Origin of the sequence: Nonomuraea fuscirosea, from assembly GCF_003001935.1 — a bacterium.
GTDB lineage: Bacteria > Actinomycetota > Actinomycetes > Streptosporangiales > Streptosporangiaceae > Nonomuraea > Nonomuraea fuscirosea.
Genome location: NZ_PVNG01000019.1, coordinates 57,672 through 266,767 on the forward strand (window position 1 = coordinate 57,672; position 209,096 = coordinate 266,767).

A 209,096-nucleotide genomic window follows, 5' to 3' on the forward strand; every position below is an offset into this window, starting at 1 on the left:
ACGGGCGCGGTCCCAGGACGTCGAGGAGGCGCTCGAAGCTCTCCTGATCGTGCTCGAGCCACCACCAGCGGGAGTGGATGTCGGTGCCGAAGTTGCCGCAGCCCGTGACGAGCACGGTTCTCATGGGGCCTCCCGGGAAACTCGGTAAACTGCTCGTGTTTCTCTGCCGAGCCCAGAAATACAAGTAAATGCTCGCATTTGTCAACGAGGAGGTCGCCCATGCCTGAACGCTCAATCCGTCGGCAGGCGCGCGGCCTGAAGCGCATGGCCGAGATCCTCGACGCCGCCGAACTGGTGGTCGCCGAAGTGGGTTACATGGAGCTGACGACGAACCAGGTGGCCGCGCGGGCCGGGATCTCGCCCGGGTCGCTGTATCAGTTCTTCCGCAACAAGGAGGAGATCCTCGACGGGCTGGTGAAGCGCTACACCGATGACCGGCAGGAGTTCTGGGCCGCCCGGCTCGCCGCCGTCAGCCCGGATGTGCCGCTGGAGACGCTGGTGGAGCGGCTGGTGGATGAGAGTGTGGCGTTCAAGACGGCCTCGCCCGCGTACTGGTCGCTGCTGTACGGCACGGCCACCGGCGATCGGCTGGCGGCGGCCTCGCAGCAGTTGCACGAGGCCATCGCGGGGCACATCGCGGCCCTGTTGCGCCGTCGCACTCCCGGGCTGCCGGAGGAGCGGGCGCTGCTCACCGGGACGATGGCGCTGGCCATGGTGAAGGCGGTGATGCCGATGATCACCACGGCCACGCAGGAACGGGCGGCGGAACTGGTGGCCGAACTGCGACTGATGCTGGTGCGGTACCTGAGCTGAGCGCGCCGCCAGGTGCCAGGGGACAATCGGGCAAGCCCTTCCGGCGGCGTCCGTGCGCCCGCTCGACCGGTGATCGCCATGAGCGCGCCACGCGCTCGGGTTCCGGCTGGGGATCGGGCGTCGGCGGGGCCGGGCGCGGGGGAGGGGCCAGCAGGCGGGGCTGCCACCAGTTGCGGTGCCCGAGCAGCCTCATCAGGCCGGGAGGAGCAACATGCGAATCACGGTGGCGTCGATGAGAATGGCCACCGCCACGGCGAATCCGGCCTGCTGGAAGTCCAGGCGTCGGGTGAACGTCAGCCCGGCGAACGAGACGGCCATGACGGTGGCGGCCAGCGTGAACAGTGAATCGGGGCAGGGTGAAGCTTTCACCGAGCACCGTGATGGTGGCTCCAAGGTCAGCCGCCTCCAATGTTTCCAGTCGCTCCCGGGCTCTTTTAAGCCGGCGGGCAGCTGCCTGGACCAGCGCGGGCAGCACGGGCAACCTCTCCCGGGTGCGGGCGTCGGATCTGGCGCGGACCTCCTGCTCGGCCTTCTTGGCGGAGCAATCAGCTTCGGTCACTGGGCTCGGGACGGCCCACGGCCCCCAACGCTCGGGCTCGTCCAAAGCCCATTGGGTGATGTCCAGGTAGAACCCCCGCACGCCAGTCTGATCATCAAGGCTGCTATGCGGGGCTCCGTTGTCGTGGCGACCGTGCCATTTGGCATGCGGTGCTTGACGGTCTTGACGGCGATTCTGGCCTTCCAGGAGTCTGGCACCTCCGGGGCCAGGTGAAGGCTGTCGATCCCTGGGTGGTGCTGCTCCAGGTCGGCCCAGAAGTAGCCGACGAGGTTCCTGGACAGCTGCATCAACGTGACGTAGTCGATTGAGGGCTGGCGTTCGGTCAGGTAGCTGACAAGCAGGTCGCGAATTGGCTTGCACTTCAGGTCGAATCTGTCGACGAGTTGGGCGGGGCTCGTGAAAGTTGGCGTGGCCGCCAACAGCAGCTCGAGGACATCGCCGACGACAATGTCGTCAATGCCGCCGCCTTTCGCCGCGAGGATCCGGGCAAGGGCGTTGAGTGCCTTCGAGGTGCGCCGTTGGTCCGGTTGCCCGGGCATACGGGCGTTACGCAGGTCAGTGAATCCCTTAGGATCGCGGGCGGTTTCGATGGCCCCACGTAGGTGGGGCGACATACTGCTGGACAGCCAGGCCATGCTGGGGCGGATGACATCGGCGCAGACCAGTGCCAGCAGTCCGGACTCGAGACCTGCTCTCTGCGGCTTCCTGCCGTGGGCGGTTCCCCAGGCAAGGGGAGCCGCAGTCCAGCCGATCGAGGTGGTGGCACCTGGGCTGGCGTTCCAGCGTTGCTGCCAGGTCTCGCCCTCGAAGGTCTCCAGCCAGCGCAGCAGCAGACGCGCACCGACCATCCGCATCAAGTGGGTGGAGTCCTTGCCGTTCTCGAACGGCGGCTGATCCAGTCTGTGGAGAACCTCCTCATGGGAGGATCTGGTGGTGACCCAGTCGGTTCCCGGGCTCCGTGGCGGAAACATCTGCAGGTAGGTCTCGATCTCTCCGCCAGCCAGACTCTTGACGGCCCGGACCGACGGGGCGAGGAGAGGACCAGTGGTGATCGTCACCCAAGCCTCCGCCCGAACAGGACGTCCAGGGCCTCCTGGTTGTAGGCCGGTGCCGGCGGGCTGACCGACGGGGTGTTGCGCCGCTGCTCTTGGCGGGCGTGGTGGGCGATCCCGGCCGCGATGACCTCGTCCCGGGAGGGGTCAAGTACTTCTGGGTCGTGGTCAACTGCCTGTGCGCAAGCATGTGTTGGACGTAGACCAGCGACATGTCCGGATCGTTGGCCATGCGGAAGGACGCCGTATGCCGGAGATCATGCAGGCTCCAGTTGGACCCCAGGATCTCGTTGGCGCGGTTGAACATGGACGCGGTGCACCGCCGGTTCCTTGCGGCGCTGGTAGCGCATACTCCTGTCCTGCCGGAGGCCGCTAGGTTCGCCTATCTGGATGTGGACGACACGATCCGCGCGACGCACGGGTATGCCAAGCAGGGCGCCGGCTACGGCTAGTCCAAGGTGAAGGGACTGAACGCGCTGGGCGCCATCGTGTCGACACCGACATGCGCGCCGCTGGTCGCCCCACCGGCGTTCTTCGCTACAGAGCTTCTACGCCTGCTTCGGCGGTGGACGCTGGCGCACTTCGACGGAAGGCCGTCCGACACCCGGTAGTGCTCAGGCCCAGAGTGTCGCCGCGCAGGCGGAGAAGGCGGCGACCGAGCGTGCGAGGGGAGGAGCCAGGGAGCCAATTTCGAGAGCCACCGCCTTGCGGCTACCTCAGACTGCCCGGGCCATCCTCGGAGTGTTCTGCCAGGTGAGAGGCACCCCAATCGACTCGAATCGACATCCCCGGACTCCCCGGTCTTCCTTCACACCGAAGAGGTCACTGGTTCGATCCCAGTATCGCCCACCACGAAGATGCAGGTGAGAAGGGGTTTCGGAGTCACTCCGAGACCCCTCTTCTGTGCCTGGGGAGTCGATGGGATGTCGATCCCCTGCGAACGTGGAGACGGTCCTATGCCACCGCGGTCCTCAGCAGGGCCGATGAGGCGTGTCTCTTCTCGATCATGTGACGTCCGGATGCGGTGGGCGCGACAACAGCCGACCCATCACCCGATCACTGATCGCCTGCGACCACTAACCAGACTGAGGACTCATTCATCCAGGCCCCCTGCTCGCGCGGTCGGTTGCCGATCAGCGACAGAAGCGGATCTCTTGCCTTACACCCGCCTCTGGGGCGCGCGGCGATAGATCATGTGAGTCACACCGATTCCCTCGATAACCTCCGCCTGCTCGAAGCCGATCGGTGCTGTGGCGGTGAGCCCGGCCAGCACAGGTGTGCCGCCGCCGAGTACCACTGGCACGACGTCCATCCGCAACTCGTCGAGCAGGCCGGCCCTCAACGCGTCGGCCACGGTGCCGCCGGGACCGACGCCGACATCGCGATGCCCGGCCACCTCGCGGGCCCGCGCGATCGCGTTCTCCACGCCGTCACTGACGAACGTGAACGGCGTCGTCGCCGCCCAGCCGGATGGTGGTGGGCGGTGGCTGACAACGAACACTGGCACGCCGCTCGGGTGTCGCCCGTCCCAGCCTGCGGTGAGGTCGAACAGGTTCCGGCCGACGACACAGGCTCCAAGCATCTCCTGGAGTCCGCGCAGGTAGCGGGCCGTTGCCTCGGAGGTGCGGTAGGTCAACCGGTCCGGATCGGCGGTTGGCGTGGCCACGGTGCCCGCCGTGCACCAGGCGAACAGCTTGTCGAAGCCTGACTGGCCAGGACCGGAGATGTACCCGTCCAGCGAGACCGACGCCTGTGTGAAGACCTTTCCCATGGTTACCCCCAGAGCGTCCACGATCTTGACAAGGCCAGACACTAGCACATATAAAACCATAAGGTTATGGAACCGGAGGGTTATGGAAATGGTTGCAAGCGACAGGCTGGACGCGACGTTCGCGGCGCTCGCCGACCCCACCCGGCGGGCCATCCTGGCCCGGCTCGCGGCCGGTGACGCCACGGTCACCGAGCTGGCCGCGCCGTTCGCGATGAGCCAGCCCGCCGTCTCCAAACACCTGCGCGTGCTCGAACGGGCAGGCCTGATCAGCCGCGGCCGCGACGCACAACGCCGGCCATGCCGGCTGGTGGCCGAGCCGCTCAAGACGGCCACGGACTGGCTGGCCGACTACCGCGACTATTGGGAAGCGAGCTATCAGCGACTGGATGCCCTGCTGGACGACATGCAGGACGGCAAAACGTGACTTCCCCGCACCCTGGCCTCGGGCTGCGCGTCGTCGCGTCCGGGGCCACCGACCTCGTCCTCACCCGGACCTTCGCCGCTCCCGCGCCGCTGGTCTTCGCCGCCCTCACCGAGCCGGAACTGCTCCGCCGCTGGTACGGCGCCCGCGGCTGGCAGCTCACCGTTTGCGAGGTCGACCTACGCCCAGGCGGTGTGTGGCGGTTCGTCGCAACAGGGCCGGGTGGCTCCGAGATGGAACTACACGGGCTGTTCCGTGAGGTCGTGCCGCCTGTACGCCTCACACAGACCGAGATCCACCGTGACTGGGCCGACGGCGCGGCACTGGTCACTACCGTTCTGGACGAGACAGACGGGTACACCACCATGACCGTCACCGCGCAGTACTCCTCGCCCGAGATTCGCGACATGGTCGTGCGCAGCCCCATGCAACTCGGCGCCGGCGAAGGATACGACCGCCTCGCCGCTGTACTCGCCACACTGCCACCACAGCTCCCCGACGAAAGGCACGATCCATGACCGACGCACCCGCCCCAGTCACCGAGATCCCGACCGACCTCGGGGAAGTTCCCGAGGTCTCCGGCAACCCGCCTGTACCACCTGGCACGCTGCTGCTGGAACTCGTGCCGGTGCCGGCCGCCGACATCGAACGGGCCAAAGCCTTCTACCAAGACCAACTCGGGTTCCGCCTCGACGTCGACGTCAACCCGAAGCCCGGTATCCGCATCGTCCAACTCACTCCGCCCGGTTCGGCGTGCTCGATCACCCTCGCCGAAGGCCTACCCACACTCGACATGCCCCCAGGAACCCTTCGCGGTCTGCACCTCGTGGTAGCCGACATCGAGGCATCCCGCGCTCAACTCGTCGAGCGTGGCGTCGAGATCAGCGAGATCGAGGACTCCGGCGGCGTGCTCTACGCGTACTTCGCCGACCCGGACGGCAATACCTGGTGCCTCCAGCACATGCCCTGGCGCTAGTGCGGGTGGGTTAATAAGGCTGGTTTGTCGGAGTCTCTACTTGATCGTGTTCGTGTCGGAGACGGTCAGAGGGTTGGGCGGGCACCGGCCTGGATGTCCTGGCCTGTCCGTCCTGCCGGCGAGGACCAGCGGTCGCGGTTGTTACTCCATGCGCATCCTGCACCAGCGCATGGGCCCGATGCGGCACTTCCGAGACCGCTCGACCTGCACGGCCGGACATTCAGCCGGCATCGTCCGGTGCCGCTCCCATCTCGACCGCCCGGCTGTGCGGCTTCGCTCCGTCGGGGTTGAACATGCACAGCACTTCGAGGACCTCGGGCCCGGGGTTGCCGAAGCCGTGAGGCCGACGGCGATGACGCAGATCACCGTGGACGGTGTGATGCAGGGCAACGGTCACGCGACTCCCGAGGAGCCGGCGAGCGGGTTCACGCGGGACGGCTGGGCGCTCGGGGCATTCGCCGATGACACTGGCGAGATGATCACCAGGACCTATCAGCGGGCGGATGCGTTCCTGTTCGGGCGGGGCACGTACGAGATGTTCGCCGAGACCTGGGGCGCTAGACCGGAGATGCAGGCGCACCCATCGGGGTCGCGCTCAACGGGGCGCAGAAGTACGTCGCATCGAACTGTCTCGAGAAGCCGTCGTGGGGACCCGTCACGCTGCTGTCCGGGGATGCGACCGCGGCGATCAGGGAATCGAAGGAATCGTCTTCGGGCGAGATCCAGGTACACGGGAGCGCAATCCTGCTCCGCTCGCTGCTCGCCGCCGGCCTCGTCGATGAAAGTTCCACCCGGCGCGGCCGACGTAGACGGCCCTCCGCTCCCGAACGTGTCCCCAGTCCCAGGTAGCGAGGTGCGGTTCAGTTGGTCCAGCGGGCCGGAGGAACCCGTACGTACGAAAAATCGATTGCCGGTGGTGCTCGTACGGATGATCCTGGGTGGATGGATCTTGAGAGTGCTGCGCTGGACTGGCGGGCCGATGGCTTCGTGATCCTGCCGGGGTTCATCCCTGCCGAGGAGCTGACAGCGGCGGTGAGCGAACTGGATCTGCTGTTCCCCTCCGCCGACGGCTTTCATGATGGCACCGACCCGCGCCGCGCCCGCTTCATCGGCGACGAGTTCGCCGGGATCGACACATTCCCCTTCGCCAGTACCGAGATCAGCCTGCTGGCGGTGAACCATCGCATCCTGGCGCTCGCCCAGGCCCTGCTTGACGACAGCGACGTCCACATCTACACGGCTGAGGCCTGGGCGAAATACACCGGTGCTTGCGACTATGACCAGGACCTGCACCGCGACTACCTCAACCACACCCTGCTGGTCCCCAGCACGGCACCAGGCTGCCAGCAACTGGAGATGTTCGTCTTCCTCTCCGACGTCCCCGAAGAGCTCGGACCGCCACATCTCCTCTCACGTGCGCACACGGCGGACATCCCCGCCGTCCCGAACTGGTTCCTGCGGCCGGGACAGCACAGCGCATGGCGATTCAACGACGACAGCGGCAGCCCACAGATGTACGGGGCCGAGGTCTCTGGTGCAGGGCCCGCCGGAACGGTCATCGCCTTCGAGTCCGGTACCTTCCACCGAGGCACTCAACTGACAGCTTCTCGCGGCGCCCGCTACAGCATGCACCTGGGCTTCCGGCCGTCCGGCCTCTCGTGGGGGCAACGTGTGGGATGGGCAGCGCGCAGCTTCGAACGAGAATGGGGCGAGTTCGTCCACCGCGCGTCACCTCGCCAACTCCAGGCCTTCGGGTTTCCCCCGCCAGGACATTCTTACTGGACTGCGCAGACGCTGGCCGGCATGGCACTGCGATATCCGGAACTTGACCTCACGCCCTGGTCGGCCTCCGCTTCCGCACCACGCGGGTCTTGATTCCCTCCGGTGCCTTCGCGGCGTTCAACAGCACCCTCAAGGTCGAGTACGTGCGCGCGTATCCGCACGATCGAATGATCGGCCTGCTGCGCATCACTCAGCGCCAGGGGTCGAGGGCGTGCTTGCCGTGGGTCTGGCCTGCTTCGAGTTGCTGCAGGACGGCCGGCCCGTCCGCCAAGGGGTGAAGCTGTGGGGTGCCGGGCGGGTACACGCCTTGGGCGATGAGTGCCTCGATCTCGATCAGCAACGACTGGTAGAGGGAGGGCTGATGCAGCGCCAGGGCACCGATGTGCAGGCCCTTGATCTGGACGTGGTGGGTGAAGACCAGGTCGTGCGTGGTCAGGACGGCATCGCCGGAAGCGGCGCCGAAGACGACGACGCGTCCGGCGAAGGGTTTGGTGACCGACAGGCTGGTCTTGAACGTGGCCTGTCCCACTGATTCCAAGGTCAGGTCGACTCCGCCGGTCAAGCGGGTGATCTCCGTGGCCAGATCGGGACGAGTGCGGTCCAGGACTTCCTCGGCGCCCAGCGCCTTGACGGTGCTGTGCTTCGCCGGTGACGCCGTGGCGATCACTCGCGCACCGTAGTGTCGGGCGAGGCGAACGGCGGCCTGCCCCACGCCGCCGGCGGCGGCATGGACGAGCACCACCTCACCGGTCTTGATCTCGCCCAGCGGCTTCAGTGCCGCCAGGGCGGTGGCCCAGTTCAGCACCAGGCCGAGGGCTTGCGCATCGCTCCAACCAGCAGGGACGGGAAGTACGCCCGCGGCCGGCATCGTCATGTACTGCGCGAAAGCGCCCGAGCCGACTCCGACGACATGGGTGCCGAGCCGCAGCGGGGTCTCGATGTCCGGGCCGGCGCCGACGATTTCGCCGGCGGCTTCGAAGCCCGCCACATAGGGTGCCTGCGGGCCTCCTGCGTACGTTCCGTAGGTCTGCATGACGTCGGCGAAGTTGATCCCGGCGGCGCCCACGCGGATCAGGTATTCGCCGGCCCCCGGGGCGGGGCGGCGCCGATCGGTCGTGAGGGTCAGGTCCTTCGGTCCGCGGTGCGATCGCTGGACCAGTGCTCGTACCGTCTGCTTCGTCATCTGCTGCTGCTGGTCGATCTCCATGCGTGGAAGGTAGGAGTCTGACACTTGTGTCAAGGTCAAGCGGCGGTCAGGGAGCAGGGCGGCGGGCCTGTCGAAGGTAGGCGTCGAGTGCCGCCTGCTGATCGGTGAGCACGGAGATACGGGCGGCGAGCCGATCGCGGTAACTCTGCACCTCGTGCAGGAACTCCGCGCGTGCCGCATCAGTGCCGACGTCAGGTTCATCGGTGAGGCGGGGCAGGAGCTTCCGGATCAGCCGTACGGACAGGCCGGACTCCAGGAGCGAGCGGATCGTGAGCACCCGGTCGATGGTGGACTGGCAGTAGTCGCGGAACCCGTTGCCGCAACGACCGGGGACGATCAGACCCTCATCCTCGTAGTGCCGCAACGATCGCGCACTCGCGCCGCTGACTCTGGATGCGTCGCCGATTCTCATGTCTGTGGGCAACATCGTGGTGCAGCGCGATCTTCCGGTACTCATCGCCACGACGAAACGTTCCCGTCCGTCGTCACGGTCTGTCGCTCATCGCCTTGGACAGCAGCGTGCGCAGGGTGCGCTGGTCGTCGGGGGAGAGGCGGGCGAGGGGGGAGCCCATGGTCATGGCCTCGACGAGGCGTCGTCTGGCCAGGTGGCCGGTGTCGGTCAGGGTGAGGATCTTGACGCGGCGGTTGGCGGGGTCGACGGTCCTGGTGACCAGGCCCCGTTGTTCCAGCCGGTCGGCCAGGAAGGTGACGGTGGAGGGGTCGCAGCGCAGATCGTGAGCCAGTTCGCGCATCGAGGGCGGGGTGCGCGCGCCGCCGAGCCGCCAGACGGCGTTGGCCAGGGCGTGGGTCAGGTCGAGCTCGGCCAGGACTTCGGCGATGAGTGCCTGCGTGCGTTCGGCCAGGCCCATGGTCAGGTCGATGAGGTCGTAGATCGGCGATTCGGCGTCCTCCACGTCCACAAAATAGTACGAGACTCCAATGGTTGACAACTCCAAGCTTTTGCTTCAACGATTGGAGTGTCCAACTATCAGCCGATGGGATGAGGAGAGTGCCATGAAGATCGCCGTGTTCGGCGCGACGGGCGCCACCGGCCGCCTGGTCGTGGTGCGGGCGCTGGAGGCGGGGCACGAGGTCCGGGCCATGGTCCGCGACCGCGCGCGCCTGCCGATCTCGCACGAACGGCTGCACGTGGTCGTCGGGGAACTGGCCGACCAGGGCGCCGTCGACGCCACCGTGGACGGCCGCGATGTGGTGATCAGCGCGCTGGCGGGCTCGGCGAGGCAGCCTGCCTGCACCGACGGAGTCCGCGCGATCCTGGCCGCCATGCGCGCCACGTCCGCCGTCCGGCTGCTGGTGGTGAGCGCTCATGGCGCGGCGGAAAGCCGCGACCGCTCGCCGTACGTGATGGCCGTGCGGACCCTGCTGAGCGCCAAGATGCGCGACAAGGACACGATGGAGACGCTGATCCGTCAGGCGGACGGCCTGCGGTGGACGATCGTGCGCCCGCCCGCGCTCACCCACAGCCCGCGCACCGGCCGCTATCGCGTCGGCACCGAGCTGAAGATCACGCTGGCCTCGCGGATCTCCCGCGCGGACCTGGCCGACTTCCTGCTGCGCGCGGCGGCCGAGGACGCCTATGTCGGCCAGGCACCCCGGATCGCGGCATGACCGGCCCGGCCGCGGGGCCCATGGCGGGCAGGGTGTGCCTGGTCACGGGTGCGGGCGGTGACATGGGACGGGTGATCGTCACCGAACTGGCCCGCCGCGGTGCCACCGTCGTGCTCGTCTGCCGCGAGATGCGGGCGGCTCGCGCGCTGCGCGATCAGGTCAGCGCGGCCACCGGCAACGCCGATGTGCACGCCCTGGCGGCCGACCTGTCCGATCAGCGGGCCATCCGCGAGCTGGCCGCGGCCTTCCGTGACCGCCACGAGCACCTGCACGTGCTCGTCAACAACGCCGGAGCGCACTTCCACGAGCGCCGGCTCAGCACGGACGGCATCGAGCTGCATCTGGCGGTCAACCACCTGTCGTGGTTCCTGCTGACGAACCTGCTCCTGGACCGGCTGATCGCCGGCGCCCCCGCGCGCGTGGTGAACGTGGCCTCCGACGCCATCACCGACACCAGGACCTACCGGATCGGCCCGCGCCGCACCGCCGTCATCGACCTGGACGATCTGCAGTCCGAACGCGGCTACCGGCCCATGCAGGCCTACGGCAACGCCAAGCTGGCCATGGTCATGTGCGGATACGCCCTGGCCAGGCGACTGAACGGCACCGGAGTCACCGTCAACGCCCTGCACCCGGGCATCGTGGCCACGGCCATCATCGCCGACAGCGTGCCGCGCGTGCTCAGACCGGTGACCGCGCTGGCCCGGCCGTTCCTGCTCACCCCCGCCCAGGGCGCGCGCACCGCCATAGACCTGGCCACCTCGCCCGGCCTCGCGCAGGTGAGCGGCGCGTTCTTCGCCGACCGGCGCCCACGCCGCACGCCGGAACCGTCCTACGACATCGCCGTGCAGGAACGGCTCTGGCAGGCCAGCGCGGTCCTGACCGGTCTCACCGGCCAAGACCAGGCCGGCCCGGCGACTTCTTCCGGACGATGACCCGCGCGCTGGCCGGGCGTTTCCGGTCGGGCGAACTCGCGCTCGACTACCGGTTCCGAGCCCACTGATCGGGGATGCCCGGTGTGCCGTGACAGAGGATTTCCGCTCCGTTCTGCCAACCTTCTCCGGCCGTCTCCGCGTTGAGGCCATGTGAGTGACACAACGGGAGACGCCGCGTACGCCGCCTTCGCCGAGGTGGCCTGGGAGCGGCACCTAGCCGTCGCCATCCTGCTCACCGGCGACCGGCACCGGGGCGAGGAGCTGCTCCAGGACTGCCTGGTCCGGCTGTACGTGCGATGGCGACGGGTCGCCGTCACCGATCCGCACGAGGAGCTGCGGCGCGCGCTGCTCCGCCTGCCGCGCAGGCAGCGGACCGTCGTCGTCCTGCGGCACTACGAGGACCTGACGGAGAAGGCGGTCGCGGCGGTGCTCGGGTGTTCGGTCGGCACGGTCAAGAGTCAGCACTTCAGAGCGATGGCACGCCTGCGCGCGGCGCTGCGGGAGAACCAGGAGGCGGCACGATGAACCACGAGCAGGAAGAACTCGCCCAGGCGCTGCGGACCCTCGCCCACCGCGAACCGGCCGGCCCGGCCCCGGTGCCGGAGCTGCTGCGCCGCGGTCGCCGGGCCAGGCGTACCCGTGCCGTGGTGAGCGCTCTGTCGGGCCTGGCTCTGGCCGCTGCGGCCGTTCTCGTGGTCGTCGGCACCGGCCCGGACGTCTCGCCGGCCGGTACGGTGCCGGTCGCGAGTACGTCTCCCACCCCGGACGGGGCGCCGCGTTCCGCGACTCTGATCCCGCTGCAGTACACGTTCCCGGCGGGGCAGTCGTACACGATCGGCCTGACCACGACCGGCGAGTTCTCCAAGGCGGACACCTTCGACACCACGCCGCACGTGGTGGTCCGCGGCACCGACGAGTATCACCAGATCCAGTTCGGCCACCGCGTCATGCTCGTCAGGAGCGAGGACGTCGTGGTGACCGAGGCCTGAGAGTGCCGGGTGGTCCGGCTACCGACCGGCTCTGGAGGACGCGCCGCTGGGCTGAGGGAGACCCGTCCCTGGACGTCACTGATCGCCCGCTGGGGCTGCTCCGCGCGAGCCGTAGGCCGGGCCGAACACGACCAGCAGCGCCAGATCCTCCGTGATGTCCGTGAAGCGGTGTTCCTCACCTGCCGGAACGAAGATCACCGCGCCGGGGCCGACCTCCTCGTCGCCGCTCGGTGTCGTGATCCTGGCCCGGCCCGCGGTCACCACGTAGATCTCGTCCTCGGTGTGCGGGCTCTGGGTGTCGACGCCGCCCGCTGGAACGCAGTACGTACCGACGGACAGGTCCGGCACCTTGAGCTGCTCGACCCAGTCGTTGGCGGCTCCGGCGGCCGGCGGCGCCCACTGTCCCGCTCCTTTGATGATCTGCATGGTGGCGACCCTACCGGCATGCTCATGACGCCGGCCGGAGCGTTACGTGGCCGCGGTTCGAGGCAGCAGCAGCATCAGTGCGGCGGCCAGCAGATAGAGCACGATCCCCACCGGCAGTACGGCCGCGAACGCGTCGCCGAACCCCTGGAGCGGGGCGGCGTGGTCGTCCAGGGCGGTGAAGAAGAGGGTGCCCAGGGCGGCCACGCCGGCGGCGCCGCCGATCTGGGTCACCGTCGAGAGCACCCCACCGGCCGCGCCCGCGTCCTGGTCTGGGATGCCGGCCAGGATGACGTTGACCAGGATCGGCGCCGCCAGGCCCAGCCCCAGACCGCCGACGAAGAGTGCCGCCGCGAGCGTCCAGTATCCGGGGCTCTGACCGTCGCGGACGGCGAACCACAACAGCGCCTGCGACGCGGCCAGGGCCAGCGAGCCGGTCACCAGCAGTGCCCGGCCCGCTCTGGCCGCCAGGGCGACGCCGAGGCCGGAGGTGAGGATGGACCCGATCGCGTAGGGCAGGATCACCAGACCGGTCTCCCAGGCGGTGCGTCCGGTGCCGGTCTGCAGGTAGATCGACAGCGTCAGGAAGAACGCGCCGATGGCGCCGAAGAAGAACAGGGAGGCCGTCAGTCCCGCGCCGAAGCTGCGCACCCGCAGCAGCGCCGGGTCGAGCACGGGCTGCCCGCCCCGCCGCGTGACTCTCCCCTCGTAGGCGAGGAACGCGCACAGCGCCGCCACTCCGGCGGCCAGCAGCGCGAAGCCCCACCACGGCCAGCCCCAGTCGTGCCCCTGGACCAGGGGCAGCAGCACCAGCACCACACTCGACGTCAGCAGCGCCGCGCCGGCGACATCAGGCGCGGCCCGGTGCCGCCTCCTGGATTCCGGCAGGACGCGGGAGCCGAGGACGAGTGCGAGGGCCGCGATCGGCACGTTCACCCAGAAGATGGTCCGCCAGCCCAGGCCGAACAGGTCCGCGTCGACCAGGAACCCGCCCATCAGCGGCCCGGCCACCGCGGCCAGCCCTTGGACGGCCCCGTACGCGCCGAACGCCTTGGCCAGTTCCGCCGGGTGGAACGAGGACCGGATGATCCCGAACACCTGCGGGACCATCAGGCCGCCGGCCAGGCCCTGCAGCACCCGCGTGCCGATCAGCATCGACGGGCCCGTCGCCAGGGCGCACGCCGCGGACGCGACGGCGAAGACCGCCAGGCTGGCCAGGAACATCCGCCGACGGCCGTGGTCGTCGCCGATCCTGCCGCCGATGATCAGACCGGAGCCCAGTGCGAGGACGTACCCGGCCAGCATCCACTGCACCTGGGCCTGGCTCGCGTGCAGTTCGGCCGCGATCGCCGGTGCGGCGACCGTGACGATCGTGGCGTCCAGCAGGTCCATGAACGAGGCGAACAGCACCACGAGCAGGGCGATCCCGGCGGCCCGGCCGGCCAGCGCATCTGCTCGGGGCTCCCCGCGGAAGACGGGGTCGGAAGTGGTGTTTGAACTCATGCGCCACACCGTGACAGCGGTCGCGGACACCGGCTGACCGCCATTCGCCCACAATGGAGCCCATGGCCACCACGTCCTCCCGCCTGCTCAGGCTGCTGTCCCTGCTCGGGGCCCGCTCGAACTGGTCCGGGCGGGACCTGGCCGGCAGGCTCGGCATCAGCACCCGCACCCTGCGCCGTGACGTGGAGAGCCTGCGCGAGCTGGGTTACCCGGTCCAGGCCCTCATGGGTCCCGACGGCGGCTACCGGCTCGGCACGGGCGGCCGGCTGCCTCCGCTGCTGCTCGACGACGAGCAGGCGGTCGCCGTCGCCGTCGCCCTCCAGACCGCGCCGGCCAGCGTGGCCGGCCTCGACGACGCCGCCGCCCGCGCCCTGACCAGCATCAGACAGGTCATGCCCGCCCACCTTCGGGCCGAGGTCGACGCGATGCACCTGACCGCCATCCGCAACTTCTGGGAGTTCCCCGCGCCACCCGTCGACCCGGGCACGCTCAAGGCCGTCGGCTCCGCCGTCCGCAACGGGCACCTGCTGCGCTTCGACTACCGCACCCCCGGCAGCCACCGCCCCGATCCGGGCGATCCCGGCTTCACCCCACCGCTACGGGTCGAACCCCACCACCTCCTCATGTGGGCCGGCCGCTGGTACCTCGTCGCCTACACCCCGGCCACCGACGCCTGGGGCGTCTACCGGGTGGACCGCATCCACGCCTACGCACCCACCGGGACCCCGTTCCGCCGCCGCGAACCTCCCGAACCCAACGTCGCCCACTACGTGATGACCAGCCACGACAGAGGCGACACCCCGGCCCCGTGGCCGTGCCTCGGCACCGTCCTGATGGAGCTGCCGGCCGACGTCGTCGCCCGATGGGCGCCCGGCGGCTCCGTCATCGAGTACGTCACTCCGACCCGGACCCGCATCACCCTCGGCGCATGGTCCTGGGCCGGGATCGCCGGCCTGCTCGCCACCTTCGACGCCGACATCACCGCCATCGAACCGGACGAACTGAAGGACGCCTGCCGCACCCTCGCCCGCCGCTACCGGCGCGCCGCCGGGTAGCCGCGAACCGGCGCCACCGTCCTGCTCGCCCGGCCGTAGCATGCAGATCTTCGCGTCATCGGAACGGGGACCTCGACAAGGGAGGAAGTGTTGCGCATGGCAGGAAAGCAGGGGAAGGCTCGTCCGTCCATCTACCAGCAGTTACGTGACGGCGCCGAGGAACTGCTCGACGAGCCCGGCAGCTCGGCGACGGTGTGGATGCCGGGGGCGCGGGACGGCGTGCTGATCTACCACTGGAACGGCCGGGCCGACGAGGAGGAGCTGCGGCGGCTGTCCACGGCGATCGGCACGCTCAAGCCCGCCGCCGTGCGCAAGGCGATCGGCGAGGCCCGGATCATCTCGCTGGTGGACGCCCTGCTGGCGGACGTCAGCTCCGCCGGCCTGGACCATGAAGGGGTCTACGACCTTGCGTACGCGCTGGCCACCGAATCGGACGAGCGCGAGGCCGTCAAGCTGGGGATCGCGCTGCTGGGGCTGTTCGACGCCGAGCACCACCGCGACGAGCTCATGACGTTCGGGCGGCACGACGAGTTCACGTTGTACGCGATGACCGCCCTGCGCAACACCGGCGGGGACGCGACCGCCGACCTGTGGGCCCTGGCCAGGCAGGTGCGCGGGTGGGGGCGGATCCACCTGGTCGAACGCCTGGCGCAGGTGTCCGATCCGGCTGTGCGCGAGTGGATCGTCCGCGAGGGCTTCCGCAACGACGTGGCGACCGCCTACCTCGCCGGGACCGCCGCCGGGTGCGGTGACCTCGCGGGCCGGCTCGCCGGTACGCCGGACGACGAGCTGCTGGACGCGGCGGGCGAGATCCTGACGGCCCTCACCGACGAGGACGGGCCGGTCGCCGGCATGTCCGGCTACCAGGAGGGGCGGCGGGCGGCCGAGCTGTACCTGGGCCACATCGAGGCCCGTACCGGTGGCACTGGTGCCGGTGGGGCCGCTGCCGGCGGGGACGGTTCTGCTGCGAGGCCGGGTGCGGGGGAACTGCGGCACCTTCTGTACGTTCATGCCTTGCGCGAGTACGCCGACGAGCACTGGCCCGAGCTGCTGCCACGCTGCACGGAGATCCTGGCCCGCCCGCTCTGGGCCGAGCTGGCCACCGCCGCCCTGGCCGGGGCGGACGACGACGCCGCGTTCGGCCGTGCCGTACGGGCGTGCGAGCTGCTGGGCATCCCGACCGCCGGCGCCCTGCGGGCCCGGCTGCGCGCCGATCCGTACGGTGCGGCGCACTGGTACGCCCTGATGCGGCAGGCGACACCACAGGACGTGGACGAGATCCTCGCCCTGGCCGCGGAGATCCTCCCGCTGGCCGAGATCGCCTCAGGACCGGGGCAGGACCTCGGGCTCGGCCCCGCCCGCCGCCCCCACCGGGCTCTCGACCTGGTCCTGCAGAGCCTGGACGCCTGGCCTGGACACGGCTGGCCGCTGATCGCGGCGGGCCTGGCCAGCCCGGTCGTCCGCAACCGCAACCTCGCCATCCGGGCCCTGGCCGCCTGGGACCACGCCACGTTGCCGCCCGAGGCGCGTACCGCCGTGGCGGCGGCCCTGCGTGCGGAACCGGACGCCGGCGTACGGGAGCGCCTGGAACGCCTGCACGAGGGAGGCGCCGAGCCCATCGCCCCACGCTGACACCGTCGGAACCGGCGGAGGCCCGGGCGGTCAGGTTTCGGCGAGGGCGGCCACCGGGGTGGCCCGGGCCGCGCGCCGGCCGGGCAGGACCGAGGCGAGGACGCCGGCGATGACGGCCACCACCGTGACCCCGAGTGTCTGCGGCACCGACATGGCGAACTGGATGTTCTCCAGGTTCAGCTCGCCGCTGACCGCGTACGCGCCGATCCAGCCGAAGAACGCCCCTGCGGCGATGCCGACGACCGCGCCGGCCAGGCTGAGCAGCATCGCCTCGATGGCGAGCATCCAGCGCAGCTGCCGGCGTTGCAGCCCGAGGGCGCGCAGCAGCGCGGACTCGCGGGTACGTTCCAGCACCGACAGGCCGAGGGTGTTGCCCACGCCGACGAGCGCGATCAGCACCGCCACCGCGAGCAGCATCGTGGACATGGCCAGCAGCCGGTCCATGGCCGTGTGGTAGATCAGCTTCGCCGTCAGCCCGCCGCCGACCTCCGCGCCGGTCAGAGGCTCGGCCACGGTACGCAGGTGCGAGCGCAGCGCGGTGATGTCGGTCCCCGGCCGCGCCTTGGCCCAGACCGCGCCGAGCGGGGCGCCGGCGTCGAGGGCCGCGAGCACACGGGGCGCGACGACCAGGCCGTCGGTGGGCGCGAGCGGGTCGCCCCGCACCGGCAGGGTGACCGATCCCGACCGGCCGGTGACGGTGAGCCGGCTGCCGTTCCTGATGCCGGCGTCTTCGAGCAGGTACGGGTCGGCGAGGACGACGTCGGCGGCGATCGGCGGGCGCGGCGCCCACAGGGTGGTCATCGCGTCGGCGCCGGGACCCTGCGCCAGGACGCGCTTCGAGCCCCCGCGGACCTTGATGGTCACCCGCGTCGTGCGCACCCCCTTGGCGTCGGTGATCCCGGCGATCGCGGCGACGTCGCCGACGGTGCCGGCCGGCAGCGGCCCGGTGAGCATCGACACGGTGACGTCAACGGGGAAGCGGGCGTCGAGATTGTGGTCGGCCGTCGCCTTCATGCTCTCCGCGCCGACCTGGAGGGCGACGACGAGCCCGACGGCGAGCATCAGCGCGGCGCCGGTCGCGGTCGCCCGGCCGGGGTTGCGCAGCGTGTCGGCGGTGGCCAGCCGCGCGGTCGGGCCGGTACGACGCAGGGGGGAGCCGAGGCCGCGCAGCAGCGGCGGCAGGTACGACCCGACGGAGGCGAGCAGCCCGACGGCGCAGACGAACGACCCGCCGATGGAGTACGCCAGCGCGAACAGCGTGTCGGTGAAGCCCAGCCCGATCCCGGCCAGCCCGAGGACGACCAGGGCCGGCGGCCCGGCCCGGCGGACGAGCGGGGCCCGGCGCCCGATCGCGTCGCCGGCGACGGTACGCAGCGCCTCCAGGGGCGCGATCATGGCCGCCCGGCGCGCCGGCACCAGGACCGACAGCACCGCGATCGCGACCCCCACGACGGCGACGGCGACCACCTGCCAGGCCGGGACGCTGAGCGCCTGGTCCAGCACGACCGCGACCACGGCCGAGAGCGCCAGGCCGAGCCCGACGCCGAGCAGCGACCCGATGACGCCGATCGCGCCCGCCTCGGCGAGCAGGCCGCGCCGGATGTGGTCGCGCCGGCCGCCGACCGCCCTGAGCAGCCCGATCTGCCGGCGCCGCTGCGCGACCAGGATCAGGAACGTGTTCACGATCATGATGCCGCCGACCAGCAGCGCGACCGCCCCGAACACCAGCAGGAGCAGCTGGAAGACGTAGATGCCCTGGGTCCGCTGGGAGATGAGGCGCTGGACCATCCCGGCGGACGTCTCCACCCGGTCGCGGCCTCCGGCCACCGCCTCGACCCGTTCGGCGAGCCGCCCCTGCGAGAGGGTGCCGTCGCCGATGACGAGGATCTCCGTCTGTTCCGACACGCGGATCGAGTCCGCGGCGGTGTAGAAGGAGGGGGCGACGAAGGAGTTCAGCGTCAGCCCCGACAGCAGCGAGTCGCCCTGATGGGTGAGCCCGGTGACGGTCAGCGTCGCGGAGGTGTTCCTGTCGGTGATCGTGATCCGGTCGCCGGTCTTCAGGTTGAGCTGCCGCGCGGTGACATCGCCGAGGACGATGTCGCCGGGCCCGCCGGGCCAGCGTCCCTCGGTCAGGTCGGTCCAGCGCAGTTTCGGGTTGTCCGGGAGCGACTGCACCTGCACCCAGTCGGAGGAGCCGCTCACCCAGCCACGGGACAGGAGGCTGAGGTCCGCCGAGGCGACTCCGGCCACCTGCTCGATCCGGGCGGCCAGGCGGGCTTGTGCGGCCCGGTCGCCGGTGCGGGCGGTGACCACGACGTCCGTCTCGGAGACCCGGGCGATGATGTTCCGCTCGAACGTCTTCGTCTCGCCGGCCAGCACGGTCACGGAGGCGGTGAGGTAACCGACGCTGATCATGATCGCGACGATGACGGCGACCACGCGGCGCGGGTTGTGCCGCAGCTCGGCGAGCGCGTTGCGGGCCATGGGGAAGCGCGTCGGACGGCCGGTGGTCATGCGGCCAGCCTCCGCATCGCGCCCAGGACGGCGTCCGCGGTGGGCTCGCGCAGCTCGTCCACGATCAGGCCGTCGCTGAGCAGCAGCGCCCGGTCGGCGTACGACGCGGCGATCGGGTCGTGGGTGACCATCACGATCGTCTGACCCAGCTCACGGCAGGAACGGCGCAGGAAGCTGAGCAGGGTCGCCGCGGTGTGGGAGTCGAGGGCGCCGGTCGGCTCGTCGGCGAAGACCACCTCCGGCTCCGTGACCAGGGCACGCGCGATCGCCACCCGCTGCTGCTGCCCGCCGGACAGCTCGGCGGGACGGTGGCCGAGCCGGTCGCCGATGGCCAGCGAGCCGACGACGGCGGCGAGCCTGGCGGGATCCGCCCGGCGGCCCGCGAGATCCAGCGGCAGCAGGATGTTCTGCTCCGCCGTCAGCGTCGGCAGCAGGTTGAACGACTGGAACACGAAGCCGACCCGGTCCCGCCTGACCCGGGTCAGCTCCCGGTCGCCGAGCACGGAGATGTCCTGGCCGCCGATGTAGGCGTGGCCGCCGGTGGGCCGGTCGAGCCCGGCCAGGCAGTGCATGAACGTGGACTTGCCGGAGCCGGACGGGCCCATGACGGCGGTGAACGTCGCCCGCCCGAAGTCGGCCGTGACCCCACGCAGCGCGGGCACGGCCGTGTCGCCGGTGCCGTACGTCTTCGTGAGGTCCCGTGCGGCGGCCGCGGAGGTCGTGTCGCGCGGCCCTGAACGGTCCACGGCGGAGCTGTGTGCGGTCATGGGTGCCCTGTCTGTCGCTGGTGATTCGGTTGCCGGGTGCCCAACGTAGGCAGCCGCGGGCGGAAGCGGATCTGTCTGCGGTCCGGACTTCTGGACGGCGTCTGCGACCGTGGTCGTAGGGCGAGAGCGTCCAGGTCGTAGGGCAAGAGCGCCCAGGTGGTAAGGCGGGCCGCGGCCGGTGGCGTCGGGGTGCGACGAGGAGTGTGGACGGACGCGGAGGGACACAGAGGGATACGGAGGGACACGGGGGACACGGAGGGACGCGCGTGAACGGGAGGACGCGGCCCGGGGTTATCGACGGTCGGGGGTGGCCAGGCCGGTCTCGAAGGCGAAGAGGACCAGCGCGACCCGGTCGCGGCAGCGCAGTTTCGCCAGCAGGTTGCCGACGTGGGTCTTCACCGTGCCCTCGGCCAGGTGCAGCCGGGCCGCGATCTCGGTGTTGGTGGCCCCGGTCGCGATGGCGTCGAGCACCTCGGCCTCCCGTGGCGTGATCAGCGCGAGGCGTTCGTCGGTGGCGGCCGGCCCGCCCGGCAGCCGGTCGGCGAAGTGGGCGATCAGCCGCCGGGTCGCGGACGGCGCGACGACCGAGCCGCCGGCGGCGACGCCGCGGACCGCCGCCAGCAGCTCCTCCTGGCGGGCGTCCTTGAGCATGAAGCCGGCCGCGCCCGCGCGCAGCGCCGCGAAGACGTACTCGTCCAGGTCGAACGTGGTCAGGATGAGCACCCGCGCCGGATGCCCGAGCCGGGTCAGCCGCCTGGTCGCCTCGACGCCGTCCATGACCGGCATCCGGACGTCCATCAGCACCACGTCGGCGGTGAGGCCGCGCAGCTTCGTGACCGCCTCCCGGCCGTCACCGGCCTCGCCCACCACGGTCAGGTCGTCCTGCGACTCGATCATCATCCGCAGCCCGGCGCGGACGAGCCGCTGGTCGTCGACGAGGAACAGGCTGAGCGTCATCCGGCCGCCGCCCCCGTCGCCCGGTGCGCCGGCAGGACCGCGTGCACCTCGAAGCCGCCGCCGGCGCACGGGCCCGCGGTCAGGGTGCCGTCGTGCAGCTGCACCCGTTCGCGCATCGCCACCAGCCCGGTGCCCCGACCGTCGGGCTCCACGGCGTCGCCGCGGCCCTCGGACTCCACGGCGGTGCCGCGGCCGTCGTCACGCACGCGGACGGTGACCTCGTGGCCGGTGACGGTGATGGCGACCTGCGCACGGGCGGCCGGGCCGGCGTGGCGGAGCACGTTCGTCAGGCTCTCCTGGACGATCCGGTACACCGTCACCCCGGCCAGCGGGCTCATGGCGCCCGGGTCGCCCTGGACGCGGAGCCGGGCCCGGCCGCCGAGGCGGGCCACCAGGTCGGCGACGTCGTCGAGCCCGACGGCCGGCCGGTAGTCGGCGGCCGGTCCAGGCTCGTGCCGGCGCAGCATCGCCACCACCTGGCGCAGCTCGTCGAGCGCCTCCCTGGAGGTGTCGGCGATCACCGTGAGGATCTCCTGGGACCGGTGCGGATGGCGCGCCACCATCGCCCGGCCGCCCTCGGCCTGCACGGCGATGACGGCCAGCGAGTGTGCCACCAGGTCGTGGATCTCGCGGGCCACCTCGTGGCGTTCGTCGTCGGCGGCCCGGCGGATCGCGCGCTCCCGCTCGGCCAGCGCGGACTGCTGCCGCTCGGCGCGTTCCCGCTCCTGCCGCACCAGCAGTTCCTCGCGCTCGCGGGCCCGGCGGCCGACGACGAACGCGGCGACGACGACGGCGCCGTGGCCGACGATCGAAGTCACCCAGCTCCCCAGGGACGGCGCCTCCAGCTGGACGCTGAGCCATCTGGCCGGCCCGATCACCGCTCCGGCGAGCCCCACCGCCAGCGCGGCCCTGGCCGCCGTGGTCGTCGACCAGCGGGCCAGGCTGTGCACGACGACCGGCACGGCCACGACCGACACCGTCGGGTCCTGCAGCACGACGACGTGCAGCGCGGCGGCGACGGTCACGGTGACCAGCGCCGCCCACGGGCAGGCCCGGCGCAGCACCAGCGGCACGCACATCGCCACGACGAGCGCCGCGTGCGGCAGGTACGGCAGGATGACGACGCCCGCCACGGCCAGCCCGACGGCGAGCCCGGCATCACGCAGCAGCCGCCCGGCGGGGTGGGTGTCACGCAGCAGCCGGGCGGCCGGGTGAGTGCGGCGCGGCAGGGGGGCGGCCACGCCGGGTTCACGCGGCGGCCGGGTGACGGTGGAGCGGTGCGGGGCAGGCATGGCGCCTACCACCGTAGACGGGACCAGCGCCGTTGCCATCCGACCACGGTCGCAGATCGCCTCAGCCTCTCGTCTGACACAAAGCAGTGCTCCGATGCCGGCGACCGCCGCGTGGGTCGCGGGACCCCGTCATGCGCTCCTGGCCAGGAACGGCAGCATCACGTCGGCCATCTCGTCGGGCACCTCTTCGGCGAGGTCATGGCCCGCGTCGAAGACATGACCGGTGACGTCGTGGGCCATGAGCCGCAGCTGGGACTCGTTGCGTGCGCCGATGAAGGCCGAGCCGCCCAGCGCCAGGACCGGGAGATCAAGCTTGCGCCGCGCCGCCTGCCGGTTCTGCTCGGCGTCCACCAGCATCGCCCGGTAGATCGACAACATCGCGCGGATGCCGCCGGGCATGGAGTAGGTGCGCACGTACTCCTCGATGGCGTCGGGGGTGGCCGAGTCGGGGTGGGTGCGCTCGTTCTTGATCATGTACGTGATCAGCTCGCGTTCGTGGCCGGAGATCAGCATCTCGGGCACGTCGGGCTGGAAGTAGAAGCCCAGATGCCACAGGTGCAGGCCGCTGGAGACGTTCTCCGGGGTGAGCGCGGTGTGCTCCTCGAAGCCGAACCCGGGGAACAGCGCCTCGGCGAAGACGAGGGCCCCGACGTGTTCCGGGTGCCGGGCGGCGAGCTGGTAGCCGATCACCGCGCCCCAGTCCTCGCCCGCCACGGCGTACCTCTCGTGCCCGAGGCGCGCCATGAGCTCGGCGACGTCCTCGCTCATCGTCACGGAGTCGTAGCCGTCGGCGGGGCGCGCCGAGTCGCCGAGGCCGCGCAGGTCCGGCACGACGACGGTGTGGTGGGGCGTGAGCCTCTTGAGCAGGTGACGCCAGTGGTAGCCGGTCTTGGGCACGCCGTGCAGCAGCACCACGGCCGGTCCTGAACCGGCCGTCCGGTAGTGCAGGCTCGTTCCGTTGACGGCGGCCCGGCCGGTGCGGAGTGGCTGGCCGTCGTGGTCGTACATCATGGGTTTACTCGTACTTTCTGGATCGGTTGATACAGTATGAGGGCAGGAGAAATCAGTCGAGGGCGGTCAGCGCGACCTCCACGAGGGGTTCGAGGGCGCGGGCGTCCGGCGTGATCTTCGACGAGACCAGCAGCCCGTTGAGGAAGGTGACGAGGAAGGCGGCCAGCGTGCCGGGGTCATGGCGGGCCGCCACCTCGCCCCGCTCCGCCGCGGCGCGCAGCACCTCGGCCAGCGCCTCCTGGCTGGCGTCCTGCATGTCCCGTACGACGCGCCGGATCGACGGGTCCTCCGGCAGGCGCTCGCACGCGGCGTTGACCGCCAGGCAGCCCTGACCGCCGTTGCCCACGGCTATCCGGATCCGCTCCACGAGCATCGCGCGGATCGCCGAACGGGCGTCCGCGCCCTCGGCCAGGTCGCGCAGCGCGGTCGCGGCCAGGGTGGTGCGGTAATGCTCCAGCGCCGCGCGATAGAGGCCGTCCTTGTCGCCGAACGCCGCGTACAGCGAGCCCTGGCCAATGCCCAGGCGCCGGGTCAGGTCGCGCAGCGAGGTCGCCTCGTAGCCGCGCGTCCAGAACAGCTCCATCGCCCGGCTCACCGCGGCCTCGGTGTCGAACTCCCGCGTCCTCGCCATGCCCCCACCGTAACACTCTTTCTGGAGCAATCGATCCACAAAGCCGGGGACCCCCGTTCGCGGGATGACGATGGGGCCGCCTTCCCGATGGCATGGGGAGAGGGCCGCACCGGCGGCTGGTGCGACCCTCTCGGTCTTCCGGTTCAGGCGGAATGTGGTGAGGCGAGACTGCCGTGACACGGCTCGCCTCGGCTCAGGTCGGTTGCTTCGGTTGCTCGGTTCGGTTGATCGGCTTGGCTCGGTCGGTACGTCGGTTCGGCTTGGAGCGGCTACTCGGCGTTGGCCGGCAGGTCAGCGGCCTCCGCCGCCGCCGCCTCCGCCACCACCGCCGCCTCCACCGCCGCCTCCGCCTCCACCGCCGCCTCCGCCGCCGCCACCTCCGCCGCCGCCTCCACCGCCGCCTCCACCGATGTTCTGGTTGTTGATGTCGATGTTGGCGCCGCCTCCGCCGCCTCCACCTCCACCTCCACCTCCACCGCCGCCGCCTCCGCCGCCACCTCCATGGCCGCGGGCCCGGCACCTGGCCGGGTTCCGGTGGAATCGGCAGGGATGCTGCGTCGTGAGGGTCTCCGTGGACGTCGTGCGCTGCGCGGTGGGCTCGGCGGCCGCGGGCGGAGCCGATGCCGCCACGGGGACGACGAGAGCCGAGGCCGCCATGGCGGCGGCCGCGAGGATGTTCTTGGCGCTGTTCATGCCAGTTCACCTCCGCTGAGGCTGGCGTTGGGGGGCCACTCGGGTCCTCGATGGGACACCGGGTTCTCGGCCCGGACTTGGTTTCCACGCTAGGACGCGGCCCGGGCCGGACCGATCTCACGGCGGCAAAGGCTCGGCCCCCCTAATTTGGGGCGGCGGGAGCGGCCGGCGCGAGGTGGTGAGGATCGTAAGACGCGGCATCTCCGGGGCCAAAGAGCAGGCCAACGACGGCCGCCGTACATCCATGAAAGCCGATGACGGGCGCGCGATGCATCGCGTCCTGAGGAGAAGTCGGTAAAGGGCCGCGGGGTTCCGGGCCCCCGCCGGCGGCGGGCGCGCGGGGGAGGCCGGTTCGCGCGGGCTTTACGACCTGAAGCGGCGGTAGAGCAGGCGGCCCGATCCGGTTGCGGTTACGTGACCGTCGCGGGCCTCCGGACAGGGGGCGCCGCTGCGCTCAGTAGCGTCCGGCGATCGATGCGTAGCCCGGCCGGGCCTGGGCGCCGAGCGGAGACCGAACCGATATGGGAACGGTCCATTCGCCCGCCAGATCATCCATAAGATCGTTTTCCGCATATCGCCCATCACAGGAGGATCTGTCGTGCGTATCCCCACGGTGCTGGCGGCCACCGCGTTGACCGTCGCCGTCGTCTCCCAGCCGGCCCACGCGGCGGCGGCGCCCGCCGTCGTGTTCACCAAGATCTACTACGACTCGCCCGGCTCGCCGGACTTCGGTAAGAACAGCAGCCTGAACGGCGAGTACGCGCAGATCAGGAACCGGACGAAGAAGGCCGTCAGTCTCAAGGGGTGGACCCTGCGGGACGCCACGAAGCGGCCCGACCACGTGTACACCTTCGGCGCGTTCACCCTCGGCGCCGGCAAGACGGTCACCGTACGGACCGGCAAGGGCAAGGACACCGGCACCACGCGCTACTGGAACAGGAGCGGGGGCACCTACGCCTACATCTGGAACCAGACCGCGGACACGGGCTACCTGCGCGACGCGTCCGGCCGGCTGATCGACTCCTGCTCGTACAACTCCTCGCGGGCCGCCTTCAGGATCTGCTGAACCTGACGCCAGGAGAGCGGCCCGCGGGTCCGGGGGTCAATGGCGCCGCGAGCGCCACCGGCTGAGGAAGCGCCGGGCCTTCTCCTGGTTGTGCGGGTCGCGGGCCATCCGCTTGACCTTCTCGACGTTCTGTCTGCCCTTGGGGCTGCGCAGGTACGCGCGCACCCGATCCATGACCGTTGCCATGGGCACCCACTACCCCGTCTGGCCCGATGGATGCCCGCCGCTTCGGGGTGATCCCTAGGCCGGGGATGTTCGCTCCGCGCCCTGGGCGGCGGGGGAGGCGGCGGGCGGTGTCTCGGCCTGCGGGGAAGGGTGCGGGGGCGCCTGGTCGACGATGGTCTGGATCGCCGCCCTCCGCCTTTCGATGCCCGCCCCGTCGATGCTGATCTGCCGCCTGCGTCGGATCCTGTCGTCAGTCACGCTGAGTAGCGTATTGAGCCGGCCCCCCAACGGTGGGTCACGAGAGGCTCATCAATGGTTGGTCCCCGTCGGCGCCGGGGCGGGCGCGTACGCGAGGACGTGGTCGTGCAGCATCGCGCCCGCCCGGGGATCGTCCCGCTCGAACGCCTCCACCAGCGGCTCGTGATCACGGGCGTTCTCGTGCGGTCGCATCCGGAACAGCCGGATCGACAGATGCGTCCACACCTCCACGCCCAGCGACTCCCACACCGACATCAGCACGGCGTTGCCCGCCGCCGCCACGATCTCCCGGTGGAAGCCGACCCCGTGCCGCACCTGCTCGGTGAGCGACCCGCCGGCGGTGGCCTCCTGCAGGCGGTGCAGATGCCGGCGCAGCGCGTGCACGTCAGGACGCCCGAGCCGGACGGCCGTCTCCTCAAGACCCGCCCGCACCTGGTAGACCTCGCGCAGGTCGGCTTCGGTGATGCCGCGCACCTGGGCGCCCCTGTTGGGCGAGGACTCGATCAGCCGCAGCGCCTCCAGCTCGCGCAGCGCCTCGCGGACGGGGGCCTGGCTGACGCCGAGTTCGGCGGCCACCCGCCGCTCGACGATGCGGTCGCCCGGCGCGTAACGGCCGCTGATCAGCCCGTCCACGACCGCCTGCCGGATCTGGTCGCGGAGTGGAGCCCGCACAACCGGTTTCACGGGTGAAATCCTACCCCGCAACACATCGGATGATCGATCATAGGGTGTAATGGTATACATGGAGACAGACCGGAACCCCCAAGAGACGGCCGAATGGCTCGAGTCGCTGGAGGCCGTACGGCGCCAGGCAGGCCCCGAGCGGGCCGAGTTCCTGTTGCGGCGGCTGGCCACGAGCGGCCGCTATCTCAACACCGTTCCCACCGAGGACGAGCCCGTCTACCCGGGCGACCTCGAGATGGAACAGCGGATCGCGGCGTACGACCGGTGGAACGCCGCCGCGATGATCACCCGAGGGAGCAAGCTCGGCCTCGGCGGCCACCTGGCCACCTACGCCTCGGCCGCGTGGCTCTACGAGGTCGGCTTCAACCACTTCTTCCACGGCGGCCACGACCAGGTCTACTTCCAGGGTCACGCCTCACCCGGCATCTACGCCCGCGCCTTCCTGGAGGGCCGGCTGAGCGAGGAACGGCTCGACCTGTTCCGGCGCGAGCCGGAGGGCGGCCTGCCGTCCTACCCGCACCCGCGGGCCCTGCCGGACTTCTGGCAGTTCCCCACCGTGTCCATGGGGATCGGGCCGCTCAACGCCATCTACCAGGCCAGGTTCAACCGCTACCTGCACAACCGCGGCATCAAGGACACCTCGGCCTCCCACGTATGGGCCTTCCTCGGCGACGGCGAGATGGACGAGCCCGAGTCCACGGCCGCCCTGACGCTGGCCGCCCGCGAAGGGCTGGACAACCTCACCTTCGTGATCAACTGCAACCTGCAGCGGCTCGACGGCCCCGTACGCGGCAACACCCGCATCGTGCAGGAGCTCGAAAGCGTCTTCCGCGGTGCGGGCTGGAACGTGGTCAAGGCCCTGTGGGGGCAGGACTGGGACGACCTGCTCCGCTCCGACGAGCTGGTGGCCAGGCTGGCGGAGACGCCGGACGGGCAGTTCCAGACGCTCGCCGCCTCTCCCGGCGACTACATCAGGCGGCACCTGTTCCACGGGCTCGACGTGCCGCACTCCGACGAGGAGCTGCGCCGCATCGTGAGCGGCTCGCGGGCCGGCCACGAGCCGCGCAAGGTCTACGCCGCCTACCGCAGCGCCCTGGAGCACCGGGGCGGGCCGACGGTCATCCTCGTCCAGACGGTCAAGGGCTGGACGCTCGGCGCGGGCGTGGAGTCGCGCAACGCCAACCACCAGATGAAGAAGCTCACCCAGGACGAGTTCCGCGCCATGCGCGATCGGCTCGGCCTGCCGGTGAGCGACGCGGCGCTGGCCGGCGACGTCCCCCCGTACCTGCACCCGGGCCCGGACTCGCCGGAGGCCGAGTACGCGCTCGAACGCCGGCGCGCCCTGGGCGGGCCCGTGCCGAGCCGGACGGTCACGCACCGCCCGCTGCCCGATCCGGACGAGCGGCACTTCAGCCGGCTCGCCAAGGGCTCGGCGCAGCCGGTCGCCACCACGATGGCGTTCGTCCGGCTGGCCAAGGACCTGATGCGGGAGCCGGAGACCGGACGGCGGTGGGTGCCGATCGTGCCCGACGAGGCCAGGACGTTCGGCATGGAGTCGCTCTTCCCCACGGCCAAGATCTACTCGCCGCTCGGCCAGCGGTACGACGCCGTGGACCGGGAGCTGCTGCTGTCGTACACGGAGGCGACCGACGGGCAGATCCTGCTGGAGGGCATCACCGAGGCGGGGTCGATGGCGTCGTTCACCGCGGCGGCGTCGAGCTACGCCACCCACGGCGAGCCGATGATCCCCTTCTACATCTTCTACTCGATGTTCGGCTGGCAGCGCACGGGCGACCAGATGTGGGCGCTGGCCGACCAGCTCGGCAAGGGCTTCCTGGTCGGGGCCACGGCGGGCCGCACCACGATGACCGGCGAGGGGCTGCAGCACGCGGACGGGCACTCCCAGCTGCTCGCCTCCGTCAACCCCGCCTGCCTGGCCTACGACCCGGCGTTCGCGTACGAGGTGGGCGTGATCGTACGGGACGGGCTGCGCCGGATGTACGGCCCGGCGGCCGAGGACGTGTTCTACTACCTGACCGTCTACAACGAGCCGATGCCGCAGCCCGCGATGCCGGAAGGCGTCGAGGAGGGCATCGTCAAGGGCATCTACCGCTACCGCGAGGGCGGCGGGCAGGCCCACCTGCTGGCCAGCGGCACCGCGATCCACTGGGCGCTGGAGGCGCAGCGGCTGCTGGAGGAGGAGTACGGGCTGGGCGTGGACGTCTGGTCGGTCACCTCGTGGAGCGAGCTGCGACGCGACGCGATGACCGCGACCGGCGTGCCCTACCTGCGCCAGGCCATGGCCGGCACGCGGGGGCCCGTGATCGCGGTCAGCGACTGGATGCGGGCCGTGCCCGACCAGATCGCCCCCTTCGTCCAGCGGCCGTGGACCTCGCTCGGCACCGACGGCTTCGGGCTGTCGGGCACGCGCGAGTCCGTACGCAGGCACTTCGGCGTCGACCCGCGCTCGATCGCGGACGCCGTGCTGAAGGCGGTGGAGGAAGCGGAGGGCTGAGACGCCCCTGGGGGCCGGGGCCCTGGGTCGCGGGGTGCCCGTGACAAGGTCACTTGACCGTGTCAGAGGGAGTCGGCAATGATCATCGCCCAGCCGTACCTCCCCCAGAAAGGGCACCACGTGCGCTTGTTATCGGCAAGACGCGCGGCACTGGCCGCGACCCTGACCGCCGTCACCTTGACGGGCGGCGTCCTCGCCGCCCCGGCCCCCGCCTCGGCCGCCGCCCAGCTCATCGCGAACGGCACCTTCGCCGGCACCACCGCCCCCTGGGCCGCCCTCGGGCAGGCCACCGTCACGGCCGAGTCGGGCCTCATGCGGGTCCAGGTCAGGCAGAACGTGGCCAACCCCTGGGACGCGATGGTGGCCTCGCCCACCACCGCCGCCCTGAACCCGGGCAGCAGCTACACCCTCTCCTTCGACGCGTACGCCACCACCTCCTTCACCGCCAAGGCCACGGTCCAGTACACCGCCACCCCGAGCAGCAACCAGTCGCTGGCCACGGACGTGCCGCTGACCGCGACGAGCAGGCGCTACAGCTTCCCGTTCACGGCCGCCCAGGCCGGCGCCACCGCGGCCGAGGTGACCTTCCAGCTCGGCGGTTCCGGCGGCACGCCGGTCGTCCGCTTCGACAACGTCTCGCTGATGGAGACGCAGACGAGCCGCCCGACCGGCCTGTACGTCTCCCCGCTGTCGCACCCGGCCGACTGGGCCGCCAGGAACTCCGGCACGGCCGAGGGCCAGGCCGTCATGAACGCCATCGGCAGCAAGCCGATCTTCGAGTGGTTCGGCGGCTGGTTCCCCGACATCACCCGGGCCGTGGACACGTACGTGGGCGCCGCGCAGGCCGCGGACAAGCTGCCGATGCTGGTGGCCTACAACATCCCCAACCGCGACGCGTGCGCGCATCTCTCGGGCGGAGGCGCGGGCGACGCCCCGGGTTACCACGCCTGGATCACCGACTTCGCCAAGGCGATCGGCAACCGCCACGCCGTCGTGGTGCTGGAGCCGGACGCGATCGCCGCCGCCCCGTGCCTGCCGGAGATCGGCGAGGACCCAGAGGAGCAGTTCCGGATCCTGCTGGACGCCACCCAGGTGCTGCGCGCCCAGGCGCCGAACGCGTGGGTGTACCTCGACGCGGGCAACGCCACCTGGCGGGCGGCGGACTGGACGGCGACGGCGCTGGTCAAGTCGGGTGTCGCCAACACGCGCGGCTTTTCGGTAAACGTATCCAATTACCTCTCCACCGCCGACAGCGAGCGGTTCGCGGTCGCGGTCAACGGTCACCTGCCCGCGACGGTGGGCGCGAAGAAGTACGTGATCGACACGAGCCGGAACGGCAACGGCCCGTACACCGACGACACTCCCGATGACAACTGGTGCAACCCGCCGGGGCGCAAGCTCGGCACTCCTCCGGTGCGGCAGACGAGCGGGGCCGAGTACCTGTTCTGGGTCAAGGTGCCGGGCGACTCCGACGGCGAGTGCGGGATCGGCGGCTCCATCCCCGCCGGCCAGTTCAGCCCCGGCCTGGCCATGGCCCTGATCAACGGCGCGTCCTGACGTGGGAGGACGGATGTTCAACTGGAGGACGTGCGCGGCGGGCGTGTCCGCCGCCGCGCTGCTGGCCACGGGCGTGGTCAGCACCCCGGCGGCCGCGGCGGCCGATCCCGCCACCTACTACGTCGACAGCGTCGCCGGGCGCGACACCGCCAACGGCACCTCTGAGGCGACCGCCTGGCGCACGCTGGCCAAGGCCAACGCGGCCGACCTGACCCCCGGCTCCAAGCTGCTGCTGCGCCGGGGATCGGCGTGGTCCGAGCAACTGGTGGTCTCCAGGTCGGGCGAGGAGGACAACCCGATCACCGTGGACGCCTACGGCTCCGGCGCCAGGCCCGTGATCAAGGCGGGCCCCGCCTACTCGTGTGTCCTGCTGTCCGGCGACTACATCGAACTGCTGAACGTGCAGGTCGGCGTCAAGGGCGCGGCGCGCTGCCTGTGGTCGGGGGTGACGGTGGAGGGTGACCACAACTTCCTCAAGGGCAACTACTTCACCGGCAACTCGGCCGCCGTCTACATCGACGAGCAGGCCCGCTACACCTCGGTCAACGCCAACGACTTCGTCGACAACAACGTCATGAGCGTCAACACCGACGCCGAGGAGATGGGGGAGGAGTACGCCGACGACGACGCGGGCGCCTTCGCCATCCTGGTGCACGGCGACGACTCCGAGATCTCCTGGAACGACATCAGGGGCTCGATCGCCCAGAGCTACGACTACGTCTGGGACGGCGCGGCCGTCGAGATCTTCAAGGGCTCGCGCACCTGGGTGCACCACAACACCTCGGTGGACAACGACACCTTCACCGAACTGGGCACCGACAGGGAGCCGACGGGCGAGACCAGGGACCCGGACGGCGTCTCGGACAACGTGTTCGAGTACAACGAGATCTACGGCACGCGTACCAGAGGAGGGCTCGTCACCCGGGGGCCGTTCAAGGAGACCCCGGACCACGCGCCGGACGTGAACGGCCCCGTGCTGCGCACGATCTTCAGGAACAACTCGATCAACCTGCCGAACGAGGACGCCGAAGGCGTGGTCTGCGACTCGAACTGCACCAACGAGCACCTGACCATGACCCAGAACGCCGTCTACGCCGCCAAGAAGAGCGCCTACGGGCCCGGCATCACGGGGACCGCCAACTCCTACAACGTGCTGGAAGGCGAGCAGTACCAGCTGGGCGACGACGGCGTCGGCAACGTCTTCGAAGATCCCAAGTTCGACCCGGCCCGCCCGCTCCAGCTGCTCCCCGGCAGCAAGGCGATCGGGCTCGGCCGCCAGGCGTACGGGGAGATCGCGCTGAACGGCGTCGCGATCGGCTCCAACGGCGGCATCGAGGCCGGCGCCTACGAGTACATGCCGGCCCGATAAAGGGTCAGAAGCCGCGCGTGCGCCGCAGGGCGGGCGGGCGGCCGTCCGGATCCACCGCCAGCCGGTACAGAGGCAGCGCCATGAGCTTCTGCGCATGGGACAGGCGCGGCGCCGGATGAGGACGCAGGCGGCCGGGAGGGCGCGACCCCTCCCGGCCGTTCTCGTGCCAGGACTCCAGCTCCCGGGCCGAGCGGGCGAACGCCTCGAACGCGGCCACCGGGTCGCACAACTCGTCCAGCCGATCGGCGGGCAGGTCGAGGTGCTCGCCCATGAGCGACAGCCGCAGGTCCCTGGCGAAGCGCCGGCCACCGGCGGGCGGACGGGGGTCCTCCCGCTCGTCCAGGACGGCGCAGCTCAGCTCGGAGTCGTACGTCCACGACCGCAGGTTGACGTTGTCGGAGCCGACCGCGGCCCAGATGTCGTCCACGACGCACACCTTCGCGTGCACGTACACCGGCGTGCCCTGATGGTTCTCCAGGTCGTAGACGGCCACCCGGTCGCCGCCCGCCGTGAGCAGGCGGCGCAGCGCGTCGACGCGGCCGATGAGGCTGGCCGGACCGGCCAGCCAGCCGTCCTGGTCGGGATGGCGCGGCACCACCACGACCATGCGCAGCTCCGGCTCGCGCTCCAGCGCGCGGGCGAACGGCTCGATCACGTCGGTGGACCACAGGTACTGGTCCTCCAGATAGATCAGCTTGCCGGCGCGGGCCAGCACCTTGCGGTAGGCGTGGGCGATGCTGCGCTCGCCCTCGGGCGCGAACGGGTAGCCGCCGCGCCGGGCCGGATAGGTGCGCAGCAGCTGTACATGGTGGTGACCGGCCCGCGGCGGGGGCGGCCCAGGACGGGGCAGCGGGGGAGCGTCGTCGAGGCGGCCGAGCCGGTCGCGCAGCCGCCGCAGCGGATCGCGGGTCTCGGGGGCGGGGTCCTCCCAGCGCTCGCAGAACACCTGCTCCACCTGCGCCACGGCCGGGCCTTGGATGGAGACCTGGACGTCGTGCCAGGGCGGGCGCGGGCCGTACACGCCGGGCATCGGCGCCGGCTGCGGGTCCCCCTCGTGCGCGGCGTCGTCGCGGCGGCTGTGGCACAGGTCGATGCCGCCGACGAAGGCCACGTCCCGCTCGGGGCCTTCGTCGTGGCGCAGGATGACGAACTTCTGGTGGTGCGAGCCGCCCACGGCGGTGCGCGTGTCGAGCAGGGCCTGCCCGCCGGTGTCCTCGATCTCCTGGCCGAGGTGGCGGTTCTCGGCGGAGCTGAAGCGCAGCAGGTCCAGATGGGAGCGCCAGATGAGGCCGCGGACGAGGGCGCCGCGGCGCGCGGCCGCCGCCATCGCCTCGCCCACGCTCGGCCCGCCGGGGGTCAGCCGCTCGTCGGGGTCGCCCCGCCAGTCGGCGAACAGCAGCAGGTCGTCCGCGCCCAGCCGCTCCAGGTGCGCGCGCAGCTCGGCGAAGTAGGTGGCGCCGTGGACGAGGGGCCGCACGTCGTTGCCCTCCGTCCAGGGATCGAGCCGGGTCGCCGGGTTGCCCCGCTCGTCCCCGGTGAGGAACCAGTCCTGGATGCGCATTCGTCCATCGCTACCCGGGCAGCGGCGGGTGATACCTGTGCCAGGCCGGTTCCGGTCCCCCCGCGGCGGCGGGGCGGTGGGCGGGCAGGCGGACGGTGAACGTGGCGCCGCCGCCCGGCCGGCCGTCCGCGGTGATCGTGCCGTCGTGGCCGTCCACGACCTCCCGTACGAGCGCCAGTCCCAGCCCGAACCGGGCGCCCTCGAACCGGGTGAACAGCCGCTCGGCGTCGCGGGGATCCAGGCCCGCGCCGTCGTCCCTGACCGTGAGCAGCACCGCGTCCCGGCCGCCCGACAGGGTGATCCAGAGCCGCAGCGTGGCCCTGGCGTTCTCGGCCGCGGCCAGCTCGGCGGCCAGCACGGCCAGGTCCACCGGGCCGAACGGGCCGCGCAACTGCTTGAACCTGGCCGCCCGCAGCAGGTTCTCGACCACCTCGCCGAGCTGCCTGGTGCCGTCGACGAGCTGGTCCACCTCGTCGATGAGCAGGATGGGGTCGGTGCCGCCGCGGATGCGGCGCGACAGCAGCTGGGCGCGGGTGTGCAGGCGGGTCAGCGGGGAGCGCAGCTCGTGGCTGACGTCGGCGGCGAAGCGCCGCTGGCGGGCCAGGGCCTCGCCCGGCCGAGCGCCGTCAGCGCGGGCAGGGCCGCGGGCGCGCCGGGTGAGCTCAGGACGGTGCCGTCGGCGCGCAGTTCGTACAGCCACACGCAGGGCGGCGGGTGCGCGACGGGGGAGCCGCGGGGCGGTCCTTGACGGCGACCGCCCGGCCGGGGCCCCGTCCGGCCTCGCGCAGCGCGTCCGTCAGCCGCCGGATCAGCTCCAGCAGCTCGCCGCGCGTGACGATCCTGGCTCCGTGCTCGAACGCCGGGGTCGCGGGGGCAGCGCGCAATGCGTCGAGCAGGGGGGTGGGGAAGAGCATGCTCGGCTCCTCATTCACAGCAGTGGCCTATTGCCCTATGTCGTCATATAACGGGATTCACATCAGAGGCGGATCAGAGACGAGCCTGACGTGAAGGTCATCGGCGCGGGATTCGGCCGCACGGGCACCAGGTCCCTGCAGGCGGCGCTCGAACTACTGGGCCTCGGGCCCTGCTACCACATGTCGACCGTCGTCGCCGAGCCGTACCGGGTGCGGCAGTGGCTCGACGTCGGTGAGGGCCGCTCCCGCGACTGGGACACGCTGTTCGCCGGGTTCCGGTCCGCCGTCGACTGGCCCGCGGCCGCGTACTGGCGCGAACTGGCCGCGCACCACCCCGATGCCAAGGTCATCCTCACCGTCCGCGACCCCGGCCGCTGGTACGACAGCGTCAGCGAGACCATCTTCCGCGCCTTCCTCGAACAGCGCCGCCCGCCGCCGCACCGCCGCCTGATCCGCTGGCTGGTCCGCCGGCTGGTGGCCTGGCGGGCCCCGGACTTCGCCCTCTTCCCGCGCATGGCCAGGGCGACTTTCATCGACCCCGTCTTCGACGGCCGCCTCGACGACCGCGACCACGTCCTCGAGGTGTTCGAACGGCACATCGCCGAGGTGAAGGACGCGATCCCCGCCGAGCGACTGCTGGTGTTCGAGGCGGGGGACGGGTGGGAGCCACTGTGCGCGTTCCTCGGGGTGCCGGTGCCGGCGCAGCCGTACCCACGGGTCAACGAACGGGCGGCCTTCCGCCGCCAACGCCCCCGCCGCCTGGCCCGCCTCATCCTCCGCGGCCGCTGACAACCTCCGTTGCGGCCTCGCAGAACCTGCGCCAGCCTCGCGGGACCTGCGCCCGTTGCGGCCGAGCCTCGCGGGACCTGCGTCCGTTGCGGCCGATCACCTCCGGGCGGTGGAGCTCGTCAGGACAGTGTCCACTCGCCCTTCTGCTCGGCGTACCCGCTGTCCAGCGCGAACTGGAACTTCGCCGGCACCGCGCTCTCCGGCACCTCGAACACGATCATCCCCTTGCGCGAGTCGCCCGAGTTGATCGTCGCGCTGCCGCCGAAGCTCTGACCTTCGCGGACTCCGTAGACGGAGGAGCGGTACTGCTGGCCCTGGGTGTCGATGAGCCAGGCGCCGTTCGACGGCGCGTCGCCGTAGACGGCCTGGCTGGTGTTGACGAGCGTGACCTGGACGGCGACCAGTTTGGCGCCCGCCTTCGGCTTGAGCAGGTCGGAGGCGGGGGTGGCCGCGGCGACCAGCTGGTTCACGGTCACGCTCATCTGCAGACCGGGCGTGCGTCCCGCCAACGTCACCGCCTCACCAACCGCGACCGGCCCCCGCCCCGCCTGTCCCGTCTGCCCAGTCGAGTCCTGTACCGTCTGCCCGGCCGGATCCTGCCCTGCCGGGCCGGCCGAATCCTGCCCGGTCTGCTCTGCGGGGTCCTGCACCGTCTGCCCGGTAGAGTCTCGCGCCGCCTGCCCGGCAGGATCTTGGACCGTCTGTCCGTCCGGGTTCTGGGCGACCTGCCCGGCCGCGTCCTGTCCCGTCTGACCGGTGGCCGGATCGGTTGTGTCCTGCGCGGACGGGTCCCCGAGCGGCTCGCGGGACGGCATGACCATGATTGCCCCATCAGCCACCGGACCCCCGCCGGTGTCCGTCAGCACCATCGTCACGGCCGCACCTCCGCTGAGGAGCAGCAGCGGGACGCCCACCGCGAGCAGCACGATCAGCGCCACGTTGGACGAGAGCGGCGACGACGGCTGAACGGACGACGTCGACGGGGGAGACGACGCCGGCCAGGAAGGGGGAGGCTGGGAGGCCGGCGACGTCGGCCCGGGAGGCGGTGGCGGAGGGAACGGCCGTGGCTGGGGAAACGGCGATGCCTGGCGCCGTTGGCCGTACTGCGGTGGAGGCGCGCCACGGCCATGGGGCTGCTGCCACGGAGGACCGTACGGGCTCTGCGGCGGTCGCGCAGGACCATAGGGGCCGTGCGGCGGTTGCGCAGGGCCGTACGGGCCTTGCGGCGGCTGGGGCGGAAAGGCCATGACGGGGCTCCTGGTCGAAGACGGCAGTATTGGGACGTTCCAGGAGCGGGTCCGGTTGACTGGATCTTCGCCGGAGAACCCGACGCCGCCTCAGCCGACCCAATGGAGAGAAGCCGGTGCTGCCTCTGCCGGTGCAGGCGGGAGAAGTCGGCGCCGGCTCAGGTGGTGTCGCGGGTGGCGAGCAGGGCGTCGATGCGGGCGATGGTCAGGGGACGGGCGAGCATCGAACGGAGTCTGGACCGGGCCCTGGAACGGTTCTCCGCGGACTCCCGCGACGACATCGCCCGATTCGCGTAGATCTCCAGCAGATGACCCTGCTCCGCGATGGCCATGGAGAAGTCGGCCGGCTCGGCGAGAACACCGGGGCCGCCATCGTCCCGGTAGGCCCGCCACGCCTGTGCCGCATCGGGAAGCGGAAGGTCGGCCAGGATCTTCGCCAGCTCCCAGGCCGGCCGCGCCGACCCGCAGTTCTCCCAGTCCAGCACCACCACACCACCGTCCAGAGCCCGCCGCACGTTCTCCACGTTGACGTCGCGGTGGCACGTCTCCAGCGAGGCCGTGCCGGGCGGGACGACAAGGGCGTCCAGCGCGACCAGCTCAGGCAGCAGCCGCCCCAAAGCACCCACCCACCCCCATTCCGCCTCCCCGCCGACCTCCAGCCTCACATCGGCCCCCGACCCGGCATCTGTGCCCAGCTCCGCACGCGTGTCCAGGCCCGCATCGGCGCCCAGGCCCAGCTCCGCACGCGTGTCCAGGCCCGCGTCGGCGCCCAGGCCCGGATCCGTACCCGTGCCCAAGCCCGGATCCCTACCTGTGCCTGGGCCCGCATTCGTACCTGTGCCCAGACCCGTGTTCGTGTCCAGATCCGCGTCTACGGTCGGCAGCGCGCCCGCTTCCCGGGCCGCGTCGGTGGCGGCCTTCAGCAAGGACTCCCAGCGGGTGCGGCCGAGGGGTTCGGCGAACCAGGGGACGACGGGGCCCTCGGCGGGGTGTCCGATTCGGTGCAGGTGGGCCGTCACCGCGCCCAGCTCCCGCCCCGTGACCACGTCCCCGTCCACCAGGTCCACCCAGGCGTACACCCGGAACCCCCCCGTGCAGCACCGCGCCCCGCGTCGTCACCCGCGGCTCCGGCAGCCGGATGCCCGCCTTCGCCGCCGCCCGCTGGAAGGCGAGGTCGGCGCGTACCTCGCGTTCCTCGACGGGCACCAGCAGCTCCTTGACCGCCCACGTGCCGGCGTCGGTGTCGAGTCGCCAGATCCGGCCCAGTTCGCCGCGCGCCGCGTACACCGGGGGTCGCAGTGGCCGGCCCAGGTCGTACGCCGACGCCACCGCCGCGGACCACGTTTCGGCCGGCGCGCCAGGGGATTCGGACATGGTGACTCCTGGTTCGGGGATGGGGTCCATCGTAGGGTGGCGGCAGCTCGCGGCAGGCTCCGAGGAGGCGTCCATGAGCGAGAGCGCGTTCGAACTCGTACGCCGCCACAAGAGCCGTGAGACGACGGCGACCGAGACGGTGCGCGCCGCGCTGGACCGGCTGGAGGAGCCGTACGACCGGATCGGCGCGGTGGCCGCGATCGACCGAGAACGCAGCCTGATCGAGGCGGCGCGGGCGGACCCCCCGACGCTGCGGTCGCAATCGCCCGACTTACCGGGACTCATCGCAACCGACGGACCCTTGCACCAGCCGGACCTATCGCACCGACGGACCCGCCAGACCAGACCCGCCGGACCCGCCGGACCCGCCGGACCCGCCGGACCCGCCGCACCCCCGCCCGGCCGCGTCCCCTAGGGTGCGGGGGATGAGTGGACGTGGAGTACTTGTCACGGGAGCGTCGAGAGGCATCGGCCGGGCGGTCGCGACGGCCTTCGCCGCCGCGGGAGACCGGGTCGCGATCCATCACCGCGACTCCGCCAAGGAGGCCGAGGGCCTGCTCGCCGAGCTGCCCGGCCAGGGGCACGCGGTCGTCAGGGCCGACCTCGCCGATCCCGGAGGCGTCAGGAGCATGGCGGACGAGGCCGCGGCGGCGCTGGGCGGTGGGATCGACGTGCTGGTGAACAACGCGGGCGTCTACCTGCACCACCCCGTCACCGAGCTGTCCTACGACGAGTGGCAGGACGCCTGGCGGCGCACGCTGGACGTGAACCTCGTGGGCGCGGCCAACCTGACCTGGTGCGCGCTGCGGCACATGGGGGAGGGCGGCCGGATCGTCAACGTCTCCTCGCGCGGCGCCTTCCGCGGCGAGCCGGACAGCCCGGCGTACGGCGCGAGCAAGGCGGGCCTGAACGCGCTGGCCCAGTCGCTGGCCATCGCCCTGGCCCCGCGCGGTATCGCGGTGGCCACCGTGGCGCCAGGGTTCGTCGAGACGGACATGGTGAGCGAGCACCTCAAGGGTCCCGGCGGGGAGGCCATCAGGGCCCAGAGCCCGTTCGGCCGGGTCGCGCTGCCGGAGGAGATCGCCGCGGCGGTGCTCTATCTGGCCTCCCCGGCGGCGGAATGGGCGAGCGGGACGGTGCTCGACCTCAACGGCGCCTCGTACCTCCGCTGATCCCATCACATCTCGCTATGCCGTGATCCGCCGGAAATAGCGGGCTATTGTGACCCTCAGGGCACTTCGGAAACTCGCTCAGTGGGAGACGGTGTGGCCAAGGGTTGCGGATACGCGTTGGTGTCGGTCGTGTCCGTCATCGTGGTCCTGGCCGGCACCCTCCTCGTGTACGTGACGAGCGGCCCCGCCGTCACGGTCGCCACCGTGCTGCTCTCCGTGATCGGCCTGTGCGGATTCGTGGTCGTGCACGACCTGCGCCGCCGCAGGTCCGCGGCGGACGAGGAACGCGTCCTGCTGGCCAGGGAACGCGAGCACGTCAAGCGCACCGTCGACCTCGTCACCGATCCCGCCCTGAGCGAGCAGGAGCGCCTGGCCGTCATCGACTCCTTCATCCCCAGGCTCGGGCAGGCCGCCTCGCGCGCCCCGTACCGCGACCGGTTCGTGCTGGTGCCGGAGCTGTCGCCGCCCGCCAGGGCACTGCTGGAACGCGGCAGGAGAGCGGTCATGTCCGTCTACACCTCGCAGGTCATGTACCAGCGGCTGCTGGACGGGCTGGCCAACGAGGTGCTGCTGCCCCGGCAGATCTGGGAGATCGCCATGCTGCTGCGGGTCCAGACCCAGTTGCAGCACGAGCAGGACCGCGCCATGCGGGGCGTCGTGACGCCCGAGCTGCGGGCCGTCCTTGCGCCGCAGCAGGAGGCGCTGCGCCGCTCGGTGGCGTCCGTGACGGCCCGGGTCGAGAGTCTGGAACGGTACGCCCGCCGCGTCCAGGAAGCCGACGCGGCGCTGCGGGCGCAGGCGGCGCTGGCCGACAACGACAAGTACCGGGCGCTGCTTGCGCACACCGACGACGCCGACGGGATGCGCGACCTGGAGGCGCACGGCGACGCGCTGGAGCAGACGCTGGCCAGGAGCGTGCGCGAGGCCATCGAGGCCGGCCAGACCCTGGCCCTCCGCCCGGCTCCCTGACGCCCGGCTCCCTGACGCCCGGCTCCCTGACGCCCGTCCGCTGACGCCCGTCCGCTGGCACCCGGGTCCGCGCAGCAGCCGCGATCAGGCGGAGAGCCGGCGTTCCAGCAGCAGCGCGCCCCGCCCGGCCAGCAGCGTACGGCACCACCCGCGCAGATCCGCCGCCTTGGGCCCGGACACCTCGCCCGACTCCAGCAGCGCAGCCCAGTCGAGCAGCGACTCGGCCAGCATGAGCGGCACCCCCTGCCGCTCGTGCACCTCGGCCGCCGCCTCGAAGTGCACGGCCGCCCTGGCCGGCTCGCCCATCGCCAGGCACAGGTGCGCCAGGTAGTGGTGCCCGCAGTGATGGGCCACCGTGCCGTGCCCGAACGTCTCGCCCTCGGCCGCCAGCGCGTCGTACAGGGTCGCGGCCAGGTCGGCCCGGCCCAGCCGCGCGGCGGCCACGGCGAGGTTGTCGAGCGCGGGCCTGTGCGCAATGTTGCGCGGCGGCGTGGCGCCCCCGTAGGCCAGGATGCGGTCCAGCAGCGGACCGGCCTCCTCGTCGTCGAGCTCGCACAGGTACCGCAGCACCGCGTGCACCGGGTCGGCGCGCGGCGCCTGGCCGGCCTTGCGCAGCCGGTCGCGCAGCTCCCACAGCCGCCCCTGCAGCCGCCGGATCTCGGCGATCTGCTCGGAGTAGAAGGCCATCGCGTCCAGCCGGTAGCCGATCTGGGAGCCCAGCCGCAGCGCCGACTCGGCCTCCGACTCCGCCTGGGCCAGATCGCCCTGCATCAGGGTCAGTCCGGCCTTGGAGTAGCCGATCAGCCAGGTGAGGTGCGGCTGCCCGAGCCGGCGCGCCAGCTCTTCCGCCTGGTCGAGCAGCAGGGCCGCCTTGACCGCGTCGCCGCCGTCGAGGACCGGGGGAGTGCGCTGCATGTACGCGTGGAACAGCACCAGGTCGTCGCCCGTCCTGCGGGCCGCCTCCAGCATCTCGTCTCCGTCGCGGTGCCGCTGGTGCAGCGGGTCGGCCGGGATGATGGTCAGGCTGCGCATCCCCAGCACGCCGGCCAGCGTGCGCGGGTCGCCCGACTTGCGGGCCAGCGCCACCGCCTCGTCGCTCAGCGCGAAGCGCCGCTCCCCGTCGGGCGCCCAGATGAGCTCGGAGGCGAGCTGCGCGGCCAGCAGCGCCCTGGTGCTGACGTCGGTGGAGTCGACCACCTTGCGCGCCTCGGTCAGCAGCTCGATCCGCTGCCGGTCGGGCGCGGGCGAGATGCTGGAGCCCCGGTCGCCGCCGAGCGCCGCGGTGACGACCAGGTCGTGCCGCTCGCACTCGCGGGCCAGCGCCGCCGCGTCGAGCAGCGTCCGCCTGGCATCGGGATGCCCGGCCAGCCACATCGCCCGGCCGCAGTCGACCAGCAGCTCGGCCCGCCGCTCCACGGTGCCGCCGGGGGAGTCGTGCAGCAGGCCGAGCGCCCGCTGGTACCAGGTGACCGCCTCGCGGTGCGCCAGCCCGGCCAGCGCGTGCTGCGCCGCGTGCACGGCCGCGTCCGCCGCCGCGCTCACCCGGGCCGGGTCGCGGCCGTGCTCGGCGGCGGCCAGCAGATGCGTGGCCACCACGTACGGCCGCGACCGCATCGCCTGCGGATCCGTCAGCGAGAGCGCGTCGGCCACCCGCCCGTGCAGCAGCGCGGCGCGCGGCGCCGACAGCGTGGAGTAGAGGGCGTTCCTGGTCAGCTCGTGCGAGAAGTGGCAGGACCCGTTGTCCAGCATCGTCACCAGGCCCGCGCCCATCGCCTCCTCGACCGCGGCCACGAAGCGCGCCTCGTCGAGGCCGAGGCCCTGGCGCAGCTCGGCCGAGGACATCCGCTCGCCGACGGCCAGCAGGTTGACCAGGTCTCTGGCGTCGGGGTGCAGCTGGGACAGCCGGGCCAGGACCATCCGGGTGACCGAGTCGGGCACGGCCAGCGCGTCCAGGTCCTTGCCCGCGGTCAGCTCCCTGATCACCTCGCTGATCAGGAACGCGTTCCCGCCGGTGATCCGGTGCAGCACCGCGGCGTCACCGGCGGCGCGCGCCTCCGTCAGCGCGTGGGAGACCTCGTCCGGCCCGAACGCCGGCACCGGGACGACGCGGGCGTCGGCGGTCAGCTTGTGCAGCTCCGGCATGGCCGACTCGACCGGCACCGGCCGCGACATCGCCAGCACCAGCAGCGGCAGCGCGTCGGCGTCCCACATGAGGGCGTTCAGCATCTGCAGCGACTCCAGCGTGGCCCACTGCAGGTCGTCCACGATCAGCAGCACGGGCCGCACGGTGGCCAGCCGCTCGATCAGCGTGCGGGCCGCGGCCAGCAGGTGGTAGCGCTCGGAGACGGGCTCGGTGGCCGGCGGCACCTCCAGCGACAGCGGCGGCGCGGCCAGCGACGGCGCCAGCCGCACGAGCTGCCCGCACTGCTGGTCGATCCCGGCCCGCAGCAGCAGCGCCGGCGAGGTGCGGGCCAGCCGCTCGACGGCTCCGGCGATCGGCTCGTACGCCTTGCGCGCCGGATCGGTGCACCGCCCCGCCAGCACCGTGAACTGCCGCTTGAGCGCCCGCCTGGCCACCTCGGAGGCCAGCCGCGTCTTGCCCACCCCCGGCTCGCCCTGCAGCAGCACCAGATTGCCGCCGAACTCGGCCGCCGCCAGCTCCGCGTCCAGCGTCCGCAGCTGCTCCTCCCGGCCCACGAACGGCAGTCCCCGCTCGTCCAGCCACGGCGCCAGCCCGGCGCCGAGGTGGTGGTCGGCACTCTGCCAGTGCAGCTCGTACGTGTGCATCGGCTCGCGCAGCCCCTTGCCCGGCAGCCGCCCGAGATCCTTGAACTCGTGCCGGCTGCGCCCCTGGGCCAGCCGCCGCACCAGATCGGTGCAGAGCACCTGCCCGCCCTCGGCCACCGCGACCAGCCGGGCCGCCTCCACCGTCGGCAGCCCGCTCACGTCGTCGTGACCCCAGCACACGTCGCCGGCGGCCAGCGCCGCCCTGATCGAGATCTTCTCCTGGGCCCGCTCGTTCTCGTCGGCCACGGCCTGCTGCACCGCGATGATCGCGTCCAGCCCGGCCGTGGCCGAGTCGAACACCGCCATCAGCCCGTCGCCCAGGCTCTTGGTGAACGACGACCCGCTGGCCGTCACCACCGATCGCAGCAGCTCGTACAGGCGGCGGAAGACGACATTGGCCCGCTCTTCGCCGAGCCTGATCCGCAACGCGGTGGAACTGACCACGTCGGTGAACAGGATGGTCGCCGTGGTGAGCGTGCCCGGCTCGTGTGCGCGGTCGTGGAGGGCGGTCACTAGTGCGGCCCTTTCCGCCCCTGGGCGGGCGCTCGTAGCGTGCGGCGGACCGTGCGGCGGATCGCGCGGGTCTTCACCGCGGCGCCGGAGCGCCTGATCCGCCACGAGCGGGCCAGCTCCGGAGGGATCCTGAACGCCGCCTGCCCGCCGGAATGGCGGTCGATCAGGGCGACCACGATGTGCCGCCCGGACTTGCGTACCAGCCAGCGAACCACAGAGTCCACCGGGCGGGCCAGCAACCGGCCCCTGTTGGCTTCGCGGGTCAGCCGGAACAGCGCCGTGAACCACCACGCCGGCGGGGGCACGTCGAGCAGCTCGGGCACCCGGTCCGCGCCGTGGGCGGCGTCCTGGAAGATCCAGTGCACCAGGCTGCGCGGCATCTTGCGCCAGCCCAGCGGCATGAAGGCCTCCATCTCCTTCAGCAGCACGGCCATCAGCCTGACGCCTTCGTCGCTGGGTTCGAGCAGCCGGCCCAGGCGCGCGCTGATCGGCTCGACGTCGTCGAGCGTGAGGGGGCCGTCGCGGCACACCTCGATGCCCATCAGATGGCCGAAGACGCTCCAGGTGTAGAGGTTGGCGGCGCGCTCCTCCTCGCTCAGCGTCACCCCCATGGTCTCCATCGCCTCCCACGTCACCACGGAGAAGTCGAAGAGCGTGGCGAGCAGCAGCTCCTGGTTCACCGGCGGGCCGTGCCGCTCGGCGTCCCACCGGTCGGCGTAGCGTTCGTCGACCAGAGCCCGCACGAACGAGTGCAGGATGCGCAGCCCGATCGCCGTCGTGTGTCCCGGCCGTCCCGGCTGCAGACTGTCGGTGGACTTCAGCCCCATCACGTCCACCAGCATCTGGCCGGTCTCCGCCACCCGGCGGGTCATGTGGTGCGTGGCCAGGTTGGACACGCCCGCCAGCACCCTCGCGCTGGACGTCTCCGCGTACGCCATCGGCAGGCAGGCGAAGAACAGGGCCGCCGACTGGTACAGCCCGTAGTCGGCGAAGACCGCCTGCCCCCTGGCCAGCAGCTCCCGGTCGTCCCCCCACTCCGGCAGCTCCTTGGCGAAGTCGAGCGCGTCGAAGATCTCGTACGCGGGCGGCTCGCCGGAGGGCTCCCTGGCCTCCCGCTTGGCCTCGCCCAGCTCCGCGACCACGGCCTTCACCAGGTCGAGCGCACTCTTCCCGTCCGGCTGCGCCGCCAGGTATTCGGCCACGACCTTGTCGATGTCGGGATCGGCCTGGTGACGCAACTGCCGGAACCTCTCCTCGGGCCAGCGCTCGTCGTGATCGTTCATGTGCCCCGTACTCCAGATTCGGTCAGAGGCCGCCCCGTTTCCGCAGGGCGGCGACATTCAGCAGCGTGATCGTCCGCCCCTTGACGGCGATGAGGTCGCGCGACACGAGTGACTGCAGGGCCCGGTTGACCGCGGGCCGCGACGCGCCGATCAGGGCGGCGAGGTCGGACTGGGTCAGGCCGGGCAGGTCGACCACCCCGTCGGAGTGGCCGTGCTTGTCGGCCAGTTGCAGCAGCAGCTTGGCCAGCCGCCCGCCCAGGTCGAGGAAGGCGAGGTCGGCCGCCTGGTCGGTGAGCCGGCGGACCATGCGGCCGAGCAGCCGCAGGAACTCGTCGGCCAGCCCGGGATGCTCGCGCATCAGCTCCAGCAGCCGGGCCCGCGGCAGCGCGAACACCCAGGCGGGACGCACGGTCGTGATCGAGGCCGACCGCGGCGAGCCGTCGAGCAGCGCCATCTCGCCGAAGGTGTCGCCGCGGCTGAGCATGTTGAGCACGATCTCGTCGCCGTGCTCGGTGGTGAACACCACCTTCACCAGCCCGTCCAGCAGGACGAACAGCGACTCTCCAGGATCGCCCTGGTGGAAGATGATCTGCCCCGCCCGGTAGCGCCGCGACACCCCCGCCTGGGCCGTGCTCCGGATGCCCTTCTCCCCCAGCACGCGGAACAACGGGATCTCCGCCAGCACGGCGGCGACCGGCTCGGCGTCGTGGGGCGGCCCGCTGCGCGCGTTCATGCAAGAACTCTAGGACGCATTCCACGGGCGGACAGCCTCCGGTTGCCGATCTCCGGAATGTGACGAGGACCACACGCGCACTGTCACTTCCGAGACAGTCTTTTCGGATCATCCGGCGCACGGTGAGGTAGCCGGCCGGAATTGGCCCCCCGAGAAACCGGACCGGCGGGGAGAACGACATGCAGCTGGACACCATCGAACGTCTCGACACCGCCGCCCTCGTGTCCGCCGCCCAGGACGGCGACACCGTGGCCTGGGAACGGCTGGTCGAGGAGTTCAGCCCGATGCTGAGAGCGCGCATCCGCCGCTTCCGGCTCAGCCACGAGGACGCCCAGGACGTGCTGCAGACGACATGGCTGCTGGCCTGGCAGAACCTGCGCAGCGTCGAGGACGGCCAGCGGATGGCCGGCTGGCTGGCCACGATCGCCTTCCGCGAGTGCCTCAAGCTCACCAGGCGGACGAAGGAGATCTGCACGCCGGACCTCGACTCGCTCGGCAGCACCGACGACGTCGACAGGGAGCTGGCCAGGATCTGGCTGGCCGGGACGCTGGCGGAGCTGGTCGAGGAGCTGCCGGCGGCGCAGCGGGTGCTGTTCAGGGCGCTCACGGAAACCTCCGAGCCGCACTACGTGGACGTGGCGCGCAGGCTGGGCAGGCCGGTCGGGAGCATCGGGCCCACCCGTGCCCGCTGTTTCGCGAAGCTGCGCGGGCTGCTCCAGGCCCGCGAGATCACGCGCGACTTCCTGGACTGATCTCTTCTCGGTCGGTCGGGTTCGGTCGGATCTGGTCGGTCAGGCCGATCAGGCCTCTTCGGTGACGCTGTCGAGCGGGATCGCCTCCAGGAACGGCTCGAAGTCGAAGTGGGCCATCTCGTGCGCGTCCGGATCGGTGGTCTCCGCCGGGTAGGCGTAGAACCGGCGCCGGCGGCGCAGCCCGGGCTTGCTGTCGAACATCACGCTGACGGCCTCGGGCACGAGCCCCCGTGCCATCTCCTCGGCCAGCCCTTCGGCGACCTGCTCGGCGAACGGCACCCCGTAGAGGGCCTCCACGTTCTGGTAGACGCGGAAGTAGCTGACGATGAAGCGCATCCGGTCGGGGTAGGACACCCAGTCGCGCACCCCGGCCGTGGCGCTCTCGCGGTCCTCGGTGATGAACTCCTCGGCCAGCTTGCGCACCTTCTCGTTCTGGATCGGCGCCCACGCCCGGTCGATGTCCACGCCGGCCGGCGCCGTCAGCGGCCGGCCGACCTTGATGTCGCTGAGCGGGGTGGCGACGGCGAACAGGTGGCGGGTGTAGAGCGAGGACCACAGGTCCTCCAGCTTGCGGGTCAGCCAGGGCTGGTCGGCGTGGCTCGCCGCGTACAGCTTGAACCGGGGGAAGGGCCTGCGGGTGACCAGGGAGCGCAGCGAGCGCCACGAGACCCGGGTCATCCAGCGGACCGGCCGGTAGAGCACCAGCTCCAGCGCCGTCTGCGCGCGGGCCTGCTCGTACGCCGACAGCGCGATGTTGGCGCCGAACATCAGCTCGCCCCTGGCCACGGGATCCTCGGTCGCCGCGGCCTCGACCATGAGCTGCGCCGCGTCCTTCAGGTACCGCGGGTCGGCGGGCGACAGCAGGCCGGTCAGGAACTCGGGCGGCTCGGGCGTCAGCTCGGACTCCGGGCTGACCTTGAGGTAGCGGTCGGGGGCGTCGTTCCACAGGTTGACCGCGAGGCTGGCCGTCTCCAGGAAGATGGCCCGGTTGGCCAGCGCCAGCCCGAGCTGGTAGCTGGGCCCGAGCAGCGTGAGCAGCGTGGCCCGGAACAGGCGCTTGAACGGATGCGGCACGCGCAGGCGGCGGCCGAAGTCCGCGATGAACGGTGAGTCCGGACCCAGGTCGAGGCTCTCCCCGATGGCCTTCGAGGTCCAGGTGGCGTAGCAGTACCAGTTGTTGGCCGCGCGGCCCAGGCGTACGGCGAGGTCGGTGGCCACACGGTGGTAGCTGTAGGCGATGACCATCGCTTCGAGTGCCGCGTCGCGGTCCTTGTAGGCCGCGATACGCAGTACGTCGTCCGCGGTCACCGCGGTCGGCTCGGACATGAGGTCTCCCAATCGGCTGGTCCCGTCGCCCCCGTGGCGCGCTCATCGGGATAAGAGCGCCTCCGGGTGGCGTCAGATACAGTCCGGCGGCCTCGAAGCCCCGTGACCGCCGCGCAGGAGCGTAGGAGCGCCCGCTTGCGACAAGCTTGCAGCGCGCCGCCCCGGGCGCCCGGCCCGGAGCGGCGCCGCTCAATCCTTAACCATGATCTTGCTGATCACCACGAATCCGCCGAGCGCCCCCGCGGTGCCGGCGGCCGTCGTCGTGGTGAGGTTGACCACCAGGTCGTACGTGCCCGGGGCGAGCTGGCCGCGCATGGGGATCGAAGCGGTGTAGCGGCCCGAGCCAGGGGTGAAGGTCATCTCCACGGGAGGCGACGGATGCCTCGTCTCACCACCGCCCAGCAGATCGGCGATGATCTCCAACTGCCAGCGTCCTGTCAGCCAGTCCACCAGCTCACCGGTGACCTCCCAGCTCACGTCCACGGTCCAGCCCTCGCCCCGGTGAACGATGTTCGTGGGTTGAGCTCCGGGATCGACAACCTGGCCGTGAAGAATGCCGGCCAGTTGCTCGGCCGGCACTTTCATCACCTGGAACTCTCCGGTCGCCATTTTTTCCGATCTCCTCTCCGTGCGGGACGGGTCCCCCGCGTGAGGAGCAGAGCGACGACGGCGGTGGCGAAATACGCGTCGTTACTCCGGGGTATGACGGACTTTCGTCAGAGAGCGGAACCCCCGATCCTGACCAGATCGCCGGGGCCGCCGGCGCCGGCGCGCACGCCGTCCAGCCGCACGCTCGCCTCGACGGCGCAGTCCAGGTAGGCGTTGACGCCCCTGACCACCACGTCGCCGATCTCGCCGCCGGCCAGGCGCAGCACCGCGCCGCCGCCCTCCGCGGCGACGACCTCCACGTTCCCGTACGGGGTGCGCAGGCCGATCGGCCCCTCGTTGCCCGTCTGGACGAGCACGATGAGGTAGTGCACGTCCCGGCCGGGGTGGCTGCGCAGGAACGCGTCCGCCTCCCCGTACATGACGAGGCTCTCCTGATCCGGAGCCGAAGGGGCGGCGGGCAGGGGAGTGGCGAAGGGGGCGAGCAGCGCGCACGGCTCCAGCCGCTCGTCCAGCTCCGGCACCGGCCCGTCCACCAGCACCACGCCGCCCGCCTTCGCGTACCCGGCCAGCAGTTCCTGCACGCGCCGGTGCAGGAACGGGCCGCCGGGCACGGTGAGCGAGCGGTAGCCGGTCAGTTCCTCCGGCGTCGCGCTCTCCAGCTCGACCAGCCCGTAGTCCAGCCCGCGCGCCCGCATCCGCTCGTGGAAGGCCAGCAGCGGTCGCGCGCATCCAGGGCCCTCGGCTCCTCCCGAGAGCGCGGCGATCCCGGCATAGGGGAGGTACAGCCCGAACGCGTCGCTGCGCCGCGGGACACACTCGAGGAACTCGGTGCCGTGCGCGGCGAAGAAGTCCGCCAGCGCCCGCACCACCGGCGCCTTCCCGGTCGCCGCGCCGCCCGCGTCCACGGGCGCGCAGTCCGGGTACGGCCCCGCGTGCGCCGCGTCGAGCTCCGGCCCCCACCCCGACGTGGCCACCCCGGTGTAGACGTTGAACCCGGTCGCTCCCGCCGCCAGCGCCAGCAGCGACTGGTGGAAGCTGGTGGCGCCGTCGACGTAGGCAGGGTCGTACAGCTCGGCGAAGCCCCAGTTCTCCTCCAGGTTCGGCCCGGGGGCGCGCTTGGCGGCGATCACGTAGCGGGCCTGCGCGCCGGCGTCGGCGGACACGACGCCCATCCAGTTGGTGAACCCGTAGGAGATCCCGCCCCACAGCTCCGGCCGGACCCTGGCCAGCCAGTCGTCCAGCTCGGGCATGGTCGGCGGGTTCAGGTTCACCAGGACCGGCAGGTCGGAGCCGACCGCCCGCGCCCAGACCCGGTAGACGCGCGCCAGGTACTCGGCGTGCGCGCGCCCCCAGTCGGCCAGCGCGAGCGGGCCGCTGGACGGGCCGGGCGGCTCGATCTCCGCCCAGTCGCCGTACGCGGTGCCGTGGACCGCGTCGTACTCCTCGGGCGTGCCGTACCAGGACCGCAGCCGGTCCCGGTAGAACGCGAGCCCGGACGGGCTGTAGTCGTAGGCCGTCAGCGGCAGCGCCCCGCTGGTGTAGACGCCCTCGTTCGCGATCTGCAGCGCGGCCACCGCGCCGGCGCCGGGCAGCATCTGCTCGCCCACGGTGGCCAGCCACCGCGTCGTCATGGCCAGGAACGCCGTCCCGAACGGGGCCGGCAGCGGGCGCTTCTCCGCGCCGTCGTGCCAGCACGCGGGCGCGCCGGCGGCGTCGAGCAGCGGCTCGATCGACGGGTCGGCGTCCGGGCAGACCCAGTCGGGCAGCCCGCCGTAGCTCAGCTCGGCGTGCACGAACGGACCCGGCTTGGCGATCACCCGCAGCCCCAGCTCGTGGCAGAGCGCCAGGAAGCCGGTCACGTTCCTGGCCGGATGGGTGCGGCCGGTGAAGTCGGGAGCCGTGCCCGCCTCCGGCTGGTGGTGCCGCCAGGGCAGGTAACAGGTGATCACCTCGATCCCGAGCTCGTCCCGTACGGCACGCAGCCGATCGGCCCAGACGGCCGGATCGTCGCGATAGTACGGATAGTCGGCGGTGACGAGCACCCGCGGCACGCCGTCGACGACGGCGACCCCGTCGCGGACCTCGATGGCCACAGTGGTTTCCTCCTGAGGGTTGAGATTCAGCCTTTGAGACCGGTGAAGGCGATGCCCGCGAGGATGCGGCGCTGGAAGACCAGCAGCACGGCGATCACGGGCAGGACGGCGAGCGTGGCGCCCGCCATGATGTAGTACGCGCGCCCGCCGTCCGGGCTGGCCACGAGCTGCTGCAACGCCAGCGGCAGCGTGTACAGCTCGGGATCGTTCGTGACCAGCAGCGGCCAGACGAGGTCGTTCCAGTGGAACAGGAAGCTGGTGATCGTCACCACCGCCAGCACGGGCTTCGACAGCGGCAGCACGATCGTCCAGAAGATCCGCATCCGGCCCGCGCCGTCGATCAGCGCGGCCTCCTCCAGCTCGGCCGGCAGCGACAGGAAGAACTGCCGCATCAGGAAGATGTCGAGCACCGAGGCGATGTTCGGGACGATCAGCCCCCACCCGGTGTCGAACATGCCCAGCGACTGGGTGACGTGGATGCGCGGCACCAGCAGCGTGATCGCGGGCACCATCATGCCGCCCAGCATGATCACGAACAGCCGGTCGCGGCCGGGGAAGGGGATCCGCGCGAACGCGTACGCGGCCAGCGCGTCGATCAGCAGCTTGGCCGGCACCAGCACCGCGCACACCCAGACGCTGTTGACGAAGGCGCCACCCAGCCCGCCGACGCCGAGCACGTAGTCGTAGTTGCCCAGCGTGGCCGCCCACTCGCCGGTCTTCCTGTCCAGCGGCAGCAGGCTGGGCACCTTGCTGTAGATGTCCTGGCCGTGCTTGAACGAGGTGGCCAGCATCCACAGGAACGGCACCACCGACACGGCCGCGAGCAGCACCAGCGCCGCGTACATGGACGCCTTCCTCATGACGCCTCCTGCCTGACGAACCGGAACTGCAGCGCCGTCACGATCACGATGAAGACCAGCAGGATGAATGACATCGCGCAGGCCGCCCCCATCGCGTCGTAGCGGAAGGCGAACAGGTACAGGTGCAGCACGTAGGTCAGGCCCGACTGCTCGGGCCCGCCGGTGACGCTGCGCCCGTTGCCGGAGAAGATCACGTACACCAGCCCGAACACCTGCAGCGCCGCGATCACCCCGGTCACGAGCAGGTAGAACGTGGTCGGCCTGAGCATCGGGAAGGTCACCCGCCAGAACCGCTGCCACGGCCCGGCCCCGTCGATGACCGCCGCCTCCTGGATGGTGCCGGGGATGCCCTTGAGCCCCGCCAGGTAGATGATCATCGAGATGCCGCACTGCCAGGCCGCGATGAAGGCCAGCGCCGGGATGACCAGCTCGGGGGTGTTGAGCCAGTTCTGCCCGGGGATGCCGACCAGGCCGAGCAGGGTGTTGATCAGGCCGTACTGCGGGTCGTACAGCCAGCGCCAGATCGCGCCCACCGCCGCCTCCGCCGTGACCACCGGCAGGAACAGCAGCAGCCGGAACAGGTTGGCGCCGCGCCTGATCGCGTTCAGCAGCAGCGCCTGCGCCAGCGCGGCCACCAGCGTCAGCGGCACCGCGATGAGCGTGTACTGCAGCGTGACCCGCACCGACGTCCAGAAGTGCGGATACTTCACGTCGTCGAAGAGCAGGTCCGCGTAGTTCGCCAGGCCGACCCAGTTCGCGTCGGAGCGCAGGTTCCAGTCGGTGAAGCTGTAGTAGAGCGCCGACAGGGCCGGATACAGCAGGAAGACCAGGAAGTAGACGAGCGCGGGGGCCACCAGCAGCGCGCCCACGAGGTGGTCGCGGCGCCGGCCGGGCCCGCGGCGGGCCCGGCCGCCGGGGCCCGCCGCCACCCGCTCGTCCGCCAGGGCGGGTGCGGCCACGTCAGCCGTTCCAGCCGAGCAGGGAGCGCGTCCTGCCCGCCGCGTCGCTCAGCGCCTGCTGCGCGGTGGCCTTGCCGGTCAGCGCCGACTCGATCGCCGGGGCGATGATCTCGTCGTTGACCTGGATCCACTGCGGCACCGCCGGCCGCGCGTGCGCCACCTTGAGCTGGTCGAGGAAGGCCGCCTGCTCGGGCCCGCCCGCGACCACCCGCGCCTTGAGGTGCACGGGGAAGCCGCCGAACGCGTCGGCGACCGCGCCGTTGTGCTCCGCGCCGGCCAGGAAGGCCAGCCACTTCCAGGCCAGGTCGGCGTTGGGGCTGGCCGAGAAGACGACGGAGTCCTCGCCGCCGATGTTGCCGGCCGGCTCGCTCTTGTACGGCAGCGGCGCGACGCCGAAGTCCAGATCGGGGAACTGCTCGCGGATCGTCGGCACGTCCCACGGCCCCGAGATCGTCATGGCGGCCAGGCCGTTCTCGAACGGCTTGTCGGAGTCGGTGATCTTGCGCGGCGACGACTGCTGCAGGTCCACCCACAGCTGCAGCGCCTCCACGGCCGGCTGCTGGTCGAACAGCACCTTCTTGCCCGCGTCGTCCACCATCTCGCCGCCCGCGCCGTGCACGACGCCGGGGAACATCCAGGCGCCGTAGCCGTCGCCCTTGGGCACGTTCATGCCGGCCACGTTCGCGTCGGCGGCGTGCACCTGGGCGGAGATCCGCTTGAGGTCGTCCCACGTCTTGGGCGGCGCAGGCACGAGCTTCTTGTTGTAGAACAGCGCCACGGTCGTCTGGTCCTGCGGCAGGCCGTAGAGCTTGCCGCCCGCGCGGTTGGTGTCGAGGGCGCCCTTGTAGTAGTCGGCCTCGTCGATCAGGCCCGCCGGGACCTCCTTGATCGTGCCGTCGAGGGCGTACTTGGAGACCAGCGGCTGGTCGAGGATGCCCGCGTCGGGGGTGCTCTTGCCGGCCACGGCGCTGCCGAGCTTGGTGTTGTAGTCGTCCTTCGGGATCTTCACGATCTTGACCGTGACGCCCGGGTTGGCCTGCTCGAAGTCCTGGCGCACCTTCTCGATGACCTGTCCCGCCTGCGGGGTGCGGTCCTGGTACATCCAGAAGGTCAGCTGTTTGGCATCGCCCTGCCCACCGCCGCCACCGCCACTGCCACCGCAGGCGGCCAGCGCGGTCGCGAGCGTCGCCACGACGGCGCCACGCACAAGTCCTCGGCCCATTGTCGTACTCCTCATCGGGGGGATGGTCGGACCATAATCTAAGACTCGAAGAAAGTCAGGAAACGAATCGGTAACATCCGCCCGGCAGCGCCGTCCCCGCGTGGACGTTTGAACCGTGAACTAACATGGCGGCGGGTTTTCCGGACAGGACGGGGACGAGGATGGGCACGTCAGGGCGCAGGACCGTACGGGATCTCCGCCGGGGCAACCGGGCGATGCTGTTGCGCGCGCTCTATTTCGGCGGGCCCGCCAGCCGCAACGAGCTGTCGGCCACGACCGGCCTCAGCGCGGCGACCGTCAGCACCATGACCGCGGGGCTGCTGGAGTCCGGCGTCGTCGTCGAGGCCGGCCAGGTCGACTCCGACGGCGGCCGGCCCCGGGTGCTGCTCAAGGTCAACCCCGCCCACGGCTACGCGGTCGGCGTGGACGTGGGCGAGACCCAGGTCAAGGTGGAGCTGTTCGACCTGGCGATGAACGTGCGGGCCGGAGCCCACTACGCCGTCCGCTCGGCCAAGCACGACCCCGAACTCGTCGCCCGCCACATCCTGACCGGCGTGGACGCGGTCATCGCCGAGAGCGAGGTGCCGCCCGCCCAGGTGCTCGGGGTCGGCGTCGGCGTGCCGGGCATCGTCGAGCCGGGCCCCGGCGCGCTGGTGCGGGCCAAGACGTTCGGCTGGGAGGCGGTGCCGCTCGGCGCGCTGCTGCGGGCCGGCACCGAGCTGCCGCTGTACGTCGACAACGGCGCCAAGACGATGGGCCAGGCCGAGCTCTGGTTCGGCTCGGGCCAGGGCGCCCGCGACGCGATCATCCTCCTGGTCGGCTCGGGCGTGGGCGGCACGGTGGTCACGGACGGCCGGATCTACCGGGGCGCGGGCATGGCCGCGGGCGAGGTCGGCCATCTGAAGATCGTGGCGGGCGGGCGGGCCTGCCGGTGCGGGGCGCGCGGCTGCCTGGAGGCGTACCTGGGGGCGGAGGCGATCCTCGACCGCGCGGGCGTGGTGGCCGACTCGGCCGACGAGGAGAGCGCGCTGGCCAGGCTGCTGGAGGAGGGCTCGCCGGTGATCGGCGAGAGCGTCGAGCTGCTCGGCGTGGGCCTGTCGAGCCTGGTCCACCTGTTCAACCCCGAGCGCGTCGTGATCGGGGGCTGGGCGGGGCTGATGCTGGGCGGCCGGCTGCTGGCCGAGATCCGCGCAGCGGCGGCCGCGAACACGCAGGCGCAGCCGTTCCAGCCGGAGACGGTGGTGCTCGGGCGGCTCGGGCCAGACGCGGTGGCGCTGGGGGCGGCCACGCTGGTCGTCGAGCCGTTCCTGAGCGGGGCGGCGTACCCCGAATCCGTCCCGACTATTGCCTAAAAGTTAAATCAAGTGTTGACACAAGTGCATGCCGCAGTCACGCTCGGCACGAGAGAGCGCTCTCCCACCGCCTCCCGTTCGTTCCCGTGAGGAGTCGCCGTGCACCCCCGCCGACGTCCCGCCCTGATCGTGGCCTCATTGGCCGCCCTGCTGCTGTCCTTACTCGTCGTGGGCCCGGCCCGCGCGGCCGATCCGTTCCTGTCGGCGAGACCGGCGACCGCCTCCGCCGCCATGGGCGCGCAGGCCTGCGGCACCGCCGACGCCGCGCTCGGCCGTCCCGCCACCGCCTCCTCCGTCGAGAACACCGGCCTGCCCGCCTCCGCCGCCGTGGACGGCAACGCGGGAACCCGCTGGTCCAGCGCGTTCGGCGACCCGCAGTGGCTCCAGGTCGACCTGGGCGCCTCGCACCAGATCTGCCAGGTCGTGCTCCAGTGGGAGGCGGCGTACGCCTCCGCGTTCCGGGTCCAGGTGTCCGGCGACGGCTCCTCCTGGACCGACGTCTATGCGACCACGACCGGCACGGGTGGCACGCAGACGCTCGACGTGTCCGGAACCGGCCGTTACGTCCGCGTGCACGGCACCGCCCGCGCCACGCCGTACGGCTACTCGCTGTGGGAGCTCACCGTGCGCACCGGCACCACCGACACACCGGGCGGCGGCGGAGACCTCGGACCCAACGTGCACGTCTTCGACCCGTCCATGCCGGCGGCGAGCATCCAGTCCACCCTCGACTCGATCTTCACCCAGATGGAGTCGAACCAGTTCGGTCTCCAGCGCCACGCCCTGCTGTTCAAGCCGGGGAGCTACAACGTCAACGCCAACATCGGCTTCTACACCTCGATCATGGGCCTCGGGCGCAACCCCGACGACGTCACGATCAACGGCCAGGTACGGGTGGACGCCGGCTGGTTCGGCGGCAACGCCACCCAGAACTTCTGGCGCTCGGCCGAGAACCTGTCCATCACGCCCTCCGGCGGCACCAACCAGTGGGCGGTCTCGCAGGCGGCGCCGTTCCGGCGGATGCACGTCAGGGGCAACCTCAACCTCGCGCCCTCCGGGTACGGCTGGGCCAGCGGCGGCTACATCGCCGACAGCAGGATCGACGGGACCGTGCAGCCGTACTCGCAGCAGCAGTGGTTCACCCGTGACAGCACCATCGGCGGCTGGCTCAACGGCGTGTGGAACATGGTCTTCTCCGGCGTCGCCGGCGCGCCCGCCCAGTCGTTCCCAGAACCGCCGTACACGACGCTCGACACCAGCCCCGTGACCAGGGAGAAGCCCTTCCTGTACGTGGACGGCGCGGGCGCCTACCAGGTCTTCGTGCCGGCCCTGCGGCGTAACTCGCGCGGCGCGAACTGGCCCGGCACCGGCTCCTCGATCCCGCTCGGCCAGTTCTACGTGGCCAAGCCGGCCGACACCGCGGCCACCATCAACGCGGCCCTCGCCGCCGGCCTCAACCTGCTCTTCACGCCCGGCGTCTACCACGTGAACCAGAGCATCAACGTCACCAGGCCGGGCACCGTCGTGCTCGGGCTCGGCTACGCCACCGTCATCCCCGACAACGGCGTGGTGCCCATGCGGATCGCCGACGTGGACGGCGTCAAGGTGGCCGGCCTGCTGTTCGACGCCGGCCCGGTCAACTCGCCCATCCTGATGGAGGTCGGCCCGACCGGCTCCGCCGCCACGCACGCCGCCGACCCCATCTCGATCCAGGACGTCTTCTTCCGCGTCGGCGGCGCCCACGCGGGCAAGGCCACGACCAGCCTCGTCGTCAACAGCGACCACACGATCATCGACCACATCTGGGCCTGGCGCGGCGACCACGGCACCGGCATCGGCTGGACCGTCAACACCGCCGACACCGGGCTGATCGTCAACGGCGACGACGTCACCGCGTACGGGCTGTTCGTCGAGCACTACCAGAAGTACCAGGTCATCTGGAACGGGCAGCGCGGCAAGACGATCTTCTTCCAGAACGAGATGCCGTACGACCCGCCCAACCAGGCCGCCTGGATGAACGGCTCCACCCGCGGCTACGCCGCCTACAAGGTCGCCGCCTCCGTCACCTCGCACGAGGCGTGGGGGCTGGGCGCGTACTGCTACTTCAACGTCAACCCCAGCGTCGTGGCCGAGCGCGGCTTCGAGACCCCGGTCAACGCCGGCGTGCGCTTCCACGACCTGCTCACCGTCTCCCTGGGAGGCAACGGCACCATCGCCCACGTCGTCAACGACACGGGAGGGCCCGCACAGGGCACCGACACCATCCCGGTGAAGATCGTCACATACCCCTGAGCCGCGCGACGCCGGGGCCCAGCCCCTGGACGCCGCCCACACCCAGCAGTTGCAGCGTACGGACGAGCTCGGCGCGCAGCAGGTCAAGCACCCGCGTGACGCCGGGCTCGCCCCCCGCCATCAGGCCGTAGAGGTAGGCGCGGCCGACGAAGCAGGCCCTGGCGCCCAGCGCGACCGCGGCGGCGACGTCGGCCCCGCTGCGCACGCCGCCGTCGAGGAACACCTGCGTGCGCTCGCCCACCGCCTGCGCGACCTCGGGCAGCAGCTCCAGCGGCGTGGCGGAGCGGTCGAGCTGACGCCCGCCGTGGTTGGACACCACGATCCCGTCGACCCCCACCTCGGCCAGCTCCTTGGCGTCGTCGACCCGCTGCACCCCCTTGACCAGCAGCTTGCCCGGCCACATCGACCGGATCCACTCCAGGTCGGCGACCGTCACCGAGGGGTCGAACAGCAGGTTCGTCAGGCCCGCGAGATCGTCGGGCGCGCCCTCCGCGGTGGCGAACCGCAGCGGCTCGCTGGTCAGGAAGTCGAACCACCACGCCGGATGCCGCAGCGTCTCCAGCGCCCCGCTCCAGCGCAGCGAGGGCGGCACCGTCAGCCCGCGCCGCACGTCACGCAGCCGCGCCCCGGCCACCGGCACGTCCACGGTCACCATCAGCACGTCCATCCCGGCGTCGGCGGCCAGGGCGAGCGTCTCGGCGTTGCGGCCGCGGTCGCGGACCACGTACAGCTGGAACCAGTTCCAGCCGCCGGGCGCGGCGGCGGCCACGTCACCGGCCGTCGTGGTGCCCATCGTGGACAGCGTGTACGGGACGCCCGCGCGCTCCGCCGCCCGCGCCACGGCCCGCTCGCCGCCGCGGTGCATCATCCGGGTGAACCCGGTCGGGCCGAGCACGACCGGCATCGCGATCCGCCGGCCCAGGATCTCGACCGCGGTGGGCGCCTCGGAGACGTCACGCAGCACCCGCGGGCTGAACTCCACCCGGTCGAACGCCTCCACCGCCCTGGCCATCGACCGCTCGCCCTCGGCCGCGCCGTCGACGTAGTCGAACACCATGCGCGGCGCCCGCTTCCTGGCCAGCCGGCGCAGATCCGCCACGTCGGCCGCGGCCTGGACCCGGGCCGCCCTGGACAGGCGCGGCCGGCGGGGCATGACACCACGCAGCTCCCGCCAGCGAGGCAGGCGCCGTGGGTCGTCCGATGCGGTGCCGATGTCCAGGACGTTACCCCGCGACGGCGTACGGTGAGAAGATGATCGACGCCCGAACCTCGCCCGACGGCCTGCCCGACGATCCGACCGACGGTGAGACGGCGGTTCGAGACGCGACCGCCAGTGAGACGGCGGTCCGGGACACGGCGGCCGGTGAGACGGCGGCGGGCGGTGACGCGGCGGCGGGCGCCGACTGGACCGGGTGCGGGCGGTGGGCAGCACTCGCGGGTGAGTCGGCCGCCTCGCTCGCCGTGCGCGCCGAGCTGCTCGCCCGCTGGGCCGAGCCGCACCGCCGCTACCACACCCGCACCCACCTGGCCGCCGTCCTCGCCGCCGTCGAGCCGCTGGCCGCCGAGGCGCGGGACGTCGCGGCGGTACGGCTGGCGGCCTGGTTCCACGACGCGGTCTACGACGGCCGGCCCGGCTGGGACGAGGAACGCAGCGCCCAGCTCGCCCAGTCGCGCCTGCCGAGGTGCGGCGTGCCCGCCGGCCGCGTGGCCGAGACCGCCCGCCTGGTCCGCCTCACGGCCGCGCACGACACCACAGGGCCGGGCGACGGCAACGGGGCCGTCCTGTGCGACGCCGACCTCGCCGTGCTCGCCGGACCCGGCTACGCGGACTACGCGCGGGCCGTCCGCGAGGAGTACGCCCACGTCCCCGGCCCGCTGTTCGCCCAGGGCCGCGCCGAGGTGCTGCGCCGCCTGCTCGCCACCCCCACCCTCTACCGCACACGGAGGGCCCGCGACCTGTGGGAGGAACGCGCCCGCGCCAACATGACCGCCGAACTGACCGCCCTCTCCGGACGACAGGACGCCTGACCGGGCGGGGCGGGGGAGGGCGCGTCCGGTGCCGCCATGACCGGAAGGTGCGGGACGTGGCGGCCTGCGCTGTCCTAAGCGGGAGGAGCGGGGCGGTGCTTCTTGCGGCGGCGCAGGCCGGCCGCGATCAGCCGGCGCAGCAGCTCCCGCGAGCTGACCGCCTCGGCCCCCAGCGCGACCGCCCGCGCGTGCACGGTCTCGGGGACGTCGTAGTGGTCCCGGTCGAACGCGCGCACCGGCACCCCCAGCCGCGCCGCGAAGTCGTGCAGCTCATCCAGCGAGCGGTCGCTGACGAGGTGCGACCACATCAGGCCGCGCGGCCCCGGCCAGTCGGGCGGATCGATCAGAACAGTCACGACGTCAAGGGTAGAACCCTCCCACTGACCCCGAGCTCCCCCAGATCGGGCACCACGACATGGGCTCCGGCGCCGTCGCCGCCGGTCGTCACCGCGTTGGTCGTCACTGAGGCCACCAGCCCGAAGCCGCCCTTCCTGCCCGCCTCGATCCCCGGCAGCGCGGACACCACCACCGCCACCTTGGCCGGGGGCAGGTCGAGGCGGCGCGCGGCCTCCAGGTAGCGGGCGGGGTCGGGCGGCCCCGGCAGGTTCATCAGGGCCGCGTCGTTGCCGTCCACCATGAGGTCGAACAGGTGCGTGAGACCCGCCGAGCCGACCAGCTTGCGCGCGTGCAGGCTGGCCGAGACCGCCGCCGTACGGGCGCCGCGCCGGCGCAGCTCGTGCAGCAGCGCCACCGTGGCGGGGAACGCGGCGACCCCGTACTTGTCCACCTGCTCCATGAACAGGCGGTCCTTGGCCAGGCCGAGCCCGTGGACGGTCGGCGCGCCCGGCTCGTCGTCAGGCGCCCCCTCGGGCAGCTCGATGCCGCGCGCGGCCAGGAAGGTGCGGATGCCGTCGAGCCGCGGGCGCCCGTCCACATGGCGCAGGTAGTCGTCGCGGATGTCGAACGGCGTCGAGCGGCCGCGCAGGAAGGCGTCGAAGACGTGTTTCCAGGCGGCCGCGTGTCCCCGAGCGGTGTCGGTGACCACGCCGTCGGTGTCGAACACGACGGCGCTGATCACGGTCAGGTCGATGACGGGCTCGTTCACACAGCGAACGTAACCGCTCTACCAGGAGACGGGTAGCTCTTTGACGCCGTAGACGATGGCGAGTTCCCTGAACGGCACCTCACCGGCGACGCGCAGCCCGGGGAAGCGGCGCAGCAGCGCCGGGAAGGCGATGCGCATCTCCATCTGCGCCAGCGGCGCGCCGATGCAGCGGTGGATGCCGTGGCCGAACGCCAAATGCGAGCCGGCCGTCTCACGGCCTGGCCTGACCTCGTTCATGTCGTCGCCGAGGAAGGGGTCGCGGTTGGCGCCGGTCAGCGAGCACAGCACCATCTCGCCCTTCTTGATCGGCACCCCGTGCAGCTCCAGGTCGTCGCGGGCGAAGCGCGGGAAGGCGACCTGCACGACCGTCATGTACCGCAGCAGCTCCTCGACCACGTCCACGACGTAGCCGTCCACCTCGCGCACCTTGGCCGCCTGCTCGGGGTTGCGCAGCAGCCACAGGGTGCCGAGCGCGAGCATGCTGGTGCTGGTGTCGTGGCCGCCGGTCAGCAGCCCGTCGGCCATGCTGGCCAGCGTGCGGTCGTCGAGCTCGTCGCCGTGCTCGCGCAGCAGCTGCCCGAGCAGCCCGTCGCCCGGATCCAGCCGCTCCCTGGCCACCAGGTCCGTCAGGTACGTCATCGCGTCGTTGATCGCCTGCAGCGACGCCTCGGGCCCGGCGGTGAAGTCGAAGCGGTCCTTGCTGATCTTCACGAACCCGGCCCGCTCGTCGTACGGGACGCCGAGCAGCTCGCACACCACGAGCGAGGGGATCGGCAGCGCGAACTCCTCGACCAGGTCCACCGGCATCCCCTCGGCGGCGCCCTTGGCCTCGATGCGGTCGAGGTACTCCTCGACCATGGCCTCGATCCGCGGCTCCAGCCTGCGCAGCCGGTGCATGGTGAACTCGGGCGTCAGGTACTTGCGCAGCCGCGTGTGCTCGGGCGGGTCGCGGAAGCCGAGCCCGCCCGGGTCCTCCTGGTTCGAGCCGAGCCCGATGACGCCGGCGAAGTCGTTGCTGAAGCGCTCATGGTCGCCGAGCACCCCGCGTACGTCCTCCCAGCGGGTGACGAGGTAGACGGTCTGGCCGCCCGGGATCTCCATCGGGAAGACCGGCTGCTCCGCCCGGATACGCGCGAGCTCGCCCACGGGGTCGAACCCCTCACGCATGAACTGGACGAGCGGGAACTCTTCTGTTGCTGACATCGATATCCGTCCTGCTGGGATACATCACACCATGTTGGGATAAATCCCTGCATAGATGGTCCCATCTGGAAGGCCGTACGGTGCCCTCCGAAAGGACGATTTCCATCTCACCCAGGCCCCTTGTGCTCCCCGGCCTCGGCCGGACCCCGGGAGGAGTTCGCCGCGGTCACGGGCCCGCACGGGCGGCTCTGGCGGACGGGGCCGTTCACGACCCTCCTCCCCTTCCCATTGTGCGCCCGCCCCCCGGATCCCGGCCACCCCGGATCCCCGTGCGGGGGCGCGAGTGATGACACGCTCCGTCAAGAACCCTGAACTGCAGTGAAACCTGGGCAAAGTGGTGCAGCCGATGCCGTTTGGCGTACAAGATGGCGACATTCTGCGATGATCTCGTCGCATAGAGCCGGAGTTTGAGCCATCACGGATAGTGACTGATGCCGACATTTGAGGAAATAACAGCCTTCGTAACCGAGAAGCCGCTCGCCACCGCCGTCATCGCGCTGCTGAGCCTCGCCGGGCTGGTCCTGGCCTTCCTGGTGCTCAGGATCGCCTGGCGCGCCCTGTCCTGGTTGTTCACCAGGTACATCGCCCCCCGCCCCATCGAGGACGTGCTGACCGTCGTCGCCGCCTCCATCGCCACGGGTGTGTCCGCGCAGGGCATGTGGCGCTTCTCCGGGGACGTGCTGGGCCTCGACGGGCCGCTGCGGTTACTGCTGTTCGCGTTCATCGAGGTCGCGATCATCACCTCCGCCGTACGCGCGCGCCGCAACATGCGCGAGAACTTCTCGGCCGGCATCGACGGCATCGCCGTGTGGGCCCTGACCTGCCTGACCGCCGTGCTGTCCAGCATGGACGCGCGCAGCCTGCCCGAGGCGGTGTTCCGCCTGGCCGCCCCGCTGGTGGCCGCCTGGCTGTGGGAGCGCGGCATGGCCATCGAACGCCACCGCATCCGCGGCACCGGCCGGATCAACTGGCGGCTGACGCCCGAGCGGCTGATGGTCAGGATGGGCCTGGCCGAGGTCAGCGACCGTACCGCCAGCGAGGTCGACGCCCACCGCCGGCTGACCAGGGTCGCGCTGGCCGCCAAGAAGGCCAAGGCGCTGCGCGAGGGCGGCGCACCCGAGCGCAAGATGCGCGCCGCGCTGGCCAAGCTCGACAAGGCGATGGACCAGGCCGTCGAGCACACCGGCCTGGCCGTGGACGCCTCGCGCCAGGAGGCGCTGCTGGCCCAGATCGCCGCCCTTTACAACACCTCCGCGCTCATCGACGCCGACCCGCGCGTGCCCTGGGAGCCCACGGCCGACCACCACCCCGTCCCCGCCCGCCCGGCGCTGCCGCCCGCGCTGGCCGAGCTCGTCTCCGACGAGGACGAGGACATCGAGGTGTTCGACACCACCCCGCAGGTCCTCAGCACGGCCGAGCGGGCCGCGCGCATGCGCTCCGCCCGCGAGTACTGGGACCGGCAGATCGCCAAGGGCATCGTGCCGCGCACGGTGGACATCGCCCAGGAGATCGGCATCTCGCTGGTCACAGCACGCGAGTATCGTGCTCTGTGGAAGCTGGAGCCGCACGCCCACGCCCTCATCGAGGCGCTGTACCAGCAGCACGGCATCGTCGACACCGGCGCGTTCCCGGCCATCGACGACCAGGGGCGGGTGCTGTCCGGCAAGTCCTGAGCGAGTCGGCGGGGGGTCACGGTTGCGCGAGCGCACGCTCGAACGGGTCAGGAAACTGCTGGCCAAGGCCGAACGCACCGACAACGAGCACGAGCGGGCCACGTTCATGGCCGCGGCGTCGGCGCTCATGGCCAAGCACGGCATCGACGCGCTGCCCCCCGCGGGCACCCGCCAGACCCCCGGCGACCGCGTCGTCACCCTGCCCGCCCCCTGGGCCAGGGAGAAGGCCCGCCTCGTCAGCCTGGTCGCCCAGGCCGTGCGGTGCCGGCCGCTGCTGATCGGGCGCGGCGAGGGCGGGCAGCGGGTGCACGTGTTCGGCTTCGCGGCCGACCTGGACCGGGCCGACCTGCTGGCCACCTCCCTGCTGCTGCAGATGGCCTCGGGCCTGGCCCGGGTGGAGCCGCCGAGCGACGTCCGCGCCGTGCGGGCCTACCGCAGGTCGTGGCTGCTCGGCTTCACCGACGAGGTGTACCGGCTGCTGTGCGCGGCCGAGTCACGCGCCGAGGACGAGTCGGCGGGCACGGGGACCGCGCTCGTCCTGGCCGACCGCAGGGCCGAGGTCGAGCGGGCGGTCGCCGCGCACTATCCCGACATCCGCAGGAGCGTGCCGAGGACCAGCGGCACCGGCTACCGCGACGGGGTCGCCGCAGGCCGCAGGGCCGACCTCGGGCGTACCGGGATGAGCACCGCCACGGCCCGCGAACTCGAAGGGTAAGCCCTTTCCGGACAGCCGTTTGACGGACCGGGAAACGGGCATATCAGCGCCCACGGAACGTAGTCCTGCTCGATGCGAGACAGATGAGCGAGACAGATGACCGTGAACGCCCCCGTGAACGACTCCGTGAACGCTTCCGTGCACGTCCTCGCCGCCGGCCGCCTCCGAGACCTCGCCCACGACCTGCTGACCGCCGCCGGCGTGCCCGATGACACGGCGGTCACCGTCGCCGACTCCCTGGTGGAGGCCGACCTGGCCGGGCACGGCTCGCACGGCGTGCGGCGGATCAAGCCCTACCTCGACCGGATCGCCGAGGGCGCCATCGTGCCAGGAGCCCGGCCCGAGGTCGTCTCACGCCGCGGCGCGAGCGCCGTCGTGTCGGGGCGGCGCGGTTTCGGCCAGGCCGCCGCGCGCCTGGCCGCGGCCGAGGCGGCCGCCCTGGCCGGCGCGCACGGCGTCGGCGTCGTCGCCGTCCGCGAGTGCAACCACGTCGGCAGGCTCGGCGAGTACGCGCAGACGCTCGCGGGCCAGGGGCTGATCGCGCAGGTCGTCGGCAACGCCGACCCGACCGTGGCCCCGTACGGCGGGCGCAGCAGGATGCTCGGCACCAACCCCATGGCCTGGGCCGTGCCCAGGGCGGGCGGCGCGGCCGTGGTGATGGACTGGGCCACCGCCGCCATGGCCGAGGGCAAGCTGGGCCTGCTCCGCGCCGCCGGCTCGCCCGCTCCCGAAGGGGTGCTGGTCGATCCCGAGGGCCGCCCGTCCACCGATCCGGCCGACTTCTACCGGGGCGGCGCGCTGCTGCCGTTCGGCGGCCACAAGGGGTACGGGCTGAGCGTCCTCATCGAGCTGGTCGGCGGCCTGCTCACCGGCACGGGCACCGCCTGCTCGCCCGCGTACGACGGCACGTTCGGCACGGTGATCACCGCGGTGGACATCGCCGCGTTCGTCCCGCTCGACCACTACGTCGCCGAGGTCGAGTCCTTCTGTGAGGCCTTGCGCGCGTCCGGCCCCGGCGTGCTGGTGCCGGGTGAGCCCGAGGCCGCGGCACGCGCGGAGCGGCTGAGGGACGGGATCCCGGTGCCCTTACCGGTCTGGGAGGAGCTGTGCGGCCTCGCCGCGCGGCTCGGCGTACCCACGGAGAAGATCAGCGCGCACGACACGGAGCACAACGCACGGCCGGCGACAGGCCGCTGACGGCGGCCGGACACGCCCTCTGGAGGTCAGATGCCCGCCACCCCGCCCGCCACCCCCGAGTTACGGCGCGTCGTCCTGGGCGCCCTCGTCGGTACCGCCCTGGAGTGGTACGACTTCTTCATCTACGGCACCGCCGCCGCCCTCGTCTTCAACCGCCTGTTCTTCACTCAGGCCGACCCGGCCACCGGCACCATCGTCGCCTTCGCCACGTTCGGCGTGGGGTTCGTGGTCCGGCCGTTCGGCGGCATCCTCTTCGGTCACCTGGGCGACCGGATCGGCCGCCGCTCCACCCTGATCATCACCACCGTCATCATGGGGGTGTCGACCGGCCTGATCGGCCTGCTGCCGACCTACCCTCGATCGGCGTGTGGGCGCCGATCCTGCTCACGGTGCTGCGCGTCTGCCAGGGCCTCGGCGCGGGAGCCGAGTTCGGCGGCGCGGCCACGCTGCTGGCCGAGCACGCCCCGCCGGGCCGGCGCGGCTACTACGCCTCCTTCGCCCAGACCGGCGTGCAGATCGGGCTCGTGCTCGGCACGTCGGCGTTCCTGCTGATCCAGCTCCTGCCGGAGCAGGACGTGCTCGCCTGGGGCTGGCGGGTGCCGTTCCTGGTGAGCTTCGCGCTCATCGGGGTGGCGCTGTACGTGCGGCTGCGCGTCGCCGAGTCGCCGGTGTTCCGCGAGATGGCGCGCACGCGCGGAGTCGTCAAGCTGCCGATCAGGGACGCGCTGGCCCGCCACCCGCGCAACTTCCTCGTCGGCGTCGGCGCGCACATATGCGACACGGCCGTGGTCTACACGCTGGCCACCTTCAGCGTCGCCTACGCCACCGGGCAGCTCGGCCTGACCAGTCAGACGGCGCTGCTGGGGGTGATCCTGTTCGGGCTGACCGTCATCGCGCTCCAGCCGTTCTACGGCGAGCTGTCGGACCGGATCGGGCGGCGGCCGCTCAACCTGTTCAGCGTGGTGTTCGTGGCTCTGTACGTCTTTCCTTACTTCCTGCTGGTCGACACCGGCCTCCCGTGGGTGGTGTGGCTGGCCATGATGGTCATGGGGGCCTTCGGCTTCGCGCCGCAGGTGGCGGTGCAGCCGGTGTTCTACGCCGAGCTGTTCGGGGCCCGCGTGCGCTACACCGGGTTCGCCGCCTCACGTGAGCTCGGGGCGGCGCTGGCCGGCTTCTCCCCGCTGATCGGCGCGGCGCTGGCGGCCCGGCTGGGCGGGGCGCCGTGGCTGGTCGCGGCGTTCCTGATCGGCACGGCGGTGATCTCGTTCGTGGCCTTCTACGCCGCCCGCGAGAACAAGGACATCGACATCGCGGCCATGGACGCGCTGCGGGACCCGGCGAAGGAGTGAGCTCATGAACCTCGACGGCGCGGTGGCCGTGATCACCGGCGGCGGCACCGGCATCGGCGCCGCCGTCGCGGAGAGCCTGGCCAGGAAGGGGGCGGCGGCCGTGATCGTGAACTACTCGCGCTCGGCCGACGAGGCCAGGGCCACGGTCGCCCGGATCGAGGAGCTGGGCTGCAAGGCCGAGGCGATGGCCGCCGACGTGTCCGACGACGCCGCCGTACGCAGGATGGCCGAGCGGGTGCGGGCCGCCCACGGCCGGGTGGACGCGCTGGTGTGCAACGCGGGCACGACCAGATGGGTGCCGTTCCCCGACCTGGAGGGGCTCACCGACGAGGTGTGGCGGCAGCTCATGGGCGTCAACCTCATGGGCGCGTTCTACTGCGCCCGCGCGTTCGCGCCCGACCTGCGCGCGGCGCGCGGTGCGATCGTCAACGTGGCCTCCATCGCGGGGCTGCAGGCCACGGGCTCCTCGATCGCGTACGGGGTCAGCAAGGCCGCCCTGCTCCAGCTCACCCGCGACCTGGCGGTGGCGCTCGCGCCCGAGGTCAGGGTGAACGCGGTCGCGCCCGGAATCGTGGCCACCCGCTGGCACATCGGGCGGGTGGGGGAGCAGGTGTTCTCCGAGATGGCGGCGAAGGAGGAGCTGAAGGCGCCGCTGCGGCGCACGGCCCAGCCCGAGCACGTGGCCCAGATGGTCACCTCGCTGCTGGAGTCGGACCTGGTCACGGGCGAGACGCTGATCGGCGACGGCGGCCGCCACCTCGGCTACTGACCGGCCGGCCGCCGTCGCTCAGGCCAGGGCCGCCGACACCAGGGAGCGGGCCTCCTCCTGCACCTTGGCCAGGTGCTCGGGCCCCTTGAAGGACTCGGCGTAGATCTTGTACACGTCCTCGGTCCCCGACGGCCTGGCCGCGAACCAGGCGCTCGCGGTCGAGACCTTCACCCCGCCCAGCGCGGCCCTGTTGCCCGGCGCCGCCGTCTGGACCGCCGTGATCGGCTCGCCGGCCAGCGAGGAGGCCGTCACCTGCTCGGCCGACAGCTTGCCCAGCACGGCCTTCTCCTCGCGGGTGGCGGGCGCGTCGACCCGCGCGTAGGCGGGCTCGCCGAACCGCTCGACCAGCCCGCGGTAGCGCGCGCTCGGCGACTCGCCGGTCACGGCCAGGATCTCCGAGGCGAGCAGGGCCAGGATGAGGCCGTCCTTGTCGGTGGACCAGACCGACCCGTCACGCCGCAGGAACGACGCCCCCGCGCTCTCCTCGCCGCCGAACCCCAGCGACCCGTCCAGCAGCCCCGGCACGAACCACTTGAACCCCACGGGCACCTCGTACAGCGGCCGGCCCAAGGATTCGGCCACCTTGTCGATGATCGTGCTGCTGACCATCGTCTTGCCCACCCCGGCCCCGGCGGGCCAGCCCGCGCGGTGGCCGTAGAGGTAGTCGACGGCGACGGCGAGGTAGTGATTGGGGTTCATCAGCCCGCCGTCGGGCGTGACGATCCCGTGCCGGTCGGCGTCGGCGTCGTTGCCGGTGGCGATGTCGTACGTGTCGCGTCCGGCGATCAGCGAGGCCATCGCGTACGGCGACGAGCAGTCCATCCGGATCTTGCCGTCCCAGTCGAGCGTCATGAACCGCCACGTTGGATCGACCAGCGGATTGACCACGGTCAGCTCCAGCCGGTGCCGCTCGGCGATCTCGCCCCAGTAGGCCACGCTCGCCCCGCCCAGCGGGTCGGCCCCGATCCGCACTCCGGCGGCCCTGATCGCGTCGAGGTCGACCACCGACGGCAGGTCGTCGGCGTAGACGCCGAGGAAGTCGTAGCGCCCAGCCCGCTTCAGCGCCGCCGGGTACGGCACCCGGCGCACGCCCTTGAGCCCGTCACGCAGCAGCTGGTTGGCGCGGTCCTGGATCCACGTGGTGGCCTCGGTGCCGGCCGGGCCGCCGTGCGGCGGGTTGTACTTGAACCCGCCGTCGGCGGGCGGGTTGTGCGACGGCGTGACCACGACGCCGTCCGCGAGTCCGGTCGTGCGGCCCTGGTTGTGGCGCAGGATGGCGTGGGAGACGGCGGGCGTGGGCGTGTAGCCGTCACGGGTGTCGACGAGCACCTCGACGTCGTTGGCGGCCAGCACCTCCAGCGCCGAGACCCTGGCGGGCTCCGACAGCGCGTGCGTGTCGATGCCCAGGAACAGCGGCCCGTCGGTGCCCTGCGCACGCCGGTATTCGCAGATGGCCTGGCTGGTGGCCAGGATGTGGTCCTCGTTGAACGCCGTCTTCAGCGACGATCCGCGATGCCCCGAGGTGCCGAACGCGACCCGCTGGCCGACCTCGTCCGGGTCGGGGTGCAGGGCGTAGTAGGACGTCACCAGCCTGGCGACGTCGACCAGGTCGGAAGGCCCGGCGGGCTGTCCCGCGCGTTCGTGCGTCATGAAGGCCACTTTACAAATGAGGACCGGCCGGGCGGGTGAGCGCGGGGCGGCGCGGGGGGATACATTCGCCTCAGTCACCAGAACGGAGTTCTGTTTCATGCGTTACGGATACTTCCTGTCCGAGCCCCAGGGGGCCGACGCCATCGGCGGCCTGCGCGACCAGATCACCCAGGCGGCCGACGAGGGCTTCAGCTCGGCCTGGCTCTCCCACATCTTCGGCCTCGACGCCATCACCGCCCTGACCGCGGCCGGCGTGCAGGCGCCGCCGATCGAGCTCGGCACCGCCGTGGTGCCCACCTACCCGCGCCACCCGGCCGCGCTGGCCCAGCAGGCCATGACCGCCAACGCCGCGCTCGGCGGCCGGTTCGCGCTGGGCATCGGGCTGTCGCACAAGGTGGTCATCGAGGACATGTTCGGCTACAGCTTCGAGCGCCCCGGCCGGCACATGAAGGAGTACCTCGACATCCTCATCCCGGCCTCGCGCGGCGAGAAGGTGGCCTACGCCGGCGAGACGCTCAAGGCCGGCATCAAGCTCACCACCCCCGGCGCCGGCCTCCCCGTGCTGGTCGCCGCGCTGGGCCCGCGCATGCTCAAGCTGGCCGGCACCGTCGCCGACGGCACCGTGCTCTGGATGACCGGCCCCAAGACCATCGCCGGCCACATCGCCCCGACCATCACGGCCGCCGCCGCCGAGGCGGGCCGCCCCGCGCCCAGGATCGTCTGCGCGCTGCCCATCAGCGTCACCGACGACCCCGCCGGCACCGTCGCCCGCGCCAACGAGATCTTCTCGGTGTACGGGCGGCTGCCCTCCTACCGTGCCATGCTCGACAGGGAGGGCGCGGACGGCCCCGGCGACGTCGCCGTCGTCGGTGACGAGGACACCGTGCTGGCCAAGCTCGACGAGCTGAGGAGGGCGGGCGTGACCGACTTCGTCGGCTCGGTCTTCGCCAACCGCGACCGCACGCGCAGCCTGCTGGTCGGCGCGGCGAAGGGCTGAACCGGAGACACCGCAATAAACTCCGACAAGGTGAAACGCGTGCTACAGGGCATCGATGTGTCGAACTGGCAGGGCACCGTCGACTGGGCCGGCCACGCGGAGGCCGGCGTCGCCTTCGCCTTCGCCAAGGCCACCGAGGGGGGCGACTACACCGACAAGTGGTTCGCGCGCAACTGGAACGGCATGCGCGAGAGCTGGATCGTCTGCGGCGCGTACCACTTCGCCCGGCCGAAGGGCGATCCCATCGAGCAGGCACGCCACTTCCTGAACGTGATCAGGTCGGCGGGCGGGCTGCGCCGCGGCGACCTGATCGCGCTCGATCTGGAGGACGACGACGGCCTGCGCCCCGAGCGGGTGGCCCGGCACGCCCGCCGCTGGTGCCACCACGTCGAGCGGCACACCGGGGTGCGGCCGTTCATCTACACCTTCCAGGCGTTCGCGCACGGCGGCAACTGCGCCGGCCTGGCCGAATACCCGCTCTGGCTGGCCAGCCCGCACAGCCCGCGCGGCCGTCCGCCGGTGCCGCGGCCCTGGCGCGACTGGACCATCCACCAGTACGCCAGCAGTCCCGTCGACCGCAACGTCTTCCACGGGACGCGGCAGGAGCTGACCAGGCTGGGGTTCGACCCGCGATAGCATCGGGGTTCACCATCGAACCAGCCTCGGTGCCGGGCATCGAGCGCGATCCACGAGGAGTCACCGTGTCAGCCGAGCTACGCATCACCCTCGCCGGAGCCGAGCGTGTGGTCGCGGCCGGCACGACGGCCGGAGAGGCGCTCGAGGCGGACGGCCGCACCGTCGTCGCCGCCAGGGTCGGTGGCCAGGCGCGCGACCTGGCCCACGTGCTGGCCGACGGCGACGTGGTCGAGCCGATCGAGGTCTCCAGCGAGGAAGGGCGCGCGATCGTACGCCACTCCGCCGCCCACGTCATGGCGCAGGCGGTGCAGGAGCTGTTCCCCGAGGCCAAGCTGGGCATCGGGCCGCCGGTCGACAACGGGTTCTACTACGACTTCGACGTCGAGCAGGCGTTCAACCCCGACGACCTCAAGCGCATCGAGAAGCGCATGCGCGAGATCGTCAAGCAGGGGCAGCTGTTCTCCCGCCGGCCCGTCGGCGACGACGAGGCACGCGCGGAGCTGGCGGCGGAGCCGTACAAGCTGGAGCTGATCGGGCTCAAGGGCGGCGCGGCCGACGAGGAGTCGGTCGAGGTGGGGGCCGGCGAGCTCACCATCTACGACAACCTCGACCCCAAGAGCGGCGAGCTGCGCTGGAAGGACCTGTGCCGGGGGCCGCACGTGCCCTCCACCCGGTCCATCCCCGCGTTCAAGATCATGCGTTCCGGCGGCGCCTACTGGCGCGGCAGCGAGAAGAACCCGCAGCTCCAGCGCATCTACGGCACCGCGTGGGAGTCCCGCGACAAGCAGGACGAATACCTCAAGCTGCTGGAGGAGGCCGAGAAGCGCGACCACCGCAAGCTCGGCGCCGAGCTCGACCTGTTCAGCTTCCCGCCGGAGCTGGGCAGTGGCCTGCCGATCTTCCATCCCAAGGGCGGGATCATCCGCAAGGAGATGGAAGACTACATGCGCAGGCGGCAGGCCGAGGCGGGCTACGAGTTCGTCAACACCCCGCACATCACCAAGTCCTCGCTGTTCGAGACCTCCGGCCACCTGCCCTGGTATGCCGACGACATGTTCCCGGCCTTCGAGCTGGAGGGCATCGACTACCGCGTCAAGCCGATGAACTGCCCGATGCACAACCTGATCTACCGGGCGCGCGGGCGCTCCTACCGCGAGCTGCCGCTGCGGCTGTGCGAGTTCGGCTCGGTCTACCGCTACGAGAAGTCGGGCGTGGTCCACGGGCTGACCCGGGTGCGCGGCATGACACAGGACGACGCGCACATCTACACCACCCGCGAGCAGATGGCCGACGAGATCAAGTCGCTGCTGCGGTTCGTGCTCAGCGTGCTGCGCGACTTCGGCCTGGAGGACTTCTACCTGGAGCTGTCCACCCGCGACGACTCCGAGAAGTTCATCGGCGACCCGGCCGAGTGGGAGGAGGCCACCGAGGCGCTGCGCCAGGTGGCCACCGAGTCGGGGCTGCAGCTCGTCGACGACCCGGGCGGCGCGGCCTTCTACGGGCCGAAGATCTCGGTGCAGGCCAAGGACGCCATCGGCCGCACCTGGCAGCTGTCCACCATCCAGCTCGACCTCAACCAGCCCCGGCGCTTCGGGCTCGAATACCAGGCGGCCGACGGCTCGCGGCAGACGCCCGTGATGATCCACCGGGCGCTGTTCGGCTCCGTCGAGCGCTTCCTCGGCGTGCTCACCGAGCACTACGCGGGCGCCTTCCCGCCCTGGCTCTCCCCGGTGCAGGTGGTGGGCATCCCGATCGCCGAAGCCCATGTGCCCTACCTGCAGGACGTGGCCAAGAAGCTGCGCGCGAGCGGCGTCCGGATCGAGGTCGACGCGGCCGACGACCGCATGCAGAAGAAGATCCGCAACGCGCAGAAGGCCAAGGTGCCCTTCATGCTGCTGGCCGGCGACGACGACATCGCCAACGGCGCGGTCTCCTTCCGCTACCGCAACGGGGAGCAGAAGAACGGCGTGCCGGTCGAGGAGGCCATCGCCGAGATCGTCAACGCCGTCGAACGCCGCATCCAGGTCTGAGCAGGGAACCGGCGGAACGGCTCGCGCCGTTCCGCCGGACCCCTGCTGCCGGCGCGTCCAGAGGTGGCGCGCCCGGAGCCGGGGCGAAACCAGGCGGCACGGGCGTGCCGGCGCACAAGGCGGGCGGCCGGGTCAGCGAGGATACAGGCGGAAGGTCACCGCCGGGCGGCCGCCGAAGCGTTCCGCCTCCTGGCGGGCGAAGCCCTCGATCTGGTCGTGCGCGTACCGCTCCGGGTCCTTGTCGGTGAGGGCCTGGATGTAGGCGCGGTGCTCCATGAGGGAGCGCACGCCGCGCTCAAGGCCGTCGGTGACGTCCACCGCGTGGGTCGGGTTGTTCACGCCGGCGACGGCGACCCAGCGGACGCCGTCCCAGGGCGCGGCCACAGTGTCCGGAAATATCCATCGATTTCCGGCGTCTCCGGCGGCGTCCATCACCGCTCGCCCCACCGCGCGATGGTCGGGCGTGTTCCAGTGGGTGCCGCCCCAGGTGTCGTCGAAGTTCAGCGTGATCAGCAGCTCGGGGCGGTGCCGCCGGATCGCCGCGGCCAGGTCGCGGCGCAGCGCGGTCCCGTACTCGATCACTCCGTCGGCGTGGTCGAGGAACTCCACGCTGGTGACCCCGACCAGGGCCGCGCTGGCCAGTTCCTCACGCTCGCGCACCGGCCCCGCCGTGGCGGGATCGAGCGTGTCGATGCCCGCCTCGCCCCGGGTGGCCATCAGGTAGACGACCTCACGTCCCGCGTCCGTCCAGGTGGCGACGGCGGACGCGCACCCGTACTCCAGGTCGTCGGGATGGGCGACGATGGCCAGCGCGCGCTGCCAGTCGTCCGGCATGGGCTCAAGCTGAAGGGTCATGGCTATCATCCTGACAGGCCCCGCCGGGACGATTCGAGAGGAATGGTGCGGCTCATGCGCCCAGTCGGCGACCCCGCGGACGACACCCGCCCCAGCGGCCGGGAAAGCGGCGGGGAAAGCGGCGGGGAGGGCGGCGGTTTCGCCGGGGACGGGTTCGGCGAGGCGGTCGAGGCGTACCGGCACGAGTTGCAGGTGCACTGTTACCGGATACTGGGCTCGTTCACCGATGCCGAGGACATGGTGCAGGAGACGCTGCTGCGGGCGTGGCGGCGGCGCGAGACGTTCGAGGGACGCTCGACGCCGCGGGCCTGGCTCTACCGCATCGCCACCAACGCCTGCCTCGACCTGCTGGCCGGCCCCGCGCGCAGCCGCGAGGTGACGGCCGGCGTGGGCGGCGAGCCGCGGTCGCCGTTCACCGAGGTGCCGTGGTTGCAGCCGTACCCCGACCGGCTGCTCGACCTGGCCGGCGCCGGGCAGGGGCGGCCCGACGCGGTGGCGGTCGAGCGGGAGACGATCGAGCTGGCCTACCTGGCGGCCATCCAGCACCTCCCGCCGCGCCAGCGCGCGGTGCTGATCCTGCGCGACGTGGCCGGCTGGCCGGCCGAGGAGACCGCCGCGGCGCTGGAGCTGAGCGTCCCGGCCGTCAAGAGCGCGTTGCAGCGGGCCCGCGCCACGCTGCGCCTGCACCTGCCCGCGCGCCGCTCCCAGTGGCGTCCCGTCACGGCACCCACCGAGGAGGAGCGCGCGGTGCTGCGCCGCTACATGGACGCCTCCGTGGCGGGCGACCTGTCCGCGCTCGCCGCGCTGCTGCGGGAGGACGCGCGGCAGACGATGCCGCCGGCGTCCCTGCTGTACGCCGGGCGGACGGCCATCCTGGAGATGTGGCGGCCGGTCATGGCCGGGCCCGAGGCGTGGGGCGAGTGGAAGGCGCTGGCGACGACGGCCAACCGGCGCCCCGCCGTGGCCAACTACGTCCGCCGCCCCGGCGAGTCCGCCTACACCGCCGTCAACCTCGACGTGCTGCGCGTCGAGGACGGCCTGATCGCCGAGATCACCACGTTCGGCCCCGAGCTGAACGCCGTCTTCGGCCTGCCCGCCGAACTCTGACGCGGAAAACCCGCCCCGGACCGATTCCTTTTCCGGCGCCGCGCCGTCATACAGCCGTACATCAGCTACGACAGCGAAGGAATCGGTCATGAGCGAGCACGTGGACACCAAGTTGCAGGCCCTCGACCGGCTCGTCGGCACCTGGAAGGTCACCGGCGAGGCCGAGGGCACCGTGACCTACCGGTGGATGGAGGGCGGGTGTTTCCTCATCCAGGACGTGGACCTGGAGCAGGGCGGCATGCGGGTGCGGGGCACGGAGTTCATCGGCAGGAAGCGGCCGTTCGGGGCGGAGCGGCCGAGCGAGGACGTGCACTCCTGGTACTTCGACAGCCAGGGCGCCACCCTGGCCTACGTGTACGAGATCGAGGGCGACACCCTGACGATCTGGGGGCACGAGAAGGGCTCGGAGGCCTACTTCCGGGGCACGTTCGACGCCGACGGCACGAGCGTGGCCGGCGCGTGGGTGTACCCCGGGGGTGGCGGCTACGAGTCGACCATGACCCGGATGCCCTGACGCCCCCGGCACACCAGCGGGTCAGGACGGGACGTCGTCCTCGGCGGGGTCGCGCGGGGCGGGCCGGGCCTCGCCGGGGAGGCGGACGTCGTCGACGGTCACGTTGACCTCCATCACCCGCATCCCGAGCATGCGGCTGACGCTCTTGGCCACGTTCGTCTTGACCTCGGCGGCGACGTCCATGACGACGTGGCCGTACTCCACCACGATCGTCAGGCTCACCCCCACCTGGCGGTCCTGGATCTGCGCGCTGACGCCCTGGGTGCCGCGGCGCGAGCCGATGCCGATGCGGTCGCGTACGGACTCGAAGGCACGCGCGAGGTCGCCGCCCATGTCGGCGACGCCGGGCACTTCGAGCGCGGCCAGTGAGGCGACCTTCTCGACGACCTCGTCGGCCACCTTGATCCGGCCCTTCACGGTGGCGCCGGTCATGGACGCCTCGATGGAGGACGGGGCCGGCGGGCCGGAGGACTCGGCCGGGGACGCGTCGGAAGGCTGGGCGGGGGTGTCCGAGGACTCGGCGGGCTGAATGGACTGTTCTGCTAAGGCTTCGGTCATCGCGGCCTCCTGTTGGGGGTGCTCAGGATTGTGCCGGAAGGACCCCTCGTTTGTCCGGGGTCCTATGCTGCTAGTTATGCACGATCAGGCAGGGGCAGGGTCCCCCGACAACTTCCAGCGTCTGTGGACCCCGCATCGCATGGCCTACATCAAGGGCGAGAACAAGCCGACCGGCACCGAGCCCGGCGACGGGTGCCCGTTCGACGCGATCCCCAAGATGAGCGACGAGGACGGCCTGATCGTGAAGCGGGGCGAGTCGGTCTACGCCGTGCTCAACCTCTATCCGTACAACTCGGGCCACCTGATGGTGGTGCCCTACCGGCACGTGTCCGGCTACGACGAGCTGGACGCGGCGGAGGTGGCCGAGCTGGGCGCCTTCACCCAGGAGTCGGTGCGCGCGCTGCGCAGGGCCAGCGGCGCGCAGGGCTTCAACGTCGGCATGAACCTGGGCCACGTCGCCGGCGCGGGCATCGCCGCCCACCTGCACCAGCACGTGGTGCCCAGGTGGGGCGGCGACACCAACTTCATGCCGGTCGTCGCCCAGACCAAGGTCCTGCCGCAGCTGCTGCGCGACACCCGTCAGCTCCTCGCCGACGCCTGGGGCTGACGCCCGGAGCCGACGCCGATATGCGCGAAGGGCCGGTCCGTCACTGACCGGCCCTTTCTGGCACCTGGACGCGAACGGTCAGACCGCGTCGACCTTCACCTTGACCGCCTTGCTCTCGTGCTGCAGCCGGTCGAGCGACGTCACGAGATACGTCCCGGCCGACTTGACCGCGTACGACGGATCGCTCACCACGGCCACCAGGTTGCGCGCGTCGGTGGTGTGGCAGTCCTTGCCGGACTTGGGCACCTGGTAGACCGCGTAGGCGCGGGCCCCGGCGGACGGCGTCCAGGACAGCCGCGCGCCTGACGCCTTGGCGCCGGCGGGAGCCGGGGGAGCCTGGCCGCCGAGGCTCTTGTTCAGCGGCAGCAGCGCCGGACGGCCGTAGTGGGCCTTGGCGACCCGGTCCATCGCCTTGAGCGGGTTGGTCAGCAGCTGCTTGGCGCTGAAGTAGACGGAGCCGTCGACCTGCTTGCTGGAGCGGTTGACGCCCACCTGGCCGGACAGCTCGCCCGGCTTGGTCCACGCCTTGTCGTCCTTCGAGCCGACCCGGTAGAGGCCGTGGCCGATGTAGAGCTGCACGTCGGTGCCCTTGACCTCGCCGGACCACCAGCGCGCCAGCGTCGTGTAGTCGGCCAGCTTGTGCCCGCGCGGCCAGTAGAGCTGCGGCAGCACGTAGTCGACGGTGCCCGACTTGATCCATTCGCGGGCGTCGGCGTAGATCGAGTCGTACGCGGACATCCCGGACGTGCTGGAGCCGGTCGGGTCGTTGGACTTGTTACGCCAGATGCCGAACGGGCTGATGCCGAACTTGACGTGCCCCTTGGCCCGGTGCACCGCCTTGTCGACCTCGGCCACCAGCGTGTTGACGTTGCCGCGCCGCCATTCGGCCAGCTTGGCGCCCTTGCCGTACTTGCGGAACGCGGCCGTGTCGTCGAACTTCGCCCCCGCCACGGGGTAGGGGTAGAAGTAGTCGTCGAAGTGCACGCCGTCGACGTCGTAGCGGTCGACCACGTCGGTGATGACCTTGGTCACGTGCTCGCGCACGGCCGGCAGGCCCGGGTTGTAGTAGAGGCGGCCGCCGTACTTGACCGTCCAGTCGGGGTGCTTGCGCGCCGGATGGCCGGCGGGCAGCTCGGCGGTGCTAGCGCCGTAGGAGGCGCGGTAGGGGTTGAACCAGGCGTGGAACTCCATGCCGCGCTTGTGCGCCTCGTCGATGAGGAACGGCAGCGGATCCCAGCCCGGGTCCTTGCCCGCCGTGCCGGTCAGGTATTGCGACCAGGGCTCCAGCGAGGACTTGTAGAGCGCGTCGGAGGCCGGTCGCACCTGGACGAACACCGCGTTGAGGTTGCGTCTGGCGGCGCTGTCGAGGATCTTGACGTATTCGGCCTTCTGCCGGTCCGCGCTGAGCCCGGCCTTGGAGGGCCAGTCGATGTTCTGGGTGGTGGCGATCCACACCCCGCGCAGCTCGCGCTTGGGATGGTCGGCATCGGCCGTGCAGGCCGCGGCGGATGCGGCGGTGGCCGTCGTCTTCTCGGTCGCTGCGGGACTCGCCCCGGCACCGGGGCCGAAGTAGTAGGCGGCGGTGGTGGTCACCACCGCGAGAGCAGCAGCGGCTAGGAGTGGGCGTCCAGTTGGCATAGTGCCACCCAGTGTGACAGCTGCTCAGGCGTGCTCGGTACGGAAAACCGAAATCAACTCGTGATGCTTTTGCGACATTTGGTAATTGGTGTGCCGGGAGGGACGAAGCCCTCCCGGCTCCTCCACGGGCCTCAATCCTCGGTGGCCACCTTGCTCGCGAGGTTCGGCGGCAGCGGCTCGTACCGCAGGAACGTCCGGTGGAACGTCCCGGTGCCGTGTGACATGGATCTCAGGTCGATCGCGTACCGCGTTATCTCCAGCTCGGGCACCTCGGCCTTGACGAGGGTACGGCCGGTGCCGACCGGCTCGGTGCCGAGCACGCGCCCGCGCCGCGAGGACAGATCGGACATCACCGACCCGACGTAGTCGTCGGCCACCAGCACCGACAGCTCGTCCACGGGCTCCAGCAGCAGCGTCGAGACCTTGGACGCGGCCTCCTTCAGCGCGAGCTGGCCCGCGATCTGGAAGGCCATGTCGGAGGAGTCGACGGAGTGGGCCTTGCCGTCGTACAGGGTGACGCGCACGTCCACCATCGGATAGCCGGCGACGACGCCGCGCTCCATCTGGGCCCGCACGCCCTTCTCCACCGACGGGATGAACTGCCGCGGCACCACGCCACCGACGATCTTGTCCACGAACTCGAAGCCCCCGCCGGACGGCAGCGGCTCGACCTCGAGGTGGCAGATGGCGTACTGGCCGTGGCCGCCGGTCTGCTTGACGTTGCGGCCCATCGCCTGGCACTTGCCGCCGAACGTCTCACGCAGCGGCACCCGCAGGTCGATCCGCTCGACCTCGACGCCGTGGCGCTTGGCCAGGCGGTCGAGCAGCACGTCGGTGTGCGCCTCGCCCATGCACCACAGGACGAGCTGGCGCGTCTCGGCGTTGTTCTCCAGCCGCAGCGTCGGGTCCTCGGCCACCAGCCGCCCGAGGGCCTGCGACAGCTTGTCCTCGTCGGCCTTGGACTTGGCCCTGATCGCCACGGGCAGGAGCGGGTCGGGCATGGCCCAGGACGTCATGAGCAGCGGGCGCTCCACCTCGGAGAGCGTGTCGCCGGTCTCGGCCCGCGACAGCTTGGCCACGGCCACGATGTCGCCGGCCATGCCCTTGGCCGCGCCGCGCTGCTGCTTGCCCAGCGGGCAGGTCAGGGTGCCGATGCGCTCGTCCACGTCGTGGTCCTCGTGGCCGCGCTCGGCCAGGCCGTGGCCGGACACGTGCACGGTCATGTCGGGGCGCAGGGTGCCGGAGAAGACGCGGACGAGGCTGATGCGGCCCACGTACGGGTCGCTGGTGGTCTTGACGACCTCCGCCACGAGCGGGCCGTCGGGGTCGCACGTGATGCCCTTGACCGGTTTGCCGGACAGATCGGTGATCTCCGGCATGGGATGTTCGAGGGGGGAGGGGAAGCCCTGTGTCATGAGTTCGAGCAGTTCCTGCGCGCCCACGCCGAGGCCGCTGCAGAGCACCGGGTAGAAGCTGCCGCGCGCGACGGCCTTCTCCAGGTCCTCGATGAGGACCTTGGTGTCGATGGGCTCACCTTCGAGGTATCGCTCCATGAGCGATTCGTCCTCGCTCTCCTGGATGATGCCCTCGATCAGCGACCCGCGGTACTCCTCGATCTGGGCCTCGTACTCCGCGCCCGGGTCCTTCACCGTGCGGTCGCCGGTCGCGTAGTTGTAGAACTTCTGCGTCAGCAGCCCGATCAGCCCGTTGACGTGACCGTTGGTGATCACCGGGAGATAGAGCGGCGCGACGCCGTCGCCGAAGACGTCCTGGCAGGTGGTCAGCACCTCGTCGAAGTCGGCCCGCTGGTGGTCGATCTTGGTGATCACGACCGCGCGCGGCATGCCGACCTGGGCGCACTCGTCCCACAACATCTGGGTGAGCCCGTCGACCCCTTCGGAGGCCGAGACCACGAACAGCGCGGCGTCGGCCGCGCGCAGCCCGGCCCGCAGGTCGCCGACGAAGTCCGCGTACCCCGGCGTGTCCAGGAGGTTGATCTTGATGCCGTTGTGCACGAGCGGCGCCACGCACAGGTTGACCGAGCGCTGCTGCCGGACCTCGACCTCGTCGAAGTCGCTGACCGTGTTGCCGTCCTCCACGCGTCCCGGGCGCTGAACGGTGCCCGTCGCGGCCAGCAGCTGCTCGACGAGGGTCGTCTTGCCCGCTCCCGAGTGGCCGACCAGCACGACATTGCGTATCGCGTCCGCCCGGTCGGCCGCGGGTGCCCTGCCCGCGGCTCCCACGGCCCCGCCTGAGTGTCTTTCCGCCACCATCGCCTCCCGCGTCGTCGGACCGTTAGCCAACGCCGCGCCCGCGCGGAGGGTGAACGAAACCGCATGGACGCGGTGTGTTCACCAAATACCCGTGTGGCGGATATCACAAGGGGGGCGAGGCAAAGAAAGTCCTTCGGCGCGTCATGGCCTACGATCGGACCGCGATGCTCAAACTCCTGCGCCCGGTCATGACCCGGATACTCACCCCGCTGGGCAGGGCCCTCGTCGGCCGCGGGATCGGCCCCAACGCCGTCACGGCGGTCGGCACCCTCGGCACCGTCGTGTCGGCCCTGCTCTTCTTCCCCCTCGGACTGCTCACCGCGGGGGCACTCGTCATCACCGTCTTCGTGCTGTTCGACCTGCTCGACGGCGTGGTGGCCCGGCTCGGCGGCAAGGGGGGCAGCACGTGGGGAGCCTTCCTCGACTCCACCTTCGACCGGGTCGCCGACGCGGCCATCTTCGCCGGCCTGATCCTCTACTTCATCGCGGCCGACGACGTCCTGATGGCCGCGGTGGGGCTGCTGTGCCTGATCGCGGGGGCCATCGTCTCCTACGCCAAGGCCAGGGCCGAGGGGCTCGGGCTGACGGCCGACGTCGGGCTGGCCGAGCGGCCCGAGCGGCTGGTGGTCGTGCTGGTGGCGGCCTTCCTCGCCGGGCTCGGGGTGCCGTACGTCCTGCCCGCGGGCATGTGGCTGCTCGCGGTGGCCAGCGTGATCACCGTGGGGCAGCGCGTGATGGCGGTGCACCGGCAGACGCGCGACACGCCCGGGCGGCCCGCCGGCGAGGAGAATCAAGAGACGGCCCGGGACGAGATGGGGGAGAGATGAGCGAACGGGTGTCCTTCGGCGACCGGGTGGTGGCCGCCGGGTTCGCGGCCGGATGGAAGCTCGTGCCGCTGCTGCCCGAGCGCCCGACCGCCGCCGTCTTCCGCTTCCTGGCCGACCGCGTCTGGGCCCGGCAGGGCAAGTCCGTACGCAGGCTGGAGTCCAACCTGAGCCGGGTGACCGGCCTCGATCCCGGCAGCAGGGAGCTGCGCGAGCTGGGCCGGGCGGGCATGCGCTCCTACTTCCGCTACTTCCACGAGATCTTCCGGCTGCCGTCGATGCCGCGGGAGGAGGTCGTGCGCCGCACCCACGTCATCGGGGCCGAGCACGTCCACGACAACGTGGCGGCCGGGCGCGGCGTGGTCTTAGCGCTGCCGCACATGGGCAACTGGGACCAGGCGGGGGCGTGGCTGGTGGGCGTGGGTCATCCGTTCACCACCGTGGCCGAGCGGCTCAAGCCCGAGTCGCTGTTCAAGCGGTACGTGGCCTTCCGCGAGGGCCTGGGCATGGAGGTGCTGCCGCTCACCGGCGGCGACGGGCACAACTTCGGCACCCTGGCCACGCGGGTGCGCAAGGGCGGCGTGGTCTGCCTGCCGGCCGAGCGCGACCTGACCAAGAGCGGCGTGGAGGTGCGCTTCTTCGGCGCGGCCACCAAGGTGCCCGCGGGCCCGCCGCTGCTGGCCGTGCAGACGGGCGCGGCGCTCCTGCCCGCCAGCGTCTACTTCGTGGGCGCCGACTGGGGCATCCACATCCACGAGGAGGTGCCCGTCCCCCAGGAGGGCACCAGGCAGGAGAAGGTCGCGGCGGTGGCCCAGCACCTGGCGGACGTGTTCGAGAAGGGCATCTCCGAGCACCCCGAGGACTGGCACATGCTGCAGCGCCTCTGGCTCGACGACCTGCCTCCCGGCCGGGAGCCGCGATGAGGGTCGGCATCGTCTGCCCCTATTCGTGGGACATGCCGGGCGGGGTGAAACAGCACATCGACGACCTGGCCCAGGCGCTCATCGCGCAGGGCCACGAGGTGTCGGTGATCGCGCCGGCGGCCGACGACGACGACCTTCCCCCGTACGTGACGGGGGCGGGCCGGGCGATCCCGGTCCCGTACAACGGGTCGGTGGCCAGGATGTCGTTCGGCTTCCTGTCGGCCGCGCGGGTGCGGCGGTGGGTCCGTACGGGCGAGTTCGACGTGCTGCACATCCACGAGCCGCTGATCCCGAGCCTGGGCGTGCTGGCCTGCTGGGCGGCCAAGGGGCCGATCGTGGCCACGTTCCACGCCTCGTTCACCCGCTCGCGGGCCATCGCGGTGGCCGAGCCGCTGCTGCGCAGCGCCCTGGAGAAGCTCAGCGGGCGCATCGCGGTCTCCGACGCGGCCCGCAAGAGCCTGGTCGAGCAGTTCGGCGGCGACACGGTGCTCATCCCCAACGGCGTCACCGTCTCCCGCTACACCGAGGCCGAGCCGCTCGACGGCTGGGGCCCCGACGGGACCACGCTGGGCTTCCTCGGCCGCATGGACGAGGAGCGCAAGGGCCTGCCGATCCTGCTCGACGCGTTCAACGTGCTGGCGGCGGAGCGGCCGGAGGTGAAGCTGCTGATCGCCGGGCCCGGCGACGCCAAGGACGTCTACGACCGGGTGCGCAAGCCCTTCCACGACCGGGTGACGGTGCTGGGCATGGTGAGCGAGGCGGACAAGATCCGCGCCTACCACTCCGTGGACGTGTTCTGCGCGCCCAACACGCGCGGCGAGAGCTTCGGCATCGTGCTGGCCGAGGCCATGGCGTCGGGGGCGACGGTGCTGGCCAGCGACATCCCCGCCTTCCGCCGGGTGCTGGGGGAGGGGCAGGCGGGCGCGCTGTTCACCAACGGCGATCCCGCCTCGCTGGCCCGCGAGGCCGCCGCCCTGCTCGGCGCGCCCGAGCGCCGGGCCAAGCTGGCGGCCGAGGCGCTGGTGGCGGTCAGGAAGTACGACTGGTCCACGGTGGCGCGCGACGTCGTACGCGTCTACGAGACCGTCACCATGAGCGGCGCGGGCCGGGTGGAGGAAGACCTGTGACGTTCGCCGTGAGCGGTGCCGGGCGGGTGGAGGAAGACCTGTGACATCCACGATGATCGTGCTGATCGTGGGCATCGTCGTCGTGCTCACGGCCGTCTACATCTCCTGGCGGGCGGGCCGGCTCGACCGCCTGCACATCCGGCTGGAGCTGGCCCAGGAGTCCCTGGACGCCGCGCTGATGCGCCGTCGCGCGGTGGTGCTGGAGCTGGCCGGCTCCCGGCTGCTCGACCCGGCCACCTCCCTGGTCCTGGCCGCGGCGGCGCACGAGGCGCGGACGGCCGGTCCCGACGAGCGCGAGCACGCCGAGAGCGACCTGTCGCGGGCCCTGCGCGCCGCGGTGGACCAGGAGCGGTTCAGGGAGAAGCTCTCCGAGGCGCCCGGTGGCCCCGACCTGCTGGAAGAGCTCGACGCGGCGGTGGCCAAGGTGGTCTACTCGCGCCGCTTCTACAACAACGCCGTCGGTGTCACGCGGACGGCGCAGCGCCGCTGGCTCGCCAGGACGCTCCGCCTGGCCGGGCACACCGACTACCCGCAATTCTTCGAGATTGATGACAATCCGCCTGCGACCATGGCAACTGAATGACCTAATTTGGGGAAGCCAGTAAGCTTCATCCCGATTTCGGGCTGAAGCGAGGAGTGTTACAGGTGCGGCTACCCCGGGTGATCACGTTCTGGCTGGCCGGAGCGGCCGTGCTGCTGCCCGTCTCGGCCTGCTCCTCCGACGAGCCCGCCGCGGGTCAGGCGCCGCAGGCCTCCGCGTCGGCCGCGCCCAGCGAGGAGCCCGAGGAGGTCAACGCCCATCCGTTCACCGGCAAGGAGTACGAGAGACTCAGGCCGGTCCTCGCGGTGAAGATCGAGAACACCGCCGCGGGCAAGCCGCAGCTCGGGCTCAAGAGCGCGGACATCGTCTACATCGAGCAGGTCGAGGCGGGGCTGACCCGGCTCATGGCGATCTTCTCCTCGAAGCTGCCCGCCAAGGTGGGCCCGGTGCGCAGCGCCCGCATCTCCGACCTGCACATCGCGCCCCAGTTCGGCAAGCCGGCCTTCTCCTACTCCGGCGCGCAGACCAAGATGCTGCCGTTCATCGCCGAGGCGTCGCTGTTCGACGTGGGCGACACCCGCAACCCCGGCGCGTACTTCCGCCAGCCCGGCCGCTTCGCCCCCTACAACCTCTTCGCCAACACCAAGCAGCTGCTGGCCAAGGCGCCCAAGGCGACCAAGGCCAAGGACATCGGGTTCACCTTCGGCGACCCGCCGGCCGAGGGCGGGGTCGAGCGCAAGTCGTACAGCGTCAAGTGGCCCGCCGCGCGCTTCACCTTCGCCTGGTCGGAGGAGAAGAAGCAGTGGCTGATCTGGCAGGACGGGAAGAAGGACATGGCCGCCGAGGGCGGCCAGCTCGGCGCGCCGACGATCGTGGTGCAGTACACCAAGACCGAGCGCTCGGAGTTCCACGACAAGAACCAGAGCTACACGCCGCTCGTGCACACCACGGGCAAGGGCTCGGCGATCGTGCTGCGCGACGGTAAAGCGTACAAGGCGAAGTGGGAACGGGAATCGGAGGACGGCGGCACGACGTTCACCACACCGAGCGGCGAGCCGATGAACTTCGCCCCCGGCCAGGTCTGGGTGGCGCTCGCCAGCCGCAAGCCCGTCATCCCCTAGCGTCTACCTGTATAGGTACGGCGATAAAACCTGACATCTTGGCATGTCGGGGGAGGGGTCCTCCAGGACCTACGATGGGGTTGAGAACTTACCGAATCGCCGTGAGAGCCCGTGAGGATGACCGTGTCCAGCAGCACGCCAGAAAGCACCCCTGTCACCGGAACCGTCACCGGAACCGCGCGCGTCAAGCGCGGCATGGCCGAGATGCTCAAGGGCGGCGTCATCATGGACGTCGTCACCCCCGAGCAGGCCAAGATCGCCGAAGACGCCGGCGCGGTCGCCGTCATGGCCCTGGAGCGCGTGCCCGCCGACATCCGCGCCCAGGGCGGCGTGTCCAGGATGAGCGACCCCGACATGATCGACGGCATCATCGCCGCCGTGTCGATCCCCGTCATGGCCAAGGCCCGCATCGGCCACTTCGTCGAGGCCAGGGTGCTGCAGGCGCTCGGCGTCGACTACGTGGACGAGTCCGAGGTGCTCACCCCGGCCGACTACGCCAACCACATCGACAAGTGGCAGTTCACCGTGCCCTTCGTGTGCGGGGCCACCAACCTGGGCGAGGCGCTGCGCCGCATCACCGAGGGCGCGGCCATGATCCGCTCCAAGGGCGAGGCCGGCACCGGCGACGTCTCCAACGCCGTCACGCACATGCGCACGATCCGGGCCGAGATCAAGCGCCTGACCTCGCTGCCTGAGGACGAGCTCTACGTCGCCGCCAAGGAGCTGCAGGCCCCCTACGAGCTGGTCGCCGAGGTCGCGCGGACCGGCAAGCTGCCGGTCGTGCTGTTCACCGCCGGCGGCATCGCCACCCCGGCCGACGCGGCGATGATGATGCAGCTCGGCGCCGAGGGCGTCTTCGTGGGCTCGGGCATCTTCAAGTCGGGCGACCCGGCCAAGCGCGCCGCGGCCATCGTCAAGGCCACCACGTTCTACGACGACCCCGACGTCATCGCCAAGGTCTCCCGCGGCCTGGGCGAGGCCATGGTCGGCATCAACGTCGACGAGATCCCGCAGCCGCACCGGCTGGCCGAGCGCGGCTGGTGACATCGGGCGCGTCGGTGCAGGTCACAGGCTCGCGCGCGTGAGACGATCACCTACGGCAGGCCGGGAGCCCGATGACCCGGCCTGGCGGGGGCGCTACACCTGACGGCGATTTTCGCCGGAGAAGGCGGCATCCGCGAAGGATGTCGCCTTTTTCGTGTTGTGTGGTGTTCACCGCGTAGTCATGATCTTCGGTCAGGCTACGGGGCGTCCCCTCACCCGAGATCGTCCAGGAGCGCCGCATGTCACTCAACCGCCGGCATTTCCTCGTCACCGGTTTAGGAGCAGGCGCCGCCGCGGCCGTCCCGGCCGCCGCCGCGCACGCCGAACCGGAACCCGACCCCGCCGCCGAGACGGCCCAGAGCCTGGCCTCGCGCGGGCTGCGTACCGACCCGTTCACCCTCGGCGTCGCCTGCGGCGACCCCGACCACGAGGGCTTCGTGCTGTGGACCAGGCTCGCCCAGCAGCCGATGGCCGAGGACGGGCTCGGCGGCATGCCCGGACGACCCTTCCCCGTGCAGTGGCAGGTGTACGCCGACGAGCGCGCCCGCCGCGTCGTGCGCGCCGGGGTGAGCGTCGCCACGCCCGAATGGGGGCACAGCGTGCACGTCGAGGTCTCGGGGCTGAGGCCGGACCGCGAGTACTGGTACCGCTTCCGCGTCGGCCCCTACGTCTCGCCGCTCGGCCGCGCCCGCACCGCGCCGCACCCGCTCTCGTACGGCGGTGCCCTGAGCATGGCCTTCGTCTCGTGCGCCCAGTACGAGCACGGCTACTTCACCAGCTACCGCCACCTGGCCGCCGAGCGCCCCGATTTGATCCTGCACCTGGGCGACTACCAGTACGAGTACACCCGCGACACCTACACCATCCCCGGCGGCAACGTCCGCCACCACGAGGGCCCCGAGACCGAGACGCTGGCGAACTACCGCCAGCGCCACGCCCAGTACAAGGCCGACCCCGACCTCCAGGCCGCGCACGCCGCCGCACCGTGGTTGGTGGTCTGGGACGACCACGAGCTGGACAACAACTGGGCCGGCGAGGTGCCCGAGAAGCCGGAGGTCCCCCAGCCGGGCTTCCTGAGCAGGCGCGAGGCCGCCTTCCGCGCGTACTACGAGAACATGCCGCTGCGCCGCGCCTCGATCCCGCGCGGCATCGACATGCAGCTCTACCGGCGGGTCAGGTGGGGCAGGATGGCCACGTTCCACATGCTCGACACCCGCCAGTACCGCGACGACCAGGGCTGCGGCGACGGCTACCGCGACTGCCCCGCCGCCGCCGACCCGGCCCGCTCTATCACGGGCGCGGCGCAGGAGGAGTGGCTGCTGGACGGCTTCCGCGCCTCCCGCGCCCAGTGGGACATCCTGGGCCAGCAGGTCTTCTTCGCCCAGCGCGACAACAACGCCGGCCCCGCCAAGGTCACCTCCATGGACGCCTGGGACGGCTACGTCGCCTCACGGCGGCGCATCACGCAGGGGTGGATGGACGCTCAGGTGCGCAACCCCGTGGTGCTCACCGGCGACGTGCACGCGCACTGGGCCAGTGACCTCAAGCTCGACTACGACGACCCGACCGGGCCGTCGGTGGGCTCGGAGCTGGTGGCCAGCTCGATCTCGACGGGCGGTGACGGGGCCGACTCCGACCCGGCGCAGCACCCGTTCCTGGCCATCAACCCGCATCTGAAGTTCTACAACAACCAGCGCGGGTACGTGCTGACGACGATCGAGCGCGACCAGCTGGCGGCCGACTTCAAGGTCGTGCCGCAGGTCCGCACGCCGGGCGCCGACGTCCACACCCGGGCCACGTACGTCATCGAGGACCGCGTGCCCGGGGTGCAGCAGACGTACCTGCGCCCGCTCGACCCGGCGCTGCGGCTCGGACGGCGGATCACGGCGGAGGAGACGGTCCGGCTGGAGACCGAGCGGCCGTAGCCTTGCCGTACCCGCGTCGCGCCTTCTTCCGGCGGTCCGGCGCGGAAGGTTAGCCGGGCTAAGTTGGTGGCATGAGAGACGATCTCACCGAGCTGGCCGGCCACGTCTCCACGGTGCTGCGCCACCTGGTCCTCCTGCTGCGGCGCACCGTCGCCGGCCAGCCCGTCACCAGCCAGCAGTACGGCGTCATGGGTTCGCTCGAATCCGGCCCGCGCCGCATGACCGGGCTGGCCGAGGAGCACGGCGTCCAACTGCCCACCATGACCGTGCAGATCAACCGGCTGGAGGAGGCCGGCCTGGTCAGCCGGAGCGCCGACCCCGCCGACGCGCGCGTCAGGACGGTCGAGCTCACCGAGGAGGGCCGGGAGCGGCTGCGCGCCGTCCGCCAGGCCAGGATCGGCCGGCTCGCGCGTGAACTGGAGGCGCTCACGGAGGAGGAGCGCGCCACCCTCGCGGCCGCCCTGCCCGTCCTGGCCAAACTCGGCCGCAAGGAGTCGCCCTGCCCGTCCTGGCCAAACTCGGCCGCAAGGAGTCGCCCCGTCCGTGACCGGCCCTTGCACGGCCGCAAGGAGTCGCCCCGTCCGTGACCGGCCCTCGCGCGGCCGCAAGGAGGAGCCCCGCCCAATACGGCCCTCGCGCGGCCGCCCCCTGCCGGAAGATGTCGGGCCGTCCTGGTGTTGAATTGTCGGAACCCGTACCCGGACGGAAGGATCGACTGTGCCCACGATCGGTGTACTCGCCCTCCAGGGGGACGTGCGGGAGCATGCGCGCATGCTCCAGGAGGCCGGCGCGACGGCCGTGGCCGTGCGCCGCCCCGCCGAGCTGGACGCGGTCGACGGCCTGGTCATCCCCGGCGGCGAGTCGACCACGATGTGGAAGCTCGCCGAGACGTTCGACCTGCTCGACCCGCTGCGGATGCGCATCAAGGAGGGCCTGCCCGCCTACGGCTCCTGCGCCGGCATGATCATGCTGGCCGACAGGATCGAGGACGGCGTCGCCGGCCAGCAGACCATCGGCGGCATCGACATGGTGGTCAGGCGCAACGCGTTCGGCCGTCAGGTCGACTCCTTCGAGTCCGACCTGACCTTCGCCGGGCAGCGCGTGCACGCCGTCTTCATCCGCGCGCCCTGGGTCGAATCCGTCGGCGCGGACGTCGATGTGCTGGGCAGGGCCGAGCCTGGGGATAGGATCGTCGCGGTCCGTCAAGGGCCGTTGCTCGCGACGTCGTTCCATCCCGAGCTCACCGGGGACGTCAGCGTGCACCGTTACTTCGTAGACATGGTGAGGGAGCTCTAGGTAATGTCCGGCCACTCCAAATGGGCGACGACGAAGCACAAGAAGGCCGCGCTCGACGCCAAGCGCGGCAAGCTGTTCGCCAAGCTCATCAAGAACATCGAAGTGGCGGCCCGGACCGGTGGCCCTGACCCGGACGCCAACCCCACCCTCTTCGACGCCATCTTCAAGGCCAAGAAGAACTCCGTGCCCAACGACAACATCGAGCGGGCGCGCAAGCGCGGGGGCGGCCTGGAGGCCGGCGGCGCCGACTGGCAGACCATCATGTACGAGGGCTACGCGCCCGGCGGCGTCGCGGTGCTCATCGAGTGCCTCACCGACAACCGCAACCGCGCGGCCTCCGAGGTGCGCGTCGCGCTCACCCGCAACGGCGGCTCGCTGGCCGACCCCGGGTCCGTGTCCTACATGTTCAACCGCAAGGGCGTCGTGATCGTGCCCAAGGACGGTCTCGACGAGGACACCGTGCTGATGGCCGTGCTGGAGGCGGGCGCCGAGGAGGTCAACGACCTCGGCGACACCTTCGAGGTCGTCTCCGAGGCCGGCGACCTGGTCCCGGTCCGCAAGGCGCTCCAGGACGCCGGGATCGACTACGACTCGGCCGAGTCCAGCTTCCTGCCGACGATGAGCGTGCCGCTCGACGAGGAGGGCGCCAAGAAGGTGTTCCGCCTCATCGACGCGCTGGAGGACAGCGACGACGTGCAGAACGTCTTCGCCAACTTCGACGTCTCCGACGAGGTTCTCGCCGCGCTCGACTGACCGTTCCCCGGCGCGTGCGTGCGCCTGTGCGTTCGGGCAGGTCCGGGCCGCTTTTCGAACGCCGGTCCGACGTGCGGGGTGCGGACCGCCGCCTGAGAGCCGGTAGTCCCCGGCCGGTCTGTCGGGCGTGCGTGCCGAGCCGGGGCGAAGTAGGGTCGGGCGACGTGACTTCCCCCAACCCGCCCCGGCCGAACCTGTCGGCGCTCGGCTGGCTGCTCGCCGTGCCCGCGCTGCTCGGCGCCCTCATCACGCTGGTCCTGCCGACCGTCCAGACGCTCTGGCTCAGCTTCCAGAGCGGCGGCGTCATGCGGGAGAGCGCCTACGCGGGGACGGCCAACTACGCGGACCTGCTCGGCGACGGCGCGTTCTGGCGGGCGCTGGGCTTCACGCTCTCGCTCACCCTGCTCCCGCTGCTGGTCGCCGTGGTGGTGGCGCCGCTGCTGGCGCTGGCGCTCGACCGGGCCGGCGCCTGGCCGAGGCGGGCGGGACGGGTCGTGCTCTCGCTGGCCGTGGTCACGTTCTCGCCGGTCGCCGTCGCGGGCGCGTGGACGCGCGGGCTGAGCCCGGAGTCGTCCGGCCTGACCGCGCTGGCCCAGGGGCTGCGCGAGCCCGGCACCGCGCCGTGGACGCTGCGGCTCATCGTCGCCGCCGGCACGTTCGGCATCGTGTGCGCGCTGGCCGTGCTCGCCTACCTGCCCGCTCTGCGCGGTGGTTCCGCCGTGCCCGCGACGCTCGCCGTGGCCGCGCTCGTCCTCCTGGCCACCGTCGCCACCGGCGTCCAGACGTTCTCCATCGGCATGGTGCTCACGCGCGGAGGCCCTCAGCACGCCACAGAGACGCTGGCGGGCCTGCAGTACGACTACGCCTTCAGAATGGCCCGGTTCGGCCCTGGCGCGGCCGTGGCGGCCCTCTCAGGGGTGATCCTCGGCGTGCTGGGCGTCGTCGCCACGCTCGTCGCGGTGCTCTCCCGGCTGCGCATCACGCTGACGCCCCGCCTCAAGCCGGCTCAGGGCGCACCTGAGCTGAAGGGCGGACCCGTACCTCATGACCCGTTCGAGACTCCGGGCGGGCCCGTACCCCACGGCGAGGCCGCACCTTACGGAGGCGCGCAGGCACCGCAGGGCGTACCCGCGTTTCACGGATCGCCGGCGGCGCCGGGCGGGGCGTACGGCGCGGGCACCGGCTCACCGGCCGCTCCCGGCGGGGCGTACGGCGCGGCCGTCGGCCGGCGGACGGCCGGGACCGGATGGGTGGCGGCCGGCGTGGTCGCGCTGCTGATCTTCGCCGCGGCCTGGGTGCTGCTCTCCTGGCCCTGGATCGACGGCGTGCTCGCCACCCCGTCCGCACCCGCCTCGACCCTGCGGACCCACGTCAACACCTGGGTGCCCGCCCTGGCCGGAGCCCTGGTCTCGGTGGGGGTGGCCTACCTCGCCGCGCTCGGCATCGGCGGCCTGCGCCCGCTCGGCCGGGGCAGCGAGTGGCTGCTGCTGGCGTTCGCCCCCTGGTTGTTCGTCGGCCCGGGCCCGCTCGGCGTCGCCAACTGGCAGAACGCCCGCAACCTCGGCCTCATCGACTCCTTCCCCGCCCTCGTCCCGCCGCTGCTGGTGAGCGTGCCCGCCCTGCTCGTGCTCACCCTGCTGTGCAAGGGGCTGTCCGAGCGCTCGGGCGGCGACTTCTTCGGCGGCGTGCTGCTGCCCTCGCTCCCCATGGCGGGCATCCTGGCCGGCGCCGTCACCCTCGTGAACGCCCACGACCTCAGCTGGCCGCTCCTCGTCGCGCAGCAGGCGGACGTCCACACCACGCCGGTCAGCCAGGTGACCAGGCTCGGCTCCTTTGCCGGAGGCACGCCCGACATCGGCGCCGCCACGCCGCTGCTCGTGGTCGCCGTCGCGCTCGCCGCCCTCGTGGCCGCGCAACTCCTCTACCTCGACCGGCTCGCCGTCACGACTAATGGTTCGCCGGTACGTACGGACGCTGCGTAAGTTGGCTCATTGTGGAGATTCGCAACATTACGCCCGAAGACTTCGACGACGTCCTCGACGTCCGCAGGCGCTCGTTCGGCCCCGTGCCCGCCGCAGACAGGGAGAAGTGGCGCCAGGCCGCGCTCGTGACGGTGGCCGAGGGCCGCTACCTGGGCGCGTTCGACGGCTCGCGGCTGGCCGCCGCGGCGCGGCTGCGCCGGTTCACGCAGTGGTGGCACGGCCGGCCGCAGGCCATGGCCGGGGTCGCCGGGGTCACCGTCAACCCCGAGGACCGCGGGCGGGGCGTCGGCACGCGGATCATGCGGGCCGTCATGGACCGCGCGGTGGAGCTGGGTGACGCGGTCTCCGCGCTCTACCCGGCCACCACGCCCATCTACCGGGGCATCGGCTACGAACACGCGGGAGCCAGGCGGACCGTCAGGCTCCCCGCCGAGTCGCTGCGCAGGATCCGCCCGTCCGGCCCGGTCAAGCTGCGCAGGATGGGGCCGGGCGACGGCGGCGAGGTCGTCTCCGTACTGCACCGCGCCCACGCCGCCGCCCGCTCCAGCGGCCCGATCTCCTACGACGAGCACACGTGGAACCTGTGGCTGGCCGACGAGGACGACTTCCTCTACCTCGCCGACGACGGCTACGCGATCTACCGATGGAAGGGCGGCGACATCGAGGTCGAGAACCTCGTCGCCGCCTCGCCCGACACCCTGCGGGCCCTGTGGTCGATGGTCGGCAGCGCGTCCTCGGTCGCCCGTGACATCGTCGCGACCGTGGCGCCCGACGACCCGGTGCTGTGGCTGCTGCCCGACCGGACGAAGGAGCAGGTCACGGAGACGCGGTGGATGTTCAGGGTGCTGGACGTGGCGGCGGCGGTCGGGCGCAGGGGCTACCCGGCGCACGCGGCCTGCGACGCCGTCGTCACCGTGGACGACCCGACGCGGGGCGGGGGCACGTGGCGGCTGGACATCTCCGGCGGATCCGGCACGGCCACACCGGCCGAGGGTCCCGGCGTCACGCTTTCAGTGAACGGATTCTCCGCCCTGTACGCCGGCATCCCGCCGTACACGCTGCGCCTCAGCGGTCTCATGTCCGGAGATGACCGCCATGACCAGGCACTCGAAGCGGCCTTCGCCGCCCGGCCGTACATGCTCGACTACTTCTGACGCGCGCGTTTCCCCGCTGACCGCGTGTTTCCCGATGCGCCCGCGCGCCCGCCGGAGTAAAGTCTCCTGCCGAACAGGTGTTCTGGTCCCCGGTCTTTCTTGGAGGCATGCCGGTGCGGGTGATGGGCGTCGACCCGGGGCTGACCCGGTGCGGTCTCGGGGCCGTCGAAGGGCGCCCGGGCGCGCCCCTGGCCCTGGTGGCCGTCGGGGTGGTCCGCACCGGGGCCGACGAGGACCTCGGGTCCAGGCTCGTCGGCATCGAGGCGGGGATCGAGCGCTGGCTCGACGACGTACGCCCCGACGCGGTTGCGGTCGAGCGCGTCTTCAGCCAGCACAACGTCCGGACCGTGATGGGCACCGCCCAGGCCGCCGGCATCGCCGTCCTCTGCGCGGCCCGGCGCGGCCTGCCCGTGGCGCTGCACACGCCGTCCGAGGTCAAGGCCGCCATCACGGGCAGCGGCACGGCCGACAAGAAACAGATCGGCGCCATGGTCACCCGGCTGCTGCGGCTCACCGAGATCCCCAAGCCCGCCGACGCCGCCGACGCCCTCGCCCTCGCCATCTGCCACGTCTGGCGCGGCGGCGCCCAGCACCGCCTCGCCGAAGCCGTCGCCCGCGCCACCCGCCAATCCCCGCGCCGATGATCGGGGATCCGAAGCCGAGGGCCGCACATCCGCCTGCACTTCGGCCTTCGCCCCGAGCCGTACATTCGGCTCCACCCCGGACCTCGGACCGGACCGCGCACCGGGACTTCGGAGCGGACCGTGCACCCGGACCTCGGACCGATCCCTCGTACTGGACCTGTACCGGGGACCTCGAACCGGGACCTCGAACCGGGCCTTATACGAACTCCGTACAGGCCTTACATCCGGCTTCACCAGTCACAACGTGGCCGCCGTCGGCTCCGCTCTCAGCGATCCGCCGGGGGATGTGGCGTGCCTGGAGCGCGATCCGTGGTGAGATGTGGGAACCGGTCGTGGAGGTCCGCGGGCCGAGGTGGCGGCGTGCTGCCGCCCGAGTCCGGAGCGCGGCGCGCGCTCCGGCGCGAGCCGGTGACGGGAGTCGTTACGTGGCGACGTGGATGACGGGAGGCAGGGCGTGATCGCGTCAGTGGCGGGCAAGGTGACGGCGATAGCGCCCGACGGAGCCGTGATCGAGGTCGGAGGGGTCGGCATCCTGACCCACTGCACCCCGGGCACCCTCGCCACCCTCCGCCTGGGCGAGGGGGCGCGCCTGGCCACGTCGCTGGTGGTGCGCGAGGAGTCACTCACCCTGTACGGCTTCTCCACCGACGACGAGCGGGCCGTCTTCGAACTGCTGCAGACCGCCAGCGGCGTGGGGCCCAAGCTGGCCCTGGCCATGCTCGCCGTCCACACGCCCAACGCGCTGCGGGTCGCCGTGGCCACCGCCGATCTCAAAGCACTTACCCAGGTGCCGGGAATCGGGCAGAAGGGGGCCCAGCGGATCGTGCTGGAGCTCAAGGACCGGCTCGGCACACCCGAGGAGGCCGTCAACGCCGCCATCAACGGAGAGCGCAAGGTGGCGGTCTGGCGCGAGCAGGTCCACTCCGGCCTGGTGGGGCTGGGCTACTCCAGCAAGGACGCCGACGAGGCCATCGCAGCCGTAGAACCCGACGCCGACGCCGACCTGGCCGCCGGCCGCCAACCCCAGATAGCCGCCCTCCTGAAGTCCGCCCTACGCTCCCTGAGCATCCGATGACCCCCACCCCACCAGCCACCTTCACCGGCCAAGCCACCGTGGGTGACCAAGCCACCTCCACCGGCCAAGCCACCTTCGCTGGGCGAGCCACCTTCGCTGGGCGAGCCACCTTCGCTGGGCGAGCCACCTTCGCTGGGCGAGCCGCCTCCAGCGGACGAGCCACGCCTACTGGGCGACTCACTGCCACGCGGCGAACCACGCCCACGGGACGAGTCTCCGCCATCTTGCGATTCGCCCCCACTGGGCAAGTAGCTGACACAGGGCAAGCCGTTTCCATGGGGTGCGTCACTGCCGCTGAGCTGGCCACTTTCACCGGGCGAGTCCGTGCCAGCGGGAAAGTCCTGCTGGACGGGCAGACTACCGCCGCACGGCGAGCCACTCTCACGGGGCGCATGCACCTCACCGACCCAGCCAGCACCATCAGACGAGCCGCTTCTCCCACTGGGCGAGCCACGACTACGGGGTCCACCGCCGCCACGGAGCGAGTCACTGCCATCGGGCGTGCCGCCTCCGCCAGGCGAGTCATCGCGAGTGGACGAGCCGTCCTCGGCGGGCAGGTCGCTGCCACCGGCCAAGCCGTTTCCATCGGGGAAGTCGCCGCCGCTGACCTGGCCGCCTTCACTGGGCAATTCAGTGCCATCAGACGAGTTGCTTCTTCGAAGGGGCGAGCCACCCTCATCGGGCGAGATGCCGCCTCGGGGCGAGCCACTCCCGTTGGGCGAGCCGCGGCAAGTGGGCGAGTCACGCCTGTCGGGCGTGTTGCCGCCGCAGGGCCGGCCAGCTTCACCGGGCGAGTCGGCGCCATCCGGCGAGCCATTCCAGCCGGGCGAGTTGCCGTCGCTGGACCGGCTACCTTCGCTGGGCGAGCAAGCGCTGTCCGGCGAGCCACTTCTTCCACTGGACCAGCCCTTCTCGTCGGGCGAGCCGGCTCCGGTCGGCGTGCTGGCTCCGTGGGACGGGTCGTCTTCACCGAGCGAGTCGTCTTCGGTCGGCGCGCCGGTTCTACAGGGTGCGTCAGTCCCGTCGGGCGAGACGTGGCTCCCCGGCGGCCAGCCGCCGCTGGGAGAGGCGCACGTGCCGGGATGGCGCCCATCGTCGGGATGGCACCCGTATGCGCTGATCACCACCGCACCGCCCCCGTCAGCGGCACGCCTGCCGTCAGTCGGATCGGCTGGAGCGCCGGCGTGAGCGCCGTGTGTGCCGAGGGTGGGCTCGAGCGGGAGGGGAGGGTAGGCCGGGATGGACTTTGAGAGGGAGATCCTGTCGCCGGCGGCCGGAGGCGACGAGTTGCAGATCGAGGCCGCGCTGCGGCCCAAGCGCCTGAGTGAGTTCATCGGGCAGGGCCGGGTGCGGGAGCAGCTGTCTCTCGTGCTGGAAAGCGCCGTGCGCCGGGAGAGCCCGCCCGACCACGTGCTCATGAGCGGCGCCCCGGGCCTGGGCAAGACCACGCTGGCCATGATCATCGCGGCCGAGCTGAACGCGCCGCTGCGGATCACCTCGGGGCCCGCGCTCGAACGGGCGGGGGACCTCGCGGCGATCCTGTCCACGCTGACCGAGGGCGAGGTGCTGTTCATCGACGAGATCCACCGGATGGCCAGGCCCGCCGAGGAGATGCTCTACCTGGCCATGGAGGACTTCCGGGTGGACATCGTGGTCGGCAAGGGCCCGGGGGCGACCGCCATCCCGCTGGAGATCGCGCCCTTCACGCTGGTCGGCGCCACCACCAGAGCGGGGCTGCTGCCGGCGCCGCTGCGGGACCGGTTCGGCTTCACCGCCCACATGGACTTCTACGAGGCGTCCGAGCTGGAGCAGGTGCTGCGCCGCTCGGCCAAGCTGCTCGGCGTCGTGCTCCCCGACGAGGCCGCGCACGAGATCGCCAGGCGTTCGCGCGGCACGCCCCGCATCGCCAACCGGCTCCTGCGCCGGGTGCGTGACTTCGCGGACGTACGGGCGGACGGCGTCATCGACCGCGACGTGGCCTCGGCGGCGCTCAACCTGTACGAGGTCGACGCCGAAGGGCTCGACCGGCTCGACCGGGCGGTGCTCGGCGTGCTGCTGCGCAAGTTCGGCGGCGGGCCGGTGGGGCTGAGCACGCTGGCGGTGGCCGTGGGGGAGGAGCCGGAGACGGTCGAGGTCGTGGCCGAGCCGTTCCTCGTCCGGCAAGGTCTGCTGGCCAGGACGCCGCGCGGCCGGGTCGCCACCGCGGCGGCCTGGACTCATCTCGGGATGACACCACCACCCGACGCGTTCGGAGCTACGCTTTTCGACTGATTACAGAACGGTTGCAACCGTTTCAAATTGGGAACTTCCCCGCGCGCCGAAACGCTGCCTCGTTGCCGCGTTTCGCAACAAGCGCCTACACTCCGTGGCTTGGCTGGCTGTGTAGGCTGACGGGCTGAGCGGCGCGGCCCGAAGCAACGCACGGAATTTCCGGCGCGAGGCCGGTGTCAACTTCTTGTACGACAATGGAAGGTCGCCCCTTATGGACATGGGACAACTCGGAAGCATCCTGCCGCTGATTCTTCTGGTGGTGGTGTTCTACTTCCTGCTGATCCGCCCCCAGCGCAAGCGGCAGCAAGAGGCGGTCCAGATGCAGAACTCGCTGACTCCGGGCGCGCGGGTCATGACCACGACCGGGCTGTTCGGCACGGTCGTCACGGTGGACAATGAGGACGTCGTCCTCGAAGTCGCGCCGGGGATCGAGACCCGTTGGGTGAAGGCGGCCATCGGCCGCGTCGTCGCTCCCGGCGACGCCCCGGCCGGCGAGGACGAGCCGGTCGCGCAGGAGACCGGGCTCGACGAGGAGGGCAAGAAGGAGTCCGAGGCCACCGTGGAGCGCAACGGCGACCAGGACTCCAGTACGAAGCAGTCCTGACTAAGCTCTGCGACAAACCCCTATCTGAAAGAACTGACGACCAGTGGCCCGACCGACCAGCCGCCACAGCCGACCGGGGCGTACGCTCCTGGTGCTGCTGGCGCTCATCCTCGCCCTGGGCGGGACGATGTTCCTGCAGCAGGCGTTCACGCCCAAGCTGGGACTCGACCTCGCCGGCGGTACGACGGTGACTCTGTCGCCCGTGACCCTGAACAACGCGTCGCCGCCCGAGGAGATCCTCGATCGCGCGGTCAACATCATTCGCGATCGGGTCAACGGCACCGGAATCTCCGACGCAGAGGTCGCCAAGTCCGGCGACAACATCATCATCTCCATTCCGGGCGTGGGTCAGAACGAGGCCGTCAAACTGGTCGCGACCACCGCGGAACTGCGCTTCCGTCAGGTGCTCGCCGTTGCGGCCACGCAGCTTCCGCAGGAGCTGGCCACCAACGCGCCGACGCCGAGCGCCTCGTCCTCGGCCAGCCCGTCGGCCCAGCCCACCGGCTCCCAGCCGGCCGGGAAGCCGTCCAGCTCGCAGTCGGCATCGACACCCAGCGCCTCTCCCACAGGGAGGGCGCTGTCTTCGGCTCTGACCGCCCCTTCGCCCGCGACCTCGTCCTCGGCCCAGCCGTCCGCGCAGAGTTCCGCGCAGCCGTCGGCTGAGCCGACGGGCACGCAGAACGGGCAGAAGCAGGACAGGAAGGGCCAGGACAGCAAGCCGACGGCCAGCCCGACCGGCCAGACCGGCACGCCGCCGCCCCAAGACCCCAACGCCTCCGGCATCGACCCGTCCGGCATCGACCCGGCGGTGCTGGCGCAGTTCAACAAGCTCGACTGCGCCGACCCGAAGAACCGCGGCCAGGGCGTCCAGGACGACCCGAACAAGCAGTTCGCCGGCTGTGAGGCCGACGGCGCCTACAAGTACGTCCTCGACATCGCCAAGGTCGTCGGCACCGACATCGACACGGCCTCCGCGGGCGTCCGCCAGGGCACCACCGAGTGGGTCGTCCAGCTCGACTTCAAGAGCAAGGGCGCGGGCGAGTGGGGCAAGCTCACCACCACCGCGTTCAACTCGCCCGAGCCGCGCAACCAGGTCGCGGTCGTGCTCGACGGCGTGGTCATCACCGCGCCGGTCATCCAGGGCCCGATCCCCGGCGGCCGGGCCGAGATCACCGGCGGCTTCAACCAGGCGAGCGCCACCACCCTGGCCGACCAGCTCAAGTACGGCGCGCTGCCGCTGAAGTTCAACCGCAGCTCGATCGACACGGTCTCCTCGACCCTCGGTCAGGACCAGCTCGAGGGCGGCCTGGTCGCGGGCCTCATCGGTCTCGGGCTCGTGGTCGTCTACTGCCTGCTCTACTACCGGGGCCTGGGCATCGTGGCGGTGCTGAGTCTCGTGGTCGCCACGGTCATCACGTACACGTCGGTGGTCGTGCTCGGGCACAATGCCGGCTTCCGGCTCTCGCTGCCGCACATCATCGGCCTGGTGGTCTCGATCGGCATCACCGCCGACTCCTTCATCGTGTACTTCGAACGCATACGTGATGAGATGAAGGAGGGCAGGCGGACGCTCCGGGCGGCCGTCGAGGTGGCCTGGGTCCGTGCCCGGCGCACGATCCTGATCGCCGACGCCGTCATGTTCATCGCCGCGATCGTGCTGTACTTCCTGGCGGTGGGCGGTGTGGCCGGGTTCGCGTTCGCGATGGGCCTGACCACGCTGATCGACATCGTGGTGGTGTTCCTGTTCACCAAGCCGTTCATCGCCCTGCTGGCCAAGGTGAAGTTCTTCGCCAAGGGGCACCCGCTGTCCGGGCTCGACGCCGAGCGCATGAGCGAGGCGGGCTCGACCGGCCGCACGACCACTCCGCAGGAGGCCTGAGATGGGACTGGGGCGTCGCCTCTACCGCGGCGAGATCGATGTCGACTTCGTCGGCAAGTGGAGGCTCTGGTACAGCCTCTCCGGCCTGCTGCTGGCCGTCTCGCTGGCCGGAATCCTGATCAACGGGCTCAACCTGGGCGTGGAGTTCAGGGGCGGTTCGGTCTTCTCCTTCAAGGCGCAGACCGCCAACATCGAGCAGGTGCGCGAGACCTTCCAGGAGGAGGGCGTGCACCAGCCGATCGTGCAGACGGCCGGCGACCGGTGGCGAGTCACCACCGAGACCCTGTCGGAAAACACCATGAACCAGGTGCAGACCGCCATCGCGAAGGACTACAGCGTCCCCACCGACCAGGTCGACATCCAGTCGATCGGCGCGTCCTGGGGCGGTGAGGTCTCGCAGAAGGCCTGGATCGGCCTGGCCGTGTTCATGCTGGCGATCATCCTGTACCTGTCGATGGCGTTCGAGCCGAAGATGGCCCTGGCCGCCATCGTCGCGCTCGTCCACGACCTCGTCATCACGGCCGGCATCTACGCCTGGTCGGGCTTCGAGGTCACGCCCGCGACGCTGCTGGGCTTCCTGACCATCCTCGGTTACTCGCTCTACGACGCGGTCGTGGTGTTCGACATGATCAAGGAAGTCACGGCCAAGCTGGGCCACACGTCCAAGCAGACGTACTCGATGGCGGCCAACAACGCGCTCAACCACACGCTGATCCGGTCGCTGAACACCTCGCTGGTCGCGATCCTGCCGGTGGCGGCGATCCTGTTCATCGGCACCACGCTGCTCGGCGCGGGCACGCTGAAGGACCTGTCGCTCGCCCTGTTCGTCGGCATGATCGTCGGTACGTACTCCTCGCTGTGCGTGGCCACGCCGCTGCTGGTGACGCTCAAGGAGCGCGAGCCGAAGTACCAGGCCATCGCCAGGAGGATCGCCTCCACGAGCGGCGGTGGCAAGGGGACGAAAAGTTCCAAAAGCGCGGCCGTAGCCAAGGGATAGCCGTAGCTCCCGTACGACGCCCTCACCCCGCCAAAGGGTGAGGGCGTCGTCGTGTCCCCGGCCGGCGGGATTCACGGGCCGGACGGCCTGTGGCCCCCCGGCCGGGTGCGCTCGAAGGGCTTCGCGGGCCGCTCAGGGCGTTCTGGGAGGTGCTCGGGTTCGGGGTGGGGGCCGGAATGCACCATCATGGTGCCCGGCAGAGGGCCGGTTGAGAGAGGCGAGGGACGACGATGACCGAGCTGAGTGCGATGATCCTGGACCGCATCAGGGACGTGCCCGACTATCCCCAGCCGGGCGTGATGTTCAAGGACATCACCCCGCTGCTGGCCGACCCGGTCGCGATGGCGGCCGTCGTGGAGGAGCTGGCGGGGCTGCACCAGGTCGACAAGATCGTGGGGATCGAGGCCCGCGGGTTCATCCTCGCCGCTCCGGTGGCCTACCGGGCGGGCGCCGGGTTCGTGCCGGTGCGCAAGAAGGGGAAACTGCCCGCCGCGACCCTGGAAGAGTCCTACGATCTGGAGTACGGCTCCGCGACCATCGAGGTCCACCGTGACGCCTTCGCGCCCGGCGACCGGGTGCTCATCGTCGATGACGTGCTGGCCACGGGAGGCACCGCGAAGGCGGCCGTGGATCTCGTGGAGCGGGCCGGAGCCACCGTGGCCGGCCTCGCCGTGCTGATGGAGCTCGCCTTCCTGAAAGGACGTGACCGGCTGACGGGAGTGGACCTGCACTCCCTCGTGATCGTCTGAGCCCGGCCCGAGGCGGCCCAGGTTCGCCACCTGGATACACTGGGGGGATCTGGACTCGAACGTGAGGAGTCACTGCGTGAGGAGTCTGTGTGCCCCGTGATGTGGTCGCGCCCGACGTGACCGACTCAGGCAACGCCGAGGCGCCCGGCGTTCCGTCGGTGCGTCGCAGGCGGTTCGGGGGTGGGGCCATGAATCCGGTGCTGGAGCCGCTGTTCCGCACGGTCCGCGCCACCCACCCCAAGGCCGACCTGCGCCTGATCGAGCGCGCCTACGACGTCGCCGCCTACCACCACCGCGACCAGAAGCGGAAGTCCGGCGACCCGTACATCACCCACCCGCTCGCCGTGGCCACGATCCTGGCCGAGCTCGGCACCGACGACGAGACGCTGTGCGCGGCGCTGCTGCACGACACGGTGGAGGACACCGCCTACAGCCTCGACGAGCTGCGCGGCGACTTCGGCGACACCATCGGGTCGCTGGTCGACGGTGTCACCAAGCTCGACAAGGTGAAGTTCGGCGACGCGGCGCAGGCCGAGACCGTGCGCAAGATGGTCGTGGCGATGTCGCGCGACATCCGGGTGCTGATCATCAAGCTGGCCGACCGCCTGCACAACATGCGCACCATGCGCTACCTGCCCGAGCACAAGCGGCACCAGAAGTCGCGCGAGACGCTGGAGATCTTCGCCCCGCTGGCCCACCGCCTGGGCATGAACACGATCAAGTGGGAGCTGGAGGACCTCGCGTTCGCCATGCTCTACCCCAAGCGCTACGACGAGATCGCGCGCATGGTGTCGGAGCGCGCGCCGCGCCGTGACCTGTTCCTGCAGGAGGTCATCGAGAAGGTCTCCGGCGACCTGCGCGAGGCGAAGATCCGCGCCGTGGTCAAGGGGCGGCCGAAGCACTACTACTCGGTCTACCAGAAGATGATCGCCAGAGACGTCGCGTTCGACGACATCTACGACCTCGTGGGCATCCGCGTCCTCGTCGACAGCGTGCGCGACTGCTACGCCGCGCTCGGCACCATCCACGCCAGGTGGAACCCGGTCCCGGGCCGGTTCAAGGACTACATCGCGATGCCCAAGTTCAACATGTACCAGTCGCTGCACACCACGGTGATCGGTCCCGAGGGCAAGCCGGTGGAGCTGCAGATCCGCACCCACGCGATGCACCACAGGGCCGAGTACGGCGTGGCCGCGCACTGGAAGTACAAGGAGGAGGTCGGCGCCCCCGGCCCCACCGGCAAGGTCAAGCCGGGCAGCGACATGGCCTGGCTGCGACAGCTCCTCGACTGGCAGAAGGAGACCTCCGACCCGGGCGAGTTCCTCGAGTCGCTGCGCTTCGACCTGTCGGTCTCCGAGGTCTACGTGTTCACCCCGAAGGGCTCGGTCATCGCCCTCCCCGAGGGGGCCACGCCGGTCGACTTCGCGTACGCGGTGCACACCGAGGTGGGTCATCGCTGTATCGGCGCCCGGGTCAACGGGCGGCTGGTGCCCCTGGAGTCGCGGCTCGGCAACGGCGACACGGTCGAGATCTTCACCTCGAAGTCGCCGGACGCCGGGCCGTCGCGCGACTGGCTGAAGTTCGTCAAGTCGGGCCGGGCCCGTAACAAGATCCGGCAGTGGTTCTCCAAGGAGCGCCGCGAGACCGCGATCGAGGCGGGCAAGGAGGCCATCGGGCGGGCCATGCGCAAGCAGGGCCTGCCGCTGCAGCGGCTCATGTCCGGCGAGGCGCTGCTGGCGCTGGCCCGCGACCTGCGCTACCCCGACGTGTCCGCGCTCTACGCGGCCGTGGGCGAGGGGCACATCGCGGCGCAGACCGTCGTGCAGAAGCTCGTCTCCTCGATCGGCGGCGTCGACAGCGCCGAGGAGGACATCGCCGAGACCTCGCTGCCGACCCGGCTGCGCGGCCGCCCCCGTGGCGGCGGCGGCGCGGGCGTGGTGGTGGCGGGCGACGCCGACGTCTGGGTACGCCTGTCGAAGTGCTGCACCCCGGTGCCCGGCGACGACATCGTCGGCTTCGTCACCCGGGGGCACGGCGTGTCCGTGCACCGGTCCGACTGCACCAACATCGAGCAGCTCAAGACCCAGCCCGACCGGCTGGTGGAGGTGAGCTGGTCGCCGAGCGACGACAGCGTGTTCCTGGTGGCCATCCAGGTGGAGGCGCTCGACCGGCCGCGCCTGCTGTCCGACGTCACCCGCACACTGTCCGACCAGCACGTCAACATCCTCAGCGCCTCGGTGACGACCTCGCGCGACCGGGTGGCGGTCAGCAAGTTCACCTTCGAGATGGGCGACCCCAAGCACCTCGGCCACGTGCTCAAGGCCGTGCGCAGCATCCAGGGCGTCTTCGACGTCTACCGGGTGAGCGGCGCCGGCGGCTGACCCCGTGGCGCCGGCGGCTGACCCCGTGGCGCCGGCGGCTGACCGCCCGCGCGGCCGGCCCGCTGCCGGCGGCGGCGGTGGTCAGCGACGGCGGTGGTCAGCGTTGCCGCAGGTCCGGGAGGTTGATCACGATCGCCTCCTGGGTGCTGCGCGAGATCACCACGACCGCCTCCCGCTCGGGGTCGGGGTTCTCCTCGCGATGCGGCACGTACGGCGGCACGAAGACGTAGTCGCCGGGCCCGGCCTCGATCCGCACCTCCTCGTCGTCCTCCAGGAACACGAACGAGGGCCGCCCGCTGACCACGTAGATCGCCGTCTCGGAGGCCCCATGGTGGTGGTCGGACGAGCGGGTGGAGGGCGCGACGTGCGTCTGCCCCATCCACAGCCGCGACGACCCGGTCGTGGGGCCGCTCACGGCGGCCAGCCGGCGCATGCCGGAGCTCTGCGCCGTCTCTCCCGAGAGCTCTCCTGCGGCGACGTGACGCAGTCCCTGGTGGAAGGGGTCACCCTGGGACCGGTAACCCTCCCAGAGGCGTCCTCCGGCCCGTTCCAGCACATCCGTGGCGACGGCGGTCAGCCGTACGGGATCGTCGCAGGCGGACAGCAGGGCGTCGGCCAGGACCGGATCGTGCGCGCGCAGCTCGCGCAGCAGCCACTTGCCGCTGCCGTGCCACCGGCCGCCCACGCTCAGCGCCGCCCTGGCGGTGGCCTGCACGACCTCCCAGCCGATGAACGCCAGCTCGCCGGGATCGCTCGCCCCAGCCAGGTCGTCGAGCAGGTCGGACAGCACGTAGCGGGCACGGTCGGCCTGACCGGGCGTCTGCCCGCCGGGACCGGCCGAGACGCGCTCGCCCAGCACGCCCTGCAGGTCGCTGGCCCGGCCGCCGGTCCTGTCGGTGAGCACGGCGCCCTCGGCACAGATGCGGGCCAGGGTGGGCTGACGGGACTCGAAGCCCCGCTCGATGTAGGCGGCCAGGCTCGTCTCGCTGTGCGCGAACAGCTCGACCGGCCAGCCGTGCCAGCGCAGCGACTCGCGGTAGGGGCGGTCGAGGCCGTCGAGGACCACCACGATGTCGAGGTCGGAGGTGCTGGTGCGGCGCTCGGTGAGCACGCTGCCGCCGACGAAGGCGTACAGGGCGCCGGGGAACATCTCTTCGACGAGGGCGCGCGCGGCGGCGACGGGGTCCATGCCGCACAGCCTAGATCAGGAGCCGTCGCTCGCCGCCCGATTCGGCGACGGCCCCCGGAAGGCCGGAAAGGCCGGTGAACTGCGGGGAAGCGGGGAAAGTTCCGAGTGGTCCGGCGAGGGGCAGGGGGAGTGCGCCGCCCCGCGCCGGACTCAGCTGAACTCGGTGAGCGTGCGCTCGGCCTCCGCCAGCCAGGAACGGCGGGCGGTCAGGGCCTCCTCGGCCTCCTTGACGTCCTTGGCGCGCCCGGCCGCCTGCGCCTTGGCCAGCCGCTTCTCCAGCTGCTCGATCGAGGTGCGCAGCTGGTCGACGGTGCTCTGGGCGCGGGCCCTGGCCTCGGGGTTGGAGCGCTTCCACTCCGCGTCCTCGGCCTTGCGCACGGCCTCGTCGACCTTGCGCAGCCCGCCCTCCAGCCGGTCGCGCTGCTCGCGCGGCACCGGCCCGGCCGCCTCCCACCGCTCCAGGATGTGCCGCAGCGCGGCCCTGGCGGTGCGTACGTCGGTGACCGGCAGGATCTTCTCCGCCTCGGCCAGCAGCACCTCCTTGACCTCGGCGTTGGCCGCCAGCGAGGCGTCACGCTCGGCGAAGACCGCCGAACGGGCCTGGAAGAACTGGTCCTGGGCGCCCTTGAAGCGGGCCCACAGCTCGTCCTCGGCCTCGCGCGAGGCGCGCCCGGCGTTCTTCCACTGCTGCATCAGGTCGCGGTAGATCGCCGCGGTCTGGCCCCAGTCGGTCGAGCCGGCGATGGCCTCGGCCTCCGCGACGATGCGCTCCTTGGCCGCCCGCACGCCCTCGCGCTGCTCGTCGAGCCCCGCGAAGTACTGCTTGCGCCGCTTGGCGAACGCCGTGCGCGCGGCCGACAGCCGCTTCCACAGCGCGGCCTCGGTGACGCGGTCGATGCGGTCGGCGGCCTTCCACTCCTCGACGAGCTCACGCAGCCGCTCGCCGCCGGACTTCCAGTGGGTGGTCTCCTCCGCGATGCGCTCGGCCTCGCCGACGATGCGTTCCTTGACCGCCCTGGCCTCCACCCGCGCCTGCTCGCGAGCGGCCTTGACCTCCTCGCGGCGCTGGGCGACCAGCTCCGTCAGGCCGTCCAGCCTGGCCGTCAGCGCCGCCAGGTCGCCGATGGCGTGCGCGTCGGCGACGGCCTCGCGCAGCTTGACGATGCTGGCCTCGGCCTGGGCCGGAGCCAGGTCGGTGCCCCTGACACGCTGCTCGAGGAGCTGCACCTGGCCGGCCAGCTCGTCGTACTTGCGATGGAAGTAGGCCAGTGCCTCTTCAGGTTCACCGGCCTGCCAGGAGCCGACGGCCCGCTCTCCCTCAGCCGTACGCACGTAGACGGTGCCGTCGTCGTCTACCCGGCCCCACGGGTCGGTGCTCACCGTGTCCTCCCGCACTATCCATCAGACCCTTCGGGACTACTTCGTCCCTAGTTTGTATTACGTCAGCTCTTGCCGGCGATTGTCACGTCTTTGATTTCGACGGTTTGCTTCGGTGCTCCGGTCCCATCTCCCATGTCGGCGATGACGCCTGCTTTGTTCACCTTGTCCAGGATGTCGAGCCCCTTGGTGATCGTACCCACCGGCGTGTAATCCGGGGTGAGTCCGATGTCGCCGTAAACCAGGAAGAACTGGCTGCCCGTGCTGCCCGGTGCCGAGGTCTTGGCCATGGCCATCACCCCGCGCTTGTACTGGGCGCCGGTCAGGTTCTCCTCGGCCATCACGTAGCCGGGGCCGCCGGAGCCGTCCTGGCTCTTGCCGTCGGCCTTGGCGCTCGGGTCGCCGCACTGCAGCATGGGGAACTTCTCGCTGCCGAGCCGGTGGCACTTGCTGCCGTCGTAGTACTTCTTCTTCGCCAGGAACTCCAGCGAGTTGGTCGCGCACGGCGCCTTGGCGTTGTTCAGCTCGACCACGATGTCGCCCAGGTTCGTCTTGAACGTCATCTTCTTCGTGGCGGGCTCCGTCTTGACCTTCGTCGGCGGCATGCCGACGTCCTTGACCTGACCGCCCCCCGCGTCCTTGACGTAGTCGCACGTGCCCGTCGCCGCGTCGTACGGCTTGGGCCCCGTGGGCGCCGACGCCGCGGCGGTGTCGGCGGGCGTGGCCGAGGGCGAGGCGGCCGCCTCCGTGCCCGCGTCGCCACCGCCCAGCAGCGCGACCGCGGCCACGATGCCACCCACCACGATCACCACGCCCACGGTGGAGCCGATGATCGCCGTGCGCTTGGCCTTCTGCTCGCGCTCGATGCGGCGTTGCATCTGCCGCTCGTAGTGCTCGCGCGCCAGCTGCTTCTGCCGGTCCTTCCCCGTGGCCACCGCTTTGCCTCCCATAGTCAATCAACTGAGGTGGGCGAATCGTATCGGCCAACGGGTAATGATTCGCAGCCCGGCGACCCGCACCGGTACCCTTCGGTTACATTCCCATTGGCTTTTCGACGAGATCACCTGAGGCAGATGCTCATCGCCGGCTTCCCCGCAGGGGCCTTCCAGACCAATTGTTACGTCGTCGCGCCCGCCGCCGGCGAGGAGTGCGTGATCGTCGACCCGGGCCAGGACGCGACGGAAGGCGTCGAGGAGCTGCTGCGCGAGCACCGGCTCAAGCCCGTCGCGGTCCTGCTCACCCACGGTCACCTCGACCACGTCTGGTCCGTGGCCCCCGTGTGCGGCGCGCGTGACGTGCCCGCGTGGATCCACCCCGACGACCGCCACCTGCTGAGCGATCCCGCCGCCGGCCTGTCGGAGACCAGCGCGTCGCTGTTCGGCGGGCTGACGCTGAGCGAGCCCGACGACGTGCGCGAGCTGTCCGACGGCGCCGTGCTGCCGCTCGCGGGGCTGGAGCTCGTGGTCGATCACACCCCGGGCCATACCAGGGGGTCGGTGAGCTTCCGGCTGCCCGACGACGAGATCATGTTCTCGGGCGACCTGCTGTTCGCCGGCTCCATCGGCCGCACCGACCTTCCCGGCGGCGACTATCCGACGATCCTGCGCAGCCTGGCTGCCAAGTGTCTGCCGCTGCCTGACGATACGGTCGTCCTGCCGGGCCACGGACCACAGACCACGATCGGCCGCGAGCGCGCGACCAACGCCTACCTCAAGGAAGCAGCGCCGCACGCCGGTCCCACACGAGGGATCTAATGAGCTTCCAAGCACCGAAGGGCACCTTCGACTGGCTGCCACCCCGCTCCGAGCGGGTGCTCGCCGTACGCGAGGCGCTGGCCGCGCCGCTGCGCCGGGCGGGTTACGGCTACATCGAGACGCCCGTCTTCGAGGACACCCAGCTGTTCGCCAGGGGCGTAGGCGAGTCCACGGACATCGTCTCCAAGGAGATGTACACCTTCCCCGACAAGGCGGGCCGCTCCCTGACGCTGCGTCCCGAGGGCACCGCCTCGGTCGTGCGCGCCGTGCTCCAGCACAACCTGCACACCGGCCAGCTCCCGGTGAAACTGTGGTATTCCGGCAGCCAGTTCCGCTACGAGCGCGCCCAGCGCGGCCGCTACCGCCACTTCTGGCAGGTCGGGGCCGAGGCGCTCGGCTCCGAGGACCCGGCGCTCGACGCCGAGCTGATCGTGCTGGGGGCGCGCGGCTTCGCCTCGCTCGGGCTGAAGAACGTCAGGCTGCTGGTCAACTCGCTCGGCGACAAGAAGTGCCGGCCCGCCTACCGCGCCGCGCTGCAGGACTTCCTGCGTGAGCTCGACCTCGACGAGGAGACCCGCGCCCGGATCGAGATCAACCCGCTCCGGGTGCTCGACGACAACCGGCCCGAGGTGCGGGCCCAGCTCGAAGGCGCGCCGCTGGTCGTCGACCACCTGTGCCCTGAGTGCCGGGCCTACCACGAGGAGGTCCGCGCCCTGCTGACCGCCTCGGACGTCGCGTTCGCAGACGATCCGCGGCTGGTGCGCGGGCTCGACTACTACACGCGCACCACGTTCGAGTTCGTCCACGACGGGCTGGGCTCGCAGTCCGCGGTGGGCGGCGGCGGCCGCTACGACGGCCTCAGCGAGATGCTCGACGGGCCGGCGCTGCCCAGCGTCGGCTGGGCGCTCGGCGTCGACCGCACGTTCCTGGCCATGGAGGCCGAGGGGCTGCTCGGCGACGACACCACGCACAGGCGCGTGCAGGTGTACGGTGTCCCGCTGGGTGACGACGCCCGCCGCCGCATGTTCCTGCTCGTCGACGAGCTTCGCGAGGCGGGCCTCAGCGCCGACATGGCCTTCGGCGGCAAGGGGCTCAAGGGCGCGATGAAGGGCGCCGGCCGCTCGGGCGCCGCGTTCGCGCTGATCCTGGGCGAGCGTGACCTCGCGGCCGAGGCCGTGCAAGTGAAGGACCTGGCCACCGCCGAGCAGACCGAGGTGCCGCTGGCCAAGGTCGTCGACGTCTTGAAGGGGAAGGTGCAGTGACCGGCGAGCCAGGGACGCTGCCGCCCCTCTCCTCTCCGCATGAAGGGAAAGAGCAGTGATCCGCACGCATACCGCCGGGTCGCTCCGCGAGGAGCACGCCGGGCAGCAGGTGACGCTCGCAGGATGGGTGGCCCGCCGCCGTGACCACGGCGGCGTCGTCTTCATCGACCTGCGCGACGCCTCGGGCTCGGCGCAGGTGGTCTTCCGCGAGGAGGACCACGCCCACGACCTGCGCGCCGAATACTGCGTGCAGGTCGTCGGCCAGGTCAGGGTGCGCCCCGAGGGCAACGAGAACCCCGACCTGCCCACCGGCGCCATCGAGGTCGTGGCCGACCGGGTCGAGGTGCTGAGCGAGTCCGCGCCGTTGCCGTTCCCGATCGAGGGCAACGTCGGGGTGTCGGAGGAGGCCCGGCTCAAGTACCGCTACCTCGACATCCGCCGCCAGCAGGTGGCCAGTGCCATGCGCACCAGGTCCAAGGCCACCTACCTGGCCAACGAGGTGATGCACGAGCTCGGCTTCGTCTACGTCGAGACGCCGACGCTGACCCGCTCCACGCCCGAGGGCGCGCGTGACTTCCTGGTGCCGGTGCGCCTGCAGCCCGGCAACTGGTACGCGCTGCCGCAGTCGCCGCAGCTGTTCAAGCAGCTGCTCCAGGTGGCCGGCCTCGAGCGCTACTACCAGCTCGCCAAGTGCTACCGCGACGAGGACCTGCGGGCCGACCGTCAGCCTGAGTTCACCCAGATCGACGTCGAGATGTCGTTCGTGGACCAGGAGGACGTCATCGAGGTCGGCGAGAAGCTGATCGGCCGGCTCTGGCGGGAGATCGCCGGTTACGAGCTGCCGCTGCCGCTGCCGCGCATGACGTACGCCGACGCCATGGCCCGCTACGGCTCCGACAAGCCCGACCTGCGCTTCGGCCAGGAGCTGGTCGAGATGACCGGCTACTTCGCCGGCACCACGTTCCGCGTCTTCCAGGCCGACTACGTGGGCGCGGTGGTCATGCCGGGCGGCGCCTCCCAGACCCGCAAGGAGCTCGACGGCTGGCAGGAGTGGGCCCGCTCGCGCGGCGCCAAGGGCCTGGCCTACGTGCTCGTGCAGGAGGACGGCACGCTCGGCGGCCCGGTGGCCAAGAACCTGTCGGAGGACGAGCTGTCCGGGCTGGCCGCCAAGGTGGGCGCCAAGCCGGGCGACGCGATCTTCTTCGCCGCCGGGGCCAGGTCCGCCGCGCGCGACCTGCTCGGCGCGGCCCGCCTGGAGATCGGGCGGCGCTGCGACCTCATCGACGAGTCGCAGTGGTCGTTCCTGTGGGTCGTCGACGCGCCCATGTTCGAGGAGGACGGCGAGGGCGGCTGGACGGCCGTGCACCACCCGTTCACCGGGCCGAAGCCGGAGTGGGCCGACAACTTCCAGGACCACCCGGGCGAGGCGCTGGCCTACGCCTACGACATGGTCTGCAACGGCATGGAGATCGGTGGCGGCTCGATCCGTATCCACCGGGCCGAGATGCAGCAGCGCGTCTTCGACGTGCTCGGCATCTCCAAGGAGGAGGCGGAGAGCAAGTTCGGCTTCCTGCTGGAGGCGTTCAAGTACGGCCCGCCCCCGCACGGCGGCATCGCCTACGGCTGGGACCGGATCTGCATGCTGCTGTCCGGCGGCGACTCGATCCGCGACGTGATCGCGTTCCCGAAGACGGCCTCGGGCTTCGACCCGCTGACGTCCGCGCCCACGCCGATCACGGCCGGCCAGCGCAAGGAGGCCGGCGTGGACGCCCAGCCCAAGGCCGACGCGCCGGCCTGAGGTCCGGGTAACGCCGAAGCGGCAGGCACCCTTCCGGGGGCCTGCCGCTTTTCGCGCGTCCGCTACTTGAGGATGACGCGCTTGATGATCAGCGGGTTCTTCGGCGCGGTCGAGCCGCCGTCGCCCGTGACGTCGTCGGGGTTGACGATCACGCCTTCCTCGGCGATCTTGTCGATGAGCTCCAGGCCCGACTTCACCATGCCGAGGACCGAGTAGGCCGGCTCGATCTGGGAGTTCTCGTCCGACAGCGAGATGGCGAACTGGCTGCTGTTCTGCCCCGCGGCGTCCGCCGGCTGGGTCAGGAACACCACGCCCCTGGTGTAGGGGACGACGCCGACGGCCTCGTCACCGAAGACGTACCCGGCGTTGCCCTGGCCGTCCGTCGGGTTCTTGCCGTCGGCCTTGGCCTGCGGGTCGCCGCACTGCAGCAGGAACACGCCGGACGTCTCCGGCTTGGCCAGCCGGTGGCACTTGGTGTTCTCGTAGAAGCGCTTCTTGGCCAGGAAGGCCATCGAGTTGACCGAGCAGGGCGAGATGTTGGGGTCGACCTCGATCACGATGTCGCCGCGGTTGGTGCGGATCGTCATCGTGGACAGCTTCAGGTTCGGCCGCTTGCCCGGCATGCCCACGTACTTGTGCGGCACCGAGTTGTCCCGCTTGTACGTGCACGTGATGTCGCTCGCCTTCTTCGGCGGCGTGGTGGTCGGCAGCTCGGTCGGCCCGGCCGAGGGCGACGCCGGGGCGGAGGGCGAGGCGGAGGCGGAGGCCTGTGCCCCGGCGGCCGTCGCGCCGTCCTTGTTGACCAGGGTGGTCGCCGCGAAGATGCCGCCGGCGACCACGACAACGGCCACCGCCGCGCCGATGAAGGTGTTCCGCCTTGCCTTGGCGGTCTGCGCGGCAGCGCGCTGGGCCTGCCGTTCCTTATGCTCCCGCGCCAGCTCTTTCTGGCGGTCCTCTTCGTTCTGGCGGTCGTCGCCGCTCACCGCTATGTCCTCTCGTCTTTGCCAACGGATGACCAAACAACTCCGCGCATGCTACCGGCCTCCGATATGTGACGGATGTAAGTGACCAAAGCCGCATGTGCGACTGCTGTGGTCGCGAACCATATGGTGTCGGCATCCGTAGTTGAAATGAGAACTAAGGAGCCCCCCATGTTCGACGAGATCCTGGGCCTGCCGGCTCATCCGCTGATCGTTCACTTCGCCGTCGTCCTGACTCCGCTGCTGGTCGTCGTCGCGGCCGCGTACGCGCTCGTGCCGCGCTGGCGCGTTCCCACGGCCTGGGCGGTGGTGCTGCTCTCGCTGGCCGCGCCCGCGGCGGTCGCCGCGGCCAGGCAGAGCGGCGAGAGCCTCAAGGCGGCCAGGTTCGGCTCGGCGGAGGGCGAGATGGCCGCCCGCATCTCCGCGCACCAGAGCTTCGCCAACTCGCTGCTGCTGTCGGTGCTCGGCCTGGGCGTCGCCGCCCTGCTGCTCGTGTACGCCTCCCGCCCGGCCCGCGACTCCGTCGGCCGCGACCGCTTCGGCCGTCCCGTCACGCTGATCCTCTCGGCGGTGACCGTGCTGCTGGCCGGAGCGGCCGGCTACTTCGTCTTCCAGGCCGGCGACTCCGGCGCCAGGGCCGTCTGGTCGTAGCCGGTGCGACCCGGCGCGAGGGTCGTCAGGACACGGCCGCTCCAGAGCCTCATGGCCGGTGTGGCCTGGAGGGCCTGCGCCACCGTGTAATCTCGCGTTGTGGATAGCCTGTTCGACTCGGCGGCTGAGGAGGCCACGCCTCAGCCCCTCGCGGTGCGGATGCGCCCGCGCACGCTCGACGAGGTGATCGGCCAGCGGCACCTGCTCGGTCCCGGCACCCCGCTGCGGCGCCTGGTCGAGAGCGAGGCGCCCATGTCGCTGTTCCTGTGGGGGCCGCCCGGCACCGGCAAGACCACGCTCGCCTACGTGGTCTCCAACGTCACCGAGCGCCGCTTCGTCGAGGTCTCCGCCGTGTCGGCGGGCGTCAAGGACGTGCGCGCCGCCATCGACAACGCCCGCCGCGAGCTGGGCATGAGCGGCCGGCAGACCGTGCTGTTCGTCGACGAGGTGCACCGTTTCAACAAGGCCCAGCAGGACGCCCTGCTGCCCGCCGTGGAGAATCGCTGGGTCACCTTCATCGGCGCCACCACCGAAAACCCGTTCTTCTCGGTCATCTCCCCGCTGCTGTCCCGCTCGCTGCTGCTCACGCTGGAGTCGCTGTCGGAGGACGACGTGCGCGCCGTGCTCAGGCGGGCCGTGTCCGACCCGCGCGGCCTGGGCGGGCACTCGACGCTCGACGAGGAGGCCCTGGAGCATCTCGTACGCCTGGCGGGCGGCGACGCGCGCAGGTCGCTGACCTACCTGGAGGCGGCGGCGCTGCTGGCCGACGACATCACCGTCGAGGTGGTGGAGAAGGCCGTCGACAAGGCCGCCGTGCGCTACGACCGGCAGGGTGACCAGCACTACGACGTGATCAGCGCGTTCATCAAGTCGATGCGCGGATCCGACGCCGACGCCGCGCTCCATTACCTGGCGCGCATGATCGAGGCGGGCGAGGACCCGCGCTTCATCGCCCGCCGCATCGTCATCTTCGCCTCCGAGGACGTCGGCCTGGCCGACCCCACCTGCCTGCAGACCGCCGTCGCCGCCGCCCAGGCGGTGCAGTTGATCGGGCTGCCCGAGGGGCAGATCACCCTGGCCCACGCGGTCATCCACTGCGCCACGGCACCCAAGTCCAACGCCGTGGTCAAGGCCATCGGGGCGGCCGTCGGCGACGTGCGCAAGGGGCTGATCGGGCAGGTGCCCGGCCATCTGCGCGACGCCCACTACTCCGGCGCGGCCAAGCTCGGCCACGGCGAGGGCTACCGCTACCCGCACGACTTCGATCACGGGCTCGTCCGCCAGGAATACGCGCCTGAGCAGGTGCGGGAGCGGCGCTACTACGAGCCGACCCGGCACGGGGCCGAGGCGCCGGTGGCCGAACGCTGGGCCAAGATCCGCGACTTCCTCCGGGGCTCGTAGCGCCGTTCGCCGGTGGGGCTGAGCGGGCGGACGACGGCGGCGCTCGTGACGGCACGATGATGGAGCCGGGCGTAAGAGCGATCTCCGGCGGATCATGCGAAGCCGTACTAAGACGGCGATCATGGGGCATCACCATGAGGTGAAGGCGACCGTTACCCCCGGCGGCGGCCTGTTCGGCCCCCAGTCGATCACCTGGCGCGTCCACACCGAGACCCCGGCCTGGCCCGCCGTCCTGCGCGCCTTCCAGCTCCAGGCCCTGCACCCCCGCACGATCCGTGGCATCGCCCAGAACTGCCTCCTCGACGACCCCGAGGTGGCGCACGCGCGGCTGCGGCACCACCTCGATCTTCTCGCCGTACGGACCTTCGGCACCCGAGAGCAGGCCGAGCACGCATACGAGCGCGTACGCGGCCTGCGAGCCCGCCTCCGCGGCCTCGACCCCGGCACCGGGACCCTGTTCCGCCTGGACGAGCAGGAGAACCTGCGCTGGGCCCACTGCGCCGAGGTCTCCTCCCACCTGGAGGTGGCCCGCCGCTCCGGCGTGCGGCTCAGCGCGGCCGAGCGGGACGCCTACGTGGCCGAGCAGCGGCGTGTCGCCCTGCTCGCCGGGCTCGCCGACGCGCCCGGCGACACGGCCGAGCTGGACGCCTGCGTCGACGCCCTGCGCCCCGGCCTGGCCGCCACCGAGGAGGCCCGCCGGGCCGTGCGCCGCAGCGTCAGCCCAGTGCTGCCGCTCAGGCTCGACCTCCTCACGCAACCGCTCGCTCTCCTCACGCGGCCGCTCGGCTTCTTCACGGAGCCGCTCGCTCTCCTCACGCGGCCGCTCGGCTTCTTCACGGAGCCGCTCGCTCTGCTCGCGCGGCCGCTCGCGATCGGCTCGCTGCCCGCCGCCGGCGCGCTGGCGTTCGCCACGCTGCCCGGCTGGGCCCGGCGGATGTACGGCTGCCACGGCGGCCAGGCGGCGGATCACGCGGCCGGTTACGCCGCAGGCACAATGCTCAAAGCGCTGCGCGCGGCTTCGCTGGCACTGCCGGAACGCCTGGTGGTGCCCGAGATCAGCGCCGCTCGCGGCCTCATGCGCGCGGTCACGGAAGCGTCAGGGGCCGACGTGGCTGCCTGATCGCGGCCGGCTTCCGCACTAACGTTGTCGCTCGAACGCGATAGGGTCTTGCCGTTCCGGCCCAGCGTACGAGGGAGATGCGCGGATGCTTACCGCTGGAGAGGTCGCCGGGCTGATCGCCGCCACGGGCTGGATCGTCCTGGTCTGCGTCATGGTCATGGTGCTCGTGAAGCTCGCCAAGCTGCTCAACGAGACCACCAAGGCGGTCTCCGACCTGAACAACCGCCTCGCGCCGCTGCTCGACGACATGAGCGTCACGGTCAACGAGACCAACAGGCAGCTGATCGCGGTCGAGGCCATCACCAAGGACGTGCAACAGGTCAGCGGGCACGCCGCCAAGCTCAGCGCGGTGACCCAGACCATCTTCACCGGGCCGCTGATCAAGGTCTCCTCGATCGGCTACGGCGTGCGCCGCGCCATCGAGGCCCGCCGCCGGCCCCGGCCGCGAGCCCGTGCCGAAGGGCGTTCGCGATGATCAGACGGCTGTTCTACCTGTCGCTCGGCGCGTTCCTCGCCTTCTGGGTGATGCGCAGGTTGCAGGCGCTGCGGCCCGACCATGTCGCCCGCAGGACGGCCGACGGCGCGGCGGGCATGCTCCGGCAGGTGAGAGACTTTACTAGCGACGCACTCGGCGAGGCCGCGGAGCGCGAAACCCAGTTGCGGGCCCGCTTCGGGCTCGACAACGCTGAAGACAACAACTGACTCAAGTAAAGGATGGCCACCATGGAGTCGGCAGAGATCGCCCGCCGCTTCCTGCGCTTCTTCGAGGAGCGTGGGCACAAGGTCGTGCCCTCGGCCAGCCTGATCGCTGAGGACCCGACGCTTCTCCTGGTCAACGCGGGTATGGTGCCGTTCAAGCCGTACTTCCTGGGGCAGCGCAAGCCTCCGGCGCCACGGCTGGCCACCGCGCAGAAGTGCGTGCGCACCCCCGACATCGACGAGGTGGGCAAGACCACCCGGCACGCGACGTTCTTCCAGATGCTGGGCAACTTCTCCGTCGGCGACTACTTCAAGGCCGAAGTGATCCCGTTCGCGTGGGAGCTGCTGACGAAGTCCGAGTCCGACGGCGGCTTCGGCTTCCCCGAGGACAAGCTGTGGGCGACGGTCTACCTGGAGGACGACGAGGCCTTCGACCTCTGGCGCAACAAGGTCGGCCTGCCCGAGCACCGCATCCAGCGCCGCGGCCTGGAGGACAACTACTGGCACATGGGCGTGCCGGGCCCTGGCGGCCCCTGCTCGGAGATCTACTACGACCGCGGCCCCGAATACGGCAAGGAGGGCGGGCCCGTCGCCGACGAGGACCGCTACCTCGAAGTCTGGAACCTGGTGTTCATGCAGTACCAGCTGAGCCAGGTCCGCTCCAAGGTCGACTTCGACGTCTCCGGCGAGCTGCCGAGCAAGAACATCGACACCGGCATGGGCCTGGAGCGCATGGCGGCGATCCTGCAGGGCGTCGACAACATCTACGAGATCGACACCACGTACAAGATCCTCGATCGGGCGGCCGAGCTCACCAAGACCCGCTACGGCCGCGACGCGCGTTCCGACGTCAGCCTGCGCGTCATCGCCGACCACGTGCGCACCGGCACCATGCTGGTCGCCGACGGCGTCATGCCCGGCAACGAGGGCCGCGGCTACGTGCTGCGCCGCATCCTGCGCCGCTCGATCCGCAACCTGCGCCTGCTCGGCTCGGGCGACCAGCGCTACATGCACGAGCTGACCGACGTGGCGATCAACGTCATGGGCGAGCAGTATCCCGAGCTCAAGACCGACGCGCCGCAGATCCACGCGGTCGTCGACGCCGAGGAGGCGAGCTTCCTCGGCACGCTCCGCACCGGCACCGCGATCTTCGACGTGGCGGTCGAGGAGACCAAGCGCAAGTCCGGCACCTCGATCAGCGGCGACCAGGCGTTCCAGCTGCACGACACCTACGGCTTCCCGATCGACCTGACCCTGGAGATGGCGGCCGAGCACGGCCTCAAGGTCGACGAAGAGGGCTTCCGCCGCCTCATGAAGGAGCAGCGGCAGCGGGCCAAGGCCGACGCGGCGGCGAAGAAGACCGGCAACGCCGACATCTCCGTCTTCGGGCAGCTGCTGGAGGCGGGCGGCAAGGTCGAGTTCCTCGGCTACGACCAGACCGAGGCCGACACCAGCGTGGTCGGCATCCTCGTGGACGGCGTGTCCGTCCCGGCGGCGGGTGCGGGTGCCACGGTCGAGGTCGTGCTCCAGCGCACCCCGTTCTACGCCGAGGGTGGCGGCCAGCTCGCCGACCAGGGCGTGATCCGCACCGGCGGGGCCGAGGTCGAGATCACCGACGTGCAGTCGCCGCTGGCCGGGCTCGTCGTGCACCGCGGCAAGATCCGCGCCGGTGAGCTCAAGGTCGGCGACGAGGCGCAGGCGGAGATCGACCTGGAGCGCCGCCGCGCGATCTCGCGCAGCCACAGCGCCACCCACCTCGTCCACCGCGGCTTCAAGAACGCGCTCGGCGAGACGGCGGCGCAGGCCGGCTCGGAGAACTCGCCCGGCCGCTTCCGCTTCGACTTCACCGCGGCGGGCGCGGTTCCGCCCAGCGTGCTGCGTGATGTCGAGGACGAGGTCAACGCGGTGCTCATCAACGACCTCAAGGTCAACGCCTTCTACACCTCGCAGGCGGAGGCCAGGGCGATGGGCGCGCTGGCGATGTTCGGCGAGAAGTACGGCGACGAGGTCCGCGTGGTCGAGATCGGCGACTACTCGCGCGAGCTGTGCGGCGGCACCCACGTCCACAGCTCCGGCCAGCTCGGCCTGGTCAAGGTGCTGGGCGAGCAGTCCGTCGGCGCGGGCGTGCGCCGCGTCGAGGCGCTCGTCGGCATCGACGCCTTCCGCTTCCTGGCCCGCGAGAGCGTGCTGGTCGCGCAGCTCACCGAGCAGCTCAAGGCGCGCAGGGAAGAGCTGCCCGAGCGCATCGAGGGCATCGTCACCCGGCTGCGCACCGCGGAGAAGGAGCTGGAGAAGGTCCGCTCGGCCCAGGTGCTCCAGGTCGCGGGCGACCTGACGGCCCAGGCTCGTGACCTGCACGGAGTCTCCGTCGTGACGCACCGCGCGCCTGATGGCACCGGTGCCGATGACCTGCGTAAGCTCGCGCTTGATGTGCGTGGCAGGTTCCCGGCCGACAGGCCGGCGGTCGTCGTGATCGCCGGTGCCCCCTCCGACCGGCCGGTGGTGGTTGCCACGGTCAACGAGGCGGGGCGCGAGCTGGGGCTCAAGGCCGGACGGCTGGTCGGCGTCGCCGCCAAGGCTCTTGGGGGTGGCGGTGGCGGCAAGGACGATGTCGCGCAAGGCGGCGGCACACGACCGGAGGCGATCGGCGACGCGCTGCGCCTGGTCGAAGAGGCGATTTCTGGGCAGCTCGGCTGACATGAGGTTCGGTGCACGGATCGGCGTGGACGTCGGCTCCGTCCGTATCGGCGTGGCCCGCAGTGACCCCTCGGGGATGCTGGCCACGCCGGTGGAGACTGTCAGACGAGGCAAGGGCGACCTCGCCCGCATCGCCGCGATCGTCGCCGAGCATGAGGCGATCGAGGTCGTGGTGGGGTTGCCCACCTCGTTGTCGGGGCGCGAAGGACAGGCGGCCGGGCTCGCCCGCGAGTTCGCCGTCAAGCTCGCGGCCCGGCTGGCGCCCACGCCCGTGCGGCTGTTCGACGAGCGGCTGACCACGGTGACGGCGCAGCAGGGCCTGCGGGCCAGCGGCGTACGCGCCAAGAAGCAGCGCGGCGTCGTCGATCAGGCGGCGGCCGTGGTGCTGCTGCAGGACGCGCTCGACTCCGAGCGCGCCACGGAAAGACCACCAGGCAGGCCCGTCGAACCGCCATCCGCGGCCGACGGACCTGCCTCATGAACGGCCGCACTCCGGCCGTCCGGCCCACCACGACCTATCCACCCGCCCCGTTGCCCGCCCATGCGTGCGGGCACGCCGTGCCGGTGAGGGGAGAGCGCGGTTCCGGCGTGGCGCTTCATCCGCCAGGGGTGGCGGGCCGCCGCCGCCCGCTCACGGCTGCACCCGCGCCGGGGACGGCCTGCCGCCCGCCCAGGAGGGGCGGGCTCGCGTCCGGGGTTACGGGGTTCTTGCCGGGAGGATGTGATCCCGGTCCGGCTCCCGCGCGTACTACAGGTGTGCCCGAGGTGTCGGATGCAGGTCTGGGAACGACGGTCGCCGGTGAGGTGATCGCGTGAACAGGACGCCTGAGAACGAGGACGACGCCGACGACATGATCCCGTTCCAGCCCGCGGACAGCCCGGCCGAAGGGCCGGAAAGCCGGGCGGAGCAGAACGATCCCGAACTTCGAGATCCGCAGGACGGCCCTGAACTTCGGGGCCCACAGGACGATCCCGCGCTTTCGGGCGCGCAGGACGGTCCTGAACTTCGGGACCCGCAGGACGATCCCGAGCCTCCGGACACGCCGGACGATCCCGAGCGCCGGACCGGGCCGAGCGGCCCTGAGCCCTCCGGCGGGCAGGGCGGCCCCGGGCATCCGGCCGGGCAGAGCGGCCCCGAGCATGCAGCCGGGCTGGGCGATCCCGGGCGCCGGGGCGGACGAGGTGACTACGCGGCCTCGGCCGGGTTGGACAGTCCTGAGCCTGGCCGGGACGGCTCCTGGGCCGCCGGCGGGCGGGACGAACCCGGCCCTGAAGCCGGGGACGAGGAGCCCGCTGGGCGGCGGGGGCAGGCGATGCGGAAGGTGGGTCTGCTGTCCGCCGGGTTGCTGGCGGGCGTGCTGGCCGTCGGGCTCGGCGCGATCGTGATGCTCAAGCCGTACCTCAGCCCCGACGACTTCGAGGGGACGGGCAGTGGCGCCGTGACGGTGCGCATCCCGCCCGGCTCCAGCGCGGCCGACATCGGCTCGGCGCTGGCCGACGCCGGGGTGGTGGCCAGCGTGCAGTCGTTCGTGAACGTGACGGAGGACCGCGCGATGAGCGACCGGCTGCGGCCGGGACACTACCGCCTGCGCAAGGGCATGGCGGCGACGGCGGCGCTCGACCTGCTCCTCGCCCCCGCCTCCAGGATCGTGCGGCGGGTGACCGTGCCCGAGGGCATGCGGGTGTCGGAGGTGCTGACCCGGGTGGCCAAGCTGGCCGGGCTGCCGATCGAGGCGCTGCGCGGTGTGGACAAGGACCTCGTCGGGCTCCCCGAGTACGCTCACGGGCTCGAAGGCTTCCTCTTCCCCGCCACGTACGAGATCGAGCCGGGCGACACGGCCGTGGACGTGCTGGCCGCGATGGCCGAGCGGTTCGCCGCCGCGGCCAGGCACGTGGGCCTGGAGGAGCAGGCCGCGAAGGTGAACCTCACCCCGCTGCAGGTCGTCACGGTGGCCAGCATGATCCAGGCGGAGGGCGGGACGGACGAGGATTACCCGAAGATCTCCAGGGTGATCTACAACCGGCTGGAGAAGGGCACCCCGCTGGAGATCGACAGCACCGTGCTGTACGCCCAGAACCGGCGAACACTGAAGGTCACGGAGAGTGACACCAAGGTGAACTCTCCCTACAACACGTACCGCCACAAGGGACTGCCGCCGGGGCCTATCGCCAATCCGGGCGAGAAGGCGCTGATGGCAGCCCTGAACCCTGCCGAAGGTGATTGGCACTGGTTTGTCACCACGGATCCGGGCCATAGAATCACCAAATTCACCAACAAAGAGAGCGAGTTCGTGAGATACCGGGAAGAGTTGAACAAGAACCTCGGGACGAGCTGATGTTCGCCAGGGCCGCCGCTCTCTCCGCGCAAAAGCCCCAAAACGGGGCATGCGCCCTCTTTCCGTCCCTTAGCATGGCTACCCAGAGTGATCTCCGCCGTCCGTGGCAGCACGTACGGCGGATCCCCCAGTTTCGCTCGGTGACTCCAGCCGGTTGGGCAGTTCCGCTTGACGCCCGGCAGGCAGTACCGGGAGATTGGCCAGCGCACCTATGAACGATCTCGACCTGAACACTCTGCTCGGCCCCGAGGACGACGAAGGCTCCGGCAGGCGCGGAGGCCGCGGGGCCGGCAGACGCGGCCGCAGGCGCCGCCGTCGCCGCAACCGGGGCGGGTTCATCGCGCCGCTGCTCGCCTTCTTCGTCCTGGCGGGCATCATCGGCGGCGGAGGCTACTACGGCTACCTGTGGCTCAGCGACGCCCTCGTGCCCGACGACTACACCGGTCAGGGCAGCGGCGAGGTCATCATCGAGATCAAGAGCGGCCAGAGCGCGTCCGAGGTGGCCACGGAGCTGGAGCGGCAGGGGGTCGTCGCCAGCGCCAGGGCGTTCACCAACGCCATCGCCAACGCCGGGATGAGCGACAAGCTGCAGCCGGGCGAGTACAAGATGGCCAAGAAGATGTCGGCCGCCGCCGCGGTGCAGCGGCTCGGCTCGGACAACCGGCTGCTCGCCAAGGTGACGATCAAGGAAGGGCTGCGTCTGTCCGACACCCTCTCCACCCTCGCGAAGGAGACCGGCAAGCCGGTCAAGGAGTTCACCGCCGCGGCGAAGAGCACCAAGGACCTGGACCTGCCGTCGTACGCGAAGGGCCGGCTGGAGGGGTACGCCTTCCCGGCCACGTACGAGTTCCAGCCCAAGACCACGCCGAAGCAGATGCTGACGGCGATGGTCGACCGGTTCAACCAGACGGCCGAGCAGATGGACATCGAGGGCGGCGCCAAGGCCCTCGGCCGCACGCCGCACGAGATCGTCGTCATCGCCAGCATCGTGCAGGCCGAAGCGGGTCGGCAGGAGGACATGGCGAAGATCGCGCGCGTCATCTACAACCGGCTTGAGCTCAACCCGCCGATGAAGCTGCAGATGGACAGCACGGTGATGTACGCGCTCAAGAAGTACCGCACCACCGCCACCTTCGCCGAGACGAAGATCAAGCACCCGTACAACACGTACGCGAACCTGGGCCTGCCGCCGGGAGCCATCACCAACCCCGGCGACCACGCCATCGAGGCGGCGCTCAACCCGGCCAAGGGCACGTGGCGCTACTTCGTCGCCACCGACCCCAAGAGCAGCGTCACCAAGTTCGCCACCACGGAGGCGGAGTTCAACGAGCTGCTCGCGGAGTTCAAGCGCAACGGCGGCTGACCGAACGCGACGACGACGGGGTCAGGCGCGACGGCGGCTGACCGAACGCGACGGCGGCCGACCCGCACGCTCGCCACGGAAGCTCATCGCCCACGGCCGCCCGGACGACTCCGGGCGGCCGTGCGCGTTTCCCGGGCCGCCGTGGCGATAGGGTCGTCCTGTTCGGAAGGAGTGGGGGATGCGGGCTGCGGTGATGGGGTCGCCCATCGGCCATTCGCTCTCGCCGTACCTGCACCGGGCCGCCTACCAGGCGATGGGGCTCGGCGGGTGGAGCTACGAGGCGTTCGAGTGCGACGAGGCGCGGCTGCCTGAGCTGCTGGCGGGGCTCGGGCCCGTGCGCGGCCAGGCCGGCGCCGGCGAGGACGCCTGGGCCGGGCTGTCGCTGACGATGCCGCTCAAGCGGGCCGTGCTGCCCCTGCTCGACACCGTCTCCGAGACGGCCGTCGAGGTCGGCGGGGCCAACACCGTGATCTTCCAGAACGGGCGGCGCCACGGCGACAACACCGACGTCTACGGCATCGAGCGGGCCCTGGCCGAGGCGGGGGTGCCCGCGCCCCGGTCGGCGACCGTGCTGGGCGGCGGGGCCACGGCCGCCTCGGCGCTGGCGGCGCTGCGCAACCTCGGGCTCCACGCGGCGACCCTGCTGGTGCGCGATCCCGCGCGGGCGGGGGAGACGGCCGCGGTGGCCGAGCGGCTGGGCGTGGCGCTGGCGGTGGAGACGTTCGACAAGCTCGACGCGCGCACGGGGGTGGACCTGGTGGTCTCCACGCTGCCGGGCGGCGCGGCCGACGTCTTCGCGGGCCGGCTGGCGCGCGTACCGGCCCTGTTCGACGTGGTCTACTCGCCGTGGCCGACCGGCGCCGCGGCGGCGGTCCAGGCGGCGGGCGGCACCGTGATCGGCGGCTTCGAGATGCTGCTGCACCAGGCGGTGCGGCAAGTGCGGCTGATGACGGGCATCACGGACGTGCCGATCGAGGCTATGCGCGCCGCGGGGCAGTCCGAGATCCTCCGCCGCACGGCCGCCCAGGCACGCTGAACCGGCACCCGCACGCGCGGGATCGGATACGCCCGGCCGGGGCTCGGGCAGGCGGCGGCGGGATGAATCGAGAACGATTCGGTGTTGTGGTAATGTAGCTCTCTGATCGGTCCGGCATGCCTTGCTGGACGCGCAAGCGGAGGTCTCCCTCCCACCTGAGTCACCGCGAGGTGGCCGGGTCCAGGATCACGCCGGACTACTCCGGGGAGCTCAAGGCCACGAAGCCACAGAGCTCAGTGGCCCCGCATGCGCGACGTGCGGGGCTTTTCGCGTTCTGCGAGCGCGTTGAGCTCCCGTCACGACGAGCACGTAGGGATCGCAAACCTAGGAGGCCCCATCAGCACTGAGCCCCGCATCAACGAGCGTATCCGAGTTCCCGAGGTTCGCCTCGTGGGCCCGAACGGCGAGCAGGTCGGCATCGTCTCCATCCATGACGCGCTGAAGCTCGCCCAGGAGGCCGACCTCGACCTTGTCGAGGTCGCGGCCACGGCTCGACCGCCCGTGTGCAAGCTCATGGACTACGGCAAGTTCAAGTACGAGTCCGCGATGAAGGCGCGCGAGGCGCGCAAGAATCAGGCGCACACGATCATCAAGGAGATCAAGCTCCGGCCGAAGATCGACCCGCACGACTACGAGACCAAGAAGGGTCACGTGGTGCGGTTCCTCAAGGCGGGGGACAAGGTCAAAGTCACGATCATGTTCCGCGGACGCGAGCAGTCCCGGCCGGAGCTCGGCTTCCGGCTGCTGCAGCGGCTGGCGGACGACGTCCAGGAGCTGGGGTTCGTCGAGTCCCACGCCAAGCAGGACGGCCGTAACATGATCATGGTGATCGGTCCGCACAAGAAGAAGGCCGAGGCGAAGGCGGAGAAGGCCGCAGCCAAGGCACAGCGTGGCGGCGAGGAGCCTTCCCCACCGGAAGAGTGACCCGCAGTTGGGGTTAGCCTTACAACACCCCAGCAGCCACCGGGCAGACGAAGACGCCACGACCGGGCCGGCCAGCACCGGCCCGGCCACCGGCACGACCGAAACGAGGAGAGACGGCGACATGCCGAAGATGAAGACGCACAGCGGTGCGAAGAAGCGGTTCCGGGTCACCGGCACCGGCAAGATCAAGCGTCGCCGTGCGAACCGCGCGCACTACAACGAGTGGAAGTCGTCCACGCTGACGCGCCGTCTCAAGAACGAGGTCGTCCTTTCCGACGCCGACTCCAAGAAGATCAAGAAGCTGCTCGCCAAGTAGCGCGAACCCCCGGGGAGATACAACATGGCACGCGTGAAGCGGGCGCTCAACGCCAAGAAGAAGCGCAAGGTCGTCCTCGAGAGGGCGAGCGGTTACCGTGGCCAGCGGTCGCGGCTGTACCGCAAGGCCAAGGAGCAGATGCTCCACTCGATGACGTACGCCTACCGGGACCGCAAGGACCGCAAGGGCACCTTCCGTCGTCTGTGGATCCAGCGCATCAACGCCGCGGCTCGACAGAACGGCATGACCTACAACCGCCTGATCCAGGGTCTGCGTCTGGCGAACATCGAGGTCGACCGTAAGATCCTCGCTGACCTCGCGGTCAACGACAGCCAGACCTTCGCCACGCTCGTCGAGGCCGCCAAGAAGGCCCTTCCGGCCAACGTGAACGCTCCGGCCGCGAGCTGAGGCAATTGTTCTGAGGGGCCCACCGATGACGGTGGGCCCTTTGTTGTTCAAGGGCTGTCATCCGTACGGCCGTTGCTCGCACGACTGGGGGATGTGGATGGGCGGGTCCGAGCTGACCAACGTGAGGTCGCCGCGGGTGAAGGCCGCCAGGCGGCTCACCAAGCGGGCCTTCAGGGAGCAGGACAGGAAGTTCCTGGCCGAGGGGCCGCAGGCGGTACGCGAGGCGCTCAAGCTCGACGGTGTGACGCTGGAGCTGTTCAGCACGGCGGAGGCGGAGCTGCGCCATCCCGAGCTCATCACCCAGGCCACGCTGCAGGGCGTCCCCGTGCACCGGGCCAGCGGCGAGGTCATGTCGGAGTTGTCCCAGACCGTGACGCCGCAGGGCCTCGTGGCCGTCTGCGGGCTCGTGCACGTGCCGCTGGAGCAGGCCCTCAGCGGGCAGCCGCGGCTGGTCGCGGTGCTCGCGCACGTGCGCGACCCGGGCAACGCCGGGACCGTCATGCGGGCGGCCGACGCCGCCGGGGCCGACGCGGTGGTGCTCACGGACGCGTCCGTGGATCCGTACAACGGCAAGTGCGTCCGCGCCAGCGCCGGTAGCCTGTTCCATCTTCCCGTCACCATCGGTGCACCGGTCGGCGCCGCCGTGCGTCAACTAAGGGAGCGGGGCCTGCGCGTGCTGGCGGCCGACGGCGCGGGCAAGCACACGCTCGATGATGTCGATCTCGCGGGACCCACCGCGTGGATCTTCGGCAACGAGGCATGGGGGCTACCGGAGGAGATACTCGCCGAGGCGGACGATGTGGTCAGAGTGCCCATCTACGGACAGGCTGAAAGTCTCAACCTGGCCACTGCCGCGGCGGTATGCCTTTACTCCTCGGCCAGGGCGCAGCGAGTGCCCTAGGTGGCTGGAAACCCGCTATTGTCGGCGTTGTAGGCGGAGGAGGCGAGGTCGTGCACGGCGCAGACACCGACGGGCGAGTTGTGGCCGCCGCGTGCACGATAGCCATCGACGACCTTCCTGACGGCCTCATCATGACCGACCGATATGGGTGCGTGAGGGCCGTCAACCGGGCCGCCTCCCGGCTCACCGGCGTCGCCATGGAGCGCGCGGTCGGCAGGCACATGAACGACGTGTTCCCCTTCCGCGACCATGACGGGCGCGACTGGTGGAAGGCGCTCGACCCCGAGGGCGGCCTGCGCATCAGGACGCGGGTGCCCGAGCGTCCGCTGCACCTGCCCGGCGGGCAGGAGCTCTACGTCGCGGCCAGGCTCGTACGCGAGCCGGAGCGCGGCGGCGACGTCGACCGGGTGGCGATCACCCTGCGCGACGGCGGCGCCCGCGCGCGGCTGGAGCGCAGCAGGGCCGACCTGGTCTCCACCGTGGCCCACGAGCTGCGCTCGCCGCTGACCAGCGTCAAGGGGTTCACCGCGACGCTGCTGGCCAAGTGGACCCGCTTCACCGACGAGCAGAAGCGCGTCATGCTGGAGACCGTCAACAACGACGCCGACCGCGTCACCCGGCTCATCACCGAGCTGCTCGACGTCTCCCGCATCGAGTCGGGCCGGCTGGAGGTACGCCGCCAGGTCGTCGATCTGCCCGCCAGGGCGCGCCGGCTCATCGCGGGCCGGGTGGCGGCGGGCGACAGCGAGAACCGCTACCGGCTCGTCGTGGGCGAGCACCTGCCGGAGATGTGGCTCGACCAGGACAAGATCGACCAGATCCTGGGTAACCTGGTGGAAAACGCGGTGCGCCACGGACGCGGCATCGTCACCATGGAGATCGAGTCCGTCGAATGGGGAGTTGCCGTGTCGGTGCGCGACGAGGGCGAGGGCATCGAGCCCGAGCTGGCTCCGCGCGTCTTCAGGCAGTTCTGGCGGGGCGGCAACAGCCGCCGCCGCGGCGGCACCGGGCTCGGGCTCTTCATCGTCAAGGGCCTGGTCGAGGCACACGGCGGCACCATCATCGTGCAGCGGGCGCCCGGGGGCGGGGCGGAGTTCCGATTTACCCTGCCCACCGGCACACCCGACTTCGCCGCCGTCTGAGGCGGAATTCGGGCCCGGTGGGCGGCTCCCACTAGACTCATTTCCGCTCAAGCCCTGGATACGGAGCTCACTCTTGTCTGACTACGACCCCGTCGAGGTGACACCGTTGCATGCCGACGAGGTGTCCCGCATGGAGGCCGACGCCATCGAGGCGATCAAGGCCGCCGCCGACCTCGACGCACTCAAGCAGGCCAGGCTGGCGCACGCGGGAGACCGCTCGCCCATCGCCCTGGCCAACCGCGAGATCGGCGCCCTGCCGCCGGCCGCCCGCGCCGAGGCCGGCAAGCGCGTCGGCGGCGCCCGCAAGGCGATCAACGAGGCGCTGGCCGCCCGCCAGGCCGAGCTGGAGGCCGAGCGCGACGCGCGGGTGCTCGTCGAGGAGACCGTCGACGTCTCCCTGCCCTGGGACCGGCGGCCGCGCGGCGCCCGCCACCCGATGACCACGCTGCAGGAGCGCATCGCCGACGCCTTCGTCGCCATGGGCTACGAAGTGGCCGAAGGCCCCGAGCTCGAAGGCGAATGGTTCAACTTCGACGCGCTCAACATCGCCAAGGACCATCCGGCCAGGTCCGACCACGACACGTTCTTCGTCGGCTCCACCGACTCCGGCATGGTGCTGCGCACGCAGACCTCGCCGGTGCAGGTCCGCGCGCTGCTCCAGCGCGAGCTGCCGGTCTACGTGATCTCGCCGGGCAAGACGTTCCGCACCGACGAGCTCGACGCCACCCACACGCCGGTCTTCCACCAGACCGAGGGCCTGGCCGTCGACGAGGGCCTGACGATGGCCCACCTCAAGGGCACGCTCGACCGGTTCGCCGAGGTCATGTTCGGTGAGGGCATCACGACCAGGTTCCGGCCCAACTACTTCCCGTTCACCGAGCCGTCCGCCGAGATGGACCTCAAGTGCTTCGTCTGCCGCGGCGCCTCGGCGATCCCCGGCAACCCGCCCTGCCGCACCTGCAAGTCGGAGGGCTGGATCGAGTGGGGCGGCTGCGGCATGGTCAACCCGCGCGTGCTCATCGCGTGCGGCGTCGACCCGGCGCGCTACTCCGGGTTCGCCTTCGGCATGGGCATCGAGCGGACGCTGATGTTCCGCCACAACGCCGAGGACATGCGTGACATGGTCGAGGGCGACGTTCGCTTCACCCTTCCGTTCGGAATGGAGATCTGATGAAGGTCCCGCTTTCCTGGCTGCGGGAGTATGTCGATCTCCCGGCGGTCACCGCCCACGAGGTGGCCGACAGGCTGACCGCGGCCGGGCTCAAGCTCGAGGCGATCACCTCCCACGGCCACGACGTCAAGAACGTCGTGGTCGGCGAGGTGCTCACGATCGAGGAGCTGACCGGGTTCAAGAAGCCGATCAGGCACTGCACGGTCGAGGTCGGCGAGGCGACCCCGCGCGAGATCGTCTGCGGCGCCACCAACTTCTCCGTCGGCGACCGGGTGCCGGTCGTGCTGCCCGGCGGCGTGCTGCCCGGCGGGTTCGAGGTCGGCGCGCGCAAGACGTACGGGCGCATGTCCGAAGGCATGATCTGCTCCGAGCGTGAGCTCGGGCTGGGCGACGACCACAACGGCATCATGGTGCTGGCCGCCGGCACGCCCATCGGCACCGACGTGGTCGAGCTGCTCGGGCTGCGCGACGACGTGATCGAGCTGGAGATCACGCCCGACATCGGCTACGCCCTGTCGATCAGGGGTGTGGCGCGCGAGGCGGCGACGGCGTTCGGGGTGGCCTTCCGCGACCCCGCCGACGTCGAGCTGCCCGTCGAGAGCGGCACGTCGTGGCCGGCCTCGATCGCGGACCCGACGGCGTGCGACCGGTTCGTGCTGCGTGAGGTACACGGCTTCGACCCGGCCGCCGCCAGCCCGCTGTGGATGCGGGTGCGGCTCATGCGCGCCGGGGTGCGTCCCGTGTCGCTGGCCGTCGACGTCACCAACTACCTGATGCTGGAGCTCGGGCAGCCGCTGCACGCGTTCGACCGGGCCAAGCTCCAGGGCGAGATCGTCGTGCGCAGGGCCGCGGCAGGCGAGCGGCTGGAGACGCTCGACCACGTCGTACGCGACCTCGACCCCGACGACATCCTCATCACCGACCAGTCGGGGCCGATCTCGATGGCCGGCACGATGGGCGGCCTGGAGACCGAGATCTCCGACGACTCGACCGACATCGTCATCGAGGCCGCCCACTTCTCCGCGACCGGCATCTCCCGCGAGTCACGCCGGCACGGGCTGGTGTCGGAGGCGTCCAAGCGGTTCGAACGCGGCGTCGACCGCGAGCTGCCGCTGGTCGCCTCGTGGCGGGCGGTCCGGATGCTGGCCGAGCTGGGCGGCGCGAGCGTCCAGCCCGGCGTCACGCACGCCGAGGTCGAGGTGTCGCCCGCGCGCATCGCGATCCCGTCCGGCTACCCGGGCCGGGTCGCCGGCATGGCCTACTCCCGAGACACCGTGATCGCCCGGCTGGAGCAGGTCGGCTGCGTCGTCACCGACGGCGACGACCCGGCCGTGCGCCGCGGCGGCGTCGATCCGACCGGCGTGGTGACCGGCGGCGCGCTGGCCGCCAAGCTGGCCGTCACCGGCGACGACATGATCACGGTCACGCCGCCGTCCTGGCGGCCCGACCTCACCGACCCCAACGACCTGGCCGAGGAGGTCATCCGGCTGGAGGGCTACGAGAGCCTTCCGTCGGTGCTGCCCTCCGCCCCGGCCGGCGCCGGGCTCACCGAGGCGCAGCGGCTGCGGCGCCGGGTCGGCCGGGCTCTGGCCGAGGGCGGTCATGTCGAGGTGCTCAGCTACCCGTTCATCAGTCCCGACGACTTCGACCGGCTGCTGCTGCCCGCCGACGACGCCCGCAGGGTGGCCGCGCGGCTGGCCAACCCGCTGTCGGAAGACGAGCCGCTGATGCGTACGACGCTGCTGCCGGGCCTGCTCAAGACCCTCGTCCGCAACGTCGGCCGCGGCTTCACCGACGTGGCCCTGTTCGAGACCGGCTCGGTCTACCGCCCGCGCGCGGGAGCGCCGGGCGTGGCCCCGGTGCTCGGCGTCGAACGCCGGCCGACCGCCGAAGAGCTGGCCTCGATCGAGTCGGCGCTGCCCGACCAGCCGCTGCGGGTCGCGGTGGTGCTGGCCGGGGAGTTCGAACGATCCGGCTGGTGGGGCGCGGGCCGCGCCGCCACGTGGGCCGACGCGGTGCAGGCCGCCCGGCTGGTGGCGGCGGAGGCGCGGGTCGAGCTGTCCATCAGCGCCGACCAGCACGAGCCCTGGCACCCCGGCCGCTGCGCCGCCCTCTACGCGGGCGACACGCTGGTCGGCCACGCCGGCGAGCTGCACCCCCGGGTCATCGAGGCCTACGGGCTGCCGCCGCGTACGGTGGCGATGGAGCTGGAGCTGTCACGGCTCGAGGCGGCCATGCCCGGTCCCGTGCAGGCGCCCTCGGTGTCCGCCTACCCGGTGGCCACCCAGGACGTCGCGCTGATCGTGCCCGACTTCACGCCGGTGGCCGACGTGGAGGCGGCGCTGCGTGACGGGGCCGGGGCGCTGCTGGAGTCGATCCGGCTGTTCGACGTGTACGCCGGAGAGCAGGTGGGCGAGGGGAACAAGTCGCTCGCCTACTCGATGCGCTTCCGCGCGGCCGACCGTACGCTGACGGTCGAGGAGACCACGGCGGCGCGCGACGCGGCGGTGGCGATGGCGGCCGACCGGGTGGGCGCGCAACTGCGCGGCTGAGACCGTCGCTGTGAAGGGGCCGGTGCGCCGGCCCCTTCTAGCGGGTGCGGCTCGGGTAGAGCGTGGCGAGGTCGATGTCGAGGTCGAACGGGACCGTGAGCTTGAGCCGGTCGTGATGGACGCCGGTGGCGACGTAGGACCGCGTGGCCGGGTTGAGTTCGTGGACGAAGACGGCAGGCCGGCTGTTGACCTCTTCGATGAGCCAGAAGTGGGGGATCCCCGCCTCGGCGTAGAGGGCCGGCTTGCGCCGCCTGTCGCGCAGTTCGGACTCTTTGGAGACCACTTCGACGGTGAGCACGACGTCCGCGGCGTCGTAGCAGGTGACGTCGGGGCCGTAGGGCGCGTCGGGACCGAGCACGATGATGTCGGGCTCTGGTCGCTGGCGCGCACCCAGCTTCACGGTCATCTGCCCCAGCACTTCGTGATCTGCGGGCAAGAACTGCTTAAGTGCGTGCTCCAACTCGCGGATGACTACGTGATGGAAGTGTCTCTGCGGGCTCACGAAGACCAAGCTTCCATCAATCAACTCTGTGTGCGCAGGCAAATCCGGAAGGTGATCGAGATCTTCCGCTACGAAGCCCTCGGGAGGTGGGAAGATCCAGTCGGGGAGCGACGGAGGCGTCATCCTGGTGATCACCGCTTCGGCAGTCATGGCTCAACGCTACCAATCTATTGTGCTCACGCCTGGTGAACGTCAAGACACGGAAGCGGAAGATAAGAAGATTGGCTCATGAAGTACTTGCTGGTGTTCGCGGAGCGGGACGACGCCGAGGAGGTCGCCGAGACGCTGGGGGAGTGGTTTCCCGAGCTGGGGGTGCCGCGCGTCGTACGGGAGACCCTCGCCGGTGAGGACGACGCCGAGGACGCGCAGTGGCTGGTCGTCGTCGAGGGACTGGACGCCGGTCGCCTGGCCAAGGTCGACGAGCTGATCGAACGGTACGACGGGTGGCGCGAGGCGGAGTGAGCCGTACGGCGGGGTGGCGTGCGGCCGGCTGAGGTGGTGCGGCGGTGGTGAGGCCGGGTGAATCGGGCGGTTCGCGATCGGCTGAGTTGTTCGCCGGGTAGCGAACATCGGCTCCGGCGGTCGCCGGGCACGGCAGAGTGGCCTTATGCGAATCGCCGTCCTCTCCGACATCCATGGTGTGCTGCCCGCGCTGGAGGCCGTGCTGGCCGAGCCCGAGGTGAAGTCCGCCGACCGGATCGTGCTCACCGGTGACCTGGCCGCCGGGCCGATGCCCGTGGAGACCCTCGACCTGCTGATCTCGCTGGGGGAGCGGGCGTCGTGGGTGAGCGGCAACGCCGACCGTGAGCTCGTGGAGGTGGCGGCGGGCAAGGACTGCCCCTACCCGTCGTCGGTCTGGGCGGCCGGTCAGCTCAGCGAGGAGCAGATCGAGTTGCTGGCCGGGCTGCCCGCCCGGCAGGAGATCGAGCTGGGGCGGCTGGGGCGGACGTTGTTCCTGCACGCCACGCCGCGCAGCGACGAGGAGACGATCCTCGTGGACAGCTCGCTGGAGCGATGGGGTGAGGTGCTGGCGGGGGAGAAGGCCGACACCGTGGTGCTGGGCAACACGCACATGCCGTTCGTACGGCTGGCCGATCGGGTGCTGGTGGTCAACCCGGGGTCGGTCGGGATGCCGTACGGGCGCTACGGCGCGCAGTGGGCGCTGCTCGACGGGAAGAGCGGAGCGGTCACCTTGCGGAACACGCCGCTGGACGCGCGGACGGTGCGGGAGCGGCTGCTCGTCGAGAGCGGCTACGAAGGCATCCGGGAATGGGTGGACGAATACGTCACCAGCACCTATTCCGACGCCGAGGCCCTGACGACGTTCGCCGCGGCCGAGGGCCGGAGGTGAGGCACTGGTGGGGTCGCGGCTTGTGGGGCGGTGGCTTGTAGGGCGGTGGCTCGTGGAGCGGTGGCTTGTGGGGCGGTGGCTCGTGGAGTGGTGGCTTGTGGGGCGGCGGTCAGGCGGGGGTCTGGGCCGGGTCGGCCGCGGCCTGCCTGCGGGCCTTCTCCGCCAGGGCGTGCTCGTCGGTTCTAGCGTCGTACGCGCGGAATCTGGGCAGAGCGGCGGCCAGCGCGAGGACGGCGGCCACGCACAGCACGCCGCCCGCGCCGAGCGAGAAGCGGGTGCCGCCGAAGTTGGCCATGAGGCCGGCCCGCGCGTTGCCCAGCATCGGCCCGCTGGCGTAGGAGAGCAGCTCGATGCCGGCCAGGCGGCCGCGCAGCTCCGGCGGGATGGTCTGGTTCCACATCGTCATGCGGAAGATGCCGCTGATCATGTCGGCCGCGCCGGCGAAGGCGAGACAGACGAAGATCAGCCAGACGTTCGGGGCCAGGGCGGTCAGGGCCACGGCCACGCCCCAGGCCGCGGCGGCGACGATCACGCCCAGGCCCTGGCGCTGGACGCGGGCCGTCCAGCGGCCGGTGAGCGAGGCGATCAGAGCGCCCACCGCGGCCGCCGAGTAGAGCAGCCCGAGCGCCTCGGGCGCTCTCAGCTCTTCGGCCAGGAACGGATAGAGCGCCGTCGCCATCGCGAACACCATCGCGGCGATGTCCACCAGATAGGTGCCCATCAGGTCCTTACGGCTCACCGCGTAACGGACGCCCTCGATCAGCGACCGGATCGAGGCGGGGGCGGCGTCGTCGGCGGGCGGGATGGCCCTGACCCGCCAGAGCAGCACCAGGGAGAGCACGAAGGTCAGCGTGTCCAGGGCGAAGGCGGAGGCGGTGCCCCAGGCCGTCAGCATCAGGCCGCCCAGCGCGGGGGCGACTATGGCGCCGAAGTTCCAGCGCAGGCTCGACAGCACCGCGGCCGCGCTCTGCTGCTCGTGCTTGACCACCTGCTGGATCACCGCCTCCAGGCTGGGCCGCTGAAGCGAGCCGACGCCGGTGGCCAGGGCGCCCATCACGTACAGGACCCAGACCTGCGGGTCGGGCAGCATCGCGTTGATCATGAGTGCGGCGGACGTGACCAGCAAGCCCAGTTCACTCAGCCAGATGATCCGGCGCCGATCTAGCGCGTCGGCGATGGCGCCGCCCCAGAGGCCGCAGACCACCATCGGCACGAACTCCGCCAGACTCACGAGGCCGACCGCCAGATAGGAGTCCGTCAGCTCCTTCATCTGGTACGGCACCGCGACCATGGAGATCATCGTGCCGAACATCGTGATGACGCCGGACCCGAAGAGCAGCCGGTAGTCGCGCGAATCACGCAGCGGGCTCAGATCCAGCGAAAGGTGACGGAGAAGACGTCTGACAGCAGCAAGCACGAGTCTAGATTGTCCGGCCAAGGTGACGCCTGGGGCAAATGAATTCCGGCGCGTGCCGCTTGGTCCTGGGTGGCGGCTTGCGTGCTGGTGGGGGCATGTCCTCGCGGCAGTCCATCACGTTCCAGGTGCGGCGGAACGGGTGCTGCACGGGATGGTGGGCACTTCGGGAACTGCGGTCAGGTGGCGGGTGCTTGGCGATCTGCGGTCGGATGGTGGGCGGTTCGTGAGCTGCGGTCGGTTGTGGCGCCTGGTGAACTGCGGTCGGGTGGCGGGTACATCGCGAATCGCGGGTCGGTCGTGGGAGTCTCGGGAATTGAGGTCAGTCTGTGGGCACCTCGTGAACAGCAGTGCGGGGTGGTCGAATGGAGTGGTCGTCGGTCGTCGGTCGCCGGGATCGTCGGCGCCTTGGGAACTGCGTCAGGTGGTGGGTGCTTGGCGATCTGCGGTGGGATGGCGGGCGGTTTGTGACTTGAGGTCGGTCGTGGGTGCCTGGTGAGCTGCGGTTAGGTGGCGGATACCTCGTGAACTGCGGTCAATTTGTGGGCACGTCGGGAACCGCAGTGCGGGGTGGTCAGACGGCGGGGACCTTGGGGATTTGGGTCAGAAGGTGGCGATGGGGTTGATGGGGCTGCCGGAGGTGCCGGCGAAGCGGATCGGTACGACCGCGAGTTGGAAGTCCCACTGGCCGAGCTCGGCGGCCGTCGCCGCGCAGGCCTCCAGGTCGCAGTTGTTGAGCAGCCACAGGCCCATCGCGACGAGGCCGACGGCGTGCACCGGCATCAGCACGTCGTCGTACCCGGACGGCTGAACCTCCTGCGGGGTGTCGGCGCCGATCAGCGCTACCTCGCGCTCCTGGAGCCACGGCAGGCACGACGCGTGCCAGCCGGTCTGGGTGAAACCGGCGGGCGCGGCGGCCTCGTGCCGGGCGCGGCCGTGGCCGGTCCGCAGGAGGACCGCGTCGCCGGAGCGCACCCGTACACCCTGGCGACGTTCGGCCTCCTCGATATCGTCGGGGAAGACCCCTTCGCCCGGTTCGAGCCACGGCACGCCCCGCACGGCCGCGATGTCCAGCAGGACGCCGCGCGTGACGATCCCGTTCGCCGCCGCCGTGACGGCCGCCCACGCCGATCCCGTCGCGGTGTCGACCAGCGAGTGCGGGCGCCCGTTGTACATGGCGCCGTCCCAGAAGAGGTGGCACGGCGAGTCGATGTGGGTGATCGTGTTGCCGTGGAAGGTGAGGCCGAGCCGTTCGGACGAGAAGCCCCAGCGTCGATCCTTGTGGAACGCCGCCACCGGCATGTTCTCGGCGCCCGGCATGTCGGCGGCGCACGGGCACGACGTCGTCGACCGCTCCATCTCCTCGGGTACGGCGATCTCCCACGCGCACGACACGCTCCTGCCGTGACGCACGGCCTGTGCCGCCGCCTGTCGGACGTCGTCGGTGATGTGGTTCAGGGTGCCGCGCTCGTCGTCCTCGCCCCATCGGCCCCAGTTGGACAGCGTGTCGAAGTAGCCGAGTACGTCGGCCTGGGTAGGCATCGGTCGCTCTGCCGTCATCTCAGCGTCGACTCCTTCGGTCACGTGGTTCGAGGCACCGCAGGCAGAGTATCCCGATCTCTTCTTCGAGATCCGACTGATCTTGTATGTCGGGGCTGGAGAGATGGTGTGAGCCGGCCCTGCCATCCGGAATTCGAGCCGTGCCGGGGGAGTCTCTGCTTCGGGTCGGCCGTCCTCTTCGGGTCGACGTCCTTGTTGGGTGGTCGTCCTTTTCGTGCAGTCGTCCTTTCTGGGGATCGTCCCCTTCCAGGCGGTCGTCAGCTTTCGGGCCGTTCTTGCCGGTGACTGACTCTTGAGGCCGTCCTCTTGAGGGAGTCCTCCTCGGGTGGCCGTTCGTTTCCGGCTGGCCGTCCTATTCCGGGGGATCGTTCCGTTCTCGGGTGGTCCCTTCCCGGGCTTGGCCCAGAGCTTCAGGGAGGCCGTGCTCTTCGAGGGGCCGTTGTCTTTCGGGCGGCCGGCCCCCATTCCCGGGATTGTCCCCATTTGCTCGGGCGGGTCTGTTCCTGGGGCTTGGGCCAGAAGTCCCTCGGAAGGTCGTCTTCTTCGGGGAGCCGTCGTCTACGGGGCCGTTCCTTCCGGTGACCGTCTTCTTGCGCCCGTCCCTCTTGCGCCCGTCCCTCTTGGGTTCGTCCCTCTTGGCCTGTCCTCTTCCGGATGGCCGTCGCATTGCGGGGGAACGTCCCTTTTCCGGGCGGGCCGGTCCCGGTGGGCGGGTCTTTTGCGTGGCTTTGTCCAGAGGCTCCCCCGGGAGGTTGTCCCGGGGGAGCCTCTGTTCCTGAGGTCAGGAGGGGACCTTGTCCAGGAAGCCGAGGACCTTGCGGATGCGGCCGTCTTCGGCCAGTTCGGCCACGTCGAAGCCGACGGCGACCGGCTCCCCGCCCTCCGGGCCCAGGTGCCAGGTGAAACGGGCGATGTGGTGGTGGGCGTCGTACCCCTCGCCCGGGGAGAAGACCAGGCCGGGGAACATGCCCTGTGCGGCCTCGATCACCGCGGCGATGCCGGCGTGGCCGGTGACGTCCGCGAGGGGGTCGGTGTAGGTGGCGTCCTTGGTCCAGAGCTCGGCCACGGCCTTGGCTCGGGCCTCGGGGTCGGTCTGGTTCCAGCAGTCGATGTAGCGGTCGATGAGGGTCATGGTGTGTCTCCCGTACTAGTTGGTGCGGCTCTTGCGCAGGCCGGTGATCTGGAGCTCGGCGAACCCGGCCACCACCAGGGCCTGGGCGATGGCCCAGACGGCGCCCACCGTGGTGAAGCCGGCCGCGCCGGTGACGACGGCCGCGACGCTGCCCAGGGTCCAGATGGCGTTCGCGGCGATCACCGCCTTGGTGGCGACGGGGCTGATCGTGCGGCGGCCGGCCACGAGGGCGACGGCGGCGCCGTACGCGAGCAGGAAGCCGCCGATCGCACGCAGCAGGCCGGCGTCCGGGCCGAGCAGGGTGCTCACCGGGTCGGCGAACGCGAGGTAGATCAGCCCGTTGCCGCCGGTGACGACGGCGTCGGCGGTCAGCGCGAGGCGCAGGAACTTCATCCGGTCGGTGGTGACGGGCACGGCGGTCATCTCGGGCTCCTTCATCGGCCTCAGTGCGAACACCTGAAAGATGTCAGGGCGGGGGTAGGGGCCGCGATTACGCCTCAGGTAAGCGATGGTGTCGACGTACGGATTGACCAGGGCAAAGGCGAGAACTATGACCCCTGTCACAAGGGGGAGGGGTGGGGGCGCTGCCGGGGCTTGCCGGGGTGATGTCCGACGGCGCTTTCCGCCCGGCGGCCGGGGAGAATCGCCGCCGGTGGGGTTGAGCGGACCGGGTGCCGGGAGCGCTGGACCGAGTGCGCCGGGTGGGCCGGGTGCTGGCGTAACGCGTGCCTGTCAGGTGACGGGATGCGCTGGCTCGCCCGCCCCAGGAGTGGGTTATGGCGCGAGTGGCCGGGTGCGCTGGTCAAGCGTGCTGCCGGGCGCGGTGGGTGCCGGATGTGCTCCTGGCGGCTGTGTGCTGGTGTACTCGCGCGTGCGTGGGCCTGGTGCCGGTATGGCGGGCGTCTGGTATGGGTGCGGTGGGTACCGGCCGGGTGGCGGTGCGCGTGCTCGTGTGGCGCGTGCGTGGGTCCGGTGCGGTGCTGGTGTGGCGCGCGTCTGGCGAGGGGGACGGGTGCTCAGCGCGCTGGGTGGCGGCTGTGCCCGTGTCGCGCCTGGGTGGGGCGCTGGGAACGGATGCGCTGGTATGCAGAGTGTCGGGTGCGCGTGCAGGAGTGCGGAGCGATGGAGTGTGGCGAGGTGCTGGGCTCGGAGCAAGCGCAACAGCAGCACACTGACCGCCGGCTGATGGTGTGATCGACGCTGGGGGTGCGGGGGTGCGGGGGTGCGGAGGTGGCCTGCGTCTGGTGTTGAGGGTGGTGGTGCTTGAGCTTGCTCTGGTTTGACGGATGCCATCGTGGTGGTCAGGCCAGCGGCGGCGGCTTCGTGGGTGGCCGGGTTGCGGTGGCTCAGGCTGCTGCGTGGGCCGTGCAGGGCTCAGTTGTGTTGGCCTGGTCCCGTTGCCGTTGCCGTTGCCGTTGCCGTTGCCGTCGGTGAGGGTGCGCGATGGCGGGTGGGTGGACGACGGCCGCCACGGCGGGGGGCCGTGGCGGCCGGGCTGGCTGCGCGGGATTGTGTGAGGCGGGGTGCGGCTGGTGGGCTGGAGCTTCTGGGTGGGTCGGCTGGTGGGTCGAGGGCTTGGGTGGGTTAGGTGCCCAGGACTTCGCGGCGGAGGTGGGTTTTGAGGATTTTGCCGCCGGGGTTGCGGGGGAGTTCGGCGTCGCGGAACCAGAAATGGGCGGGGATCTTGAACTTGGCGATGCGGTCCGTGAGGAAGGTTCGGAGTTCGTCCGGGGTGACCGAGGCGCCGGGGGCTGTGCGGATGACCGCTCCTACCTCCTCGCCCAGCTCGTCGTGTGGGACGCCGATCACGGCGGCGTCGTCCACTGCCGGGTGTTCGAAGAGGGCGGCCTCGACCTCGGCGCAGTAGACGTTCTCGCCGCCCCTGATCACCATGTCCTTGGCCCGGTCCACGATGTAGACGAAGCCCTCTTCGTCCATCTTGGCCAGGTCGCCGGTGTGCAGCCAGCCGCCGACGAAGGTCTGCGCGGTCGCCTCCGGCTTGTTCCAGTAGCCGAGGATGACGTTCGGGCCGCGGACGCACAGCTCGCCGACCTCGCCGGGCGGCAGTTCGGCGCCCAGGGGGTCGACCACGCGCACGTCCACCACGGGGGAGGGGCGGCCGATGCTGTCGGGCCTGGCGTGGTAGTCGGCGCCGCCGTTGCCGATGGCCAGGGCGGTGGTCTCGGTCATGCCGTAGCCGTTGGAGGGGGCGCGGTCGGGGAGGTTCGTGGTGATGCGTTCGAGGAGCTTGGGCGGGGCGGGAGCGCCGCCGTAGCCGAGGGTGGTGAGGGACGACAGGTCGTACTTGCCGAAGTCGGGGTGGGACATGAGCTGCCAGGCGTTGGTGGGCACGCCGATCATCGCGGAGACCCGCTCGCGCTCGATGAGGCGCAGCGCCTGCTCGGGGTCCCACTTGTACATCAGGACCAGGCCGCCGCCGCTGAACATGGTGGTGGTCATGGCCGAGAAGCAGCCGGTGACGTGGAAGAGCGGGACGGTCAGCAGGGTGATCCGGCGCGTGCCGGCCGCCGCGGCGACGTCCTTGCCGGACAGGGCGACCGCGCGCATCAGCCCGTACGCGACCGTCATGGGGGACTGGCCGAGGTTGCGGTGGCTGCCCAGGGCGCCCTTGGGGTGGCCTGTCGTACCCGAGGTGTAGAAGATCGTGGCCGGGTCGTCGGGGAGGAGTTCGACGTCGGGGAGTTTCACGTCGGCGGTGACCTCGCCCAGGACGTCCTCGAACGTGCGCGCCCCCGCCGGCGCCTCGCCCCGGGTGACGATCAGCGGCACGCCCGTCGAGGCCAGCCTGAGCGCGCGCTCTCCGTCCGCGATCAGCACCTTGGCGCCGGAGTCGCTCACGCCGTAGGCCAGCTCGGCCTCCGTCCACCAGGCGTTGAGCGGTACGGCGATGGCTCCCGCGGCCAGCACGGCCGAGAACGAGATCACCCACTCCGGATAGTTGCGCATCGCCACGGCCACCCGGTCGCCCTTGCCCACGCCGTACTCCTCGACCAGGCGGCCCGCCAGGGTGGCGGCGCGGCGGAAGTGGTCCTCGAACGTGATGTGCTCGTCCTCGTACACGAGGAAGACCTTCTCGCCGTGGAACCTGCTCATCTCCAGCAGCGCCCGGAAGTGCGCCGGCGCGTGCTTCCAGGTGCGTACGCCGGTGTCGCCGATCTCCTGCATCTCGAACAGCTGGCCGGGACCGGTGAGCTGAGCCTGGACCTGGGCGTGCGAAAGAGACATACCGCAGAACTCCCGCAATGGACGATTATTCCGGATAATTCACAGTACCGACCGGTAGGTACGTGGCGCTAGATACGCGTGTCGCGCTCAACGGGGCATGAAAGTTTCATGGCAAAGCCGATAGTTTCTGTGCGCCATCTGCTGCTTTGGCGCGGTGGTCAGTGCGCTGTTGACCGCTGATAGGCAGATCAATACCGTCGGCGATGCGGTCTGACTCAGGCCGAAACTTTCGGAATCGAGTGCCTGCCTCCGGAGGTAGATGCCCGTGCATTCGTCCTCGCTCCCCAGAGTCCTCGCCTTGGTGGGGATGCTCGCCGCCTTCCTCCTGCCCGCCACCGCGGCCGAAGCGTCGGCGCCCCTGCGCACGCACGCCGCCGCGCGGGGCAAGTTCATCGGCGCGGCGCTCGCCACCAGTCCGCTGTCCGGCGAGAGCTCCTACCGCAACATCGCGGCCACCGAGTTCAACCAGGTGACCGCCGAGAACGCGATGAAGTGGGACTCCACCGAGCCCAGCCAGGGCCAGTTCAACTTCTCCGGCGCCGACGCCATCGTCAACTTCGCCACGCAGAACAGCCAGCAGGTCCACGGCCACACGCTGGTCTGGCACCAGCAGACGCCCGGCTGGGTGCAGGGCCTCGGCGCCAGTGCCATGCGCACGGCGATCCAGAACCACATCAGCGGGGTCGTCGGCCGATACGCCGACAACCCGGCCGTGGTGTCCTGGGACGTGGTGAACGAGGTCTTCGACGACAACGGCAACATGCGCACCTCGTTCTGGTACAACACCCTGGGCCAGAGCTACATCGCCGACGCCTTCCGCGCCGCCCGCGCCGCCGACTCCAACGCCCGGCTGTGCATCAACGACTACAACGTCGAGGGCATCAACGCCAAGAGCACCGCGATGTACAACCTGGTCTCGTCGCTGCGCCAGCAGGGCGTCCCGGTGGACTGCGTGGGCTTCCAGGGTCACCTCGCGATCCAGTACGGCTTCCCGAACGACCTGCAGCAGAACCTGCAGCGCTTCGCCGACCTCGGCGTGCAGGTCCGGATCACCGAGCTGGACATCCGCATGCAGATGCCCAGGAACAGCAGCAAGGACAGCACGCAGGCCACCTACTACCGCAACGTGGTCAACGCCTGCAACGCGGTCACCGCCTGCGCCGGGGTGACGATCTGGGGCTTCACCGACAAGTACTCGTGGGTGCCGGACACGTTCTCCGGTGAGGGCGCCGCGCTGATCTACGACGAGAGCTACCAGCAGAAGCCCGCCTACACCGCCGTGCACGACGCGCTGGCGGGCGGCACCTCCACCGACACCACGCCGCCGAGCGCGCCGGGCACGCCGGCGTCGAGCAACGTCACCTCCAACTCGGCCACGCTGACGTGGGCCGCCTCGACCGACAGCGGCGGCAGCGGGCTGGCCGGGTACGACGTCTACCGCGAGCAGGGGACGAACGACACGCTGCTCGGGCGGAGCACCACCGCCTCGATCAACCTGACCGGGCTGACCCCGAGCACGAAGTACCAGGTCTACGTGCGGGCGCGGGACGGGGCCGGGAACGTCTCCGGCAACTCAGCGGCGGCCACGTTCACCACCACGACGGGCCCCGTCGGCGGCGCCTGCACGGCCACGCCGACCGTGCAGACCCAGTGGAACACCGGCTACGTCGTGCAGCCCGTGACGGTGACCAACGGCGGCTCGTCCGCGATCACCGGCTGGACCGTCACCTTCACCCTGCCATCGGGCCACACCCTGACCGGATCGTGGAACGCCGCCGTGACCGTCAGCGGCCAGAACGTGACGGCCAGGAACGCGAACTACAACGGCAACCTGGGTGCCGGGGCGAGCACCAGCTTCGGCTTCCAGGTCAGCCGGCCGAGTGGCGACACGCAGACGCCCTCGAGCTACACCTGCGCATGAGCGGGGATCCCTCGGGGTGGGCCTGCCCGCCTGCCCGCCCGGCATGTGGTGACCACCCCGGGGGATCCTCTCGATCAACGAACGGCGATGAACCGCGACAAGCCGGCGAGCCGCGGCGACGAACGGCCGGGGTCACGGGTCCAGGGTGATCCCCTCGCGGCGGAGGTCCTCCACGATCCCGTCCACCAGGCGGGTGGCGACCGTGTGGCGCAGGCGTCCCTCCTCGCGCAGCTCACGCACGGCCGGCACGGGATCCGGGTCGGCGAACAGCCGCTCGTCGGCGTAGTCCACCGGCCGCCCCGTCGGGTCGACGGTCCACCAGGACGCCTCCATCGCGATGCCGTTGGGGTCGCTGAAGTAGATCGAGCGCAGGAAGCCGTGGTCGATGACGTCGGTGACCTCGCAGCCGTGCGCCTTGAGCCGGTCGCGCAGCCGGTTGAGCGCGTCCTCGTCCGGCAGGTGCAGCGCCAGGTGGTCGAACTGGGCCGCCTTCGCGTACGGGACGCCCGCCGGCTTGGCGAAACTGTCGAGGTCCTGGTCGGTGTACTCGAAGAAGGCGACGGTGTTGCCCGTGCCGACCTCGAAGAAGTAGTGCTTGAACGCGGGGACGGCGAGGGTGGTGACGAGGCGGGCATCGAGCACGCCGTGCCAGAAGCGCACGGTCGCGTCCATGTCCGCGGTCACGAGGGCGAGATGGTGCACACCACGCCAGTGCACCGTTTCCGGGGTCGCAGCCATGCCCCAAACGTACGCCTTTCAACTACTCCCGGTAAGAGCCGCGGACTGACATCTAAACCGTTTTAGCGGGCGCGGCTGTGCTGCCCCTGATGACGAGGCGGGGCGTGGCGGTCTTGACGTTCCTGCGGGTGCCGGGGTCGGCGATCACCTCCAGCAGGACCTCGGCCACCTGCCCGCCGAGCGCGAACGTGTCGCGCGACAGCGAGGTGATGGCCGGATGGGTCACCCGGGTCAGCACGGAGTCGTCGAAGGCCACGATGGACAGCTCGTCCGGCACGCGCACGCCCATCTCCATCGCCACGCCCAGCCCGGCCAGGGCCATCACGTCGCTGTCGTACACGATGGCGGTCGGCCGGGTGGCCCCGGCCGCCGCTCTCGCCCGGCCGCGTGAGAGCAGCGTCCGCGTCGCCGCCGCGCCCTCGGCGTCGCTGAAGTCGGTGGGCAGGGACACCGCGCCGGTCAGGCCGAGCCGCCCGGCCGAGTCGCGCAGCGCGCGGATGCGCCGCTGGGTGTGCCGGAACCCGGGCAGGCCCGCGACGTGCCCGATCCGCCGGTGCCCGAGCGCGGCCAGGTAGTCGACGACCGACAGCATCGCCTCCCTGTCGTCGGCCCACACGCTGGACAGCGGTCCGGGCCCGCCCGACCCGCCGAGCACCACGGCCGGCGCGCCCAGCTCCTCCAGCGCCGCCGGGCGCGGATCGCGGACCTGCGGGTCGACCAGGATGAACCCGTCCACCCGGTGCGCCGACGTCCACTCGCGGTAGACCTCGACCTCGGCCGCGGAGTCCTCGACGACGAGCAGGTGCATGGCCACCTGCTGGCGCGACAGCCGGGCCTGCAGCCCCGACAGGAGCTGGGCGAAGAACGGCTCCACGCCCAGCGTGCTGGCCGGCCGGGCGATGACCAGCCCGACGGCCTCCGCCCTGGCGCCGCCGAGCGCCCTGGCGGCGCTGTGGGGGCGCCAGTTCATCTCCCTGGCCGCCTCCAGGATGCGCGCCCTGGTCGCCTCGCTGACGCCGGGACGGCCGTTCAGCGCGAACGACACCGCGCCCTTGGACACCCCCACCCGCCGGGCGATGTCGGCGATCGTCGGTCGGGCCAACGCGCGCTCCTCGGTCTCGTGGCCGGCTATTGACAGCGGAGTCTAGCCCGGTAATAGTCCGGCAACTAGAGCGGTTTAGTGCCCGAAGGAGAGCGCGATGCGAAGGTACTGGGCAGGACTGGCCTTACTGGTCGTCACGATCGCGGGCTGCGGGCTCGGCGGAGCCGCGGAGGAGGAACCCGCCCCGAGCGCGGGCGGCGCGGTGAAGGGCAAGGTGAGCCTGCAGACGTGGGCACTGAAGCCGAAGTTCACCGACTACGTCCAGGGCGTCATCGACGGCTTCGAGAAGCGGTATCCGGGCACCGAGGTCGAATGGCTCGACCAGCCGGCCGAGGGCTACTCCGACAAGGTCCTCACCCAGGCGGCCGGCGGCACCCTGCCCGACGTGGTCAATCTGCCGCCCGACTTCGCCGTCCCGCTGATCAGGCAGGGCATCCTGCTGGACGTCGCCCAGGCCGATCAGAAGCTGGCCGCCGAGTACGTCCCCGGCGCCCTCGACGCCTACCGCTACCCGGGCGTCCAGGGCGCGTACGGCTACCCGTGGTACCTCAACACCGACGTCAACTACTGGAACACCGAGCTGCTCAAGAAGAACGGGCTCGACCCCGAGAAGTTGCCGGCGAGCCTGGACGAGCTCATCGCCCAGGCCAGGACGCTCAAGGAGAAGTCGGGCGGCAAGGTCTTCCTGATGAGCCGCCGCCCCGAGCTGGGCGACCTGACGAACGCGGGCGTGCCCATCATGTCGCCCGACGGCGCCCGCTTCACCTTCAACACCCCTGAGGCGGTGGCGCTGCTCGACAAGTACCGCGACGCGTTCAAGGAGGGCCTGCTGCCCCGCGACGTGCTCACCGACACCTACGCGGGCAACGCCAAGCTCTTCAACGAGGGCACGGTCGCCTGGACGACCGGCGGCGGCAACTACATCACGAGCCTGGCCACCGACAACCCGACCTTGGCGCCCAAGGTCGTGCCGTCGAAGGCGATGGGCACGCCGCCCCTCTATGTGCAGGGCCTGTCGATCTCCAAGGCGACGAAGAACGCGCCCGCCGCGCTCGCCCTGGCCCGCTGGGTCACCAGCGCCGAGAACCAGGCCGCGTTCGCCCGTCTGGTGAACATCTTCCCCAGCACCGTCGCCTCGGCGAACGATCCGTTCTTCAGCAAGAGCGACGGCAGCAACTCGGGCGACGCCAAGGTGATCGCGTTCGAGTCGCTGGCCGAGGCGAAGGTGCTGGAGCCCGTCCAGGTCACCGAGGCGATGAAGAAGCTGGTCAGGCAGCAGTTCTCGCTGGCCGTCAGCGGCGAGGCGACGTCGCGGGAGGCGCTGGACGCCGCCGTGGCCAAGTGCGACGAGCTGCTGAAGAGCTGATGACCCATCACCGCTGGTTCACGCCGTGGGTGCTGGTGGCGCCCGCGGCGGTCTGGTTGTTCGTGTTCTCGGTGTGGCCGGCGATCAACACGGTGGTGCTGGCGTTCACCAACGCCAAGCCGCTGGGCGGCGGCCACTTCACCGGCCTGGCCAACTTCGAGCGCGCGCTGAGCGACGCCCAGCTCGTGGACGCGCTGGTCAACAGCATCGTGTTCATGCTGGTCTGCCTGCCGCTGCTGACCATGCTGCCGCTGCTGATCGCGATCCTGGTGGAGAAGAAGCTGCCCGGCATCACGTTCTTCCGCACGGCCTTCTACACCCCCGTGGTGGCCTCGGCCGTGGTGGTGGCGCTGATCTGGGGCTGGCTGCTGGACGATCGCGGCCTGATCAACGGCCTGGCGCAGGGGCTGGGCGTGGTGACGACGCCGGTGCCGTTCCTGACCGAGCGGTGGCTGCTGCTGTTCAGCGCGATCAGCCTGACCGTCTGGAAGGGCCTCGGCTACTACATGATCATCTACCTGTCGGCGCTCGGGAACGTCCGGCGCGAGCTGCACGAGGCCGCCGCCGTGGACGGCGCGGGCCCGGTGCGCCGCTTCTGGAGCGTCACCGTGCCCGGCGTGCGCAACACGATGCTGCTGGTCTCGGTGCTGGTGTCGGTCTCGGCCCTGCGCGTGTTCTCCGAGCTGTACGTGCTCTCGAACGGCACCGGCGGCCCCGGCGGCCGGGACATGTCGCTGGTGATGCTCATCCAGCTCTACGGCCGCGGCTTCACCGGCCATCTCGGTTACGCCTCCGCGCTCAGCCTGCTGCTGCTCGTCGTCACGCTCGGGCCGATGCTGGCGCTGCTGCGGCTCAACAGGAAGGCGGCCTGACATCACCGGAGTCACCGCCCGCGAGAAGGCGCTGCGTTACGTCCTGCTCCTGCTCGTGCTGGTCATCACCGTCTCCCCGTTCCTGTGGCAGCTGTCCACCTCGCTCAAGAGCCTCCAGGAGGACATCTACACCGGCACGCCGAGCTTCTGGCCCGAACGGCCGACGCTGTCCAACTACGCCGAGGTCGCCGAGACCATCCCGGTCTGGTCCTACGCGGTCAACTCGCTGATCGTGGCCGCCATCGTGGTGGCGGGCAACGCCGCGGGGGCCACGCTCGCCGGGTTCGCCCTGGCCAAGCTCCGCTTCAGGGGCGTGAAGCTGCTGCTCGGGCTGTTCCTGGCGACGCTCGTGCTGCCCGCCGAGGTGACCATCATCTCCCAGTACGTCACCGTCCGCTCCCTCGGTCTGGCCGACACCCTCCTGGGGGTGGCGTTGCCCGGCGCGATCGGGATGCTTAACGTGCTGTTGATGCGTACCGCGTTTCAGGCGATTCCTCCCGAAATGGACGAAGCCGCGATCATCGACGGGGCGACGGCGTGGCAGCGGCTGCGTCACGTCGGCCTGCCGAACGTGCGTGGCATGCTCAGCGTGGTCACGATCTTCGCGTTCATCGGCGCATGGGACGACTTCCTGTGGCCGCTGATCGTCCTGACCGACCCCGACAACTACACACTCACCGTCGGCCTGCAGTATTTGAACGGCACGTTCAGCGCCAACCCGCGCCTGATCGCCGCGGGGACGATGATCTCGTTCCTGCCGATCGTGATCGTGTTCGCCGTGCTCCAGCGCTTCTTCTTCAAGGGCGTGGAGGAAGGCGCCATCAAAGGCTGATAAATCACCATCTGCGGAGAGGTTTTTCCTGATGCATGACGACCGTGCCCTGGTCGAAGCCCGTCTGAAGCGTGTCCTTGACGAGCGGATCCGCCCGGCGATCTATCCCGAGTCCGTACCGCTGGAGATCTCCGTGTGGCACGCGCCCGGCGAGCCCGTCCCGGTGGCGGAGGGCCTGGCCGCGACGCCCGGCCCGATCGCGGTCGGAGACCCGTGGGGCCCGCCGTGGAGCACGAGCTGGTTCACCGTGACCGGCACCGTGCCGCGGGAGTGGAGCGGGAAGATCGTGGAGGCGATCCTGGACCTGGGCTTCGACCCGGGGAAGGTCGGCTTCCAGTGTGAGGGCCTGGTCTACCGCCCCGACGGCACGCCGGTGAAGTCGCTCAACCCGCGCACGCCGTGGGTGCGGATCGGCTCTCCGGCCGGCGGTGGCGAGGAGGTGCGCCTGCACATCGAGGCCGCCTCCAACCCGGTCATCCTCGACTACCACCCCTTCCTGCCGACCCAGCTGGGCGACAAGGAGACGGCCGGCTCCGACCCGCTCTACCGGCTGGGCCGGATGGAGCTGGCCGTCTTCGACAAGACGGTATGGGAGCTGGTCATGGACCTGGAGGTGCTGGGCGAGCTCATGCTGGAGCTGCCCGCCGACAGCGGCCGGCGTCTCGAGATCCTGCGCGCGGTGAACCGGGCCCTGGACGCGGTCGACCTTCAGGACGTGGGCGGCAGCGCGGAGGCCGCCAGGGCCGAGCTGACCGGGGTGCTGTCGTCGCCCGCGGTGCCGTCCGCGCACCGGGTCACCGCCGTCGGGCACGCCCACATCGACTCGGCCTGGCTGTGGCCGCTGCGCGAGACCGTGCGCAAGGTGGCCCGCACCGCCTCCAACATGACCGCGCTGCTGGAGGACGAGCCCGACTTCGTCTTCGCCATGTCACAGGCGCAGCAGTGGGCCTGGATCAAGGAGCACCGGCCCGAGGTGTGGGCGAAGGTGACCAAGGCGGTGGCGGCCGGGCGGTTCGTCCCGACGGGCGGCATGTGGGTGGAGTCCGACACGAACATGCCCGGCTCCGAGGCCATGGCCAGGCAGTTCGTGCACGGCAAGCGGTTCTTCATCGACGAGTTCGGGGTGGACAACGAGGAGGTGTGGCTGCCGGACACGTTCGGGTTCGCCGCCGGCCTGCCGCAGATCATCAAGGCGGCGGGGGCGAAGCGGCTGCTCACGCAGAAGATCTCGTGGAGCCAGACGAACACGTTCCCGCACCACACGTTCCTGTGGGAGGGCATCGACGGCACCCGCGTCTTCACCCACTTCCCGCCGGTCGACACCTACAACTGCTCGATGACCGGCCGCGAGCTCGCCCACGCCGCGCGCAACTTCAAGGACAAGGGCGTGGCCCGCCACTCCCTGGCCCCGACCGGGTACGGCGACGGCGGCGGCGGCACGACGCGGGAGATGGTGGCCAAGGCGGCCAGGGTCCGCGACCTGGAGGGCTCGCCCCGGGTCGAGTGGAACACGCCCGACCACTTCTTCGCCGCGGCCGAGGCCGAGTACCCGAACCCGCCGGTGTGGGTCGGCGAGCTCTACCTGGAGCTGCACCGGGCCACGCTGACCAGCCAGGCCAAGACCAAGCAGGGCAACCGGCGCAGCGAGGCGCTGCTGCGCGAGGCCGAGCTGTGGGCGGCCACGGCGGCCGTGCGCGCCGGGGCCGAGTATCCCTACCAGGCGCTGGACCGGATCTGGAAGACGGTGCTGCTGCACCAGTTCCACGACATCCTGCCGGGGTCGTCGATCGCGTGGGTGCACCGGGAGGCGCGCAGGACGTACGAGCTGGTGGCGGAGGAGCTCAACGCGATCATCGACGGCGCCCAGCGGGCCCTGGCGGGCGATGCGGCGGGTGATGCGTCCCGTGGCACCCTGGTCTTCAACGGCGCCCCGCACGCCCGCGCCGGCGTCCCGGCGGGCGGCGCCGCGCCGGCGGCCACGGGAGCGGGCACCGAGGCGCGGTCCCGCGAGGGCGGCGGCTACGTCCTGGCCGACGACCGGCTCCAGGTGGAGATCGACGGCCGCGGGCTGGTCGTCTCGGCCGTCGACCGCAGCAGCGGCAGGGAGACGGTCCCCCAGGGCCGTCCGGCCAACCTGCTGCAGCTCCACCCCGACTTCCCCAACAAGTGGGACGCCTGGGACGTGGACGAGTTCTACCGCAACACCGGCACCGACCTCACCGACGCCGACGAGGTGCGCCTCGACGGGGACGCGGTCGTGGTCAGGCGCTCGTTCGGCGACTCGTCGGTGACCCAGCGGCTCACGCTCGTCCAAGGGCGGCTGGAGATCGAGACGGAGGTCGACTGGCACGAGCGGGAGAAGTTCCTCAAGCTGGCCTTCCCGCTGGACGTGCGCGCCGACCGGTACGCCTCCGAGAGCCAGTTCGGCCACGTCTACCGCGCCACCCACACCAACACGAGCTGGGAGGCGGCCAAGTTCGAGGCGTGCAACCACCGCTTCGTGCACCTGGAGGAGCCCGGTTGGGGCGTGGCCCTGGTCAACGACTCCACCTACGGCCACGACGTCACCCGCGACGTGGACGAGACGGGCACGACGACGACGCTGCGCGCCTCGCTGCTGCGCGCCCCGCGCTTCCCCGACCCGGAGACCGACCAGGGCGTGCACCGGTTCCGTCACGCGCTCGTCCCCGGCGCGACGATCGGCGACGCGGTGCGTGAGGGCTGGTTCATCAACCAGCCCGAGCGCAGGGTGCCCGGCGGCGCCGAGGTCGCGCCGCTGGTCCGGGTGGACGACGACGCCGTCGTGGTGAGCGCGGTCAAGCTGGCCGACGACGGGAGCGGCGACGTGGTCGTCCGCTTCCACGAGTCCACCGGCGGCCGCGCGGCCACCACGCTGCGGGCCGGCTTCCCCGTGGCGGAGGTCGTCACCACCGACCTGCTGGAGCGGCCGACCGGCGAGCCGCAGCGCCCCGGGGACGCCATCCCCGTGACGCTGCGGCCGTTCGAGCTGGTCACGCTGCGGATCAAGCGCGCGTAGCACCCGCTACTCGCGTACGCTGCCCTCCGTGAGTCCGGCGCGCCAGAACCGCTGCAGCGCGCCGGACAGCACGATCAGCGGGATCACCGACACCGGCGAGCCCGGTCTCCAGCGCGTCGACCAGGGTGCTCCTGCCGCTGAGCGCGTCCTCGACGCGGTCACTGAGGATCTTGACCGTGTCGTCGAACGCCGGCCACCACACCCAGCCCTTGGGCACCTGGTTGGAGGAGGCGGTGCACAGCCCGGCCGTCCGCTGCCCGCCGAGGAACGCCGACGGCTTGGTCAGCTGCGGGTCGGACATGCCGGAGACGGCCGCGGGCCGGCCGTAGCCGCTCTTGGTCAGCGTCTCGACGCTGCCCGGGTCGCGCTTGATCCACAGCGCGAAGTCCACCGCCTCGCGCGGGTGCTCGCATCTGATGTCCCACTTCTTCAGCAAGTCCTCCCGGTAGTAGAGCGCCATGGGCCCGGTCGCCTGCGGCACCGCGTAGGTGCCGCCCTCGCGGCCAGGACGAGGAGAGGGACCCTCAGCCGATGTGGCCGAGTTTTCCTAAAATATGATTTATCACCGTCGGGTTGTCGGAGGGAGCGGCGATTTCGCGGGCACGGGGCAGCTTGACCCCGTCGAGCTGGGCCGGCGCTACGACACCAGCCACACGGTGGTCAGGGATCGCCGCGGCGCTGTCGGCCCGTGACCGGCTCGTGCACTCGGCAGGGGAGCGGCGGGGCTTCGGGGCGACGCACCGCGCCGTGCTGGACGCCGTACGCGAGGGTGATCCCGACGCGGCCGAGACGGCCATGCGGGACCTGCTGGCGCAGGCCGGGCGGGACGAGGCCGCACTCTAGCCTCGGCCGCCGAAAGCCGCCGAAAGCCGCCGAAAGCCGCCGAAAGCCGCCGAAAGCCGCCGAAAGCCGCCGGAGCCGCCGGAAGCCGCCGAGCGGGCTCAGCCGCTGAGCAGGGTGCCCAGGCGGGGTGCGTACGTGGCGTGGAAGACCAGCGACGCGGCGCCGATCGCGGCGGCGTCGGCCGCGATCGGCGAGGTCTCCACCCGGACCGGATGCAGCCGCCGGGCCAGCGAGCGGCTCGACACCGCCCGCGCGATCACCTCGCGGTAGATCTCCCCGACCTCCCGCAGCGCGGGCCCGCCCAGCACGAGCAGGTCGATGTCCAGCAGGTTGACCACGCTGACGGCGGCGTCGGCCAGCCGTTCCGCCACCCGTTCGATCACCCGGAGGGCGGCCGGCTCGCCGCTCGCCGCCGCCGCGCAGATGGCGGCGTGGTCGCGCAGGCCGCCCATGGCCGCCTCGATGGCGCTCGGGCAGCACACGGCCTCCACGCACCCCCGGTTGCCGCAGTAGCACCCGGGGCCCTGCGGGTCGACCGTCATGTGCCCGAACTCGGCCGCGTTCAGCGACCTGCCCCGGTAGACCTGGTTGTCCAGGAAGAGCCCGCCGCCGATGCCGGTGCCCAGGTAGAGGTAGGCGAAGCTGGGCGTGGAGCGGGCGATGCCGGCCCACCGCTCGCCGATCGCCGCCGCCGTGGCGTCGTTGTCGACGGTCACGGGGAAGCCGGTGTACTCGCGCAGCAGCGCCCTGATCGGCACCCGGTCCCAGTGCGCCAGCCGGGGCGGCGAGACCATCACGCCGTCCTCGTCCAGCGGCCCCGGGCAGGCCAGCCCCACCCCGAGCACCTTGCCGTCCGGCACCCCCGCCTCGCGCAGGATCCGCCGGGCCGCCCTGGCCATCTGCCTGACCACGCCGTCCGGCCTGGCGCCGGGACGGACCGGCAGGTGCAACCGGGCGACCGGCCGCCCGGCCAGGTCGGCCAGCACGCACGACAGCGCCTTCGGATCGAAGTGCACGCCCACGGCGTAGCCGGCCTCGGCCGACACCCGCAGGATGGTGGGCCTCTTGCCACCCCTCGACGGCGCGGAGCCGTCCTCGACGACCAGGCCCTCCTCCAGCAGTCTGCGCACGATGACGGAGACCGTCTGGGCGGTCAGCCCGGTCATCGCGGCGATGCGGACACGACTGATCCCGTCCGAGGCCTGGATCGTCTCCAGGACCACGGAACGGTTGTAGCTCCCCACCTTCGGCAGGTTTGTCCCCTGCTGCATGTGAGACATATCACCACAGAGTGTTGACTTAGTAAATCAAATAGATTTACGTTTCTCCGCAACCCGAAGGAAACACAGGGGAGCCCTGATGAGACCCAAGCTGGCCGGATCCCTCCTGCTTTTGACAGCGCTGACAGCAGCCGGTTGCGGAGGTGGCGACGCCCCGGAGAGCTCCTCCGGCGCCAAGGAACTCGAAGTCCTCTACAAGGTCGAGCCGACGTGGCCGCATCTGGAGAAGATGCTCACCGACGCCAAGAAGCAGTACGAAGCCGCCCACCCCGGCATCACCCTCAAGCTGACCCCGGTGCAGGGCAACAACGAGGCGTACTACACCAAGCTGGCGCTGCTCAACCGCTCGCCCGACTCGGCGCCCGACGTCTACTTCCACGACACGTTCCAGGTCAACGCGGACGTCGCGGCCGGCAAGCTGGCCCCGCTCGACGACTATCTGGCCAAGTGGCCCGACTGGAGCAGCCAGTTCCCCGACTCGGTCAAGCAGGCCGCCAAGGGCGGCGACGGCAAGATCTACGGCGTGCCCATCAGCACCGACACCCGCGGCCTCTGGTACAGCAAGGACGTCCTGACCAAGGCCGGCCTGCCGGTCCCGTGGGAGCCGAAGACGTGGAACGACGTCCTCACCGCCGCCCGCACGATCAAGCAGAAGGTGCCGGACGCCATCCCGTTCAGCATGTACTCCACGAAGATCCACGGCGAGGCGTCGACCATGCAGGGCTTCGAGATGCTCCTGTACGGCACCCAGGGCGGCACCCTGTACGACGACGCCCAGAAGAAGTGGGTGGCCGGCGGCAAGAACTTCACCGACGCCCTGACCTTCATCAACACCATCTACCGCGAGAACCTCGGCCCCAAGCTGTCCGACGCGCACAACGCCAAGCTCGCCGACAAGATCAACTGGGAGTGGTTCCCCAAGGCCAAGCTCGGCATCGCCCTGGACGGCGCCTGGGCCTCGGGCGCGTGGAAGCCGACCAGCACCAAGCCGTGGCCCGAGTGGAAGGACAAGCTCGGCTGGACGCCCATGCCGACGCAGAACGGCGAGGAGCCCGGCGCGGTCAGCATGTCCGGCGGCTGGGTCATGGCGATGAGCTCCTACACCAAGCTCAAGCAGGAGGCGTTCGACTTCATCACGGTCGCCACCAACAAGGAGAACTCCATGACGTACTCGGTGAGCACGGGCGACCTGGCTCCCCGCAAGGACGTCGCGGCCGATCCGAAGTACAGCGCCGACAACCCGAGCGTGAAGTTCTGGACCGACCTGGCGTCCGTGACGCACTACCGGCCGGCGTACGAGGAGTACCCGAAGGTGTCGGCGCAGATCCAGGAGGCCATGGAGGCGGTCACCACCGGCGCCCAGACGCCTGAGGAGGCCACCGCGGCCTACGCCAAGGCGTTGCCCTCCGTCGTCGGCGGCCCGGACAAGGTCCTCGCACGATGACGGTCGCCACCGCTCCCTCCCCGTCCGTGACGGGCTCGCCGGCCGGCGGCCCGTCGCGGCGGCGGCGGGTCCTGCGCTGGCTCCTCCCGCTGGGCCCGGCGCTGGTCCTGCTGGCGATCTTCCTCGCGGGTCCCATCCTGTGGAGCGTCTACATCGCCTTCACGAACGAGACCCTGACCGGTTCGGCCTCGGTGAACTCCCAGTTCGTCGGCGTGGCCAACTTCGTCAAGCTCTTCGGCGACCCGAACTTCATCAACTCCTTCCTGCTCACGTTCATCTTCGTGATCGGCTCGGCCGTCATCGGCCAGAACACCCTGGGCCTGATCATCGCGCTCCTCATGCGCGGGCGGGGCCGGGTCACCCGCAGCGTCGTCAACGGCGTCGTCATCGCCGCCTGGGTGATGCCCGAGGTCGTGGCGGCGGCCTGCTGGTTCTCGTTCCTGGCCGAGGACGGGACGCTCAACACCGTGCTCGGCGTCTCGCAGGAGTGGCTCTACACCGCCCCCATGCTCGCGGTCATCCTGGCCAACGTCTGGCGCGGCACGGCCTTCTCCATGCTGGTCTACTCGGCGGCCCTGTCGGAGGTGCCCGCGGACCTGGTGGAGGCCGCCGCGGTGGACGGGGCGAGCCCGGCCCGCCGGCTGCTGCACATCACGCTGCCGCTCATCCGCCGCTCCATCATGGCGAACCTGATGCTGATCACCCTGCAGACCCTGGCCAGCTTCGGCCTCATCTACGCCCTGACGGGCGGCGGGCCCGGCACGGCCAGCCAGACCACCCCGCTCTACATGTACGAGCAGGCGTTCCGCTACTTCGAGATCGGCTACGGCTCGGCCATCGCCCTGGTGATGCTGGTGATCGGCGCCCTGTTCTCGCTGGTCTACCTGCGGCTGATCAAAACGGAGGACGCGTGACGAGACTAGCCGCGAGGGGCGCGGCCAACCTGTCGCTCCTCGTCATCGCCCTGGCCTTCGTCGGCCCGTTCCTCTGGGTGGTGATCGCCTCCGTGCAGCCGGAGGCGACGCTGGCCGCCACGCCGACGCTCGCGTTCTCCCTGGACAACTTCACCGCGGTGCTGACCTGGGAGACGATCATCCTGCCGATGATCAACTCGGTGGTCATCTCCGGCTCCACGGCGATCCTGACCGTGCTGGTGGCCGGGCTGGCGGCCTACCCGCTGTCGCGCTACCAGCTGCGGTACCGCCGCCACTTCATGCTGACCCTGCTGTTCACCACCGGCCTGCCGGTGACGGCGATCCTCGTGCCGGTCTACGCCATGTTCTTCCGGTTCAACCTGTACGGCTCGGTGCCGGCGATGGTGCTCTTCCTGACCGCCAGCTCGCTGCCGTTCTCGATCTGGATGATGAAGAACTTCATGGACGGCGTGCCGATCAGCCTGGAGGAGGCCGCCTGGGTGGACGGCGCCGGCTGGGTGCAGTCGCTGCGCTCGGTGGTGGGGCCGCTGATGGCTCCCGGGATCTCGGTGGTGGCCATCTTCGTGTTCGTCGGGCAGTGGGGCAACTTCTTCGCGCCGTTCGTGCTGCTCGACACGCCGGACAAGCAGCCGGCCGCGGTCACGATCTACACCTTCTTCTCGCAGTACGGGCAGGTCGCCTACGGCCAGCTGGCCGCGTTCTCCATCCTCTACACGGCCCCGGCGGTGATCCTGTACGTGGCGGTCAACAAGTATCTGGCCGGCTCGTTCAACTTCGCCGGATCGGTGAAGGGGTAGGGGCCGCGGCTCACGCCGCCAGCTGGGCGCGCAGGGCCTCGGCGAACTCCGCCGGGCTGCGCAGATAGCCGACGTAATCGCCGGGCAGCTCCACCGCCTCGCGGCCGAGCAGCCCGGCGACGGCCAGCGTGGCGCGGTGCATCAGCCTGCCCTTGGTCTCGGCCCCGTACGCCGGCACGACCGGAGCCGCGCGCAGCGCCTCCGCGTCGGGGACGTAGGCGGAGAAGGGACGCAGCTCGTAGCGGCAGCTCGTCTCCATGTTGACCGTCATCCGGCCCAGCATGTCGCGCACCCACTGCGGCAGCCCGGGGTCGGGCTCGGGCGGCGCGGTGACGCCGGTCTCCTCGCCGAGCTTGCGCATCGCCGGTCCGACGCCCTCACGCTCGCACACCTCCACCGCCTCCCGCGTCATCCGCCGCCAGTGGGCCGCGTCGGGCAGCAGGTCGAAGGCGGGCGGCTCGTGCGCCACCAGCCGCCGCACCGAGGACGGGCGGCGGGCCAGCAGGTCGAGGCCGATCAGGGCGCCCGAATGGGTGGCGAACACGTCCGCCGGGCCGGCGCCTGCCGCCTCCAGCAGGCGCAGCGCGTCGTCCGCGTGCTCCTCGATCCGCTGCTCGGTGGGCGGCCCGGCGAGCGGGCTGCGGACGGCGCCGCGCCGGTCATAGGTGATCACCGTGTGGCGCCCGGCGAGGATCTCGGCCATGGGCGCGGCCATCGCGGCGTCGGCGCCGCCGCCGAGGATCACGAGCAGCACCGGCCCTGAGCCGCGGACCTCGTAGTAGAGGCGCGCGCCCGGGACGTCGAGCATTCCGGAGTCCATGGTGCGCCAACTGTAGACGGGCGGGGACCGGCCGCCAACTTCGGCTGGCGGATATACGACAAGTCGGGTTCTAGCCATGGCGATCTCATAGACACCGCAGATCAGGATGACTAGGAATGCGGTATTCGTGCTTACCGATTCTTGGGAGGTCGTCCATGCTGCGTGGCTTAAGCCGGGTGAGGCGAGGGACGGTGATGGCCGCCTCGGCGGTGATGGCGGCCTCGGCGCTCGCGGTTCCCGGCGCGCACGCCGCCACCGCACCGGCCGCGACCGCATCCGCCGTGAACACCGCCGCCCTGAACACCACCGCCCTGAACGCCACCGCCGTGACCGCCACGGCCGCACCGCCCGGGGCGTTCACGCCCGCGCCGGCGAGTGACGAGATCACGCTGATCACCGGTGACCAGGTCCAGGTGCGCGCGCTCGACGGCGAGCACAGGACCGTCACGGTCACGCCCGCGCCCCGCGCGGACGGCTCGGTGCCGACGTTCCAGGTGCTGGAGTCGGAGCGCGGGGTGACCGTCATCCCGGACGACGTCGCCACGCTCGTCCCAGGACGGCTGGACGCCGAGCTGTTCAACGTGACCGCCCTGGCCGAGCAGGCCTACGGCGCCGACATCCCGCTGATCCTCACCTACCCGCCCAACGCGACCAAGGCCGCGATCCCGGCGGCCAAGCAGGTCCGCGCGCTGGAGAGCATCGGCGGCGCGGGCGTGTCGGTGGCCGCGGCGGACGCGGGCGCGTTCGGGGCGGAGCTGGCCAAGCTGGCCTCGCCGTCGCCGCAGGCCCGCGCGGCGGGACCGCTGGCCGGCGTGACGAAGATCTGGCTCGACCGCAAGGTGGAGCCGGTGCTGAAGGACAGCGTGCCGCAGATCGGCGCGCCCGAGGCGTGGGCCGCCGGGTACGACGGCACCGGCACCACCGTGGCCGTGCTCGACACCGGCGTGGACGCCGCCCACCCCGACCTGGCCGGCAAGGTCGCCGACCAGCGCGACTTCACCGGCGAGAACGCGGCCGGCGACCCGCACGGCCACGGCACCCACGTGGCCGCCACGATCGCGGGCACCGGCGCGAGCACCGACGCCGGGGGCGGCAAGGGCGTGGCGCCCGGCGCCAAGGTGCTCAACGGCCGCGTGCTGGCCGCCGACGGCTACGGCCAGCTCTCGTGGATCATCGACGGCATGGAGTGGGCGGCCGGCGAGAAGCGCGCCGAGGTCGTCAACATGAGCCTGGGCAGCGCCGAGGCGGGCGGCCCGCTCACCGACGCCGTCTCCGCCCTCACCCGCCAGTACGGGACGCTGTTCGTGGTCGCCGCGGGCAACGACGGCTGCGATTCGTGCGTGGGCACCCCCGGCGACGCCCCCGAGGCGCTGACCGTCGGCGCGGTGGACAAGCAGGACAAGCTCGCCGACTTCTCCAGCAAGGGCCCGATCATCGCCGACGGGGCCGTCAAGCCCGACGTCACCGCCCCCGGCGTGGACATCTCCGCCGCCAGGACGGGCGGCGGGCTCGCCACGATGTCCGGCACCTCCATGGCCACCCCGCACGTCGCGGGGGCTGCGGCGCTGCTGCGCCAGGCCCGCCCCGGGATCACCGGCGGCGAGCTGAAGTCCCTGCTCATGGCCTCCGCCCAGCCGGGCGCCGGCATCCCGGTGGACGCGCAGGGCGCGGGCCGCGTCGACGTCTCCGCCGCGCTCAAGAGCACGGTCGTGGCGTCGGCCGGGTCGCTCAACTTCGGCCGCCTCACCAAGGGCGAGGAGAAGACCCTCACCGTCGGCTACCACAACCTCGGCCAGGCGCCCGCCGCGCTGAAGCTGTCCAGCGGCGCGGCGTTCAGCGTCGAACCGGCCGAGCTCACCGTCCCCGCCGGCGGCACAGCCGAGGCCAAGGTCACCGTCAAGGCCGACACCACCGGATCGCTGCGCCAGGAGCTCACCGCGTCCGGCGTGCGCACGCTGCTGACGGCGAACGTCGAGGACAAGCGGGTCGAACTGCGCGTCCGCGGCATCGCCAGAGACGGCCGCACCGCCCGCGGCGGCTTCACCGTGCTGAACCTGGACGAGGGCACGCTGGTCGGACGGGTCCTGCCCGGCTCACCCGAGCAGCCCTGCACCGACGCCAAGTACGGCTCGGGCACCTGCCTGCTGGTCAAGCCCGGCACCTACTCCGTGCTCGGCCACGTCTTCACGATGCCCGCCACCCAGGACAGCACCGAGACCGGCAAGCCGCTCAACGAGAGCCTCCTCGGCGACCCGGAGATGAAGATCACCGAGAACACCGAGGTCGTGCTGGACGCCCGCAAGGCGGTCGAGGTGAAGATCGAGACGCCCGACCACAAGACCAAGCGGAACACCGGCGCCGCCGCGGCCCTCCAGTGGTACCGCGCCGGCGAGCAGGGCACCGCGCTGCGCGGCGGCACCACGATCACCCCCGGCGGGCAGATCGAGGAGCGCCTGTTCGTCCAGCCCACGCGGAAGGTGACCAAGGGCACGTTCGTGGTCTCCACCCGCTGGCGGCTCAAGGCCCCCGAGATCACGCTGACCACCCTCGGGCTGAAGCTGGACCCCCAGTACGTCGACCCGGTCCAGTTCAGCGACTTCTCCACCGAGTACCCGCGCCTCGACGGCACCAGGCTGCTGCTCGCCGTGGACGCCGGGCGCGGCTCGGAGAGCGAGATCAGGTCCCGTAACCTGCGCGGCAAGCTGGCCGTCATCCGCCGCACCGACGGCGTGCCCGTCTCCACCCAGTCCAACGCCGCCGCCGCGGCCGGGGCGGCGATGGTCGCGGTCTACAGCGACAGGCCGGGCGCCGACGTCACCACGGGCGGCAACAAGGTCAAGCTGAGCGTGCCGACCGTGCGGCTGACCCACGAGGAAGGACTGAAGCTGGTCGAACGGCTGCGCCGCCTGCCCGTGCCGATCGTGGCCAAGGGCATCTCGGCCAGCCCGTACGTCTACGACCTCTACCTGCGTGAGCAGGGCCGGGTCCGCGACTCGCTGAAGTACGTGGTCCGCGCGAAGTCGCTGGCCAGGATCGAGACCGGCTTCCACAGCCAGCTCGCCGACGACGTGACGGTCAACGAGGCCCGCTACGTCTTCGAGCCGTGGGACAACCTGTCGATCTCGACGAACCATCCCATGCCCAAGACGCCGCGGACTCGTACGGACTACATCACTCCCGACCCCGACCTGCGGTGGAGCACCTCGGCGGGCACGCCGGAGCGGCACTACAACACCATGTGGCCGCACCCCGACACGGCCCGGGTGTCCCTGTCGTCGCCGGAGTTCCGGCCGTACAAGGCAGGAGAGCGGGCCGAGCAGACCGTGCTCAAGCAGCCGCTGCTGCCCGGCATCAATCCGCGCAACCCGCTGCGCAGGGACGGCGACGAGCTGTTCGTCTCGATGCAGGGCTTCGTGGACGCCCAGGGCAACTACGGCGAGGCCTACACCAGCGACTTCGAGCAGGGGCTGAAGACCGACTTCCGGCTCTACCAGGGCGACGCGCTGCTGTGGCAGACGAACTACCTGCCGAAGGGGTCGGGGACGCTGCCGGCGGAGAAGGGCACGTACCGGATCGAGTACGACGTGGCCAACGAGGCCGGCTGGGCGAAGCTGTCCAAGCGGACCCGCAGCGTGTGGACGTTCGACTCCGAGCGGGCGGCTGAACCGGCCGTGATCCCGCTGCTGACGGCCACGTTCGACGCGCCGGTGGACCTGAAGAACCAGGCCAGGTCGCGCAAGCTCGGCCTGTCCCTGCGCCACCAGGAGGGCGCGGAGCAGAGCGCGATCAAGGACGTCGCGCTGGAGGTGTCGTACGACGACGGCGCCACCTGGAAGCCGGCCCGGCTGCGGGCCAAGGGCCAGCGGGCCTACGAGACCACGCTCGACCGCTCGCCGTCCGGGTTCGTCTCGCTGCGGCTGAACGCCTCCGACGTCAAGGGGCACACGCTGGCGACGGAGGTGATCCGCGCCTACGCCATGCGCTGACCTGCTCGAAACCTCCGGGGGAGTGCCGTGCGCGGCCTCCCCCGGAAGGGTTTTCAGGCCCGGCTCTTCTCGATGACCTCCTCCGTCGTCAGCGGCGATCGGGGATGCCTGGTCAGACACATGGGGATCCGCGTCTTGACCGGGGCGGCCCCCTCCGTCGCCACGTAGAACTCGCCCGAGCTCAGCCGCGAGACGTCCGGCACGTCGCCGCCCTTCGACCGGGCCATCTCCCTGGCGGCGGAGATCTGGATCGGGGCGTTCAGCAGGCCGAAGAACTGCGTGGCCGAGTTGCCGGGAATGTGGTTGTGCAGCCCCTTCGGCGCCTGGGTGGCGAAGACCAGGCCGAGGCCGTACTTGCGGGCCTGGGAGGCGAGCAGCACCGTGCTGCGGGTGGAGGCCGCGGCCCCCGTCGCCGGCGCGAACGTCTGCGCCTCGTCCATGACCAGCAGCGCGCCCAGCGGCCGGTCCTGCGCCGGATGCCGCTTGAACCAGACGAACAGCTCCATCTGCAACTGGCTCACGAAGCTCTGCCGCTGCTCCGGCGAGGGCAGCCCGACCAGGCTGATCACCGACACCCGCGTCCGCTTGCCCTCCGGCGGGGTCACCAGCAGCGCCGGATCGACCGGGGTGCCGGCGCCGCCGAACAGCGGATCGTTGTCCATCGCGGCGGTCAGCGACTGGGCCAGACCGGCCGCGATGCGCTGGGCGTCGGCCAGCTCGCTCACGCCGTCGGGCAGGTCGGCCAGCAGCGCCGCGAACCCATTGAGGCTCGTCGCGCCGCGCAGCCCGTAGTACGCCAGCGCCCTGCGCAGCACCGCCTGGCCGAGCTGCGCCTTGTTCGTGTTCGCGTCGAGCCTGATGCGCGGCGCGATGAACGCGACCGCGGCCTCCACCGCCTCGGCGAACTCGTCCGGATCGCCGGCCAGACCGGCGAAGTCCGGCAGCGGCTGGAAGCTCAGCGGGCGGCCGCCCGCCCGGCCCGGCGTCCAGACCACCACGTCCGTGCCCGCCAGGTACTCCTCCGCCCGGCGCGCGTCGCCCTCCTCCCAGGACGGCGGCGGCTCGGGCCAGCGCTCGCCCAGCCTGGCCAGGTCGTTGTTCGGATCGAGCACGATGGCGGGGACGCCCGACAGCGCGCACTCCTCGACCAGGCGGCGGATCAGCACGGTCTTGCCCGAGCCCGATCCGGCGAAGATCGTGACGTGCTTCCTGAGCGCCTCCAGCGCCACACTCACGGGCGAGCCATCCGCCATCCGCCGCCCGAGCGCCAGGTACGGCACCCGCGTCCCGGACGCTCCCGCGTCCCGGTGATGCGTGCTCGCCTGCGCCGGACGGGGTTCGCGGACGGGAACGCTCCAGGCGTCGGTCAGGGCCTCGGTGAGGAACGAGACCGAGGCCGTCGGCCGCCGCCGCGCCAGCCAGCCCGCCAGGTGCGGCGGGTTCTCGGCGAGCAGCGACCTGAGCGCGCCCAGCACCCGGAGATCGTCCTCGCCCACCCGCAGGGTCCGGCCGCCGGCTTGCTCGAACGCCGCGATGGCCGCCCGCGTCGCCGCCCCCTTGGACCACGGCGCGTTGCGCAGCAGGAACAGCCGCCGCTTCGGCACCTCCGCGTCCAGGCCGGCCGCCACGGAGGCCTTGCGGATGCGGTTCAGCGCCGCGTTGCCGTGCCCGGCGGTGACCGCGCGGAAGGCCCAGTGGACCTCGTCCTCGCTCGTCTCGTCCAGGGTCCGGCGCAGCCGCGCGTGCAGGGGCGGCTTGGGGCTCGGCGGCGGGTCCACGCTGAACGCCACCCCAGGCCCGCCCTGCTCGGCGATCCAGGCCGACAGCCCGGCCGCCAGCAGCGCGGGCATCATGGCGTCCTCGCTCACCTGGTCGATCCGCGGCGCGGGGACGCTGTCGCGCAGCTCCGCGAACCGGGCGTCCAGGGCGCGCAGGTCGTCGGGGGGAACGCCGGGCGTCGCGGACGGGGCCGGAGGGCCGTCCTGGGCCGCCGGCGTGGCGGTGAACGCGGTCAGCTCCCGTACCTCGTCGTCCGCCAGGCACGCGCGGACGTGCCGGTCGATCGCGATGAGGAGCTGGCGCGGGGTGAAACCGGGCGCCCGGGCGAACGCCTCCGGCCGCACCGGCCAGGTGGGATAGGGCGGCTTGATCCCGGCCTCGCCGTACTGCACCTCGAACCGCCGGGCGACCAGGGCCCTCGCGGTCTCGGCGTCCGGGATGGTCATGAGCTGGACCGCCTGCCTGAACCGATCCCGCACGGTGTCCACCGCCACGTCCTCGACCAGCGCCCAGGTCGCCGGGATGCAGGTCACCACGGTCAGCGTCCTGCGGGTGACCTCGCGCAGCGCCATCAGCCCGCCCGCGATGCGTTCGATCATCGCCGTCTCGCCCGGGTCGCGGGCGGCGCCCCTGGTCGGCGTGGAGGACTGGGCGACCAGGGGGTCGATCTGGTCCACCGCGATGATCGTCGGGCCGGTGAGCGCCATCAGGCGGGAGACGTCCCTGACGATCTCCTGCGGCGTCCTGCCGACCTGCCGGATGCCCCACAGGGCCCGCTCACCGGCCTCGCCCTCGGGCGCGGACGACAGGAACGCCTCACCCAGGTCCTGCAGGCCCAGGTCGTCGCCGGCCAGCAGCACCAGCGCCCGCGCCGTGTCCTGGCACTCCCGTCCGGCCCGCGGATCCAGGCGGCGCAGCGCCGTCACGAACAGGTCCAGCTCCTCCCGGGTGACGGCCCGCCTGCCGGTGATCGCGCGCCTGGACATCCGCGACAGCCCGGCCATCGAGGCCAGGCGGTCGAGCAGCACCGCGAGCTGGACCTGCCCGTCCTCCCTGCGGCGCGACAGGCTGTCCAGGATGGACACCACGGTGCTCTCCCAGAAGCCCTTGGCGTCCAGCAGGCCCACCAGGACGAAGTAGCCGCCCTGCTGTTGCGCCTGCTCGCGTACCCAGCCGAGCAGGTGCGTCTTGCCGGTGCCGCGCTGGCCCTGGACGACCACGCCGATGGGGCTGGCGTCAGGACGGCCCGCCGCCTCGGCCAGGCCGTCGAGGACGATCCGGGTGGACGCGCCGTGCAGCCCCTCCACGTGGTAGTCCGAGCGGTGCCACACGTCGTCGGCGCTCTCGGTGTAGTTGAAGCTCAGCGCGGCGAGATCCTGCACGCCGCCGGTCATGGCCTGCCGATCCAGAGCAGGTGCTTGTGCTGCTCGCCGATGAGCACGGCCGCCGCGCGGTCCTCCTCCGTGAGCGTCTTCTGGTTCGACTCGGGGACGAGGTTGACGTCGGGCAGCCGCTCCATCCGGACGAGCGTCTCGTCCACGGCGGCCCTGGGCGCGTCGGCCAGCAGCGCGCGCAGGTCGGTGAGGCTGACCCACGCGCCGGGGCGCGCGGCCAGTCCGACGTAGGCGCGGCGGATGCGGGACTCCAGGTCGCCCGGCGGCTCCGCTCCTTCTTCCTCCTCGTCGCCGGGGTAGAAGACGTCGGCCAGGCTCTGGTTGCTGCGTTCCAGGTAGCGCGGCAGCCAGTCCAGCAGGGCGCGGGCGATCGCGCCCGAGGACCCCGTCTGCGGCGGGACCGCGCCCGCCCGCAGATCCTCGGCCAGGCGCGCCCAGCCTTCGTCCGTCAGCACGTGCAGGTACGCCCCCCGGCCCGGCCGCCGGCTCTCCACCAGCTTCAGCTCGTTGAGCCGCCGCCGCCGCTCGCCGTCGATCGTCAGCCTGTGCCGCTGTTTCAGCTCGCTGTTGGAGACCTCCCCGGCCTCGACGGCCAGCACCAGCAGTGCGGCGAAGTCGGGAAGCGACAGCCCGTTGTGCGGCATGTGTCATCCTTCCGTTCCGCGGCGGCCGCGCAGGAACTGCGCGATCCGGCGGAGCACGGTCTCGATGTCGGTCAGTACCTGAACATCGAGAAAGCGCAGCACGGCGTAACCGTCGATCTGAAGCAGCACGTCCCGCTCCCGGTCGGCGGCGAACTTGGCGGCGCCCCTGTGGTCGGGGCCGTCGATCTCCACCACGCAGCGCTCCCGCTCCCACAGCAGGTCCAGCCGGATCGGGGCGGCCAGCGGATGCGGCAGGTACGTCTGGTTCCAGGCCCGCCCCGACGCCCACGCGCACCGCGCCAGCGCCGCCTCCAGCGCCAGCTCAGCGGCACTCCCGGGATGCGGCCGCCCGGCGATCGCGGGATACCCCAGCCGACCCCCATCGGCTTGCGCCCCGCTCGTCCGCGCCCCGCTCGTCCGCGCCCCGCTCGTCCGCGCCCCGCTCGTCCGCGCCCCGCTCGTCCGCGCCCCGCTCGTCCGCGCCCCGCTCGTCCGCGCCCCGCTCGTCCGCGCCCCGCTCGTCCGCGCCCCGCTCGTCCGCGCCCCGCTCGTCCGCGCCCCGCTCGTCCGCGCCTCGCCGGGCGCGCCGGGCCCGGCGGCTGGGGCGCCGGAGGGCGGTGACCGGGCCGCCGGAGCGCCGGTCCCAGCGGGCCCGGTGGTGAGGCGCGGTCGTACGGCCGGGACCCGGTCGACGGCGTCCAGGGGCGCGCCCGTCAGCCACACGCCCGCCTTCGCCCGCTGGGCCAGCCACTCGCACCCCGCCACGAACACCTCCTGCGCGCCGGCCCCGAGCCCGTCGGGGACGTGCACCAGGACGGCGGCCGCGCTCCTGCCGTAGCTGCCGGCCAGCACCCTGGCCAGCCCCGCCGCCCGCACCTCCGGTGGGAACCCGCTGGGCCCGCCCGCCAGGGCCCGCTCGGCCAGCTCGGCCAGGAACGGGCCGTAGTGCTCGCCGCTGGACGCCCTGCGCAGCGCCAGCGACCGCACGGCACGCAGCCCGGCGCCACCGGGGCCGTCGATGCCGGCCGCTCCGGGCAGCCAGGCGGGGAACAGCGCCAGCGCCGCCGCGTCCAGCTCACGCAGGACGGACGCGACCAGACCGGCCACGGTACGGGCGTCGTCCAGCAGTTCGGCGAGCCCGGGCCGGTAGGTGAGGATGGCCGGCGCCCCCGGCGGCAGCGGGTCGAGGCTCAGGGCCACGGCGTCGGCGTCCACGTCGAGCCGCACCACCCGGCCGACCGGCAGATCGGACCACACCCGCACGACACCACCGCCCCTGCTGATTCGGCTTCCGTGACGGTGTATACCGCCTGCCCGACGTTCAGCCCAGCGGGGGAGCGGGAGTCGTCCGGCGGTCACCTCAGCGAGGAAGCCGGCGCAGGCGTCATCCGGCGGTCAGGCCGGCGACGCCCGCGGGGGTGTAGGAGGCGCGGGTGAGCATGGCCTGGCCGAGGGACGCCTTGACCAGGGCCGCGGTCCGGACGACCGGCACCAGGGTGAGCGCGAACAGCACGCCGACGGCGGTGTTGACACCGATGAAGGCCAGGTCGCCGGTGCCGAGGCCGAGCAGCTCGGGCAGGGCGCGGTCGTTCCCCGGGATCCGGGCCAGGATCCAGCCGTAGACGGGGAAGGTCAGCCCGGCGATCGCCCCGGCCCACCACACCAGGGTCACGACGGCGGCGGCCAGCGAGAACGGGAAGGCGACGATGCCGTACAGCAGGTCGAGGCAGGCCTGGCCGCTGGTCAGCGGGTTCATCAGGCGGCGGAACCAGCCGGCCCCGGCGGGGACGGCGGTGTAGGAGGGCCGGGCGACGGAGCGGCCGAGCACGCCCGGCAGCGCGACCCGTTCGACGTCGCTCAGGCTCCTGGCCACGGCGGCGGCGCCGGACAGGATGGGCAGGCCGACGAACGCGACCGCCCCGCCTGCCCCGGCCGCGATCCCGGCCACGGCGACGCAGAAGTGGGCCATGGCCACGGGCAGGCCGAGCAGGGCGTAGCGGGTGTCGGTGGCCAGGCGGCGGCGGAGGGAGGTCATGGCAGGAACGCTACGGACCGGCCCCCCGCCGCCACGAGCCTGCCCACGGCACGATCGGAGGTAGGGCGGTCCCTACCGAAGCCGCGCGCGGTGCGGCGGGGGATGGGGGCGGGCCTTACCCGAAGCGGCGGGCGGGCCCTATCCGAAGCCGCGTGCCGCCCGGTCGTGGCGGAAGGCGTCCAGGCGGGCGAAGTCGAGGTCGAAGGAGGAGACGGGCGCGTCGGGCGGGCCGGTGAAGAAGCCGGTGTGCGTCTCCGGGCAGGGGTTGGCGAAGCCGGTGACGCCCGCGCACGGATGCCCCTGGTACGTGGTCTCGTGGTGCCAGTCGCTGACCGCCACGTACGTCATGAACTCGTACGCCCGCGCCACGCTCATGTGCTGCCACAGCTCCCTGGCCGGCGCGGGGCCGTCCCACCAGGTGACGGAGAAGGCGGGCACCAGGACCGCGTCGAAGGCGTCGTGACCGGCCAGGCCGGCCGAATACCACAGGTCGGCGCAGAGTAAGACGTGCAGGCGGCGGCCGGCCAGCTCGAACCCGGCGCTCGGCAGCCCGGGCCGCACGCCGTTGCGCAGCTCCAGCCCGTACGGATGCACCTTGTCGTACTCCAGCAGCAGCCGGCCCCCCGCGTCGAACACCGCGCCCCTGTTGACGGCGCCCCCGCTCGGGCCGTCGTAGTGGGAGCCACCGACGACGGCGGCCCCCGAGCCCTCGGCCAGGGCGCGCACCCTGGCCAGGTAGTCGGCGCGGGGCAGGCCGGCGCCCGCCAGCTCGGGCAGCAGCACGACGTCGCCGGCGGGGGAGGGCAGCAGCTCCTCGACGGCGTCGAAGTTGGCGTGCCCGTCGGGGGACCAGTGCGGGGGCTGGACCAGGAGGATCTTCATGAGGCCCGGCTACTGGGGCACGGCGAGGCGGAGGGGGGTCAGGTCCTGGATGCGGACCGGCTCGTGGCAGGCCGCGCACACCGTGACCGGCTCCAGCACCTCCCCGCAGCTGTGCTCCCAGACCGCGGGCGGCTCGCCTTCGGTGACGTAACGGTCGCCCCAGGACATGAGCGTCAGCAGCACCGAGTTGAGCGCCTGGCCGGACTCGGTCAGCACGTACTCGTGGCGCGGCGGGTGCGTCTCGTACAGGCGGCGCTCCAGCAGGCCGGTCTCCTCCAGCTTGCGCAGCCGGGTGGTGAGGATGTCGCGGCTGGCGCCGGTGTTGCGGGCGATCTGGTCGAAGCGCCGCACGCCCAGGAAGATCTCCCGCAGGGCCAGCAGGCTCCACCGTTCGCCGACGACCGCCAGCGCGTTGGCGATCGAGCATTGCCTGGGCATGAGGGCGCCTCCTGGCCTCCTACGACAAAGTTCGGATTTCCAACTTACCGGGTGCCGGGGATCGCGGCGAGCAGCTCGCGGGTGTAGTCGTCCGAGGGACGGTCGAAGATCTCCTCGGTGGCGCCGCTCTCCACGATCCGCCCGCCGCGCATGACGTGCACCGCGTGGGAGATCATCCGTACCACGGCCAGGTCGTGGCTGATGAACAGGTAGCTGAGCCCCAGCTCGCGCTGCAGCCCGGCGAGCAGCTCCAGGATCTGCGCCTGCACCAGCACGTCCAGCGCGGAGACGGCCTCGTCGAGCACGACGAGCTCGGGCGACAGGGCCAGCGCGCGGGCGATGGCCACCCGCTGGCGCTGCCCGCCGGACAGCTCGTGCGGCAGCCGCTCGCCCATCGACGCGGGCAGCGACACCTTCTCCAGCAGCTCGGCCGCCGTCCGCCGGCGCTCGGCCGCGGTGCCGACGCCGTGCACGCGCAGCGGCTCGGTGATCGACTTCTCGACGGTGTAGCGGGGGTCGAGGGAGGCGTACGGGTTCTGGAACACCGGCTGCACCCGCCGGCGGAAGGCGAACAGCTCCCGGCGGCCGAGCCCGGCGGTGTCCGTGCCGTCGAAGCGGATGCTGCCCGAGGTCGGCTCGTCCAGGCCGAGCAGCAGGTTCGCGGTCGTCGACTTGCCCGAGCCGGACTCGCCCACGATCGAGACGGTACGGCCCTTCGGGACGGTGAACGACACCCCGTCCACCGCCGTGAACTCCTCACCGGTGCCCCGGACGGGGAACACCTTGCGCAGGCCCTCCACCACGACCAGGTCCCCGCTCTCGGCGGGCGGCTCGGCGACGCGGACCGAGGACAGGCTGGGCACGGCCTTCAGCAGCCGCCGGGTGTAGTCGTGGCCGGGATCGGCGAGGATGCCGGCCGCGGGCCCGGTCTCCACGATCTCCCCCTGGTACATGACCGCCACCACGTCGGCCCGCTCCGCCGCCAGCGCCAGATCGTGCGTGATGAGGAAGACGGCCGTGCCCATCTCGGCGGTGAGCTGCTCCAGCTGGTCGAGGATGCGCCGCTGCACGGTCACGTCCAGGGCGGAGGTCGGCTCGTCGGCGATGAGCAGCTTCGGCCGGCAGGCCAGCCCCATGGCGATCAGCGCGCGCTGCCGCATGCCGCCGGAGAACTCGTGCGGGTACTGGGCCAGCCGCCGCTCCGGGTCGGGGATGCCGACCAGGTCGAGCAGCTCCACCACGCGGGCGCGGGCGGCTCTGCCCGTGGCGACCCCGTGCACCTCCAGCGCCTCGGCGATCTGGTCGCCGATGCGCATGAGCGGGTTGAGGTTCGACATCGGGTCCTGCGGCACCAGGCCGATGCCCGCGCCGCGGATGGCGGTCATCTCGCGCTGGCTCGCCCTGGCCAAATCGCGGCCGTCGAACAGCACCTGGCCGCCGGTGATCCGGCCGTTGCCGGGCAGCAGCCGGTTGACCGCCGCGGCCGTGGTCGACTTGCCCGAGCCGGACTCGCCGACCACCGCGACGGTCTGGCCGGGCAGGATCTCCATCGAGACGTTCCTGACGACGGTGACGTCCTGCCTGCGGGTGCGGAAGGCGACCGAGAGGTCGCGGATCTCCAGGAGCGGGCTCATGCGGTCCTCGATCGGTGGGAGACGGCCTGCAGCAGGTCGGCCCAGAGGGCGTCGGTGGGCGTCGGCGCGCCCTCGGCGAGCAGCCGGTTGGAGGCCAGCGCGAGCGCGATGTCACGGCCGGGCACGAACCCGACCGCGCAGCCCACGTAGCCGGGATGGCCGAGCACGGTGACGGTCTCGCCGGGCAGCTCCAGCGCGTAGCGGCGGAAGCCGAGCGCCTGCTCCTGGTCGGGGCCGGGGGCGAAGAACTCCCGCGCCACCGAGGGCCGCCACAGGTGGTCGTAGTCCTCGTACCTGGACAGCGCGGCCCCGTACCTGAGCAGGTCGGGCACCGTCGAGAACAGGCCCGCGTGGCCGGAGACGCCGTCGAGGGCGTGGAAGGCGTTGCCGTCGGCGACCTGCCCGATCACCGGCTCCGCGCGCCAGCGGGCGAAGTCCGTGCTGCGGTAGGGCACCGGGTACGGCCGTCCGGTGTCCAGCATGGTCATCTCGACCCGGTCGTCGAGGGCGCTCATGGCCGCCTCCGAGCCGGCCGGGCGGGCGTACGTGGTCGAGGTGAGGCCGAGCGGCCGGGTGACCAGCTCGGCCAGCGCCCGGTCCAGCCGCAGCCCGGTGACGGCCGCGATGATCCGGCCCAGCAGGACGAAGCCCAGGTCGGAGTAGTGCCGGGCGCGGCCGGGCCGGTAGCGGGGCGGCGGCAGCTGCGGCGCGATGTAGAGCGGCCACCACTCCCACAGCCCGCCGCGGTGCAGCAGCAGGTCCCGCACGGTGATCGCCTCGTACGAGCGCTGCAGGTACGCGCTGAGCGGCGCGTCCAGGTCCACCAGCCGGTCGGACACCAGCCGCATGAGCATCGTGGTCGTGGCCATGACCTTGGTGACGGAGGCGAGGTCGTGGTACGTCTCCGGGGCCATCGGGTCCACGCCGGTGAGGTCGTCGGGGCGCACGGTGCGGTAGCCGGCGTACTCGTCGAGGTCGAACCACGGCGTTCGGGCCGCCATGACCAGCCCCGGCGGCGGCGTGTGCTCGGGCTTCGTGCCCTCGGGAGCCGTCATCGGGCCAGCACCAGGGACCGTGGCGGTTCGCCGAGCGGCGCGGGCAGGACCAGGGGGCCGGCGCCGGGCGTCAGCGTGCCGAGGATTCGAGGGCCGGCGGCTCCCGTCCCGCCGGGCGCCGTGCCGGGCAGGCCGTGCGCGCTCAGCCAGCCGATCAGCGCGAACGCGATCGCCTCCTTGTCGTCGGCGGGCGCGCCGAAGTCGTCGGAGGGGGCCACCCGCACGCCGGGCAGCGCGGTCCGCAGCCCGTCCATGATCACGGGGTTGCGGCAGCCGCCGCCGGAGACGACCAGCGTGCCCACCCCGGCGGCCCGCACGTCCGCGGCGACCGTGCGCACGGTCAGCTCGGTCAGCGTCGCCACCAGCCCGGCGTCGTCGGCGGCCGAGCCGGTCCTGGCCACCGCCGCGTCCACGTAGCCCAGGTGGAACAGCTCCTTGCCGGTGCTCTTCGGCGCCGGCAGCCGGTAGTACGGCTCGTCCAGCAGCTCCGCCAGCAGCTTCTCGTCCACCCGGCCCGACGCCGCGATCCGCCCGTCCTCGTCGAAGCCGCGCGGGTTCAGCCCTCTGCTCGTCACCACGGCGTCGATCAGCGCGTTGGCCGGGCCGATGTCGTAGGCGTGCAGCGAGCCGTCGCGGAGCACGGTCATGTTCGAGATGCCGCCCAGGTTGAGCGCTCCCGCGCCGCCCTCGTGCGCGCCGAGCAGCAGCCCGTCCAGCACCGACACCAGCGGCGCGCCGTGCCCGCCGGCCGTGATGTCCCTGATCCTGACGTCGGACAGCACCGGCGCGCCCGTACGCTCGGCGATCCAGGCGGGCTGGCCGATCTGCAGCGTGCCGAGCGCGTGCGCGCCCTCGACCCAGTGGTAGACGGTCTGCCCGTGGGAGACGATCAAATCGACGGGCCCGCCCTGGGCGACGGCCGCGGCGGCGGCTTCGGCGAAGCTCTGTCCGATGAGCGTGTCGAGCTCGCACACCTCGGCCAGCGTCGTCGGCGCGGGCGGCAGCGCCGCGATCAGCCGCGCCCGCAGCTCGTCCGGGTACGGTGTGCTCGCCGTGTGCCCGACCCGGCCTTCGAGCACGCTCCCGACGAGCTCGAAGTCCACCACGGCCACGTCGATCCCGTCGTGCGAGGTGCCGGAGATCATCCCGAGTATCCTCATGCCCGCTCCCCGAGTGCCGTCCGCAGCCACCGTGCCGTCATGCCCGCTCCCCGAGTGCCGTGCGCAGCCGTCCGCCGGCCCGGTCCAGCCGCGCCGCCGCGTCCTGTGGTGAAAGGTCGAAGCGGGAGGCCACGACCGCCTGTTTGACGTTGAAGCCGTTGGCGTCCAGCGCCGCCAGCGCCTCCTCGCGTCCCGCTCCGGTGATCGTGCGCACCATGCGCACGGCTCGCTCGCGCAGCTTGCCGTTGCTGGCCTTCACATCGACCATGAGGTTGCCGTACGTCTTGCCGAGCCGCACCATCACGATCGTCGAGAACATGTTGAGCACGAGCTTCTGCGCCGTGCCCGCCTTGAGCCTGGTCGAGCCGCTGATCACCTCGGGCCCGACGAGCACCTCGATCGCGTGCTCGGCCGCCTGGCCGAGCGGCGAGCCGGCGTTGCACGACAGCCCCACGGTCAGGGCGCCCAGCGCGCGGGCCCGCCGCACGGCGGCCAGCACGTACGGCGTCCGCCCGCTGGAGGCGATGCCCACCACGGTGTCCAGGGGCCCGATCCCGGCCGCGTCCACGGCCGCCGCCCCCGCCTCCTCGTCGTCCTCGGCCCCTTCACAGGGGGCGACGATCGCGCTCTCGCCGCCCGCGATGATCGCGAAGACCTGCTCGGGCGGCGTCGAGAACGTCGGCGGGCACTCGGAGGCGTCCAGCACGCCCAGCCGGCCCGGCGTGCCGGCGCCCACGTAGACGAGCCGGCCTCCGGTCTCCATGCGCGCGGCCGCCGCCTCGATGGCCGCGGTGATGCTGGGCAGCGCCGCGGCGACCGCCGCGGGCACGGTGGCGTCGGCCGCGTTCATCGTCGCCGCCAGCTCGCCGACGCTCATCACGTCGATGCCGGCGAAGCGCGGATCGGCCGACTCCGTGGTCAGTTCTGAGAGGTTCACCGCTTCCCTCGGTTCCGGGGGTCGAGTGTGTCGCGCAGGCCGTCGCCGAGCAGGTTGAGACCCACCACGAGCAGCACGACGACCGCGCCGGGCGCGATCAGGGTCCAGGGGGCCACGAACACCAGGCTGCGCGCCTCGAAGATCATCGAGCCGAGCGACGGCGCCGGCGGCGGGGTGCCCAGGCCCAGGAAGCTCAGCGACGCCTCGGTCAGCACCGCCCACGACAGCGACAGCGCGACCTGGATGACGATGATCGAGGTGATGTTCGGCAGCACATGACGCAGCATGATCTGCCAGCGGCTCAGGCCGGTGGAGACGGCCGCCTTCACGTACTCGATCTCCCTGAGCGAGAGCACGGGCCCGCGGGTGACCCGGATGAAGATGGGGACGTACACGATGGCGATGGCCACGGCGATGGTGAACCAGTTGCGGTCCAGCACCGACGCCAGCGACAGCGCCAGCAGCAGCGGCGGGAAGGCGAACAGCACGTTCGTCACCCCACCGATGGCGCCGTCGGCCAGGCCGCGGTAGAAGCCGGACACCAGCCCGCCCAGCGTGCCGACGACGGTCGCGAACGCCACCGCGACCACCGCGATCAGCGCCGAGTTGCCCACGCCGGCCGCCACCCGGGAGAAGACGTCGCGGCCGAACTGGTCGGTGCCGAACAGGTGCTCGCCGGACGGCGCGAGGAAACGCGCCGGCGGATGCTGGGCGACCGGGTCGTAGGGCAGCAGCCCCAGGTACGACAGCACCGCCACCACGGCCAGCAGCGCCAGGATCACCACGCCGGCCAGCCCTATCGGGCTGCGCCGCAGCAGGCCGCTCACGACGCCCTCACCCGGGGGTCGATGAGCCGGTAGAGCCCGTCGGTCAGCAGGTTGACCAGGACGAACGCCAGCGCGATCACCAGCACGGTGCTCTGCACGACCGCGTACTCCTTCTGCTGGATCCCCAGCAGCACCTGCCGGCCGATCCCCGGCACGGAGAAGATCTGCTCGACCACGACGGCCCCGCCCAGCAGGTAGCCGAACTGCAGCCCGGTCATGGTCACGATCGGCACGAGCGCGTTGCCCAGCACGTGCCTGATCTGCAGCCGCCGTTCCGGCACGCCCTTGGCGCGGGCGGTGCGCACGAAGTCGTTCGAGCGCACCTCCAGCACCGCCGTGCGGGTGGTGCGCAGGATGGGCGCCGCGATGCCGAAGCCCAGCACGAGGGAGGGCAGGAGCATCTGCCGCAGGTTGAGCAGCGGGTCGTCGACGAGCGTGGCGAAGCCCTGCCCGTTGGGGTTGAACCCGAACGACGCGGCGAAGACCGACAGCAGCGTCGTGGCCAGCAGGAACGCCGGGATCGACAGCCCCGCCAGGCTCACCACCTGGCCGGCGGCGTCGCGGACGGAGTTCGTCCGCGAGGCCGCCAGCATGCCCAGCGGCACCCCGATGAGCAGCGCCAGCACGATCGAGAACACCGCCAGCTCGAACGTCACCGGCAGCGAGTGCAGCGTCAGCTCCAGCACGCTCTGCTGCGAGCGCGCCGAGTAGCCGAAGTTGCCGGTGAACATGTTGCCCAGCCACGAGAAGAACTGGGTGACCAGCGACTGGTCCAGGCCGTAGTACTGCTCCAGGGCCTGCCGCTGGGCCGGGGTGAGCGCGGCGGCCTCGGTGCCGAGGCCGGCCGTGATCTGGTCGCCGGGGATCGCCCTGAGCATGACGAAGACGAACACGGCCACCCCGAACAGGATGCCCAGCGTCTCGGCCACGCGCCGCAGGACGCGGTTGCGCAGGATCGTCATCCGACCGAGGTGGTCCGCAGGTACTGCAGCGAGCCGCTGGCCATCGGCACGAAGCCCTGCACGCCGGAGGTCGTGGCGGTGTAGGTGTAGCCGGCGAACAGCCAGATCCAGGCGGCGTTGTTCTCCAGCTCGGCGCCGACCTTCTCGTAGATGGCCTTGCGCTCGGCCTGGTCGGTCGTCGCCTTGCCCTGCTGGAACAGCTCGTCCAGCTCGGGGGAGCTGTAGCCGGCGACCTTGTTCAGGTTGCCCTTGCTGGTGAAGTAACGGCCGTAGGAGCCGTCGGGGTCGGGGCGCCCGCCGTTGAGCGCCACGGCCGCGTCGAAGTCGGCCGCCACCCAGCGGTCCACGAACGCGCCGGACTCCAGCACCTCCAGGTCCAGGGTGATCTTCGCCTCGGCGAGCTGGGCCTTGAGGTTCTGCGCCTCGTTGACGGAGGTGGCGTACTCGCCCTGGGAGACGATCGTCTTGATCGTCACGCCGCCGGACTTGCCGGCCTTGGCCAGGTACTCGGCCGCCTTGGTGAGGTCGCGGGCCGGGCAGGGGCGCTTGTTCGGGTCCGACTTGAACGCCGGGGCGGTGATCGGTCCCGTCACCTCGCCCTCGCCGAGCGCGGCGGTGTCGAGCACCTGCTTGCGGTCGATCGCGCACTGCACGGCCAGGCGCACGTTGACGTCCTTGAGGTCGCCGTGCTGCGCGTTGAGCTGGAGCGCGTGGTAGTTGAGCTGCGGCGTCTTGGCCACCTGGATCGTGCCGCCGCCCTCGGCGGTCTGCGCGACGAGCGGGTCGTTGAAGACCGCGAGCTGCACGTTGCCCGACTGCATGGCCGAGACGATGGACGACTCGTCCGGGATCACCCGGAACTCGACCGAGGCGAGCTTCGGCTTCTCGGCGCCCCAGTACTTGTCGTTCCTGGTCAGCGTGATCGACTGGCTCGGCACCCGCTTGCCCAGCGTGAACGGGCCGGTGCCGTTGGGCGTGGCGTTGAGCTTCTCCTCGGTGTCGTCGGAGGACAGCATGGCCATGTTGACCGTGGCCAGGTTGGCGGGCAGCGCGGCGTCGGGGCCGCTCAGCTCCAGCTCGACCGTGTCGGGGCCGCTCGCCTCGACCGACTTGACCGACGAGAGCGAGGCGCGGGCCACGGCCGCGGTCTTCTCGTCCATGATCTTGTCGAGGGAGTCCTTGACGTCCTTGGAGTCGAACGCGCTGCCGTCGGCGAACGTCACGCCCTGGCGCAGCTTGAGCGTGAGCTTCTTACCGTCGTCCGAGGTCTCCCAGGACTCGGCCAGGCCGGGCACGACGTTGAGGTCCTTGTCGAACTCGGTGAGCGTGCCGTACAGGTTCTGCAGCACGTTGACGGCCTGGAACTGGGTGGCCTTCCAGGGGAAGAGCGTGTCGGGGTCGGAGGTCACGCCGACGACGAGCGCGCCGCCCGCCGCTCCGGTGCCGGACGCCGGCCCGGACGGTGCGCCCGAGGAGGACGAGCAGGCGGTGAGGGCGAGGGACAGCGCAGCGGCGATGCCGACCGCGGAGAAGGCGCCACGGGGCATATGGTCTCCTCAGAACAGTAGGTCATAAAATTACGCAGACCATACCATCCAGGTACTTTCTTTCCAGCATGGGGTGATGATGGCGGAGGACGCCGAGACGCTGCTGATCCGCATCCGCGCGGCCATGCCGGCCCTGCGGCCCTCGGAGCGGCGGATCGCCGGGGAGTTCACCGGAGATCCGGCCGCGGCGGCGAACCTGTCCATCGCGCAACTGGCCGCCCGCTGCGAGACCTCGACCACCTCGGTGGTGCGTTTCTACCAGCGCATGGGTTACGCCCACTACAAGGACTTCAGGATCGACCTGACCAGGGCGGTGGCCAGGGAGGAGATCGCCCGCAGGGAGGCGGGGCCGGGCCTGCCCGAGGTGTCGGGCGACATCGACCGGAACGACAGCCTGGAGGGCATCGTCTCCAAGGTCGCCATGAACGAGACGCTCTCCATCGCCGACACGGCCCGCTCGCTGGACATGGAGGCGCTGGGCCGGGCGGTGTCGCTGCTGCTGGGGGCGCGCAGGATCGACAGCTTCGGCGTGGGGGCGAGCGCGCTGGTGGGGCTCGACCTGCAGCAGAAGCTGTCCCGTATCGGGCGGACCGCGCTCAACTGGCACGACGCGCACTCCGCCTGGACCTCGGCCGCCACGCTCGCCGCCGGTTGCGTGGCGGTGGCCGTCTCGCACACCGGGGCCACCGTGGACACCGTCGAGTTCCTCGCCATCGCCCGCAGGTCGGGGGCCGCGACGGTGGCGATCACGAACTTCCACGATTCGCCGCTGGCCCGCGCGGCCGACGTGACGCTCACGACGGCCGCGCGGGAGACCAGGTTCCGCTCGGGTGCGCTGGGCAGCCGCATCGCCCAGCTCATGGTGGTGGACTGCCTGTTCACCGGGGTCGCGCAGGCCTCCTACGACGAGTCGATGCGGGCGCTGCGCGACACGTACGCGGTGGTGCACGACCGCGTCGTCAAGCGCGCCTGAACGGGCTGCCGGCGCACCTGACCGGGCGCGCCGCCGGCTCGCCCGGCCGGGTGGCGCTAATCGGCGCGCTCGACGGTCTCGCAGTCGACGCTCACCGGGTCGAGCGCGGCACGGTCGGCGAAGGCCACGTCGCCGGTGCCGTCGCCGCAGAACGACAGGTGGTCCGCCGCCTGGTCGCGCAGGTCGATCACGTCGTTCCCGAGCCCGCCGTCACCGTGTCCCTGGTCATGCCGGAGTCCGGCACCGACGCGCTGCGGATCAACGACTCGGTCTCCATCGTCCCCGGCCCCGGCTGCGTCCAGGCTCCCGGCGACGCCACCACCGTGCGCTGCTCGGGCAAGCCGCCGTTGATCACGCGTACCGAAGCGGACGAGGTGCCGGCGGAGGCGCCGGCCTGCGCCTGGGCGGTGACGGGCGTCGCCGCGAGCGCGGCGGCGGCGAGGCCGCCGATCAGGGGCAGGGCTAAGCGCTGCGCATGCGCATGGTTCCTCCTCAAGGAGTGGGTGGATCGTTGACCGGCTTCATGATGGGACGGAACTAAGTTCTGCTCTGCGTCCTGATACAGCGATGCTCCGTGTCGCTCACGACACCACCGGACCGCCACGTGACCTTGAAGGGTGTTGACAGGCTCACAGCCCGGATTCACCTGGGGTTCACTGGCCCGCTCTAGCTTGTAGGGCCATGAGCTGGAGGTACCGGGCCAACGCCACGCTTGAGGGCCTGACGGGATACACGCTGACGCGACGACTGAGCAAGGAGCCGCCGAAACCGCCGCCGCCGCCGAAGGTGCCGCTGGAGCTGCAGCGGCTGCCCGGCGACACGGTACGGCCGCCCGTCGATCCCGGGCACGACCGGTTGCTGCGCGAGCCTGTCTTCCTGCTGTCGTCGGTGCGCTCGGGCTCTACCCTGCTGCGCGTCATGCTCGACAGCCACTCCCAGGTGCACTCGCCGATCGAGACGCACTTCCGCCGGCTGACCGTGGGCCTCGGCACCGACCCCGTACGCCAGGCCATGGAGCTGCTCGGCCACACCCACAGCGACCTCGAACACCTGGTCTGGGACCGGCTGCTGCACCGCGAGCTGACCCGCAGCGGCAAGCCGTTGCTGGTCGAGAAGACGCCCAGCAACGTCTTCGCCTGGCGGCGCATCGCGGCCTGCTGGCCGGACGCGCGCTTCGTCTTCCTGCTGCGCCACCCGATGTCGATCGTGCAGTCCTGGCACGAGGCCGACCCGGACAAGCGGCCCATGGAGGAGGCCGTGCCGCGCACGCTCGCGTACATGACCTACCTGGAGGAGGCCAGGACGCACCTGGAGGGCCTGACCGTGCGCTACGAGGACCTGGTCGCCGACCCCGAGGGCCGGCTGCGCCGGCTCTGCCTCTTCCTCGGCCTGGAGTACGAGCCCGCCATGCTGGACTACGGCGAGCAGGACCACGGCGGCTTCGTGAAGGGCATCGGCGACTGGCGGGACAAGATCCGCGCCGGCACCGTGGTCGCCGGCCGACCGCTGCCTGCGCCCGCGGAGATCCCGGCCGAGCTGCACGACATCTGCCGGAAATGGGAGTATCTGCCGTGACGGCCGGGTCACCCCGGGGGCCACGAGGGTGTGACAGAGTTCGCCTGCGATTTGCCCGCCATTCGCCGTGGCCTCCGATATGTTGCCCTTCGTGATCAACAGGCCCTCGCGCCGAGCCTTATTCGCCGGTACCCTCGCCGGCCTCGCCCTGCCCGCGGCCACGTCCGCGGGCGCCGAGGCCACCGCCCGCCGCGGCACCCTGCCCGCGCGGCCGAACATCCTGCTCATCCTGGCCGACGACCTGGGATGGGGGGAGATCGGCAGCAACGGGCAGCGCTCCATCAGCACCCCCAACCTGGACCGGCTGGCGGCCGAGGGGGTGCAGTTCAAGGCCGCGTACTCGGGCGCGCCGCTGTGCGCGCCGTCGCGGTGCTCGCTGCTCACCGGGCTGCACGCCGGGCACGGCACCGTGCGGGAGAACCCGGAGGGCGGGCAGCAGCACGCGCTCACCGACGCCGACCTCACCTTCGCCGAGGTGCTGCGGCTGTCCGGCTACCGTACGGCGTGCATCGGCAAGTGGGGCTTCGGCCCCGAGGAGCCGGACCAGGACTCCCACCCCAACGTGCGCGGCTTCGACGAGTTCTACGGTTACATCGAGCACGTCCACGCGCACCAGTACTTCCCCGCTTATCTGTGGCACAACGGCGAGAAGGTGCACCTCGGCGGCAAGTCGTACGCGCCGCACCTGTTCCGCGAGCGCGCGGTCGAGTTCATCCGGCAGGACGGCGACCAGCCCTTTCTGCTGTACTTCGCCAGCAACCTGCCGCACGCGCCGAGCGTGATCCCCGGCGACGCCGGCCGGTACGAGAACCGCCCCTGGAGCGCCGCGAACCGCCGTCACGCCGCGCAGGTCGCCAGGCTCGACAACGACGTCGCCGCCCTCGTCAGGGCGCTGCGCGACGCCGGGGTGGCCGAGCGCACGCTCGTGCTGTTCACCAGCGACAACGGCCCGCACAGCGAGAAGGGCGTGACGCCGGAGCTGTTCAACTCCAACGGCCCCTTCCGCGGCGACAAACGCGACGTCTACGAGGGCGGCATCCGTGTCCCCATGATCGCCTGGTCACCGGGCCTGCGGCCGCGGGTGGAGCGGCAGCCGGTGGCGTTCTGGGACGTGCTGCCCACGCTGGCGGACCTGGCCAGGGTGCCGCCGCCCGCCCACGTGGACGGCCTGTCCTTCACCGGCCTGCTGACCGGCGCGGGCGCGCCCCGGCACCGCCACCTGGTGTGGAACCGGCCGCGCAAGGCCCAGGCCATGCGGCGCGGCAGGTGGAAGGTGGTCCGGTTCAACCCGCACATCGCCGGGGCCGGGCCACGGGGCCGCGTCGAGCTGTACGACCTGGACGCCGACCCCGGCGAACGCCGCGACCTGTCCGCCAGGAAGCCCGAGCTCACCAGGGAACTGCTGGCCGAGCTCGACCGCTCGATCGGCGGCGACCCGCGCACCCCGTACGGGCTGCGCACCGAGCTCACCGCCGACCAGTTCGTCGTCACCCTCTACAACGGCTCCGCCGTGCCCTGGCGGAACGTACGCCTCGGCCTGGACCGGCCACGACGGGCGCGGGCGCACACGGTCGCCCGGGTGAACCCGGGCACGGCCCTCTCGGTCGGCTTCCCCCTGCCGTCCTCCGGCCGGATCACGGCCAGGGCCGCCTTCGACGCCGGCGGCAGGTCGCACGTCTTCCGGCACGTCCACCGGGACGTGCTGCGGGACGTGCTGCGGGACGAGGGCTGAGCCGCGCGGTCACGGCGGCCCGCGCCTGCGCAGGTCGCCGTGACCTGGAGATATGCCACTCTCTTGACTAAGAGTGATGACATCGCTACGGAAAGTTGACACTCTGAAGAGGAGGCCGTTACCCGACGAGGAGAGGAACGCATGAACCTGATCACCCGAGCGGAATGGAACGCCAGGAAGCCGACCGCGGGCTACGTCCGCCTGTCCGCCACCCGGGGCGTCAAGATCCACTACACCGGCGGCTCGGTGCCCGCCGACCTGGCCGGCCCGGACAACCACGACCGCTGCGTGGACCTGGTCCAGGACATCCAGCGCATGCACATGTCGGGCGGCCGCGGGGAGAAGTACATCGACCTGGGCTACTCCATGGTGTGCTGCCCGCACGGGAACACGTTCATGGGCCGGGGGCCGCACGCCCTGCCCGCCGCCAACGGCGCCGGGCTCAACTCCGGCCACTACGCCGTCCTCGCGCTGCTCGGCGACTCAGGACTGACCGAACCGAACGACGACCTGCTCAATGCCCTGGTCGACGCCATCGAATACCTGCGCGAGCACGGCGACGCCGGCCGCGAGGTCAAGGGGCACCGGGACGGCTATTCCACCTCGTGCCCCGGCGACCCGCTCTACCGCTGGGTCCGCGCCGGGGCCGAGCGACCCTAGCCCAGAAGCTCGCAGGCGGGCTCAGAGCAGGCGGCCGACGTGGGCCAGCGCCTGCTTGAGCAGCACGCCCTGCCCGCCCGCCATCTCCTGCTGCACCATCGGCGAGGCCGCCTCCTCCGGGGTGAACCACACCAGGTCGAGCGCGTCCTGCCGGGGCCTGCAGTCACCGGCGACGGGCACGATGTAGGCCAGCGAGACGGCGTGCTGGCGCGGGTCGTGGTAAGGGGTGACGCCGGGCGTGGGGAAATACTCGGCCACGGTGAAGGGCTGCGGCGAGATGGGGATCTGCGGCAGCGCCACGGGACCGAGGTCCTTCTCCAGATGACGCAGCAGCGCGTCGCGGATCCGCTCGTGGTGCAGGACCCGTCCCGAGACCAGCGCCCGGCTGACCGTGCCGTCCGACGCGATGCGCAGCAGCAGGCCGACGTGGGTGACCACCCCGGTGTCGTCGACCCGCACCGGCACGGCGTCGATGTAGAGGATGGGCATCCGGCCGCGCACCGATTCCAGTTCTTCCGGTGACAGCCAAGCAGGCGTGGTTTCGGTCTTTTCGGTCATCTGCTGATCGTAAGGCCCGGGGACTCAGCGGCGTACCGCGGTCCGGCCGGACGGAGCCCGGCCCGCCGTCCAGGACGCCGCGCACACGAACAGCACGATGCCGAGGAACGGCAGATAGTCGACGATCTTGCGTTTCATCCGAGGTCACGCTCCGCTCCGCGTTTCGCCAGCCGCCTGCGTTGCGGCTGGACGGTGTACTTGGGATCGTTCGCCGACTCCATCCCGGCCTTGAAGATCCCGAATCTGGTGCACGCCGACCCGGCCAGCAGCGCGGCGCCCGCCGCCACGGCCGCGATCCTGCTGCGCCGCCCCAGCGTGAGCCCCGCCACCGCGCCGGCCACCGACAGCGCCTCGCCCAGCCGCAGCAGCCGGTTGCGCTTCAGCGGCTCGGCCAGCGCCCCGAGCCGGCGCTCCATGCGGGCCGCCGCCGCGCACTCCACGGCCGCGCCCAGCACCGCCGCCCGGCGCGCCGGGGCCGCCTCGGACAGCGGCGCGGCCAGCAGGCCCAGCCCGCCCGCCGACGCCACGGCCGACCCGGCGAACAGGAACGGCATCTCGCGATACCCCTCGTGCCAGGCCGGCACCGCCGTGTCGCAGATCAGCGCCGCCGTGTACGTCGCCACCGCCGGCCCGATCGCCCCCGCCGCCAGGGTGGCGGCCCGGCCGAGCCCCGGATACAGTCCTGAGACCTCAGTCGCCGCCGCGCATCCGGCCGCCGGGCCGAACGCGGTGAGCACCCAGGTGCCGACGCTCATCGGCGAGGTCACCTTGAACACCCGCAACATGTTGAGGAAACGCTCGGGACGGCCCAGGTCGTGGATCAGGCAGTAGAACGACCCGCCGATCGCGCACAGCGCCCCCACCTTGCTCACCCTGGCCAGACGCGGCCGGCCGGTCAGCTCGGCGGCGGCGGCCAGCGTGGACGACGCGCCCGCCAGGCCGCCGAGGAACAGGTAGCCGCCGATGTCGGGGGCCTCCCACGTCGGCTCGTTCAGCACGGGACGGCCGTAGTAGGAGTCGAAGTCCGCCTTCGGCACCATCAGCCGCTCACGCCTGCGGCCCGCCGAGCCCGGCGTGGCCTCGCGCTCGCCGCGCAGCCCGGCCGCGCCGTCCATCCGCACGTCCGTCTGGCTCGGGGTCTGGTCGACGGCCTGGCTCATGATCGCCGCTCCCGCCGCCCGCGCGTCCACGTCACCCCTGCGGCTCCCGGCGCGGCACACGTCCACGTCACACCCGCCGCGGGCACCCGTACTGCAATGATCATCGTGTCCGTCCTCGCCATGCCGTGGCCGCGAACCCCGCGAGCAGGGCCACGGCCGCCACCCCGACGTGCCGCCACATCGACGGCAGATCCCTCGTGGTCACCACCGGGTCCGGCGGCAGGCCGTACACCTCGGGCTCGTCCAGCAGCAGGAAGAACGCCCCGGTGCCGCCCACGCCGTCGCCCGGGTCGTGGCCGTACAGGCGGGCGGAGGTCGTGCCGGCGGCGCGCACCTGCTCCAGCCGCCGCTCGGCCCGCTCACGCAGCTCGTCGAGGTTCCCGAACTGGATGGAGTCCGTCGGGCACGTCTTGGCGCAGGCCGGCTCCTCCCCGGCGCCGAGCCGGTCGTAGCACATCGTGCACTTGGCCGCCGTGCCGCCGCTCTCTCCTGCGCCGCTCTTCTTCGGGCCGTTCTCCCGCTTGCCGATCACCCCGAACGGGCAGGCGGGCACGCAGTAGCCGCACCCGTTGCAGATGTCCTCCTGCACCACGACCGTGCCGAACTCGGTGCGGAACAACGACCCGGTCGGGCACACGTCGAGGCAGGCCGCGTGCGTGCAGTGCTTGCACACGTCGGAGGCCATCAGCCAGCGGAAGTCCATCTCGCCGACCCCGGGCTCCTGGTGCCCCAGCGGCCGGCGCTGCTCGACGAACGCCACGTGCCGCCAGGTGTCGGCGCCCAGCCCCACGGTGTTGTCGTAGGACATGCCGGTGAACTCCATGCCGTCATCGGGGACCTGGTTCCACTCCTTGCACGCCACCTCGCACGCCTTGCACCCGATGCAGATGCTGGTGTCGGTGAAGAAGCCGACCCTGCCGTCGCCGAGGCGCTCGTCCAGGTCGAAAGCCACGGCTCACGCCTCCGTTCCGGTGCCGGCGGTGATGCCCGCCCGCCGCTGATAGGACCTGACCAGCTCGGGCAGCGCCGGGCCGCGCGGCCTGCGCCCCGGGCGGATGTCCGCCGACAGGGCCTTGACCTCCTGGATGTGCGAGTTGGGGTCCAGCGAGATCGCCGACAGCTCGTTGGCCGCGTCGCCCTTGGCCAGCCCGTTGGGGCCGTAGTGGAAGGGCAGGCCGATCTGGTGCAGCACCCGCCCGTTCAGACGCAGCGACGGGATGCGGTCGGTCACCAGCACCCGCGCCTCGATGGCGTTGCGCGCGGTGATGATCGTGGCCCAGTCGCCGTGCACCAGCCCGCGCTCGGCCGCCAGCGCGGGGGACACCTCGCAGAACATCTCCGGCTGCAGCTCGGCCAGATACGGGGTGAACCTGCTCATCCCGCCCGCCGTGAAGTGCTCGGTCAGCCGGTACGTCGTCACCACGTACGGGTAGACCGACGCCCCCGGCTCGTCCCCGCTCGGCTGATAGCGGTTGGCGGGATGCGGATAGAGCTTGCGGACCGGGTTGCGCTGCCGCCCGTAGAGCGGGTTGGCCACCGGCGAGTCCTGCGGCTCGTAGTGCGTCGGCAGCGGCCCGTCCACCACCCCCGCGGGGGCGAACAGCCAGCCCCTGCCGTCGGCCTGCATGATGAACGGATCGGTGCCCGACAGGGCCGCCACCCCCGAGGCGCCGGGCGGCGGCCGGTAGCCGGGGCTCTTGTCCCGCTCGAAGTCGGGCACGTCGTGGCCGGTCCACCGGCCCGCCTCCGCGTCCCACCACACCAGCCGCTTGCGCTCGCTCCACGGGCTGCCGTCCGGCCTGGCCGAGGCCCGGTTGTAGAGCACGCGCCGGTTGTCCGGCCACGCCCACGCCCACTCGGCGGCGATCCAGTCCTGCTCGGAGCCGGGCTTGCGGCGGGCGGCCTGGTTGACGCCGCCGGCGTACACGCCGCTGTAGATCCAGCAGCCGCAGGCGGTGGAGCCGTCGGCCTTGAGCCCGGCGTAGCCCGGCAGCGGGCGCCCCCGCTCGTCCCAGCCGTTGATCTCGGCCAGCACCGCCTCCGCCGACGGCTCGGCCGTCTCGCCCTCCACCGGGTAGTCCCAGGTGAGGTGGAGCACGGGCTCGTCCATCGGATCCTGTGAGCCGGCCAGCTTGGCCCTGATGAGGCGGCCCAGGTGATACATGAACCACAGGTCGCTGCGGCAGTCGCCGCGCGGCTCGACGGCCTGGTGACGCCACTGCAGCAGCCGGTTGGTGTTGGTGAAGCTGCCGGCCTTCTCCGTGTGGCAGGCCGCGGGCAGGAAGAACACCTCCGTGCCGATGTCGGCCGTGCGCAGCTCGCCCGTCTCGATCTCCGGGCCGTCCTTCCACCAGGTGGCGCTCTCGATCAGGTTGAGGTCGCGCACCACCAGCCAGTCGAGCGCGGCCATGCCGAGGCGCTGCATCTTCGCGTTGGCCGAGCCGACCGCCGGGTTCTCGCCGAGCAGCAGGTATCCCTTGCAGGTGCCGTCGAGCTGCGCCAGCACCGTGTCGTACGTGCTGTGCGAGCCCGTCAGCCGGGGCAGCCAGCCGAACCGGTAGTCGTTGCCCGCCTGCGCCGACTCGCCCCACCACGCCTTGAGCAGGCTGATCAGGTAGGCCGGCATGTTCGCCCAGAAGCCCTGGTGCGGCGCGTCGGCGCGGAGGAAGTCGTGCAGCCGCTCGTTCTCGTGCGCGTGCGGCATCGGGATGTAGCCCGGCAGCAGGTTGAACAGCGTCGGGATGTCGCTGGAGCCCTGGATGCTGGCGTGGCCGCGCAGCGCCTGGATACCGCCGCCCGGCCGGCCGATGTTGCCCAGCAGCAGCTGCAGGATGCTCGCCGCCCGGATGAACTGCGAGCCGTCGCTGTGCTGCGTCCAGCCGACCGCGTAGACGAACTCGGCGGTCTTGTCGGGCCCCGAGTTCTCCGTCAGGTGGCGGCACACCTCCTCGAACAGGTGCCGCGGCACCCCGCACACCCGCTCGACCATCTCCGGCGTGTAGCGGGCGTAGTGGCGGCGCAGCACGTTGAGCACGCAGCGCGGGTCGCGCAGCGTCTCGTCCCGCCGGGGCCGGCCGTTCAGCGGGACGCCGGTGCTCCCCTGCACCTCGCCGCGCCCCGGCGTCTCCTGCCCCGGCCGGTCGTAGCCGGAGTCGCGCTCGCCGGAGGCCGCCACCGCCGTCATGCCCTCGTACTGCCAGGAGTCGTCGTCGTAGGCCCGCGTCTCCTGGTCGAAGCCGGAGAACACGCCGTCGAGGTCCTCGGCGTCGCGGAAGTCCTCACGCAGGACGGTGGCCGCGTTGGTGTAGTTGAGCACGTACTCGTGGAAGTACAGCTCGTTCTCCAGCACGTGGTTGATGATCGCGCCGAGGAAGGCCACGTCGGAGCCGGCCCTGATCGGCACGTGCAGATCGGCCAGCGCGCTCGTCCTGGTGAAGCGCGGATCCACGTGAATGATCACCGCGCCGCGCGCCTTGGCCTCCATCACCCACTGGAAGCCCACCGGATGGGCCTCGGCGAAGTTCGAGCCCTGGATGACCACGCAGTCGGAGTGCTGCAGGTCCTGCATGAACGTGGTGGCGCCGCCCCGCCCGAACGACGTGCCCAGCCCCACCACGGTCGAGCTGTGGCAGACGCGGGCCTGGTTCTCGATCTGCACCACGCCGAGCGCCGTCAGCAGCTTCTTGATGAGGTAGTTCTCCTCGTTGTCCAGCGTGGCGCCGCCCAGGCTGGCGATGCCCATGGTCCGCGCGGTACGCCGGCCGTCCTGCTCCCACTGCCACGTCTCGCGCCTGGTCGCGATAATCCGGTCGGCGATCATGTCCATGGCGGTGGCCAGGTCGATCGGCTGCCAGTCCGCCGCGCCGGGCGGGCGGTAGAGGGCGTCGTACTGCCGGCCGGAGTCGGTGGTGAGCTGGAGGCTGGCCGCGCCCTTCGGGCACAGCCGGCCGCGGCTGATCGGGGAGTCGGGGTCGCCCTCGATCTGCACGACCCGCTCGTCCCGTACGTACACGTTCTGGCCGCAGCCCACCGCGCAGTACGGGCACACGGACTTCACCACCCGGTCGGCCGTGGCCGTGCGGGCCCGCACCGCCCGCGTCGCGGCCGACTCGGCCGCGGGCCCCCGCGCCGTGCGGTCCCCGCCGGTGAGCTGCCGCAGCAGCGGCCACCCCAGATCCATGACACCCCCCGATGTCCCCGGCCCGAGTCCTGCCCGGGCAGAGCGGGAGGAAAACCGCCAGGTCAGAACACCCGGGCGGCCGCCTCGTCCCAGGCGCTCGCGGACCCGGACGGCTCGTAGCGGCGCAGCGGCTGGGAGTAGGCCACCAGCGAGCGCATCTCCGCCAGGCCGGCGACCAGCCCGGCCGCCCGCGCCTGCACCAGTACGTTGCCGAGCGCGGTCGCCTCGGCGGGGCCCGCCACCACGGGCAGCCCGCAGGCGTCGGCGGTGAACTGGCACAGCAGCTCGTTGCGCGACCCGCCGCCGACGAGGTGGATCACCTCGACGTCGCGCCCGGACAGCTCCATCGCCTGCCGCACGGCCAGCCGGTGCCCGAGCGCCAGGCTCTCCAGCACGCACCGCACGTAGGCGGCGGGGGAGGAGGGCGGAAGCTGGCCGGTGCGGCGGCACTCGTCGGCGATCCTGGCCGGCATGTCGCCCGGCGGCAGGAACACCGGCTCGTCGGGGTTCACCACGGCCGCGAACGGCTTCTCGCCCGCCGCGGCGGCCAGCAGCTCGCCCAGGTCGGAGCCGGGCCAGGCGCGCAGGCACTCCTGCAGCAGCCACAGGCCCATGACGTTGCGCAGGTAGCGGACGGTGCCGTCGATGCCGGCCTCGTTGGTGAAGTTCGCCGCCCGGCTCTCGGGGGTGAGCACCGGTCCCGGCAGCTCCACCCCGGCCAGCGACCAGGTGCCGCAGGAGATATAGGCGAACGCGGGACCGACGGCGGGGACCGCGGCCACCGCGGAGGCGGTGTCGTGCGAGCCCACCGCCCTGACCGGCGCCGACCAGCCGATCTCGGCCGCCACGTCGCGCCGCAGCCCGCCGACCGCCTCGCCCGGCTGCCGCAGCGGCGGGAAGATCCCGGCGGGCAGGCCGAGCCGCTCGATCAGGGACGTGGCCCAGGTGCGCGTGCGCACGTCGAGCAGGCCCGTGGTGGAGGCGTTGGTCACCTCGGCGCCCGCCTCGCCGGTCAGCCAGTAGCCGATCAGGTCGGGGACGAGCAGCATCGTGGCCGCCCCGTCGAGCCGGTCGGCCAGCAACTGGTAGATCGTGTTAAACGGCAGTACCTGCAGCCCGGACACGTCGTACAGCGTCTCCGCCCCGACGGAGCCGGCCACCCGCTCGGCGACGCCGCGCGTGCGGTCGTCGCGGTAGTGCACCGGGTTGCCCAGCAGCGCGCCCGACTCGTCGAGCAGCCCGTAGTCCACGGCCCACGAGTCGACGCCGATGGAGGAGACGGGCCCGGCGGCGCGCAGGCCGGCCAGGATCTCCCGGTAGAGGCCGAGGACGTCCCAGTAGAGGCGGCCCGCCACCCGCACGGGGCCGTTGGGGAAGCGGTGCGCCTCGGTCAGGCTGAGCCCGTCGGTCAGGTCGGCCAGCATCACCCGGCCGCTGGAGGCGCCCAGGTCGACGGCGGCGAAACGGCGGCTCACTGCGTGGACTCCCTGGCGACGAGCTCCGGCTGGAACATGATGTGCTGGTGCGCGTGGGTCTCGGGATTGGCGCACTCGTCGAGCAGCAGCTCGGTCGCGATCCGGCCCAGCTGGTACGTGGGCTGCCGCATCGAGCTGAGGGACACGGTCGAGGCCGCGGCGAAGTCGATGTCGTCGTAGCCGATCAGCGCCACGTCCTCGGGCACCCGCACCCCGGACCGCAGCAGCGCGCGCAGCACGCCGAGCGCGAGCAGGTCGTTGGCGCAGAAGACGGCCTCCGGCAGCCCTCGCGCGATCAGGTCGGCGGCCGCCTTCTCGCCCGAGCGGGCCGTCATCGTGGCGGCCTCGGCCACCATCAGGTCGCCGGGGTCGAGCCCCGCGGCCCGCAGCGCGGCCTTGGCCCCCTCGCGCCGCTCCACGCACTGCCTGATGGTCAGCGGGCCGGTCACGTAGGCGACGCTGCGCGCGCCCCTGGACAGCAGGTGCGCCACGGCGGCCCGGCCGCCGGCGACGTCGTCGACGGCCACCGCGCACTGGTCGGGCCGGTGGGCGGGATGGTCGACCAGCACCACGCTGATGCCGTGCCCGCGCAGCCGGTCGAGCCTGGCCGGGTCCTCGCCGGAAGGGGTGATCAGCACGCCGCGCACCCGGTGCTCGGCCAGCACGCGCAGGTTGCGGTCCTCCTTGTCCACCGAGCCGGCCGAGTTGCCCAGGATGACCGCGTACCCCACCTCGCTGGCCACGTCCTCGACGCCGGCCGCGACCTCGGTGAAGAAGGGGTTGCCGATGTCGATCACGCTCAGGCCGATCGTCCTGCTGTGCCCGGCGCGCAGCGTCGAGGCGGAGCCGTGGCGGACGAACCCCAGCTCGTCGATCGCGGCCTCGACCCGTTCGCGGGTGGCGGGGGCGACCTTGCCGGGCCGGTTCAGTACATTGGAGACCGTGCCTGGGGAGACGCCTGCGTGCGCGGCGACGTCCTTGATGCTGACCATGGCCATGGGGCCCAATTAAAACGTACTAACCGACCCCGCGCCAGTCGCCTGACCGGTGCCAGCAGGCATTCCGGACCTCGCCGGGCCCCGGTGCTCCGCCATCGTAGCGGTCCAGGGTGATCGCGGCGTCATCGGCTGATCAGCGGCGATTTTCGCCCCCCGCCGCCGCCGGGGTCTTGTGGGCCCAGGGGAGAGAACGTTTTAATCCACCATAACCAACGGCGTGACCAACTGTGAGCGCTAACAGTTCATCGTGAAAGGCAGGCTTCATGCCGGATGTCCCGGATGTCCCGGATGTCATCGCGTACGGCGGTGACTGGAACCCGGAGCAGTGGCCCGAGGAGACGTGGGAGCAGGACGTCGCGCTGATGCGCGAGGCCGGCGTCAACCGGGTCAGCGTCGGGATCTTCTCCTGGTCGCTGATCGAGCCCGCCGAGGGCGTGTTCGACTTCGGCTGGTTCGACCGGGTGATGGACCTGCTGGCCGGGAACGGCATCCGGGCCAACCTGGCGACCCCCACCGCCTCGCCGCCGCCCTGGTTCGCCGATGCCTACCCCGAGGCGCTCCCGGTGGACGCCGACGGCCGGCGGCTGCACCACGGCAGCAGGCAGGGCTTCTGCCCCAGTTCGCCGATCTACCGCGAGAAGGCGCTGCGCATCGCCGAGCAGGTGGCCACGCGCTACCGCGGCCATCCGGCGCTGGCGCTGTGGCACGTGCACAACGAGTACGGCTGCCACAACGCCCGCTGCTACTGCGACACCTCGGCGGCGGCCTTCCGCGCCTGGCTGCGCTCCCGCTACGCCACGCTCGACGCGCTCAACGACGCCTGGGGCACCGCGTTCTGGTCGCAGCGCTACCACGACTGGGCACAGATCCTGCCGCCCCGCGCCACTCCCAGCTTCACCAACCCGGGCCAGCAGCTCGACTTCCGCCGGTTCAGCTCCGACGCCCTGGTCGAGCTGTACGTGGCCGAGCGCGACCTGCTCAGGGAGCTGACCCCCGGCGTGCCCGCGACCACCAACCTGATGGCCGGCGCGCACTGGGACATGGACGCCTGGGCCTTCGCCGCCGAGGTGGACGTGGTCTCGACCGACCACTACCTCGTGGGCGCCCGCCCCGAGCCGCACGTCGACCTGGCCTTCGCCGCCGACTACGCCCGCTCGCTCAACGGCGGCCGGCCCTGGCTGCTCATGGAGCACTCCACCAGCGCGGTCAACTGGCAGCCGCGCAACCTCGCCAAGACCCCCGGCGAGCTGCGCCGCAACTCGCTGTCCCACCTGGCCAGGGGCGCTGACGGGATCATGTTCTTCCAGTGGCGGCAGTCGCGGGCGGGCGCCGAGAAGTGGCACTCGGCGATGCTGCCGCACGCGGGCACCGGCACCAAGGTCTGGCGCGAGGTGGTGGCGCTGGGCGCGGAACTGGCCGCGCTGTCCGAGGTGGCGGGCAGCACGGTCACGGCCGACGCCGCCCTCCTGCTCGACCACTCCAGCGTGTGGGCGCAGGACCACCCGGCCCAGCCGACCGCCGACCTCGACCCGGTGGAGGAGGCCAAGCGCTGGCACGCCGCGCTCTGGCGGGCCGGCGTCACCTGCGACGTGGCCCATCCCGAGGGGGATCTGTCCGGTTACCGCCTGCTCCTGGTGCCCCAGCTCTACCTGGTGAGCGACGCGGGGGCGGCCAACGTGGAGGAGTTCGCCCGGCGGGGCGGGATCGTGCTCGTGGGCCCGTACAGCGGGATCGTGGACGAGCACGACCGGGTGCGGCTGGGCGGCTACCCGGGCGCCTGGCGGGACCTGCTCGGCGTCGGCACCGAGGAGTTCTTCCCGCTGGACGCGCCGATCCGGCTGGCCTCGGGCGCGACCGGGACCCTGTGGAGCGAGGCCGCGCGGGCCACCACCGCGAAGGTGCTCGACACGTACCTGTCCGGCGAGCCGGCCTGGACCCGCAACGAGTTCGGCGACGGCGCGGCGCACTACCTGACCACGGTGCTCGACGACGCCGCGCTCGCCGAGGTGCTGGCCACGGTCTGCCGCGAGGCGGAGGTGGAGCCGCCCGCCGTGAGCGGGCCCGGCGTCGAGGTCGTGCGGCGCTCCCACGCCGACGGGCGCTCGTTCCTGTTCGCGATCAACCACACGGACCGGGACGCCTCGGTGACGACCGGGGCGGGCGACAGGGTCACCGTCCCGGCCGGGGACGTCCTGGTCATCCCCCAGGTCACCCGCCCTTGACGTGCCGCCGCCGTATGGCGCGGCGGCGCATTGACAGCGGGCAGCAGGAATCATAGTTTCCTGCACGAAGGATTAAAACGTTTTGAAGGGATCGTCAGTGCAACGCGTCTGCTTCCTGCTGAAAGTCCGCCCGGAGCGGTTGGCGGAGTACCGCGAACGCCACCGCGACGTCTGGCCGGAGATGCGAGAGGCGCTGTCGCGCACCGGCTGGCACAACTATTCGCTCTTCCTCACGGACGACGGCCTCCTCGTCGGCTACCTGGAGACCGACGACTTCGAGGCGGCCCAGAAGGCGATGGCCGAGACCGAGGTCAACGCCCGGTGGCAGGCCGAGATGGCGCCGTTCTTCGAGGGCCTCGACGGCCGCCCCGACGAGGGCATGACACCGCTGACCGAAGTGTTCCACCTGGATTGATCGGGGAGCTATGACTGACATCAAGGCCACGCTGCTGGCCCAGCACATCGAGACGCCGTCCTGGGCCTACGGCAACAGCGGCACCCGGTTCAAGGTGTTCGCGCAGAAGGGCGTGCCGCGCGACCCGTACGAGAAGCTGGCCGACGCCGCCCAGGTGCACGCCTACACCGGCATCGCCCCCACGGTCGCCCTGCACATCCCGTGGGACAAGGTCGACGACTACGCCGACCTGGCCCGCCACGCCCGCGAGCTGGGCGTGGGCATCGGCGCGATCAACTCCAACGTCTTCCAGGACGACGACTACATGCTCGGCAGCGTCACCCACCCCTCGGGGCGGGTCCGCCGCAAGGCGACCGACCACCTGCTCGAGTGCGTCGACATCATGGACGCCACCGGCTCCGACACCCTCAAGCTCTGGTTCTCCGACGGCATCAACTACCCGGGCCAGGACGACATCAGGGCCCGCCAGGACCGCCTGGCCGAGTCGCTGGCCGAGGTCTACGACCGCCTCGGCGGGGGCCAGCGCTTCCTGCTGGAGTACAAGCTGTTCGAGCCGGCCTTCTACGCCACCGACGTGCCCGACTGGGGCACCGCCTACGCCCACTGCGTCAAGCTGGGCCCCAAGGCGCAGGTCGTGGTCGACACCGGCCACCACGCGCCGGGCGTCAACATCGAGTTCATCGTGGCGTTCCTGCTGCGTGAGGGCAAGCTCGGCGGGTTCGACTTCAACTCCCGCTTCTACGCCGACGACGACCTCATGGTGGGCGCGGCGGACCCGTTCCAGCTGTTCCGCATCATGTACGAGGTCGTCCGCGGCGGCGGCCTGGACGCCGGGACGGGCGTGGCGTTCATGCTGGACCAGTGCCACAACATCGAGCCCAAGATCCCGGGTCAGATCCGCTCGGTCATGAACGTGCAGGAGGCCACCGCCAAGGCGCTGCTGGTGGACCGCGAGGCGCTGGCCGCCGCGCAGGCGGAGGGCGACGTGCTGGGCGCGAACGCCGTGTTCATGGACGCCTACAACACCGACGTGCGGCCGCTGCTCGCCGAGCTGCGCGAGGAGCGGGGCCTCGCGCCCGACCCGATGGCCGCCTACGCCAAGTCCGGATACTTCGAGAAGATCGCCGCCGAGCGCGTCGGCGGCCAGCAGGCCGGCTGGGGGGCCTAGCACCACGATGGACAAGCTGACTTCTGACGACACCGTACGCGAACTGCTGGAACGCTCTCATCGCCTGGGAGCCGACCCGCGCAACACGAACTTCGCGGGCGGCAACACCTCGGCCAAGGGCGCCGCGCCCGACCCCGTCACCGGCGAGGAGACGGAGCTGCTCTGGGTCAAGGGCTCGGGCGGCGACCTCGGCACGCTGAAGGAGCAGGGCCTGGCCGTGCTCCGCCTCGACCGGCTGCGCGCGCTCAAGGGCGTCTACCCGGGCGTGGAGCGCGAGGACGAGATGGTCGCGGCCTTCGACTACTGCCTGCACGGCAAGGGCGGCGCCGCGCCGTCGATCGACACCGCCATGCACGCCCTGGTCGACGCCGGCCACGTGGACCACCTGCACCCCGACGCCGGCATCGCCATCGCGACCGCCGCCGACGGCGAGGAGCTGACCGGGCGCGTCTTCGGCGACCGGGTCGTGTGGGTGCCGTGGCGCCGGCCCGGCTTCCAGCTCGGCCTGGACATCGCCGCCATCAAGGAGGCGAACCCGCAGGCGATCGGCTGCGTCCTGGGCGGCCACGGCATCACCGCGTGGGGGGCGACCTCGCAGGAGTGCGAGTCGCGCTCGCTGGAGATCATCCGCACGGCGGAGGCGTACCTGGCCGAGCACGGCCGCCCCGACCCGTTCGGCGCGGTCGTCCACGACACCCTGCCGGAGGCCGAGCGGCACGAGCGGGCCGCCGCGCTGTTCCCGATCGTACGCGGCCTGGCCTCCACCGACGTGCGCGTGGTCGGCCACTACACCGACTCGGCCGAGGTGCTGGACTTCGTCGCGCGCGCCGAGCACCCGCGGCTGGCGGCGCTGGGCACCTCCTGCCCCGACCACTTCCTGCGCACCAAGGTCGCGCCGATGGTGCTCGACCTGCCGCCGGACGCCCCGCTGGAGCGGGTGGCCGAGCGGCTGCGCGAGCTGCACGCCGCCTACCGCGCCGGCTACACGGCCTACTACGAGCGGCACGCGGGACCGGACTCGCCGCCGATGCGCGGCGCGGACCCGGCGATCGTGCTGGTGCCCGGCGTCGGCATGTTCTCCTTCGGCAAGGACAAGCAGACCGCGCGCGTGGCCGGCGAGTTCTACGTCAACGCCGTCAACGTCATGCGCGGCGCCGAGTCCGTCTCCTCCTACGCCCCCATCCCCGAGTCGGAGAAGTTCCGCATCGAGTACTGGGAGCTCGAGGAGGCCAAGCTCCGCCGTATGCCCAGGCCCAAGCCGCTGGCCACCCGGGTGGCGCTGGTGACGGGCGGCGGGTCGGGCATCGGCGCGGCCACCGCCCGCCGGCTGGCCGCCGAGGGCGCGTGCGTGATCGTGGCCGATCGCGACCTGGGCGCGGCGGAGAAGGTGGCCGCCGAGATCGGCGCGGCGGCGTACCGGGCGGCCGACGTGGCCGTGGCGGTCGGCGTGGACGTCACCTCGGAGGAGCAGATCGCCGCGGCGGTGCGCGCGGGCGTGCTCGCCTTCGGCGGCGTTGACCTGGTCGTCAACAACGCCGGCCTGTCGCTGTCGCGGGCGCTGCTGGAGACCACGGCGGCCGACTGGGACCTGCAGCACGACGTCATGGCGCGCGGCTCGTTCCTGGTCTCGCGCGAGACGGCCAAGGTCATGATCGACCAGGCGATGGGCGGCGACATCGTCTACATCTCCTCCAAGAACGCCGTCTTCGCCGGCCCGAACAACGTCGCCTACGGCGCCGCCAAGGCCGACCAGGCCCACCAGGTACGGCTGCTCGCGGCCGAGCTGGGCGTCCACGGCATCCGGGTCAACGGCGTCAACCCCGACGGCGTCGTCCGCGGCTCCGGCATCTTCGCCTCCGGCTGGGGCGCGAACCGGGCCGCCGTGTACGGGGTGGAGGAGGAGAAGCTGGGCGAGTTCTACGCGCAGCGGACGCTGCTCAAGCGCGAGGTCCTGCCCGAGCACGTCGCCAACGCCGTCTTCGCTCTCACCGGCAGCGATCTGACCCACACCACCGGGCTGCACGTCCCGGTCGACGCGGGCGTGGCCGCCGCCTTCCTGCGCTGACCCCCGACGGCGTACCGCCGGCCCCGGCCGCCGTGACCGCTCCCGGTCACGGCGGCCGTCGGCGTTCCCGCTCCTGCCCGCGCAGGACCTCGGTTCAAGGCTGTTCGCGGCATTCCGCACACGATCGCACAGGATCGCACAGGATGGTGCTGTGCTCCGGAGCACTTTTACGTGTAGCGGACGGTGAAATCGGACATGAACCCGGTCATGGCCTCCGACCCCACGGCGCTGTCCTGGAGCTCACTCGCAGGTGACAAGTCTCACGATGCGGGCATCACGCCCCTCCCGGCTTGCATGTTCATTTCCTAGAGTGCATCATCTTCACAAGCAAAGTTATGAGTGATGATGCATAACCATGCAGGAGGGCTTGAATGAGGGCAGCCATCGCGGGAGCCAGCGGCTACGCGGGAGGGGAGCTGCTCCGCCTGCTGCTCACCCACCCCGAGATCGAGATCGGCGCGCTCACCGCCGCCTCCAGCGCGGGCAGCCTCCTGGGCGCCGCGCAACCCCACCTGCCACAACTGGCCGACCGCGTCCTCGAGGACACCACCGCCGACACGCTCGCCGGGCACGACGTCGTCTTCCTGGCCCTGCCGCACGGCCACTCCGCCGCCGTCGCCGCCCAGCTGGGCGAGGAGACCATCGTGGTCGACTGCGGCGCCGACCACCGGCTCGCCGACCCGGCCGCCTGGCAGGAGTTCTACGGCGGCGAGCACGCCGGCACCTGGCCCTACGGCCTGCCCGAGCTGCCCCGCCAGCGCGACATCCTCAGGTCGGCCAAGCGCATCGCCGTCCCCGGCTGCTACCCGACCTCCGTCCTGCTCGCCCTGACGCCCGCGTTCGCGGCCGGGCTCGCCGGGCCCGACGTGGTCGTAGTGGCCGCCAGCGGCACCAGCGGCGCCGGCCGCGCGCTCAAGCCCAACCTGCTCGGCAGCGAGGTCATGGGCTCGGTCAGCGCCTACTCCGTGGGCGGCGTGCACCGCCACACTCCCGAGATGGAGCAGGGCCTGTCGTCCGTCGCGGGCACGCCCGTCCGGGTGTCGTTCACCCCGACGCTGGCCCCCATGAGCCGGGGCATCCTGGCCACCTGCTCCGCCCCGGCCGCGCCCGGCCTCACCAAGGAGGCGCTCCGCTCGGCGTACGAGATCGCGCTCAAGGGCGAGCCCTTCGTCCGGCTGCTGCCCGAGGGCGCCTGGCCCGCCACCTCCATGACCTACGGCGCCAACACCGCCGCCCTGCAGGTGACGCTCGACGAGCGCGCGGGCCGCGTGGTCGCCGTCATCGCCATCGACAACCTCACCAAGGGCACGGCCGGGGGCGCGATCCAGAGCGTGAACCTCGCCCTCGGCCTGCCGGAAGAGCTCGGCCTCCCCCTGACAGGAGTTGCTCCGTGAGAGAGCGCAGCGAAGGAACCATCGAGCGAGCGTGCCCGACACTTGCGCGGCCGGCGAAGGAGGACGCATGAGTGTCACCGCCCCCTTGGGCTTCAGAGCAGCGGGCGTGGCCGCGGGGATCAAGTCGGGCGACGCCCGTGACCTGGCCCTCGTCGTCAACGACGGCCCCAGCCGCGCCGCCGCGGGTGTCTTCACCGCCAACCGGGTCAAGGCCGCCCCCGTGCTGTGGTCGCAGCAGGTCCTGGCGGGCGGCCGGCTGCGCGCGGTGGTGCTCAACTCGGGCGGCGCCAACGCCTGCACCGGCCCCGAGGGCTTCCAGGACACCCACGCCACCGCCGAGAAGGCGGCCGAGGCGCTGGCGGACTCCGCGGGCGAGATCGCCGTCTGCTCGACCGGGCTCATCGGCGAGCGGCTGCCCATGGACGCGCTGCTGTCCGGCGTCGAGAACGCCGCCGGCCAGCTCTCCCGCGACGGCGGCCTGGCCGCCGCCGACGCGATCCGCACCACCGACACCGTCTCCAAGATCTCCTTCCGGCGCGGCAGCGGCTACATGGTCGGCGGCATGGCCAAGGGCGCGGGCATGCTCGCCCCCGCCCTGGCCACCATGCTCTGCGTGATCACCACCGACGCCGAGCTGACCAGCGAGGAGCTCGACGCCGTCCTGCGCGAGGCCACCTCCCAGACGTTCGACCGGCTCGACACCGACGGCTGCATGTCCACCAACGACACCGTGCTGCTGCTGGCCAGCGGCGCCTCCGGCGTGCGGCCCGACCTGGCCGAGTTCGGCGAGAAGGTGCACGAGGTCTGCGCCGACCTGGCCAGGCAGCTCCTGGTGGACGCCGAGGGCGCCTCCAAGGCCATCGCCATCGAGGTGGTCGGCGCCGCCTCCGAGCCCGACGCGGTCAAGGTCGGCCGCTCGGTCGCCCGGTCCAACCTGCTCAAGTGCGCCATCCACGGCGAGGACCCCAACTGGGGCCGCGTGCTGGCCGCCGTCGGCACCACCGACGCCGAGTTCGAGCCCGACCGGCTCAACGTCGCCATCAACGGCATCTGGATCTGCCGGGGCGGCGCCGTCGGCGACGACCGTTCCAAGGTGGACATGCGCCCCCGCGACGTGACGATCACCATCGACCTGTCGGCGGGTACGCACACCGCGACCGTGCACACCACCGACCTGACGGCCGACTACGTCCACGAGAACTCGGCGTACTCCTCATGAGGCTCACCACCGCCCAGGCCAAGGCCGAGTCGCTGATCGAGGCGCTGCCCTGGCTCACCCGCTTCCACGGCGCCACCATCGTGATCAAGTACGGCGGCAACGCCATGATCGACGACGCGCTCAAGGAGGGCTTCGCCGAGGACGTCGTCTTCCTGCACCACGCCGGCCTGCGCCCGGTCGTCGTGCACGGCGGCGGCCCCCAGATCAGCACCGCCCTCGACCAGCTCGGCATCGAGTCCACGTTCACCGCCGGGCTGCGCGTCACCACGCCCGAGGCCATGCAGGTCGTCCGCATGGTCCTCACCGGCCAGGTCAACCGCGACATCGTCGGCCTGGTCAACCGGCACGGCCCGTTCGCCGTCGGCATGTCGGGGGAGGACGCCCACCTGTTCACCGCCGTGCGCAAGCACGCCCTCGTGGACGGCGAGCCGGTCGACATCGGTCAGGTCGGCGAGATCATCAAGGTCGAGCCCGGCGCGGTGAGCGCCCTGCTCGACAACGGCCGCATCCCGGTCATCTCCAGCGTGGCCAGGGGCGACGACGGCGAGATCTACAACGTCAACGCCGACACCGCCGCCGCCGCGCTGGCCGTGGCGCTGCAGGCGCACAAACTGATCGTGCTGACCGACGTCGAGGGCCTGTACGCCAGCTGGCCCGACGACACCGACGTGATCGACCTGCTCACCGCCGACGAACTCGCGGCGCTGATGCCCAAGCTGTCCAGCGGCATGGTGCCCAAGATGGAGGCCTGCCTGACGGCCGTGCAGGGCGGGGTTCCCCAGGCCCACGTGCTCGACGGGCGGGTCTCCCACTCGCTGCTGCTGGAGATCTTCACCAATGAAGGAATCGGAACGATGGTGGTGCCCTCATGAACCTGTTCGCGAGGTTCGAAAACGCGTTCATGCCTAATTACGGCGTCCCCCCGATCGCGCTGGCGCGCGGAGAGGGCACCCGCGTCTGGGACGCCGACGGCAGGCAGTACCTCGACTTCATCGCCGGCATCGCGACCAGCTCGCTCGGCCACGCCCACCCCGCCCTCGTCGAGGCCGTCTCCGCGCAGGTCGCCACGATCGCGCACACGAGCAACCTGTTCCTGCACGAACCCGAGGTGCTGCTCGCCGAGAGACTCCTCGACCTGCTGAACGCCCCCGCCCGCGTCTTCTTCGCCAACTCCGGCACCGAGGCCAACGAGGCCGCGTACAAGCTCGCGCTCAAGTACGGCCGGCGCGAGGGCCGCTCCTACTTCGTGGCCGCCGAGAACGGCTTCCACGGCCGCACCATCGGCGCCCTGTCCCTGACCGGCAAGCGGGCCATCCGCGACCAGTTCGGCCCGTTCCCGGTCGAGGTCCGCTTCGTCCCCTACGGCGACGCCGACGCGCTCAAGGAGGCCGTCACCGGCGACTGCATCGCGGTCTTCCTGGAGCCCACCCAGGGCGAGGCCGGCGTCGTCCCGCCGCCCGAGGGCTACTTCGAGGCCGCCCGCGAGATCTGCGACTCCACCGGCGCCCTGCTGGTCGCCGACGAGATCCAGTCCGCCATCGGCCGCACCGGGCACTGGTTCGCCCACCAGGCCGACGGCGTCACCCCCGACATCCTCACCCTGGCCAAGGGCCTCGGCGGCGGGTTGCCCATCGGCGCGTGCGTCGGCTTCGGCGACGCCGGCAAGCTGTTCGAGAAGGGCGACCACGGCTCCACCTTCGGCGGCAACCCCGTCTCGTGCGCCGCCGCGCTCGCCGTCCTCGACACCATCGACCTCGACCACGTGAAGTCGGTCGCCGCGCGGCTGCGCACCGGCCTGGAGTCCGTCCGCCACCCGCTGCTCAAGAGCGTGCGCGGCCGCGGCCTGTGGCTGGCCGCCGTGCTGTCCGACGACCGCTCGGCCCAGGTCCAGCAGGCCGCCGCCGGAGCCGGATTCCTAGTCAACGCGCTGCAACCCGACGCCGTGCGCATCGCCCCGCCGCTCATCGTGACGGCGGAGGAAGTCGACGCGCTGGTGTCGGCGCTGCCCGCCATCCTGACGGAGGCGGCCGCATGAGCCCCAGGCACTTCCTGCGCGACGACGACCTCAGCCCCGCCGAGCAGGCCGAGGTCCTCGACCTCGCCGCCGCCATGAAGAAGGACCGCTTCGGCTACCGCCCCTTCGAAGGGCCGCAGACCGTCGCCGTCCTGTTCGACAAGCCGTCGGCCAGGACCCGCGTCTCCTTCCACACCGGCATCGGCGAGCTGGGCGGCCTGCCGCTGGTCGTCGACAACGTCTCGGTGCTCATGGGCCGCGGCGAACCGGCCTCCGACCTGGCCAGGGTGCTCGACCGGCAGGTCGCCGCCATCGTCTGGCGCACCACCGGCCAGGCGCTGATCGAGGAGATGGCCGCGCACTCCGCGGTGCCGGTCGTGAACGCGCTCACCGACGACTTCCACCCCTGCCAGATCCTCGCCGACCTGCAGACCGTCCGCGAACGGCTGGGCCGCACCGCCGGGGTCACGCTCACCTACGTGGGCGACGGCGCCAACAACATGGCCCATTCCTACCTGCTCGGCGGCGCCACCGCCGGGATGCACGTACGGATCGCCGCTCCCGCCGGCTACCAGCCCGACGCCGTCCTGCTCGACCAGGCCGCGGCCATCGCCGCCCGGACCGGCGGCTCCGTGCTCGCGCTGTCCGACCCGGTGGCCGCCGTCCAGGGCGCCCACGTGATCGCCACCGACACCTGGGTTTCGATGGGCCAGGACGGCAAGGAGGAACGGGTGAACGTCCTCATGCCGTACCAGGTGAACGCCGAACTGGTCGAGCACGCCGCACCCGACGCCGTCGTGCTGCACTGCCTGCCGGCCTACCGCGGCTACGAGATCACCGACGAGGTGCTCGAAGGCCCGCGCAGCGTCGTGTGGGACCAGGCGGAGAACCGCCTGCACGCCCAGAAGGCGCTGCTCCACTGGCTGGTGTCGCACCGATGACCATCCCGATGACCAAGGCCGCCCGGCAGGCGAAGATCACCGACCTGCTGGAGCGCAAGGCCGTGCGTTCCCAGCCCGAGCTGGCCAAACTCCTCGCCGAGAGCGGCGTCGAGGTCACCCAGGCCACGCTCTCGCGCGACCTCGACGAACTCGGCGCGCTCAAGCTGCGCGCCGACGACGGCTCCCTCGTCTACGCGCTGCCCGGCGAGGGCGGCGGCCGGATCCCGCTCGCCCGGCTGGGCAGCGGCGAGAGCCCCGACGCCCGCCTGCACCGCATCGCGGAGGAACTGCTCGTCGGAGCCGAGGCGTCGGCGAACCTGGTCATGGTACGCACCCCGCCGGGCGCCGCCCAGTTCCTCGCCTCCGCCATCGACCACGCCGACTGGGAGTCCATCCTCGGCACGGTGGCCGGCGACGACACGATCCTCGTCATCAGCCGCGACCCACAGGGCGGGCAGGCCGTCGCGGAGGCACTGCTGAGGGTCGCCGACCGGCGCACCTGACAGACTTCCAGGGAGACTGACATGCCCGACAGAGTGGTGCTCGCCTATTCCGGCGGGCTCGACACCTCGGTCGCCATCCCGTACCTCGCCGAGAAGATGGACGCCGAGGTCATCGCCGTCGCCGTGGACCTCGGCCAGGGCGGCGAGAACATGGAGACCATCCAGAAGCGGGCCATCGACTGCGGCGCCGCGGAATCGGTCGTCGTGGACGCCAAGGAGGAGTTCGCCGCCGACTTCTGCGTGCCGGCCCTGCTGGCCAACGCCCTCTACATGGACCGCTACCCGCTGGTCTCCTCCCTCTCGCGCCCGCTCATCGTCAAACACCTGGTGACGGCGGCCAGGCAGTTCGGCGGCACCGTCGTCTCCCACGGCTGCACCGGCAAGGGCAACGACCAGGTCCGCTTCGAGGCCGGCCTGGCCGCCCTCGCCCCCGACCTCCAGGTCATCGCGCCCGCCAGGGACTTCGCCTGGACGCGCGACAAGGCCATCGAGTACGCCGAGGCCAAGGGCCTGCCCATCGAGACGTCGAAGAAGAACCCGTTCTCCATCGACCAGAACCTCTGGGGCCGCGCCGTCGAGACCGGCTTCCTCGAAGACATCTGGAACGGCCCCACCGAGGAGGTCTACGCCTACACCTCCGACCCGGCGCGGCCACGCGACCCCGACGAGGTTGTGATCAGCTTCGCCCGCGGCGTGCCCGTCGCCCTGGACGGGCGGCCGCTGACCCCGTACGCGGTGATCGACGAGCTCAACCGGCGCGCCGGCGCCCACGGCGTGGGCCGGATCGACATGGTCGAGGACCGCCTGGTCGGCATCAAGTCGCGCGAGGTCTACGAGGCGCCCGGCGCCATCGCGCTCATCACCGCGCACATGGAGCTGGAGAGCGTCACCGTCGAGCGCGACCTGGCCCGCTTCAAGCGCGGCGTCGACCAGCGCTGGAGCGAACTCGTCTACGACGGCCTGTGGTTCTCGCCGCTCAAGGACGCGCTCGACGCCCTCATCGCCGACGCCCAGAAGCACGTCAACGGCGAGATCAGGATGACCCTGCACGGCGGGCGGGCCACCGTGACGGGACGGCGCTCCGACGACTCCCTGTACGACTTCTCGCTCGCCACGTACGACACCGGCGACGCCTTCGACCAGTCCCTGGCCAAAGGCTTCGTCCAGCTGTTCTCCCTCCCCGCTAAGATCGCGGCGGCCCGGGACACGAGAAAGGACTGACTTGCACTATGGTCGCGGGGGAAACGGAGGAGATGACGGTGAGTGATGGCAAGCCGATGCGGCTGTGGGGCGGACGCTTCGAGAGCGGCCCGTCTGACGCGCTGGCCCGGCTGTCGGTGAGCGTGCACTTCGACTGGCGGCTGGTGCCGTACGACCTGGCGGCGTCCAGGGCGCACGCCCGCGTGCTGCACAAGGCGGAGCTGCTGAGCGACGAGGAGCTCGAGCGCATGATCGGCGCGCTCGACGACCTGGAGCGCGCGTGCAAGGCGGGGGAGTTCCGCCCGACGGTCGCCGACGAGGACGTGCACACCGCGCTGGAGCGCGGCCTGCTGGAGCGGCTCGGCTCGCTCGGCGGCAAGCTCCGCGCCGGCCGCTCGCGCAACGACCAGATCGCCACCGATCTGCGGCTCTACCTGCGCGACCACGCCAGGTCGGTGGTCTCGCGCCTGGTCGAGCTGGAGACGGCGCTGATGGCCCAGGCCGAGCAGCACGCCGAGACGGCCGCGCCCGGCATGACGCACCTGCAGCACGCCCAGCCGGTCTCGTTCGGCCACCAGCTGCTGGCCCACGTGCACGCCTTCGCCCGTGACGTCGACCGGCTCACCGACTGGGACAAGCGCGCCGCGATCTCCCCGCTCGGCTCCGGCGCCCTGGCCGGCTCGTCGCTGCCGCTCGACCCGCAGGCCGTGGCCGAGGAGCTGGGCTTCTCCGCCGCCGCGCCCAACTCGATGGACGCCGTCGCCGACCGCGACTTCGCCGCCGAGTTCCTGTTCGACGCGGCCATGATCGGCGTGCACCTGTCGCGGCTGGGCGAGGAGATCGTCCTGTGGGCCTCGCAGGAGTTCCGCTGGATCGAGATGGACGACGCCTACTCCACCGGCTCGTCGATCATGCCGCAGAAGAAGAACCCCGACGTCGCCGAGCTGGCCCGCGGCAAGGCCGGGCGCCTCATCGGCAACCTCATGGCGCTGCTCACCACGCTCAAGGGCCTGCCGCTCACCTACAACAGGGACCTGCAGGAGGACAAGGAGCCGGTGTTCGACGCGGTCGACACCCTCCTGCTCGTCCTGCCCGCGATGGCCGGCCTGGTCGCCACCATGCGGGTCAACACCGCCCGGATGGAGGCTTCGGCGCCCGACGGGTTCGCCCTCGCCACCGACCTGGCCGAGCTGCTCGTCCGCCGCGGCGTGCCGTTCCGCGAGGCGCACGAGGCCGTCGGCCACCTCGTCGTGTGGTGCCAGGTCAACGACAAGGACCTCGGCGAGCTGACCGACGACGAGCTGGTCAAGGTCTCGCCGCACCTGACCCCCGACGTCCGCGACGTGCTCAGCGTGCCCGGCGCCCTGGCCGCGCGCAAGGCCCACGGTGGCACCGCGCCCGACCGCGTGCGCGACCAGCTCGTCGCGCTGCGGGAGGCCGTGGACGCGCAGGCGGCATGGGCCGCGGGGAGCTGAGCTCCGCCGCGCTGCCGCGGAGTTTCTTCGACCGGCCCTCCTGGGAAGTGGCGCCCGACCTGCTCGGGCGCGTGCTCGTGCACGGCAGCGGGGAGAGCGCCGTCGCCGTACGCCTGACCGAGGTCGAGGCGTACGGCGGCCCCGGCGAGGACCCGGCCGCGCACACCTACCGGGGCCGGACGCCGCGCAACGCGGTCATGTTCGGCCCGCCGGGCCACATCTACGTCTACTTCACCTACGGCATGCACTTCTGCGCGAACCTCGTGTGCCTGCCTGAAGGCTTCGGCGCGGCCGTGCTGCTGCGGGCCGGCGAGGTGGTCGAGGGCGTCGCCGAGGCCCGCGCCCGCCGCTCGTCCGGCAAGCCGGTCGCCGATCGCGACCTGGCCCGCGGCCCCGCCCGGCTGGCCGTGGCCCTGGGCCTGCTGCGCGAGCACAACGGCCTCGACGCCGTGCGCGAAGGCTCGCCGTCGGGCCGGCCGCACCAGTCGGCCACCGTGCTGCACGGCCTGCCCGCCGACCCTTCGGCGATCAGGTCAGGGCCGCGCACCGGCGTCTCGACGGCCAAGGACACCCCGTGGCGGTTCTGGATCGACGGCGACCCGACCGTCTCGCCGTACCGGGCTCACGTACCGCGCCGGCGCAGCGCCGCGGCCACCTCCGTGGGGGAGGTGCCCAGCTCTTGAGGGCTGAAGACGTGCAGATGGTCGCCGGTGTCGATCTCCAGCATCTCGCTGCGCAGCCCCCAGCGCCTGCGTACGTCCACCTTGACGTCCCAGATCGACTCCCACGGCACGTGCCGCCGGCCCGCGAACCCGTGCACCACCGTGATGCCGCTCTCGTCGGCCGCCAGCCGTACCGGGACGATCAGGTCGCGCAACCCCATCCCGCCCACCAGGACGGCCGCGGGCACCGCCAGGATCACCCCGCGCACATCCCCGTCCGACCACCAGAAGACGCCGAGCCCGGCACACACCAGAGCCCCTAAGATCTTGAAAACGGCCAGCTCGCGACGGACCCTCCACATGGGTACACAGCGTATCCAAGTAGCGCCCACGCGCACCGATCGGGCAGGCTAAAGGCACCGACAACGACCCAGGGAAGCCAGATCACCGTGACCGACATCCTTGACGACCTCGCGTGGCGAGGCCTGATCGCCCAGTCCACCGACCTCGACGCGCTGCGCGCGTCCATGGCCGAGGCACCGATCACGGTCTATTCCGGTTTCGACCCCACCGCGCCGTCCCTGCACATCGGCCACTTCGTGCCGCTGCTCACGCTGCGCCGCTTCCAGCTGGCCGGGCACAACCCGATCGGCCTCGTCGGCGGCGCCACCGGCCTCATCGGCGACCCGAGCGGCCGCAACACCGAGCGCTCGCTCAACTCCAGCGACATCGTCGCCGAGTGGGTGGACCGCCTGCGCGGCCAGGTCAGCAGATTTCTCGACTTCGACGCCCAGCCCAACCCGGCCCGCCTCGTCAGCAACCTCGACTGGACCGGCGAGCTGAGCGCCATCGACTTCCTGCGCGACATCGGCAAGCACTTCCCGGTCAACCGCATGCTCGCCAGGGAGTCGGTGTCCGCGCGGCTGCAGGGCGAAGGACTCAGCTACACCGAGTTCAGCTACCAGATCCTGCAGTCCAACGACTACCTGGAGCTGTACCGCCGCTACGGCTGCACCCTGCAGATCGGCGGTAGCGACCAGTGGGGCAACATCACCGCGGGCGCCGACCTCATCCGCCGCGTCGAGGGCGGCCACGTCCACGTGCTGACCCAGCCGCTCATCACCAAGGCCGACGGCACCAAGTTCGGCAAGACCGCCGGCGGGGCCCTCTGGCTCGACCCCGAGATGACCTCCCCGTACGCCTTCTACCAGTACTTCCTCAACACCGACGACCGCGACGTGATCCACTACCTGAAAGTGTTCACGTTCCGGAGCCGCGAGGAGATCGAGGCGCTGGAGAAGGCCGTCGCCGAACGCCCCTTCGCCCGCGAGGCCCAGCGCACCCTCGCCGAGGACCTCACCGAGCTGCTGCACGGCCGGGCGGAGCTGGACGCGGTCGTCGCCGCCTCCAAGGCCCTGTTCGGCCAGGGCTCACTGGAGGACCTGCCGGCCGCCACCCTCGGGGCCGCGCTGGCCGAGGTGCCCAGGGCCGTCGTCCCCGAGCTCGGCACCGCCTTCGTTGACCTGCTGGCCGACAGCGGGCTGGTGGAGTCCAAGTCGGCGGCGCGGCGGGCGGTGAAGGAGGGCGGGGCGTACCTCAACAACCGCAAGATCACCGACGAGGCGTACGTGCCCGGCGCCGATGATCTGCTGGGCGGGCGGTACCTGGTGCTGCGGCGCGGCAAGAAGTCGATCGGCGGGGTCGAGGTCGGCTGACCGCCCACCACTCCACGGGCCCTCCGGCACTTCGGGGGGCCCGTTGCCGTGCCGCTACGTCGGTGCCGCCATGTCGGTGCCGTTACGTCGATGCCGTCATGTCGGTGCCGCGACCGCCTGATGACCGGCGGCGCGACCCCATGCACCGCCGCGGCCGCGTACCGGACCTGCGTGTCCCTTACCTGCGTATGCCTTAGCCGCGTGTTCCTTGACCGCGTGTTCCTTGGCGGGCGGTTCCTTGACCGGCGGTTTCTTGATCGCGGGTGAACAACGCCACCGTCAGTCCGGGCAGATCCACCGAATGCTTGGCCAGGGTCAGCTCGAAGCCGGCCCGCTCCACCTCCCCGACCCGAGGCACCGCATCCCCTTCGAGTCCCGACTTCTTCGTCCCCCGCCACACGACCCAGACCCGCTCCCGGTCCTTCAGCACGGCCGAGACATCGGACCGCTCCGGGTAGCCGAACCCGTCCGGATCCGGCGCGTCCCCCGTCCGCAGCACGTCCACGGGCATGAGGGAGTCGGCGTAGTAGTCGAACCCGGTCCGCAGCTGGCTCTGCCCGTAGACGATGGCGTCCTCGGGCTCGGCCTTGATCACGCGCAGGGCCCACGGGATGTTCTCGAACCGGCCGTTCTCCTCCCGTACGTCGACGTGGTCGGGGAAGGCCAGCGCGCACCCCAGCACCACGACCACCACGCCCGCCACCACGTGGAACCGGGGCAGAGCCGCCACGGCCAGCCCCGCCAGCAGCGCCAGCGCGGGAGCCGTCACGAACAGATAGCGATCCACGTACACCGGCGTCACCGCCCAGGAGACCAGGAGCAGCAGCACCGGCGGCAGCACGAGCCACCCCACCAGCACGAACGCCCAGACCCCACCGCCCCGACCGCCTCCGGTGGACGACCGGAGGACTGCCGCGCCCTGTAGCGTCCTCCAGAACAGCACCGCCCCCGCCAGCGCCATCACGAACAACACCACTCCGAGGGTGTCAGCCCCCGCCGCCATCTTCGGAAACTTCAACCACACCTCGGGCCCGCGTTCGGGGATCCAGCTGATGGCATGCCGCTCCCCGTACCCGATCAAGCCCAGCACCGCGGCCGGCACGCATCCCACGGCCATCGCCACCATCATCCGCACCGCCACGGCCCGCCGCATCAGCAGCACCTGGGCCGGCAGCACGAGCACCGCGAAGAGGTGCGTGGAGCAGACCAGCGCCACCGCCACCCCGTACACCACCCAGCGCCGCAGCCCCGGCCGCCCGCCGGCCTCCACGGCCCGGTGCAACGCCCAGAACGAGAACACGACCGCCGCCGCCGCGAACGCGTACGACCTGGCGAAAGCCCCGTAGTAGGACACCGAAGGCAGGATCGCGAACACGCCGGCCGCGACCACGCCCGCCCGCGTACTGTGCAGCCGACGCCCCAGCTCGACCAGGAACCACGCCGCCTCCCCGATCGCCACCGCCGACGGCAACCGCAACCACAATTCCGCCGTCCCCGCCTTCACCCAGAAGTGCATGAACAGGTAGTACGGGAGGAAATGACCATCGATGTGGCGGGCCAGCTCGAACATCCCCGCCAGAGAACGGCCGGCGGCGCTGATGGTGGCCAGCTCGTCCCCGTTCAACGTCGAGGAACCAGTGCCCGAGAACGCGGCCACCCCCGCGACCAGCCCCATCCACCAGGGGGTCGACGTGCGGAGCCGGGCGGCTGGACGGACTGGGGGAGCTAGTGTGGCGGCAGTGGTCACCGGGGCAGGATACGCGGCAGTGGTCCCGGTATAGGGCGAAAGTGATCGTCTCCACCCCCTATGACCCGATCACCTAAGCCTCACACCCCAAGCGACAACCCCCGAAACCGCCCCCCAAGACCTCCGATCTCCACCCCCCTTCCCGCCGAGCCGCCCGTGAGCACAGCGCCCCCGCAACAGCAAAGATCGCCATCTCGAAGCCCGCACTTCTGGCCCGCTTGGAGCGTGTGCCTCTAACCCGCCCTGGACCTGCACGTCTGGCCGGTAGCTCTGGCCCGCCTTAAGCCCGCATGTCTGCCCGATACCTCCGGGCCTGCCTTGAGCCTGCGCCTCTGGCCCGAACCCCAGCCCACACTTCCGGACCCCGGCTCGGGACCTCCCCCAGACCCCGCCAAAGCCCCGCGCTACCAGGCACCGCCATCGTCGGCACGGCACCTCCACGCACGGCGCGGACAGAGGCCCCATCGCGGAAGGGCATCAGCAGCACTTGCCACACATGACCCTCAAATGGCGCAACGCCGCCGTCGCCTCAAGTCACGGGGCCATCGGTAGCAACCGCCCTCCGAGCACCGAGCCGACAAGGCACCCACCCGCAGTGCTCAGAAGCGCCTCCCTCCGACACGATGCCTGAAAGCGCGCCGCCTGACACAAGACTTGAAAGCGCAGCCCAGAACCCGAAGGCTTCACCAACGGCCCCCAGTCCGCCCTCCAGCAACTCGATCCCTCTGCGCTAGCCCTCTGCGCTAGCCCTCTGCGCTAGCCCTCTGCGCCGGCCCTCTGCGCCGGAGTCTGGGGCGGATGCTTGGGGCGATCGCCCTGCCCTAACCGCCTGACCAATCGCCACGCTCTCCCCGCACGCCTTGTCTGCCGCGCGCTATGCCCGGCCATGGGCAGACTCCGGTAGCCGCGCCAAGCAAGTCGTTCACGAGGCCCGCCCGCACTCTCAGTGCAGCCGAACGAGCCAGTCGGCACCCCGAGCACCATCAGCACTCAACTTTCGGGCACCACCCGCCCCGCCACCGCCTTAGCAGCCCCATCCCCTCGACAGCTCACCGTCCGTACGCTCTACCAGTGTCTTCCTAGCCCTCATGAACCACGCCGCTCAATCACGCCCGCCCAATGGCGCCACACCCGCTCAGTCCCATGGACTAACCGCCCCCATGGCCCTGGGGCTCACCTGCCCTATAGCACCGCAAGAACCACTGGCACCTTCCCAGCAGCCGAACAGTCAGCCTTGCCGCTCCTACTGCGCTCACCCTTGTTGCTCTGGTTCCCGCCCTCGCTGCCGCACCTACCATCGCTGCCTACCACCGGCGCCAGCCCCGATCGCCAGATGACTCGGCTGCGGCCTCCATCGCTCAAAGAGACACCGCCACCAACAGACGGACCACTCGGCAACGTTCAGCTCAACGACGCTCCCATCTGGCAACCGTCACCACCAGCCGCCGTCATCGTCAGTGGGCGCGGGGCAGAGGGCCTCAGTAACGACCACCTCCACGACCGCTCCGACTCGCGTTGCACCCATCCGCGACAACCACATCGACCCCGAGCACGCCGCACCCGATGCGATCCGATGCCGCACTCGACCCGATGCCGCACTCGACCCGATGCCGCACTCGACACCCCACCGCCAAGGGATGCACAGCCGCACCCGATGCGCTGACCAGTAAGAACTTCCACCGACCGGAGACGCGCCGCCATCTCCCTCGCGAGTCGATTTGACGTGTCGTGGATCGCGACCTAATGTTTCTCTTCGCCCCGGGAGTGAGCCGGACGCCGGTCAGGCGGACGGGCCCCAGGGCAAGCCCCTTGATACAACGAGCCACCTGGTGGAGCCGCTTAGGCGTGTTCCAGCATGGGCGTTGTCCGGGCGTGCCGACACCACCGAAAATTCGGTTGATTCGACATGACCCGGGTGGCACGGTAAGTTACGAGGGTTGCCCCGGAGCCGGGGCGCACAATCTTGGAAGGTCAACCGGCCTCAGCTCAAGTCGCAGGATTTGACTCGAAGCCAGCGGATCTGCTAAGATTGCGGAAGACGAGATAGCGCCTCCAAGGCCGGGATCACTGAAAAGGATCCAGACCGAGTTGTACGCGTCCGTTTCTTGAGAACTCAACAGTGTGTTAAAAGCCAGTGCATGATTTTCATGCAACACCTCGTCAAGTCATTTGTACTTGATGGATTTTTGTTGGGATTGTTTCCAGACATTGTTTGGAGAGTTTGATCCTGGCTCAGGACGAACGCTGGCGGCGTGCTTAACACATGCAA

188 protein-coding genes, 1 rRNA gene and 2 pseudogenes (2 of these 191 cut by a window edge) are annotated in these 209,096 nt (G+C 71.4%); 108 read left to right on the plus strand and 83 right to left on the minus strand.

Features of this window, described 5'->3' with window-relative positions; all coding sequences use genetic code 11:
- Positions 1-2, minus strand: a 2-nt sliver of a protein-coding gene (locus B0I32_RS37260) for an MMPL family transporter (RefSeq protein ID WP_245956254.1). 2,230 nt of this gene lie to the left of the window's left edge; only 2 of the gene's 2,232 nt are visible here; only part of the start codon is in view: it crosses the left edge, with 2 bases visible at positions 1-2; its stop codon lies beyond the left edge, outside the window.
- A protein-coding gene (locus B0I32_RS61120) for a hypothetical protein (RefSeq protein WP_281262644.1) crosses the window boundary here: on the minus strand, positions 1-124 show its 5' portion. The gene continues 2 nt to the left of window position 1, outside the view; 124 of the gene's 126 nt are visible here — the first part of the coding sequence; it begins with the start codon at positions 122-124; its stop codon straddles the left edge of the window (only 1 of its three bases is visible, at position 1). Before B0I32_RS61120 ends, B0I32_RS37260 begins: the two co-directional genes overlap by 4 nt.
- Before the next feature lie 95 nt (positions 125-219).
- Here B0I32_RS61120 and B0I32_RS37265 point away from each other — a divergent pair, with 95 nt between their 5' ends.
- Positions 220-813 (plus strand): TetR/AcrR family transcriptional regulator, encoded by a 594-nt coding sequence (locus B0I32_RS37265; protein WP_106247788.1) that lies wholly within the window; start codon positions 220-222, stop codon positions 811-813.
- Between the two features lie 192 nt (positions 814-1,005).
- On the opposite strand, the gene B0I32_RS60355 is transcribed toward B0I32_RS37265, so the two are convergent.
- The 3 genes and pseudogenes from B0I32_RS60355 to B0I32_RS61820 all read right to left on the minus strand — a co-directional run.
- Positions 1,006-1,182, minus strand: coding sequence for an MMPL family transporter (locus B0I32_RS60355; RefSeq protein WP_181308207.1), 177 nt, complete (start codon positions 1,180-1,182; stop codon positions 1,006-1,008).
- 186 nt (positions 1,183-1,368) lie between these two features.
- Positions 1,369-2,430, minus strand: coding sequence for a hypothetical protein (locus tag B0I32_RS37270; protein WP_181308209.1), 1,062 nt, complete (start codon positions 2,428-2,430; stop codon positions 1,369-1,371).
- Between the two features lie 202 nt (positions 2,431-2,632).
- Positions 2,633-2,731 (minus strand): annotated as a pseudogene (locus tag B0I32_RS61820) (hypothetical protein); the annotation flags it as partial.
- On the opposite strand from B0I32_RS61820, the gene B0I32_RS58130 reads away from it, so the two are divergent.
- Positions 2,730-2,876, plus strand: a complete 147-nt coding sequence (locus tag B0I32_RS58130; protein ID WP_181308211.1) for a hypothetical protein — start codon at positions 2,730-2,732, stop codon at positions 2,874-2,876. The pseudogene B0I32_RS61820 and the gene B0I32_RS58130 overlap by 2 nt on opposite strands.
- A gap of 707 nt (positions 2,877-3,583) precedes the next feature.
- Here B0I32_RS58130 and B0I32_RS37280 read toward each other — a convergent pair.
- On the minus strand, positions 3,584-4,195 hold the full coding sequence (locus B0I32_RS37280) for a dihydrofolate reductase family protein (protein ID WP_106248012.1): 612 nt from the start codon (positions 4,193-4,195) through the stop codon (positions 3,584-3,586).
- Between the two features lie 88 nt (positions 4,196-4,283).
- On the opposite strand from B0I32_RS37280, the gene B0I32_RS37285 reads away from it, so the two are divergent.
- From B0I32_RS37285 to B0I32_RS37295, 3 genes are read left to right on the plus strand one after another with little or no spacing between them, the layout of a single operon-like run.
- Positions 4,284-4,619 carry an ArsR/SmtB family transcription factor gene (locus B0I32_RS37285; protein WP_106247790.1) on the plus strand — a complete coding sequence of 112 codons (336 nt, stop codon included), beginning with the start codon at positions 4,284-4,286 and terminating at the stop codon, positions 4,617-4,619.
- A complete protein-coding gene (locus tag B0I32_RS37290; RefSeq protein WP_106247791.1) occupies positions 4,616-5,134 on the plus strand; it encodes an SRPBCC family protein in 519 nt (172 codons plus the stop codon). The genes B0I32_RS37285 and B0I32_RS37290 overlap by 4 nt, the downstream gene beginning before the upstream one ends.
- Entirely contained in the window at positions 5,131-5,592 is a 462-nt protein-coding gene (locus B0I32_RS37295; protein WP_106247793.1) for a VOC family protein, read from the plus strand. The genes B0I32_RS37290 and B0I32_RS37295 overlap by 4 nt, the downstream gene beginning before the upstream one ends.
- A 220-nt stretch (positions 5,593-5,812) precedes the next feature.
- Here the strand turns inward: B0I32_RS37295 and B0I32_RS58135 are convergent, their stop codons facing one another.
- On the minus strand, positions 5,813-5,989 hold the full coding sequence (locus B0I32_RS58135) for a hypothetical protein (RefSeq protein ID WP_181308213.1): 177 nt from the start codon (positions 5,987-5,989) through the stop codon (positions 5,813-5,815).
- A 545-nt stretch (positions 5,990-6,534) separates the two neighbouring features.
- On the opposite strand from B0I32_RS58135, the gene B0I32_RS37300 reads away from it, so the two are divergent.
- Complete coding sequence (locus B0I32_RS37300; RefSeq protein ID WP_106247796.1) at positions 6,535-7,467, plus strand: phytanoyl-CoA dioxygenase family protein; 933 nt, start codon at positions 6,535-6,537, stop codon at positions 7,465-7,467.
- A gap of 97 nt (positions 7,468-7,564) precedes the next feature.
- Here B0I32_RS37300 and B0I32_RS37305 read toward each other — a convergent pair whose 3' ends face one another.
- From B0I32_RS37305 to B0I32_RS37315, 3 genes are all read right to left on the minus strand, one after another.
- Positions 7,565-8,581, minus strand: a complete 1,017-nt coding sequence (locus B0I32_RS37305) for a zinc-binding dehydrogenase (protein WP_106247798.1) — start codon at positions 8,579-8,581, stop codon at positions 7,565-7,567.
- Positions 8,582-8,627: 46 nt separating this feature from the next.
- The gene (locus tag B0I32_RS37310; RefSeq protein WP_106248013.1) at positions 8,628-8,993 is read right to left on the minus strand and encodes a MerR family transcriptional regulator; all 366 of its coding nucleotides are present in this window, start codon (positions 8,991-8,993) and stop codon (positions 8,628-8,630) included.
- A 73-nt stretch (positions 8,994-9,066) separates the two neighbouring features.
- A complete protein-coding gene (locus B0I32_RS37315; RefSeq protein WP_219912209.1) occupies positions 9,067-9,495 on the minus strand; it encodes a MarR family winged helix-turn-helix transcriptional regulator in 429 nt (142 codons plus the stop codon).
- A gap of 100 nt (positions 9,496-9,595) precedes the next feature.
- Between B0I32_RS37315 and B0I32_RS37320 the strand changes: the two genes are divergently transcribed.
- The 4 genes from B0I32_RS37320 to B0I32_RS37335 all read left to right on the plus strand — a co-directional run bounded on the left by B0I32_RS37320 (position 9,596) and on the right by B0I32_RS37335 (position 12,134).
- Positions 9,596-10,210 carry an NAD(P)-dependent oxidoreductase gene (locus tag B0I32_RS37320; RefSeq protein ID WP_106247800.1) on the plus strand — a complete coding sequence of 205 codons (615 nt, stop codon included), beginning with the start codon at positions 9,596-9,598 and terminating at the stop codon, positions 10,208-10,210.
- Positions 10,207-11,145 carry an SDR family NAD(P)-dependent oxidoreductase gene (locus tag B0I32_RS37325; RefSeq protein ID WP_106247801.1) on the plus strand — a complete coding sequence of 313 codons (939 nt, stop codon included), beginning with the start codon at positions 10,207-10,209 and terminating at the stop codon, positions 11,143-11,145. The genes B0I32_RS37320 and B0I32_RS37325 overlap by 4 nt, the downstream gene beginning before the upstream one ends.
- Before the next feature lie 150 nt (positions 11,146-11,295).
- The gene (locus tag B0I32_RS37330) at positions 11,296-11,670 is read left to right on the plus strand and encodes a sigma-70 family RNA polymerase sigma factor (RefSeq protein WP_181308215.1); all 375 of its coding nucleotides are present in this window, start codon (positions 11,296-11,298) and stop codon (positions 11,668-11,670) included.
- Positions 11,667-12,134 (plus strand): hypothetical protein, encoded by a 468-nt coding sequence (locus B0I32_RS37335; RefSeq protein ID WP_106247803.1) that lies wholly within the window; start codon positions 11,667-11,669, stop codon positions 12,132-12,134. Before B0I32_RS37330 ends, B0I32_RS37335 begins: the two co-directional genes overlap by 4 nt.
- Positions 12,135-12,209: 75 nt before the next feature.
- Here B0I32_RS37335 and B0I32_RS37340 read toward each other — a convergent pair whose 3' ends face one another.
- Positions 12,210-12,560: a cupin domain-containing protein gene (locus B0I32_RS37340; protein ID WP_106247804.1), complete on the minus strand. Its 351-nt coding sequence runs from the start codon at positions 12,558-12,560 to the stop codon at positions 12,210-12,212.
- 42 nt (positions 12,561-12,602) lie between these two features.
- Positions 12,603-14,060, minus strand: coding sequence for an MFS transporter (locus tag B0I32_RS37345; RefSeq protein WP_106248018.1), 1,458 nt, complete (start codon positions 14,058-14,060; stop codon positions 12,603-12,605).
- 62 nt (positions 14,061-14,122) lie between these two features.
- On the opposite strand from B0I32_RS37345, the gene B0I32_RS37350 reads away from it, so the two are divergent.
- Both B0I32_RS37350 and B0I32_RS58140 read left to right on the plus strand, forming a co-directional pair.
- A complete protein-coding gene (locus B0I32_RS37350; RefSeq protein WP_106247806.1) occupies positions 14,123-15,115 on the plus strand; it encodes a helix-turn-helix transcriptional regulator in 993 nt (330 codons plus the stop codon).
- 96 nt (positions 15,116-15,211) lie between these two features.
- Positions 15,212-16,747 carry a hypothetical protein gene (locus B0I32_RS58140; protein ID WP_181308217.1) on the plus strand — a complete coding sequence of 512 codons (1,536 nt, stop codon included), beginning with the start codon at positions 15,212-15,214 and terminating at the stop codon, positions 16,745-16,747.
- Positions 16,748-16,777: 30 nt separating this feature from the next.
- Here B0I32_RS58140 and B0I32_RS37370 read toward each other — a convergent pair whose 3' ends face one another.
- The 7 genes from B0I32_RS37370 to B0I32_RS37400 form a co-directional block, all read right to left on the minus strand.
- Entirely contained in the window at positions 16,778-19,261 is a 2,484-nt protein-coding gene (locus B0I32_RS37370) for an ABC transporter permease (protein ID WP_106247811.1), read from the minus strand.
- Positions 19,258-20,028 (minus strand): ABC transporter ATP-binding protein, encoded by a 771-nt coding sequence (locus B0I32_RS37375; RefSeq protein ID WP_106247813.1) that lies wholly within the window; start codon positions 20,026-20,028, stop codon positions 19,258-19,260. The genes B0I32_RS37370 and B0I32_RS37375 overlap by 4 nt, the downstream gene beginning before the upstream one ends.
- 291 nt (positions 20,029-20,319) lie before the next feature.
- On the minus strand, positions 20,320-20,985 hold the full coding sequence (locus tag B0I32_RS37380; protein ID WP_106247814.1) for a response regulator: 666 nt from the start codon (positions 20,983-20,985) through the stop codon (positions 20,320-20,322).
- Positions 20,982-22,277 carry a sensor histidine kinase gene (locus tag B0I32_RS37385; RefSeq protein ID WP_146178464.1) on the minus strand — a complete coding sequence of 432 codons (1,296 nt, stop codon included), beginning with the start codon at positions 22,275-22,277 and terminating at the stop codon, positions 20,982-20,984. The genes B0I32_RS37380 and B0I32_RS37385 overlap by 4 nt, the downstream gene beginning before the upstream one ends.
- A 129-nt stretch (positions 22,278-22,406) precedes the next feature.
- Entirely contained in the window at positions 22,407-23,288 is an 882-nt protein-coding gene (locus B0I32_RS37390) for an alpha/beta fold hydrolase (protein ID WP_181308219.1), read from the minus strand.
- A 52-nt stretch (positions 23,289-23,340) separates the two neighbouring features.
- A complete protein-coding gene (locus B0I32_RS37395; protein ID WP_106247818.1) occupies positions 23,341-23,919 on the minus strand; it encodes a TetR/AcrR family transcriptional regulator in 579 nt (192 codons plus the stop codon).
- Between the two features lie 269 nt (positions 23,920-24,188).
- On the minus strand, positions 24,189-24,422 hold the full coding sequence (locus tag B0I32_RS37400; protein ID WP_181308221.1) for a hypothetical protein: 234 nt from the start codon (positions 24,420-24,422) through the stop codon (positions 24,189-24,191).
- Positions 24,423-24,478: 56 nt separating this feature from the next.
- On the opposite strand from B0I32_RS37400, the gene B0I32_RS58145 reads away from it, so the two are divergent.
- Positions 24,479-24,631, plus strand: coding sequence for a hypothetical protein (locus tag B0I32_RS58145; RefSeq protein ID WP_181308223.1), 153 nt, complete (start codon positions 24,479-24,481; stop codon positions 24,629-24,631).
- 579 nt (positions 24,632-25,210) lie between these two features.
- A complete protein-coding gene (locus B0I32_RS37405; RefSeq protein WP_106247819.1) occupies positions 25,211-25,678 on the plus strand; it encodes a lamin tail domain-containing protein in 468 nt (155 codons plus the stop codon).
- A gap of 36 nt (positions 25,679-25,714) precedes the next feature.
- On the opposite strand, the gene B0I32_RS58150 is transcribed toward B0I32_RS37405, so the two are convergent.
- From B0I32_RS58150 to B0I32_RS37415, 3 genes are read right to left on the minus strand one after another with little or no spacing between them, the layout of a single operon-like run.
- Positions 25,715-25,864, minus strand: a complete 150-nt coding sequence (locus B0I32_RS58150) for a hypothetical protein (RefSeq protein WP_181308225.1) — start codon at positions 25,862-25,864, stop codon at positions 25,715-25,717.
- Positions 25,865-25,918: 54 nt separating this feature from the next.
- A complete protein-coding gene (locus B0I32_RS37410; RefSeq protein WP_146178465.1) occupies positions 25,919-26,101 on the minus strand; it encodes a hypothetical protein in 183 nt (60 codons plus the stop codon).
- Between the two features lie 51 nt (positions 26,102-26,152).
- Positions 26,153-26,785 carry a GntR family transcriptional regulator gene (locus B0I32_RS37415; RefSeq protein ID WP_245956255.1) on the minus strand — a complete coding sequence of 211 codons (633 nt, stop codon included), beginning with the start codon at positions 26,783-26,785 and terminating at the stop codon, positions 26,153-26,155.
- A gap of 58 nt (positions 26,786-26,843) precedes the next feature.
- On the opposite strand from B0I32_RS37415, the gene aceE reads away from it, so the two are divergent.
- The 3 genes from aceE (at position 26,844) to B0I32_RS37430 (ending at position 32,226) form a co-directional block, all read left to right on the plus strand.
- A complete protein-coding gene (gene aceE, locus B0I32_RS37420) occupies positions 26,844-29,300 on the plus strand; it encodes a pyruvate dehydrogenase (acetyl-transferring), homodimeric type (RefSeq protein ID WP_245956256.1) in 2,457 nt (818 codons plus the stop codon).
- Positions 29,301-29,378: 78 nt separating this feature from the next.
- Complete coding sequence (locus B0I32_RS37425) at positions 29,379-30,857, plus strand: glycoside hydrolase family 6 protein (RefSeq protein WP_245956257.1); 1,479 nt, start codon at positions 29,379-29,381, stop codon at positions 30,855-30,857.
- A gap of 13 nt (positions 30,858-30,870) precedes the next feature.
- On the plus strand, positions 30,871-32,226 hold the full coding sequence (locus B0I32_RS37430; RefSeq protein ID WP_106247826.1) for a hemolysin: 1,356 nt from the start codon (positions 30,871-30,873) through the stop codon (positions 32,224-32,226).
- Positions 32,227-32,230: 4 nt separating this feature from the next.
- Here B0I32_RS37430 and B0I32_RS37435 read toward each other — a convergent pair whose 3' ends face one another.
- From B0I32_RS37435 to B0I32_RS37445, 3 genes are read right to left on the minus strand one after another with little or no spacing between them, the layout of a single operon-like run.
- Entirely contained in the window at positions 32,231-33,787 is a 1,557-nt protein-coding gene (locus tag B0I32_RS37435) for a phospholipase D family protein (protein WP_106247827.1), read from the minus strand.
- 10 nt (positions 33,788-33,797) lie between these two features.
- A complete protein-coding gene (locus B0I32_RS37440; protein ID WP_219912210.1) occupies positions 33,798-34,487 on the minus strand; it encodes an ATP-binding protein in 690 nt (229 codons plus the stop codon).
- Positions 34,450-34,701: a hypothetical protein gene (locus tag B0I32_RS37445; RefSeq protein WP_106247830.1), complete on the minus strand. Its 252-nt coding sequence runs from the start codon at positions 34,699-34,701 to the stop codon at positions 34,450-34,452. The genes B0I32_RS37440 and B0I32_RS37445 overlap by 38 nt, the downstream gene beginning before the upstream one ends.
- Positions 34,702-34,791: 90 nt before the next feature.
- Between B0I32_RS37445 and B0I32_RS37450 the strand changes: the two genes are divergently transcribed.
- Positions 34,792-35,490 (plus strand): sulfotransferase family protein, encoded by a 699-nt coding sequence (locus tag B0I32_RS37450; RefSeq protein ID WP_106247832.1) that lies wholly within the window; start codon positions 34,792-34,794, stop codon positions 35,488-35,490.
- Between the two features lie 119 nt (positions 35,491-35,609).
- Here the strand turns inward: B0I32_RS37450 and B0I32_RS37455 are convergent, their stop codons facing one another.
- Complete coding sequence (locus B0I32_RS37455) at positions 35,610-36,428, minus strand: DUF4352 domain-containing protein (protein WP_181308227.1); 819 nt, start codon at positions 36,426-36,428, stop codon at positions 35,610-35,612.
- 467 nt (positions 36,429-36,895) lie between these two features.
- Positions 36,896-37,816 (minus strand): phosphotransferase family protein, encoded by a 921-nt coding sequence (locus B0I32_RS37460; RefSeq protein ID WP_106247835.1) that lies wholly within the window; start codon positions 37,814-37,816, stop codon positions 36,896-36,898.
- 368 nt (positions 37,817-38,184) lie between these two features.
- Between B0I32_RS37460 and B0I32_RS56820 the strand changes: the two genes are divergently transcribed.
- From B0I32_RS56820 to B0I32_RS37470, 3 genes are all read left to right on the plus strand, one after another.
- Positions 38,185-38,526: a hypothetical protein gene (locus tag B0I32_RS56820; protein WP_146178466.1), complete on the plus strand. Its 342-nt coding sequence runs from the start codon at positions 38,185-38,187 to the stop codon at positions 38,524-38,526.
- Positions 38,527-38,536: 10 nt separating this feature from the next.
- Entirely contained in the window at positions 38,537-39,283 is a 747-nt protein-coding gene (locus tag B0I32_RS37465; RefSeq protein WP_106247837.1) for an SDR family NAD(P)-dependent oxidoreductase, read from the plus strand.
- Between the two features lie 129 nt (positions 39,284-39,412).
- Positions 39,413-40,252, plus strand: coding sequence for a hypothetical protein (locus tag B0I32_RS37470; protein WP_146178467.1), 840 nt, complete (start codon positions 39,413-39,415; stop codon positions 40,250-40,252).
- 84 nt (positions 40,253-40,336) lie between these two features.
- Here B0I32_RS37470 and B0I32_RS37475 read toward each other — a convergent pair whose 3' ends face one another.
- From B0I32_RS37475 to B0I32_RS37480, 3 genes are read right to left on the minus strand one after another with little or no spacing between them, the layout of a single operon-like run.
- Complete coding sequence (locus B0I32_RS37475; RefSeq protein WP_181308229.1) at positions 40,337-43,552, minus strand: ATP-binding protein; 3,216 nt, start codon at positions 43,550-43,552, stop codon at positions 40,337-40,339.
- Positions 43,552-44,835: an oxygenase MpaB family protein gene (locus tag B0I32_RS58155; protein WP_181308231.1), complete on the minus strand. Its 1,284-nt coding sequence runs from the start codon at positions 44,833-44,835 to the stop codon at positions 43,552-43,554. Before B0I32_RS58155 ends, B0I32_RS37475 begins: the two co-directional genes overlap by 1 nt.
- Positions 44,836-44,857: 22 nt before the next feature.
- Complete coding sequence (locus B0I32_RS37480) at positions 44,858-45,568, minus strand: Crp/Fnr family transcriptional regulator (protein WP_106247841.1); 711 nt, start codon at positions 45,566-45,568, stop codon at positions 44,858-44,860.
- A gap of 179 nt (positions 45,569-45,747) precedes the next feature.
- On the opposite strand from B0I32_RS37480, the gene B0I32_RS37485 reads away from it, so the two are divergent.
- Complete coding sequence (locus tag B0I32_RS37485) at positions 45,748-46,320, plus strand: RNA polymerase sigma factor (RefSeq protein WP_106247843.1); 573 nt, start codon at positions 45,748-45,750, stop codon at positions 46,318-46,320.
- 48 nt (positions 46,321-46,368) lie between these two features.
- Here B0I32_RS37485 and B0I32_RS37490 read toward each other — a convergent pair whose 3' ends face one another.
- From B0I32_RS37490 to B0I32_RS37515, 6 genes are all read right to left on the minus strand, one after another.
- Positions 46,369-47,646, minus strand: a complete 1,278-nt coding sequence (locus B0I32_RS37490) for a hypothetical protein (protein ID WP_146178469.1) — start codon at positions 47,644-47,646, stop codon at positions 46,369-46,371.
- 189 nt (positions 47,647-47,835) lie between these two features.
- Positions 47,836-48,255, minus strand: coding sequence for a hypothetical protein (locus tag B0I32_RS37495; RefSeq protein ID WP_106247846.1), 420 nt, complete (start codon positions 48,253-48,255; stop codon positions 47,836-47,838).
- A gap of 107 nt (positions 48,256-48,362) precedes the next feature.
- The gene (locus B0I32_RS37500) at positions 48,363-50,348 is read right to left on the minus strand and encodes a beta-galactosidase (protein WP_181308233.1); all 1,986 of its coding nucleotides are present in this window, start codon (positions 50,346-50,348) and stop codon (positions 48,363-48,365) included.
- 26 nt (positions 50,349-50,374) lie between these two features.
- The gene (locus tag B0I32_RS37505) at positions 50,375-51,208 is read right to left on the minus strand and encodes a carbohydrate ABC transporter permease (protein WP_106247849.1); all 834 of its coding nucleotides are present in this window, start codon (positions 51,206-51,208) and stop codon (positions 50,375-50,377) included.
- Positions 51,205-52,167: a carbohydrate ABC transporter permease gene (locus tag B0I32_RS37510; protein ID WP_106247851.1), complete on the minus strand. Its 963-nt coding sequence runs from the start codon at positions 52,165-52,167 to the stop codon at positions 51,205-51,207. The genes B0I32_RS37505 and B0I32_RS37510 overlap by 4 nt, the downstream gene beginning before the upstream one ends.
- Before the next feature lies 1 nt (position 52,168).
- On the minus strand, positions 52,169-53,389 hold the full coding sequence (locus tag B0I32_RS37515) for an ABC transporter substrate-binding protein (protein ID WP_181308235.1): 1,221 nt from the start codon (positions 53,387-53,389) through the stop codon (positions 52,169-52,171).
- A gap of 161 nt (positions 53,390-53,550) precedes the next feature.
- Between B0I32_RS37515 and B0I32_RS37520 the strand changes: the two genes are divergently transcribed.
- Both B0I32_RS37520 and B0I32_RS37525 read left to right on the plus strand, forming a co-directional pair.
- The gene (locus B0I32_RS37520) at positions 53,551-54,741 is read left to right on the plus strand and encodes an ROK family protein (RefSeq protein WP_106247854.1); all 1,191 of its coding nucleotides are present in this window, start codon (positions 53,551-53,553) and stop codon (positions 54,739-54,741) included.
- 99 nt (positions 54,742-54,840) lie between these two features.
- A complete protein-coding gene (locus B0I32_RS37525) occupies positions 54,841-57,033 on the plus strand; it encodes a discoidin domain-containing protein (RefSeq protein WP_245956258.1) in 2,193 nt (730 codons plus the stop codon).
- Here B0I32_RS37525 and B0I32_RS37530 read toward each other — a convergent pair.
- Positions 57,020-58,186 carry an alpha-hydroxy acid oxidase gene (locus B0I32_RS37530; RefSeq protein WP_106247855.1) on the minus strand — a complete coding sequence of 389 codons (1,167 nt, stop codon included), beginning with the start codon at positions 58,184-58,186 and terminating at the stop codon, positions 57,020-57,022. The genes B0I32_RS37525 and B0I32_RS37530 overlap by 14 nt on opposite strands.
- A 98-nt stretch (positions 58,187-58,284) precedes the next feature.
- On the opposite strand from B0I32_RS37530, the gene B0I32_RS37535 reads away from it, so the two are divergent.
- Positions 58,285-59,061 (plus strand): HD domain-containing protein, encoded by a 777-nt coding sequence (locus B0I32_RS37535; RefSeq protein WP_245956259.1) that lies wholly within the window; start codon positions 58,285-58,287, stop codon positions 59,059-59,061.
- A 74-nt stretch (positions 59,062-59,135) separates the two neighbouring features.
- Here B0I32_RS37535 and B0I32_RS37540 read toward each other — a convergent pair whose 3' ends face one another.
- Genes B0I32_RS37540 through B0I32_RS37550 form a run of 3 tightly spaced genes read right to left on the minus strand, consistent with a single transcriptional unit; the run spans position 59,136 to position 61,369 of the window.
- Positions 59,136-59,417, minus strand: coding sequence for a DUF4031 domain-containing protein (locus B0I32_RS37540; protein ID WP_106247857.1), 282 nt, complete (start codon positions 59,415-59,417; stop codon positions 59,136-59,138).
- On the minus strand, positions 59,414-60,166 hold the full coding sequence (locus B0I32_RS37545) for an HAD family hydrolase (protein WP_106247859.1): 753 nt from the start codon (positions 60,164-60,166) through the stop codon (positions 59,414-59,416). Before B0I32_RS37545 ends, B0I32_RS37540 begins: the two co-directional genes overlap by 4 nt.
- 18 nt (positions 60,167-60,184) lie before the next feature.
- Positions 60,185-61,369: a cytochrome P450 gene (locus tag B0I32_RS37550; protein WP_106247861.1), complete on the minus strand. Its 1,185-nt coding sequence runs from the start codon at positions 61,367-61,369 to the stop codon at positions 60,185-60,187.
- 431 nt (positions 61,370-61,800) lie between these two features.
- Here B0I32_RS37550 and B0I32_RS37555 point away from each other — a divergent pair, with 431 nt between their 5' ends.
- From B0I32_RS37555 to B0I32_RS37575, 6 genes and pseudogenes are all read left to right on the plus strand, one after another.
- Positions 61,801-63,042, plus strand: a complete 1,242-nt coding sequence (locus B0I32_RS37555; protein WP_106247862.1) for a hypothetical protein — start codon at positions 61,801-61,803, stop codon at positions 63,040-63,042.
- Between the two features lie 22 nt (positions 63,043-63,064).
- Positions 63,065-63,757, plus strand: a complete 693-nt coding sequence (locus tag B0I32_RS37560) for a DUF2786 domain-containing protein (RefSeq protein WP_106247864.1) — start codon at positions 63,065-63,067, stop codon at positions 63,755-63,757.
- Positions 63,758-63,853: 96 nt separating this feature from the next.
- Positions 63,854-64,954, plus strand: a complete 1,101-nt coding sequence (locus B0I32_RS37565) for an Ldh family oxidoreductase (protein ID WP_106247866.1) — start codon at positions 63,854-63,856, stop codon at positions 64,952-64,954.
- 30 nt (positions 64,955-64,984) lie between these two features.
- Positions 64,985-65,242: pseudogene (locus tag B0I32_RS61825) on the plus strand (MFS transporter); the annotation flags it as partial.
- Between the two features lie 77 nt (positions 65,243-65,319).
- Entirely contained in the window at positions 65,320-66,303 is a 984-nt protein-coding gene (locus B0I32_RS37570; RefSeq protein ID WP_181308239.1) for an MFS transporter, read from the plus strand.
- Between the two features lie 4 nt (positions 66,304-66,307).
- On the plus strand, positions 66,308-67,072 hold the full coding sequence (locus B0I32_RS37575; RefSeq protein WP_106247870.1) for an SDR family NAD(P)-dependent oxidoreductase: 765 nt from the start codon (positions 66,308-66,310) through the stop codon (positions 67,070-67,072).
- Between the two features lie 18 nt (positions 67,073-67,090).
- Here B0I32_RS37575 and pgm read toward each other — a convergent pair whose 3' ends face one another.
- Complete coding sequence (gene pgm / locus B0I32_RS37580) at positions 67,091-68,722, minus strand: phosphoglucomutase (alpha-D-glucose-1,6-bisphosphate-dependent) (RefSeq protein WP_106248025.1); 1,632 nt, start codon at positions 68,720-68,722, stop codon at positions 67,091-67,093.
- 97 nt (positions 68,723-68,819) lie between these two features.
- On the opposite strand from pgm, the gene B0I32_RS37585 reads away from it, so the two are divergent.
- From B0I32_RS37585 to thrS, 3 genes are all read left to right on the plus strand, one after another.
- Positions 68,820-69,719, plus strand: a complete 900-nt coding sequence (locus B0I32_RS37585; protein WP_106247872.1) for a TIGR03564 family F420-dependent LLM class oxidoreductase — start codon at positions 68,820-68,822, stop codon at positions 69,717-69,719.
- Between the two features lie 30 nt (positions 69,720-69,749).
- A complete protein-coding gene (locus B0I32_RS37590) occupies positions 69,750-70,355 on the plus strand; it encodes a glycoside hydrolase family 25 protein (RefSeq protein ID WP_181308241.1) in 606 nt (201 codons plus the stop codon).
- Between the two features lie 65 nt (positions 70,356-70,420).
- The gene (thrS, locus tag B0I32_RS37595) at positions 70,421-72,385 is read left to right on the plus strand and encodes a threonine--tRNA ligase (protein ID WP_425438129.1); all 1,965 of its coding nucleotides are present in this window, start codon (positions 70,421-70,423) and stop codon (positions 72,383-72,385) included.
- Positions 72,386-72,517: 132 nt separating this feature from the next.
- Here the strand turns inward: thrS and B0I32_RS37600 are convergent, their stop codons facing one another.
- Positions 72,518-73,240, minus strand: a complete 723-nt coding sequence (locus tag B0I32_RS37600) for a PIG-L deacetylase family protein (protein ID WP_219912211.1) — start codon at positions 73,238-73,240, stop codon at positions 72,518-72,520.
- Between the two features lie 54 nt (positions 73,241-73,294).
- Between B0I32_RS37600 and B0I32_RS37605 the strand changes: the two genes are divergently transcribed.
- Together B0I32_RS37605 and B0I32_RS37610 are read left to right on the plus strand one after the other, a co-directional pair.
- The gene (locus B0I32_RS37605) at positions 73,295-74,347 is read left to right on the plus strand and encodes an RNA polymerase subunit sigma-70 (RefSeq protein WP_106248028.1); all 1,053 of its coding nucleotides are present in this window, start codon (positions 73,295-73,297) and stop codon (positions 74,345-74,347) included.
- Between the two features lie 88 nt (positions 74,348-74,435).
- Positions 74,436-74,861: a hypothetical protein gene (locus B0I32_RS37610; RefSeq protein ID WP_106247877.1), complete on the plus strand. Its 426-nt coding sequence runs from the start codon at positions 74,436-74,438 to the stop codon at positions 74,859-74,861.
- A gap of 21 nt (positions 74,862-74,882) precedes the next feature.
- On the opposite strand, the gene B0I32_RS37615 is transcribed toward B0I32_RS37610, so the two are convergent.
- On the minus strand, positions 74,883-75,419 hold the full coding sequence (locus B0I32_RS37615; RefSeq protein ID WP_146178470.1) for an Asp23/Gls24 family envelope stress response protein: 537 nt from the start codon (positions 75,417-75,419) through the stop codon (positions 74,883-74,885).
- Between the two features lie 76 nt (positions 75,420-75,495).
- Here B0I32_RS37615 and B0I32_RS37620 point away from each other — a divergent pair, with 76 nt between their 5' ends.
- Positions 75,496-76,026, plus strand: a complete 531-nt coding sequence (locus B0I32_RS37620) for an HIT family protein (RefSeq protein WP_245956260.1) — start codon at positions 75,496-75,498, stop codon at positions 76,024-76,026.
- Positions 76,027-76,104: 78 nt separating this feature from the next.
- Here the strand turns inward: B0I32_RS37620 and B0I32_RS37625 are convergent, their stop codons facing one another.
- Together B0I32_RS37625 and B0I32_RS37630 are read right to left on the minus strand one after the other, a co-directional pair.
- Positions 76,105-77,619 (minus strand): glycoside hydrolase family 10-like protein, encoded by a 1,515-nt coding sequence (locus tag B0I32_RS37625; RefSeq protein ID WP_245956261.1) that lies wholly within the window; start codon positions 77,617-77,619, stop codon positions 76,105-76,107.
- 176 nt (positions 77,620-77,795) lie between these two features.
- Positions 77,796-79,937 (minus strand): elongation factor G-like protein EF-G2, encoded by a 2,142-nt coding sequence (locus B0I32_RS37630; protein ID WP_106247883.1) that lies wholly within the window; start codon positions 79,935-79,937, stop codon positions 77,796-77,798.
- A 143-nt stretch (positions 79,938-80,080) separates the two neighbouring features.
- Between B0I32_RS37630 and pgsA the strand changes: the two genes are divergently transcribed.
- From pgsA to B0I32_RS37730, 20 genes are all read left to right on the plus strand, one after another.
- Positions 80,081-80,764, plus strand: coding sequence for a phosphatidylinositol phosphate synthase (pgsA, locus tag B0I32_RS37635; protein ID WP_245956262.1), 684 nt, complete (start codon positions 80,081-80,083; stop codon positions 80,762-80,764).
- Positions 80,761-81,684, plus strand: a complete 924-nt coding sequence (locus tag B0I32_RS37640) for a phosphatidylinositol mannoside acyltransferase (protein ID WP_106247885.1) — start codon at positions 80,761-80,763, stop codon at positions 81,682-81,684. The genes pgsA and B0I32_RS37640 overlap by 4 nt, the downstream gene beginning before the upstream one ends.
- On the plus strand, positions 81,681-82,811 hold the full coding sequence (locus tag B0I32_RS37645) for a glycosyltransferase family 4 protein (protein WP_106247887.1): 1,131 nt from the start codon (positions 81,681-81,683) through the stop codon (positions 82,809-82,811). Before B0I32_RS37640 ends, B0I32_RS37645 begins: the two co-directional genes overlap by 4 nt.
- Positions 82,812-82,851: 40 nt before the next feature.
- Complete coding sequence (locus B0I32_RS37650) at positions 82,852-83,394, plus strand: hypothetical protein (RefSeq protein WP_106247888.1); 543 nt, start codon at positions 82,852-82,854, stop codon at positions 83,392-83,394.
- 62 nt (positions 83,395-83,456) lie between these two features.
- Positions 83,457-84,473 (plus strand): DUF3048 domain-containing protein, encoded by a 1,017-nt coding sequence (locus tag B0I32_RS37655; RefSeq protein ID WP_245956263.1) that lies wholly within the window; start codon positions 83,457-83,459, stop codon positions 84,471-84,473.
- Positions 84,474-84,590: 117 nt separating this feature from the next.
- Positions 84,591-85,517: a pyridoxal 5'-phosphate synthase lyase subunit PdxS gene (gene pdxS, locus B0I32_RS37660; RefSeq protein ID WP_106247892.1), complete on the plus strand. Its 927-nt coding sequence runs from the start codon at positions 84,591-84,593 to the stop codon at positions 85,515-85,517.
- Positions 85,518-85,756: 239 nt separating this feature from the next.
- A complete protein-coding gene (locus tag B0I32_RS37665; protein WP_106247893.1) occupies positions 85,757-87,442 on the plus strand; it encodes an alkaline phosphatase D family protein in 1,686 nt (561 codons plus the stop codon).
- A 71-nt stretch (positions 87,443-87,513) separates the two neighbouring features.
- On the plus strand, positions 87,514-88,029 hold the full coding sequence (locus B0I32_RS37670) for a MarR family winged helix-turn-helix transcriptional regulator (RefSeq protein WP_106247895.1): 516 nt from the start codon (positions 87,514-87,516) through the stop codon (positions 88,027-88,029).
- 130 nt (positions 88,030-88,159) lie between these two features.
- A complete protein-coding gene (pdxT, locus tag B0I32_RS37675; protein ID WP_106247896.1) occupies positions 88,160-88,738 on the plus strand; it encodes a pyridoxal 5'-phosphate synthase glutaminase subunit PdxT in 579 nt (192 codons plus the stop codon).
- Positions 88,739-88,741: 3 nt separating this feature from the next.
- Positions 88,742-89,491: a YebC/PmpR family DNA-binding transcriptional regulator gene (locus B0I32_RS37680; RefSeq protein WP_106247898.1), complete on the plus strand. Its 750-nt coding sequence runs from the start codon at positions 88,742-88,744 to the stop codon at positions 89,489-89,491.
- Positions 89,492-89,655: 164 nt separating this feature from the next.
- Positions 89,656-91,473, plus strand: a complete 1,818-nt coding sequence (locus B0I32_RS37685) for a carbohydrate ABC transporter permease (RefSeq protein WP_106247900.1) — start codon at positions 89,656-89,658, stop codon at positions 91,471-91,473.
- Positions 91,474-91,484: 11 nt separating this feature from the next.
- Complete coding sequence (locus B0I32_RS37690) at positions 91,485-92,627, plus strand: GNAT family N-acetyltransferase (RefSeq protein WP_245956264.1); 1,143 nt, start codon at positions 91,485-91,487, stop codon at positions 92,625-92,627.
- A 113-nt stretch (positions 92,628-92,740) separates the two neighbouring features.
- The gene (ruvC, locus tag B0I32_RS37695) at positions 92,741-93,271 is read left to right on the plus strand and encodes a crossover junction endodeoxyribonuclease RuvC (RefSeq protein ID WP_106248033.1); all 531 of its coding nucleotides are present in this window, start codon (positions 92,741-92,743) and stop codon (positions 93,269-93,271) included.
- A gap of 454 nt (positions 93,272-93,725) precedes the next feature.
- A complete protein-coding gene (gene ruvA / locus B0I32_RS37700; RefSeq protein ID WP_106247901.1) occupies positions 93,726-94,346 on the plus strand; it encodes a Holliday junction branch migration protein RuvA in 621 nt (206 codons plus the stop codon).
- A 1,239-nt stretch (positions 94,347-95,585) separates the two neighbouring features.
- Positions 95,586-96,617, plus strand: a complete 1,032-nt coding sequence (gene ruvB, locus B0I32_RS37705) for a Holliday junction branch migration DNA helicase RuvB (RefSeq protein WP_106247903.1) — start codon at positions 95,586-95,588, stop codon at positions 96,615-96,617.
- A 217-nt stretch (positions 96,618-96,834) separates the two neighbouring features.
- Complete coding sequence (gene yajC, locus B0I32_RS37710) at positions 96,835-97,221, plus strand: preprotein translocase subunit YajC (RefSeq protein WP_245956265.1); 387 nt, start codon at positions 96,835-96,837, stop codon at positions 97,219-97,221.
- A 43-nt stretch (positions 97,222-97,264) separates the two neighbouring features.
- On the plus strand, positions 97,265-99,100 hold the full coding sequence (gene secD / locus B0I32_RS37715) for a protein translocase subunit SecD (protein WP_245956266.1): 1,836 nt from the start codon (positions 97,265-97,267) through the stop codon (positions 99,098-99,100).
- A 1-nt stretch (position 99,101) separates the two neighbouring features.
- A complete protein-coding gene (gene secF / locus B0I32_RS37720; RefSeq protein ID WP_106247907.1) occupies positions 99,102-100,097 on the plus strand; it encodes a protein translocase subunit SecF in 996 nt (331 codons plus the stop codon).
- 230 nt (positions 100,098-100,327) lie between these two features.
- Positions 100,328-100,846 carry an adenine phosphoribosyltransferase gene (locus tag B0I32_RS37725; RefSeq protein WP_106247908.1) on the plus strand — a complete coding sequence of 173 codons (519 nt, stop codon included), beginning with the start codon at positions 100,328-100,330 and terminating at the stop codon, positions 100,844-100,846.
- Positions 100,847-101,034: 188 nt separating this feature from the next.
- Positions 101,035-103,227, plus strand: coding sequence for a RelA/SpoT family protein (locus B0I32_RS37730; protein WP_106248035.1), 2,193 nt, complete (start codon positions 101,035-101,037; stop codon positions 103,225-103,227).
- A gap of 97 nt (positions 103,228-103,324) precedes the next feature.
- Here B0I32_RS37730 and B0I32_RS60360 read toward each other — a convergent pair whose 3' ends face one another.
- The 3 genes from B0I32_RS60360 to B0I32_RS37745 all read right to left on the minus strand — a co-directional run bounded on the left by B0I32_RS60360 (position 103,325) and on the right by B0I32_RS37745 (position 106,728).
- Positions 103,325-104,416: a cupin domain-containing protein gene (locus tag B0I32_RS60360; protein ID WP_245956267.1), complete on the minus strand. Its 1,092-nt coding sequence runs from the start codon at positions 104,414-104,416 to the stop codon at positions 103,325-103,327.
- A gap of 150 nt (positions 104,417-104,566) precedes the next feature.
- On the minus strand, positions 104,567-105,796 hold the full coding sequence (locus B0I32_RS37740; protein ID WP_106248038.1) for a DUF349 domain-containing protein: 1,230 nt from the start codon (positions 105,794-105,796) through the stop codon (positions 104,567-104,569).
- Positions 105,797-105,858: 62 nt separating this feature from the next.
- A complete protein-coding gene (locus B0I32_RS37745) occupies positions 105,859-106,728 on the minus strand; it encodes a peptidylprolyl isomerase (RefSeq protein WP_342751829.1) in 870 nt (289 codons plus the stop codon).
- Between the two features lie 138 nt (positions 106,729-106,866).
- Here B0I32_RS37745 and B0I32_RS37750 point away from each other — a divergent pair, with 138 nt between their 5' ends.
- The 3 genes from B0I32_RS37750 to aspS are packed head-to-tail and all read left to right on the plus strand — an operon-like array spanning position 106,867 to position 110,607.
- Positions 106,867-107,547 carry an MBL fold metallo-hydrolase gene (locus B0I32_RS37750; protein WP_106247910.1) on the plus strand — a complete coding sequence of 227 codons (681 nt, stop codon included), beginning with the start codon at positions 106,867-106,869 and terminating at the stop codon, positions 107,545-107,547.
- A complete protein-coding gene (gene hisS / locus B0I32_RS37755; protein WP_106247911.1) occupies positions 107,547-108,809 on the plus strand; it encodes a histidine--tRNA ligase in 1,263 nt (420 codons plus the stop codon). The genes B0I32_RS37750 and hisS overlap by 1 nt, the downstream gene beginning before the upstream one ends.
- A gap of 55 nt (positions 108,810-108,864) precedes the next feature.
- Positions 108,865-110,607, plus strand: a complete 1,743-nt coding sequence (gene aspS / locus B0I32_RS37760; protein ID WP_106247912.1) for an aspartate--tRNA ligase — start codon at positions 108,865-108,867, stop codon at positions 110,605-110,607.
- 62 nt (positions 110,608-110,669) lie between these two features.
- Here aspS and B0I32_RS37765 read toward each other — a convergent pair whose 3' ends face one another.
- The gene (locus B0I32_RS37765; protein WP_106247913.1) at positions 110,670-111,590 is read right to left on the minus strand and encodes a peptidylprolyl isomerase; all 921 of its coding nucleotides are present in this window, start codon (positions 111,588-111,590) and stop codon (positions 110,670-110,672) included.
- A gap of 168 nt (positions 111,591-111,758) precedes the next feature.
- On the opposite strand from B0I32_RS37765, the gene B0I32_RS37770 reads away from it, so the two are divergent.
- The 17 genes from B0I32_RS37770 (at position 111,759) to B0I32_RS37850 (ending at position 130,304) form a co-directional block, all read left to right on the plus strand.
- Complete coding sequence (locus B0I32_RS37770; protein ID WP_106247914.1) at positions 111,759-112,238, plus strand: DUF2231 domain-containing protein; 480 nt, start codon at positions 111,759-111,761, stop codon at positions 112,236-112,238.
- A 159-nt stretch (positions 112,239-112,397) separates the two neighbouring features.
- Entirely contained in the window at positions 112,398-113,639 is a 1,242-nt protein-coding gene (locus B0I32_RS37775; RefSeq protein ID WP_455566293.1) for a replication-associated recombination protein A, read from the plus strand.
- Between the two features lie 139 nt (positions 113,640-113,778).
- The gene (locus B0I32_RS37780) at positions 113,779-114,759 is read left to right on the plus strand and encodes an oxygenase MpaB family protein (RefSeq protein ID WP_181308243.1); all 981 of its coding nucleotides are present in this window, start codon (positions 113,779-113,781) and stop codon (positions 114,757-114,759) included.
- 85 nt (positions 114,760-114,844) lie between these two features.
- Entirely contained in the window at positions 114,845-115,234 is a 390-nt protein-coding gene (locus B0I32_RS37785; protein WP_106247917.1) for a DUF948 domain-containing protein, read from the plus strand.
- A complete protein-coding gene (locus tag B0I32_RS37790) occupies positions 115,231-115,461 on the plus strand; it encodes a hypothetical protein (protein ID WP_106247918.1) in 231 nt (76 codons plus the stop codon). The genes B0I32_RS37785 and B0I32_RS37790 overlap by 4 nt, the downstream gene beginning before the upstream one ends.
- A 21-nt stretch (positions 115,462-115,482) precedes the next feature.
- A complete protein-coding gene (gene alaS, locus B0I32_RS37795; protein WP_106247919.1) occupies positions 115,483-118,155 on the plus strand; it encodes an alanine--tRNA ligase in 2,673 nt (890 codons plus the stop codon).
- A 1-nt stretch (position 118,156) separates the two neighbouring features.
- Positions 118,157-118,636 carry a Holliday junction resolvase RuvX gene (ruvX, locus tag B0I32_RS37800; RefSeq protein ID WP_106247920.1) on the plus strand — a complete coding sequence of 160 codons (480 nt, stop codon included), beginning with the start codon at positions 118,157-118,159 and terminating at the stop codon, positions 118,634-118,636.
- 331 nt (positions 118,637-118,967) lie between these two features.
- A complete protein-coding gene (gene mltG, locus B0I32_RS37805; protein ID WP_245956268.1) occupies positions 118,968-120,491 on the plus strand; it encodes an endolytic transglycosylase MltG in 1,524 nt (507 codons plus the stop codon).
- Between the two features lie 211 nt (positions 120,492-120,702).
- Positions 120,703-121,854 (plus strand): endolytic transglycosylase MltG, encoded by a 1,152-nt coding sequence (gene mltG / locus B0I32_RS37810; RefSeq protein ID WP_106247922.1) that lies wholly within the window; start codon positions 120,703-120,705, stop codon positions 121,852-121,854.
- Positions 121,855-122,032: 178 nt separating this feature from the next.
- A complete protein-coding gene (locus B0I32_RS37815; RefSeq protein WP_106247923.1) occupies positions 122,033-122,890 on the plus strand; it encodes a shikimate dehydrogenase in 858 nt (285 codons plus the stop codon).
- Positions 122,891-123,175: 285 nt separating this feature from the next.
- Positions 123,176-123,814, plus strand: a complete 639-nt coding sequence (gene infC / locus B0I32_RS37820) for a translation initiation factor IF-3 (protein ID WP_281262650.1) — start codon at positions 123,176-123,178, stop codon at positions 123,812-123,814.
- 121 nt (positions 123,815-123,935) lie between these two features.
- Complete coding sequence (rpmI, locus tag B0I32_RS37825) at positions 123,936-124,130, plus strand: 50S ribosomal protein L35 (protein WP_090761693.1); 195 nt, start codon at positions 123,936-123,938, stop codon at positions 124,128-124,130.
- 24 nt (positions 124,131-124,154) lie between these two features.
- Positions 124,155-124,538 (plus strand): 50S ribosomal protein L20, encoded by a 384-nt coding sequence (gene rplT / locus B0I32_RS37830; RefSeq protein ID WP_090945401.1) that lies wholly within the window; start codon positions 124,155-124,157, stop codon positions 124,536-124,538.
- A 97-nt stretch (positions 124,539-124,635) separates the two neighbouring features.
- Positions 124,636-125,439, plus strand: a complete 804-nt coding sequence (locus B0I32_RS37835) for a TrmH family RNA methyltransferase (RefSeq protein WP_106248041.1) — start codon at positions 124,636-124,638, stop codon at positions 125,437-125,439.
- A 50-nt stretch (positions 125,440-125,489) separates the two neighbouring features.
- On the plus strand, positions 125,490-126,581 hold the full coding sequence (locus tag B0I32_RS37840) for a sensor histidine kinase (RefSeq protein ID WP_106247924.1): 1,092 nt from the start codon (positions 125,490-125,492) through the stop codon (positions 126,579-126,581).
- Positions 126,582-126,711: 130 nt separating this feature from the next.
- The gene (gene pheS, locus B0I32_RS37845) at positions 126,712-127,752 is read left to right on the plus strand and encodes a phenylalanine--tRNA ligase subunit alpha (RefSeq protein WP_245956280.1); all 1,041 of its coding nucleotides are present in this window, start codon (positions 126,712-126,714) and stop codon (positions 127,750-127,752) included.
- Positions 127,752-130,304 (plus strand): phenylalanine--tRNA ligase subunit beta, encoded by a 2,553-nt coding sequence (locus B0I32_RS37850; RefSeq protein ID WP_106247926.1) that lies wholly within the window; start codon positions 127,752-127,754, stop codon positions 130,302-130,304. The genes pheS and B0I32_RS37850 overlap by 1 nt, the downstream gene beginning before the upstream one ends.
- A gap of 37 nt (positions 130,305-130,341) precedes the next feature.
- Here the strand turns inward: B0I32_RS37850 and B0I32_RS37855 are convergent, their stop codons facing one another.
- Positions 130,342-130,956, minus strand: coding sequence for a Uma2 family endonuclease (locus B0I32_RS37855; RefSeq protein WP_245956270.1), 615 nt, complete (start codon positions 130,954-130,956; stop codon positions 130,342-130,344).
- Between the two features lie 78 nt (positions 130,957-131,034).
- On the opposite strand from B0I32_RS37855, the gene B0I32_RS37860 reads away from it, so the two are divergent.
- Together B0I32_RS37860 and B0I32_RS37865 are read left to right on the plus strand one after the other, a co-directional pair.
- Complete coding sequence (locus B0I32_RS37860; RefSeq protein ID WP_106247927.1) at positions 131,035-131,268, plus strand: hypothetical protein; 234 nt, start codon at positions 131,035-131,037, stop codon at positions 131,266-131,268.
- Positions 131,269-131,413: 145 nt separating this feature from the next.
- Complete coding sequence (locus tag B0I32_RS37865; protein ID WP_106247928.1) at positions 131,414-132,157, plus strand: metallophosphoesterase family protein; 744 nt, start codon at positions 131,414-131,416, stop codon at positions 132,155-132,157.
- 109 nt (positions 132,158-132,266) lie between these two features.
- Here the strand turns inward: B0I32_RS37865 and B0I32_RS37870 are convergent, their stop codons facing one another.
- The 5 genes from B0I32_RS37870 to B0I32_RS37890 all read right to left on the minus strand — a co-directional run bounded on the left by B0I32_RS37870 (position 132,267) and on the right by B0I32_RS37890 (position 139,509).
- Positions 132,267-133,574, minus strand: coding sequence for an MFS transporter (locus B0I32_RS37870; RefSeq protein WP_106247929.1), 1,308 nt, complete (start codon positions 133,572-133,574; stop codon positions 132,267-132,269).
- 600 nt (positions 133,575-134,174) lie between these two features.
- Positions 134,175-135,131: a cyclase family protein gene (locus B0I32_RS37875; protein ID WP_245956271.1), complete on the minus strand. Its 957-nt coding sequence runs from the start codon at positions 135,129-135,131 to the stop codon at positions 134,175-134,177.
- 781 nt (positions 135,132-135,912) lie between these two features.
- The gene (locus tag B0I32_RS37880; protein ID WP_106247931.1) at positions 135,913-136,263 is read right to left on the minus strand and encodes a nuclear transport factor 2 family protein; all 351 of its coding nucleotides are present in this window, start codon (positions 136,261-136,263) and stop codon (positions 135,913-135,915) included.
- 15 nt (positions 136,264-136,278) lie between these two features.
- On the minus strand, positions 136,279-136,686 hold the full coding sequence (locus B0I32_RS37885) for a hypothetical protein (protein ID WP_106248044.1): 408 nt from the start codon (positions 136,684-136,686) through the stop codon (positions 136,279-136,281).
- A 1,161-nt stretch (positions 136,687-137,847) separates the two neighbouring features.
- The gene (locus B0I32_RS37890) at positions 137,848-139,509 is read right to left on the minus strand and encodes a class I adenylate-forming enzyme family protein (RefSeq protein WP_106247932.1); all 1,662 of its coding nucleotides are present in this window, start codon (positions 139,507-139,509) and stop codon (positions 137,848-137,850) included.
- Positions 139,510-139,816: 307 nt separating this feature from the next.
- Between B0I32_RS37890 and B0I32_RS37895 the strand changes: the two genes are divergently transcribed.
- A complete protein-coding gene (locus tag B0I32_RS37895) occupies positions 139,817-141,430 on the plus strand; it encodes an endo-1,4-beta-xylanase (RefSeq protein WP_245956281.1) in 1,614 nt (537 codons plus the stop codon).
- A gap of 132 nt (positions 141,431-141,562) precedes the next feature.
- Here B0I32_RS37895 and B0I32_RS37900 read toward each other — a convergent pair whose 3' ends face one another.
- Positions 141,563-142,168, minus strand: coding sequence for a VOC family protein (locus tag B0I32_RS37900; protein WP_106247934.1), 606 nt, complete (start codon positions 142,166-142,168; stop codon positions 141,563-141,565).
- 52 nt (positions 142,169-142,220) lie between these two features.
- Positions 142,221-143,270 carry a LacI family DNA-binding transcriptional regulator gene (locus B0I32_RS37905; protein WP_106247935.1) on the minus strand — a complete coding sequence of 350 codons (1,050 nt, stop codon included), beginning with the start codon at positions 143,268-143,270 and terminating at the stop codon, positions 142,221-142,223.
- A gap of 97 nt (positions 143,271-143,367) precedes the next feature.
- Between B0I32_RS37905 and B0I32_RS37910 the strand changes: the two genes are divergently transcribed.
- Genes B0I32_RS37910 through B0I32_RS37925 form a run of 4 tightly spaced genes read left to right on the plus strand, consistent with a single transcriptional unit; the run spans position 143,368 to position 149,377 of the window.
- Positions 143,368-144,636, plus strand: coding sequence for an ABC transporter substrate-binding protein (locus B0I32_RS37910; RefSeq protein ID WP_106247936.1), 1,269 nt, complete (start codon positions 143,368-143,370; stop codon positions 144,634-144,636).
- On the plus strand, positions 144,636-145,508 hold the full coding sequence (locus B0I32_RS37915; protein ID WP_106247937.1) for a carbohydrate ABC transporter permease: 873 nt from the start codon (positions 144,636-144,638) through the stop codon (positions 145,506-145,508). Before B0I32_RS37910 ends, B0I32_RS37915 begins: the two co-directional genes overlap by 1 nt.
- A gap of 55 nt (positions 145,509-145,563) precedes the next feature.
- The gene (locus B0I32_RS37920; RefSeq protein WP_245956272.1) at positions 145,564-146,340 is read left to right on the plus strand and encodes a carbohydrate ABC transporter permease; all 777 of its coding nucleotides are present in this window, start codon (positions 145,564-145,566) and stop codon (positions 146,338-146,340) included.
- 31 nt (positions 146,341-146,371) lie between these two features.
- Positions 146,372-149,377, plus strand: a complete 3,006-nt coding sequence (locus tag B0I32_RS37925; RefSeq protein ID WP_106247939.1) for an alpha-mannosidase — start codon at positions 146,372-146,374, stop codon at positions 149,375-149,377.
- On the opposite strand, the gene B0I32_RS58165 is transcribed toward B0I32_RS37925, so the two are convergent.
- Positions 149,364-149,858 (minus strand): hypothetical protein, encoded by a 495-nt coding sequence (locus tag B0I32_RS58165; protein WP_181308245.1) that lies wholly within the window; start codon positions 149,856-149,858, stop codon positions 149,364-149,366. The genes B0I32_RS37925 and B0I32_RS58165 overlap by 14 nt on opposite strands.
- Before the next feature lie 131 nt (positions 149,859-149,989).
- Here B0I32_RS58165 and B0I32_RS61130 point away from each other — a divergent pair, with 131 nt between their 5' ends.
- Complete coding sequence (locus B0I32_RS61130) at positions 149,990-150,220, plus strand: FCD domain-containing protein (protein WP_281262645.1); 231 nt, start codon at positions 149,990-149,992, stop codon at positions 150,218-150,220.
- Positions 150,221-150,318: 98 nt separating this feature from the next.
- On the opposite strand, the gene B0I32_RS37940 is transcribed toward B0I32_RS61130, so the two are convergent.
- Positions 150,319-151,491, minus strand: coding sequence for an ROK family transcriptional regulator (locus tag B0I32_RS37940; protein WP_106247940.1), 1,173 nt, complete (start codon positions 151,489-151,491; stop codon positions 150,319-150,321).
- An 88-nt stretch (positions 151,492-151,579) separates the two neighbouring features.
- On the opposite strand from B0I32_RS37940, the gene B0I32_RS37945 reads away from it, so the two are divergent.
- Genes B0I32_RS37945 through B0I32_RS37955 form a run of 3 tightly spaced genes read left to right on the plus strand, consistent with a single transcriptional unit; the run spans position 151,580 to position 154,676 of the window.
- Positions 151,580-152,944 (plus strand): extracellular solute-binding protein, encoded by a 1,365-nt coding sequence (locus tag B0I32_RS37945; protein WP_106247941.1) that lies wholly within the window; start codon positions 151,580-151,582, stop codon positions 152,942-152,944.
- Complete coding sequence (locus B0I32_RS37950) at positions 152,941-153,858, plus strand: carbohydrate ABC transporter permease (RefSeq protein WP_106247943.1); 918 nt, start codon at positions 152,941-152,943, stop codon at positions 153,856-153,858. Before B0I32_RS37945 ends, B0I32_RS37950 begins: the two co-directional genes overlap by 4 nt.
- On the plus strand, positions 153,855-154,676 hold the full coding sequence (locus B0I32_RS37955; RefSeq protein WP_106247944.1) for a carbohydrate ABC transporter permease: 822 nt from the start codon (positions 153,855-153,857) through the stop codon (positions 154,674-154,676). The genes B0I32_RS37950 and B0I32_RS37955 overlap by 4 nt, the downstream gene beginning before the upstream one ends.
- A 10-nt stretch (positions 154,677-154,686) precedes the next feature.
- Here B0I32_RS37955 and B0I32_RS37960 read toward each other — a convergent pair whose 3' ends face one another.
- On the minus strand, positions 154,687-155,496 hold the full coding sequence (locus B0I32_RS37960) for an alpha/beta fold hydrolase (RefSeq protein WP_181308247.1): 810 nt from the start codon (positions 155,494-155,496) through the stop codon (positions 154,687-154,689).
- A 155-nt stretch (positions 155,497-155,651) separates the two neighbouring features.
- On the opposite strand from B0I32_RS37960, the gene B0I32_RS37965 reads away from it, so the two are divergent.
- Entirely contained in the window at positions 155,652-159,482 is a 3,831-nt protein-coding gene (locus tag B0I32_RS37965; RefSeq protein WP_106247946.1) for a S8 family peptidase, read from the plus strand.
- 53 nt (positions 159,483-159,535) lie between these two features.
- Here the strand turns inward: B0I32_RS37965 and B0I32_RS37970 are convergent, their stop codons facing one another.
- The 13 genes from B0I32_RS37970 to B0I32_RS38030 form a co-directional block, all read right to left on the minus strand.
- Complete coding sequence (locus B0I32_RS37970; protein ID WP_106247947.1) at positions 159,536-162,655, minus strand: ATP-binding protein; 3,120 nt, start codon at positions 162,653-162,655, stop codon at positions 159,536-159,538.
- A complete protein-coding gene (locus B0I32_RS37975; protein ID WP_106247949.1) occupies positions 162,652-163,299 on the minus strand; it encodes a hypothetical protein in 648 nt (215 codons plus the stop codon). Before B0I32_RS37975 ends, B0I32_RS37970 begins: the two co-directional genes overlap by 4 nt.
- Positions 163,300-163,302: 3 nt before the next feature.
- Positions 163,303-164,562, minus strand: a complete 1,260-nt coding sequence (locus B0I32_RS37980) for a DUF559 domain-containing protein (protein WP_219912212.1) — start codon at positions 164,560-164,562, stop codon at positions 163,303-163,305.
- 121 nt (positions 164,563-164,683) lie between these two features.
- Positions 164,684-165,334: a sensor domain-containing protein gene (locus B0I32_RS37985; RefSeq protein ID WP_106247950.1), complete on the minus strand. Its 651-nt coding sequence runs from the start codon at positions 165,332-165,334 to the stop codon at positions 164,684-164,686.
- A gap of 138 nt (positions 165,335-165,472) precedes the next feature.
- Positions 165,473-166,216, minus strand: coding sequence for a carbon-nitrogen hydrolase family protein (locus tag B0I32_RS37990; protein ID WP_106247952.1), 744 nt, complete (start codon positions 166,214-166,216; stop codon positions 165,473-165,475).
- 9 nt (positions 166,217-166,225) lie between these two features.
- Positions 166,226-166,654 carry a winged helix-turn-helix transcriptional regulator gene (locus B0I32_RS37995; RefSeq protein ID WP_106247953.1) on the minus strand — a complete coding sequence of 143 codons (429 nt, stop codon included), beginning with the start codon at positions 166,652-166,654 and terminating at the stop codon, positions 166,226-166,228.
- Positions 166,655-166,698: 44 nt separating this feature from the next.
- Positions 166,699-168,288, minus strand: coding sequence for an ABC transporter ATP-binding protein (locus B0I32_RS38000; RefSeq protein ID WP_106247955.1), 1,590 nt, complete (start codon positions 168,286-168,288; stop codon positions 166,699-166,701).
- Complete coding sequence (locus tag B0I32_RS38005) at positions 168,285-169,343, minus strand: serine hydrolase domain-containing protein (protein WP_106247957.1); 1,059 nt, start codon at positions 169,341-169,343, stop codon at positions 168,285-168,287. The genes B0I32_RS38000 and B0I32_RS38005 overlap by 4 nt, the downstream gene beginning before the upstream one ends.
- Positions 169,340-170,503 carry an anhydro-N-acetylmuramic acid kinase gene (locus tag B0I32_RS38010; RefSeq protein WP_106247959.1) on the minus strand — a complete coding sequence of 388 codons (1,164 nt, stop codon included), beginning with the start codon at positions 170,501-170,503 and terminating at the stop codon, positions 169,340-169,342. The genes B0I32_RS38005 and B0I32_RS38010 overlap by 4 nt, the downstream gene beginning before the upstream one ends.
- Positions 170,504-170,540: 37 nt before the next feature.
- On the minus strand, positions 170,541-171,440 hold the full coding sequence (murQ, locus tag B0I32_RS38015) for an N-acetylmuramic acid 6-phosphate etherase (protein ID WP_106247960.1): 900 nt from the start codon (positions 171,438-171,440) through the stop codon (positions 170,541-170,543).
- Positions 171,437-172,267 carry an ABC transporter permease gene (locus tag B0I32_RS38020; RefSeq protein WP_245956274.1) on the minus strand — a complete coding sequence of 277 codons (831 nt, stop codon included), beginning with the start codon at positions 172,265-172,267 and terminating at the stop codon, positions 171,437-171,439. The genes murQ and B0I32_RS38020 overlap by 4 nt, the downstream gene beginning before the upstream one ends.
- Positions 172,264-173,229, minus strand: coding sequence for an ABC transporter permease (locus B0I32_RS38025; protein WP_106247962.1), 966 nt, complete (start codon positions 173,227-173,229; stop codon positions 172,264-172,266). Before B0I32_RS38025 ends, B0I32_RS38020 begins: the two co-directional genes overlap by 4 nt.
- Entirely contained in the window at positions 173,226-174,776 is a 1,551-nt protein-coding gene (locus B0I32_RS38030; RefSeq protein ID WP_106247964.1) for an ABC transporter substrate-binding protein, read from the minus strand. The genes B0I32_RS38025 and B0I32_RS38030 overlap by 4 nt, the downstream gene beginning before the upstream one ends.
- A gap of 76 nt (positions 174,777-174,852) precedes the next feature.
- On the opposite strand from B0I32_RS38030, the gene B0I32_RS38035 reads away from it, so the two are divergent.
- Positions 174,853-175,749, plus strand: coding sequence for a MurR/RpiR family transcriptional regulator (locus B0I32_RS38035; RefSeq protein ID WP_245956275.1), 897 nt, complete (start codon positions 174,853-174,855; stop codon positions 175,747-175,749).
- A gap of 56 nt (positions 175,750-175,805) precedes the next feature.
- Here the strand turns inward: B0I32_RS38035 and B0I32_RS61135 are convergent, their stop codons facing one another.
- Both B0I32_RS61135 and B0I32_RS38040 read right to left on the minus strand, forming a co-directional pair.
- Entirely contained in the window at positions 175,806-175,940 is a 135-nt protein-coding gene (locus tag B0I32_RS61135; protein WP_281262646.1) for a hypothetical protein, read from the minus strand.
- Complete coding sequence (locus B0I32_RS38040) at positions 175,937-176,245, minus strand: hypothetical protein (protein ID WP_106247966.1); 309 nt, start codon at positions 176,243-176,245, stop codon at positions 175,937-175,939. Before B0I32_RS38040 ends, B0I32_RS61135 begins: the two co-directional genes overlap by 4 nt.
- A gap of 185 nt (positions 176,246-176,430) precedes the next feature.
- Here B0I32_RS38040 and B0I32_RS38045 point away from each other — a divergent pair, with 185 nt between their 5' ends.
- The 3 genes from B0I32_RS38045 (at position 176,431) to B0I32_RS38055 (ending at position 179,716) form a co-directional block, all read left to right on the plus strand.
- Positions 176,431-177,324 carry a sulfotransferase family protein gene (locus B0I32_RS38045; RefSeq protein ID WP_106247968.1) on the plus strand — a complete coding sequence of 298 codons (894 nt, stop codon included), beginning with the start codon at positions 176,431-176,433 and terminating at the stop codon, positions 177,322-177,324.
- Positions 177,325-177,415: 91 nt separating this feature from the next.
- A complete protein-coding gene (locus tag B0I32_RS38050) occupies positions 177,416-179,056 on the plus strand; it encodes an arylsulfatase (RefSeq protein ID WP_181308250.1) in 1,641 nt (546 codons plus the stop codon).
- A 141-nt stretch (positions 179,057-179,197) separates the two neighbouring features.
- Positions 179,198-179,716, plus strand: a complete 519-nt coding sequence (locus B0I32_RS38055; protein ID WP_106247971.1) for a peptidoglycan recognition protein family protein — start codon at positions 179,198-179,200, stop codon at positions 179,714-179,716.
- A 21-nt stretch (positions 179,717-179,737) separates the two neighbouring features.
- On the opposite strand, the gene B0I32_RS38060 is transcribed toward B0I32_RS38055, so the two are convergent.
- From B0I32_RS38060 to B0I32_RS38085, 6 genes are all read right to left on the minus strand, one after another.
- Positions 179,738-180,274 (minus strand): NUDIX hydrolase family protein, encoded by a 537-nt coding sequence (locus B0I32_RS38060; RefSeq protein WP_106247973.1) that lies wholly within the window; start codon positions 180,272-180,274, stop codon positions 179,738-179,740.
- Positions 180,275-180,408: 134 nt separating this feature from the next.
- Complete coding sequence (gene nrfD, locus B0I32_RS38065) at positions 180,409-181,434, minus strand: NrfD/PsrC family molybdoenzyme membrane anchor subunit (RefSeq protein ID WP_106248052.1); 1,026 nt, start codon at positions 181,432-181,434, stop codon at positions 180,409-180,411.
- Between the two features lie 100 nt (positions 181,435-181,534).
- Positions 181,535-182,386, minus strand: a complete 852-nt coding sequence (locus B0I32_RS38070; protein WP_106247975.1) for a 4Fe-4S dicluster domain-containing protein — start codon at positions 182,384-182,386, stop codon at positions 181,535-181,537.
- A gap of 3 nt (positions 182,387-182,389) precedes the next feature.
- Positions 182,390-185,614 carry a formate dehydrogenase gene (gene fdh / locus B0I32_RS38075; protein WP_106247976.1) on the minus strand — a complete coding sequence of 1,075 codons (3,225 nt, stop codon included), beginning with the start codon at positions 185,612-185,614 and terminating at the stop codon, positions 182,390-182,392.
- Positions 185,615-185,676: 62 nt separating this feature from the next.
- Complete coding sequence (locus B0I32_RS38080) at positions 185,677-187,089, minus strand: rhamnulokinase (protein ID WP_425438130.1); 1,413 nt, start codon at positions 187,087-187,089, stop codon at positions 185,677-185,679.
- Entirely contained in the window at positions 187,086-188,087 is a 1,002-nt protein-coding gene (locus tag B0I32_RS38085; protein WP_106248054.1) for a LacI family DNA-binding transcriptional regulator, read from the minus strand. Before B0I32_RS38085 ends, B0I32_RS38080 begins: the two co-directional genes overlap by 4 nt.
- A 263-nt stretch (positions 188,088-188,350) precedes the next feature.
- On the opposite strand from B0I32_RS38085, the gene B0I32_RS38090 reads away from it, so the two are divergent.
- From B0I32_RS38090 to B0I32_RS38150, 13 genes are all read left to right on the plus strand, one after another.
- The gene (locus B0I32_RS38090) at positions 188,351-190,309 is read left to right on the plus strand and encodes a beta-galactosidase (protein WP_106247978.1); all 1,959 of its coding nucleotides are present in this window, start codon (positions 188,351-188,353) and stop codon (positions 190,307-190,309) included.
- Positions 190,310-190,406: 97 nt separating this feature from the next.
- Positions 190,407-190,724 carry an L-rhamnose mutarotase gene (locus tag B0I32_RS38095; RefSeq protein ID WP_106247980.1) on the plus strand — a complete coding sequence of 106 codons (318 nt, stop codon included), beginning with the start codon at positions 190,407-190,409 and terminating at the stop codon, positions 190,722-190,724.
- Between the two features lie 10 nt (positions 190,725-190,734).
- Complete coding sequence (rhaI, locus tag B0I32_RS38100) at positions 190,735-191,892, plus strand: L-rhamnose isomerase (protein ID WP_106247982.1); 1,158 nt, start codon at positions 190,735-190,737, stop codon at positions 191,890-191,892.
- Between the two features lie 7 nt (positions 191,893-191,899).
- Positions 191,900-193,957: a bifunctional aldolase/short-chain dehydrogenase gene (locus B0I32_RS38105; protein ID WP_106247983.1), complete on the plus strand. Its 2,058-nt coding sequence runs from the start codon at positions 191,900-191,902 to the stop codon at positions 193,955-193,957.
- Between the two features lie 371 nt (positions 193,958-194,328).
- The gene (argC, locus tag B0I32_RS38110) at positions 194,329-195,351 is read left to right on the plus strand and encodes an N-acetyl-gamma-glutamyl-phosphate reductase (protein ID WP_106247985.1); all 1,023 of its coding nucleotides are present in this window, start codon (positions 194,329-194,331) and stop codon (positions 195,349-195,351) included.
- 67 nt (positions 195,352-195,418) lie between these two features.
- Entirely contained in the window at positions 195,419-196,570 is a 1,152-nt protein-coding gene (gene argJ / locus B0I32_RS38115) for a bifunctional glutamate N-acetyltransferase/amino-acid acetyltransferase ArgJ (protein WP_106247986.1), read from the plus strand.
- Positions 196,567-197,442: an acetylglutamate kinase gene (gene argB / locus B0I32_RS38120; RefSeq protein ID WP_106247988.1), complete on the plus strand. Its 876-nt coding sequence runs from the start codon at positions 196,567-196,569 to the stop codon at positions 197,440-197,442. Before argJ ends, argB begins: the two co-directional genes overlap by 4 nt.
- The gene (locus B0I32_RS38125; protein ID WP_106247989.1) at positions 197,439-198,605 is read left to right on the plus strand and encodes an acetylornithine transaminase; all 1,167 of its coding nucleotides are present in this window, start codon (positions 197,439-197,441) and stop codon (positions 198,603-198,605) included. The genes argB and B0I32_RS38125 overlap by 4 nt, the downstream gene beginning before the upstream one ends.
- On the plus strand, positions 198,602-199,525 hold the full coding sequence (gene argF / locus B0I32_RS38130) for an ornithine carbamoyltransferase (protein WP_106247991.1): 924 nt from the start codon (positions 198,602-198,604) through the stop codon (positions 199,523-199,525). Before B0I32_RS38125 ends, argF begins: the two co-directional genes overlap by 4 nt.
- Complete coding sequence (locus B0I32_RS38135) at positions 199,522-200,028, plus strand: arginine repressor (RefSeq protein WP_106247993.1); 507 nt, start codon at positions 199,522-199,524, stop codon at positions 200,026-200,028. Before argF ends, B0I32_RS38135 begins: the two co-directional genes overlap by 4 nt.
- 21 nt (positions 200,029-200,049) lie before the next feature.
- The gene (locus tag B0I32_RS38140; RefSeq protein ID WP_106247994.1) at positions 200,050-201,249 is read left to right on the plus strand and encodes an argininosuccinate synthase; all 1,200 of its coding nucleotides are present in this window, start codon (positions 200,050-200,052) and stop codon (positions 201,247-201,249) included.
- 32 nt (positions 201,250-201,281) lie between these two features.
- Positions 201,282-202,703, plus strand: a complete 1,422-nt coding sequence (gene argH, locus B0I32_RS38145) for an argininosuccinate lyase (RefSeq protein WP_106248057.1) — start codon at positions 201,282-201,284, stop codon at positions 202,701-202,703.
- Positions 202,685-203,386, plus strand: a complete 702-nt coding sequence (locus tag B0I32_RS38150; protein ID WP_106247996.1) for a DNA-3-methyladenine glycosylase — start codon at positions 202,685-202,687, stop codon at positions 203,384-203,386. Before argH ends, B0I32_RS38150 begins: the two co-directional genes overlap by 19 nt.
- On the opposite strand, the gene B0I32_RS38155 is transcribed toward B0I32_RS38150, so the two are convergent.
- Positions 203,326-203,727: a PH domain-containing protein gene (locus B0I32_RS38155; RefSeq protein ID WP_106247998.1), complete on the minus strand. Its 402-nt coding sequence runs from the start codon at positions 203,725-203,727 to the stop codon at positions 203,326-203,328. The two genes, B0I32_RS38150 and B0I32_RS38155, sit on opposite strands and share 61 nt — an antisense overlap.
- A gap of 87 nt (positions 203,728-203,814) precedes the next feature.
- On the opposite strand from B0I32_RS38155, the gene tyrS reads away from it, so the two are divergent.
- Positions 203,815-205,080, plus strand: coding sequence for a tyrosine--tRNA ligase (tyrS, locus tag B0I32_RS38160; protein ID WP_106247999.1), 1,266 nt, complete (start codon positions 203,815-203,817; stop codon positions 205,078-205,080).
- Positions 205,081-205,273: 193 nt separating this feature from the next.
- On the opposite strand, the gene B0I32_RS38165 is transcribed toward tyrS, so the two are convergent.
- On the minus strand, positions 205,274-206,755 hold the full coding sequence (locus B0I32_RS38165; protein WP_106248001.1) for a glycosyltransferase family 39 protein: 1,482 nt from the start codon (positions 206,753-206,755) through the stop codon (positions 205,274-205,276).
- A 2,281-nt stretch (positions 206,756-209,036) separates the two neighbouring features.
- Here B0I32_RS38165 and B0I32_RS38170 point away from each other — a divergent pair.
- Positions 209,037-209,096, plus strand: a 16S ribosomal RNA gene (locus tag B0I32_RS38170); the annotation flags it as partial.

Bases quoted from the DNA above. Each gene is read 5' to 3' on its own strand.
- B0I32_RS38150 (WP_106247996.1), top strand. From the start codon at position 202,685: ATGGGCCGCGGGGAGCTGAGCTCCGCCGCGCTGCCGCGGAGTTTCTTC.
- B0I32_RS37425 (WP_245956257.1), top strand. From the start codon at position 29,379: ATGATCATCGCCCAGCCGTACCTCCCCCAGAAAGGGCACCACGTGCGC.
- B0I32_RS37465 (WP_106247837.1), top strand. From the start codon at position 38,537: ATGAGTGGACGTGGAGTACTTGTCACGGGAGCGTCGAGAGGCATCGGC.
- B0I32_RS37345 (WP_106248018.1), bottom strand. From the start codon at position 14,060: ATGAGTTCAAACACCACTTCCGACCCCGTCTTCCGCGGGGAGCCCCGA.
- B0I32_RS37990 (WP_106247952.1), bottom strand. From the start codon at position 166,216: ATGAAGATCCTCCTGGTCCAGCCCCCGCACTGGTCCCCCGACGGGCAC.
- B0I32_RS37445 (WP_106247830.1), bottom strand. From the start codon at position 34,701: ATGCTCTTCCCCACCCCCCTGCTCGACGCATTGCGCGCTGCCCCCGCG.
- B0I32_RS38035 (WP_245956275.1), top strand. From the start codon at position 174,853: ATGATGGCGGAGGACGCCGAGACGCTGCTGATCCGCATCCGCGCGGCC.
- B0I32_RS37860 (WP_106247927.1), top strand. From the start codon at position 131,035: ATGAAGTACTTGCTGGTGTTCGCGGAGCGGGACGACGCCGAGGAGGTC.
- B0I32_RS37835 (WP_106248041.1), top strand. From the start codon at position 124,636: ATGGGCGGGTCCGAGCTGACCAACGTGAGGTCGCCGCGGGTGAAGGCC.
- B0I32_RS38010 (WP_106247959.1), bottom strand. From the start codon at position 170,503: ATGAGGATACTCGGGATGATCTCCGGCACCTCGCACGACGGGATCGAC.
- B0I32_RS37895 (WP_245956281.1), top strand. From the start codon at position 139,817: ATGCTCGCCGCCTTCCTCCTGCCCGCCACCGCGGCCGAAGCGTCGGCG.
- fdh (WP_106247976.1), bottom strand. From the start codon at position 185,614: ATGGATCTGGGGTGGCCGCTGCTGCGGCAGCTCACCGGCGGGGACCGC.
- B0I32_RS37865 (WP_106247928.1), top strand. From the start codon at position 131,414: ATGCGAATCGCCGTCCTCTCCGACATCCATGGTGTGCTGCCCGCGCTG.
- B0I32_RS58155 (WP_181308231.1), bottom strand. From the start codon at position 44,835: ATGAACGATCACGACGAGCGCTGGCCCGAGGAGAGGTTCCGGCAGTTG.
- B0I32_RS37790 (WP_106247918.1), top strand. From the start codon at position 115,231: ATGATCAGACGGCTGTTCTACCTGTCGCTCGGCGCGTTCCTCGCCTTC.
- B0I32_RS37680 (WP_106247898.1), top strand. From the start codon at position 88,742: ATGTCCGGCCACTCCAAATGGGCGACGACGAAGCACAAGAAGGCCGCG.
- B0I32_RS37975 (WP_106247949.1), bottom strand. From the start codon at position 163,299: ATGCCGCACAACGGGCTGTCGCTTCCCGACTTCGCCGCACTGCTGGTG.
- argF (WP_106247991.1), top strand. From the start codon at position 198,602: ATGAGCCCCAGGCACTTCCTGCGCGACGACGACCTCAGCCCCGCCGAG.
- B0I32_RS37280 (WP_106248012.1), bottom strand. From the start codon at position 4,195: ATGGGAAAGGTCTTCACACAGGCGTCGGTCTCGCTGGACGGGTACATC.
- B0I32_RS37585 (WP_106247872.1), top strand. From the start codon at position 68,820: ATGCGTTACGGATACTTCCTGTCCGAGCCCCAGGGGGCCGACGCCATC.
- B0I32_RS37640 (WP_106247885.1), top strand. From the start codon at position 80,761: ATGAGCGAACGGGTGTCCTTCGGCGACCGGGTGGTGGCCGCCGGGTTC.
- B0I32_RS37915 (WP_106247937.1), top strand. From the start codon at position 144,636: ATGACCCATCACCGCTGGTTCACGCCGTGGGTGCTGGTGGCGCCCGCG.
- aceE (WP_245956256.1), top strand. From the start codon at position 26,844: ATGGAGACAGACCGGAACCCCCAAGAGACGGCCGAATGGCTCGAGTCG.
- B0I32_RS37310 (WP_106248013.1), bottom strand. From the start codon at position 8,993: ATGAGAATCGGCGACGCATCCAGAGTCAGCGGCGCGAGTGCGCGATCG.
- B0I32_RS37775 (WP_455566293.1), top strand. From the start codon at position 112,398: ATGCGCCCGCGCACGCTCGACGAGGTGATCGGCCAGCGGCACCTGCTC.
- B0I32_RS37730 (WP_106248035.1), top strand. From the start codon at position 101,035: ATGAATCCGGTGCTGGAGCCGCTGTTCCGCACGGTCCGCGCCACCCAC.
- B0I32_RS37550 (WP_106247861.1), bottom strand. From the start codon at position 61,369: ATGTCAGCAACAGAAGAGTTCCCGCTCGTCCAGTTCATGCGTGAGGGG.
- B0I32_RS38005 (WP_106247957.1), bottom strand. From the start codon at position 169,343: ATGACGGCTCCCGAGGGCACGAAGCCCGAGCACACGCCGCCGCCGGGG.
- B0I32_RS37750 (WP_106247910.1), top strand. From the start codon at position 106,867: ATGCTCATCGCCGGCTTCCCCGCAGGGGCCTTCCAGACCAATTGTTAC.
- rplT (WP_090945401.1), top strand. From the start codon at position 124,155: ATGGCACGCGTGAAGCGGGCGCTCAACGCCAAGAAGAAGCGCAAGGTC.
- B0I32_RS37400 (WP_181308221.1), bottom strand. From the start codon at position 24,422: ATGGAGGTGGCGGCGGAGGCGGCGGCGGTGGAGGTGGAGGTGGAGGTG.
- B0I32_RS37575 (WP_106247870.1), top strand. From the start codon at position 66,308: ATGAACCTCGACGGCGCGGTGGCCGTGATCACCGGCGGCGGCACCGGC.
- B0I32_RS37535 (WP_245956259.1), top strand. From the start codon at position 58,285: ATGATCGACGCCCGAACCTCGCCCGACGGCCTGCCCGACGATCCGACC.
- B0I32_RS37855 (WP_245956270.1), bottom strand. From the start codon at position 130,956: ATGACTGCCGAAGCGGTGATCACCAGGATGACGCCTCCGTCGCTCCCC.
- B0I32_RS37485 (WP_106247843.1), top strand. From the start codon at position 45,748: ATGCAGCTGGACACCATCGAACGTCTCGACACCGCCGCCCTCGTGTCC.
- B0I32_RS38125 (WP_106247989.1), top strand. From the start codon at position 197,439: ATGAACCTGTTCGCGAGGTTCGAAAACGCGTTCATGCCTAATTACGGC.
- B0I32_RS37630 (WP_106247883.1), bottom strand. From the start codon at position 79,937: ATGGTGGCGGAAAGACACTCAGGCGGGGCCGTGGGAGCCGCGGGCAGG.
- alaS (WP_106247919.1), top strand. From the start codon at position 115,483: ATGGAGTCGGCAGAGATCGCCCGCCGCTTCCTGCGCTTCTTCGAGGAG.
- B0I32_RS37725 (WP_106247908.1), top strand. From the start codon at position 100,328: ATGACCGAGCTGAGTGCGATGATCCTGGACCGCATCAGGGACGTGCCC.
- B0I32_RS37480 (WP_106247841.1), bottom strand. From the start codon at position 45,568: ATGAACGCGCGCAGCGGGCCGCCCCACGACGCCGAGCCGGTCGCCGCC.
- B0I32_RS37515 (WP_181308235.1), bottom strand. From the start codon at position 53,389: ATGGGCCGAGGACTTGTGCGTGGCGCCGTCGTGGCGACGCTCGCGACC.
- B0I32_RS37850 (WP_106247926.1), top strand. From the start codon at position 127,752: ATGAAGGTCCCGCTTTCCTGGCTGCGGGAGTATGTCGATCTCCCGGCG.
- B0I32_RS37940 (WP_106247940.1), bottom strand. From the start codon at position 151,491: ATGCAGCAGGGGACAAACCTGCCGAAGGTGGGGAGCTACAACCGTTCC.
- nrfD (WP_106248052.1), bottom strand. From the start codon at position 181,434: ATGAGCCAGGCCGTCGACCAGACCCCGAGCCAGACGGACGTGCGGATG.
- B0I32_RS58150 (WP_181308225.1), bottom strand. From the start codon at position 25,864: ATGGCAACGGTCATGGATCGGGTGCGCGCGTACCTGCGCAGCCCCAAG.
- B0I32_RS37305 (WP_106247798.1), bottom strand. From the start codon at position 8,581: ATGGAGATCGACCAGCAGCAGCAGATGACGAAGCAGACGGTACGAGCA.
- B0I32_RS37785 (WP_106247917.1), top strand. From the start codon at position 114,845: ATGCTTACCGCTGGAGAGGTCGCCGGGCTGATCGCCGCCACGGGCTGG.
- B0I32_RS56820 (WP_146178466.1), top strand. From the start codon at position 38,185: ATGAGCGAGAGCGCGTTCGAACTCGTACGCCGCCACAAGAGCCGTGAG.
- B0I32_RS37645 (WP_106247887.1), top strand. From the start codon at position 81,681: ATGAGGGTCGGCATCGTCTGCCCCTATTCGTGGGACATGCCGGGCGGG.
- B0I32_RS38105 (WP_106247983.1), top strand. From the start codon at position 191,900: ATGGACAAGCTGACTTCTGACGACACCGTACGCGAACTGCTGGAACGC.
- B0I32_RS37605 (WP_106248028.1), top strand. From the start codon at position 73,295: ATGCGCCCAGTCGGCGACCCCGCGGACGACACCCGCCCCAGCGGCCGG.
- B0I32_RS37340 (WP_106247804.1), bottom strand. From the start codon at position 12,560: ATGCAGATCATCAAAGGAGCGGGACAGTGGGCGCCGCCGGCCGCCGGA.
- B0I32_RS38090 (WP_106247978.1), top strand. From the start codon at position 188,351: ATGCCGGATGTCCCGGATGTCCCGGATGTCATCGCGTACGGCGGTGAC.
- B0I32_RS37320 (WP_106247800.1), top strand. From the start codon at position 9,596: ATGAAGATCGCCGTGTTCGGCGCGACGGGCGCCACCGGCCGCCTGGTC.
- B0I32_RS37970 (WP_106247947.1), bottom strand. From the start codon at position 162,655: ATGACCGGCGGCGTGCAGGATCTCGCCGCGCTGAGCTTCAACTACACC.
- B0I32_RS37885 (WP_106248044.1), bottom strand. From the start codon at position 136,686: ATGACCGCCGTGCCCGTCACCACCGACCGGATGAAGTTCCTGCGCCTC.
- B0I32_RS38165 (WP_106248001.1), bottom strand. From the start codon at position 206,755: ATGGGGCTGGTCGCGGGGGTGGCCGCGTTCTCGGGCACTGGTTCCTCG.
- B0I32_RS38045 (WP_106247968.1), top strand. From the start codon at position 176,431: ATGAGCTGGAGGTACCGGGCCAACGCCACGCTTGAGGGCCTGACGGGA.
- B0I32_RS37945 (WP_106247941.1), top strand. From the start codon at position 151,580: ATGAGACCCAAGCTGGCCGGATCCCTCCTGCTTTTGACAGCGCTGACA.
- B0I32_RS37505 (WP_106247849.1), bottom strand. From the start codon at position 51,208: ATGAGGAAGGCGTCCATGTACGCGGCGCTGGTGCTGCTCGCGGCCGTG.
- ruvB (WP_106247903.1), top strand. From the start codon at position 95,586: ATGGACTTTGAGAGGGAGATCCTGTCGCCGGCGGCCGGAGGCGACGAG.
- pheS (WP_245956280.1), top strand. From the start codon at position 126,712: ATGGAGGCCGACGCCATCGAGGCGATCAAGGCCGCCGCCGACCTCGAC.
- B0I32_RS37300 (WP_106247796.1), top strand. From the start codon at position 6,535: ATGGATCTTGAGAGTGCTGCGCTGGACTGGCGGGCCGATGGCTTCGTG.
- secF (WP_106247907.1), top strand. From the start codon at position 99,102: ATGGGACTGGGGCGTCGCCTCTACCGCGGCGAGATCGATGTCGACTTC.
- B0I32_RS37285 (WP_106247790.1), top strand. From the start codon at position 4,284: ATGGTTGCAAGCGACAGGCTGGACGCGACGTTCGCGGCGCTCGCCGAC.
- B0I32_RS37385 (WP_146178464.1), bottom strand. From the start codon at position 22,277: ATGCCTGCCCCGCACCGCTCCACCGTCACCCGGCCGCCGCGTGAACCC.
- B0I32_RS38085 (WP_106248054.1), bottom strand. From the start codon at position 188,087: ATGGCCATGGTCAGCATCAAGGACGTCGCCGCGCACGCAGGCGTCTCC.
- B0I32_RS37890 (WP_106247932.1), bottom strand. From the start codon at position 139,509: ATGTCTCTTTCGCACGCCCAGGTCCAGGCTCAGCTCACCGGTCCCGGC.
- B0I32_RS37875 (WP_245956271.1), bottom strand. From the start codon at position 135,131: ATGACGGCAGAGCGACCGATGCCTACCCAGGCCGACGTACTCGGCTAC.
- B0I32_RS37815 (WP_106247923.1), top strand. From the start codon at position 122,033: ATGCGGGCTGCGGTGATGGGGTCGCCCATCGGCCATTCGCTCTCGCCG.
- argC (WP_106247985.1), top strand. From the start codon at position 194,329: ATGAGGGCAGCCATCGCGGGAGCCAGCGGCTACGCGGGAGGGGAGCTG.
- argB (WP_106247988.1), top strand. From the start codon at position 196,567: ATGAGGCTCACCACCGCCCAGGCCAAGGCCGAGTCGCTGATCGAGGCG.
- B0I32_RS38140 (WP_106247994.1), top strand. From the start codon at position 200,050: ATGCCCGACAGAGTGGTGCTCGCCTATTCCGGCGGGCTCGACACCTCG.
- B0I32_RS58140 (WP_181308217.1), top strand. From the start codon at position 15,212: ATGGCAGGAAAGCAGGGGAAGGCTCGTCCGTCCATCTACCAGCAGTTA.
- B0I32_RS37395 (WP_106247818.1), bottom strand. From the start codon at position 23,919: ATGGCGAGGACGCGGGAGTTCGACACCGAGGCCGCGGTGAGCCGGGCG.
- B0I32_RS37495 (WP_106247846.1), bottom strand. From the start codon at position 48,255: ATGGCGACCGGAGAGTTCCAGGTGATGAAAGTGCCGGCCGAGCAACTG.
- B0I32_RS38060 (WP_106247973.1), bottom strand. From the start codon at position 180,274: ATGACCGAAAAGACCGAAACCACGCCTGCTTGGCTGTCACCGGAAGAA.
- B0I32_RS37325 (WP_106247801.1), top strand. From the start codon at position 10,207: ATGACCGGCCCGGCCGCGGGGCCCATGGCGGGCAGGGTGTGCCTGGTC.
- B0I32_RS37380 (WP_106247814.1), bottom strand. From the start codon at position 20,985: ATGACGCTCAGCCTGTTCCTCGTCGACGACCAGCGGCTCGTCCGCGCC.
- B0I32_RS37350 (WP_106247806.1), top strand. From the start codon at position 14,123: ATGGCCACCACGTCCTCCCGCCTGCTCAGGCTGCTGTCCCTGCTCGGG.
- B0I32_RS60360 (WP_245956267.1), bottom strand. From the start codon at position 104,416: ATGGACCCCGTCGCCGCCGCGCGCGCCCTCGTCGAAGAGATGTTCCCC.
- B0I32_RS38000 (WP_106247955.1), bottom strand. From the start codon at position 168,288: ATGAGCCCGCTCCTGGAGATCCGCGACCTCTCGGTCGCCTTCCGCACC.
- B0I32_RS37900 (WP_106247934.1), bottom strand. From the start codon at position 142,168: ATGGCTGCGACCCCGGAAACGGTGCACTGGCGTGGTGTGCACCATCTC.
- B0I32_RS38025 (WP_106247962.1), bottom strand. From the start codon at position 173,229: ATGACGATCCTGCGCAACCGCGTCCTGCGGCGCGTGGCCGAGACGCTG.
- B0I32_RS38155 (WP_106247998.1), bottom strand. From the start codon at position 203,727: ATGTGGAGGGTCCGTCGCGAGCTGGCCGTTTTCAAGATCTTAGGGGCT.
- B0I32_RS37620 (WP_245956260.1), top strand. From the start codon at position 75,496: ATGCACGATCAGGCAGGGGCAGGGTCCCCCGACAACTTCCAGCGTCTG.
- mltG (WP_106247922.1), top strand. From the start codon at position 120,703: ATGAACGATCTCGACCTGAACACTCTGCTCGGCCCCGAGGACGACGAA.
- B0I32_RS38030 (WP_106247964.1), bottom strand. From the start codon at position 174,776: ATGCCCCGTGGCGCCTTCTCCGCGGTCGGCATCGCCGCTGCGCTGTCC.
- B0I32_RS37375 (WP_106247813.1), bottom strand. From the start codon at position 20,028: ATGACCGCACACAGCTCCGCCGTGGACCGTTCAGGGCCGCGCGACACG.
- B0I32_RS37670 (WP_106247895.1), top strand. From the start codon at position 87,514: ATGAGAGACGATCTCACCGAGCTGGCCGGCCACGTCTCCACGGTGCTG.
- B0I32_RS37265 (WP_106247788.1), top strand. From the start codon at position 220: ATGCCTGAACGCTCAATCCGTCGGCAGGCGCGCGGCCTGAAGCGCATG.
- hisS (WP_106247911.1), top strand. From the start codon at position 107,547: ATGAGCTTCCAAGCACCGAAGGGCACCTTCGACTGGCTGCCACCCCGC.
- B0I32_RS37600 (WP_219912211.1), bottom strand. From the start codon at position 73,240: ATGACCCTTCAGCTTGAGCCCATGCCGGACGACTGGCAGCGCGCGCTG.
- pdxS (WP_106247892.1), top strand. From the start codon at position 84,591: ATGACCGTGTCCAGCAGCACGCCAGAAAGCACCCCTGTCACCGGAACC.
- rhaI (WP_106247982.1), top strand. From the start codon at position 190,735: ATGACTGACATCAAGGCCACGCTGCTGGCCCAGCACATCGAGACGCCG.
- B0I32_RS37880 (WP_106247931.1), bottom strand. From the start codon at position 136,263: ATGACCCTCATCGACCGCTACATCGACTGCTGGAACCAGACCGACCCC.
- argH (WP_106248057.1), top strand. From the start codon at position 201,282: ATGACGGTGAGTGATGGCAAGCCGATGCGGCTGTGGGGCGGACGCTTC.
- B0I32_RS37295 (WP_106247793.1), top strand. From the start codon at position 5,131: ATGACCGACGCACCCGCCCCAGTCACCGAGATCCCGACCGACCTCGGG.
- B0I32_RS37610 (WP_106247877.1), top strand. From the start codon at position 74,436: ATGAGCGAGCACGTGGACACCAAGTTGCAGGCCCTCGACCGGCTCGTC.
- B0I32_RS37430 (WP_106247826.1), top strand. From the start codon at position 30,871: ATGTTCAACTGGAGGACGTGCGCGGCGGGCGTGTCCGCCGCCGCGCTG.
- B0I32_RS37950 (WP_106247943.1), top strand. From the start codon at position 152,941: ATGACGGTCGCCACCGCTCCCTCCCCGTCCGTGACGGGCTCGCCGGCC.
- B0I32_RS38055 (WP_106247971.1), top strand. From the start codon at position 179,198: ATGAACCTGATCACCCGAGCGGAATGGAACGCCAGGAAGCCGACCGCG.
- argJ (WP_106247986.1), top strand. From the start codon at position 195,419: ATGAGTGTCACCGCCCCCTTGGGCTTCAGAGCAGCGGGCGTGGCCGCG.
- B0I32_RS58130 (WP_181308211.1), top strand. From the start codon at position 2,730: ATGGACGCGGTGCACCGCCGGTTCCTTGCGGCGCTGGTAGCGCATACT.
- yajC (WP_245956265.1), top strand. From the start codon at position 96,835: ATGGGACAACTCGGAAGCATCCTGCCGCTGATTCTTCTGGTGGTGGTG.
- B0I32_RS37960 (WP_181308247.1), bottom strand. From the start codon at position 155,496: ATGGACTCCGGAATGCTCGACGTCCCGGGCGCGCGCCTCTACTACGAG.
- B0I32_RS37995 (WP_106247953.1), bottom strand. From the start codon at position 166,654: ATGCCCAGGCAATGCTCGATCGCCAACGCGCTGGCGGTCGTCGGCGAA.
- B0I32_RS37615 (WP_146178470.1), bottom strand. From the start codon at position 75,419: ATGACCGAAGCCTTAGCAGAACAGTCCATTCAGCCCGCCGAGTCCTCG.
- B0I32_RS37390 (WP_181308219.1), bottom strand. From the start codon at position 23,288: ATGATGTACGACCACGACGGCCAGCCACTCCGCACCGGCCGGGCCGCC.
- B0I32_RS37910 (WP_106247936.1), top strand. From the start codon at position 143,368: ATGCGAAGGTACTGGGCAGGACTGGCCTTACTGGTCGTCACGATCGCG.
- pgsA (WP_245956262.1), top strand. From the start codon at position 80,081: ATGGCCTACGATCGGACCGCGATGCTCAAACTCCTGCGCCCGGTCATG.
- B0I32_RS37520 (WP_106247854.1), top strand. From the start codon at position 53,551: ATGGGCACGTCAGGGCGCAGGACCGTACGGGATCTCCGCCGGGGCAAC.
- B0I32_RS37435 (WP_106247827.1), bottom strand. From the start codon at position 33,787: ATGCGCATCCAGGACTGGTTCCTCACCGGGGACGAGCGGGGCAACCCG.
- B0I32_RS37665 (WP_106247893.1), top strand. From the start codon at position 85,757: ATGTCACTCAACCGCCGGCATTTCCTCGTCACCGGTTTAGGAGCAGGC.
- B0I32_RS37965 (WP_106247946.1), top strand. From the start codon at position 155,652: ATGCTGCGTGGCTTAAGCCGGGTGAGGCGAGGGACGGTGATGGCCGCC.
- B0I32_RS37985 (WP_106247950.1), bottom strand. From the start codon at position 165,334: ATGACCTCCCTCCGCCGCCGCCTGGCCACCGACACCCGCTACGCCCTG.
- B0I32_RS37370 (WP_106247811.1), bottom strand. From the start codon at position 19,261: ATGACCACCGGCCGTCCGACGCGCTTCCCCATGGCCCGCAACGCGCTC.
- B0I32_RS37555 (WP_106247862.1), top strand. From the start codon at position 61,801: ATGCCGACATTTGAGGAAATAACAGCCTTCGTAACCGAGAAGCCGCTC.
- pgm (WP_106248025.1), bottom strand. From the start codon at position 68,722: ATGACGCACGAACGCGCGGGACAGCCCGCCGGGCCTTCCGACCTGGTC.
- B0I32_RS38135 (WP_106247993.1), top strand. From the start codon at position 199,522: ATGACCATCCCGATGACCAAGGCCGCCCGGCAGGCGAAGATCACCGAC.
- B0I32_RS37335 (WP_106247803.1), top strand. From the start codon at position 11,667: ATGAACCACGAGCAGGAAGAACTCGCCCAGGCGCTGCGGACCCTCGCC.
- ruvX (WP_106247920.1), top strand. From the start codon at position 118,157: ATGAGGTTCGGTGCACGGATCGGCGTGGACGTCGGCTCCGTCCGTATC.
- B0I32_RS37490 (WP_146178469.1), bottom strand. From the start codon at position 47,646: ATGTCCGAGCCGACCGCGGTGACCGCGGACGACGTACTGCGTATCGCG.
- B0I32_RS37770 (WP_106247914.1), top strand. From the start codon at position 111,759: ATGTTCGACGAGATCCTGGGCCTGCCGGCTCATCCGCTGATCGTTCAC.
- B0I32_RS37530 (WP_106247855.1), bottom strand. From the start codon at position 58,186: ATGCCCCGCCGGCCGCGCCTGTCCAGGGCGGCCCGGGTCCAGGCCGCG.
- rpmI (WP_090761693.1), top strand. From the start codon at position 123,936: ATGCCGAAGATGAAGACGCACAGCGGTGCGAAGAAGCGGTTCCGGGTC.
- B0I32_RS37925 (WP_106247939.1), top strand. From the start codon at position 146,372: ATGCATGACGACCGTGCCCTGGTCGAAGCCCGTCTGAAGCGTGTCCTT.
- B0I32_RS37565 (WP_106247866.1), top strand. From the start codon at position 63,854: ATGACCGTGAACGCCCCCGTGAACGACTCCGTGAACGCTTCCGTGCAC.